Origin of the sequence: Paracoccus aminovorans, assembly GCF_001546115.1 — a bacterium.
GTDB classification, from domain to species: domain Bacteria; phylum Pseudomonadota; class Alphaproteobacteria; order Rhodobacterales; family Rhodobacteraceae; genus Paracoccus; species Paracoccus aminovorans_B.
The window spans coordinates 347,383-510,730 of the sequence record NZ_KQ955210.1; the positions used below are offsets into that span (position 1 = coordinate 347,383).

At 68.2% G+C, this 163,348-nt stretch carries 142 protein-coding genes, 6 tRNA genes, 4 pseudogenes and 1 other annotated feature; of the genes and pseudogenes, 87 read left to right on the plus strand and 65 right to left on the minus strand.

The genetic code is table 11. The features are described from left to right. The 9 genes from ASV56_RS24085 to ASV56_RS19570 all read right to left on the minus strand — a co-directional run. Positions 1 to 195 (minus strand): hypothetical protein (locus ASV56_RS24085; protein ID WP_172823802.1); only part of this gene is annotated, 195 nt, incomplete at its 3' end. Positions 196 to 282: 87 nt separating this feature from the next. Then, positions 283 to 621 (minus strand): HNH endonuclease, encoded by a 339-nt coding sequence (locus ASV56_RS23145; RefSeq protein WP_082724940.1) that lies wholly within the window; start codon positions 619 to 621, stop codon positions 283 to 285. Continuing rightward, complete coding sequence (locus ASV56_RS19540) at positions 621 to 1,268, minus strand: tail assembly protein (protein ID WP_062563647.1); 648 nt, start codon at positions 1,266 to 1,268, stop codon at positions 621 to 623. Before ASV56_RS19540 ends, ASV56_RS23145 begins: the two co-directional genes overlap by 1 nt. Further along, entirely contained in the window at positions 1,265 to 1,894 is a 630-nt protein-coding gene (locus ASV56_RS19545) for a phage tail assembly chaperone (protein WP_062563648.1), read from the minus strand. The genes ASV56_RS19540 and ASV56_RS19545 overlap by 4 nt, the downstream gene beginning before the upstream one ends. Before the next feature lie 3 nt (positions 1,895 to 1,897). Continuing rightward, a complete protein-coding gene (locus ASV56_RS19550; protein ID WP_062563649.1) occupies positions 1,898 to 3,409 on the minus strand; it encodes a phage major capsid protein in 1,512 nt (503 codons plus the stop codon). Then, positions 3,406 to 3,726: a gene transfer agent family protein gene (locus tag ASV56_RS19555; protein ID WP_062563650.1), complete on the minus strand. Its 321-nt coding sequence runs from the start codon at positions 3,724 to 3,726 to the stop codon at positions 3,406 to 3,408. The genes ASV56_RS19550 and ASV56_RS19555 overlap by 4 nt, the downstream gene beginning before the upstream one ends. Then, on the minus strand, positions 3,719 to 4,927 hold the full coding sequence (locus tag ASV56_RS19560) for a phage portal protein (RefSeq protein ID WP_062563651.1): 1,209 nt from the start codon (positions 4,925 to 4,927) through the stop codon (positions 3,719 to 3,721). Before ASV56_RS19560 ends, ASV56_RS19555 begins: the two co-directional genes overlap by 8 nt. A 109-nt stretch (positions 4,928 to 5,036) precedes the next feature. Beyond that, positions 5,037 to 6,722: a DUF6538 domain-containing protein gene (locus ASV56_RS19565; RefSeq protein ID WP_156429254.1), complete on the minus strand. Its 1,686-nt coding sequence runs from the start codon at positions 6,720 to 6,722 to the stop codon at positions 5,037 to 5,039. A gap of 92 nt (positions 6,723 to 6,814) precedes the next feature. Further along, positions 6,815 to 6,889 (minus strand) — tRNA-Thr (locus tag ASV56_RS19570). 134 nt (positions 6,890 to 7,023) lie between these two features. Between ASV56_RS19570 and ASV56_RS19575 the strand changes: the two genes are divergently transcribed. The 7 genes from ASV56_RS19575 (at position 7,024) to ASV56_RS19605 (ending at position 12,046) form a co-directional block, all read left to right on the plus strand. Then, the gene (locus ASV56_RS19575) at positions 7,024 to 7,203 is read left to right on the plus strand and encodes a hypothetical protein (protein ID WP_062563653.1); all 180 of its coding nucleotides are present in this window, start codon (positions 7,024 to 7,026) and stop codon (positions 7,201 to 7,203) included. After that, the gene (gene murA / locus ASV56_RS19580; RefSeq protein WP_062563654.1) at positions 7,204 to 8,487 is read left to right on the plus strand and encodes a UDP-N-acetylglucosamine 1-carboxyvinyltransferase; all 1,284 of its coding nucleotides are present in this window, start codon (positions 7,204 to 7,206) and stop codon (positions 8,485 to 8,487) included. Next, a complete protein-coding gene (locus ASV56_RS19585) occupies positions 8,480 to 8,959 on the plus strand; it encodes a DUF2948 family protein (protein WP_062563655.1) in 480 nt (159 codons plus the stop codon). Before murA ends, ASV56_RS19585 begins: the two co-directional genes overlap by 8 nt. Before the next feature lie 216 nt (positions 8,960 to 9,175). Next, on the plus strand, positions 9,176 to 10,486 hold the full coding sequence (gene hisD, locus ASV56_RS19590) for a histidinol dehydrogenase (RefSeq protein WP_062563656.1): 1,311 nt from the start codon (positions 9,176 to 9,178) through the stop codon (positions 10,484 to 10,486). Beyond that, positions 10,483 to 10,974, plus strand: a complete 492-nt coding sequence (locus tag ASV56_RS19595) for a UPF0262 family protein (RefSeq protein WP_017998173.1) — start codon at positions 10,483 to 10,485, stop codon at positions 10,972 to 10,974. The genes hisD and ASV56_RS19595 overlap by 4 nt, the downstream gene beginning before the upstream one ends. Positions 10,975 to 10,977: 3 nt before the next feature. Next, on the plus strand, positions 10,978 to 11,436 hold the full coding sequence (locus ASV56_RS19600) for an arsenate-mycothiol transferase ArsC (protein ID WP_062563657.1): 459 nt from the start codon (positions 10,978 to 10,980) through the stop codon (positions 11,434 to 11,436). Between the two features lie 79 nt (positions 11,437 to 11,515). Next, positions 11,516 to 12,046 carry a PAS domain-containing protein gene (locus tag ASV56_RS19605; protein WP_082724941.1) on the plus strand — a complete coding sequence of 177 codons (531 nt, stop codon included), beginning with the start codon at positions 11,516 to 11,518 and terminating at the stop codon, positions 12,044 to 12,046. A gap of 31 nt (positions 12,047 to 12,077) precedes the next feature. Here the strand turns inward: ASV56_RS19605 and edd are convergent, their stop codons facing one another. After that, positions 12,078 to 13,880: a phosphogluconate dehydratase gene (edd, locus tag ASV56_RS19610; RefSeq protein WP_062563658.1), complete on the minus strand. Its 1,803-nt coding sequence runs from the start codon at positions 13,878 to 13,880 to the stop codon at positions 12,078 to 12,080. Between the two features lie 115 nt (positions 13,881 to 13,995). Between edd and ASV56_RS19615 the strand changes: the two genes are divergently transcribed. The 5 genes from ASV56_RS19615 (at position 13,996) to pgi (ending at position 19,580) form a co-directional block, all read left to right on the plus strand. Continuing rightward, positions 13,996 to 15,192 (plus strand): RSP_2647 family RNA methyltransferase, encoded by a 1,197-nt coding sequence (locus tag ASV56_RS19615; protein WP_062563787.1) that lies wholly within the window; start codon positions 13,996 to 13,998, stop codon positions 15,190 to 15,192. Then, on the plus strand, positions 15,189 to 15,776 hold the full coding sequence (locus ASV56_RS19620; protein ID WP_062563659.1) for an RSP_2648 family PIN domain-containing protein: 588 nt from the start codon (positions 15,189 to 15,191) through the stop codon (positions 15,774 to 15,776). Before ASV56_RS19615 ends, ASV56_RS19620 begins: the two co-directional genes overlap by 4 nt. Before the next feature lie 75 nt (positions 15,777 to 15,851). Next, positions 15,852 to 17,303, plus strand: a complete 1,452-nt coding sequence (gene zwf / locus ASV56_RS19625) for a glucose-6-phosphate dehydrogenase (protein ID WP_062563660.1) — start codon at positions 15,852 to 15,854, stop codon at positions 17,301 to 17,303. Beyond that, positions 17,300 to 17,974: a 6-phosphogluconolactonase gene (gene pgl / locus ASV56_RS19630; RefSeq protein WP_062563661.1), complete on the plus strand. Its 675-nt coding sequence runs from the start codon at positions 17,300 to 17,302 to the stop codon at positions 17,972 to 17,974. The genes zwf and pgl overlap by 4 nt, the downstream gene beginning before the upstream one ends. A 1-nt stretch (position 17,975) precedes the next feature. After that, complete coding sequence (gene pgi, locus ASV56_RS19635) at positions 17,976 to 19,580, plus strand: glucose-6-phosphate isomerase (protein ID WP_062563662.1); 1,605 nt, start codon at positions 17,976 to 17,978, stop codon at positions 19,578 to 19,580. Between the two features lie 189 nt (positions 19,581 to 19,769). Here the strand turns inward: pgi and ASV56_RS19640 are convergent, their stop codons facing one another. Then, positions 19,770 to 20,819, minus strand: a complete 1,050-nt coding sequence (locus ASV56_RS19640; RefSeq protein ID WP_062563663.1) for an alkane 1-monooxygenase — start codon at positions 20,817 to 20,819, stop codon at positions 19,770 to 19,772. Positions 20,820 to 20,948: 129 nt separating this feature from the next. On the opposite strand from ASV56_RS19640, the gene ASV56_RS19645 reads away from it, so the two are divergent. Then, positions 20,949 to 22,238 carry a PQQ-dependent sugar dehydrogenase gene (locus tag ASV56_RS19645; RefSeq protein WP_062563664.1) on the plus strand — a complete coding sequence of 430 codons (1,290 nt, stop codon included), beginning with the start codon at positions 20,949 to 20,951 and terminating at the stop codon, positions 22,236 to 22,238. Here ASV56_RS19645 and ASV56_RS19650 read toward each other — a convergent pair. Genes ASV56_RS19650 through ASV56_RS19660 form a run of 3 tightly spaced genes read right to left on the minus strand, consistent with a single transcriptional unit; the run spans position 22,235 to position 25,004 of the window. Then, positions 22,235 to 23,518 carry an anti-phage deoxyguanosine triphosphatase gene (locus tag ASV56_RS19650; protein WP_062563665.1) on the minus strand — a complete coding sequence of 428 codons (1,284 nt, stop codon included), beginning with the start codon at positions 23,516 to 23,518 and terminating at the stop codon, positions 22,235 to 22,237. The two genes, ASV56_RS19645 and ASV56_RS19650, sit on opposite strands and share 4 nt — an antisense overlap. After that, positions 23,509 to 24,384, minus strand: a complete 876-nt coding sequence (locus ASV56_RS19655) for a glycosyltransferase family 2 protein (RefSeq protein WP_062563666.1) — start codon at positions 24,382 to 24,384, stop codon at positions 23,509 to 23,511. Before ASV56_RS19655 ends, ASV56_RS19650 begins: the two co-directional genes overlap by 10 nt. Beyond that, the gene (locus ASV56_RS19660; protein WP_062563667.1) at positions 24,381 to 25,004 is read right to left on the minus strand and encodes a hypothetical protein; all 624 of its coding nucleotides are present in this window, start codon (positions 25,002 to 25,004) and stop codon (positions 24,381 to 24,383) included. The genes ASV56_RS19655 and ASV56_RS19660 overlap by 4 nt, the downstream gene beginning before the upstream one ends. A gap of 284 nt (positions 25,005 to 25,288) precedes the next feature. On the opposite strand from ASV56_RS19660, the gene infC reads away from it, so the two are divergent. From infC to ASV56_RS19690, 6 genes are all read left to right on the plus strand, one after another. Continuing rightward, entirely contained in the window at positions 25,289 to 25,741 is a 453-nt protein-coding gene (infC, locus tag ASV56_RS19665) for a translation initiation factor IF-3 (protein ID WP_253880187.1), read from the plus strand. Between the two features lie 2 nt (positions 25,742 to 25,743). Beyond that, entirely contained in the window at positions 25,744 to 26,205 is a 462-nt protein-coding gene (gene dut, locus ASV56_RS19670; RefSeq protein ID WP_062563669.1) for a dUTP diphosphatase, read from the plus strand. 9 nt (positions 26,206 to 26,214) lie between these two features. Then, a complete protein-coding gene (locus ASV56_RS19675; RefSeq protein WP_062563670.1) occupies positions 26,215 to 27,339 on the plus strand; it encodes a HesA/MoeB/ThiF family protein in 1,125 nt (374 codons plus the stop codon). 30 nt (positions 27,340 to 27,369) lie between these two features. Next, positions 27,370 to 29,406: a M3 family metallopeptidase gene (locus ASV56_RS19680; protein ID WP_062563671.1), complete on the plus strand. Its 2,037-nt coding sequence runs from the start codon at positions 27,370 to 27,372 to the stop codon at positions 29,404 to 29,406. Between the two features lie 26 nt (positions 29,407 to 29,432). Beyond that, positions 29,433 to 29,858 (plus strand): hypothetical protein, encoded by a 426-nt coding sequence (locus tag ASV56_RS19685; RefSeq protein WP_062563672.1) that lies wholly within the window; start codon positions 29,433 to 29,435, stop codon positions 29,856 to 29,858. A gap of 196 nt (positions 29,859 to 30,054) precedes the next feature. Further along, positions 30,055 to 30,852: a class I SAM-dependent methyltransferase gene (locus ASV56_RS19690; protein ID WP_062563673.1), complete on the plus strand. Its 798-nt coding sequence runs from the start codon at positions 30,055 to 30,057 to the stop codon at positions 30,850 to 30,852. Here ASV56_RS19690 and ASV56_RS19695 read toward each other — a convergent pair. After that, positions 30,849 to 31,454 carry an SH3 domain-containing protein gene (locus ASV56_RS19695; RefSeq protein ID WP_082724952.1) on the minus strand — a complete coding sequence of 202 codons (606 nt, stop codon included), beginning with the start codon at positions 31,452 to 31,454 and terminating at the stop codon, positions 30,849 to 30,851. The two genes, ASV56_RS19690 and ASV56_RS19695, sit on opposite strands and share 4 nt — an antisense overlap. 91 nt (positions 31,455 to 31,545) lie before the next feature. Between ASV56_RS19695 and ASV56_RS19700 the strand changes: the two genes are divergently transcribed. Next, a complete protein-coding gene (locus ASV56_RS19700; RefSeq protein ID WP_062563675.1) occupies positions 31,546 to 32,556 on the plus strand; it encodes a 2-hydroxyacid dehydrogenase in 1,011 nt (336 codons plus the stop codon). Positions 32,557 to 32,716: 160 nt separating this feature from the next. After that, on the plus strand, positions 32,717 to 35,212 hold the full coding sequence (locus tag ASV56_RS19705) for a GcvT family protein (RefSeq protein WP_062563676.1): 2,496 nt from the start codon (positions 32,717 to 32,719) through the stop codon (positions 35,210 to 35,212). A gap of 71 nt (positions 35,213 to 35,283) precedes the next feature. Here the strand turns inward: ASV56_RS19705 and ASV56_RS19710 are convergent, their stop codons facing one another. The 6 genes and pseudogenes from ASV56_RS19710 to lipB all read right to left on the minus strand — a co-directional run bounded on the left by ASV56_RS19710 (position 35,284) and on the right by lipB (position 42,962). After that, positions 35,284 to 37,644 (minus strand): calcium-binding protein, encoded by a 2,361-nt coding sequence (locus ASV56_RS19710; protein WP_156429255.1) that lies wholly within the window; start codon positions 37,642 to 37,644, stop codon positions 35,284 to 35,286. Positions 37,645 to 37,741: 97 nt separating this feature from the next. After that, a pseudogene (locus tag ASV56_RS19715) lies at positions 37,742 to 38,879 on the minus strand (IS3 family transposase). Between the two features lie 424 nt (positions 38,880 to 39,303). Then, positions 39,304 to 39,795 (minus strand): DUF2244 domain-containing protein, encoded by a 492-nt coding sequence (locus ASV56_RS19725; protein WP_062563678.1) that lies wholly within the window; start codon positions 39,793 to 39,795, stop codon positions 39,304 to 39,306. A gap of 3 nt (positions 39,796 to 39,798) precedes the next feature. After that, on the minus strand, positions 39,799 to 41,475 hold the full coding sequence (gene ctaD, locus ASV56_RS19730; protein WP_062563679.1) for a cytochrome c oxidase subunit I: 1,677 nt from the start codon (positions 41,473 to 41,475) through the stop codon (positions 39,799 to 39,801). A 172-nt stretch (positions 41,476 to 41,647) separates the two neighbouring features. Next, positions 41,648 to 42,160, minus strand: a complete 513-nt coding sequence (locus ASV56_RS19735; RefSeq protein ID WP_062563680.1) for a c-type cytochrome — start codon at positions 42,158 to 42,160, stop codon at positions 41,648 to 41,650. A gap of 145 nt (positions 42,161 to 42,305) precedes the next feature. Further along, positions 42,306 to 42,962, minus strand: coding sequence for a lipoyl(octanoyl) transferase LipB (lipB, locus tag ASV56_RS19740; protein WP_062563681.1), 657 nt, complete (start codon positions 42,960 to 42,962; stop codon positions 42,306 to 42,308). A 196-nt stretch (positions 42,963 to 43,158) separates the two neighbouring features. Here lipB and metH point away from each other — a divergent pair, with 196 nt between their 5' ends. The 3 genes from metH (at position 43,159) to ASV56_RS19755 (ending at position 48,557) form a co-directional block, all read left to right on the plus strand. Further along, the gene (gene metH / locus ASV56_RS19745) at positions 43,159 to 46,920 is read left to right on the plus strand and encodes a methionine synthase (protein ID WP_062563682.1); all 3,762 of its coding nucleotides are present in this window, start codon (positions 43,159 to 43,161) and stop codon (positions 46,918 to 46,920) included. 76 nt (positions 46,921 to 46,996) lie between these two features. Then, a tRNA-Leu gene (locus tag ASV56_RS19750) sits at positions 46,997 to 47,083 on the plus strand. A gap of 175 nt (positions 47,084 to 47,258) precedes the next feature. Then, positions 47,259 to 48,557 (plus strand): O-acetylhomoserine aminocarboxypropyltransferase/cysteine synthase family protein, encoded by a 1,299-nt coding sequence (locus ASV56_RS19755; protein WP_062563683.1) that lies wholly within the window; start codon positions 47,259 to 47,261, stop codon positions 48,555 to 48,557. 52 nt (positions 48,558 to 48,609) lie between these two features. Here ASV56_RS19755 and ASV56_RS19760 read toward each other — a convergent pair whose 3' ends face one another. Beyond that, positions 48,610 to 49,464 carry an SIMPL domain-containing protein gene (locus ASV56_RS19760; RefSeq protein WP_062563684.1) on the minus strand — a complete coding sequence of 285 codons (855 nt, stop codon included), beginning with the start codon at positions 49,462 to 49,464 and terminating at the stop codon, positions 48,610 to 48,612. 201 nt (positions 49,465 to 49,665) lie between these two features. Here ASV56_RS19760 and ASV56_RS19765 point away from each other — a divergent pair, with 201 nt between their 5' ends. The 6 genes and pseudogenes from ASV56_RS19765 to ASV56_RS24685 all read left to right on the plus strand — a co-directional run bounded on the left by ASV56_RS19765 (position 49,666) and on the right by ASV56_RS24685 (position 58,846). Beyond that, the gene (locus ASV56_RS19765; protein WP_062563685.1) at positions 49,666 to 52,581 is read left to right on the plus strand and encodes a hypothetical protein; all 2,916 of its coding nucleotides are present in this window, start codon (positions 49,666 to 49,668) and stop codon (positions 52,579 to 52,581) included. Beyond that, on the plus strand, positions 52,581 to 54,491 hold the full coding sequence (locus tag ASV56_RS19770) for a monovalent cation:proton antiporter-2 (CPA2) family protein (RefSeq protein ID WP_062563686.1): 1,911 nt from the start codon (positions 52,581 to 52,583) through the stop codon (positions 54,489 to 54,491). Before ASV56_RS19765 ends, ASV56_RS19770 begins: the two co-directional genes overlap by 1 nt. 257 nt (positions 54,492 to 54,748) lie before the next feature. Further along, complete coding sequence (gene gatB / locus ASV56_RS19775) at positions 54,749 to 56,263, plus strand: Asp-tRNA(Asn)/Glu-tRNA(Gln) amidotransferase subunit GatB (RefSeq protein WP_062563687.1); 1,515 nt, start codon at positions 54,749 to 54,751, stop codon at positions 56,261 to 56,263. Positions 56,264 to 56,799: 536 nt separating this feature from the next. Continuing rightward, positions 56,800 to 57,044 (plus strand): annotated as a pseudogene (locus tag ASV56_RS23150) (IS66 family transposase); the annotation flags it as partial. A 57-nt stretch (positions 57,045 to 57,101) separates the two neighbouring features. Further along, positions 57,102 to 58,343, plus strand: a complete 1,242-nt coding sequence (locus ASV56_RS24680) for an AAA family ATPase (protein WP_062563688.1) — start codon at positions 57,102 to 57,104, stop codon at positions 58,341 to 58,343. A 53-nt stretch (positions 58,344 to 58,396) separates the two neighbouring features. Next, complete coding sequence (locus ASV56_RS24685; protein WP_253880178.1) at positions 58,397 to 58,846, plus strand: tyrosine-type recombinase/integrase; 450 nt, start codon at positions 58,397 to 58,399, stop codon at positions 58,844 to 58,846. Between the two features lie 80 nt (positions 58,847 to 58,926). Here the strand turns inward: ASV56_RS24685 and ASV56_RS19790 are convergent. The 14 genes from ASV56_RS19790 to ASV56_RS19855 all read right to left on the minus strand — a co-directional run bounded on the left by ASV56_RS19790 (position 58,927) and on the right by ASV56_RS19855 (position 73,766). After that, positions 58,927 to 59,002, minus strand: a tRNA-Phe gene (locus tag ASV56_RS19790). A gap of 77 nt (positions 59,003 to 59,079) precedes the next feature. Next, positions 59,080 to 59,229, minus strand: a complete 150-nt coding sequence (locus tag ASV56_RS19795; RefSeq protein ID WP_062563690.1) for a DNA gyrase inhibitor YacG — start codon at positions 59,227 to 59,229, stop codon at positions 59,080 to 59,082. Continuing rightward, entirely contained in the window at positions 59,226 to 60,287 is a 1,062-nt protein-coding gene (locus ASV56_RS19800) for a ribonuclease E/G (protein WP_062563691.1), read from the minus strand. The genes ASV56_RS19795 and ASV56_RS19800 overlap by 4 nt, the downstream gene beginning before the upstream one ends. Then, entirely contained in the window at positions 60,284 to 60,907 is a 624-nt protein-coding gene (locus ASV56_RS19805; RefSeq protein WP_062563788.1) for a Maf family protein, read from the minus strand. Before ASV56_RS19805 ends, ASV56_RS19800 begins: the two co-directional genes overlap by 4 nt. A 13-nt stretch (positions 60,908 to 60,920) precedes the next feature. After that, on the minus strand, positions 60,921 to 61,139 hold the full coding sequence (gene infA, locus ASV56_RS19810) for a translation initiation factor IF-1 (protein WP_010397442.1): 219 nt from the start codon (positions 61,137 to 61,139) through the stop codon (positions 60,921 to 60,923). Between the two features lie 170 nt (positions 61,140 to 61,309). Further along, positions 61,310 to 62,401 carry a FliM/FliN family flagellar motor switch protein gene (locus ASV56_RS19815; protein WP_062563692.1) on the minus strand — a complete coding sequence of 364 codons (1,092 nt, stop codon included), beginning with the start codon at positions 62,399 to 62,401 and terminating at the stop codon, positions 61,310 to 61,312. 150 nt (positions 62,402 to 62,551) lie between these two features. After that, positions 62,552 to 65,209 carry an ATP-binding protein gene (locus tag ASV56_RS19820; RefSeq protein ID WP_062563693.1) on the minus strand — a complete coding sequence of 886 codons (2,658 nt, stop codon included), beginning with the start codon at positions 65,207 to 65,209 and terminating at the stop codon, positions 62,552 to 62,554. After that, positions 65,199 to 65,453: a hypothetical protein gene (locus ASV56_RS19825; RefSeq protein ID WP_062563694.1), complete on the minus strand. Its 255-nt coding sequence runs from the start codon at positions 65,451 to 65,453 to the stop codon at positions 65,199 to 65,201. Before ASV56_RS19825 ends, ASV56_RS19820 begins: the two co-directional genes overlap by 11 nt. After that, positions 65,450 to 65,806 carry a response regulator transcription factor gene (locus ASV56_RS19830; RefSeq protein WP_062563695.1) on the minus strand — a complete coding sequence of 119 codons (357 nt, stop codon included), beginning with the start codon at positions 65,804 to 65,806 and terminating at the stop codon, positions 65,450 to 65,452. Before ASV56_RS19830 ends, ASV56_RS19825 begins: the two co-directional genes overlap by 4 nt. Positions 65,807 to 65,828: 22 nt before the next feature. After that, complete coding sequence (locus ASV56_RS19835) at positions 65,829 to 67,112, minus strand: helix-turn-helix transcriptional regulator (protein ID WP_062563696.1); 1,284 nt, start codon at positions 67,110 to 67,112, stop codon at positions 65,829 to 65,831. Positions 67,113 to 67,115: 3 nt separating this feature from the next. Further along, entirely contained in the window at positions 67,116 to 67,799 is a 684-nt protein-coding gene (locus ASV56_RS19840; RefSeq protein WP_062563697.1) for a response regulator, read from the minus strand. Continuing rightward, positions 67,799 to 69,208: a sensor histidine kinase gene (locus ASV56_RS19845; protein WP_062563698.1), complete on the minus strand. Its 1,410-nt coding sequence runs from the start codon at positions 69,206 to 69,208 to the stop codon at positions 67,799 to 67,801. Before ASV56_RS19845 ends, ASV56_RS19840 begins: the two co-directional genes overlap by 1 nt. Before the next feature lie 79 nt (positions 69,209 to 69,287). Continuing rightward, positions 69,288 to 72,413, minus strand: coding sequence for an efflux RND transporter permease subunit (locus ASV56_RS19850; RefSeq protein ID WP_062563699.1), 3,126 nt, complete (start codon positions 72,411 to 72,413; stop codon positions 69,288 to 69,290). Between the two features lie 33 nt (positions 72,414 to 72,446). Next, complete coding sequence (locus ASV56_RS19855; RefSeq protein ID WP_082724943.1) at positions 72,447 to 73,766, minus strand: efflux RND transporter periplasmic adaptor subunit; 1,320 nt, start codon at positions 73,764 to 73,766, stop codon at positions 72,447 to 72,449. Positions 73,767 to 73,992: 226 nt separating this feature from the next. Between ASV56_RS19855 and ASV56_RS19860 the strand changes: the two genes are divergently transcribed. Beyond that, positions 73,993 to 75,624 carry an acyl-CoA synthetase gene (locus ASV56_RS19860; RefSeq protein WP_062563701.1) on the plus strand — a complete coding sequence of 544 codons (1,632 nt, stop codon included), beginning with the start codon at positions 73,993 to 73,995 and terminating at the stop codon, positions 75,622 to 75,624. A gap of 148 nt (positions 75,625 to 75,772) precedes the next feature. Here ASV56_RS19860 and ASV56_RS19865 read toward each other — a convergent pair whose 3' ends face one another. From ASV56_RS19865 to ASV56_RS19880, 4 genes are all read right to left on the minus strand, one after another. Further along, entirely contained in the window at positions 75,773 to 76,246 is a 474-nt protein-coding gene (locus ASV56_RS19865; RefSeq protein ID WP_062563702.1) for a GNAT family N-acetyltransferase, read from the minus strand. Next, positions 76,243 to 78,096, minus strand: coding sequence for a M3 family oligoendopeptidase (locus ASV56_RS19870; RefSeq protein WP_253880179.1), 1,854 nt, complete (start codon positions 78,094 to 78,096; stop codon positions 76,243 to 76,245). The genes ASV56_RS19865 and ASV56_RS19870 overlap by 4 nt, the downstream gene beginning before the upstream one ends. Before the next feature lie 81 nt (positions 78,097 to 78,177). Beyond that, positions 78,178 to 79,122 carry an alpha/beta fold hydrolase gene (locus ASV56_RS19875; RefSeq protein ID WP_062563703.1) on the minus strand — a complete coding sequence of 315 codons (945 nt, stop codon included), beginning with the start codon at positions 79,120 to 79,122 and terminating at the stop codon, positions 78,178 to 78,180. Positions 79,123 to 79,126: 4 nt separating this feature from the next. Next, positions 79,127 to 79,411 (minus strand): SCP2 sterol-binding domain-containing protein, encoded by a 285-nt coding sequence (locus tag ASV56_RS19880; protein WP_062563704.1) that lies wholly within the window; start codon positions 79,409 to 79,411, stop codon positions 79,127 to 79,129. A 49-nt stretch (positions 79,412 to 79,460) separates the two neighbouring features. Between ASV56_RS19880 and ASV56_RS19885 the strand changes: the two genes are divergently transcribed. The 5 genes from ASV56_RS19885 (at position 79,461) to ASV56_RS19905 (ending at position 84,830) form a co-directional block, all read left to right on the plus strand. Further along, entirely contained in the window at positions 79,461 to 80,180 is a 720-nt protein-coding gene (locus tag ASV56_RS19885) for a tetratricopeptide repeat protein (RefSeq protein ID WP_253880180.1), read from the plus strand. Then, on the plus strand, positions 80,180 to 83,095 hold the full coding sequence (locus ASV56_RS19890; RefSeq protein ID WP_062563705.1) for a helicase-related protein: 2,916 nt from the start codon (positions 80,180 to 80,182) through the stop codon (positions 83,093 to 83,095). The genes ASV56_RS19885 and ASV56_RS19890 overlap by 1 nt, the downstream gene beginning before the upstream one ends. Continuing rightward, a complete protein-coding gene (locus tag ASV56_RS19895; RefSeq protein ID WP_062563706.1) occupies positions 83,092 to 83,367 on the plus strand; it encodes an RNA-binding S4 domain-containing protein in 276 nt (91 codons plus the stop codon). Before ASV56_RS19890 ends, ASV56_RS19895 begins: the two co-directional genes overlap by 4 nt. Positions 83,368 to 83,543: 176 nt before the next feature. Further along, positions 83,544 to 83,882: a ferredoxin FdxA gene (gene fdxA / locus ASV56_RS19900; protein ID WP_018000202.1), complete on the plus strand. Its 339-nt coding sequence runs from the start codon at positions 83,544 to 83,546 to the stop codon at positions 83,880 to 83,882. 438 nt (positions 83,883 to 84,320) lie between these two features. Then, on the plus strand, positions 84,321 to 84,830 hold the full coding sequence (locus ASV56_RS19905) for a CarD family transcriptional regulator (RefSeq protein WP_018000203.1): 510 nt from the start codon (positions 84,321 to 84,323) through the stop codon (positions 84,828 to 84,830). Between the two features lie 45 nt (positions 84,831 to 84,875). Here ASV56_RS19905 and ASV56_RS19910 read toward each other — a convergent pair whose 3' ends face one another. Both ASV56_RS19910 and ASV56_RS19915 read right to left on the minus strand, forming a co-directional pair. Continuing rightward, positions 84,876 to 85,697, minus strand: a complete 822-nt coding sequence (locus ASV56_RS19910) for an isocitrate lyase/PEP mutase family protein (RefSeq protein WP_062563707.1) — start codon at positions 85,695 to 85,697, stop codon at positions 84,876 to 84,878. Between the two features lie 66 nt (positions 85,698 to 85,763). Next, a complete protein-coding gene (locus ASV56_RS19915; protein WP_062563708.1) occupies positions 85,764 to 87,149 on the minus strand; it encodes a dipeptidase in 1,386 nt (461 codons plus the stop codon). Positions 87,150 to 87,319: 170 nt separating this feature from the next. On the opposite strand from ASV56_RS19915, the gene hemA reads away from it, so the two are divergent. The 3 genes from hemA (at position 87,320) to ispG (ending at position 91,120) form a co-directional block, all read left to right on the plus strand. Beyond that, entirely contained in the window at positions 87,320 to 88,549 is a 1,230-nt protein-coding gene (gene hemA / locus ASV56_RS19920; protein WP_062563709.1) for a 5-aminolevulinate synthase, read from the plus strand. A gap of 105 nt (positions 88,550 to 88,654) precedes the next feature. Beyond that, entirely contained in the window at positions 88,655 to 89,881 is a 1,227-nt protein-coding gene (locus ASV56_RS19925) for a helix-turn-helix domain-containing protein (protein ID WP_062563710.1), read from the plus strand. 114 nt (positions 89,882 to 89,995) lie between these two features. Further along, a complete protein-coding gene (ispG, locus tag ASV56_RS19930) occupies positions 89,996 to 91,120 on the plus strand; it encodes a flavodoxin-dependent (E)-4-hydroxy-3-methylbut-2-enyl-diphosphate synthase (RefSeq protein ID WP_062563791.1) in 1,125 nt (374 codons plus the stop codon). Between the two features lie 72 nt (positions 91,121 to 91,192). Here ispG and ASV56_RS19935 read toward each other — a convergent pair whose 3' ends face one another. Then, complete coding sequence (locus ASV56_RS19935) at positions 91,193 to 91,939, minus strand: DsbA family protein (RefSeq protein WP_062563711.1); 747 nt, start codon at positions 91,937 to 91,939, stop codon at positions 91,193 to 91,195. Positions 91,940 to 92,096: 157 nt separating this feature from the next. Between ASV56_RS19935 and ASV56_RS19940 the strand changes: the two genes are divergently transcribed. The 6 genes from ASV56_RS19940 to ASV56_RS19965 all read left to right on the plus strand — a co-directional run bounded on the left by ASV56_RS19940 (position 92,097) and on the right by ASV56_RS19965 (position 100,672). Continuing rightward, entirely contained in the window at positions 92,097 to 93,245 is a 1,149-nt protein-coding gene (locus ASV56_RS19940; protein WP_062563712.1) for a pyridoxal phosphate-dependent aminotransferase, read from the plus strand. Further along, positions 93,242 to 94,471, plus strand: coding sequence for an N-acetylmuramoyl-L-alanine amidase (locus ASV56_RS19945; protein WP_062563713.1), 1,230 nt, complete (start codon positions 93,242 to 93,244; stop codon positions 94,469 to 94,471). The genes ASV56_RS19940 and ASV56_RS19945 overlap by 4 nt, the downstream gene beginning before the upstream one ends. A gap of 71 nt (positions 94,472 to 94,542) precedes the next feature. Further along, entirely contained in the window at positions 94,543 to 97,080 is a 2,538-nt protein-coding gene (locus tag ASV56_RS19950) for a penicillin-binding protein 1A (protein WP_062563714.1), read from the plus strand. Between the two features lie 148 nt (positions 97,081 to 97,228). Next, positions 97,229 to 98,356 (plus strand): peptide chain release factor 2, encoded by a 1,128-nt coding sequence (gene prfB / locus ASV56_RS19955; RefSeq protein ID WP_062563715.1) that lies wholly within the window; start codon positions 97,229 to 97,231, stop codon positions 98,354 to 98,356. Positions 98,357 to 98,486: 130 nt separating this feature from the next. Further along, positions 98,487 to 99,557 carry a patatin-like phospholipase family protein gene (locus ASV56_RS19960; protein WP_062563716.1) on the plus strand — a complete coding sequence of 357 codons (1,071 nt, stop codon included), beginning with the start codon at positions 98,487 to 98,489 and terminating at the stop codon, positions 99,555 to 99,557. A gap of 605 nt (positions 99,558 to 100,162) precedes the next feature. Next, positions 100,163 to 100,672, plus strand: a complete 510-nt coding sequence (locus ASV56_RS19965) for a DUF4177 domain-containing protein (protein ID WP_062563717.1) — start codon at positions 100,163 to 100,165, stop codon at positions 100,670 to 100,672. A gap of 132 nt (positions 100,673 to 100,804) precedes the next feature. On the opposite strand, the gene ASV56_RS19970 is transcribed toward ASV56_RS19965, so the two are convergent. Further along, complete coding sequence (locus ASV56_RS19970; protein ID WP_062563718.1) at positions 100,805 to 101,014, minus strand: SlyX family protein; 210 nt, start codon at positions 101,012 to 101,014, stop codon at positions 100,805 to 100,807. Between the two features lie 48 nt (positions 101,015 to 101,062). Between ASV56_RS19970 and hisS the strand changes: the two genes are divergently transcribed. The 4 genes from hisS to ASV56_RS19990 are packed head-to-tail and all read left to right on the plus strand — an operon-like array spanning position 101,063 to position 104,722. Continuing rightward, positions 101,063 to 102,547 (plus strand): histidine--tRNA ligase, encoded by a 1,485-nt coding sequence (hisS, locus tag ASV56_RS19975; protein WP_062563719.1) that lies wholly within the window; start codon positions 101,063 to 101,065, stop codon positions 102,545 to 102,547. Further along, on the plus strand, positions 102,544 to 103,626 hold the full coding sequence (locus tag ASV56_RS19980; RefSeq protein WP_062563720.1) for an ATP phosphoribosyltransferase regulatory subunit: 1,083 nt from the start codon (positions 102,544 to 102,546) through the stop codon (positions 103,624 to 103,626). The genes hisS and ASV56_RS19980 overlap by 4 nt, the downstream gene beginning before the upstream one ends. Further along, on the plus strand, positions 103,623 to 104,300 hold the full coding sequence (gene hisG, locus ASV56_RS19985) for an ATP phosphoribosyltransferase (RefSeq protein WP_062563721.1): 678 nt from the start codon (positions 103,623 to 103,625) through the stop codon (positions 104,298 to 104,300). The genes ASV56_RS19980 and hisG overlap by 4 nt, the downstream gene beginning before the upstream one ends. Positions 104,301 to 104,353: 53 nt before the next feature. Then, a complete protein-coding gene (locus tag ASV56_RS19990; RefSeq protein ID WP_062563722.1) occupies positions 104,354 to 104,722 on the plus strand; it encodes a hypothetical protein in 369 nt (122 codons plus the stop codon). Between the two features lie 50 nt (positions 104,723 to 104,772). Here ASV56_RS19990 and ftsY read toward each other — a convergent pair whose 3' ends face one another. Together ftsY and ASV56_RS20000 are read right to left on the minus strand one after the other, a co-directional pair. Continuing rightward, positions 104,773 to 105,828, minus strand: a complete 1,056-nt coding sequence (ftsY, locus tag ASV56_RS19995) for a signal recognition particle-docking protein FtsY (protein ID WP_062563723.1) — start codon at positions 105,826 to 105,828, stop codon at positions 104,773 to 104,775. A gap of 129 nt (positions 105,829 to 105,957) precedes the next feature. Further along, a complete protein-coding gene (locus ASV56_RS20000; RefSeq protein ID WP_062563724.1) occupies positions 105,958 to 106,887 on the minus strand; it encodes a class I fructose-bisphosphate aldolase in 930 nt (309 codons plus the stop codon). A 126-nt stretch (positions 106,888 to 107,013) separates the two neighbouring features. Between ASV56_RS20000 and ASV56_RS20005 the strand changes: the two genes are divergently transcribed. Both ASV56_RS20005 and ASV56_RS20010 read left to right on the plus strand, forming a co-directional pair. Continuing rightward, a complete protein-coding gene (locus tag ASV56_RS20005) occupies positions 107,014 to 107,220 on the plus strand; it encodes a hypothetical protein (protein WP_062563725.1) in 207 nt (68 codons plus the stop codon). A 94-nt stretch (positions 107,221 to 107,314) separates the two neighbouring features. Continuing rightward, positions 107,315 to 107,551: a hypothetical protein gene (locus tag ASV56_RS20010; RefSeq protein ID WP_062563726.1), complete on the plus strand. Its 237-nt coding sequence runs from the start codon at positions 107,315 to 107,317 to the stop codon at positions 107,549 to 107,551. 41 nt (positions 107,552 to 107,592) lie between these two features. Here ASV56_RS20010 and ASV56_RS20015 read toward each other — a convergent pair whose 3' ends face one another. Beyond that, positions 107,593 to 108,789, minus strand: a complete 1,197-nt coding sequence (locus ASV56_RS20015) for a phosphoglycerate kinase (protein ID WP_062563727.1) — start codon at positions 108,787 to 108,789, stop codon at positions 107,593 to 107,595. Positions 108,790 to 108,948: 159 nt separating this feature from the next. Here ASV56_RS20015 and ASV56_RS20020 point away from each other — a divergent pair, with 159 nt between their 5' ends. The 5 genes from ASV56_RS20020 (at position 108,949) to ASV56_RS20040 (ending at position 112,879) form a co-directional block, all read left to right on the plus strand. Beyond that, the gene (locus tag ASV56_RS20020) at positions 108,949 to 109,458 is read left to right on the plus strand and encodes a peptidylprolyl isomerase (protein ID WP_062563728.1); all 510 of its coding nucleotides are present in this window, start codon (positions 108,949 to 108,951) and stop codon (positions 109,456 to 109,458) included. Beyond that, positions 109,448 to 110,041: a peptidylprolyl isomerase gene (locus ASV56_RS20025; RefSeq protein ID WP_062563729.1), complete on the plus strand. Its 594-nt coding sequence runs from the start codon at positions 109,448 to 109,450 to the stop codon at positions 110,039 to 110,041. The genes ASV56_RS20020 and ASV56_RS20025 overlap by 11 nt, the downstream gene beginning before the upstream one ends. Positions 110,042 to 110,102: 61 nt before the next feature. Next, a complete protein-coding gene (locus ASV56_RS20030; RefSeq protein WP_062563730.1) occupies positions 110,103 to 110,564 on the plus strand; it encodes a YaiI/YqxD family protein in 462 nt (153 codons plus the stop codon). A gap of 128 nt (positions 110,565 to 110,692) precedes the next feature. Then, complete coding sequence (locus ASV56_RS20035) at positions 110,693 to 112,150, plus strand: metal-dependent hydrolase family protein (protein ID WP_062563731.1); 1,458 nt, start codon at positions 110,693 to 110,695, stop codon at positions 112,148 to 112,150. Between the two features lie 3 nt (positions 112,151 to 112,153). Beyond that, the gene (locus ASV56_RS20040; RefSeq protein ID WP_062563732.1) at positions 112,154 to 112,879 is read left to right on the plus strand and encodes a hypothetical protein; all 726 of its coding nucleotides are present in this window, start codon (positions 112,154 to 112,156) and stop codon (positions 112,877 to 112,879) included. A gap of 33 nt (positions 112,880 to 112,912) precedes the next feature. Here the strand turns inward: ASV56_RS20040 and tyrS are convergent, their stop codons facing one another. Next, positions 112,913 to 114,151, minus strand: a complete 1,239-nt coding sequence (gene tyrS / locus ASV56_RS20045; RefSeq protein ID WP_062563733.1) for a tyrosine--tRNA ligase — start codon at positions 114,149 to 114,151, stop codon at positions 112,913 to 112,915. 55 nt (positions 114,152 to 114,206) lie between these two features. On the opposite strand from tyrS, the gene ASV56_RS20050 reads away from it, so the two are divergent. From ASV56_RS20050 to ASV56_RS20090, 9 genes are all read left to right on the plus strand, one after another. Next, entirely contained in the window at positions 114,207 to 115,325 is a 1,119-nt protein-coding gene (locus ASV56_RS20050; protein WP_062563734.1) for an anhydro-N-acetylmuramic acid kinase, read from the plus strand. A gap of 143 nt (positions 115,326 to 115,468) precedes the next feature. Then, positions 115,469 to 116,248 (plus strand): PRC-barrel domain-containing protein, encoded by a 780-nt coding sequence (locus ASV56_RS20055; RefSeq protein ID WP_062563735.1) that lies wholly within the window; start codon positions 115,469 to 115,471, stop codon positions 116,246 to 116,248. A 143-nt stretch (positions 116,249 to 116,391) separates the two neighbouring features. Continuing rightward, a tRNA-Asp gene (locus ASV56_RS20060) sits at positions 116,392 to 116,468 on the plus strand. 27 nt (positions 116,469 to 116,495) lie between these two features. Beyond that, positions 116,496 to 116,572, plus strand: a tRNA-Asp gene (locus tag ASV56_RS20065). A 182-nt stretch (positions 116,573 to 116,754) separates the two neighbouring features. Further along, positions 116,755 to 117,216 (plus strand): SspB family protein, encoded by a 462-nt coding sequence (locus ASV56_RS20070; RefSeq protein ID WP_062563736.1) that lies wholly within the window; start codon positions 116,755 to 116,757, stop codon positions 117,214 to 117,216. Between the two features lie 93 nt (positions 117,217 to 117,309). Beyond that, a complete protein-coding gene (gene fumC / locus ASV56_RS20075) occupies positions 117,310 to 118,707 on the plus strand; it encodes a class II fumarate hydratase (RefSeq protein ID WP_062563737.1) in 1,398 nt (465 codons plus the stop codon). Beyond that, positions 118,707 to 118,943, plus strand: a complete 237-nt coding sequence (locus ASV56_RS20080) for a DUF4169 family protein (protein ID WP_062563738.1) — start codon at positions 118,707 to 118,709, stop codon at positions 118,941 to 118,943. Before fumC ends, ASV56_RS20080 begins: the two co-directional genes overlap by 1 nt. Continuing rightward, positions 118,936 to 119,175: a ribbon-helix-helix domain-containing protein gene (locus ASV56_RS20085; RefSeq protein ID WP_018000237.1), complete on the plus strand. Its 240-nt coding sequence runs from the start codon at positions 118,936 to 118,938 to the stop codon at positions 119,173 to 119,175. The genes ASV56_RS20080 and ASV56_RS20085 overlap by 8 nt, the downstream gene beginning before the upstream one ends. A gap of 67 nt (positions 119,176 to 119,242) precedes the next feature. Beyond that, entirely contained in the window at positions 119,243 to 119,986 is a 744-nt protein-coding gene (locus ASV56_RS20090) for a YebC/PmpR family DNA-binding transcriptional regulator (protein WP_062563739.1), read from the plus strand. A gap of 34 nt (positions 119,987 to 120,020) precedes the next feature. On the opposite strand, the gene ASV56_RS20095 is transcribed toward ASV56_RS20090, so the two are convergent. Continuing rightward, positions 120,021 to 120,872, minus strand: coding sequence for a LysR family transcriptional regulator ArgP (locus tag ASV56_RS20095; RefSeq protein WP_018000239.1), 852 nt, complete (start codon positions 120,870 to 120,872; stop codon positions 120,021 to 120,023). Positions 120,873 to 120,954: 82 nt separating this feature from the next. Between ASV56_RS20095 and ASV56_RS20100 the strand changes: the two genes are divergently transcribed. Further along, entirely contained in the window at positions 120,955 to 121,551 is a 597-nt protein-coding gene (locus ASV56_RS20100) for a LysE/ArgO family amino acid transporter (protein WP_062563740.1), read from the plus strand. Between the two features lie 38 nt (positions 121,552 to 121,589). After that, positions 121,590 to 122,498 carry a DMT family transporter gene (locus ASV56_RS20105; RefSeq protein ID WP_062563741.1) on the plus strand — a complete coding sequence of 303 codons (909 nt, stop codon included), beginning with the start codon at positions 121,590 to 121,592 and terminating at the stop codon, positions 122,496 to 122,498. Here ASV56_RS20105 and ASV56_RS20110 read toward each other — a convergent pair. The 4 genes from ASV56_RS20110 to choX all read right to left on the minus strand — a co-directional run bounded on the left by ASV56_RS20110 (position 122,495) and on the right by choX (position 126,105). Beyond that, on the minus strand, positions 122,495 to 122,701 hold the full coding sequence (locus tag ASV56_RS20110; protein ID WP_062563742.1) for a YjiS-like domain-containing protein: 207 nt from the start codon (positions 122,699 to 122,701) through the stop codon (positions 122,495 to 122,497). The two genes, ASV56_RS20105 and ASV56_RS20110, sit on opposite strands and share 4 nt — an antisense overlap. 330 nt (positions 122,702 to 123,031) lie before the next feature. Continuing rightward, positions 123,032 to 124,087, minus strand: a complete 1,056-nt coding sequence (gene choV / locus ASV56_RS20115; RefSeq protein ID WP_082724944.1) for a choline ABC transporter ATP-binding protein — start codon at positions 124,085 to 124,087, stop codon at positions 123,032 to 123,034. After that, on the minus strand, positions 124,080 to 124,931 hold the full coding sequence (gene choW / locus ASV56_RS20120; RefSeq protein WP_062563744.1) for a choline ABC transporter permease subunit: 852 nt from the start codon (positions 124,929 to 124,931) through the stop codon (positions 124,080 to 124,082). The genes choV and choW overlap by 8 nt, the downstream gene beginning before the upstream one ends. A gap of 220 nt (positions 124,932 to 125,151) precedes the next feature. Next, positions 125,152 to 126,105 carry a choline ABC transporter substrate-binding protein gene (choX, locus tag ASV56_RS20125; protein WP_062563745.1) on the minus strand — a complete coding sequence of 318 codons (954 nt, stop codon included), beginning with the start codon at positions 126,103 to 126,105 and terminating at the stop codon, positions 125,152 to 125,154. A 143-nt stretch (positions 126,106 to 126,248) separates the two neighbouring features. Here choX and betI point away from each other — a divergent pair, with 143 nt between their 5' ends. The 3 genes from betI (at position 126,249) to betA (ending at position 130,006) form a co-directional block, all read left to right on the plus strand. Further along, on the plus strand, positions 126,249 to 126,818 hold the full coding sequence (betI, locus tag ASV56_RS20130) for a choline-binding transcriptional repressor BetI (RefSeq protein WP_062563746.1): 570 nt from the start codon (positions 126,249 to 126,251) through the stop codon (positions 126,816 to 126,818). Further along, positions 126,815 to 128,272: a betaine-aldehyde dehydrogenase gene (betB, locus tag ASV56_RS20135; protein ID WP_062563747.1), complete on the plus strand. Its 1,458-nt coding sequence runs from the start codon at positions 126,815 to 126,817 to the stop codon at positions 128,270 to 128,272. The genes betI and betB overlap by 4 nt, the downstream gene beginning before the upstream one ends. Positions 128,273 to 128,353: 81 nt before the next feature. Then, positions 128,354 to 130,006 (plus strand): choline dehydrogenase, encoded by a 1,653-nt coding sequence (gene betA, locus ASV56_RS20140; RefSeq protein ID WP_062563748.1) that lies wholly within the window; start codon positions 128,354 to 128,356, stop codon positions 130,004 to 130,006. Position 130,007: 1 nt separating this feature from the next. On the opposite strand, the gene ASV56_RS20145 is transcribed toward betA, so the two are convergent. Further along, positions 130,008 to 130,538 (minus strand): YceD family protein, encoded by a 531-nt coding sequence (locus ASV56_RS20145; RefSeq protein WP_062563792.1) that lies wholly within the window; start codon positions 130,536 to 130,538, stop codon positions 130,008 to 130,010. Between the two features lie 114 nt (positions 130,539 to 130,652). Here ASV56_RS20145 and ASV56_RS20150 point away from each other — a divergent pair, with 114 nt between their 5' ends. From ASV56_RS20150 to ASV56_RS20170, 5 genes are all read left to right on the plus strand, one after another. After that, positions 130,653 to 131,111 (plus strand): outer membrane protein assembly factor BamE, encoded by a 459-nt coding sequence (locus tag ASV56_RS20150; protein WP_062563749.1) that lies wholly within the window; start codon positions 130,653 to 130,655, stop codon positions 131,109 to 131,111. A gap of 172 nt (positions 131,112 to 131,283) precedes the next feature. Further along, positions 131,284 to 132,036 carry a GNAT family N-acetyltransferase gene (locus ASV56_RS20155; RefSeq protein ID WP_062563750.1) on the plus strand — a complete coding sequence of 251 codons (753 nt, stop codon included), beginning with the start codon at positions 131,284 to 131,286 and terminating at the stop codon, positions 132,034 to 132,036. A gap of 42 nt (positions 132,037 to 132,078) precedes the next feature. Beyond that, positions 132,079 to 133,209 carry a tRNA guanosine(34) transglycosylase Tgt gene (gene tgt / locus ASV56_RS20160; protein ID WP_062563751.1) on the plus strand — a complete coding sequence of 377 codons (1,131 nt, stop codon included), beginning with the start codon at positions 132,079 to 132,081 and terminating at the stop codon, positions 133,207 to 133,209. 127 nt (positions 133,210 to 133,336) lie between these two features. Then, on the plus strand, positions 133,337 to 134,509 hold the full coding sequence (rnd, locus tag ASV56_RS20165; protein ID WP_062563793.1) for a ribonuclease D: 1,173 nt from the start codon (positions 133,337 to 133,339) through the stop codon (positions 134,507 to 134,509). 104 nt (positions 134,510 to 134,613) lie between these two features. Beyond that, entirely contained in the window at positions 134,614 to 136,392 is a 1,779-nt protein-coding gene (locus ASV56_RS20170) for an SLC13 family permease (RefSeq protein ID WP_062563752.1), read from the plus strand. Between the two features lie 45 nt (positions 136,393 to 136,437). On the opposite strand, the gene ASV56_RS20175 is transcribed toward ASV56_RS20170, so the two are convergent. Further along, the gene (locus tag ASV56_RS20175; RefSeq protein WP_062563753.1) at positions 136,438 to 137,313 is read right to left on the minus strand and encodes a hypothetical protein; all 876 of its coding nucleotides are present in this window, start codon (positions 137,311 to 137,313) and stop codon (positions 136,438 to 136,440) included. Positions 137,314 to 137,605: 292 nt separating this feature from the next. Here ASV56_RS20175 and ASV56_RS20180 point away from each other — a divergent pair, with 292 nt between their 5' ends. Further along, positions 137,606 to 138,487 (plus strand): helix-turn-helix transcriptional regulator, encoded by an 882-nt coding sequence (locus tag ASV56_RS20180; protein WP_062563754.1) that lies wholly within the window; start codon positions 137,606 to 137,608, stop codon positions 138,485 to 138,487. Between the two features lie 437 nt (positions 138,488 to 138,924). Here the strand turns inward: ASV56_RS20180 and tsf are convergent, their stop codons facing one another. Beyond that, the gene (tsf, locus tag ASV56_RS20185; protein WP_062563755.1) at positions 138,925 to 139,836 is read right to left on the minus strand and encodes a translation elongation factor Ts; all 912 of its coding nucleotides are present in this window, start codon (positions 139,834 to 139,836) and stop codon (positions 138,925 to 138,927) included. A gap of 101 nt (positions 139,837 to 139,937) precedes the next feature. Next, positions 139,938 to 140,711 (minus strand): 30S ribosomal protein S2, encoded by a 774-nt coding sequence (gene rpsB / locus ASV56_RS20190; protein ID WP_018000258.1) that lies wholly within the window; start codon positions 140,709 to 140,711, stop codon positions 139,938 to 139,940. A gap of 329 nt (positions 140,712 to 141,040) precedes the next feature. Here rpsB and ASV56_RS20195 point away from each other — a divergent pair, with 329 nt between their 5' ends. After that, positions 141,041 to 141,406: a response regulator gene (locus ASV56_RS20195; RefSeq protein WP_062563756.1), complete on the plus strand. Its 366-nt coding sequence runs from the start codon at positions 141,041 to 141,043 to the stop codon at positions 141,404 to 141,406. Between the two features lie 202 nt (positions 141,407 to 141,608). Then, positions 141,609 to 141,683, plus strand: a tRNA-Thr gene (locus tag ASV56_RS20200). 159 nt (positions 141,684 to 141,842) lie between these two features. On the opposite strand, the gene ASV56_RS20205 is transcribed toward ASV56_RS20200, so the two are convergent. The 4 genes from ASV56_RS20205 to sauS all read right to left on the minus strand — a co-directional run bounded on the left by ASV56_RS20205 (position 141,843) and on the right by sauS (position 147,454). Next, positions 141,843 to 142,775, minus strand: a complete 933-nt coding sequence (locus ASV56_RS20205) for an IS5 family transposase (RefSeq protein ID WP_062560474.1) — start codon at positions 142,773 to 142,775, stop codon at positions 141,843 to 141,845. Between the two features lie 276 nt (positions 142,776 to 143,051). Then, positions 143,052 to 144,365: an MFS transporter gene (locus ASV56_RS20210; protein ID WP_062563757.1), complete on the minus strand. Its 1,314-nt coding sequence runs from the start codon at positions 144,363 to 144,365 to the stop codon at positions 143,052 to 143,054. Positions 144,366 to 144,521: 156 nt separating this feature from the next. Continuing rightward, positions 144,522 to 146,048: an AMP-binding protein gene (locus ASV56_RS20215; protein WP_062563758.1), complete on the minus strand. Its 1,527-nt coding sequence runs from the start codon at positions 146,046 to 146,048 to the stop codon at positions 144,522 to 144,524. After that, positions 146,045 to 147,454, minus strand: a complete 1,410-nt coding sequence (gene sauS / locus ASV56_RS20220; RefSeq protein WP_062563759.1) for an acylating sulfoacetaldehyde dehydrogenase — start codon at positions 147,452 to 147,454, stop codon at positions 146,045 to 146,047. The genes ASV56_RS20215 and sauS overlap by 4 nt, the downstream gene beginning before the upstream one ends. Positions 147,455 to 147,660: 206 nt before the next feature. On the opposite strand from sauS, the gene ASV56_RS20225 reads away from it, so the two are divergent. After that, positions 147,661 to 148,689, plus strand: a complete 1,029-nt coding sequence (locus ASV56_RS20225) for a LacI family DNA-binding transcriptional regulator (protein WP_062563760.1) — start codon at positions 147,661 to 147,663, stop codon at positions 148,687 to 148,689. Between the two features lie 6 nt (positions 148,690 to 148,695). On the opposite strand, the gene ASV56_RS20230 is transcribed toward ASV56_RS20225, so the two are convergent. Further along, positions 148,696 to 149,460: an IclR family transcriptional regulator gene (locus tag ASV56_RS20230; RefSeq protein WP_062563761.1), complete on the minus strand. Its 765-nt coding sequence runs from the start codon at positions 149,458 to 149,460 to the stop codon at positions 148,696 to 148,698. Positions 149,461 to 149,680: 220 nt separating this feature from the next. On the opposite strand from ASV56_RS20230, the gene ASV56_RS20235 reads away from it, so the two are divergent. The 6 genes from ASV56_RS20235 (at position 149,681) to ASV56_RS20260 (ending at position 158,700) form a co-directional block, all read left to right on the plus strand. Then, positions 149,681 to 150,988 carry an MFS transporter gene (locus ASV56_RS20235; RefSeq protein WP_062563762.1) on the plus strand — a complete coding sequence of 436 codons (1,308 nt, stop codon included), beginning with the start codon at positions 149,681 to 149,683 and terminating at the stop codon, positions 150,986 to 150,988. Positions 150,989 to 151,061: 73 nt separating this feature from the next. Continuing rightward, positions 151,062 to 152,714 (plus strand): GMC family oxidoreductase, encoded by a 1,653-nt coding sequence (locus ASV56_RS20240; protein WP_062563763.1) that lies wholly within the window; start codon positions 151,062 to 151,064, stop codon positions 152,712 to 152,714. A gap of 17 nt (positions 152,715 to 152,731) precedes the next feature. Next, entirely contained in the window at positions 152,732 to 154,513 is a 1,782-nt protein-coding gene (gene xsc, locus ASV56_RS20245; protein WP_062560905.1) for a sulfoacetaldehyde acetyltransferase, read from the plus strand. Between the two features lie 241 nt (positions 154,514 to 154,754). Continuing rightward, positions 154,755 to 155,771: a YeiH family protein gene (locus ASV56_RS20250; protein WP_062560904.1), complete on the plus strand. Its 1,017-nt coding sequence runs from the start codon at positions 154,755 to 154,757 to the stop codon at positions 155,769 to 155,771. Positions 155,772 to 155,774: 3 nt separating this feature from the next. Beyond that, positions 155,775 to 156,731 (plus strand): phosphate acetyltransferase, encoded by a 957-nt coding sequence (pta, locus tag ASV56_RS20255; RefSeq protein WP_062560903.1) that lies wholly within the window; start codon positions 155,775 to 155,777, stop codon positions 156,729 to 156,731. A gap of 484 nt (positions 156,732 to 157,215) precedes the next feature. Then, on the plus strand, positions 157,216 to 158,700 hold the full coding sequence (locus tag ASV56_RS20260; protein WP_062563764.1) for an inorganic phosphate transporter: 1,485 nt from the start codon (positions 157,216 to 157,218) through the stop codon (positions 158,698 to 158,700). A gap of 524 nt (positions 158,701 to 159,224) precedes the next feature. On the opposite strand, the gene ASV56_RS20265 is transcribed toward ASV56_RS20260, so the two are convergent. Then, positions 159,225 to 160,253, minus strand: a complete 1,029-nt coding sequence (locus ASV56_RS20265; RefSeq protein ID WP_011747348.1) for an IS110 family RNA-guided transposase — start codon at positions 160,251 to 160,253, stop codon at positions 159,225 to 159,227. A gap of 108 nt (positions 160,254 to 160,361) precedes the next feature. On the opposite strand from ASV56_RS20265, the pseudogene ASV56_RS20275 reads away from it, so the two are divergent. Next, positions 160,362 to 161,627: pseudogene (locus ASV56_RS20275) on the plus strand (IS3 family transposase). Continuing rightward, positions 160,643 to 160,759 (plus strand) — a sequence feature (AL1L pseudoknot). Its footprint overlaps the pseudogene before it by 117 nt. Positions 161,628 to 161,864: 237 nt before the next feature. Further along, complete coding sequence (locus ASV56_RS24090) at positions 161,865 to 162,197, plus strand: DUF7146 domain-containing protein (RefSeq protein ID WP_062563766.1); 333 nt, start codon at positions 161,865 to 161,867, stop codon at positions 162,195 to 162,197. 16 nt (positions 162,198 to 162,213) lie between these two features. Here ASV56_RS24090 and ASV56_RS23175 read toward each other — a convergent pair. Beyond that, a pseudogene (locus ASV56_RS23175) lies at positions 162,214 to 162,684 on the minus strand (IS5 family transposase); the annotation flags it as partial. Positions 162,685 to 162,734: 50 nt separating this feature from the next. After that, positions 162,735 to 163,348, minus strand: a 614-nt coding sequence (locus ASV56_RS20285) for an IS256 family transposase (protein ID WP_156429259.1), incomplete at its 5' end; no start/stop codon positions are given.

Genomic DNA, 163,348 nt, shown 5'->3' on the forward strand with positions numbered 1-163,348 from the left:
AGACTCGGTTATGTTCCAACCGTAAATTCCGTTTGCTGCCTTGGCAATCAAACTGGCAGTTACCGGCAAGCCTTTAACCTTATCAAGAGCAGGCAGTAAAAAATATGATAATGCATCGATGACATCTGAATCGGTATTATCTTTTAGGGCCGCCAAAAGAGAACTAATGCGCAAAGATGAAGGCGAGATTCTCATTGAGCCACCTGAGAAAGATTCACTGTCAGGCAGGTTAGCGAGCAGTTTTAAACCTGTCGATAGGGCGGCTCTACATCGAAGGCCACCTTACTGATTTCGTTCTGCCCTCTGCTTCGTCGAACTATGGCAGCCGGTGCACAGCGCCTGCCAGTTGTTCCAGTTCCAGAACAGCGCCTTATCGCCCCTATGGGGCTTGATGTGGTCAACAAGTGTCGCGTCGGCACCGCACATGGCGCAGTAGGGATGAAGGCGCAGGAACTCGGCCCGCGCCTTCTCCCATTCGCGCGTATATCCGCGCGCACGGGCCGAAGGTCGGCGGGCATCGTGGCGACGGTTGCGGGCGCGGGTGCTGGCGATCTGGCACAGGCAGCGCTCGCCATGGGGCACCGTGCGGCCGCAATGGCAGGTATGGGGCGGGCGTGGCATCAGGTGGCACTCAAGCCGGTAAAGATTTCCTCGGTCGTGCTGCCAAGCGGGTCATCCTCGCTGCGAATGGACAGCGAGCCGTTGATCATGGTCCCGCCGGTCCAGACGCGCCCATAGACGATGGGCACAATGCCGCCCTCGCGCGTGGTCGTGGTCGGACCGGTCATGGTGAAAGATTTGGTGTCGTCGGGCGCGTCCTGTTGCGGCGCGATGAAGGACGCGACGCCAGAGATCAGCAGACCGGCACCGCTGGAACCCATCAGGCTGGCGGCGGTCGTCGTGGAACCGAGAATACCGGCTGTCCAAAAGGTGCCAGCCATACCACCCGTGACCATCGACAGACCGATCAGTGCAATCCCGGCGATGATCTTGCCGATGCCACCGCGCTTGCGCCCTTTCACAACTGGCACGATATGCAGGTCTTGCTGGCCGAGCTTGAAGCCGGGAAGCATCGCTTCATCCAGTTCCATGCCGTTGCGGGAAGTCTTGCCCACCACGACACGATAGAAGCCGTGCCGGATCGCGTCGAAGAACTTCGGGAAGTTCGCGCGCAGAGCCTCGATTGCCTCGGCCACGGTATCGACCGCGAAACGATGCAAGCTGCCGAACTCTTTGCCCAATTTGCCGTAAAGATGAATGGTTCTCATGCCTGATGCCTCGCTTTCAATGCCTGTAGCGCACCGCGATCAAAGGCGGGGTCGAAGCCTTGCTCCTCGATCTCGCGCAGCCGCTCGGGCGTGTAAGCGTTAGACGGGGTGTCTTGCTCTTCCTCGGCCGAACCGTGGATAGCCTTGAGCTTGGCGACGTGGCCCTTCATGGCGGCTGCGATCTCGGCCGGGGTCGCGTTCCAGGCCTCGGCAGGGGTCCAGCCAAGCCAGCCCGTGCCCATCTCGAAGAGCTGCGAATAAACCTTTGACCAGGCAACCGGATCACCAGCCGGGGCAGAGGTGCCCTTCGGGGTTTCGTCGTCATCCTCGACCGGCAGCAGGAACCGCGCCAGAAGCTCGCAGAGCGCCGCAGAGACGGCCTTCTCGATCTCGGCAATGGGTCGGGTGCTGAAAGACGCTAGAAGCGCCTCGGCGGCGCTCCTATCGCTTGCAGCGGTGCGAATGATTGCGGTAATCGTGCCGGTGTCGAATTGATCGACACGCCGAAAGAGCGCTTCCCATCCATGGTGCAGCCGCTCAAGGATGGATGCGGCCCGCAAGGTCGGGCGCAGTATCACCACATGGTCGCGGTGATAGAGCGCGATGTCCTCGCGGGCTGCGATCATGGCTTAGACCGCCATCAGCAGCTTGCGGAAGGCAGCCGGGCGGACCACGCCGGCACCGACGCGGCGGCGGGCGTGATAGCGCATCAGACCATTCACGCGGACGCTGTAGGGGTCGGCGAAGACTTCCAGCGACAGCCGGTCATAGATCCGATAACCGCGCTTGAAGTCGCCGAAGATGATCGGCGTTTCGTCGGCCTCGATGTTGGGCATATCCACCGCCTCGACCACCGGACGGCCCAGAATGGTTTCAGGCTGGCCGGCCTGATAGCTGGGCTGCCACAGATAGTTGCCATGCCCGTCTTTCAGGGTGCGAATGGTCGCCAGAGTGGTGCCGTTCATCACCCAGGTGCCGGCGTTGCGATAGGTGGCGGGCAGCGCATACATTAGCGCGATCAGCGCATCCGGCGACAGGTTCGCAGCATGGCCGTTGTCATGGGTGGCAATGTCGGCGTTCGCCATGAAGCCCGAAGGCTCCAGCGCCAGATTGCCATTCACGAAAGCCGCAGCCTCTTTCTGCCCGAAGTCTTCGGCCAGAGCGAGATTCACTTCGGACAGCACGTTGGCGCTATCCTCGGCCAGTTGAAGCGACAGGTCCACATAGGTCGCGATTTCCTTGGTTGCGATCTCGGCCTGATCGAAGGTCGGCTCGCTGGCGTTGCGGGCACCGGTTTCACCCACCCAGGCGGCATTCGTGACGCCGGTGCGGTGCGGTAGGATCACGGTCGCGCTGCCGGTGCTGCGAACGTCAGCGATGCCGCGAATGGGCGAGAACTCGACCAGATTGCGAATGAACTCGCCCGACACGTCTTGCGGTGCCAGAACGTGGTTCGCGGTGTCGCTGGCCGTGGTCAGCGCCTTGGCCTCGACGCTGCCGGTGCGCAGATACTCGACGAAAGCCTTCTTCTCGGCCGTGGTGTCGTTCTTGACCTCGACCACGCCGGGGCGTTGCGCCTTGGCCTCGATAGCGTCCAGACGCGATTTGACTTCCTCGAACTTCTTCGAGGTCAGCCCCTCGATTTCGTCTTTGGTGACATAAGAAACGTTAACAGTCATACTTTCCCCATGGGATTGATCTTGAGATTTCAGAGAGGTGATCTTCGCGCCGGGGTGACAAGGCACCGCGACAACGCTGATTTCGTGCAGGGCAAGCGCCTTGATGGTGCGGCCCTTGGCGTGGCGGGTGGCGTCCGTGGCGACAAAGCCGATGCTCAAGCCAGAGACAGCGCCGGCCTTGACCATGGCGCGGACCTCGCGGGCGCGTTCCACATCATCGACCAGCAAGCGGCCTTTGACGGTCAAGCCCTCGGCCGTCTCGGCGATGGAATCCCAGACGCCGATCACCTGGGCTTGGTCATGGCCGAAAAGCATCGGCACCGAAGCCGGGGACGTGGCGAAAGCGCCTTTCTCGATCACGTCGCCCACGCGATCCGGGGTGCCGAACGGCCACGCCAGACCCGTGATCTCACCGGCATCGGTGACTTCGAGAGCGGCCTTGATTTCGAGACGGCCGGTCATGCTGCCACCCCTACACCGGTCCAGCGCGCTTCGAGGATCTCGAAGGCGACGGGGAAAACCTCGGTCAACGGCCGGTTGTCGGCATAGGCTTCGACCAGTCGCCGGGCATCTTGGGGCGCGGTGCCCGCGCCGATCAGACCCAGACGGATGATCTCGCGCAGGAAATTCGCCGGATAGCTCATATTGACCATACAGGCATAAACCGCGCCGATTCCTTGGCCGGTGATCCGTTCCAGCTCGGCCAGCATGGTGTCGGTCAGACAGAAGGTGCGCTCGCCATCGCCGAAGAACGCGCGAAGCGTGATGTCGTCATTCATTTTCGGGGATCTCGTTCTTGTTCGATGCGGCCGGGGTCGCATCGGTCGGGGTGATATGCGGGGATGCCAGCACGTCGCCGTCATCGCGCGGCGGCAGGTTCAGGCCGGCGCGGACCTCGTTCGCCGTCATCACGCCCGCAGCGCGATAGGTCGAATATGCCGCTGCACGATTGGCGGTATCGGTCGTGGTCAAGTCGTCGGTGATGAACTCGACGTAAAGCTCGCGGCGCTCGGCCGGGGTCAGCAGGCAGCGCGCATAAGCGGCCGCCCAGGTCTTGAGCCACGGGGCGAGGGTGAAAACCAAGAACTGCCGGCCCATTTCCTCGCTGTTCGACCAAGTGGCCCGCGACAGCTCGAAAAGCATCGGCGGCGGGACGTTGAAGGCGCGGGCGACCTCGCGAACCTGTTCGACGCGGTTCTCGATGAATTGCGCATCGGTCAGCGTCTCGGCGATCCGCTGATAGGTCATGCCTTCATCAAGAATTGCCGTGCCACCGGATCGGCCCGCGCCATGGGCGGCTTGCCATCCCTTTGCTAGATTGCCCTTGCCCTCTTCGGTCAGCGTCTTCTCGGTCGTGATGATACCGGACGGCCGGGCACCGTTGGCGAAGAGCTTCGCAACATGCGATTCCATGGCCGAAGCAAGGCCGATTGCCTCGCGCGCCCGGACAATGGGCGAGACGCCATTGAAGGCGGCGACGTGCAGCACGTCAGCGTAATGATAGCGAGCCGGCCCGGCCGTGGTCGTGGAGATCAGATAGGACGGTTCGCCGGTCAGGGTGTCGGTTTCGATCTGGACGCGGCCCGGTTCGACGCGGTGAAGCTCAAGGGCTTCGCCCAGGCTGTTGCGCACCACGACAGCGAAGCCGTGACCGTGTTTCAGCGCGTCGGCCGTCAGATCGGTTCGCAGAGCTTCGGCAGAGGTCCAAGGGTTCGCAGCCTCATGGACAAGGTGATAGGCGGGATGATCGGTGACAGACGCGCGGGTGCCGCGCTCGAAGAGCTTCACCGGCAGGTTGCCTGCGCCTTCGGCGATCAGCGACACGGCGCGCGCGACGGCCGGGACGCGCATTGCGGCCTCGGCCGTGATGTTCTGGCCGGTGATGGTCGGCGCGATACCGAAGATTTCAAAGGCGGCTGGCGAGGACAGACCAGCCGCCTTCTCTTCGCGCGTGAAGACACGCCGAAGCGTGGAAACCATAGACACTAGACGATTTACCCAAAGAACTAGTTACTTGTAGGAAGATAGGCTAATGAAATTGCGATTTAAAGGCTTATGACGCAATATTGTTGCGTGACACATCCGGCCGCTATTCGATATTGTAGTCCGGTAGCGCGTCGATCACGCGGGCTTTCGCAATCAATGAAACATCGCCGTAGTCATCCGATGCGGTGCGTCCGGCGTGGCCTTGGATCGCATCCACCACCCGACTATCCGCGCCAATGTCTCGCGCCAGCGTCTTGAACCGATGCCGCCATGCATGGGACGGCTGGACGCCATCAGGCACAAGATCCAGGTCTTGCAGCCATTGCGAGATGCGGCCGGACGTTCCCCGTGCTGATGCGAGGAAACGGGCAGGGGTCTTTCCTCCGTGAAACAAAGGACCGGCTCGCGCGGTTCTCACAAAGTCGGCGAAGCCCATGGAGATAACCTGCTTGTGCAGCGGCACATCACGGAAGTCGCCTGTCTTGACGCTGCCCGCGTCCGGCGTGATGCGGATCACCCAACGGTCGCCCTCTTGGCGAAGATCCTCTTTCCGTAGCTGCGTCATTTCAGAGACGCGCGCGCCGGTGAAGGCGCAGAGAAGCGGCACCCACCGCTTGGCATCCGTGATATGCGCGCTTTCACGATGGGCGGGATTGTCCGTCGCTTTCGGCTGATAGCCGGTCGAGGCTTTCAGGACCGCGATTGCCTCTGCATCGGTATAACCTGCCTCGCGGGTGCGCCGTTTCTTTGCGACCTCCTGCCGGACGGCCTCGGCCTCATTGGTCGGCAGAAGGTCATTCTCATGCGCCCATCGCAGCATTGCGCGGACGCTGGCGAGATACTTGTCGGCGATGGTCTTCGTTGATTTCTTCTCGGCGACCAGTTTGTCGCGCCAGTCGAGAAGGTTGCGCTTGGTGATGCGTCGGGCATCCGAGTGACCAAGGAATTTGATCAGGTGCAGGACGGCCGTTTCCCAAGCCTTCGCGCCGTCCTTGTGCTTTCCAAGAGCCTGCCGGCTGGCGATGTAGTCCTTGAATAGCTTCTTGATCGGAACCGGCTCTAGCGGCGCGGCTGCGGCCGCTGGTGGGCTAACAACCGGATCGGCAGGCTTGCCGCCATAGTCGCCACGGTCGCGCTCTAGGGTGCGCTGTAGCGCCTCTATCTCGGCGCGCATGATCCGCTTTGCCAAGGTAGCGCGTTCCGCCGATCCCTCGGGCGCGGTCAGGCTATGGCGATCAAGGTAAGCGGCTATCTCATGCTCGGCCGGGTGCGTTCGATCCGCAGCCAGGTCTTTGCGGAGAGCGTCCAGTCGGGCCTTGCGGGTGTTCTGGTCAAACTCGCGAGCGCCTTTCAGGACATGGACCTCTAGGGCGGCATCCAGCATCGCCAGCGGGTCAGACGTGTCTATACCGTCCTTCTGGATACGCTTAATAGCACGGTCGGTTGCGGCCCCGATCTGGTCGGGCGTCGGATAGCGGGCGCGGGTCTGTTCGTCCTCGGCCAGCATATCGGAATAGCGTTGCCAGATCGCGCGGGAAAAGTCCTCGGTGGTGATGGGTGTGCGCAGGTCGTCCAGTCGGTCGCCTGCCGTCGTAGCCTCTGCCGTCGCGATCTGGCGCTGTAGGGTCGCCACGGCAGCAGGCAGCGCCTTCATAGCCGCGCGGCGTTCGCCACCTAGCGGCTTGACCAGTTCTGTCTTGCCGATGATCTGGCGAAGGTGCGCAGGGACAGCCACGCGGGCATAGAATCGACCACCTTTGACCTTGAGATTTTTGACCTGTCCAGCCATCGCCATAACCCCATTCTGGCACCAATGCCGGCACCAAAAGAGGCACTAACCCCAACAAGGCAAGGACTTTTTTAGATTTCAAATGGATAAGATGGTGCTGTGAGAGAGGATTGAACTCTCGACCTCTCCCTTACCAAGGGAGTGCTCTACCACTGAGCTACCACAGCATCGTGGACGGGGCTTTAGACCGAACCACCGGGTAGGCGCAAGGGGGGATTTCCAAAAATCGCGCGGCACCGACCGGCGCCGGCCTTCGCGCCGCCGCTGGACGCAAGCGGGCAAGGACGCTAACAGGGTGGGCATGACCAAACCACCCCGCGACCCCCGGAGCGACACGCGCGAGGCGCGGCTGAAGGCCGCGCTGCGGGCCAATCTGGCGCGGCGCAAGGCGCAGGGCCGCGCGCGGGCCGAGGCGGATTCGCAGGACGAGCAGCATGGGCAACAGACGCCGGATCAGGGCGCGCCCGGGAACGAGGACTAGATGGACCAGATCATTGTAAGGGGTAACGGGCCGCTCAAGGGCGAGATCCCCATCGCCGGCGCCAAGAATGCCTGCCTGACGCTGATGCCCGCGACGCTGTTGACCGACCAGCCGCTGACGCTGACCAACGCGCCGCGGCTCTCGGACATCCGCACCATGACCGCGCTGCTGCAATCGCTCGGGGCCGAGGTGGCCAGCCTGCAGGATGGCGAGGTGCTGGCGCTGTCGAGCCATGACCTGAACAACCACACCGCCGATTACGATATCGTGCGCAAGATGCGCGCCTCGATCCTGGTGCTGGGACCGATGCTGGCGCGCGACGGCCATGCGGTGGTGTCGCTGCCCGGCGGCTGTGCCATCGGCGCGCGGCCGGTGGACCTGCACCTGAAGGCGCTCGAGGCGATGGGGGCGGAACTGGACCTGCGCGAGGGCTATGTCCATGCCAAGGCGCCCTCGGGCGGCTTGCGGGGCGCGGTGATCGACTTCCCGCTGGTCTCGGTCGGGGCGACCGAGAACGCGCTGATGGCCGCGACGCTGGCGCGCGGCACCACCGTCATCAACAACGCCGCGCGCGAGCCCGAGATCGTCGACCTGGCAGAATGCCTGCGCCGCATGGGCGCGCAGATCGAGGGCGAGGGCTCGTCGACCATCACCGTCGAGGGCGTGCAGGCCTTGCGCGGCGCCACCCATCCCGTGGTCACCGACCGGATCGAGTTGGGCACCTACATGCTCGCCCCGGCGATCTGCGGCGGCGAGGTCGAATGCCTCGGCGGTCGCATCGACCTTGTCGCGGCCTTCTGCGAAAAGCTCGACGCCGCCGGCATCGACGTGGTCGAGACCGAGCGCGGCCTCAAGGTCTCGCGCAAGAACGGCCGGGTGCGGGCGGTGGATGTGGTGACCGAACCCTTCCCCGGCTTCCCGACCGACCTGCAGGCGCAGATGATGGCGCTCTTGTGCACGGCCGAGGGCACCTCGGTGCTGGAGGAGAAGATCTTCGAGAACCGCTTCATGCACGCCCCCGAGCTGATCCGCATGGGCGCCCGGATCGAGGTCCACGGCGGCCATGCCACCGTCCGCGGCGTCGAGAAGCTGCGCGGCGCCCCGGTGATGGCCACTGACCTGCGTGCCTCGGTCAGCCTGATCCTTGCCGGGCTGGCGGCCGAGGGCGAGACCATCGTCAGCCGGGTCTATCACCTGGATCGCGGCTACGAGAAGGTGGTGCGCAAGCTGCGCGGCGTCGGCGCCCAGATCGAACGCATCAAGGAGGGGACGGCCGATGGCTGACGCGAGATTCCAGGATGCCGATCCGGCGCCGCTGGCGCTGATGGCGAGCGATGCCGAGGATCTGGCGGTCATTGCGACGCTGGCGCAGGATGCGGTCCTGCCGGTGACCGAGATCGCCTATGATGCCCGCCACCGCCAGCTGGCGCTGCTGCTCAACCGCTTCCGCTGGGAGGATGCCGAGGCCGCCCGCCGCGAGAACCGCCCATATGAGCGGGTGCGCGCGGTGCTGCTGATCGGCGACGTGCAGCGGGTGCAGAGCGACGGCATCGACCGCAAGGATCGCGACCTGATCCTGGAGCTGCTGACGCTGCAATGGCAGCCGGGCCAGGACGGCGCCGGGCGGCTGCTGCTGGAATTCGCCGGCGACGGCACGCTGGCCGTGGATGCCGAATGCCTGAATGTCGAGCTGCGCGACGTGACCCGGCCCTATCTCGCGCCCTCGGGCAAGCTGCCCCGGCATCCGGATAGCTGAACCTCTGCGCACAGGGCCACCGGATGCGCGTGTCGCCCGGTCGCAATGGGTATTTGAAGAACGAAGAAGCGCATGAAGCGTCCCGCTTCTTTGCTCCCCAAATACCCGATCCCAACCGGGCAACTGGGATGGGCGGGGCGGTTCAGGCCGCAGCATAGCCGCTTGAGCCCCCTGGCGGCAGTCGCTAACAAGGGCGGGTCATTGAAGGCCCGAGCCATGCCCATCCATCTTTCGACCGCCCAGCCCGATTTCGCCGAGCGCTTCGCAGCGCTTCTGTCGATGAAACGCGAGGATGCGGCGGATGTGAACGAGGCCGTGGCCGCGATCATCGCCGATGTGCGGGCGCGCGGCGACGCGGCCCTGGTCGAGCTGACCGCGCGCTTCGACCGGCTTTCCCTGACGCCGGAGGCCCTGGCCTTCAGCGCCGATGAGATCGCGGCCGAGACCGCGCGCGTCTCGGCCGAGGATCGGGCGGCGCTGGTCATGGCCGCGAACCGCATCCGTGCCTATCACGCCCGGCAGATGCCCGAGGACATGCGCTGGACCGACCCCGAGGGCGCGAGCCTGGGCTGGCGCTGGACGCCGGTCTCGGCGGCGGGGCTTTACGTTCCGGGTGGGCAGGCGAGCTATCCCTCCTCGGTCTTGATGAACGCCATTCCGGCGCGGGTGGCGGGGGTCGAGCGGCTGGTGATCTGCGTGCCGACGCCCGATGGCGCGGTCAATCCGCTGGTGCTTCTGGCCGCCGAACTGGCCGGCGTCGACGAGATCTATCGCATCGGCGGCGCCCAGGCCGTCGCCGCCATGGCCTATGGCACCGAGACCATCCGGCCGGTCGACAAGATCACCGGCCCCGGCAATGCCTATGTCGCGGCGGCCAAGCGGCACGTTTTCGGCCGCGTCGGCATCGACATGATCGCCGGACCCTCCGAGGTGCTGATCATCGCCGAAGGGGCGCAGAACCCGGAATGGCTGGCGCTGGACCTGCTGGCCCAGGCCGAGCATGACGCCGATGCCCAGTCGATCCTGGTCACGCCCGACGCCGACCTGGCCCGCGCCGTGGTGGCCGAAGTCGAACGCCTGCTGCCGACGCTGCCGCGCGCCGCCGTTGCCGGCGCCAGCTGGCGCGACTATGGCACGGTGATCGTGACCCGCGACCTGGCCGAGGCGGCGGCGCTCTCGGACCGGCTTGCGCCCGAGCACCTGGAGCTTTGCGTCGACGACCCCGAGGCGCTGGCCGGCCAGATCCGCCATGCCGGCGCCATCTTCCTGGGCGGCTGGACGCCGGAAGCGGTGGGCGATTACGTCAGCGGGCCGAATCACGTGCTGCCGACGGCGCGCTCGGCGCGGTTCTCCTCGGGCCTGTCGGTGATGGATTTCCTCAAGCGCACGACCATCGCCCGCCTGACCCCCGAGGCGCTGGCCGCCATTGGCCCGGCGGCGGTCAGGCTGGCCGAATCGGAAGGGCTGGGCGCGCATGGCCGGTCGGTCTCGGCCCGGCTTGCGGCATTGAACGGGGGGAATGGATGAGCCAGGCCAGCACCGACCGCATCTGCCGGATCGAGATCGACGACAGCGCCCTGCCGCCGCCGACCCCGGGCATGGAACAGGACCGCCGCGTCGCCGTCTTCGACCTGCTCGAGGACAACAGCTTCGTGCTGCCGGGCCGCGAGGGCGCTCCGGTGCCGCAGGGCCCCTATGCCCTGGCGCTGGCGGTGCGCGAAAAGCGCCTGGTCTTCGACATCGCGACCGAAGCCGGCGACCGGCTGGCCGAGTTCCACCTGTCGCTGGGCCCGTTCCGCCAGACCGTCAAGGATTACTTCCAGATCTGCGCCAGCTATTTCGATGCGGTCAAGCGCCTGCCGCCGGCGCAGATCGAGGCCATCGACATGGCGCGGCGCGGCATCCACAACGAGGGCGCCCGCACCCTGCAAGAGCGGCTGGAGGGCAAGGCGCAGATCGACATCGACACCGCCCGCCGCCTGTTCACCCTGATCTGCGCCCTGATCCCGGAGTGATTCGTGGCCGGACCGATTCCCCATTCGGTGCTTTTCTGCTGTGATCACAACGCGATTCGCTCGCCCATGGCCGAGGGGATGATGAAGAAGTTTTACGGCCGCGCCGCCTATGTGCAATCGGCCGGGGTCAAGAACGACATGGAGATCGACGGTTTCGCCATCGCCGTTTGCGACGAGATCGGGGTCGAGCTGTCGCGCCACCGCGCGCGGTCCTTCGAAGAGATGCAGGCCTGGGGCGACGACCTGGGCAGCTTCGACCTGATCGTGGCGCTGTCGCCGGCCAGCCAGAGGCAAGCCCTTGAATTGACGCGGGTTGCGCATCTGGACGTCGAGTATTGGCCGATCATGGACCCCAGCGGCCTGGCCGAGGGGCGCGAGGCCAAGCTGGCGCTTTACCGCGGCGTGCGCGACCAGATCCGCAGCCGGATGCTCGAGCGTTTCGGCCCCCCGACCGAAGCCTGAGCGAAAAAATCGCCGCCGCTAAGGGATTGTTAGCGTCTTGGCGCCATGCTGGCGGAAATTCCTGCATGAGGCTTTTCGCATGTCCCAAGTCCAGCGGCTGCACCACGATGTCGAATGGGCGATGCGCGCCATCCGCACGCATCGCGCGGTGCTGATCCTTGATCTGGCCGGGCGAATCCTGGCGGTGAACCAGTGCTGTCTCGGCATGTGCGGCTATCAACGCGACGAATTGATCGGCCGGCCGGTCGTCATGCTGCTGGACGATGCGGAGAAGGCGCCCGAGCGGCTGCGCCAGATGCTGCAAGGCGGCGAGGGCAGGGAGGCGCGGCTGCACGGCCTGGCGCAGGTGGCGAAATCGGGGCGCCGCTTTCGTGTCGATGCACGGATCTGCCGGATCCGGGACGAGGACGGGCAGGTTTGCCTGAATGTGCTGTTCCTGAGCGAATCGGACGGCGAGCAGGAGTCGCTGCGCGCCCTGCTGCCGCGGATGCTGCCCGCGACTGGCGAGGTCATTCGCCTGCCGGCCCGGGGGCTCGAAAATCCATGGGCGCGGCCGTTGCCATGGGCGCCGCCCGCGCCGGAAAACTGCGCCCGGCGCTGCGACGGTTAGCGGCCCGAGCCTGATGCGCTTGCCGGTCCTGTCAGACCACCACCGCCGCGCCTTCGGTCGCGGGGCCGACATGGGCGCGGAAGGCGGCGAAAAGCTCGCGCCCCAGGCCTTCGGCGCTGCGCGATGGATCGTGCTGGACGGCGGGGCGGTCCAGGAAGTCGGGCTCGAGACAGGTCAGCGTGCCCGCGACCGCGTCCAGCCGCAGCAGGTCGCCGTCGCGCAGCCGGGCCAGCGGACCGCCATCCGCCGCCTCGGGCGAGATATGGATCGCCGCCGGCACCTTGCCCGAGGCGCCCGACATGCGCCCGTCGGTGACCAGCGCCAGGCGCAGCCCGCGATCCTGCAGGACGGCGAGCGTCGGGGTCAACGAATGCAGTTCCGGCATGCCGTTGGCCTTGGGACCCTGGAAGCGGACGACGACGATGGTGTCCTGGGTGAACTCGCCGCGCTTGAAGGCGGCTTTCACGTCCTCCTGGTCCGAGAACACCCGGGCGGGCGCCTGGATGACATGGCGCTCGGGCGCGACGGCCGAGACCTTGATGACGCCGCGGCCCAGGTTGCCCGACAGTTGCTTCAGCCCGCCGGTCGGGGCGAAGGGATCGGCGGCCGGGCGCAGGATGCGGTCGTTCAGGCTGTCCCGCGCGCCCTCGACCCATTCGACGCGGCCGTCCCGCAGCTTCGGCTCGCGGGCATATTGGTCGAGCCCGCCGCCGGCGATGGTCTTGACGTCGGGATGCAGCAGCCCGGCCTCCAGCAACTGACCGATCATGAAGCCCAGGCCTCCCGCGGCATGGAAATGGTTCACGTCGGCCAGCCCGTTGGGATAGACCCGGGCCATCAGCGGCACGGTCTCGGACAGGTCGTGGAAATCCTCGAGATCCAGGATCACCCCCGCCGCCCGCGCCATCGCCGGCAGGTGCAGCACCAGGTTGGTCGAGCCGCCGGTCGCCATCAGCCCGACGATGCCATTGACGAAGGCGCGCTCGTCCAGCACCTCGCCCGCCGGCAGGTAATCGTTGCCCAGGCGCGTGATCGCGGCCGCGCGCGCGACGGCGGCGCTGGTCAGCGCCTCGCGCAGCGGCGTGTTCGGGTTCACGAAGCTCGACCCCGGCAGGTGCAGGCCCATGAACTCCATCAGCATCTGGTTGGTATTGGCGGTGCCGTAGAAGGTGCAGGTGCCCGGCGCGTGATAGCTGGCCATCTCGGCCGCCATCAGCGCCTCGCGCCCGACCTCGCCGGTGGCGAATTGCTGGCGGACCTTGGATTTCTCGTCGTTGGGCAGGCCCGAGGGCATCGGCCCGGCCGGGACAAAGACCGCCGGGATATGGCCGAAGGTGCCGGCGGCGATGATCAGCCCGGGCACGATCTTGTCGCAGACCCCCAGATACAGCGCCGCGTCGAAGACGTCATGCGTCAGCGCCACGCCCGAGGCCAGCGCGATCACGTCGCGGGAAAACAGCGACAGCTCCATCCCCGGCCGGCCCTGCGTGACCCCGTCGCACATTGCCGGCACGCCGCCCGCCACCTGCGCCGTGGCGCCCGCGGCATGGGCCGCCTGCCGGATCAGGTCCGGGTAACGCTCATAGGGCTGATGCGCCGAAAGCATGTCGTTATAGGCGGTGACGATGCCGATGTTCGGCTTGCGGCTGGTCGCCAGGTCGTCCTTGTCGGGCATGGCGGCATAGGCATGGGCCTGGTTGCCGCAGGACAGATGCGCCCGGCGCGGGCCCTCCTCGGCGGCGCGGGCGATCTTGGCCAGATAGGCGCTTCGGCTGCTGGCCGAGCGGGCACGGATGCGGTCGGTCACCCGGTCGATGGTGGCGTGCAGGGTCATGGCTGGCTTCTCCTTCGCGCGCAGGGTATCATGTTAGCGGTAACGGCGCAACCGGCCGGCTCTTGCCCGCAGGCGCGCATCGTGGCAATCCTGCCGCGTTTTGCACGAGGCCGCCATGACCGCCGATCTGCCCATCATCCGATTGCGCCCCAAGTCCAAGCCGCAGGCGATCCGCCACGGCTTCCCTTGGGTCTTTGCCGACGAACTGGTCGTGGACCGCCGCACCCGGGCCATCGCGCCGGGCAGCTTCGCGGCTCTCGAGGATGCCGAGCGCCGGCCGATGGGCGTGGTCACGGTCAATGCCGAATCGAAGATCATCGCCCGGATGATGGATCCCGACCCGCAGGCGGTGATCGACGGCGACTGGATCGCGGCGCGGCTGACCCGGGCGCTGGCGCTGCGCGAGCGGCTGTTCGACGCGCCCTTCTATCGCCTGGTCCATGCCGAGGCCGACGGCCTGCCCGGCACCATCATCGACCGCTTCGGCGATGCCGCGGTGATCCAGCCCAACGCCGCCTGGGCCGAGCGCATGGTCGAGGAAATCGCCGCGGCGCTGCGCGCGGTCGCCGGGGTCTCGACGGTGATCCTGAACGGGCAGGGCCGCGCTCGGGGGCTTGAGGGGCTGCCCGAGCGCATGGCGGTGCTGTCGGGCGGCGTCCAGGGTCCGGTCGAGGTGCCGATGAACGGCGCGATCTACCTTGCCGACCTGATGGGCGGGCAGAAGACCGGGCTGTTCTATGACCAGCGGCCGAACCACGCCTTTGCGCAGCGCCTCGCCAAGGGCGCGCGGGTGCTGGACGTGTTCTCGCATGTCGGCGGCTTCGGGCTGGCGGCGCTGGCGGCGGGGGCCGGGCAGGCGACCTGCATCGACGGCTCGGCCGCGGCGCTGGAACTGGCGCGGGGCGGCGCGCGCGCCATGGACGCCGAATCGCGGCTGACCATCCGCCAGGGCGACGCCTTCGACCAGATGGAGGCGCTGGCGGCGGAGGGCGCGCGCTTCGACCTGGTGATCTGCGATCCGCCGGCCTTTGCGCCCTCGAAGCCGGCGCTGGAGGCGGGCCTGCGCGCCTATGAGCGGGTGGCGAAGCTCGCCGCGCCGCTGGTGGCGCCGGGCGGCTATCTGGGGTTGTGTTCGTGCAGCCACGCCGCCGACCTGTCCGCCTTCCGCAACGCCTCGACGCGCGGTATCGGGCGTGGCGGGCGGCGGATGCAGCTTCTGCACACCGGCCAGGCCGGCCCCGACCATCCGGTGCTGCCGCAACTGGCCGAAAGCGGCTATCTCAAGGCGCTGTTCTTCCGGCTGGACGGATGAAGGCCGTCCTGGACGCCTGCGTCCTGTTCCCGACCGTGCTGCGCGAGATCCTGGTCGATGCGGCGGATGCCGGGCTGTATGCCCCGGTCTGGTCGCGGCGCATCCTGGACGAATGGCGCCATGCCGCCGACCGGCAGGGGCTGGCGGCCGGGGTCGAGATCGCGCTGCTGGAATCGCGCCTGCCCGGGGCGATGGTTGCCCCGTCGGGCGGCGCCGAGGGGCTGGACCTGCCCGATCCCGCCGACCGCCATGTGGTCGAGGCGGCGCTGGCGGCCGGCGCCTCCAGCATCATCACCGCCAATCTGCGCGATTTTCCGCGCGGCGCGTTGGCGGCGGTCGGGCTGACGGCCGTCCATCCCGACGAATTCCTGCGCGATCTCTACCTGCGCGCGCCCGATGCCATTGCCGCCGCCGTCGCCGCGACCGAGGCGCGCGCCCAGGCCGCCGGCGCTGCGCTGAGCCGCAAGGAACTGCTGCGCCGCGCCCGCCTGCCGCGCTTGGCCAAGGCGATGGCGCGGCACCAGGATTTCGACACCCGGCCGGCCAGCTCGGCCGCGGATCGGGCCGGGCCAGGACAGGACTGAACGGGCATGGGCTTGCAGGACTTGATGTTAACGCTAACATCCGCTAACCGACAGATCAGCGATGAGGAGGCAGCGATGGTTTCACGCGTGATTCCGGTCGAGGATTTCGACCTTGTGATCTTTGGCGCGACCGGCGACCTGGCCCGGCGCAAGATCGTGCCCGGGCTGTATCGGCGGTTCAAGGCCGGCCAGCTGCCGGCCAGCGCAAGGATCATCGGCGCCGCCCGCACCCGCCAGGACGACGCGGCCTTCCGCGCCGAGATGCGCGCCGCCATCGCCGAATTCGTCGGCAAGGCCGAGGATCCCGCCCGCGTCTCGGCCTTCCTGGACCTGCTCGGCTATGTCGCCATCGACGCCCGCGGCACCGAGGGCTGGGCCGAGCTCAAGGCGCGGGTCCGCCCGGGCGTCGTGCATGCCTTCTATTTCTCGGTGGCGCCGGCGCTGTTCGGCGACATCGCCGAGCGGCTGGCCGAGCATGGCATCGCCGATGCCGACAGCCGCATCGTGGTGGAAAAGCCCTTTGGCCGCGACCTGGCCACGGCGAGGGCGCTGAACGACACCCTGGCCCGGCATTTCTCGGAAAAGCAGATCTATCGCATCGACCACTATCTGGGCAAGGAAACCGTCCAGAACCTGATGGCGGTGCGCTTCGCCAATATCCTGTTCGAGCCCTTGTGGAACGCGCAATATGTCGACCACGTCCAGATCACCGTCGCCGAGACGGTGGGCGTGGGCGGGCGCGGCGAATATTACGACCATTCCGGCGCCATGCGGGACATGGTGCAGAACCACCTGATGCAGCTTCTGTGCCTGATCGCCATGGAGCCGCCCTATCACATCGACTCGGACGCCGTGCGCGACGAGAAGCTGAAGGTGATCCGCGCGCTGGAGCCGGTCGCGGCCGAAGAGATCGTGCGCGGCCAATATGTCGCCGGCCCGGACGGCCCCGGCTATCTCGAGGATGCCGAGAACCGCGATTCCCGCACCGAGAGTTTCGTCGCGCTGAAGGTGTGCATCGCCAACTGGCGCTGGACCGGCACGCCCTTCTACCTGCGCACCGGCAAGCGGCTGCGGGCGCGGACCAGCGAGATCGTCATCACCTTCAAGGAACCGCCGCATTCGCTCTTCGACGACAGCGGCACCCACAAGGCCAACCAGCTGGTCATCAAGCTGCAGCCGAACGAAGGCATGGACCTGACCGTGATGATCAAGGAGCCGGGGCCCGGCGGCATGCGCCTGGTGCAGGTGCCGCTGGACATGAGCTTTGCCGATGCGCTGGGCGCCGAGGGCAGCGACATGCCCGACGCCTATGAGCGGCTGATCATGGATGTGATCCGCGGCAACCAGACCCTGTTCATGCGCGGCGACGAGGTCGAGGCCGCCTGGGCCTGGACCGACCCGATCATCAGCGCCTGGGAGCACGGCTCGAAACGCCCCGAACCCTATGACCCGGGATCCAGCGGCCCCGAGGAAGCGTTGCGCCTGCTGCACCGCGACAACCGCCGGTGGAGGGAGATACGGTCATGAGCCTGGATTTCGTCGAATATCCCGACCGCGAGATGCTGTTCCTGTCGCTGGCCGACAAGATCGCCGGCCAGCTGGCGCAGCACCTGCGGGTGAATGACAGCGCCAGCCTCTGCGTGCCGGGCGGCACCACGCCGGCGCCGGTCTACGACTATCTCTCGGGCAGCGAGCTCGACTGGCCGCGCGTCACCGTGCTGCTGAACGACGAACGCTGGGTCGACGGCGAGCATCTGCGCTCGAACAGCCGGCTGCTGCATCGCCACCTGCTCAAGGACAAGGCGCAGGCGGCGCGCTACATCGACCTCTATACCGGCGATGCACGCCCCGAGGATGCGGCCGAGGCGCTGGGCGCCCAGGTCGCGCCGCTCTTGCCGCTGACCGTGCTTCTGCTGGGCATGGGCACCGACATGCATACGGCAAGCCTGTTTCCGGCGGCTTCAGAAACCGTGCTGGCGCTGGCCCCGGATGCGGCCCCGGTCATGGCGGTGGCCAGCATCAAGGACGAGCCGCGCATCACCCTGACCGCCGCGGCGCTGAAGGGCGCGATCAACACCCATCTTCTGATCACCGGGGCCGACAAGCGCGCCGCACTTGAGCGTGCGCAAGGCCTCGACCCGACCGAGGCGCCGATCAAGGCCTTCCTAGGCGACATCACCGTGCATTGGGCAGAGTGACATGAGCGAGATCTGGACCAGACTGACCGACCACCGCAAGGCGCAGGGCGCGCTGCGCATCGAAAGCCTGTTCGCCAGCGCGCCCGGCCGGGCCACGGCCTATACCGTGCAGGCCGAGGGGCTGGCCCTCGACTGGTCCAAGACCAGCATCGACGACACCGCCCGCGCGCTGCTCTTGGAACTCGCGCAGCCGGTCGCCGAACGGCGCGAGGCGATGTTCTCGGGCCAGCGCATCAACGAGACCGAGGACCGCGCCGTGCTGCATACCGCGCTGCGCAACCTCGACGCCAGCGTGCTGGTCGACGGCCAGGACGTCATGCCCGAGGTGCGCGCCACCCATGCCCGCATGCGCGCCTTTGCCGATGCGGTCCGCGACGGCAGCTTCGCGGGGCAGGGCGGCAAGATCACCGACGTGATCAACATCGGCATCGGCGGCTCGGACCTAGGCCCGGCCATGGCGACGCGCGCGCTGTCGCCGTATCACGACGGGCCGCGGCTGCATTTCGTCTCGAACGTCGACGGCGCCGACATCGCCGACACCATCGCCGGGCTCGATCCGGCGACCACGCTGGTCATCGTCGCCTCCAAGACCTTCACCACCATCGAGACCATGACCAACGCCAGGACCGCGCTGGACTGGATGGCGGCCAGCGTCGCTGAGCCGGCGCAGCAGTTCGCGGCGCTTTCCTCGGCCACGGCCAGGACGGCGGAATGGGGCATCGACGCCGCCCGCGTCTTCGGCTTCGAGGATTGGGTCGGCGGCCGCTATTCCATGTGGGGGCCGATCGGCCTGGCGCTGATGATCGCCATCGGCCCGGACGAATTCGACCGCTTCCTGGCCGGCGGCGCGGCGATGGACCGGCATTTCCGCGAGGCGCCGCTGGCGGAAAACCTGCCGGTGATCCTGGCGCTGGTCGGGCTCTGGCACCACCAGGTCTGCGGCTATGGCACCCGCGCGGTGCTGCCCTATGACAACCGCCTCGGCCGCCTGCCGGCCTATCTGCAGCAGCTGGAAATGGAATCGAATGGCAAGCGCGTGGCGATGGACGGCAGCGACCTGACCGTCCCCTCGGGCCCGGTGGTCTGGGGCGAGCCCGGCACCAACGGCCAGCACGCCTTCTACCAGCTGATCCACCAGGGCACCGCCATCGTGCCCTGCGAATTCATCGTCGCCGCCCGCGGCCACGAGCCCGCGCTGACGCATCACCACCTGCTCCTGACCGCCAATTGCCTGGCGCAGTCCGAGGCGCTGATGCGCGGCCGCTCGTTCGACGAGGCGCGGGCGCTGATGCAGCAGAAGGGCCTCAGCGGCGCCGAGCTCGACCGCCAGGCCCGCCACCGCGTCTTCCCGGGCAACCGCCCCTCGACCACGCTGCTGATCCCCGAGCTGACGCCCCATGCCCTGGGCCAGATCGTCGCGCTCTACGAGCACCGGGTCTTCGTCGAGGGCGTGATCCTGGGCATCAACAGTTTCGACCAATGGGGGGTCGAGCTGGGCAAGGAACTGGCGCTGAAGGTCGCGCCGCTGCTGGAAGGCAAGCCCGCCCCCGGCCACGACCCCTCGACCGAGCACCTGGCGCAGCTGATCCGCGACGCGCAGGCCTGACGGCTTCTTTGCTCTGCAAATACCCAAAAACCGGCGGTGCCCCAAGGCGCCGCCGTTTCCATGTCACCCGCCCCGCATCCGCATCCGCCTCACTCGACGCGCATCCGCAGATGCCTATTCGGCGCGCATCCGCAGATCCCTACTCGGCGCGCATCCGCAGATCCCTACTCGGCGCGCATCCGCAGATGCCTATTCGGCGCGCATGCGCGCGACGCGCCGATCCATGACCCGCCGCCAGACCCGCGGCAGCATGGCCAGCGACGCCATTACCGGCAGCGAATAGGGCAGCATCGGCCGCGGCGTGGCCTCGCGCTCCAGCCGCAGCCCGGGATAGGCCCGGCCGGGATGGGCGTGATGGTCGGAATGGCGCGGCGCGTTCACCATCATCAGCGAGGACAGGAAATGCGGCGCGTCCCAGCTGTGGCGCGGCCCGACCGGCTCGGGCCGGCCATCCGCGCGCAGCCCCCGCTCCAGCCCGTAATGCTGCACGTAATCCGCCAGCATCATCTGCACCTGCGCGTAAAGGCACAGCCCCAGATACCAGCCAAGCCCCGCCCATCCCAGCGCCAGGCCGACCAGCAGGCAGCAGGCGAAGCCGCCGCCGACCCAGACCAGATAGGGATTGAGCCGCCCCGGCCGCCGCGCCGACAATGCGCGCTCGGCCGCCAGCCCGGCCCGGAACGATCCAATCAGCGCGCGCGGCAGGAAATGCCAGAAGCTCTCGCCCAACCGGGCCGAGTTCGGGTCCTGCGCGGTGGCGACATGGCGGTGATGCACCAGCCGGTGCGCCGAGGTGTGATGCCCGAAAAGCAGCGTCACATAGACCGCCGCCCCCAGCCGGAACAGCCCGCGCGCGCCGCGATGGATCAGCTCATGCGCGTTGGAATTCGACACCTGGCCCATGAACAGCCCCAGCCCCAGGAACAGCGCCAGCCGCGAGGCCGCATCCATCCCGGCCCCGGCCAGCGCGACCAGCCCCAGGACCAGCAGCAGGAAATGCAGCCCCGCCAGCACCACCGACAAAAGGTCGGTCGCCGGCGGCACCCGGTCGCCCTGCGGATCGGCGAAGCCGCGCGCGATCACCGTGTCGACGATCTGGCTGGCGCCGCCCATCCAGATCAGCGCCGCCCAGGTCCAGCCGCCGCCCCAAAGGCAGGCCGCCAGCAGCAGCAGCCCCGGCAGCAGCGCGAAAAGCGCGAAGGCGGGGATCGAGGCGGGCCGGTCGAAGGGATCGGGCATGATCGCTCCAGTTTTCCTGCGCCTATAGCCGGTTTGTGGCGGCAGGGCTACCGGGGGATGCATTCGGTGATTGACGCTCGCGCACGCTCGTTTAGCCTCGGGTCGCAGGTCGGCAGAAAGGAAACGCGCATGGATCTGATGGCCAGGGCGACCGCGCTGGTGGGCGGGGCGATGGTGCTGATGCGCCGGATGGGCGCGCCCCGCATCCCCGCCTTCGGCCGCGACCCGCAGATCCCGCAGGCGAAATCGCAGGGCATCATGACGCTGAAGATGCCGACCGCGCGCGGCTGGCGCGGCGACGAGGCGCCGGTGCCCGCGCCCGGCCTGCGCGTCAACGCCTTTGCCCGCGACCTGCTGCACCCGCGCTGGATCGAGGTCCTGCCCAACGGCGACGTGCTGGTGGCCGAGGCCCTGCAAGAGGCGAGCCCGCCGAAGACCCTGCTCGACCGCGCCACGCAGGCCACCATGCGCCGGGCGCGGGCGCTGGGTGTCAGCGCGAACCGCATCAGCCTGTGGCGCGACGCCGATGGCGACGGCGTGGCCGAAACCCGCGAGCTGTTCCTGGAAAACCAGCGCCAGCCCTTCGGCATGGCGCTGGTCGGCGACACGTTCTATGTCGGCAATACCGACGGCATCGTCGCCTTTCCCTATCCGCCCGGCGCATCCCGCATCGAGGGGGTGGGCCGGCGGCTGGTCGAGTTCCAGCCCGGCGGGCACTGGACGCGCAGCCTGATCGCCTCGGCCGACGGCAAGCGGCTCTATTGCGGCGTGGGGTCACTCTCGAACATCGGCGATCACGGCATGGAGGCCGAGGAAGGCCGCGCCGCGATCTGGGAGCTGGACCTGGAAACCGGCCGGGCGCGGATCTTCGCCTCGGGCCTGCGCAACCCCGTGGGGCTGGCCTGGGAGCCCGTGACCGGCGCGCTGTGGACGGTGGTGAACGAACGCGACGGCCTCGGCGACGAGACCCCGCCCGACTATCTGACCTCGGTCAGGGACGGCGGCTTCTACGGCTGGCCCTTCTGCTATTGGGGCCAGACCGTCGACGACCGCGTGCCGCAGGACGCCGGCATGGTCGCCCGCGCCCTGACCCCGGATTACGCCCTGGGCGGCCACACCGCCTCGCTGGGCCTGTGCTGGATGCCCGCGGGCACCTTGCCCGGCTTCCCGGACGGCATGGTGATCGGCCAGCACGGCTCGTGGAACCGCTCGACTCTGTCGGGCTACAAGCTGATCTTCGTGCCCTTCGAGGGCGGCCGGCCCTCGGGGGCGCCCCGCGACATCCTAACCGGCTTCCTGTCGCCGGACGAGAAATTCTCCTATGGCCGGCCGGTCGGCGTCGCCATCGGCCCGGATCGCCGCTCGCTTCTGATGGCGGATGACGTGGGCGACGTGATCTGGCGCGTCAGCGCCGCCTAGAGCCGGTCGAAGACCGAGCCCATGCGCGGCGCGAACAGCCGCTCGTAGCTGCGCAGCAGGCTGGCGTCGGTCATGGCCGCGACATGATCGCAGATCGCCCGCAGCCCGTCCTCGGCATGGCGCCGGCGCCATTCCTCGGGCAGAAGCCGCTCGGGGTCCGAACGCAGCGCCTCGAACAGCGCGACCACCATGGTCTGGCCCTTGAACTCCAGCTGCTGCACCCCGGCGCTGCGGATCACGTGCCGGAAGATGAAGCCCTTGAGCAGGTCCAGAACCTGCCGCTGCTCGGGCGGCAGCGCGACGCGATGGCGCAGCAGCGGCTCGGCAAAGCCCGGCTCCTCGCGGAAGCGCACGCTGGCGATGAAATGATGCACCAGCGCGCCGATGCATTGCTTGCGCGCCGCCGGCGGTCCGAACAGCGGCGCGACCAGATCGCCGGGCGCCGCGCCCGCCACCTCGGCCTCGAAGGCCTCGGCCGAAACCAGCCCCAGCGCGATGGCATCCTCGAGGTCGTGGACGCCATAGGCGATGTCGTCGGCCAGGTCCATGATGCTGCAATCCAAGGATTTATGCAGCGTGGACGCATGCTTGCCCGGGTTTTCTCGAATCCGGGTGAAGTTGTCGCGGTCCTCGTTCGACAGCGGCGCCAGGATCCAGTCGACCAGCCCGGCCTCGCTGTCCAGGTGGCACTTCGGCGGCGCCGAGGCCTCGGTGTCGATGCAGCGCAGCACCGAAAGCCCGTCCCGCAGGCGCGGCGCGCAGGCCGGATTGGCCAGCCGCGACCAGGGCGCCGGGTATTTCAGCACGCCCAGAAGGCTGCGCCGGGTCAGGTTCACCCCCGGTTCGGGCAGGCTGCCGGGCGGGCGCGACAGCAGCCGCAGGGTCTGGCCGTTGCCCTCGAACCCGCCGTCGTCGCGCATGCACCAGTTCAGCGCCACCTCGCCGCCATGGCCAAAGGGCGGATGGCCCAGGTCATGGGCGCAGGCGATGGCCTGGATCATGCTGCGGCCGGGCAGGGCGGCGGCGCCGGCATGGCCGCCCGCCGTGCCGCGCAGTTGCTGCACCAGCCCGCCGGCGATCTGCGCCACCTCCAGCGAATGCGTCAGCCGGGTGCGGTAGAAATCGCTGTCGCCCAGGTTCAGGATCTGGGTCTTGCCCTGCAGGCGCCGGAAGGCGGCGGAATGGATGACGCGGGCGTAATCCACCTCGCCCTCGCTGCGGAAATCGTCGGCGCGGGGCAGGCGCGGCTGGCGGCGTTCCTGCCAGGGATCTAGAACCACTGTCCCGGCTCCATCAGGCCGAAATCCATCAGCTGCTGCGAGTTCCACAGGAAGGGATGCGAGTTGCGCCAGCGGAAGCTGCCGATGGCCCCGCGCGAGCCGGGATTGCGCGCCAGCGCCTTGGCGACCCGGAACGAGGCCACCGCCGCCGTCAGGTTGTGGTGCCAGGGGCAGGAATAGGTGTTGTATTCCTCGACGTTGAAGCGGTGGTCGGGCAGCAGCTTCAGCCCGGGCTGGGTGCGGAACAGCGCGATGCGGTCGATGCGGCGGCGGTCGCGCGGGATGTGTTCCTCGAAGCGCCAGCGCAAGCCGCCGTGGAAGTCCAGCTGCCGTTCCCTGTGCCGGCCGTCGCGGTCGGCGCGGCCAAGCGCGAAATAGCCGGTGCGGTCGAACATCGCCTGGTCCAGGCTGACCGCATCGGGAAAGCGGTCGAGGTCCGGGGCATAGAGGTCCACGACATAGGTCAGCATGGCCCGGCGCCGTTCCTCGGCGTGAAAGCCCAGCATCTCGCCCACAGTGCGGTGTTCCGAGAAGGGGTAGAACAGGAATTCCGCGTTATAGCCGTAATAGAGCCAGGTGTCGTTCGGCACCGCCTCGATGGCGGCATTGACCGCCTCGACATGGGCGCGGCCGCGGCGGGCATCGTGGCGCAGGTTGACGATCTTGCTGGCGCCGGCGGCGGGGATCGCATCGGCGGGCAGGGGCTCGGGCGACAGCGCCAGGATCAGCTTGAAGCCGGCGCGCAGGTGATGCTCCAGCGTCTGGGCGACGGCGGCGTCGTCCTCGACCAGGATCAGCGCGATCGGGCCCTTGGCCAGCCGGTCGGGAGCCTCGGCCAGGAACCGGGACAGGCTCGGGAAGCTCATGGCAGCGCCGCCCGGATCTGTTCCAGCAGCGCGGGGCGGGCGGCGGCGTCGGCCTCGGCGCGTGCGACCAACGCCGCCAGCTCGGCCTTGCGCGCCTCGGGCAGGGCGGCCGCCGCGACGATCCGGCGCAGCCGGGCGGCGTCGAAGCCCTGCGGGGTCAGGGCGGCGTCGATCTCGACCGCCTCGCCCGCCGCATTGCCGGCGGCGCGGGTGGCGCTGGCCGCATCGCGGGCGGCGGTGCCGGCGGCCACAGCGGCAGCCTCGGCCTGCGTGGGCGCGGCGCTGGCCCGGGCCGCGGCCTCGGCGGCGCGGTCGGCCGCGGCGATGGCTTCCTCGGCCGCGACCTCGGCCTGGTCGGCGGCCGAGCCGGCGGGGGCCACGGCGGCTGATGTCGCCGATCCCGCGGCCTCTGCCGCGGCGTCCGCCGCGATGGCGGCGGCGTCGGCGGCCGCATCGGCGGCGGCATTGGCCTTGTCCTGGGCGGCGGCCGCCGTGGCGTCGGGTGCGGCGCCCTGCCCGGGGATCAGGCCCGCGAGCCGGGAAAGATCGCCGCCGCTCCACAGCCAGGCCCCGCCAAGGGCCAGCACCAGGATCACGATCAGGGCGAGAAGTCTGGGCATGGGTCGCTCCGGCAATGCTGCGTTCCGGCTTCTATGCCATGGCGCGGCGGGCGGGAAAAGCGCCCCGGCCCCATGCCCGCGCCAAGCCGGGCACAAGAGCGGCAAATGCGCGGCAAACCCGCCGAATCCGGTTGAAAATGCGGCTCCGCGCGACTATCTAGCCGCCAGAAACCCCCGGCCATGTAAGGAAGACAGCCATAGCCCGCAGACCGCATAACGCTCCGCCCACCCGTGACACCGGCCCCCGCGTCAACGAGCGCATCCGAGTCGCCGAGATCCGCCTGATCGGCGCGGATGGCGAAAACGTCGGCGTCGTGACCCCCGCCAAGGGGATGGAGCTTGCGCAGGAGGCCGGGCTGGACCTGGTCGAGATCTCGCCCAATGCCGTGCCGCCGGTCTGCAAGATCATGGACCTCGGCAAGTTCAAGTATGAACAGCAAAAGCGCGAGGCCGAGGCCCGCAAGAAGCAGAAGATCATCGAAATCAAGGAGATCAAGTTCCGTCCCGGGACCGATACCCATGATTACGACGTCAAGATGCGCTCGGTGATGAAGTTCCTGACCGAGGGCGACAAGGTCAAGGTCACCCTGCGCTTCCGCGGCCGCGAGATGGCGCACCAGTCGCTGGGCCTGGAACTGCTGAACCGCGTCGCCGCCGACGTGGGCGAGGCCGGCAAGGTCGAATCGATGCCCAAGCTGGAAGGGCGTCAGATGGTCATGATGATCGCGCCGAAGTGACGATGGCGGGCGCGGTCACGATTCTGGTTCTGCGCGAACCGGGCGCGGATGCCGCGCTGCCCCTGCCGGAATACCAGACCGCGGGCTCGGCCGGCGCCGACCTGCGGGCCGATCTGGGCGGAGATAGCCTGGTGCTGGCGCCGGGCCAGATCAGGCTGGTGCCCACGGGCCTGCGCGTGCAGATCCCCGAGGGCTATGAGATGCAGATCCGCCCGCGCTCCAGCCTGGCCTTGAAGCATGGCGTGACGCTGCCGAACACCCCGGGCACCATCGACAGCGATTATCGCGGGCCGCTGGGGGTGATCATGATCAACCTCGGCGCCGAAGCCTATACCATCCACCACGGCGAGCGCATCGCCCAGGCCGTCGTCGCCCCGGTGACGCGCGCGGCCTGGGTCATGGCCGAGGCGCTGGACGATACCGCGCGCGGCGCGGGCGGCTTCGGCTCGACCGGGCGCGGCTGAGGCGACGCCATGCCCATCGTCATCGCCGGCGTGTTCCTGTGGCTGACGAAGGGCTGGTGGCTCTTGGGTCTTGCCGCCGTGCTGGGCTTGGCGCATTGGCTGGGCCTGCGCGGCTGGAAGCTGCTGGCGCTGGGGGTGATCCTGTGGCTCGCCGTGGCGGCCGGCGTGCATCACGCGCCGGACAGCCGCTTTGCCTGGGCCGTGCACTGGTCGGCCGATGGCATGATCTGGATGCTGGTCATCGGCCTGATCGCGCTGGGCGCCGGGCAGGGTCTGGCCTTTCTGCATCGCCGCAACATCGCGCCCGGCCATGACGCGCCCGGTCTGGTGCCGCTGCGGCGCGCGGCGCCGGCCGTCGCGCCCAAGGCGCCGGTCTCGGACCCCGAGCTGGACCGCTATGCCCGCCACATCGTCCTGCGCGAGATCGGCGGCCCGGGGCAGGCGGCCTTGCGGCGCGCCAATGTGCTGGTCGTCGGCGCCGGCGGGTTGGGCGCGCCGGTCTGCCTTTATCTCGCCGCCGCCGGGGTGGGGCGGATTACCGTCGCGGACGACGACCGGGTGAGCCTGTCGAACCTGCAACGCCAGGTGATCTTTCGCAGCAGCGACGACGGCCGGCCCAAGGCGGATGCCGCGCGCGACGCCATGCGGGCGCTGAACCCGCTGGTCGAGATCACGCCGCTGAACCGCCGCGTGACCGCAGCCGACACGGCGCTGATCGCCGGCCACGACCTGGTGATCGACGGCAGCGACAGCTTTGCCTCGCGCCAGGCGGTCAACCTCGCTTGCGCCCGCGCCGGCGTGCCGCTGGTCGCCGGCTCCATCGCGCAATGGGAGGGGCAGCTGACCGTCTGGGATCCGGCCCGCGGCGCGCCCTGCATGGCCTGCATCTTCCCCGAAGCCCCGGCCCAGGGCCTTGCCCCGGCCTGCGCCGAGGCCGGCGTGGTCGGCCCGCTGCCCGGCGTCATCGGCGCGATGATGGCGCTGGAGGCGATCAAGCTGATCGCCGGCGCGGGCGAGCCCCTGCGCGGGCGCATGCTGATCTTTGACGGGCTCTATTCCGAAAACCGGCTGATGAAAATTTCGCGACGCGCCGCTTGCCCGGTCTGCGGCTCTGGACATTTGCCGCCGGGGTGAAAACATGCAGGGCAACCGAAAGGATGCCGCATGAACCCTGAGTTGACCGAATGGACCGGGCCGCTGGGCCTGCCGCGCTTCGACCTGATCCGCGACGCGGATTTCGCCCCCGCCTTCGACGCCTGCCTGAAACTGGCCGAGGACGCCGTCGAGGCCATCGCCGCCAATCCCGAGCCGCCGACCTTCCAGAACACCGTCGCCGCGCTGGAAACGGCCGAGGAGCCGCTGAACCGGCTCTGCGCCGTGTTCTATACCCTGGCCGGCGTCGATTCGAACCCCGCGCGCGAGGATTTGCAGCGCCAGTTCGCGCCGCGCCTGGCCGCGCATGGCGCCAAGACCAGCATGGACCCGCGGCTGTTCGACCGGGTCGAGGCGATCTATCAGGACCGCGACGAGCTGGCGCCGCAGGACCAGCGCCTGACCGAGCTGACCCTGCGCGGGCTGCGCCGCTCGGGCGCCGGGCTGACCGGCGCGGCGCGCGAACGCATGGCGCAGGTCCGCGAAAGGCTGGCGGTGCTCAGCACGGATTTCGCCCAGAACGTGCTGGCGGATGAGCGCGACTTTACCATGGCCGTGCCGGACGACCGGCTTTCGGGCCTGCCGGACTGGCTCTTGCGCGCCATGCGGGCGGCGGCGCGCGAACGCGGGCTGCCGGGCCAGATCGTGACGCTGAACCGCTCGCTGATCGTGCCCTTCCTGGAATATGCCGAGGACCGGGCCTTGCGCGAGACCGCCTGGCGGGCCTGGACCGCGCGCGGCGACGGCTCGGGGGCAGGGGGCGCCAAGACCGACAACCGCCCCATCGCCGCCGAGATCCTGGCGCTGCGCCACGAACGCGCCACGCTGCTCGGCTATGCCGATTTCGCCAGCTACAAGCTGGAGCCCGAGATGGCCGGCAATGCCGGCAATGTCGAGGCGCTGCTGAAACAGGTCTGGACCCCGGCCAAGGCCCGGGCCGAGGCCGATGCCGCGCGCTTCACCCAGATGCTGCACGCGGACGGCGTGAACGGCGCGCTGGAGCCCTGGGACTGGCGCTTCTACGCCGAGCGCCGCCGCAAGGCCGAGCACGAGTTCGACGAGGCGGCCGTGAAGCCCTACCTGACCTTGGAGGCGATGATCGGCGCGGTCTTCGACACCGCGAGTCGGCTGTTCCGGCTGGAGTTCCGCGAATTCCAGGCGCCGCTCTGGTCGCCCGAGGTCCGGGCGTGGGAGATCACCCGCGACGGCCGGCAGATGGCGGTGTTCCTGGGCGACTATTTCGCCCGGCCCAGCAAGCGCTCGGGCGCCTGGTGTTCCTCCTTGCAGCAGCAGCACCGGATCGGCGCGCGCCAGCGGCCCATCGTGGTCAATGTCTGCAACTTCACCCCGCCCGAGGCGCCCGGCGCGCCGGCCTACCTGTCCTGGGACGACGCGCATACGCTGTTTCACGAATTCGGCCATGCGCTGCACCATATCCTGTCGGACGTGGACTGGCCCTCGATCTCGGGCACCTCGGTCGCGCGCGATTTCGTCGAGCTGCCGAGCCAGCTGTTCGAGCATTGGCTGGAACAGCCCGAGGTGCTGGACCGCCACGCCCGCCATGCCGAGACCGGCGCGCCGATGCCGGCCGAGCTGCGCGACCGCATCCTGGCGGCGCGCAATGCCGACCAGGGCTTCGCCACCACCGAATACCTGGAAAGCGCGCTGGTCGACCTGGCCTTCCACACCGGCACGCCGCCCGCCGACCCGATGGCGCGGCAGGCCGAGGTGCTGGCAGAGCTGGGCGCCCCCGCGGCGATCCCGATGCGCCACGCCACGCCGCATTTCGCCCATGTCTTCTCCGGCGACGGCTACAGCGCCGGCTATTACAGCTACATGTGGTCCGAGGTCATGGATGCCGACGCCTTCGAGGCCTTCCTGGAAAAGGGCAGCGCCTTCGACCCGGAAACCGCCGCCCGGCTGGAGGAATGGATCCTCTCCAAGGGCGATTCTTTGCCCGCCGACGAACTTTGGTTGAAATTCAGGGAACGAAAACCGGGGGTTCACGCTTTGTTGAAAGGACGCGGCCTGTTGACCGACGTTTCCTGACACAACGGGAGATTGAAATGACTGTGATGAAACCCCTGCTTGCCCTTGCCGCCGTGGCCACGCTTGGCATCGCCGCCTGCGACCAGGTCGCCCCGGCCGCACCCGAGCCGACCCCCGGCCCGCTGGCGCAGTCCAGCGCGCTGAACGGCACCTACAACCTGCTGGAATCGAACTGCGGCGATCCGGCCAGCGACAAGCGCCTGGTCATCGACGGCAACAAGTTCATGTTCCCGGCCTCGACCTGCACCGTCGCCAGTTCGGAACCGCAGGTGAACCGCACCCGCGTCACGCTGGCCTGCGAAGGCTCGCCCGCCGCCGGCAACCGCGTCGTGGACCTGCAGACCCGGCCCGACGGCACGCTGCGCATGACCGAGGATTCGATCACGCTGACCTATCACCAATGCATGAAGGCCAGCGCCAGCACCGACTCGCTGGTTGGCCAGACCATGTGACGCGGACCGACCCGCAACCACGTCAAGGCCGTCCCCCGGGGCGGCCTTTGCAATTGCAGGGCGTGCCCGGCCCGCGCGCCACACGCCGCGCTGGTATCGCGGCGCCAAAGCGGCCCTGCGCATGGCAAGGCGCTTGCCGCCGGCCCGTCCCCGGCCTTACGCTTTTCCCATCCGGTGTTTCGGGGAGAGTGAAGCGATGACTTCGGCCAATCCCGTCAGGACGATCAGCGACATCCCGATCGACAAGATGGGGCTTGCGCATTACTTCCAGAACTACGCCACCTTCCTGGGGCCGCGGCGGCACGAGCCGCTGGACCTGCTGGAGCTGGGCGTGGCGCGCGGCGATTCCCTGAAATACTGGCAGGAATGGCTGCCCAACGCCCGCATCACCGGGCTGGACATCAACCCCTGCGACGCGCGCTTCGGCGACCGGGTGCGGTGCTATGTCGGCGAGCAGCAGGACAGGGCGCTCCTGGATCGCATCGCCGCCGAACGTGCGCCGCAGGGCTTCGACGTCATCATCGACGACGCCGCCCATGTCGGGCAGCTGGCGCGGATCTCGTTCTGGCACCTGCTCGAGCACCACCTGAAGCCGGGCGGGCTGTATTTCATCGAGGATTGGGGCACCGGCTATTGGCCGCAATATCCCGACGGCAAGCACTACCGTCCGCCCGAGCCGGAACTGTCCTGGCATGAGCGGATGCTGGACCGCGCCCACAAGAACGGCGTGGTGCGCGCGCTTTATCCGCTGCGCAAGCTGACCGGCTGGCTGCGCTGGAACCTGGTGCGGCGGCGCTTTCACGGCCACGACCGCGGCATGGTCGGCTTCGTCAAGGAGCTGATCGACGAATGCGGGGCCGAGGACATGACCCACCCGACGCTGGGCACCGGCGGCGCCCGCTGCTCGCGCATCGCCTGGATGCGGGTGTCCCTGGGGCATGTCGTGGTCTGCAAGGCCGGCGGCGAGACGGGGGCCGAGGCGCCGCCGCCCTAGTCGCGGATCTCGGCCGCGTCGACGCCCCAGATCGCGGTCTTGGGCACCCAGCCCTTTTCCCCGGCGCCCGAGACGCGGCACCAGTCGGGATTGCATTCATGCAGCCGCACGATGGCGCCGGCCTCGGCGCGGGCGACGACATCGGCGCGCGGCTCGGGCCGGGCCAGCAGGTCCAGCATGTCCTTGGTGACGATGGCGGTGCGCACGCCCGACAGCAGCGAATAATGCACCCAGCCGCCGGCGCCCTCCTGGTCCTCGACCCGGCGCCACTGGCCGAACTCGGCCACCACGCGCAAAGGCATGCCGGCGTGGCGGAACACCCAGTCGATGCGATGCGACAGGCTGGGACCGCGCCTGGCGTTGCCCTCGCCGCCCTTCAGGCTGACATAGCGCGGCAGCGGCAGGTTGGTGACCGGGCCGCGGTTCGGATCGGCCTGGCCGTCCGGGTTGCGGCTGATCGCCGCGTCGGCGGAAACGCCGGGCACGGGCTTGGCGTCCAGCGCCTCGCCGGGATCGTTTGCCTGCGCCAGCGCGGCGCTGCCGCCGCCGGCAAGCCCCAGCCCCATCGCCGCGGCATAGAGCCAGGCCTGTCCTTGCTTCATCTGCTCGTCCTGCTTCTTCGGGGTCTTGTGCGCGCCCCGCATCGCGGGCACTTTGCCAAAAGCCGCCCGGCTTTGGAAGAGAGGAGCGACCATGCCCGCCGTTCAAGCGACCGATCCGACCCGCTCGCGCCTTAAAGTTACCGTGACCCGGCGCCTGCCCGAGGTGGTCGAGACCCGCATGTCCGAGCTTTTCGACGTGTCGCTGAACGCCGACGACCACAAGTTCAGCCGCGAGGAACTGGTCGCCGCCATGCGCGTCTCGGACGTGCTGGTGCCGACGGTGACCGACCTGATCGACGCCAACATGCTGGCCCAGGCCGGCGAGAAGCTGAAGCTGATCGCGAATTACGGCGCCGGCGTCGACCATATCGACGTGCATTCCGCCCGCCAGCGCGGCATCCTGGTCAGCAATACCCCGGGCGTGGTGACCGAGGACACCGCCGACATGGCGCTGGCGCTGATCCTGGCCGTGACCCGCCGCCTGCCCGAGGGCATGGCCGAGATGCAGGCCGGGCGCTGGCAGGGCTGGTCGCCGACCTCGCATCTGGGCGGGCGGCTGGGCGGGCGCCGGCTGGGCATCCTGGGCATGGGCCGCATCGGCCAGGCCGTGGCGCGGCGCGCCAATGTCTTCGGCATGCAGGTGCATTACCACAACCGCCGCCGCCTGCGCCCGGAAACCGAGGCCGAGTTGCAGGCGACATATTGGGAGAGCCTGGACCAGATGCTGGCGCGCATGGACATCATCAGCGTGAACGCCCCGCACACGCCCTCGACCTTTCACCTGCTGAACGCGCGGCGGCTGAAGCTGATGAAACCCTCGGCCGTGGTCATCAACACCTCGCGCGGCGAGGTCATCGACGAGAACGCCCTGACCCGGATGCTGCGCACCGGAGAGATCGCCGGCGCCGGCCTTGACGTTTTCGAGCACGGTCACGAGATCAACCCGCGGCTGCGCGAACTGCCCAATGTCGTGCTGCTGCCGCATATGGGCTCGGCCACCGTCGAGGGCCGGATCGAGATGGGCGAGAAAGTCCTTATCAACATCAAGACTTTCGCCGATGGCCACCGGCCGCCGGACCAGGTGGTGCCCTCGATGCTGTGACTGCTGCGCCCCGGTTTCCGGGGCGTTTTGCCCTGGTCCGGGCCATGCCGGCCATGTCGCTTTTTGCCGGGAACATGTCGCGCTGTGGACATGATTCCGCGCCGGCTGTGGCAGAGATGTTTCTCAGCAAAGCTCACGCGCGAAAAAGGAGTCGCTCGCCATGAAAACCCATGTGAAGGCCCTGGTGGTCGGCGGCGGCGCCGTCGGTTGCGGCATCGCCCTGCATCTGGCGCGCGCCGGCTGGGACACGCTGCTGGTCGAGCGCGACGAGCTGACGGCCGGCTCGACCTGGCACGCGGCCGGCCTTCTGCCGCTGTTCAACATGGGCTACGCGACCAGCCACATCCACGACTATTCGGTCAAGCTCTATGCCGGGCTCGAGGCCGAGACCGGGCTGAACGCCGGCTTCACCCGCTGCGGCAACCTGCGCATGGCGCAGACCCAGGACCGGATGGACGAATACGAGCTGTATTCCTCGATCGCCGAGACCGTGGGTGTCGAGCATGAATTCATGACCCCGGCGCAGATCAAGGATCGCTGGCCGCTGGTGAATATCGAGGGGCTCAAGGGCGCGCTGTTCCACCCGACCGACGGCTATATCAACCCGGCCGACGTGACCCAGGCCATGGCCCGCGCCGCGCGCATGGCCGGCGCCAGCATCGAGCGCAAGATCCAGGTCAACGGCTATCGCTGGACCGGCGACGAATGGGTCGTCACCTGCGAGAAGATGATCGAAAAGGGCGGGAACCTGGTCGGCTCGGGCGAGGAGTTCGAGATCCGCGCCGAACATGTGGTGACCGCGACCGGCAACCACGCGCAGCGCACCGCGCGCCTTCTGGGCATCAAGATCCCGGCGATCCCGGTCGAGCACCAGTTCATCGTCACCGAGCCCGACCCGGCGCTGCTGGCCTGGCGCGAGGCCGGCAACCCCGAACACCCGGTGCTGCGCGACGCCGACGCGAAATGGTATGTGCGCGAGGAGCGCGGCGGCTGGATCCTCGGCCCCTATGAGGCCGGCGCGCCCGCCCGCTTCAAATACGACGTGCCGGAAACCTTCCGCGCCGACCTGTTCCCGCTGGACCTGGAACGGATCGAGGAAGAATACATGTCGATGATCCACCGGCTGCCCAGCTCGGAAACCGTGGGGCTCAAGGACGACTTCAACGGCCCGATCTGCTACACCCCCGACGGCAACCCGCTGGTCGGCCCGGCCCCCGGCCTGCGCAACATGTGGCTGGCCGAGGGCTTTTCCTTCGGCATCACCGCTGCCGGCGGCGTCGGCTACTACCTGGCGCAGATGATGACCCAGGGCGAGGCCGAGATCGACATGGCGAGCCTCGACCCGCGCCGCTATGGCCAGTGGATGACCACCGAATACGCCGTGCAGAAGAACGAGGAATGCTACGAGCACGTCTTCATCCTGCACCACCCGGACGAGGAACGCGAATCCGCCCGGCCGCTGCGCACCGCCCCGGCCTATGACCGCCAGGTCGCGGCCGGCGCCCAGATGGGCCAGGTGAACGGTTGGGAGCGCCCGAACTACTATGCCCCCATCGGCTTCGATGACCACGCCGCGCGCAGCTTCCGCCGCGGCGGCTGGTGGCAATATGCCAAGGCCGAGGCCGAGGCCGTGCGCAACACTGCCGGCCTGATCGACGCCTCGGCCTTCACCAAGCACCGGGTTTATGGCCCCGGCGCCACGGCTTTCCTGGACTGGTTCACCACCAACAAGCTGCCCAAGGTCGGCCGCATCAACCTGACCTATGCCCTGACCGAAACCGGCACCACCCGCACCGAATACACCATCGTGCGCCTGGCCGAGGACGACTATTACCTGATCTCGGCCGGTGCCTGGACCGATTACGACGCCGACTTCCTGCGCAAGACCGCCGAAGAGATGGAGGGCGAATTCGGCCAGGTCATCATCCAGGACGTGACCACGCAATGGGGCGTCTTCGCCATCGCCGGGCCGAAGTCGCGCGCCATCCTGAACGAGCTGGTGCGCGACGCGAACCCGGAAACCGTGCTCGGCAACAAGCGTTTCCCGTGGCTGACGATGCGCAATATCGAGCTTGGCATGTGCCCGGTGCGCGCCATCCGCGTCGCCTATACCGGCGAGCTGGGCTGGGAGCTGCATCACCCGATCGAATTCGGCCGCTACCTCTGGGACCAGCTGGTCGCGGCGGGCGCAAAGCACGGCATGAAGCTGGTCGGTGCCCGCGCCCAGAACTGGCTGCGGCAGGAGAAATCCTATCGCGCCTTCGGCACCGAACTGGGCCGCGACGCCACGCCGCTGGAAGCCGCGCTGGACCGCTTTGTCGACTTGGGCAAGGAATTCAACGGCAAGCAGGCCATGCTCGACAAGGGCGTGCGTTCGCTCTGCTGCACGCTCTTGATCGACGGCCCGGCCGATGCCGACCCCTGGGGCCGCGAGGCGCTGTTCACCGAGGACGGCGCGACCAAGATCGGGCGGCTGACCTCGGGCGGCTGGTCGGCGGCCTTCGGCAAGTCCATCGGCATGGGCTATGTCCGCCCCGACCTGGCGAAGCCGGGCACGCGGCTGAAGGTCCGCATGCAGCGCCAGCTCTGGGATGCGGTGGTGACCGAGGACAGCCCCTATGACCCGGAAAACAAGGTGATCCGCGTCGACGGCTGACCCTCCTCCCCAGCCGCGATGCAGGAAAGGCCCGGCGCGCTGCCGGGCCTTTTTATCGCCGGACCAGCCGGTTACAGCAGGAAATCCGCCCCGGCCAGGCTGTGGCTGCCGTTCAGCGCCACCGAGAAATCCGCCCGGCCGTCGCCATTGCTATCGGCCAGGATCGTGGTCACATTGCCGGCCCGCTCATAGCGCAGCTCGCCCGCCGCCCCGGTAAAGGCGCGCTCGCCGATCAGCCGGAAGGCCTGGTCGCCGGCAAGCCCGGCATGCGCGTCGATGCCGCACAGGTCGATGCGGTCGCCCTGGGCGCGGCTGAAGTCCTGGATCAGGTCGCGCCCCGCCGCTGCCACGCTCGACTCGCCCAAGGTCAGGAACACGAACTGGTCGGCGCCCAGCCCGCCGTTCAGCCGGTCCGCGCCGGCGCCGCCGGTCAGCACGTCATTGCCGGCGCCGCCCAGCAGGCTGTCGGCCCCGGCGCCGCCCAGCAGGCTGTCGTTGCCGCCCCGGCCATCCAGCTGGTCGTTGCCGGCGCTGCCGTTCAGCCGGTTCGCCGCGAGATTGCCCCAGAGCCGGTCGGCAAAGCCCGAGCCGTCCAGGTTCTCGATGCCCAGCAGCAGGTCGCTGCCCTGGCCGCCGCCGATCGCCTGCGCGCCGGCCGTCGCCAGGTCCACCCGCACGCCGCCGCCGGCCGCGCCATAGCCCGCCGTATCGGTGCCGAGCCCGCCGCTCAGCGTGTCGGTGCCAGCCCCGCCGACCAGCGTGTCATTGCCCGCGACCCCGGACAGCAGGTTCGCGGCGACATTGCCGGTCAGCACGTCGGCGAAGTCCGAGCCGTTGACGTTCTCGATCCAACTCAGCGTGTCGCTGCCCTGGCCGCCGCCGATCGCCTGCGCGCCGGCCGTCGCCAGGTTCACCCGCACGCCGCCCGTGGCCGCGCCATAGGCGACCAGGTCCACCCCCGCGCCGCCGTCCAGCCGGTCGTCGCCGGTCCCGCCGTTCCGCGTGTCGTTGCCGGCGCCGCCCAGCAGCGTATCATTGCCCAGACCGCCAAGCAGCGTATTGTTGCCGGCATTGCCGCTGATCCGGTTCGCCAGCGCATTGCCGGTGCCGTTGATATTGGCAGTCCCGGCCAGAACAAGGTTCTCGACATCTGCAGTCAGCGCATAGGAAGCCGCCGATTGCACCGTGTCATTGCCTTGATTACCGACCTCCACCACCAGATCCGAGGCCTCGATAACTTGGTAAAAGTCGTTTCCAATCCCACCCGCCATGGAATCGACTCCTATGCCACCCAGCAACCGATCATTCCCGGCACCGCCAATCAGCGTGTCATTGCCGGCATTGCCGTTCAGGAGATTGTCTGCCGCATTACCCTGGATATGGTTGGCCAAGGTATTGCCCGAACCATTGCTCGCTGCGGCACCGGTAAGGATCAGATTTTCTAGGTTGCCGCCCAAGACATAAGAGATGGTTGCGTGGACAGTATCGCTTCCGGCGTTCTGCACCTCATTCACGATGTCACCGGCATCGTCGACGATATAGGTGTCATTACCCATCCCACCGGTCATGGTGTCGGCACCTCTGCCGCCGTTCAACGTGTCAGCGCCGCCCAATCCATTCAACGCATCATTGCCGGAAAATCCCCAAAGCTGATCGCCCATGCTCATGCCCGCGACGACATCGTTTCCGACAATCCCCCTTACATAGAGGCTGACGGAGGGTGCACCTGGGTAGGGCGTGGCCAAGGGATTGGCGATAGAAAGAACGTGGCCTCGATTCAGATCGTCATTCGCGTCCAGAATCAGGCTGTTGATTGTCGGCCGGTGCACAGTGCCCCAATAGTTCTCGTCGGCGATTGCAGGGGCCGATATCTCTACCGCAATAGCACCGTTGGGGACCGAAAAGGTGTTGTATCGAATGATCACGGGTTCGCCGTAGGCCGCCCGGACCTCCATGGGTCCGGCAATATTGACGAAGCTGTTCGCTTCTACGGTCAGCGAGCTGTCATGGCCTGTTCCGATGCTTAGAGGCGATGAACCGACAAACAGATTTCGGGTGAAGTTGCTTTCGGATGTAGGATACCAGATGTAGAAGCCCTGCGTGCCGTTGAACGTGCTGTCTGATACGGAAAAAGAACCGTAACTGCCATTGCCCGTGGCAGGTAGAAACTCACCGCCGGCCCAGTTCGTAAATGCCATTTCCAATCTTGCCGGGATTCTGTGCTCGCTCCCGAAGGTAAGCCTGACGTTGTCGAACGTCACCTGATTTTGCTGCGTCCCTTCGACCGACAGCGTTCCGAAGACCTGAATGCTGCCTCCCCGGACAACCGCTCCTTCTTCAATCGTGAGGGTGGCTCCAGCGGCGATCTGAACAGTCTCGTTCAGTTCGATGACCTCGCCGGCGCGCCATACCGTATCATTGCGGATAATCAAGGGTTATACTCCTGGAAGGCGTGTCTTTAGGCTGATAGAGGTGGTTCGATTGATCTGAACAGGTTCTGGGCGATTTCCAAGTGGTTTTCTGCCTCGGTTATGCCGCTGCCGCTTCGGGCATTGGCGGGGTGAAGTAGGCCTGATCGGGCGTTTTCCCGTCAAGCGATGAATGCGGACGGCGGCTGTTGTAAAAGCCGAGATAGCGGCCGATCCCGGCGCGGGGCTCAGACACGCTGGCATAGGCCCGCAGGTAGACCTCCTCGTATTTGACCGTCCGCCACCGACGCTCGACGAAGACGTTGTCGCGCCAGGCGCCTTTGCCATCCATGTGGACTTGATCTCTCGGGCGGCCAGAACCTTGATGAAGTCGATGGACGTAAACTGGCTTCCCTGAGCCGTGTTGAATAGCTCGGGCGTGCCGTGACGTGCCAGTACCTCCGCGACGGCTTCCTTGCAGAACTCGGCCTCCAGCGTGATCGACACCCGGCATGCCAGGACACGGCTTCGGTGAACCAGTCGAGCACGGCAGCCAGATAGATGAACCCGCGGGCCATGGGAATGTAGGTGATGTCCATCGCCCAGACCTGATTGGGGCGGGTGATCGGCAGCTTCCTGAGCAGATAGGGGTAGATCTTGTGCCCCCGGCGCTGGCTTCGAGGTGTTAGGTCGGGTAGAGCGCCTCGATGCCCATGCGCTTCATCAGCGTGGCAACGTGCAGCCGCCCGACCTTGAACCCTTCCTGGATCAGCAGGCCCTGCAGCATCCGGCTGCCCGCGAAGGGGAATTCCATGTGCAGCTTGTCGATGCGGTGCATCAGCTTCAGGTCCGCGTCCGACACCGGGCGGGGCTTGTAGTAGACGCTGCCCCGGCTGATCCCCAGCACGATGGCCTGTCGGCTGACGCTCAGCTTGGCCGAGGGATCGATCATCTTTTTGCGCTCGGCAACAGACCCGCCTTGCCGAGCGCGCCGGACAAAAAATCGTTCTCCAGCGTCAGCTCTCCGATCTTTGCATGCAGGGTCTTCACATCGACGATCGGTTCTGGCTCAGCTTTCGCGGCTTCGCCGAACACCCCGGTCGCGCCCTCGAGCAGCTGGTCACGCCACTGCTTGATCTGGTTCGGATGCACGTCGAAATCCTGCGCCAGCTCGATCAGCGTCTTCTCGCCCTTGATCGCGGCTGCCGCCACCTTCGCCTTGAAGGCCGGGTGTGGTTCCGGCGCGGTCGTCTTCCCATGGTCTTCTCCTCGCTCGCAACATCATGCTGCCCAATCGCCGGGAAATTGATCCACTGGATCAATTTCTGGCCCGGCTCATACGCGGAAAATCCACTTATCCCGGCTGTTCAGATTTCCGGAGCCACCTTTGTGCTACGGCGATATCTAATGCAAGCCATAGGGCTTGCTCAGAAAGACCAGTGTCGGGCATGATCAACCAATGGTAAACAATACGTGATCCTCGTGCCTTACCCCGTCCCGGAAGGCCGCAGAAGCTGACGATTTGGACAGGTTTGCCGGCGCCATCCTTGCGGCTTCAAGATGCACCGCCGGTGCACGCATGGTGTACGGCCGGTGTCCGCCGGTCACAGGCAGTCTTTCTTTGATATCAGAAGGTTGCCGAAACCGTTGCACGTCATGCGCACGCCCCGTTGCGCGTCCGCCTCAGCCGCGCAACGCCCCCAGCCGCCGGGTCAGCTCATCCCGCAGCGCCACCCGCTCCTCGGGGGCCAGGAAGGCGCCCAGCTCGACCTCGCGCCGGCCGTCGGTCAGCACCAGGTAATCCTCGACCGGGCCATTCGCGCGCAGCACCGCCCGGACCCAATAGGGGTTGGTCCGCCAGATGCGGTCGGCGCGGCCCGGGTCGCTGCGCACCAGTTCGAGCCGGTCGTGCGACAGGTGCATCACCTCTTGCGGCACCCGATAGCTGTGCCGGATCGCCGCCCACAGCCCCCAGACCGCCAGCGCGGCAAAGGGCAGCAGGCCCCACAGCACCGCCGTGCCCAGCACCGCGATCAGCGGCAGCGCCAGGAAGCCCGCCGTCAGCCCGATCACCCAGGCAAAGCCACGCCGGGGCAGGGCGCGATGCGGGCGGATCTCCAGACGGAAAACGGCCCCGGATTGCTCCGGGGCCGCGTCATGCCATTGCCAGGGCATCGCTCAATGCGCGTGGCTGCGATCCCAGTCCTCGCGCTTGGGCAGCTGCTCGAACGTGTGCTCGGGCGGGGGCGAGGGCAGGGTCCATTCCAGCGTGTCGGCGTGCTCGTTCCAGTAGTTCGGCACGTTCACCCGGCGCCCGGCGAAGAGCGTGTAGAACACGATGCCGATGAACAGCAGGAAGGAGGCGAAGCTGATATAGGCGCCGATCGACGAGATGTTGTTCCAATAGGCGAACTCGACCGGGTAGTCGATGTAGCGCCGCGGCATGCCCTGGCGGCCCAGGAAGTGCTGCGGGAAGAAGATCAGGTTCGAGCCGAGGAACATCATCCAGAAATGCAGCTTGCCGGCCCATTCCGGGTATTGCCGGCCCGACATCTTGCCGATCCAGTAATAGACCCCGGCGAAGATGCCGAAGACCGCGCCCAGGCTCATCACGTAGTGGAAATGCGCCACGACGTAATAGGTGTCGTGATAGACCCGGTCCAGCGGCGCCTGCGACAGCACCACGCCGGTCACGCCGCCGACAGTGAACAGGAACAGGAAGCCGAAGGCCCAGAGCATCGGCGTCTTGAACTCGATCGAGCCGCCCCACATGGTCGCGATCCACGAGAACACCTTGATGCCGGTCGGCACGGCGATGGTCATGGTCGCCAGCATGAAATAGGCCTGCTGGGTCAGCGACATGCCGGCCGTATACATGTGATGCGCCCAGACCACGAAGCCCAGGATGCCGATCGCGGCCATGGCCAGCACCATCGGCAGGTAGCCGAAGATGGGCTTCCTCGCGAAGGTCGAGATCACGTGGCTGATGATGCCGAAGCCGGGCAGGATGATGATATAGACCTCGGGGTGGCCGAAGAACCACAGGATGTGCTGATAGAGCACCGGATCGCCGCCGCCTGCCGGGTCGAAGAAATGCGTGCCGAAGTTGCGGTCCATCAGCAGCATGGTGATCGCGCCCGCCAGCACCGGCAGCGACAGCAGGATCAGCCAGGCGGTGATGAAGACCGACCAGGCGAACAGCGGCACCTTGAACAGCGTCATGCCGGGGGCGCGCATGTTCAGGAAAGTGGTGATGATGTTGATCGCACCCAGGATCGACGAGGCGCCCGAGACGTGGACGGCAAAGATCGCCAGGTCCATCGAATAGCCGCCTTCGGTGGTCGAGAGCGGCGGATACAGCACCCAGCCCACGCCCGAGCCGGGCTGGTCCGAGCCGCCGGGTGCCAGCAGCGAGGCGATGCCCAGCGCCACGCCGCAGACATACATCCAGTAGCTGAGGTTGTTCAGCCGCGGGAAGGCCATGTCCGGGGCGCCGATGTGCAGCGGCATGAAATAGTTGCCGAAACCGCCGAACAGCGCCGGGATGACGACGAAGAACATCATGAGCACGCCGTGATAGGTGATCATGACGTTCCAGAGATGCCCGTTCGGGGTGCATTCCGCCGAGGCGTCGGCGATCAGCCGCGCGCCTTCCAGGCACATGAGCTGCACGCCGGGATGCTGCAGCTCCATGCGCATGTAGACGGTGAAGCAGACCGAGATCAGGCCGACGACGCCGGCCGTGAACAGGTAAAGGATACCGATATCCTTGTGGTTGGTTGACATGAACCAGCGGGTGAAGAACCCGCGGGTGTCATGATGGCCACCGTGGCCGTGAACGGCTGCGTCTGCCATGCGTGGACTCCCTCAGATGCGGCTGGCCGGCCTCGGGGGCCAGCGGACTCGCTATCGGTTCTAGAACAGGATGATGGGCTGAGGCAATCCGCCACAGGTCTCAAATGACACGCCCCCGGACGCTTTCGGCGTGCCGGGGGCGCGAATGTTGCCGCTTGGCGACAGGATCGGCTCAGTTCGACGCCGGCGCGGCGGGAGTCTCTGCAGGGGCCTCGGCGGGAGCATCGGCCGCGGGCGCGTCGCCGGCCGCGGGGGCGGCGCCCGCCTCGGGCGAGTGCTGCGCCAGGAAGGCCACCACGTCGGCCTGGTTCTTGGTCATCTTGAAGGTCATCTTGGTCTTCAGCGACTTGTCGCCGACCTTCTCCTCGACGTATTTGTTCGGGTCGGTGATGTAATGCTCCAGATCCTCGGTGGTCCAGACCTCGCCGGCCTCGCCTAGCTTGATCAGCGCGTCGGAATATTTGAAGCCTTCCTCGGTGCCGGCCTTGCGCCCGACCACGCCGTAGAGGTTCGGCCCGGTCTTGCCGCCCTTGACCACATCCGAGCCGTCCGGCGACTGGATCATGTGGCAGGCCTTGCACTTCTTGAATTCCTTCTCGCCCTTGGCCGGGTCTCCGGCGTCCTGGGCCATGGCGGGCAGGGCGAGAAACGTGGCGGCGAGAGTGGCGTAGATGCTGGTCTTCATCGCGAATCCTCTGGGTTCTTTTCCTTGAGTCGACGAGAGGACCCTCGTCCTCCTCCGAAGTACAGGGGTAACATGCCGGGCTGGGGTGCAACACCGTCAAAAAGTCGCAGAAAGTTTTGAGACTGCTTTTCCGTGCGGGTGAAAATCAGCCGGCCAGCGGCGGGAAATGCCGTGCGAATCCGGCCCGCAGCGCCAGGTCGAGGTCGCCCATCCCGACCGGCAGGCCGAGATCGACCAGGCTGGTCACGCCATGGCCCTGGATGCCGCAGGGCACGATGCCGGCGTAATGGCCGAGGTCGGGCTCGACATTGATCGAGATGCCGTGGAAGCTGACCCAGCGGCGCAGCTTGACGCCGATGGCGGCGATCTTGTCCTCGCGCATGCTGCCGTCGGGCAGCGGCGCCTTGTCGGGGCGGGCGATCCAGACGCCGACGCGGCCGTCGCGGATCTCGCCCTTCAGGTTGAACTCGGTCAGGGCATCGATGACCCAGGATTCGAGCGCCTTGACGAAGGCGCGCACGTCGCGGCCGCGTCGATTCAGGTCCAGCATGACATAGACTACGCGCTGGCCGGGCCCGTGATAGGTATATTGCCCGCCGCGGCCGGTCTCGTGCACCGGGAAGCGGGCGCTGAGCAGGTCTTCGGCCCTGGCCGAGGTGCCGGCGGTATAGAGCGGCGGGTGCTCGACCAGCCAGATCAGCTCGTCGGCGCGGCCGTCGTGGATCGCGGCGGCGCGCGCCTCCATGAAAGCCACGGCTTGCGGATAGTCGGTCAGTCCGGGGGCGGTGATCCATTCGGTCATGGCCGGCAGATATTCCTGCGGACGGGCTGTCGCAAGGGGGCGCCGTCGGCGGTGGGGGCGCTGCCCCCACGCCCCCGGGGTATTTGCCGAGCAAAGAAACATGAGCCTGCTTCAAGATCATTGTGCGGATGTTGAATTTCACTAAATGCCTGTGTGCCTGTATAGGTTGCCACCCAACCCAAGTCCGGATGCCGCCATGACCCTGCCCAAGTCCCCCGTCTTCGAAGCCCTGCGCGAGGCCGCGCGCCAGCGTATCCTGATCCTCGACGGCGCCATGGGCACGCAGATCCAGCAGCTGGGCCTGAAGGAGGACGATTTCCGCGGCCATGGCGGCGGCTGCAACTGCGGCTGCCATCCGCCGGCGCCGGGCGAGCATCCGCAGCAGGGCAACAACGACCTGCTGATCCTGACCCAGCCCGCAGCGATCGAGGAGATCCATTACCGCTATGCCAAGGCGGGCGCGGATATCGTCGAGACCAACACCTTTTCCTCGACCACCATCGCCCAGGCGGATTACGGCATGGAGGCGGCGGTCTATGACCTGAACTTCCACGGCGCCCGCATCGCGCGCCGGGCGCTGGACCGCGCCACCGCCGAGGACGGGCGGCTGCGCTGGGTCGCGGGCGCGGTGGGGCCGACCAATCGGACGGCCTCGATCAGCCCGGACGTGAACAACCCCGGCTATCGTGCCGTGACTTTTGACGATCTGCGCGTGGCCTATGCCCAGCAGATCCGCGGGTTGATCGATGGTGGTGCCGACCTGATCCTGATCGAGACCATCTTCGACACGCTGAACGCCAAGGCGGCGATCTTTGCCTGCGAAGAGGTCTTTTCCGACGTGGGGCTGCGGCTGCCGGTGATGATCTCGGGCACCATCACCGACCTGTCGGGGCGCACGCTGTCGGGGCAGACGCCGACCGCCTTCTGGTATTCGGTCAGCCACGCCCGGCCGGCCACCATCGGGCTGAACTGCGCGCTGGGGGCCGCCGCCATGCGCCCGCACCTGGCCGAGCTTTCCTCGGTCGCGGATACGCTGATCTGCGCCTATCCCAACGCCGGCCTGCCGAACGAGATGGGCCAATACGACGAATCGCCCGAGGAGATGGCCGCGCAGGTCGCCGAATTCGCCCGCGAGGGTCTGGTGAACGTGGTCGGCGGCTGCTGCGGCTCGACGCCTGCGCATATCGCCGCCATTGCCCGCGCCGTCGAGGGCCTGCCGCCGCGCGCGATCCCCGAGATCGAGCCGCGGCTGCGCCTGTCGGGGCTGGAGCCCTTCTTCAAGACCGACGACATTCCCTTCGTCAACGTGGGCGAGCGCACGAACGTCACCGGCTCGGCCAAGTTCCGCAAGCTGATCACCAATGGCGATTACGCCGCCGCGCTGGACGTGGCGCGGGACCAGGTCGAGAACGGTGCCCAGATCATCGACGTCAACATGGACGAAGGCTTGATCGATTCGAAGCAGGCGATGATCGACTATCTGAACCTGATCGCGGCCGAGCCCGACATCGCCCGCGTGCCGGTGATGATCGACAGCTCGAAATGGGAGGTGATCGAGGCCGGGCTGAAATGCGTGCAGGGCAAGGCCATCGTGAACTCGATCTCGCTGAAGGAGGGCGAGGCGGCGTTCCTGTATCACGCGGACCTGTGCCGCCGCTACGGTGCCGCCGTGGTGGTCATGGCCTTCGACGAGAAGGGCCAGGCCGACACCGAGAACCGCAAGGTCGAGATCTGCGCGCGGGCCTATGACATCCTGGTCAACCGCGTCGGCTTCCCGGCCGAGGACATCATCTTCGACCCGAACATCTTCGCCATCGCCACCGGGATCGAGGAGCACGACAACTACGGGTTGGACTTCATCGGCGCGACGCGGCGGATCATGCAGCAGCTGCCGCATGTGCATGTCTCGGGCGGGGTGTCGAACCTGAGCTTCAGCTTCCGCGGCAACGAGCCGGTGCGCGAGGCGATGCATGCGGTGTTCCTGTATCACGCGATCCAGGCCGGCATGGACATGGGCATCGTCAACGCCGGCCAGCTGGCGGTCTATGACCAGATCGAGCCCAGCCTGCGCGAGGCCTGCGAGGACGTGGTGCTGAACCGCAAGCCCAAGGCCGGCGGCACGGCGACTGAGAACATGCTGGAGATTGCCGAGCGTTTCCGCGGCGAGGGCGGCGCGAAGGCCCGCGAAAAGGACCTGACCTGGCGGACCTGGCCGGTGGACAAGCGGCTGGAACATGCCCTCGTCAACGGCATCACCGAATATATCGACGAGGACACCGAGGAGGCCCGCCTTGCCGCCGCGCGGCCGCTGCATGTGATCGAGGGCCCCTTGATGGCCGGGATGAACGTGGTCGGCGACCTTTTCGGCTCGGGCAAGATGTTCCTGCCGCAGGTGGTGAAATCGGCGCGGGTGATGAAGCAGGCGGTGGCGCATCTGCTGCCTTATATGGAGGCCGAGAAGGCCGCGGCCGGCGGTGGTGGCGGCGCCTCCAGCGCTGGCAAGATCCTGATGGCGACGGTCAAGGGCGACGTGCATGACATCGGCAAGAACATCGTCGGCGTCGTGCTGGCCTGCAACAATTACGAGATCATCGACCTGGGCGTGATGGTCCCGGCGACCAAGATCCTGGAAACCGCCAAGGCCGAAAAGGTGGATATCATCGGCCTGTCCGGCCTGATCACCCCCTCGCTGGACGAGATGGCGCATGTCGCCGCGGAAATGGAGCGCGAGGGTTTCGACATTCCGCTGCTGATCGGTGGCGCGACGACAAGCCGCGTGCATACCGCCGTGAAGATCCACCCGCGCTATGCCAAGGGGCAGGCGGTCTATGTCACCGACGCCAGCCGCGCCGTGGGCGTGGTGGGCAGCCTGCTCTCGGGCCAGAAATCGGCCTATGTCGACACGGTTCGCGCCGAATACCTGGACGTGGCAAACCGCCATGCCCGCGCCGAGGCGGAGAAGAAGCGGCTGCCGCTGGCCTCGGCCCGCGACAATGCCGTGCGCATCGACTGGACCGGCTATCAGGCCAAGGCGCCCGAATTCCTGGGTGCGCGCGTCATCGACGATTTCGACCTGGCCGAGATCGCGCGCTATATCGACTGGACGCCGTTCTTCCAGACCTGGGAGCTGAAGGGGGTCTATCCGCGTATCCTTCAGGACGAAAAGCAGGGCGAGGTGGCGCGCCAACTCTTCGCCGATGCGCAGGCGATGCTGACGCGCATCATCGACGAATCCTGGTTCAAGCCGCGCGCCGTCATCGGCTTCTGGCCGGCGAATCGCATGGGCGACGACATCCGCCTGTTCACCGCCGACGACCGCGCGCATGAGCTGGCGACGCTGCATACCCTGCGCCAGCAGGTCAGCAAGCGCGACGGCCGCCCGAACGTGGCCCTGGCCGATTTCGTCGCGCCCGAGGGCCATCGCGACTATGTCGGCGGCTTCGTGGTGACGGCGGGCGGCGAAGAGCAGCAGATCGCCGAGCGGTTCAAGGCGGCGCATGACGATTTCTCGGCGATCCTGGTGCAGGCGCTGGCCGACCGCTTCGCCGAGGCGCTGGCCGAGATGATGCACGAGCGGGTGCGCAAGCAATACTGGGGCTATGCCGAGGAAGACTTCAGCCCCGAGGAACTGGCGGCCGAACCCTACAAGGGCATCCGCCCGGCGCCCGGCTATCCCGCCCAGCCCGACCACACCGAAAAGACCACGCTGTTCCGGCTGCTGGATGCGACGGCGGCGACCGGGGTCGAACTGACCGAGTCCATGGCGATGTGGCCCGGCTCGTCGGTCTCGGGCCTCTATATCGGCCATCCCGAGGCCTATTATTTCGGCGTCGCCAAGGTCGAGCACGACCAGGTTCTGGACTATGCCCATCGCAAGGGCATGTCGCTGCGCGAGGCCGAGCGCTGGCTGGCGCCGATCCTGAACTATACCCCGCAAGGCGCCGTGGCGGCGGAGTGAAAATCGCGTGCGGCGGGTGAAAATCTCTCTTTTCATCCGCCGCGCAACCGTCTAGAACGCGCGGGCCTGCGGCAGTGCGGTCGTGGCGGAATTGGTAGACGCGCAGCGTTGAGGTCGCTGTTCCTTAACCGGAGTGGAAGTTCGAGTCTTCTCGACCGCACCAACATCCCTTCCCTGAAGCGATGCCATGCTCATTCCCGCCCCGGCGGAGAAAGCGCGTTCTCCTGGACGGCTGCGCGGCGCCATGCCGCGTCTTTCCCGGCGCCATCCCCCGGATTTCGATGGATTTCCGCTGCGAAACCCGCCTAGTCTCTGGCCCGCAGCTAGGGAGAGTTTCCATGTCCGACAGCATGTCCCCCGATTGGGGCTTCGACACCAGCGCCGTCCATGCCGGCAGCGCGCCCGACCCGGCGACCGGCTCGCGCCAGGTGCCGATCTATCAGACCACCGCCTATGTGTTCCAGGACGCCGGCCATGCCGCGCGGCTCTTCGGCCTGCAGGAGGTCGGCTATATCTATTCCCGCCTGACCAACCCGACCGTGGCCGCGCTGCAGACCCGCATCGCGGCGCTGGAGGGCGGCGCGGGCGCGGTCTGCTGTTCCTCGGGCCATGCGGCGCAGATCATGGCGCTGTTCCCGCTGATGGGGCCGGGCCGGAACATCATCGCCTCGACCCGGCTCTATGGCGGCACCATCACCCAGTTCAGCCAGACCATCAAGCGCTTCGGCTGGTCGTGCAAGTTCGTCGACCTGGACGATCTCGAGGCGTTGCGGGCGGCGGCGGACGAGGATACCCGCGCCATCTTCTGCGAATCGATCTCCAACCCCGGCGGCTATGTCACCGACATTCCGGCGGTGGCCAGGGTGGCGGACGAGCTTGGCGTCCCGCTGATCGTCGACAACACGCTGGCGACGCCCTGGCTTTGCAAGCCGCTGGAGCTGGGCGCCACGCTGGTCGTGCACAGCCTGACGAAATACATCACCGGCAATGGCACGGTGACCGGCGGCGTGATTGTGGACAGCGGCAAGTTCGACTGGTCGGCCTCGGACAAGTTCCCCAGCCTGTCGCAGCCCGAGCCGGCCTATCACGGGCTGAAGTTCCACGAGACCTTCGGCAGCCTCGCCTTCACCTTCCACGGCATTGCCATCGGGCTGCGCGACCTGGGCATGACCATGAACCCGCAGGCCGCGCATTACACGCTGATGGGGGTCGAGACCCTGGGCCTGCGCATGCAGCGCCATGTCGAGAACGCGCAAAAGGTCGCGGAATGGCTGGAGAAGGACCCGCGCGTCACCTCGGTCACCTATGCCGGCCTCGCGTCCTCGCCCTGGAACGCCACCGCGCGGCGGGTCTATCCCAAGGGGGCGGGGGCGCTTTTCACCTTCTCGATCAAGGGCGGCTATGACGCGGCGGTAAAGCTGGTCGACAGCCTGAAGCTCTTCAGCCATGTCGCGAACCTGGGCGATGCCCGCTCGCTGGTGATCCATTCCGCCTCGACCACGCACAGCCAGCTCAGCGACGCGCAGAAGATCGCGGCCGGGGCCGGGCCGGACGTGGTGCGGCTGTCGATCGGCATCGAAGACGCGCAGGACATTATCGCCGATCTCGACCAGGCGCTGGCGGCGGCGACGGCCTGAACGAAACGGGCGGCGGAATGGCCCGCCGCCCTTTCTGCTGCATTTGCGGCGCTCAGTTTGCCGGCGCCTCGCCTTCGGGCGCGTCGGGAGCCGGCGCGTCGGGGGCAGGGGCATCGGGGGCAGGGGCCGTGTCCGGCGCCGCGCCGCCCTCATGCATGGCGAAGACCGCGGTCACATGGGCCGTCACCGCCAGCTCGCCCGCCTCGATCGGCGTGTCGGCCTGCTTGGCCGCAGCCGCCATCATCATTGGGCGCGGCCCGCCGCCGGCCTGCGCCTCGGAGAGCGAGATCAGCGGCCCGAGCTTCATCCCGGCCGCCTCGGCCATGACCTCGGCGCGGTGGCGCGCATCGGCGATGGCGGCGGCGCGGGCCTGGTCCAGCGCCTCGGTCATGTCCTCGCGCGAGAAGCTGATGCCGCTGATCTCATTGGCGCCCGAGGCGACCAGCTTGTCCAGCACCCCGCCAAGCGCCGCGATGTCGCGCACACGCAGCGTCACCATGTTCTGCGCAGCGTAGCCGGTCAGCTTGGGCGGCTGGCCGTCCTGATAGTCGATGACCGGCGACAGGCTCAGCCCCGAGGTCTGGATGTCGCGGGCCTCGATCCCCTCGGCCTTCAGCGCCTCGATGACCTTGCCTTGCTGCTCGGCGTTCTGCGCCATGGCCTCGGCGGCGGTGGCGGCGCGCGAGCTGACCCCCAGCGAGATCGTCGCCATGTCGGGCTGGGCCGCGGACTGGCCCTCGCCGGTCACGGTCAGCTTGGCCATGGGGCCGTGATGCTTGCCGGGGTGTTTCATGGCATGCTGTCCGATCTGCGGCGGCGGGGCGTCGGGGGCGGTCTGGGCCAGCAGCGGGCCGGCGCCGATGGCGATCAGCGTCGCCGCGGTCAGCAGGGGGCGGAATGGGGCCATGATCTCTGTCTCCTTGGCGCGGCCTTGGGGAAGGATTCTGGCCGCGCGATTGTCGTTCCCGCCCCATAACACCGGAAATCGCGGTTTGGATGCCTCACAATCCGGTGTTCCGCTTTTCACGGATCGCGTTCTGCGGTAGTCCATTCAAAAAGATCACAAGAACGCGCGCAGGCGCCCGGGACCGCAGAGCAAAGCCTATTCATGTCGCTTGATTCCGTTACCGAATACGCCCTTTCCTTCAGCGAGGATGCCGTGCATCTGCAACGCCGCGAGACGGCGGCCGAGGGGCAGGTGCCGGCCGCATGGCGCCATCTCGGCTCGGTCGAGTTCGACTCGGCCGGGTTTCGCGACGAATTGACCGCGCTGCGCGCCATGGCCGGGGACGCGGCCCCGCTGCCGGTGACGCTGGTCATTCCCGACGACCAGATCCTTTACACCACCCTGACCGTCGCCCCCGGCGCCGACCGCGAGCGGTCGGTGGGCCGGGCACTGGACGGGCTGACCCCCTATGCCATCGACGACCTGGCCTTCGACTGGGAGGGCGACGGCGACAGCGTGCGGGTCGCCGCCGTGGCGCGCCAGACCCTGCGCGAGGCGCGCGACTTCGCCGCGCAATACGGCTTCGACGGCCAGGGCTTCTGCGCCGCCCCGTCCGAGGGCGCCTATCCGGGCGAGCCGGTCTTCGTGCTGGATCCGCCGGCCCGCGCCCGGCCCGCGGTCGATCCGGCCCAGGCCGGCGTGACCTCGGCCGGGCTGCAATTCGCCGAGGACAGCGCGGCCTCGGATCTGGACCTGGGCGGCGACGTGACGGAGGCCGCGGCGGAAACCCCCGCCGAACCCGGGCCGACGGTGGAGCCCGAGACGCAGATGCCCGCCGCCGAAGCGCCGCCGGCCCCGGCACCGGCCGCCGATGCGACGCCCGCGGAAACCGATGCGCCCAAGGCCGATGCCGCCACGGCCGATGTGCCGGACCCCGAGGTACCCGAGCCGGAAGCGAAAGCGCCCGAGCCCGCCGATGATGCGCCCGCCCCGCCGGCCGGCGCAGCCGAGGCCGAGACCGCCGAGGCCGCGGTCGCCGTAGTGCGCCACGCGCCGACCGCCGCCGAGGGTGCCGCGGCCCTGAACCCGCGCGCCCGGGCCATCCATGAACGCGCCGCCGGCGCCCGCAAGACGCGCGAGACCGTGGCCGCGCCGCCGCCCGGCCGCCGCCCGGGCGAGCGTGGCGGGCTGGTCGGCCTCGTCGGCATGCTGGCGGCGCTGGTCGCCGGGCTGATCCTGATCTGGGCCTTCGTGGTGCCGCGCGACGGTGGCGACAGCCTGGCCGAATCCGCCCCCACGGCCGAGCAGCCGGCCGATCCGGCGCCGCAAGCCGCCGCAACCGCACCCGTCCCCGAAGCCGCGCCGGAGCCCGTCGTGGCAGCCGCCCCCGAACCTGCGGCCGTCTCGGCGGTTGCCCCGCAAACCGCGGCCCCTGCTCGGCCCGCGCCGCAGCTGGCCGCGCCCGCCGCGCCGATCTCGGCCCTGACCGAGGAGGAGCGCCGGCGCGTCATCGTTGCCGCCGCCGCGGTCGCCGCCGCCGTGGTGCCGCCCTCGACCCATGCCGCCGCGCCTGCGGCCCCGGATGCGCCGGCCGCGGTCCCGCTGCAAGCGCCCGCCGTCGCCGCTGCCGCCCCGGCAGCCAGCGTCGCCGCCACCCGCCCCGCTGCCGCGCCGCAGCAGGTGGCCCGGACCACGTCCTCGGCCGCACGGCCGACCGCCCCGGCGCGGGCAGCGGGACGCCTCAGCAGTTCGGCGCGGCCGCAGCTGGCGCCGCGGCGCAGCACGCCGCAGACCAGCGCGCCGCGTGCCGACAGCGCGCCGCGCCTGCCGGCCGATCCCTTGCCCTATGCGGCAAGCCAGAAGGCGGCGCAGCCGATCCGCGCCACCCGTCCGCCGGAGCGCGCCCGCCGCGCCGTCGCCCCGGCCGCGACGCCGGCCGCCAGCCCGACTGCGGCGCCCGCCGGCCGGGTCGCCCAGGATACGGCGCTGCGCGGCTCGTCCCGGCCGCCGCTGCGCCCCGAGGGCGCGGCCCCCGACCTGATCGAGGACGAGCCGCTGACCCCGGCCGATGACCGGCAGTTGCGCGATCTGATCCGAGACCTGGGCCGGCACGGCCTGGTCGAGGCCCGGATGGTGCCTGCGGCCGAGGGCGCGCGGCTGGCCCAGGCCCGGCCGTTGCGCAAGCCCGGCAGGGCCGCCACCGCCAGCGATGCGGTCAGCGCCTCGGCCGTCGATGCCGCGCTGCGCGCCGCCACGACGCCACCACCGGACAAGCCCGGCCGCAGCGCGGAAGCCGCGACGCCCGCCCGGGATTCGGGCGGGCTTTTGCGTGGCTCGTCCCGCCCGCAGCCGCGTCCCGGCAAAGGCGGCGCCACGCCCTCGGCCGGAGCCATCGACGCGGCGCTGTCGGCCGCTGCCGCCGCGCCTGCGGCGACGCCGGGCGCGGTGCAGCTTTCGGCGCTCGCCTCGTCGCCCTTGCCGCCCCGGCGCGGCGCTGCGGCCGAGCCCGCCGCCGACCCGACGCCCGGCCCCGAACCGGCCGCGGCGGCCCCGGCAGCGGCCGCGCCGGCTGCGGGCCCCAGCGATGCCGAGATCGCCGCCCGCCGTGCGCTCGACGAGCAATTGCAGGCCCAGGCCGAGGCGCGCATCCGCGCCCGCGCCCAGGCCGATGCCGCCGCCGAGGCCCAGGCCCGCGCCCAGGCCGAAGCCCGCGCCCGCGCCCAGGCCGAGGCCGAGGAACGCGCCGCCCGCGCCCGCAAGCAGGATTACAAGCCGCCGGAAATCGACAACGAGCCCGAGATCGCCGCCTCGGCCCTGTCGAAAGGCGTGTCCTCGGCCAGCGTCGCCAAGGCCGCGACCCAGGCGCGCGGCATGGACACCGGCCGCACCACCATCATCGGCATCATCGGCGCCGGCCAGGCCAGCCGGGCGCTGATCCGGCTGCGCAGCGGCAAGGTGGTGACGGTGCGGCTGGGCGACCGCATCGACGGCGGCACCATCAACTCGATCGGCAACGGGCGGCTGACCTATGTGAAGTCGGGCCGCACCCACGAACTGCGGATGCTGGACGGGCGCTGATGGAATCCTTCCTGCTGATCGCCACCGTCTACCTGCTGACGATGGTGATCGCCGTGCCGCTGTCGGCGCGGCTGGGCCTGGGATCGGTGCTGGGCTATCTGGTCTCGGGCATCGTGATCGGGCCGGTGCTGGGCATCGCGGGTTCCGCCGGGGCCATGGCCGACCTGCAGCATTTCGCCGAATTCGGCGTGGTGATGATGCTGTTCCTGATCGGGCTGGAGCTGGAGCCCGAGGCGCTGTGGCAGATGCGCAAGAAGCTTCTGGGCCTGGCCGGGATGCAGATCCTGGGCACCGTGGCGCTGCTGGCGCTGCTGGCGATGGCGCTGAACCAGGACTGGCATGTCGCGGTGACGCTGGGCATGATCCTGTCGCTGAGCTCGACCGCCATCGTCTTGCAGACCCTGTCGGAAAAATCGCTGATGCAGACCCCGGGCGGGCGCAGCGCCTTCGCCGTGCTCTTGACCCAGGACATCGCGGTGATCCCGATGCTGGCGCTGATGCCGCTGCTGGCGACACGCGCGCCGTTGCCCACGTCCGAGGAGCATATCGGCGAGGCCTTCATGCATTCGCTGCCCGGCTGGGCGGCGGCGCTGGTCACCCTGGGCGCGGTGGCGGCGGTGATCCTGATCGGGCAATACCTGATCCGGCCGATGTTCCGCTATGTCTATTCGGCGCGGCTGAACGAGCTCGACACCGCGCTCGCGCTGCTGATCGTGGTGGGCATCGCCTCGCTGATGGAATTCGTCGGCCTGTCGCCCGCGCTTGGCACCTTCCTGGCCGGGGTCATGCTGGCCGGGTCCGAGTTCCGCCACGAGCTCGAGGGCCAGATCGCGCCCTTCAAGGGGCTGCTGCTGGGGCTGTTCTTCATCACCGTCGGCGCCGGCATGGACTTCGGCATCCTGTTCCAGCAGCCGGGGACCGTGCTGGGCGTGACGGTCGCGCTGATCGCGATCAAGGCGGTCGTCCTGCACCTGATCGCCCGGCTGACCGGGTTGCGCGGCCGCGACCGCACGCTGTTCACCCTGTCGCTGGCGCAGGCCGGGGAATTCGGCTTCGTGCTGATCTCCTATGCGGTTTCGCTGGCGATCCTGCCGCGTGCCCTCGCTCAGGGCATCCTGCTGGTCATCGCGCTGTCGATGCTGGCGACGCCGCTTCTCTTCATCCTGTCGGACTTCATCTCGCGCCGCATCGCCGAGGAACGCGCCAGCGACCTCGCCGACGAGATCGAGGAGCAGCAGCCGATCATCATCGCCGGCGTCGGCCGCTTCGGCCAGGTGCTGAACCGGCTGGTGACCATGTCGGGCTTCAAGACCACGGTGCTGGACCACGACCTCGCGGTCATCCAGCTGATGCGCCGCTTCGGCTTCAAGGGCTATTTCGGCGACCCGACCCGGCCCGAGATCCTGGCGGCGGCCGGGCTCGACAAGGCGCGCGTGCTGGTCGCGGCGCTCGACGACCCCGAGGCGAACCTGCGCCTGGTGCGCTATGCCAAGGAAAAGCGCCCCGACATCGTGGTGATTGCCCGCGCCCGCGACCGGGTGAACGTGTTCCAGCTTTACGCCGCCAAGGCCGACCATATCGTGCGCGAGACCTTCGACAGCTCGCTGCGCGCCGGGCGCTATGCGCTGGAGCATGTCGGCCTGTCGCCCTATGAGGCGGCCGAGCTGGAGCGCATCTTCTACCGCATGGACCGCGCCCATCTGCGCGAACTGGCCGAGGTCTGGAAGCCTGGCGTCCCGGTCGAGGAAAATCCCGACTACATGGCGCTGAGCCGCGACCTGAACCGGCAGCTGGAAAACGCCCTGATCGAGCGCTTCTCGCACGGTCCCAGCGCCGCGCCCATCGGGTCCGAAGGCGACGAGGCGCCCGAGCACGGGCTGGCCCGTCCCGGTCGTCCAGGTGGTCGCTGAGGTCAATGTCCGGGCTTTCCGGTTGTTGCTCGGTCGGGTTCGGGTATTTGGAAAACGGTAAATGCAGGATTGGCGAGAGCCTGGCGCGGTCCATTCTGGTGGCGCCGCGGCGGTTGGGTATTTGAGGAGCAAAGAAGCGCGCAAGAGATCTTGTCTTCACTGTTTTCCAAATACTCCTGCGGCGCTGCCACGGCCCGGGCCTTGCCGGGCGGGCGCCGAGACCCTAAAAGGCGGGCAGCCTTGCCAAGGGGAATGCCATGCTTGACCATCTGACCTATACCGCGCCGGAACCGAAAGTCATCCAGGGCGCGAAGCAGGATTGGGAACTGGTCATCGGGCTGGAGGTTCACGCCCAGGTCGCCTCAAATGCCAAGCTGTTTTCCGGCGCCTCGACCGGCTTCGGGGCCGAGCCGAACAGCCATGTCGCCTTCGTCGATGCCGCCATGCCGGGGATGCTGCCGGTCATCAACGAATTCTGCGTGGCACAGGCGGTCAAGACCGGGCTGGGGTTGAAGGCGGCGATCAACCTGCGCTCGGCCTTCGATCGCAAGAACTATTTCTATCCCGACCTGCCGCAGGGTTACCAGATCAGCCAGCTCTACCACCCGATCGTGGGCGAGGGCGAGGTGATCGTGGACATGGGCCCCGGCGTCGCCCGCCGCGTCCGCATCGAGCGCATCCACCTGGAGCAGGACGCCGGCAAGTCGATCCACGACATGGACCCGAACATGAGTTTCGTGGACCTGAACCGCACCGGCGTCGCGCTGATGGAGATCGTCAGCCGCCCCGACATCCGCGGGCCGGAGGAGGCGGCGGCCTATGTCGCCAAGCTGCGCCAGATCATGCGCTATCTGGGCACCTGCGACGGCAATATGCAGAACGGCAACCTGCGCGCCGACGTGAACGTCTCGGTCTGCCCGCCGGGCGCCTATGAGCGCTACCAGGAGACCCAGGACTTCAGCCATCTCGGCACACGCTGCGAGATCAAGAACATGAACTCGCTGCGTTTCATCCAGGCCGCCATCGACTACGAGGCGCGCCGCCAGATTGCCATCCTGGAAGACGGTGGCAAGGTGGTGCAGGAAACCCGGCTCTACGATCCCGACCGCGGCGAGACGCGCTCGATGCGGTCCAAGGAAGAGGCGCACGACTACCGCTATTTCCCCGATCCCGACCTGCTGCCGCTGGAGATCGAGCAGGCCTGGGTGGACGGCATCGCCGCCTCGATGCCCGAGCTGCCGGACCAGAAGAAGGCCCGCTTCGTGGCCGATCTGGGGCTTTCCGAATATGACGCCGGCGTGCTGACCGCCGAGGTCGAAAATGCCGATTACTTCGAGGCCGTGGCCCGGGGCCGCGACGGCAAGATGGCCGCGAACTGGGTCATCAACGAGTTGTTCGGCCGGCTGAACAAGGAAGGCCTGACGGTGGAAACCTCGCCGGTTTCCGCCGCGCAGCTGGGCGGGGTGATCGACCTGATCGGCTCGGGCGCGATCTCGGGCAAGATCGCCAAGGATCTGTTCGAGATCCTGTGGACCGAAGGCGGCGACCCGGCCGAGATCGTGGACGCGCGCGGGATGAAGCAGGTCACCGATCTTGGCGCCATCGAGGCGGCCGTGGACGAGATCATCGCCGCCAATCCGGCGCAGGTGGAGAAGGCCAAGGCCAATCCGAAGCTCGCCGGCTGGTTCGTGGGTCAGGTGCTGAAGGCCACCGGCGGCAAGGCCAACCCGGCCGCGGTGCAGGAACTGGTGGCGCGGAAGCTGGGCCAATAGGCGGACGGCTGGGGCGCGCGGGATCTGGTCTCCGGGGCTGTCCTTCGTGGGTCAGACTTGGGCGCGGCTCTCGCCGCTCCGTCGTTGCTGGTTTAACCATGTTGGTCGTTGGGGCAGCGCCGCAGCATGCGCAGTTCGGCTGGTGGTTTCATAGCCAGCCTTGTTGAAGCAGAATTCAGCTTGTCCGCGATGGTATGTTCGGGCACCGGACCAAGCCTGCCAAATCGTGATCGTGGACGACGATCGGGCCAGCAGGCTGTCGAACGGCATGCAATCTTGGCTCTGGTTGATGCCTAGGTTTCGCAGTTCAGGTTGCGGCGGTAACGCGGGAGGGATGCCGGCGCGGCCATCCAACCGGCCTTGAGGAGCTTCAGGCGATTGATCTGGCTTCGGTTTGTCCGTTTGACTACGGTTCGCTCACTAAGGAAGCGGCGGCCTGATCTTTTCAAGTCACGGTCGAAGACGGATCGCAGGCTTTACGGACATATTACCGCCCTCATGGTCGAGAACATGGGCCGAAGGAAGCGGTGACGAACTCAAGGGCGCGGCGCAAGCTGAAGGAGATCTTCGATCGCGACGGCTCCGAGGTCGCGGCCGAGGGACTGCGTCGGATCGCCGAACTTTACCGGATCGAGGCCGAAATCCGCGGTATGGGCCCCGGCCAGCGGCTGTCGGCTCGCCAAGCGCGCAGTGCCGCTCGTCGCCGCATTCGGCGAATGGCTGCAACTGCAGTCTGCACGTATCGATGAAATCGCGTCTTGGCGAGAAGCTGGCCTATATCCAACTGGGTTTATGCTGTCCATATGTGCAGGAGATCCCATTTCCTCAGCCCGAGCTGATGGAGTGGATCGAGGAAAACGGTGATTTCTGCCTGCTGTCGGCACCGCTCGATCTCTGCACGTCCGAGGACGCCAGCTATCTAGTTGCCGCGATCCGCGAGGATTTCGACCAGATGCCCAGCCTGATCGTGGTGGACACGCTGGCCCGCACCATGGGGGCGGGCGACGAGAACACCGCCAAGGACATGGGCATGTTCATTAAGAGCATCGACCTGTTGCGCGAGGTAACCGGGGCGCATGTCATGGTGATCCACCACAGCGGCAAGGACGCCAGCAAGGGCGCGCGAGGCTCTGGCAGCCTGCGGGCCGCGGTCGATACCGAGATCGAGCTGACCCGCACCGACGACGTGGTGACGGCCGAGGCGCGCAAGCAGCGGGATATGCCCTGTGACGGCGTGTTCGCCTACCGGCTCAAGGGCGTGTTCCTCGGCCATGACGAGGATGGCGACAAGGTAACTTCGGCTGTCGTGGAGGCGACCGAGGCCCCGGCCAAGCGCGTGAAGCTGTCCGGCTCCGACAAGATCGCCCTGCAAGCCCTATCCGACGCAATCGCGCAGCACGGCAAGGTGATGCACAGCGACATGTTCCCGGCCAACCGCGAGGTGGTTTCAGTCGAGAACTGGCGCGAGTTGTGCGACCGCCATTCGCTTTCCACTGGTGATAGCCCGACGAGCAAGAGAACCGCGTTCCACAAGGCCAAGACCCGCCTGCAAGACAAGGAACAGGTGCGGATTGTGGACGGCTATGACGCTGATGCGGCGCAGCTTCCGGGGCAACCGGGGCGCGGCGCTGGTCATCGAGGGCGTGGCGCAGGCGACGGCGGCGGGCATGAACCCGAACATCGGCCAGTCGCCGGATCAGCTTTCCCCGCAGCTCGACAAGACGCTGGCCGACAAGCTGCTGACCGAGGCCAAGGGCGAGATCTTCGGCGTGTTCGGCATCCTGCCCGGCCTGCACAACCCGGCCACGACCGGCCCCACCCGGCAGGACTACGACAAGGTGATGGACTACCTGCGCGAGAAGATCGGCAGCCACGTGAAGGAGCCGATGTCATCGGGGCGCAAAAGGCCAATGCTCACCGCACCCGCTTTGCGAATTACATCCCCCAGATGCTGGTCGTTCTCTGCGAACATGCCATTGATCTGGGCTGGATCCAGAACAACCCGGCGAAAGGCGTTCGGGGCTCAAGACCCCGGCCGAGCGGCAGCGCGAGCATCTGCCCTGGCCGGATTGGGCGGTAGAGAAATTCCGGGCCGAGGCCAGCGAGCTATGCCGTCTGATCTTTGAGATCGGCGTGAGCAGCGTCCAGCGCCCGAGCGACTGGCTACGCTTCACTTGGGGCGATTATGACGGAGACATGCTGCGACTGCGGCAGGGCAAGGCTGACAAACCCCTGATCCTGCCATGCACTTCGGCGCTCAAGGCGGCACTGGAACAGGCGAGGCGGGCGCTGGGCGCGACGCCGATTGCGGCCCGTCCGATTCTGACCCAGCCCAACGGCAACCCGATGACCTATTTTTACATGGCAAAGGTCATGCGGAAAGAGCGCCTGCGTCTCGGGCTGGAAGCCTACGACCTGCACGCCCTGCGCTATCGCAGCATCAAGGAATTGGCATGGGCAGGCTGTGATGACGACGAGATAGCCGCCTATAGCGGCCACGCCACGAAAGCCATGATCGCCAAGTATGCGGACGAGGCGCGGCAGGAAATGCGAGCGCGACAGGCGCGGGAGAAACGCCAATGAACAGAACAGGACCAGAACGAGAAACTGATACCGTGAGTGATACCCCTAATGGAGCAGTAACAGCTATGTCTTTGAAAAGATGGTGCCCGGAGGCGGATTCGAACCACCGACACGCGGATTTTCAATCCGCTGCTCTACCAACTGAGCTATCCGGGCGCCGGAGCTATCTTGCTTCGGACTGGCGCGTAGTTAGGCCAGGCTCGCCGCGCTGTCCAGAGCGAAAAGCGAAATTTTCACTCTTCCTCGTCGCTTTGCGGAAGCGGCGCGCCGGGGATGCGGTAATCGCCGCGAAACCAGCGCGCCAGATCGACATCCGCGCAACGCCGCGAGCAGAAGGGTCGGTAACGCTCGGAAACAGGCTTGCCGCAGATCGGGCATTTCATGCCGGCGACTCCGTCTCGACCAGGCGTGAAAGCGGCAGGCGGTCGCGCTTGCGGCTGATCTCGTAAAGCCCCATCGCCGTCCAGCCGATCAGCACCGTCTCGGCCGATTCGGCGCGGAAGGCGGCGCGCAGCACCTGATCCAGCGTGCCGCGATCGCGCTTGGGGCAGGGGGCGAAGTCCACGACGATCTGACCGCCCAGGCCCCGCAGTCGCAATTGCCGCGGCAGGGCGCGGGCCAGCGCGATATTCGCCTTGAGCCCCGCTGCGGGCGAGTGGTCGCTGCCGGTATTGACGTCGATGGCGACCAAGGCCCGCAGCGCCTCGATCTCGGCCCAGGCGCCGCCGCCCAAGTCGAGGCGGGGTCGCAGCAGTTGCCGCACGGCATCGGCCGCGCCGGTCGATTCGAATGCGTCCTCGCCCTCGGCAATGCTGTCGGGGGCGGGATCGGCCCAGTCCTGCCAGGCCTGTTCGGCCGGCTCGGGGGCGTCCAGCAACAGCTCGGGCGCACCGTCGCGATCGGCGGCGACGGCGCGGGCCAGGGCCAACAATTCCTGAAGCTCGGCGGCGATCTCGTCCTCGGGGGTTTCGGCAGCGATGCTGCGGAAGACCAGGCCCGGCGGCTCGTCCAGCCCGGCCAGCGCGGCCTCGCCAAGCTGGACCAGCGCTTCGCGCAGGGCACCGTCGCGGATCCGGCGCGACACGTTCACGCCGGGCGCGCCGGGGGTGACGATCAGCGTGCGGCCGCGGAAATTCAGCCGCGACGAGACCGGGATGGCCTTGCCTTCTTCGGCGCTGCCGCTGACCTGGACGACCAGCGACTGCCCCTCGCGCAGGCCGCCGCGGTCGCGCAGATAGCCGCGCGCGCCCGCGGGCAGGCGCAGGAAGACGCCGCCCTGGCCCTTGACCAGCCGGTCGACGCGGGCCCGGCAGATTGCGCCGGGCACCAGCGGCGTGGCGCCGGCGGGGTCGAGGATCAGATCCTCGAGCTGGCCGTCGAGCATCAGCGCGGCGGCGTTGCGACCAAAGACCTGGCCAAGGACGATCTGGCGACCCTTCATTCCGTGCGTTCCCGAATTCCGATTGCGGCGAGCAGCGTGGCGGTTTCGGCCAGCGGCAGGCCGACCACCGCGCTGTAGGAGCCCTGCATCCAGACCACGAAGGCCGAGGCCCGGCCCTGGATCGCATAGCCGCCGGCCTTGCCTTGCCATTCGCCCGAGGCGAGATAGGCGTCGATCTGGCCCGCGGTCAGCGGGCGGAAGCGCACGGTGGTCTCGACCAGCCGTTCGCGCAGCCGGCCGGCGCAGGCCAGGGCGACCGAGGTCAGCACGCGGTGGCGCCGACCTGACAGAAGCTCAAGGAAGCGGCGCGCCTCGGCGGCATCGGCGGGCTTGCCCAGGATGCGGCGTCCGGCGACGACGGCCGTGTCGGCGCAAAGCAGGGCGGCATGCGGGCTGAGGGCCTCGCCGGCCATTGCCTTTTCGCGGGCCATGCGCTGGACATAGTCGCGCGGCGCCTCGCCTCGCCTCGGGGTTTCGTCGATCTCGGTTGGAAGGACGCGGTCCGGGACGATGCCGATCTGCCGCAGCAGTTCGAGCCGGCGCGGGCTGGCCGAGCCAAGGACCAGTTCAGGCAAGCGCGAGGACGCGCCGGGGGCGGGGGGCAGGTCCGGGGCCGTCATGCCGGCCACGGTATCACTTGAAGCGGTAATTGATCCGCCCCTTGGTCAGGTCGTAGGTGTTCATCTCCACCTGCACCTTGTCGCCGGCAAGGACGCGGATGCGGTTCTTGCGCATCTTTCCTGCCATATGTGCGATGATCTCATGGCCGTTCTCTAGCTCGACCCGGAATGTCGCATTCGGCAGGAGTTCCTTCACGACGCCGGGAAATTCGAGCATTTCTTCCTTGGCCATGTCTTCTCCTGTAGGGGTGACCCGCGCCTTGGCGGGCGCAAGCTACATGCGTCCAGACGGGGCGCTTTTCAAGGGGAATCTGGCCTCTGGAGGCCGTTGCCGGGTTTTGGGGCGGCAAAAGCCCTCAAATTGTCGCAAAAGCCCCGCCGGACCGGATGCGACCCCGCTGCTTAGCCGGCAAAGCGGACCGGCGTCGCGTCGGGGTCGGGCTCGGCGCCGCGGAACGGATCGGCTTCGTGATAGTCCTGCAAGGGCGGCTCCTGCGGATCGGGCGGCAGCGACGTTGTGACGGCCGAGGCGGCGGCCAGGGAACCGGCCGGCCATGCCGGAGGAGCGGTTCGCGGGGCCGTCTCCTGCGCCAGATCGCGCAGGCGGATGGCGTGAAAGCCTTCGGCCTCGCCCAGCCGGCCGCGCGCCAGCAGCTGGCCTTGGGCGGTTTCGATGCGCGCGTCGTCCAGCACATTGGTCGGCAGGGGGATCGAGGCACCTGGGGTCAGGTTGCGCAAGAGCTGCAGGCTGACCTTGCGCCGGCACAGGATGCCGACCAGGGCGACCGGAGCCTGCTGCACCACCTCGGCGAGCGAGGCCCCTGGCGCCTGCCCGACCGGCGCGACCGGGCTGATGCCGGGCAGAACGGCGGCGGGCCGGGCCGCTTCGGACGGCGGGATGCGCATGTCGCGTTCCAGCGGCAGCGCGATCACCAGCGTGCCGTCGCGCTGTCCGCCCGGACCGATGCGAAAGCGCAGGGTCAGCCGCACCATGTCGCCATCCTCGAGCATCAGCGAAAGCGGGCGGGGATCGTCCATATAGGTGGCATAGCGGAAGGCGGCGAAATTCGGCGCGTCCTGGCCCTGGCATTCGCGCCCCAGTTCACCGAGCAGGGCATTGACGAAATCGGCCGAGATCGAGGCATCGGTGCGCGTCGGCTTGCGCGCCGGGGCGGGGCGGGCGGTGACACGGCCGATCGCCTGCATCTCGATCAGCGAGGCCAGCAGATTGGGGCAGATCGCGGCAACCCCGATGGCATCACGTCGCCCCTCGATCACGGCGAGCAGGGCGCGTTCCGGCAGGATCTCCGGCAGTTCCGACAGGGTCATGCGCGCCAGTTCGACCTTTTCGACGAAGACCGGCAATTGGGCCTGGCGTTCCGCCGCCCGGCCGAGCGCGGTCGCGGCCGCCCGCTCCAGCCGAAACTCGGCCGGTGTCGCGATTGCCGATTGGGCGCGGGCGTTGCCGCGCGCCGCGATCCAGCGGTGAAGCACGGGAGCACCCGCCGCAAGCGCGGGCCCGCTGCCTGCTGCCGGTCCGGTGCTGTCGGGGCCACCCGCCTGTTCCGTTGCTGCGCTGTTCATAACCCACGCGAATCCATAACGACTTTCGCGCAACATGCCATGCACAGGTTGCCAAATGGTTTAACGCGCCGCATTTTCATCATTTTCCGCCCGGCGCGCGGGGCGCGGCGGCAGCGAAATACGGAAGCAGGCGCCGCCTTGGCCGGGCAGGTAAGCGATCGAGCCGCCCAGGAACTCCATGATTTCCTTGCAGATCGCCAGGCCCAGCCCGGCACCGCCGGCCCTGGCGGGATCGTTCAGCCTCGCGAACTTCTCGAAGATCAGCGCCTGGTTGCCGGCGCTGATGCCGGGGCCGTTGTCGGCGATATCGATCTCGGTGCCGCCGTCCGGGCTGCGGCGGCAGTCGATGCGGATCTGCGGCGCCTCGGCGCTGCAATATTTGCGCGCATTCGTGATCACATTGATCAGGACCTGAAGCAGCCGGTCCTGATCCGTGATCACAGGCAGGTGCTCGGCGGCGATATTGCGGCGGATGGCGAAGTCGCGCCCGGAGGCTGCGGCGCCGGCCGAGGCGAGCGCGCGCTCGATCAGGTCGTGCAGGTTGAAGACGCCGGGCTTCAGCCGCGCCTTGCCGGCCTCGAGCACGGAAAGATCCAGCAGGTCGTCCAGCAGACGGGTCATGCGGCCGGCCTCGTCATGGATGATGCCGGCAAAGCGGGCGCGTTCCTCGGTCGGAAGATCCGGCTCCATCAGGAATTCGGAAAAGGCGCGGATCGAGGTCATCGGCGTGCGCAGCTCATGGCTGATCTGGCCAAGGAAAGCGTCCTTCTGCGCGGAAAGCGCGGTGAGTTTCTCGTTGCTTTCCCGCAGCATGGCGGCGGTTCTTGCCAGTTCGGCCGAGGTGTTCTCCAGCCGCCGGTTGTCTTCGCGCGCGCGGCTGGCCTCGCCCGCCACCTCCATCAGGTCCGACACGGTGACCCCGCCGCGCCCGCCGACGCGGGTCATCAGCGCCGCGGCGGTGGCGGCGCCGACGGTGCCGGCCAGCAGCCGCTCGAAATCGGCGAGGAAGCGCGGCGTCAGGTCGGGCAGGTAACCGCCCTTGCCCTGGCTTTCGGCGGCGCGGCGAAAGGTTTCCAGCGCGTGGTCGTTGCCCCAGAGCCGCCCGGCCAGCGTCAGCAGCGCCTCGGGCTGCACGGCCGGGGCGCCGTCGCCGGGCGCGGCGTCGGGCGCGACGGCGTGGACGAAGGACAGCGACTGCAGCCGCTCGGCCGGTTCGGGGAAATCCATCAGCGAGATCAGCACCAGAAGCAGCAGGTTCACCGCCAGCGCCAGCAGCACGGCACCGGCGAAGGGGTCGATGCCTGCGGGCATCGCCGGCTGCGCCAGAAGCCCCAGCGAGGGCAGGAAGACCAGCAGCGTCCAGATCAGCGTGCCGCCGACCACGCCGGCAATGGCGCCGCGCCGCGTGGCGCCGCGCCACAAAAGCCCCGCGACCAGCGCCGGCAGCACCTGCGCCATGCCGGAAAAGGCCACCGTGCCCATGGCGGCCAGGGCCGAAGTGCCGCCCGACATGCGGTGGTAAAGCCAGCCCGCGCCGATGATCGCAAGGATCGCCAGCCGGCGGGCGTTGAGCATCAGCGTGCCCAGATCCTCGGGCGCGCGCGCCGGCCCGGCCAGCGCCGCCTGGCGCAGCCGCAGCCACAGCGGCACCAGCCAATGGTTCGCCATCATCGTCGACAGCGCGATGGCACTGACCACGACCATGGACATGGCCGAGGAAAACCCGCCCAGGAAGACCAGCGTCGCCAGGGCCTCGCGGCCCTGCGACAGCGGCAGGTCCAGCACGTAAAGGTCGGGATTGGCGCCCTTGGGCAGGATGTCGGCGCCGACCACGGCGATGGGCAGCACCAGGAAGGACATCAGCGCCAGATAGGCCGGAAAGGCCCAGCCGGCCTGGCGCAGCCGGTCCTCGTCGCTGGCCTCGACCACCAGGACGTGGAACATGCGCGGCAGCACCATCACCGCCGCGCCCGACAGCAGGATCAGCGTGAACCAGCGCTCGGGGTTGATCGGCCAGCCCTCGCCGCCGGCCGAGACGGACATGCGGTCGATGCGTGCCAGCACGTCGGCGGGGCCGTCGGCGATGCCCCAGATCACGAAGACCCCGACCGCGACGAAGGCGGCGAGCTTGACCACCGCCTCGACGGCGATGGCGATGACGACGCCGTGGTGGCGCTCGTCCACCGCAAGGTTGCGGGTGCCGAACAGGATGGCGAAGGCCGCGAGCCCCAGCGCCACCCAGACCGAGACATTGCGCGGCAGCGCGTGCTCGGGCGTGGCAAAGGCCGACAGCGCCATCGAGACCGACTGCAATTGCAGCGCGATATAGGGCGTCGCCGCCATTACCCCGATCAGCGTGACCAGCGCGGCCAGCCCCGCCGACTTGCCGAAGCGGCTGGAGATCAGGTCGGCGATCGAGGTCACGCGATGCATCCGCGCCACCCGCACCAGCCGGCGCAAGCCCCACCAAGCGCCGGAAAACACGATGCCGGGACCAAGATAGATGGTCAGGAATTCCAGCCCCGAGCGGCTGGCGTAGCCCACCGCGCCGTAAAACGTCCAGGCCGAGCAATAGACCGAGAGCGACAGCGTATAGATCACCGGCCGGTCCATCCAGCGCCAGCGCCCGGCGGCGGCGGCGCGGTCGGCGGCATGGGCCAGAAGGAACATCAGCGCCACATAGGCCACCGAAGCGGCGACCAGGGATTCAGGCGTCATCCTCGTCCTCCGCCGAGGGCCGTCCCAGCGCGCGATGCAGCGCGGCGGTCGCGGCGATGGCCAGCGCCCAGGCCACCGCCAGCCAGACCGCGCCGCGGGCATAGCTGAAATGCTGCGGCAGCCAGATCGGCGGGATCAGCACCAGCGCCGCGAACAGCACCGGGACCAGCCGGGTCGCCTCGGCCAGCCGGCGGCGGCGATAGGCGGTGCGGCCCAGGAACAGGCGGGGCGGGCGCAGCCTCATGCCTGCTCCAGCAATTCGCGCACCACGGCGCGCAGATCGGCATTGGCGAAGGGCTTGGGCAGCACGCGGTCGGCGCCGGGCGGCAGGTTGGCGGTGCCGCGCGCCGACAGGAGCAGCACCGGCAGCGCTGCGAGGGCAGGGTCGGCGCGCAGGTCGGCCAGGATCTCGGCGCCGGACCGGCCGGGCAGCATCAGGTCCAGGATCAGCATGCGCGGCGCCAGCGCCCGGATGCGCTCCAGCGCGCCGGTGCCCTCGGGCCATTGCTCGCAGCCCCAACCGTCGCGGGTCAGGATGAAGCGCACCGCCTCGGCGATGCTGGGCTCGTCCTCGATCAGCAGCACGTCGACGCTCATGCGCGGTTCTCCGGAATGGGGCTCATGCCGGGCCCAGGATCGAGGGTTCGTGCCGCGCCGGGCAGACCGTGCGCGGGCAGATCCGGCAGGCGGGACCGACGCCGAGCGCCGGGCGCGCGTCCTGGGGCCCGGCGGGGCGGATCAGCATCTGCGCCCGGCTCAGCACCGGGCCGTCGAAACCCATCGGCAGCAGCCGCTCGGCCACCGCCCAGGCGGCGAAGCGGCGGCCGCCGGCGGTCTCGATCAGCCGCGCGACCGGCAGCTGCGGCTGGGCCAGGGCCTCGAACAGCGGCCAGAGCGCGCAGCCTTCGCCGGGGCGGGGCAGCTCGAAGCCGGGCGCGGCGTGGCGAAAGGGCGTGGCGCCCGAGCCGTCGCAGACGATCAGCCCGGCCTGGGCCCAGGGACCGGGGCGCAGCATGCCCAGCCGGCGCAGCACCAGCTCCAGCGGCCGGCCCAGCCGCGCCGCGATCAGCGCCGGGTCGCCGCCGGTCTCGCCGGCCTCGTCCACCGCCGCCGCCAGCGCCGCGTCGGGCAGGGCGGCGCGGTCGCGGGCCTGCGCCGCCAGCAGGTCGCGCGCCATCACCCGTGCCGCGTCCGAGGCCAGTTCGGCCGCATCGGCCGGGTCGGGCTCTCCGGCGGCGATCCAGGCCTCGACCTCTTCCTGCGGCGACATCGGCACGGCCTCGTCCTCGAAACTGTCGAGATAGGCCACCAGCGATTGCGCGGTGCGCGACAGGCGCTGGCTGTCGCTGTCCAGGTTGGCGTGGAAGCGGTCGCGCCATTCGCTTTCGATTTCCGGCGTCTCGGCCAGGATGGTCGCGGTCGAGCGCAGCGCCGTCACTGCCGATTGCACCTCGTGCAGCGTGGTCAGCAGATAGGGGTCGCGGGTCATGCGGTCCGACAGCGCGACCAGCCGCCGTTCCAGCGCGTCGGCGCGGCGCACGGCCAGGGCCAGCACCGCCGCCCAGCCGGGAAAGCGGGCGGCGAATTCGGCGATCTGGTCCAGCTCGACCGGCTGCTCGCCCGCGCGCGCGGCCGCCTCGCGCAGGGCGCCGATCAGCGCCTCCTCGCGGTCCGAGGCAAGCTCGGTCGCGTCGATCTCCAACGCCTCGGCCAGCCGGGTCAGCAGCGCCTCGCCGACCGGGCGGCGGTTGTGCTCGATGAGGTTCAGATAGGCGGCCGAGATCTCGGCCCGCCGCGCCACCTCGGTCTGGCGCCGGCCGAGCGACAGGCGCCGCTCGCGGATGCGGGTGCCGATCAGCGGCCGGGCATGGGGCGAGCGGTGCGAGGCGGGCGGGCGCGCCATGGCTCAGACCTCGTCCCGGCTTTCGTCGAGATGGCGCACGGCCTTGACCACCAGATCGGCCAGGCTGGTGGCGCCCAGCTTGTCCTTCAGCGTCTGGCTGACGTTCGAGACGGTCTTGTAGCTGATATTGGCGCGGGCGGCGATGTCGCGATAGCTGAGGCCGCTGGCGATGGCGCGCAAGATCTCCAGCTCGCGCGGGGTCAGGCGCGGGCGGGCGGGGGCGGCGCCGGGCCGCTCCATCAGCGCGATCTTGCGGGCGAGGTCGGCGGGGACGTAATCGCGCCCGGCGGCCAGTTCGCGCAGCGCCTCGCAGATCTCGGCCGAGGGCGAATCCTTCATCACGATGCCGTTGCAGCCGGCCTGCAAGGCGCGCCGGGCAATGAGCGGGCTGCGATGCATGGTAAAGACCAGGATCGGCAGTTCGGTCCCGGCGGCGCGCAGCCGCTCGATCAGCCGCACCCCGGCCAGCCGCGATTCGCCCATGGTCAGGTCGATCACCATCAGGTCCGGGGCCGCGCGCCGCCATGCCCGCCAGCCCTGCAAGGGCGTCGCCGCCGCGGTAATCCGACAGTCCAGCCGGCCTTTGGTGATCCATTCCCAGCCCTCGGCCACCACCGGGTGGTCGTCGACGATCAGCACCCGCAGGGCGGCGGGCTCGGCATCGGCGGCAGGGGCGCTGGCGTTCATCAATCGGTTTCCTGGTCCTGCGGTCCGGCCAGAGTCAGCCGGCATTCGGTCACGGTCATGGCGCCGTCGCGGCGGGGCGGCGTGTAGTCTCCGCCAAGCGCGCTGGCGCGGTCGCGCATGCCGGTCTGGCCCAGCCCCTTGCGGCCGGCGGGCCGGGGGCCGGCGCCGTCGTCCTCGACCCGGGCCAGCAGCGCGGCGCCGGGTGCCGTGGCCAGCGCGACCCCGACCCGCGTCGGACGGGCGTGGCGCAGCGCGTTCAGCACGCTTTCGCGCACGAAGCGGAACAGCGCCACCCGCGCCGCCTCGTCGGCCGCGGGCAGGTCCTGCGGCGCATCGAGCGCGAATTCGACCTCGGGCGCCATGTCGGCGAATTCGAACAGCAGCTCCTGCAGCATTTCGGCCAAGCTCGCGCCCTCGGCCGGCGACAGGCGCAGGTCGTCGATGGCGGCGCGCGCGCTGGCCCGGATCGCCGCCGCATGGCGCGAGACCGCCGCCAGCGCCCCCGCCAGGGCCGGGTCGGCGGCCCCGCCGGCGCGTTCCCCGGCTTGGTCGATGGCGGCTTGCAGCGCGAAAAGCTGCGGGCCGACGCCGTCGTGCAGGTCGCTGGCGATGCGGGCGCGCTCGGATTCGGCCAGGGTCATCATCCGGCCCTGAAGGCGGCGGTTCTCGGCCCGCTCGCGTGCCAGATGGCTGGCCAACGCATTCACCCCGTCGCTGAGCTGGCCCAGCTCGGCCAGCCCGGTCTGCGGCGCCCGCACGGCCAGGTCCCCCGCCCGCATCCGCGCCAGCGCCGCGCCCAGCACCCCCAGCCGGCGCAGCACCAGCCCGGTGATTGCCATGGTCACGCCCAGCACCGCCAGCGCCATGCCGCCCAGCAGCGGCAGCATCAGCCGGAAATCGGCCCAGGCCTCGGCGATCTCGTCGCCGGGATCGGTGCGGATCTCGAGCACGCCCAGCACGTTCGGATATTGCGAGACCGGGATCAGGTCGGCCCGCGGGGCCGGGCGCAGCAGGGCGGCGAACCAGCCCGGCGGCGGGTCGCGCGGGGGCTGCGGCGCCAGTGGCAAGGCCACCGGCCGGCCGGTGGCGTCGCGCAGCTCGGCCGAGACATGGCGCTGCGATTCGATGTCGGCGGCGATCTGGCGCGCCTCGGCCATCATGTCGCGACGCTCGAAGGCGGTGGGCAGGCGCATGGTGGCAAAGGCATTGGCCAGCCCGAAGGCGGCCTCGGTCTCGGCGCGCACGGCGGCGCGGGCGTTCAGCATCAGCACCGAGACGACGATGGCAAAGATCGCGAGCCAGGCCAGCGTCGCGCCCCCCAGCGCCAGCGGGCGCAGCGCCACGCCATGCGGGCGGGGGCGTGCCTCATCCGCCTGCCGCACCCCTGCGATCTGGCCGGTCGCCTCCATGTCCCCTCCTGCGGCCCCTTGGCGAAAGACTAGGCCGGCGCGCGAAAGCCCGCAAGCGGGCTGGCGCGGGCAGGCCAGGTCAGGTGCGGGCGGCGCCCGGCTCGGGTGCCTCGGGCCGGCCGAGCGCCCGGCGCACCAGCACGAAGAACAGCGGCACGAACAGCACCCCCAGCACCGTGGCCGAGACGGTGCCGCCCAGCACCGTGGCGCCGATGGTGTTGCGGCCGTTGGCGCCGGCGCCGGTCGACAGCACCAGCGGCAGCACGCCCAGCGAGAAGGCGACCGAGGTCATCATGATCGGCCGGAAGCGCTGGCGCGCGGCCTCGATCACCGCCTCGAACAGCGGCTTGCCGTGTTGCTCCACCTGCTCGCGGGCGAATTCGACGATCAGGATGGCGTTCTTACCGGTCAGGCCGATGACGGTCAGCAGCCCGACCTGGAAAAACACGCCATTGTCGAAGCCGCCAAGCCAGGCCCCGACCAGCGCGCCCAGGACGCCGATCGGCATGGCGAGCATGACCGCGAAGGGGATCGACCAGCTTTCGTAAAGCGCGGCCAGGCACAGGAACACCACCGCCAGCGACAGCCCGTAAAGCAGCATGGTCTGGTTGCCGGCCGCCTGTTCCTCCAGCGAAAGGCCGGTCCAGGCCACGTCGAAGCCGGGCGGCAGCTGCGCCGCCAGTTCCTCGATGGCGGCCATGCCCTGGCCCGACGAGACGCCGGGCGCCGGGTTGCCCTGGATGTTCATCGCCGGAACGCCGTTATAGCGCGACAGGCCCTGCGGCCCATAGCTCCAGCGCCCCTCGGCGAAGTTCGAGAAGGGCACCAGCCCGCCGGCACTGTTCCTGACCCGCCATTTGTCGATGTCGGTCGGCACGGCGCGCGACTGCGATTCGCCCTGGACATAGACCCGCTTGATGCGGCCGCGGTCGATGAAGTCGTTGACATAGCTGCCGGCCCAGGCGACCGACAGCAGGCTGCCCACGTCCGAGGCCGTGACCCCCATCGCCCCGGCCTTGCGCCAGTCGATGTCGAGCTTGTATTCGGATGCGTCCTCAAGCCCGTTCGGCCGTGCCTGGGCGATGCGCCCGTCCTGCGCGGCCATGCCCAGAAGCTGGTTCCTCGCGTCCAGCAACTGTTCATGCGGCTGGCCGGCGCGGGCCTGCAGATAGAAGTCGAAGCCCGAGACGTTGCCGAGCTCGATCACCGAGGGCGGCACGATGGGGAAGGCCATGGCGTCGCGGATGCCCATGAAGGCCGGGAAGGCGCGGCCGGCGATGGCCTGCACCGACTGGTCGGCGCCGGGGCGTTCGTCCCAGTCCTTCAGCCGCAGGAAGGCGATGCCCATGTTCTGGCCCGAGCCCGCGAAGCTGAAGCCCGAGACGCCGAAGAAGCTGTCGACATTCTCGGATTCGTTCTCGGCGAAGTAATGCTGGATCTGGTCGATGACCGCGTCGGTGCGTTCCTGCGTGGCGCCGGTCGGGCCCTGGATCAGCGCGAACATGATGCCCTGGTCCTCGTCGGGCAGAAAGCCGGTGGGCGTGCGCAGGAACAGGAACACCATGGCCGCGCCGATGGCGGCATAGATCAGCATCATGCGCAGCGGCCGGCGGATGATCCAGCCGACCGCGCCGCCATAGCCGCGCATGGTGCTGTCGAAGCCGCGGTTGAACAGGCCGAAAAGCCCGCGCGTCTTGTGGCCGTGCTCGTTTCTCAGCAGGGTGGCGCACAGCGCCGGGGTCAGCGACAGCGCCACGACGACCGACAGGCCCATGGCGCTGGCGATGGTCACGGCGAACTGCTTGTAGATCACCCCGGTCGAGCCGCCGAAGAAGGCCATCGGCACGAAGACCGCCGACAAGACCAGCGCGATGCCGATCAGCGCGCCGGTGATCTGGCCCATGGACTTGCGGGTGGCCTCGCGCGGCTCAAGTCCCTCGTCCTCCATGATGCGCTCGACGTTCTCGACCACGACGATGGCGTCATCGACCAGCAACCCGATGGCCAGCACCATGGCCAGCATGGTCAGCGTGTTGATGGTAAAGCCGAAGGCCGCGAGGATGCCGAAGGTGCCCAGCAGCACCACCGGCACCGCCAGCGTCGGGATCAGCGTCGCGCGCCAGTTCTGCAGGAACAGCAGCATGACGAAGAACACCAGCACGATGGCCTCGACCAGCGTCTTGACCACCTCCTCGATGGAGATCAGCACGAAGGGCGTGGTGTCGAAGGGGATGACGTAATCCATGCCCTCGGGGAAGAAGCGGGCGAATTCCTCCATCCGCGCCTTGACCCGTTCCGCCGTGTCGAGCGCGTTCGCGCCCGAGGCCAGGCTGATCGCCAGCCCCGAGGCCGGCTGCCCGTTGTAGCGGGCGTTGGTCATGTAATCCTCGGCGCCGATCTCGACGCGGGCCACGTCCTTCAGCAGGATCAGCCCGCCGTCCTGTTCGGCGCGCAGCACGATCTGCTCGAAATCCTCGGGCGTCGACAGCAGCGATTGCGCGGTGATGGTGGCGTTCAGCATCTGGCCCTGCGGCGCCGGCTGGCTGCCGAAGCTGCCGGCCGAGATCTGCGCGTTCTCGGCCGAGACCGCCGCGACCACGTCGCCCGGCGTCAGCTCATAAGCGGCCAGTTTCGACGGGTCGAGCCAGATGCGCATGGCATATTGCGCGCCGAAGACCTGGATCGAGCCCACGCCCTCGATCCGGCTGAGGTCGTTGACCAGGTTCGAGATCAGGTAATCCGACAGGTCCACCTGCTCGAAACTTCCGTCGGGCGAGGTCAGGCCGATGACCATCAGGAAGCCCGAGGCCGATTTCTCGACCGTCAGGCCCTGGCGCTGCACGGGTTCCGGCAGCAGCGCGGTGGCCTGGGACAGCTTGTTCTGCACCTGGACCTGGGCGATGTCGGGGTCGGTGCCGGTTTCGAAGGTCAGCTCGGTCTGCGAACTGCCGGAGGAGGTCGAGCTGGACTTGAAATAGCGCAGCCCGTCGAGGCCGGTCATCTGCTGCTCGATCACCTGGGTCACGGTATTGGCCACCGTCTCGGCCGAGGCGCCGGGATAGGTGGCGCGGATCGTCACCGTGGGCGGCGCGATCTGCGGATATTGCGCGACGGGCAGGGACAGGATCGACAGGATCCCCAGACCCATGATCAGGATCGAGATCACCCAGGCGAACACCGGACGGTCGATGAAGAAGCGGGCCATATGCGGTTCCTGTCTTTCCTCGCGGTGTCGCGGTCAGTTCGCGGGCTGGGCCGGGTCCGCCGCCTCCGGCGCGGCCTCGGCGGGCGCGGCGCCTTGGGCCGGCGCGGCGTCGTCGGCGGCTTGTTCGGCCGGCTCTTCGGCAGCGGGCTGCTCTGCGGGCTGGCCGGCGGCAGCGTCGCCGCCCTCGGCCGGCACGGCCTCCGCATCGGTGCCTTCGGCCGCCTTGCGTTCCTCGGGGGCGACGGTCATGCCGGGGGCGATCTTCTGGACGCCCTCGACCACGATGCGGTCGCCGTCGTCCAGACCTTCACTGACGACCCATTGGCTGCCGTGGTCCTGCAGCACGGTCAGCTGGCGCTGCTCGACGACGTCCTGGGCATTGACCACCAGCGCGATGGGCTGGCCGCGCCGGTCGCGGCTGACGCCTTCCTGCGGCGCCAGCACCACGTCCCTGGCGGTGGCCTGCTGCACCACGGCCTGCACATACATGCCGGGCAGCAGGATGCGGTCGGGATTGGCGAAGGCCAGCCGCAGCGTGACCACGCCGGTCGTCTCGTTCACATAGGGCTCGGCGGCGGTCAGCGTGCCCTCCTGGTCGAATTCGGTGCCATCCGCCAGGCGCAGCGTCACCTTCTGCTCGGCATGTTTGGCGCCTTCGTTCTGCGCGGCCATGGTGCGGCGGAAGCGGATGACCTCAGCCGCCGATTGCGTCACGTCGACATGCACCGGGTCCAGCTTGCGGATCACCGCGAGCGGCGTCGCCTGGCTGGCGGTGACCAGCGCGCCCTGGCTGGTCTGCGCCAGACCGATCTCGCCGTCCAGCTCGGCGCGGATGGTGGTGCGCTCCAGTTCGATATTCGCGGTCTGCAGCTGCGCCTCGGCGACCTTGACCGCGGCCTCGGCGGCGTCGCGCGCGGCGATGGCGCTGTCGGTCGAGCTTTCCGAGGCGACGCGGCGGTCGCGCAGCGCGCCGACGCGCTCGGCCTCGCGCCGGGCATTCTCGGCCTGGGCGCGGGCCTGGGCCACGGCGGCCTCGGCCTGGGCCACGGCGGCCTGGTAGGTGGTGGCGTCGATGCGGAACAGCGGGTCGCCGACCTTGACATGGCTGCCCTCGTCGAACAGGCGCTCGGTGACGATGCCGTTGACCTGCGGGCGCACCTCGGCCTCGGCCGAGGCGGTGACGCGGCCGGGCAGGGTGGTGGTCAGGGGCACATCCTGGGCCCGCAGCGTGACCACCGTGACCGGGGTCGGCGGCTGCTGGCCGGGATCCTGCGCCAGGCTCGGCGCAGGCATCAGCCCCGCCGCGATCGGCAGAAACAGGGAAATCGCCATGCGGCGCGCGGGCGCTGACATCGTTCTTGCTCCGGGCAGTCTGGTCACGCTCCGATAACGAACAGTTTGGCCGGCGATTATCAATCCCAAATCCGCCCGGAATGCGCCGCCCGGATTCTTACCCTGGATTTTCTTCGTTCTCCAAATACCCACCCGGACCGCGCCACCGGGCGCTGGCAATCGCCCCCTTGGCAAAACCCGTCGCGACTGGCTTAGTCGCGGGCGCGCGATCGCGACGGAGGGGCAAGTGCCGCATTACGATATCTACAGCCAGGGCCTGGACATCTGTCCGGCGAATTACGCGCAGCTTTCGCCGCTGCGTTTCCTGGAGCATACCGCCCAGGTCCATCCTCGGGCGCTGGCCGTGGTGCACGAGGGCGTGCGCCGCAACTGGGCCGAGACCTATGCGCGCTGCCGCCGCATCGCCGGGGCGCTCGCCGCGCGCGGCATCGGCAAGGGCGACACGGTGGCAGTGCTGTCCGCGAATATCCCCGAGCTGTTCGAGAGCCATTTCAGCGTGCCGATGACCGGCGCGGTGCTGAACGCGATCAACACCCGGCTGGATGCCGAGGCGGTCGCCTTCATCCTCAGCCATGGCGAGGCCCGCGTGCTGCTGGTCGATCCCGAGTTTTCGGAACTGGCCGAGCGCGCCGTCAAGATCGCGCGCGGCCGCGAGATCCTGGTGGTGGACATCCTCGACCCCAGCTTCCAGGGCGGCAGCCGCGTGGGCGCGCTGAGCTATGACGACCTGCTGGCCGAGGGCGATCCGGACTTCGACTGGCAGATGCCGCCCGACGAATGGGACGCGATCTCGCTGAACTATACCTCGGGGACGACGGGCGACCCCAAGGGCGTGGTCTATCACCACCGCGGTGCGGCGCTGAATGCGCTGGCGAACATCACCTCGTGGCAGATGCCGCATCATGCGCGCTATCTGTGGACGCTGCCGATGTTCCATTGCAACGGCTGGTGCTTCCCCTGGACCATCGCCGCCAATGCCGGGGTCTGCGTCTGCCTGCGCGCGGTGCGGGCCGAGCCGATCTTCCGCCTGATCCGCGACGAGCGGGTCACGCATTTCTGCGGCGCGCCCATCGTGATGAACATGCTGGCCAATGCCCCCGATGCGCTGAAGGACTTCGACCATCCGGTCAAGGCCATGGTCGCGGGCGCACCGCCCCCGGCCTCGGTCATCGCGGCGGTCGAGGCCATGGGCATCGAGATCACCCATGTCTATGGCCTGACCGAGACCTATGGCCCCTCAGTCGTCTGCGCCTGGAAGACGGAATGGGACGGGCTGGAGGGCGAGGCGCGCGCCCGCATGAAATCGCGCCAGGGCGTGCGCAACCCGGCGCTGGACGGGCTGATGGTCGCCGACCCCGAGACGCTGGCCCCAGTGCCCGCCGACGGTGAGACCATGGGCGAGGTCTTCATGCGCGGCAACAACGTGATGAAGGGCTATCTGAAGAACCCCTCGGCCACGGAAAAGGCATTCCGGGGCGGCTGGTTCGCCTCGGGCGACCTGGGCGTGATGCATCCCGACGGCTATATCGAGCTCAAGGACCGTTCCAAGGACATCATCATCTCGGGCGGCGAGAACATCTCCTCGATCGAGGTCGAGGACGTGCTCTACAAGCACCCCGACGTGCTGGAGGCCGCGGTGGTCGCCCGGCCGGATGAGACCTGGGGCGAGACGCCCTGCGCCTTCGTGACGCTGAAGCCGGGCCGCGCGGCCGAGGCCGAGGCGCTGATCGCGTTCTGCCGGCAGAACATGGCGCGCTACAAGGTGCCGAAAACGGTGGTGTTCGGCGAGTTGCCCAAGACCTCGACCGGCAAGATCCAGAAGTTCGTGCTGCGGGACCGGGCGCGCGCCCTGGGGTGAAGCCGGGTGCCCCGGCGCGCGGTCGGCGGGGTATTTGGAAAACAAAGAAGGCCCGGGCGCGGAGAAAGAGGCGCGCGGTCCGGGCCTTTTGGCGCGGTCGGCGGAGTATTTGGAAAACAGTGAAGGCTGGAGGCGTCGGGTGCTGGCGTCAGGCGCGCAGCGGCAGGCGCAGGATATGCTGCGGGCCGATCTGGCCGCCGTGGTGGAGCGCGCCGGTATCCCGGAAACCCGCCGCCAGATAGACGGCGCGGGCCAGGGGGTTGGCCTCGTTCACCGTCAGCACCAGCGCGCGGGCCTGGGGATAGCGGCGCGCGACATAGGGGCCGAGCGCCCGCATCGCCGCCTTGCCGCTGCCCTTGCCCTGCTCGCGCGCGTCCACCATCACGCCGCGCAGGCCCAGTTCGTCCGGCGCGGCGAAGTCGTAGCGCGCAGCATAGGCGCGGTCGATCTTGAAGAAGCCGACCGGCCGGCCGTCGCGGGCGATCAGGTGGAAGTCGCAGCCCGACTCGTCGGCCTGGAAATGGCCGGCGATGGTGCCGCAGAAGGGTTCCTGCTGCGGCGTCACGGCGATATGGGCCACGCGGTCGTAACCGTCGCGGCCCAGCGGTTCCAGCGTGATCACGCCTCCATCGCCTCGAGTTCGTCGATGAAGCCCTCGATCATCGCGAGGCCCTTGTCCCAGAAGGCCGGGTCCGAGGCGTCGAGGCCGAAGGGCGCCAGCAGTTCCTTGTGATGCTGCGCGCCGCCGGCCGAGAGCATGGCGAAATATTTCGCCTGGAAGTCGGGCAGCCCGTCCTCGTAGGCGGCATAGAGCGCATTCACCAGCCCGTCGCCGAAGGCATAGGCATAGACGTAGAAGGGCGAATGCACGAAATGCGGGATATAGGTCCAGAAGGTCTCGTATCCCGGCATGAATTCGAAGGCATCGCCCAGCGATTCGGCCTGGATCGACATCCAGAGATCGTTGATGTCCTCGGGCGTCAGCTCGCCCTTGGCGCGGGCGGCGTGCAGCTTGCATTCGAAATCGTAGAAGGCGATCTGGCGCACGACCGTGTTGATCATGTCCTCGACCTTGCCGGCCAGCAGCGCCTTGCGCTGGGCCTTGTCGCTGGTCTTGGCCAGCAGCGCGCGGAAGGTCAGCATTTCGCCGAAGACCGAGGCGGTTTCCGCGAGCGTCAGCGGCGTCGAGGCCAGGAGTTCGCCCTGTCCGGCCGCCAGGCGCTGGTGGACGCCGTGGCCCAGCTCATGCGCCAGCGTCATCACGTCGCGCGGCTTGCCGAGGTAGTTCAGCAGCACATAGGGATGCACGGTGGTGACGGTCGGGTGCGCAAAGGCGCCGGGCGCCTTGCCGGGCTTCACGCCGGCGTCGATCCAGCCCCGCTCGAAGAAGGGCTGCGCCAGTTCGGCCAGTTTCGGCGAGAAGCCGGCATAGGCGTCGAGCACGGTCGCCTCGGCCTCGGGCCAGGCGATCAGGCGCGGCGTCTCGGTCGGCAGCGGCGCGTTGCGGTCCCAGACCTGCAGCTTGTCGAGCCCCAGCCAGCGCGCTTTCAGCCGGTAATAGCGATGCGACAGGCGCGGATAGGCGGCGGTGACGGCATTGCGCAACGCCTCGACCACCTCGGGTTCGACATGGTTCGACAGGTGGCGCGCGGTCTGCGGCGTCGGCATCTTGCGCCACTTGTCCTCGATGGATTTTTCCTTGGCGAGCGTGTTGTGAATGCGCGCGAAAAGCTTGATGTTCTTGCCGAAGACCGCGGCCAGGGCCTTGGCGCCGGCCTCGCGCCGGGCGCGGTCGTGGTCGGTCAGCAGGTTCAGCGTCGCCTCGATACCCAGCTCTTCGCCGTCCACGTCGAAGGTCAGCCCGGCGGTGGTCTCGTCGAAGAGCCGGTTCCAGGCGGCGGCGCCGACGACTGAATTGTCGTGCAGGAAGCGTTCCAGCTCGTTCGAGAGCTGATAGGGACGCATGGCGCGCATGCGGTCGAACACCGGCTTGTAGCGCGCGGGGCCGTTCGGGGCCGCGAAGACCTCGGCATAGCGGGCGTCGGGGATGCGGTTGAATTCCAGGCTGAAGAACACCAGCTTGGTCGTCGCCGTGGTGATGCGGTCCTGCATGTCGCCCATCAGCTTGGCACGGGCCGCGTCGGTGGTGTTCTGGTAATAGCGCAGCCCGGCATAGGACATGATCCGCCCGGCCAGAATGTCGATGTCCTGGTAGCGCTCGATGCATTCCAGCATCTTGTCCGGCCCCAGCGCGACCAGCTTGCCGTCATAATCGCGCGCGAAGGCGGAGCAGGCCGCCTCGACCGCCTCGAGATCGCGGGTCAACTCCGGCGCGTCGGGTGCCGGGTAGAGATCGCTTAGATCCCATTCCGGCAATTGGCCCAGTTCGGGGGCGTCGGCGGCAACGGGAAGCGCGTTCTCGTCCCGCGGCAGGGCGCGGAGGGGCAGGGGGCGGCAGGCAGAAATCGTCATGATCGGTCCTTTCCTCTGGCCCATCATGTGACCTTTGCCGCGCCGGGGCGCAAGTCCCAGAGGCACCGCCCGGCCCGCGGCCTAGGCCGTCATCACCGCCGCGAAATGCGCCAGCGCCGCCTGCAGGAACAGGTCGCGGACGGGATCGCGCTCGATCATCGGCTCGTGCCGGCACTCCTCGAGTTCGAGAAGCCGGGCGCCCGGCCAGGCGGCGGCGCGGCTGCGGATGGCCTGGGGCGAGACGATGCGTTCGCCGTCGCCAAGCGCGATCAGCGCCGGCAGGCCGGGCGCGGGCAGCGTGGCCAGGCGGCGGCATTCCAGGATCGCCTCGCGCAGCCAGTCGTTGCTGGCGCCGCCGACCGAAATGTCGCGCCAGGCGGCGGCCTCGGCCACCAGCCGGCCCCAGCGCTGGCCGTCATGGGTCAGCAGGTTGTCGTGGAACGGGTCCAGCAGCACGAAGCTTTCCTCGCCGCCGGTGCGGGGCGCGGGATGGCCGCCGCGACCCAGCCGCGACAGCAGCGTCGCCAGCGCCAGCGCCGCCGGCTCGGGGATTCCGCGCAGGTTGATGCCCCACATGGGCGAGGAAAACACCACGCTCGCCACCGGCAGGCCGCCGTCCAGCGCCGCAAGCCCGATGGCCCCGCCCATGGAATGCGCCAGCAGATGCCAAGGCTGCGGCAGGTCCAGTTCCTGCGCCGCCACCACCAACTCGACCACGTCGCGCTGGTAGTCGGCGAAACTGCCGATATGGCCGGGGCGGGTATTGTCCTGCAGCCGGTCGGACATGCCTTGCCCGCGCCAGTCCATCGACAGCACGTCAAGGCCCGCCGCATTCAGGTCCGCCGCCACGGCGGCGTATTTTTCCAGATATTCGGTGCGCCCGGGGAACAGCAGCACCGTCCCCGAGGCGCCGCCCGCCGCCCAATGCGCCGCCCGCAGCCGCACCCCGTCCTCGGCCCGCAGCCAGAAGGCGCGGGCGAGCGGCAGCGGGTCGCCCGGAAGCGTGTTGAAGGGCGCCGGGTTCATCGCGTCAGGACAGAAGCGCCCCCAGGCGCATGGCGGTGCCCATGGCGCCATCGACCTTGAGCTTGCCGGTCATGAAGGCGGTCGTGGGGTTCACGTCGCCCGCGATGATGCCCTCGAAGGTCTCGCGGCTGGCGGTCAGCGTCACCTCGGCCTCGTCATCCGCGGCGCGGGCGCCGTTCGCGTCGATATAGACCGAGCCTTCGCCCTCGATGACGAATTTGGCGGTGCCGTCGAAGCCCTTGGCTTTCTCGTCCAGCGCGGCCACGGCGGCCTCGACCACTTTGCTCATTCCATATCTCCTGTTCTCGTCTCTGGTATTGGTTGGGTGGGAGGTTTACATGGGGAATATGCGTTGGCCAGTCCCTGATTTCCATCATGCCGTCGCGGCAGGGCTTTTCCTGGGGCTGCTGGTCCCCGGCGCGGCCCCGGCATGGCCGGATGGCGCCTTTCGGGCGATACCGGTTCAGGATGCGGCCCCGCAAGAGAATTCTCCTGAAAATGAGAGCGATCCGCCCGCGGCCGACCCCCTGGCCGAGCCCGCCGCCCCGGCCGAGCCGACCGTCGCGGCGCTGGCCCGCGACCGCGAGGACCTGGACCTGCTGTTCGCCGAACTGGCCCAGCCCGAGGGCGAGGCCTGGGCCCGGGCCGAGACCGACATCCTGCGCATCTGGTCGCGCTCGGGCTCGGCCGCCATGGACCTGCTCTACAAGCGCGGCGAGGCGGCGCTGGACGCGGGCGACACGGCGACGGCCATCGGCCACCTGACGGCGCTGACCGACCATGCCCCGGATTTCGCCGCCGGCTGGTATCTGCGCTCGGTCGCCTTCTACCTGGACGGTGATTACGGCCCCGCCATCGCCGATATCGAACAGGTGCTGCGGCTGGAGCCGCGCCATTTCGGCGCGCTGACCCAGCTTGGCACCATGCTGGAGGAGCTGGGCGACAAGCGCCGGGCGCTGGAGGCGTTCCAGGCCAGCCTGAAGATCCACCCGCACCAGCAGGACGCGCAGGATGCGGTGACGCGCATCGAACAGGAATTGCAAGGCACGGACGCCTGATGAACGACAGATCCCGGGTCACGGCCGTGCTTGGCCCGACCAATACCGGCAAGACCCATTATGCCATCGACCGGATGCTGGCGCATCGCACCGGGGTCATCGGCCTGCCGCTGCGCCTGCTGGCGCGCGAGGTTTATGACCGCATCGTCAAGGCGCGCGGCCCCTCGGTCGTGGCGCTGGTCACGGGCGAGGAGCGCATCGTCCCCGAGCGCGTGCAATACTGGGTCGCCACCACCGAGGCCATGCCCGAGGTCGGCGCCGATTTCGTCGCCATCGACGAGATCCAGCTTTGCGCCGACCCGGAACGCGGCCATGTCTTCACCGACCGGCTGCTGAACATGCGGGGCCTGCACGAAACCCTGCTGCTGGGCAGCGACACCATGCGCCCGGCCATCGCCGCGCTGGTCCCCGGCGTGCAGTTCATGCGGCGCGAGCGGTTTTCCACCCTGTCCTGGGCCGGCTCGAAAAAGATCAGCCGGATGCCGCCGCGCTCGGCCATCGTCTGCTTCTCGGCCGACGAGGTCTATGCCACGGCCGAGCTGATCCGGCGCCAGAAGGGCGGCTGCGCCGTGGTCATGGGCGCGCTGTCGCCCCGGACGCGCAACGCCCAGGTCGCGATGTATCAGAACGGCGAGGTGGATTTCCTGGTCGCCACCGACGCCATCGGCATGGGGCTGAACCTCGACATCCGCCACATCGCCTTTTCCGGCACCGAGAAATTCGACGGCCGCCGCTATCGCCCGCTGTTCCCGCATGAGCTGGGCCAGATCGCCGGCCGCGCCGGGCGCCATACCGAGCCGGGCACCTTCGGCGTCACCGGCGACGCCTCGCCCTTGGACGAGGGGCTGATCGATGCGATCGAGAACCACCGCTTCCAGCCCATCGCGCGGCTGATGTGGCGCAATGCGGCGCTGGAATTCGGCACGGTCGAGCGGCTGATCGCCAGCCTCGAGGCCGCGCCGCAGTCGGAATGGCTGAGCCGCGGGCGCGAGGCCGACGACCTGCGGGCGCTGAAGACGCTGACCTCGATGCCCGAGATCCGCGACATGCTGACGCATCCCAAGGATGTGCGGCTCTTGTGGGACGTGTGCCGGATCCCGGATTTCCGCTCGATCTCGGCGGCGGAGCATGCGACGCTGCTGGCGCGCATCTTCGGCTTCCTGCGGGTCGGCACTGTGCCCGGCGACTGGCTGCGCAAGCAGATCGAGCGCATCGACAAGACCCAGGGCGATATCGACACATTGTCGAAACGATTGGCATTTATCCGGACCTGGACCTATGTCGCGCAGCGTTCGGGGTGGGTTTCCGACGAAAGTCATTGGCGCGCCGAGACGCGCGCGGTAGAAGATCGACTGTCGGACGCGTTGCACGCGGCGCTGACGCAAAGATTCGTGGACCGGCGCACCTCTGTGCTGCTGCGCCGGCTCAAGCAGAAGGAGAGCCTTTTGGCCGAGGTGAATGACAAGGGCGAAGTGACGGTCGAGGGCGAATTCGCCGGCCGACTGGAAGGCTTCCGCTTCCATGCCGATCCGAATGCGACCGGGGACGAGGCGAAGATGCTGTCCCGCGCCGCCTATGAGGCCCTGAGGCCCGAGTTCCACCTGCGGGCCGATCGCTTCTACAACGCGCCGGACACCGAGCTGGACTTTACCGAGCAGGGCGGCCTGATGTGGGGTTCGTCCGCCGTCGGCAAGCTGGTCAAGGGCACCGAGCCGCTGAAGCCCGGCGTCGAGGCCTTCGTCGACGAAGAGGCCGGCCCGGACATCGCCGAGAAGGTGCGCCGCCGGCTGCAGCATTTCATCGACCGCAAGATCGCCACCGCCTTCGAGCCGCTGCAGGCGCTGAAGAATGACGAGACGCTGACCGGCCTGGCCCGCGGCTTTGCCTTCCGCCTGGTCGAGGCGCTGGGCGTGCTGCCGCGCGAGGGCGTCGCGAACGAGGTCAAGGAGCTGGACCAGGAGGCGCGCGGCCTGCTGCGCAAGCATGGCGTGCGCTTCGGCCAGTTCACCATCTTCCAGCCGGCGCTGCTGAAGCCGGCGCCGACCCGGCTGCGGCTGGTGCTCTGGGGTCTGGATCAGGGGCTGGCGGAGTTCCCGGAAAGCCCGCCCCCCGGGCTGGTGACGATCCCGAATCTGCCGGACGTGCCCAAGGGCTATTACACGCTCTCGGGCTATCACCCGGCGGGTGAACGCGCGATCCGCATCGACATGCTGGAACGGCTGGCCGACATGCTGCGCGGCCAGGACAGCCGCGGCGGTTTCGAGGCGACCCCGGACATGCTGTCGATCACCGGCATGACACTGGAACAGTTCTCGGGGCTGATGGGCGGCCTCGGCTATCGCGCCGAGCGCGGCGAGCGTCCCAAGGCCCGCGCCGAGGCGCCGGCGCCCGAGCCCGCGCCCGAACCGGCCGATCACGAGCATCCGCTGACCGAGGAGGAAAGCGTGCTGGCCGCCGAGACCCGCGCCAGGTGGGAGGCCGAGCAGGCCGCCCGCAAGGCTGCCGAGGCCGAGGCGGCGGGCGAGGCGGCCGAGGAAGCCGCGCCCGAGATGGAGGTGTTCTACACCTTCACCTGGGCGCCGCGTCCGCGCGGTGGCCATCGCCGCCCCGAGCGCGGCGAGCGTCAGGGTCAGGCTGCGCAGGGTGAACGCGCGCCGCGTCCGCAAGGGGAGCGCGGCCCGCGCCGGGACCGCGACGGCGACAAGCCGCGCGAAGGCGGCAAGCCCTTCGAGGGCAAGCGCCGCGGCGACGACAATCGCGGCGAGCGCGGGCCCAAGGGCAAGCCGCGCTTCGACAAGGGCAAGCCCCGCCACGAGGGCCCGAAAAGCTTCGAGGCCCGCCCGCCGCGCGCCGAGAAGCCGATCGATCCCGACAGCCCCTTCGCCATCCTGGCCTCGCTCAAGAACAAACCGTGAGCGAGGCGGCGGCGGACACGGTCCGGCTGGACCGCTGGCTGCATTTCGCCCGGGTGTTCAAGACCCGCACCCTTGCCGCCGATGCCATCGTCGGCGGGGGAATCCGGCTGAACGGCCAGCCCTGCAGCAAGCCCGCCCAGCCGGTGCGACATGGTGACACGGTCACCGTCTCGGCCCATGGCCGGGTCCGGGCGCTGCGGGTGCTGAACTGTGGCGAAAGACGCGGCCCGGCAACCGAGGCCGCAACGCTTTACGAGGAAATCGGCCCCTGATTCGGCGCTGCGGCGCGGCATTCCCGGAACCCCGTTCCGCGGCCGCGCGCTGGCCTGGAATGTCGTCCCGCGGCCCCGGCCTTGCCTGTGATGCCCGTCTTTTCACCGGCGCCGGCCTTGAATGATGATCGCGTCAGGCGTAACTACCCGCTCAGGAAAGCAGGAACCAGCGCCCCATGACCTACGTCGTCACCGATAACTGCATTATGTGCAAATACACCGATTGTGTCGAGGTATGTCCCGTCGACTGTTTCTACGAGGGCGAGAACACGCTGGTCATCCACCCCGACGAATGCATCGACTGCGGGGTCTGCGAACCGGAATGCCCGGCCGACGCCATCCGCCCCGATACCGAGCCGGACATGGAGACCTGGGTCGAGTTCAACCGCAAATATGCCGAACTCTGGCCGGTCATCACCCGCAAGAAGGACCCGATGCCCGGCTATGAGGAGATGGACGGCCAGCCCGGCAAGCTCGAGAAATATTTCTCGGAAGCGCCCGGCGAGGGGGATTGAGCCTGCGCCCGGCCGATCATGCTGCGCTGCGGCGACTGTGGTCGATGGGCATCAATAGTCGTATTTGTCTGCAAGGACGTAGCGTAAGGCAGCGGGAATCGTTAGACGGCGCTTTGTGGACAAGGACGAGCGATTCGTCCCCGTCCACGCATCGGTTCTGCCGGTGAAGGGTTGCGAGTTCCTGATTTTACGATGGTTTTTCACAGACGGCGGAACCGATGCCGCTTTGCAGCGAGGCTTTGAATCGCGGCGTATTTTATGATATGATGTCGGCATATCGCGCCGATCAGGCCGCCTTGGTGGCTTGGTCGGCGTTGCTGCCTGTTCTGTCCGCAATCCGGCCAGATCCGCGAAAACGATGAATTGGCCCGTAAGGGGGGATCGTCCCGCCTTGGGGTTTTTTGTGCCGCAGCGCGGCGCAACTGCGAAGGAAGCCCAATGTCGAAAGTCAAGAAGACCGAGTTCCGTCCCGATGATTTCGTGGTCTATCCGACCCATGGCGTGGGACGCATCGTCTCGATCGAAGAGCAGGAGGTCGCCGGGCTGCGCCTCGAGATGTTCGTGATTTCGTTCGAAAAGGACAAGATGACCCTGCGCGTGCCGACCGCCCGCGCCTCCGAGATCGGCATGCGCGGCCTCTCGACCCCGGACCTGGTCGAGCGCGCGCTGGACACGCTGAAGGGCAAGGCCCGCGTCAAGCGCCAGATGTGGTCGCGCCGCGCCGTGGAATACGAGGCCAAGATCAACTCCGGCGACCTGATCTCCATCGCCGAGGTGGTGCGCGACCTGCACCGCAGCGACGACCAGCGCGAGCAGTCCTATTCCGAACGTCAGCTCTATGAATCGGCGCTGGACCGGCTGACCCGCGAAGTCGCCGCGGTGGCCGGCATGGACGAGGCCGGCGCGCAGAAGAAGGTCGAGACGGTGCTGACCGCCCGCGCGGCCTGATCCGGCACGGCAAGACCATCCGGGGCGCCCTTGGGGCGCCCTTTTTCATGCCCGCATGATCGCCTCGATCTCGGCCCCCGGCAGGGCGTCCCGGGCATAGGCAAAGGTGCCGAAGTCGCGCACTTCGCGCGCCGCCCGCATCAGCCCGCCAAGCGCCGCCCGCGCGAAGGAACCGCCGACGCTGACCCGGCGCACGCCGGCCTCGGCCAGTTCCGCCAGGCTGTAGCTGGGTCCGCGCAGCCCCATCACCACGTTCACCGGCTTGTCGAGCGCGGCGCAGACCCGGCGGATCGCCGCGAGGTCGGGCAGGCCCGGCGCGTAAAGCACATCGGCCCCGGCCTGCGAAAACGCCTGGAGCCGGCGGATGGTGTTGTCGAGGTCCGGGCGGCCGCAGAGGAAATTCTCGGCCCGCGCGGTCAGCAGGAAGGGCAGGCCGCGCGCCGCCTCGGCCGCCGCCCGCACCCGCGCCACGGCCTCGGCGAAGTCGAAGATCGGCGCGGCGGGATCGCCGGTCGCATCCTCGATCGAGCCGCCGACCAGCCCGGTCGCAGCCGCGCGGCGCATGGTCTCGGCGCAGCCCTCGGGCGTGGCGGCAAAGCCGTTGCCGAGATCGGCCGAGACGGGCAGCGCCGTCGCGGCCACGATTTCCGCCGCATTGGCCAGCACCGCCTCGAGCCCCAGCGCGCCCGGGTCGTCGGGCCGGCCCCGTGAGAAGGCTAGGCCCGCGCTGGTCGTCGCCAAGGCCGGAAAGCCAAGGCTCGCCAGCAGCCTGGCCGAGCCCGCATCCCAGGGATTCGGGATGACGAAGGCCCCGGGTTGCGCATGCAGCGCCTTGAATTGCTGGAACTTCGCTGTCTGATCCGCCATCGCCGCCCCCTTGCCGATACCGTCGCCAGTCTAGCGGATCGGAACGAAAAGGGAGCGGCGTTTGCGTCAGGCCAGCGCCGCGAGGATGCGCGCCCAGCTGCGCGCGCCCTTGGCAAAGCTTTCCAGGTTGTATTTCTCGTTCGGGGAGTGGATGCGGTCGTCGTCATGGCCAAAGCCGATCAGCATCGAATCCATGCCGAGGATCGCTTTGAAATCCCCCGCGATGGGGATCGAGCCGCCGGCGCCGATATGGGCGGCCTCGCGGCCCCATTCCTGCGACAGCGCCTGTTTCGCCGCAGCAAAGGCCGGGTCGCGGATGTCCATGCGGCTGGCCTGGCTCGCGCCATGGCCGTGGAACGCGACCGTGCAATCGGCGGGGATGGCGGCGCGGACATGGGCGCGGAAGGTTTCGCGGATCGCCTGCGGGTCCTGGGTGCCGGTCAGGCGGAAGCTGACCTTGGCGCGCGCCTCGGCCGGCAGCACGGTCTTGAAGCCCTCGCCGGTATAGCCGCCCGAGATGCCGTTGATCTCGAAGGTCGGGCGGTTCCAGACCATTTCGAGCCCGGTGCGGCCGGTCTCGCCGATGGGCAGGCGCAATCCGACGCGGGACAGGAAGTCGCCGGCGTCGAAGGCCAGGGCGTCCCAGTCGGCGGCGAGCTCGTCGCTGAGTTCCTCGACGCCGTCGTAAAAGCCGGGCAGGGTAACGCGGCCGTCGGCATCCTTGATCGTCGCCAGCAGATCGACCAGCAGCTGGACCGGGTTCGCGGCGAGGCCGCCGAAGCTGCCCGAATGCAGGTCGCGGTCGGCGGCACGGACCACGATTTCCTCGCCCAGCAACCCGCGCAGCTGGGTGGTGATCGCCGGGCGGCCGTCGGAATACATGCCGGTGTCGCAGATCATGGCGATGCCGGCGCGCAGCTCGTCCGCGTTCTCGCGCAGGAAGGGCTGCAGGCTGGGCGAGCCGGATTCCTCCTCGCCCTCGAAAAGCAGCACCAGGTCCGAGGGCAGGGCGCCATGCACCGCCTTCCAGGCCCGGAAGGCTTCGACGAAGGTCATCAGCTGGCCCTTGTCGTCGGCGGCGCCGCGGGCGCGGATGACGCGGCCCTCGGGCGTGTCCTGGACCTCGGGCTCGAAGGGCGGGCGGTCCCACAGTGCCAGCGGATCGACCGGCTGCACGTCATAGTGGCCATAGAACAGCAGCGGCCGGCGCGTGCCCTTCGGCGAATGCGCCACCACCATCGGATGGCCGGGCGTGTCGCGGACCGAGGCCTCGAAGCCCAGCCCGGCCAGTTCGGCGCAAAGCCATTCGGCGGCGCGGCGCACGTCGCCGCGATGCGCCGGATCGGTCGAGATCGAGGGGATGCGCAGGAACGCCTTCAGCCGCTCCAGCGCCTGCGGCAATTCCGCGTCCAGCGTTGAAAGAACTTCGTCGATTCGGGTGCTGTCAGCCATCTTTTCCCTATTCCTGAATGATTTGCTCAGAGATTTCGGCTGGTTCGATGGTCGCAATGCGACAATTTTGCCCTATATTTTCTCTGAATTGACACGTATCAAGTCATGACCCGCGGGATCGGAGCATGATCCCCCAAGCGAGCAAGTTCAAGCAAGGCAAGGGACCGCAGATGGATTATTCAGCCGCCCTCGATCAAGCCATCGGGAAGCTGCACGAGGAGGGGCGCTATCGCACCTTCATCGACATCGAGCGGCGCAAGGGGGCCTATCCGCAGGCGATCTGGACCCGGCCCGACGGCTCGGAGACCGAGATCACCGTCTGGTGCGGCAACGACTACCTGGGCATGGGCCAGCATCCGGTGGTGCTAGCGGCCATGCACGAGGCGCTGGATTCGACCGGCGCCGGCTCGGGCGGGACGCGCAACATCTCGGGCACCACGGTCTATCACAAGAAGCTGGAAGCCGAGATCGCCGACCTGCATGGCAAAGAGGCGTCGCTGGTGTTTTCCAGCGCCTATATCGCCAATGACGCGACGCTTTCGACGCTGCGCAAGCTGTTCCCGGGCCTGATCATCTATTCCGACGCGCTGAACCACGCCTCGATGATCGAGGGGATCAAGCGTTTCGACGGCGCCAAGCGCATCTTCCGCCACAATGACGTCGCGCATCTGCGCGAGCTGCTGGAGGCCGACGATCCCGAGGCACCGAAGCTGATCGCCTTCGAATCGATCTATTCCATGGACGGCGATTTCGGCCCCATCGCCGCGATCTGCGACCTGGCGCGCGAATTCAGCGCGCTGACCTATCTCGACGAGGTCCATGCCGTCGGCATGTATGGCCCCCGCGGCGGCGGCGTGGCCGAGCGCGACGGGCTGCTGGACCGCATCGACATCTTCAACGGCACGCTGGGCAAGGCCTTCGGCGTCTTCGGCGGCTATATCGCCGCCTCGGCCAAGATGGTGGACGCGATCCGCTCCTATGCGCCCGGCTTCATCTTCACCACCTCGCTGCCGCCGGCGGTGGCGGCGGGCGCGGCGGCCTCGATCGCCTTCCTGAAGACGGCCGAGGGCCAGGTGCTGCGCGATCAGCAGCAGCTGAACGCCCGCATCCTGAAGATGCGGCTGCGCGGCTTGGGCATGCCGATCATGGACCATGGCAGCCATATCGTGCCGGTGCATGTCGGCCATCCGGTGCATTGCAAGGCGCTGTCGGACATGCTGCTGGCCGATTTCGGCATCTACGTGCAGCCGATCAACTTCCCGACCGTGCCCCGCGGCACCGAGCGGCTGCGCTTCACGCCCTCGCCGGTGCATGATCCGCGCCAGATCGACCAGCTGGTGCGCGCCATGGACAACCTGTGGTCCCAGTGCAAGCTCAATCGTTCAACTTCTGCGGCCTGATTTCGGTTTCAGGGTGAACAGCTCTCGCGCCCGTGATAACCTTGCTTTAATCAATCCGTGAGAATCTCCCGATTCGGGAGGGCAGAAGAGAATGGGGCAGGCGCGATGATCGGGCTGAGGGGGAATCCCCCGTCGCATGGCCATGACGAGGCTGCGGCTTTGCCGCATGGCTTCGACGATCCTGATATTCGACTCGGCGACCTGATGCGGGGCGAACGCGCCACGCTGGGCAAGTCGCTGCTGGACGTGCAGCGCGAGCTGCGCATCCGCGCCTCTTATGTCGCCGCCATCGAGAATTGCGACATCTCGGCCTTCGACACGCCGAGCTTCATCGCCGGCTACGTCCGCTCTTACGCGCGCTACCTGGGGATGGATTCGGACTGGACCTTCCGCCGCTTCTGCCAGGAATCCGGCTTCCAGCCCACGCATGGCATGGCGCCGGCCGCCTCGGGGCCCAAGCCGCAGCGCCGGCCCTCGGACCCGGCCGAGGCGCTCGCCAATCCGCATCCGATCTTCCTGCCCAAGCCGGAAAGCATGTGGTCCTCGATCGAGCCGCGCGCCATCGGCTCGCTGCTGGTCATGGTCGCGCTGGCCTGCGGGCTGGGCTATGGCGGCTGGGCCGTGCTGCAAGAGGTGCAGAAGGTCAACCTGACCCCCGGCGACCAGGCGCCCGGCATGATCGCCGCGCTGGATCCGGTGCAAGAGGCGGCCGAGCCCGAGACCGTGGAATCGGCCCAGGTCAACCTGCCACGTCCCGAGGGGCTGGATCGCACCTATCGCCCGCAGGCGCTGGAGGTGCCGGTGCTGGTGGCCCGCGACGGCCCCATCGCCGCCATCGACCCGGGGCTGGCGGCCCCGGTCGCGGCGCAGCCCGAAGCCGCCATCGCCCAAGCGGTCACCGCCCCGGCACAGGCCGAGCGCGTCTTTGGCCCCGAGATGCCGGCCGAGCAGCTGGCCGTACGCACCATCGCCCCCGACGCCGCCGAGATCGAGATCCTCGCCGCCCGTCCGGCCTGGGTCCGCGTCACCTCGGCCGACGGCACCGTGCTCTTGGAAAAGACCATGGACGCCGGCGAACGCTTCGCTCTGCCCAAGCTGGAAGCGCCGCCGATCCTGCGCGCCGGCAACTCGGGCGCGGTCTATTTCGCGGTGAACGGCCGCACCTATGGCCCGGCCGCGCCGGGCGCCAAGGTGGTGAAGAACGTCGAGCTGTCGCCGACGGCGCTGACCGCCAAATTCGCCTTTGCCGACCTGACCAAGGATCCCGAACTGGCGCAGATGGTGGCCATGGTCGCAGCCCCGGGCGATGCCCCGGCGCCGGTGCAGGAATAGCCGTCTTCCCCGGTCACGGATGCGACATTGCCGGAGGGGTGGCTTGCCGACCCGGCCGCATGCGCCTATCTGTCGGGGACGAACCCGCCTCTTGCGCAGGAAAAGGCCGCCGCCATGTCGCATAACCCCATCCGCCCCTGGCGCAACATCGACCGGCGCAAGTCGCGCCAGATCATGGTCGGCAAGGTGCCGGTGGGCGGGGACGCGCCGATCAGCGTGCAGACCATGACCAACACCGACACCAGCGACGTCAGGGCGACGCTGGACCAGGTGCTGCGCGCCGCCGATGTCGGCGCCGACATCGTGCGCGTCTCGACCCCTGACGAGGCCTCGACCCGCGCCCTGCGCGAGATCTGCCGCGAAAGCCCGGTGCCGATCGTCGCCGACATCCATTTCCACTACAAGCGCGCCATCGAGGCCGCCGAGGCCGGCGCCGCCTGCCTGCGCATCAACCCCGGCAATATCGGCGACGAAAGCCGGGTGCGCGAGGTCATCAAGGCTGCCCGCGACCACGGCTGCTCGATCCGCATCGGCGTCAACGCCGGCAGCCTGGAAAAGCACCTGCTGGAAAAATACGGCGAGCCCTGCCCGGATGCGATGGTGGAATCCGGTCTCGACCATATCAGGATCCTGCAGGACAACGATTTCCACGAATTCAAGATCAGCGTGAAGGCCTCGGACGTCTTCCTCGCCGCCGCCGCCTATCAGCAGCTGGCCGAGGCGACCGACGCGCCGATCCATTTGGGCATCACCGAGGCGGGCGGGCTTACGGCCGGCACGGTGAAATCCGCCGTCGGTCTGGGCAATCTTCTATGGATGGGCATCGGCGACACGATCCGCGTCAGCCTGTCCGCCGACCCTGTCGAAGAGGTCAAGGTCGGGTTCGAGATCCTGAAATCGCTGGGCCTGCGCACCCGCGGCGTGCAGATCATCTCCTGCCCCAGCTGCGCGCGGCAGGGCTTCGACGTCATCAAGACCGTCGAGACGCTGGAAAAACGCCTCGAACACATCAAGACGCCGATGAGCCTGTCGATCATCGGCTGCGTGGTGAACGGCCCCGGCGAGGCGCTGATGACCGACATCGGCTTCACCGGCGGCGGCGCCGGCGCCGGCATGGTCTACCTGGCCGGCAAGCAGAACCACAAGATGACCAACGACCAGATGGTCGATCATATCGTCGAACTGGTCGAGAAACGCGCCGCCGAGATCGAATCCGCGCAATCCGCCGCCGCCGAATGAAAGGGGCGGCCCGCCGGACCGCTCCCCATACTTCTTTGCTCTGCAAATACCCAAGCGACGCCGGCGCCCGGCTCAGCCGTTTTCCGCCCGCGCCCGCGCAATCGCGCCCTGCAGCCCGTCCGCCGGCACGCCGCGCAGCATCTCGCCGCCGATGATGAAGGTGGGCGTGCCCATCACGCTCATCTGCTCGGCCAGCTGGCGGTTCTTGCGCAGCACGGCCGAGACCTCCTCGGTATTCATCCGGTTCAGCACCGCCTTGTCGTCGACGCCCAGCTCGCCCGCAAGCGCGGTCAGGCTTTCCAGGTTCACCGGTCCGCGCGATTCCATCAGCGCGTCATGCGCCTTCTTATAGGCATCCGCGCCCGCCTCCTGCTGCACCGCCACGGCAAAGCGCGCAGCGAGGTCGCTTTCCTGGGTCAGGATCGGGAATTCCTTCAGGATCCAGCGGATATTGCCATCGGCCGAGATCAGCTTCTCCAGCTCCGGGTTCACCTTCTTGCAGACGCCGCAGCGATAGTCGATGAACTCGACCAGCGTCACGTCGCCCTCGGGGTTGCCGCCGACCCAGCTGTGGCCGTCGTCGAAGATTGCGTCCTTGTTGTTCTGGACCAGCAGCTTGTCGTTCTTGGCCTCGTCGGCCACGCGGCGCTCTTCCAGCACGTTGATCGACTCGACCAGCACATCGGGATTGGCCATCAGATAGTCGCGCACTGCTTCGCCGAAGGCGGCCTTCTCGGCCTCGCTCATGTTCGCCGGGTCGAAGGCAAGGGCGGGCAGGGCGGTCGCCGTCAGAGCCGCGGCGGTCAGAATGGCTTTCATCGGTGGTCCTTTCCAGTTGCCGCAAAGCTTGGCCCGACACGCCCGCCGTTGCAAGCGGCAGGCCCGGGTTTCAGGCGCGCTTTCACGCGGGCTTGACCTCGGGCGCTTGACCCGGGGGGCGCCAGGCCCGATACCCGGCCAAAACCATGAGGCAGAGATGAGACATTCGCAGCGCGGGCAGGTCGATCCGTTCATCGTGATGGATGTCATGGAGGCGGCCCGCAAGGCCGAGGACGCCGGCCGCCACATCATCCACATGGAGGTCGGCCAGCCCTCGACCCCGGCCCCCGAGGGTGCGCGCCGGGCCTTGGCCGCGGCGCTGGACCAGCCGCTGGGCTATACCGTCGCGCTTGGCCTGCCGGAACTGCGCCGCGGCATCGCCGGGCTCTACCGGCGCTGGTATGGCATCGAACTGAACCCGGACAGGGTGGTGGTCACGCCCGGCTCCTCGGGCGCCTTCATCCTGGCCTTTGCGGCGCTGTTCGATGCCGGCGACCGCGTGGCCTTGGGCGAGCCGGGCTATCCCAGCTATCGCCAGATCCTGCGCGCCATGTCGCTGCAACCTGTCGGTATCCCGACCCGGGCCGAGGATCGCTATCAGCCGCGCCCGCAGGACCTGCCGCTGGATGCGCGGGGGCTGATCCTGGCCTCGCCCGGCAACCCCTCGGGCACCGTGCTGCGGCGCGAGGAACTGGCGGCGCTGACCGCGCGGGCCGCCGAACTGGGGATGAATGTCATCTCGGACGAGATCTATCACGGGCTCGATTACGGCGCCGGCTTCCATTCGGCGCTGGAGGTCACTGACGAGGTCTTCGTGATCAACAGCTTCTCGAAATATTTCAGCATGACCGGCTGGCGCGTCGGCTGGATGGTGGTGCCGGAAGCCATGATCCGCACCGTCGAGCGCATTGCCCAGAACATGTTCATCTGCCCGCCCCATGCCAGCCAGGTCGCGGCCTTGGCGGCGCTGGATTGCGTCGAGGAAGCCGATGCAAACCTGGCTGTTTACGCGGAAAATCGCCACCTGATGCTGGAACGCCTGCCCGGCATCGGCTTTGACCGCATCGCCCCGCCCGAGGGCGCCTTCTACATCTATGCCGATGTTTCGGAACTGACGGACAACAGCCTGAACTTCGCCGCCGAGATCCTTGAAAAGGCTGGGGTCGCCGTCACGCCCGGGCTGGATTTCGACCCCGTGCGCGGGGCGCGGACGCTGCGCTTCAGCTATGCGCGTTCGACCGCCGACATCGCCGAGGGGCTGGACCGGCTTGCGGGTTTCATGGACGATTACCGGGCGGCCCGATGAGGTGGCTTTTCGCGCTGCTGCTGGTCTGCCTCGCCTGGCCCGCGCTGGCGCAGGACCGCTCGGCGCTGGCGCGGATCGACCTGGCGCATTCCGCGCTGCTGGCCGAGGGGCGCGACCGCGGCAAGCCGCGGCCGCTCGAGCTGCAACTGGCGGTCAGCCAGCCGGTGCCCTATCGGGTCTATTTCCTCGATGGCCCGCCGCGGCTGGTGGTGGATTTCCGCGAGATCGACTTTGCCGGCACCGACGCCCAGGCGCTGCCGGGGCGCGAACTGGTGCCGGCGCTGCGCTGGGGCCGGTTCCGGCCGGGCTGGTCGCGGCTGGTGATGGAACTGCCCGGCGCCTATGCGCTGCGCATGGCGGTGCAGCGCCCGGCCGAGGGCGGCGCCGGCGGCGCGCTGGTCAAGCTGCGCATCGAGCCGGTGCCGCAGGACGAATTCGCCACCCGCGGCAATGCGCTTTCGGCGCTGTGGGATCTGCCGGCGCCGGCGGCGGTGGCGCCGCTGCCGCCGCGCCGCGCCGCCGACCGGCCGCTGCGCATCGCGATCGACCCCGGCCACGGCGGCCATGATCCCGGCGCCCAGGTCGGTGCCATCTATGAGGCGGCGGTGATGCTGGGCTTTGCCCGCGAACTGTCCGAGATACTGACCCGCGCCGGTTTCGAGGTGGTGCCGACCCGCAGCGACGACAGCTTCGTGCCGTTGGAGCGGCGCATGACCCTGGCGCGCGCGGGGCAGGCCGACCTGTTCATCTCGCTTCATGCCGATGCCCTGCCGGCGGGCGAGGCGGCGGGGCTCTCGATCTATACCTGGAACCCGCAGGCCGACGACCGCGCCACGCGCGAACTGGCGATGCGCCACGACCGCACCGATCTGCTGGCCGGGCTGGACCTGGCCGGCACCGATGACCAGATCGCCGACGTTCTGATGGACATGGCCCGCATCGAGACCCAGCCGCGATCCGAGGCCTTCGCCAAGTTTGCCGTGTCGGAACTGAACCGCGCCGGCATCGTCATGCACCGCCGCCCGATGCGCGGCGCGGCGTTCTCGGTGCTGAAATCGCCCGACATCCCCTCGGTGCTGATCGAGCTCGGCTTCCTGACCGATCCCGGCGACCGGGCGAACCTCTTCGACCCGGAATGGCGGGCGCGCACGGCCGGGGCCATCGCCCAGGCCGCCAGCCTCTGGGCGCGCGACGACGCGGCGCGGGCGGCACTTTCCCGCAAGTAGCGCAAGGTTGCTTTGACGGGGGCGGTGGCGCTGTCTATAGAGGCCCTGTTTTCCCCGAGAGGCCTTGCCCGTTGCTGCGTTTCGTCCTGTCCTTCTTCGGCGCGATCTTTTCCTGGTTCGTGACGGCCGTGTTCTTCATCGCCTTGACCGTGGGGGGGGTGTTCTGGATGTATTCGCGCGACCTGCCCAGCCACGAGCAGCTGGCGCAATACGCGCCCAAGACCATCAGCCGGATCTTTTCCGGCGAGGGCCGGATCATCGACGAATTCGCCGAGGAACGCCGCATCTTCGTGCCCATCGACGAGATCCCGCCCCTGGTGCGCGAGGCCTTCGTCAGCGCCGAGGACAAGAACTTCTATCACCACCACGGTTTCGACCCGCGCGGCATGATCGGCGCCATGGTCGAGGCGGTGAAGTCGCGCGGCCAGAACGTGCGCGGTGCCTCGACCATCACCCAGCAGGTGATGAAGAACTTCCTGCTGTCCAGCGACCGCAGCGTCGAGCGCAAGATCAAGGAGCTGATCCTGGCCACGCGGCTGGAATCGACGCTGTCCAAGGACCAGATCCTGGAACTGTATCTGAACGAGATCTTCCTGGGTCAGAACAGCTTCGGCGTCGCCGCGGCGGCGCAGACCTATTTCAACAAGCCGCTGACCGAACTGGCCCCGCATGAGGCGGCGACGCTGGCCGCCATGCCGCAGGCCCCCGGTCGCTATCACCCGGTCCGCGCCAAGGAGCGGGTGACGGAACGGCGCAACTACGTGCTGCGCGAGATGTGGCAGAACGGCTATATCGACCAGGCGACCTGGGAGGCGGAATCGAAACTGCCGCTGCGCTCGGTGCAGAACGGCGATTTCCCGGCCTTCCAGCAGCAATTGCCGCCGCGCGACTATTTCACCGACGAGATCCGCCGCCAGCTCTCGGCGCAGTTCGGCGCCGAGGAGTTCTTCTCGGGCGGGCTCGCCATCCGCGCCACCGTCGATCCCCGGCTGCAGAAGGTCGCGGCCCGGGCGCTGCAGAAGGCGCTGGAGCAATACGACCGCGGCCGCGGCATCTGGCGCGGCACCCGCGTGACCATCCCGGCCGAACAGCTCGCCACCGAGGCCGACTGGCGCGCCGCCCTGGCCGAGACCAAGGTGCCGCGCGACATCGAGGGCTGGTTCCCGGCCGTGGTGCTGGCGCTCGGCGACACCGACGCCACCATCGGCATCGAGGACCACGAGGCGACCCAGACCATCCCCGCCAAGGACGTGCAATGGGCGCGAAAGCGGCTCTCGGACGGCAAGCTCGGCCCCAAGGCGCGCGTGGCCTCGGACCTGCTCGAGGTCGGCGACGTGGTGCTGGTCCGGCAGATGACCGACGACAAGACCGGCGCGCTGATCCGCTGGACGCTGCGCCAGGTGCCCGAGATCGAGGGCGGCTTCATGGCGATGGACGTGAACACCGGCCGGGTGATCTCGATGCAGGGCGGCTTCAGCTACCAAAGCTCGGTCTTCAACCGCGCCACCCAGGCGCAGCGCCAGCCGGGCTCCAGCTTCAAGCCCTTCGTCTATGCGGCCGCGCTGGATTCGGGCTTCACGCCCGCGACGATCATCGTGGACGAGCCGATCACCGTGAACACGCCGCAGGGGTTGTGGACGCCCAAGAACGCCTCGGGCAAGTTCTACGGCCCGACGCCGATGCGCACCGGGATCGAGCAGTCCAGGAACCTGATGACCATCCGCATCGCCCAGGACATCGGCATGGATACGGTGGCGAAATATGCCGAGAAATTCGGCGTCTACGACCATCTCGGCCATTTCCTCGCGAACTCGCTCGGCGCGCAGGAGACCACGCTGTTCAAGATGGTCGCCGCCTATGCCATGTTCGCCAATGGCGGCGAGCGGGTGGAACCGACGCTGGTCGACCGCGTGCAGGACCGCCGCGGCCGCACCATCTATCGCCACGACCGCCGCGACTGCGTGACCTGCGGCCAGGCGACGCTGCCGGCCGGCGCCGCGCCCCAGATCGTCTCGAACCGCGAGCGGGTGATGGACGCGATCACCGCCTATCAGCTGACCTCGATGATGGAGGGCGTGGTCAAGCGCGGCTCGGGCCGCGGCGTCAGCCTGCCGGTGCCGGTGGCCGGCAAGACCGGCACCACCAATGACGCCAAGGACGTGTGGTTCATCGGCTTCACCTCGAACCTCGTCGCCGGCTGCTACCTGGGTTACGACCAGCCGCGCACGCTTGGTTCGAACGCCTTCGGCGGCACGCTTTGCGTCCCGGTCTTCAACGAATTCATGAAGGAAGCGGTCAAGGAATTCGGCGGCACCGCCTTCAAGGTGCCGCCGGGCGGGCATTTCGTCAACATCGACCGCTTCAGCGGCGCCATCCTCGGCCCCGACGCCAAGGGCGACAATGTCATCGCCGAATATTTCCGCGACGGCCAGGATCTCAGCGGCCTCGGCCTGGTCGACGGCGGCTTCGGCCGCGCCGATCCGGCGACGTTGCCGCTGTTCACCTCGGCCCGCGACGGCGGCCAGGCGGTCACCACCTCGACCGGCAAGAAGAAGGTGATCCCGAAAAAGGCCGATTTCGGCACCCTCTCCTCGGGCGGCCTCTACTAGCCGCAAGGATTTCTTTGCTCTGAAAATACCCCCGGGGGTCCGGGGGCAGGCAGCCCCCCGGCGCCGGCCGTGCCTCGCGCGCATCCCTTGCCCGCGACGCGCGCCCGCGCTATCTGTGCTGCGGTTCCGACCTGAAAGAGACCGACCCATGCGCGCCGAAACCCAAGCCACCATCGATGCGATCCGCAAGTCGCTGAAGCTTCTGGCGCAGCGCATGGATTGGGAAACCGCGCCGCACCGGCTGGAGGAACTGAATGCCATGATCGAGGCCGGCGACATCTGGTCCGACCCGGCCCGCGCGCAGAAGCTGATGCGCGACCGCCAGATGCTCTCGGACGCGGTCGAGACCTATCGCCGGATCGAGACCGAGCTCAAGGACAATGCCGAGCTGATCGAGCTGGGCGAGGCCGAGGATGACGCCGAGATCGTCGCCGATGCCGAGGCATCGCTGAAGGCATTGGCCGAACTTTCGGCGCAGAAGGAACTCGAGGCGCTGCTGAATGGCGAGGCCGACGGCAACGACACCTTCCTCGAGGTGAACGCCGGTGCCGGCGGCACCGAAAGCTGCGACTGGGCCTCGATGCTGGCGCGGATGTATGTCCGCTGGGCCGAGAAAAAGGGCTATACCGTCGAGCTGCTCAGCGAGACCGGCGGCGACGAGGCCGGCATCCGCTCGGCCGCCTACAAGATCTCGGGGCCGAACGCCTATGGCTGGCTGAAATCGGAATCCGGCGTGCATCGGCTGGTCCGCATCTCGCCCTATGATTCGGCGGCGCGGCGGCATACCTCGTTCAGTTCGGTCTGGGTCTATCCGGTGGTGGATGACAATATCGAGATCGACATCCCCGACAAGGACATCCGCATCGACACCTATCGCTCGTCGGGCGCGGGCGGGCAGCACGTCAACACCACCGACTCGGCGGTGCGCATCACCCACCTGCCGACCGGGATCGTGGTGACCAGCTCGGAAAAATCCCAGCACCAGAACCGCGCCAACGCCATGGCGGCGCTGAAGGCGCGGCTGTATCAGCTGGAGCTCGACAAGCGCAATGCCGCGATCAACGCCCAGCACGAGGCCAAGGGCGATGCCGGCTGGGGCAACCAGATCCGCTCCTACGTGCTGCATCCCTACCAGATGGTGAAGGATCTGCGCACGGCGCATGAGACCTCGGACACGCAGGGCGTGCTGGACGGCGACCTCGACGCCTTCATGGCAGCGACCCTGGCGTTGGATGTCGCCGGCAAGAGCCGGGCCGAGGCGCAGGCCGAGGACTGACCTCACCGCGCCTGTGGCCCGGTCGCAGGGGTATTTGCAAAACAGAGAAAGCCGGAGCCGGGCGGTTTCATGCTGCGTTGCGGCATGTTATGCTGCATGTGCAAAATGCGGCTGAAACGCTGGAGGCGACATGGCGGTCAAGCACATCAACCTGGCCCTGCAGGGCGGCGGCGCGCATGGCGCTTTTGCCTGGGGCGTGCTGGACCGGTTGCTCGACGAGCCCGAGATCGAGATCCGCGGCATCAGCGGCACCTCGGCCGGGGCGCTGAATGGCGCGGCGCTGGCGGCGGGCCTGTCCTGCGGTCCCGGCCGCCGCGGACGCGAGGCGGCGCGGCAGAATCTGGCCTATATCTGGTCGCAGGTCGGACAGGTCAGCGACAATGCCATGGTGCGCTGGCTGCATTCGATGTTCCCTTCGCCCAGGGGCTGGCAGCGGCTGACCGAGCTGCTTTCTCCGGTGGCCTGGCTCGGCTCGCTGACCCGGATTTTCAGCCCCTATGACAGCGGGCCGTTCTATTCCAACCCGCTGGCCGCCATCCTGCGCGAGATGCCGCATCCGCGCCTGGGCCGCGAGGAGGGGCCGGCCTTCTTCGTCACCGCGACCAATGTGCGCACCGGCCTGGTGCGGGTCTTCGGCGGCGCCGAGGTGACGGTGGACACGGTGCTGGCCTCGGCCTGCCTGCCGGAGATCTTTCGCGCGGTCGAGATCGACGACCCGCTGACCGGGCGGCGCGAGGCCTATTGGGACGGCGGCTATTCCGCCAATCCGGCGCTGTTCCCGCTGTATCGCGCCGACCTGCCGCGCGACATCGTCGTGGTCAACATCAACCCGATGCTGCGCGAGGTGCTGCCACGCTCGCCGGCCGCGATCCAGGACCGGGTGAACGAGATCAGCTTCAACGCCGCGCTGTTGGCCGAGCTGCGCGCGATCAATTTCGTCAAGAAGCTGCATGCCGAGGGCCGGCTGACCGGGCGGCCGATGAAGAACGTGCTGCTGCATGCGATCATGGACGACGCGCTGATGAATTCGCTGACCGCCGCGACCAAGCTGGTGCCGGCGCCGGGCCTGCTGGAGCGGCTGCACGATGCCGGCGTCGTCGCGGCCGAGGCGTTCCTGGCGCAGAATGCCCAGAATATCGGCATCCGCGATTCCTATGACCTGGCGCAGCTGTTTCCGACGACGGCGGTTTCAGGGCGCTGACGAGGGGCGGGCTTCAAAGCCGCGGTCGAGCCGTGGCTTTTGGTGGTCGGGTGCTGCGGATCAGGCGCTTGCTGCGCTTTCGGACGCGCCACGACATGCCGCGCGGCGATGGAATAGGAACGGCTTTTCGCCTCCATTTATCTGCATCCAATTGTCGGTTGCGTCCCGGATCTCACGCCGGAACGGTTCGGGGAGGGGACCGGTATCAGTCCAGGCCGCACCACCTGCTTGCATCGGGTCCAAGCGCGTTCTGCGCCTTCCGCCATCGTTGCTCTGATACCAGCAAGTCAGCCTGTCGTGGAAGTTCTCGCGGGTGCTGATTCCGCTCTGCAACATGCGGCCTCTCCCGTCGGCCAATCGTCGAACAACCTCGGGCCGTCCGTCATGCCCGCGCCTCATCCACGAAGAACCCCGCGCGCCCATCCGGCGCCCCCGGCCAGCCCCGCCGGTCGAGGAAAAGCCCTGCGCCGCATCATCGCGTTGGTGATGTCCGCAGCCGCGCGTCCTTGGGCCGCGCCTCGCGCCGGCCCTCGCCCGGGGCAGCGCGCGACGCTTCCCTTGCCGGCGCATCTCGCCTAACCTGCGCGCAAAAGAAAGGCGAGAGCATGAGCAGCTACGAATACACCGTCATTCCCGCCCCGGCGCGCGGCGAAAAGGCCAAGGGTGCCCGCACCGGCATCGAACGCTTCGCCGCGACGCTGGCCGACGCGCTGAACGACATGGCGCGCGAGGGCTGGGAATATGTCCGCGCCGAGGTGCTGCCGGCCGAGGAACGCTCGGGCCTGACCAGCCGCACCACCGTCTATCACAACCTGCTGGTCTTCCGCCGCGCCCTCGTGGCCGAGCCTGCCCGCAACCTGCCTCTCGAGGAGCCGGTCGCGGCCCCGACCACGCCTCCGACCGCCGCGCCATCCGTTGCGCCCGAAGCGCCGGCACCGATTCGCCCGGCGGAGCCGTCCACGGCCCAACCCGCGCCGGTCCGGGCGCCCTTCAGCCAGCCGATGCGCGCCATGCCGCAACAGCAGGCCCATGCCCGCGCCGCCGAACCGCCGCTGACCGCGCCGCTGCAGGCCGCGATGCCGGCCGGCCCGCGCCTCGGCCCGGCAACCCGCTGACCCTTCTCCGTTTCGGAAATACCCCCGGGCTTCCAGACGCCTGGGAAAAGGTCCGGGAGACCTCTTCAGTCGAGAAGCGGCCGGCACAGGCCCGATAGCCCGGCACGGGCCGAGGGCAGGGCCCTTAACCCTTCACCAATGCGGCGGGCGCTGGTCGGCCAGGGGGATGGTGCCGCCCTCGGCTTCGCGTTCCGCCTCGCGCTCCATCAGCAGCCCGACCCGCCGGCTCAGCCGGACGATCTCGCGCTCCTGGCGCGCCACGACCTCGGACAGGTCGTCGACCACCCGGCTCAGATGCGCCACGGCCTCCTCCAGCCGCAACTCCCGCTCGCGCTTGTCCATCAACCCTCCATCCGCTAGACCCGCGCCTGGAAAAGCCCGAGGCAAACCATGGCGAAAGATCAGAAGAAACAGCCCCGACCCAAGGCGGAAACGCCCAAGGGGTTCCGTGACTATTTCGGCGCGGACGTCACCGAACGCAAGCAGATGCTGGACCGCATCGCCGAGATCTATCATCGCCACGGCTTCGAGCCCCTGGAAACCAGCGCCGTCGAGACCGTCGAGGCGCTGGGCAAGTTCCTGCCCGACGTGGACCGCCCGAACGCGGGCGTCTTTGCCTGGCAGGAGGCCGATGTTCCGGGGGGCGGCGCCGGCGACTGGCTGGCGCTGCGCTATGACCTGACCGCGCCCCTGGCGCGCGTCGCGGCGCAGTTCCGAAACGACCTGCCCAGCCCCTATCGCCGCTATGCCATGGGCCCGGTCTGGCGCAACGAAAAGCCGGGGCCGGGCCGGTTCCGCCAGTTCTATCAATGCGATGCCGATACCGTGGGCTCTGCCTCGGTCGCCGCCGATGCCGAGATCTGCGCCATGCTGGCGGCGGCGCTGGAACATGCCGGAATCGCCCGCGGCGATTACCTGATCCGCATCAACAACCGCAAGGTGCTGAACGGCATCCTGGAAGCCATGGGCGTGGCCGAGGGCAAGCCCGCGGACGACGTGCTGCGCACCATCGACAAGTTCGACAAGGTCGGCGAGGAGGGCGTGCGCCAGCTGCTGACCTCGGGCCGCAAGGACGAATCCGGCGCCTTCATCGAGGGCGTGGGGCTGAGCCCGGAACAGGCCGGGCCGGTGCTGGCCTTCCTGACCTCGAAGGGTGCGGACAACGCCGCGACGCTGGCCAATCTCCGCGCCGCTGTCGGTGCCTCGGCCGTGGGCGCCGAGGGGGTCGAGGAACTCGCCCAGATCAGCGAGATGCTCGCCGCCATGGGCGTGGGCGAGGATCGCGCCGTGATCGACCCCTCGATCGTGCGCGGCCTCGGCTATTACACCGGCCCGGTGTTCGAGGCCGAGCTGACCTTCGAAATCCTCGACGACAAGGGCCGCAAGCGCCAGTTCGGCTCGGTCGCCGGCGGCGGGCGCTACGACGGGTTGGTCGAACGCTTCACCGGCCAAAAGGTGCCGGCGACCGGTATCTCCATCGGCGTGGACCGGCTGCTGGCCGCGCTGCGCGCCAAGGGGCTGATGGGCGGCGAGGCGCAGGGCCCGGTCGTCGTCACCGTCATGGACCGCGACCGCATGGCCGATTACCAAGCCATGGCGGCCGAGCTGCGCGCCGCCGGCATCCGCGCCGAGGTCTATCTGGGCAATCCGAAGAACTTCGGCAACCAGCTGAAATATGCCGACAAGCGCAATGCCCCGGTCGCCGTCATCCAAGGCGGCGACGAGGCGGCGCGTGGCGTGGTGCAGGTCAAGGACCTGGTCTTGGGCGCGAAGATCGCCGCCGAGGCCAGCCACGAGGAATGGAAATCCCAGCCCGCCCAGACCGAGGTGCCGCGCGACCAGCTGGTCGCCGAAGTCCGGCGCATCCTCGGATGAGCAAGCGCGAGAAACAGGCCATCGGCCAGCAGATCCTCGCCGCCTTCCGCGCCGCCGGCGCGCAGGAGGTCGCCCCCGATCTGCTGCTGCCGGCCGAGACGCTGCTGGACCTTTACGGCGAGGACATCCGCGCGCGCGCCTATGTCACCCAGGACCCGATCCGGGGCGAGATGATGCTGCGGCCGGACTTCACCGTGCCCGTGGTGCAGATGCATATGCAGAACGGCGCCGAGCCCGCGCGCTATTGCTACCTGGGCGAGGTGTTCCGCAAGCAGGACCATGGCGAAACCCGGCCCGAGCACCCGCGCGACAACGAATATCTGCAAGCCGGTTTCGAGCTTTTCGCCCGCGACCCGGACGCCGATGCCGAGGTCTTTGCGCTGTTTCACAGCGTGCTGAAGCCGCTGGGCCTGCAGGCCAGCATGGGCGACATGGACCTGCTGATGGATGCGGTGCGCGCGCTGCCGCTGTCGGGCGCGCGCCGCGCCGCACTTCTGCACCACATCTGGCGGCCGCGCCGCTTTGCCAAGGCGCTGGCGCGCTTCGCCGCGCCGGCCGAGGCCCGCAGCTTCCCGGAAAGCGGCGCGCCCTGGACCGGGCTGCGTTCGCCGGCCGAGATGCAGGCCCGCATCGACCGGCTGCGCAGCGACGCCGCCGAGGCGCCGCTGCCGCCGCAATGGGTCGAGCGGCTGGAGCGACTGTTCGCCATCCAGGCCCCGGCCCCCGAGGCGCTGCGGCAGCTGCGCGGGCTGGCGGCCGAGATCCCCGACATCGCCGAGGCGGTGGACCGGCTGGAACGCAACCTCGCGGCGCTGTCCGCGCGCGGCATCGACGTGAGCCAGGTGCATTTCGACGCCAGCCATGGCCGGCACACGATGGAATATTACGACGGTATGACCTTCAGCTTCGCGGCAGCGGGGCGCGAGGACTGGCCGCCCGTCGCCTCGGGCGGGCGCTACGACGCGCTGGCGGCGGTGCTGGGCCAAGCGCAAGGCCGCTCGATCCCGGCGGTGGGCGGCATCATCCGCCCCGGGCTGGTGCATGAACTGGGGGGGCCAGTCTTGGGGAAATCGGCATGATCCGGCTGGGGGTGCCGTCCAAGGGGCGGCTGATGGAGCAGACCTTCGACTGGTTCGCCGAACGCGGCGTGCGGCTGTCGCGTGCGGGCTCGGACCGCGAATATGCCGGCCGGGTCGAGGGCGCGGAAAACGTCGCGCTGGTGCTCTTGTCGGCGGGCGAGATCCCGCGCGAGTTGCAGGCCGGCCGCATCCATCTGGGCGTGACCGGCACCGACCTGATCCGCGAGAAGCTGGCCGGCTGGCGCAGCCATGTCGAGGAACTGGCGCCGATGGGCTTCGGCCATGCCGACCTGATCCTGGCCGTGCCGGCCTGCTGGCGCGATTGCGAGAGCTTGGACGATTTCGCCACCATCGCCCGCGACTTCCGCGCCGAGCACGGCTTCCGCCTGCGCATCGCCACGAAATACCACCGGCTGGTGCGGGCCTGGCTTTCAGCCGAGGAGGTCGCGGATTACCAGCTGGTCGACAGCCAGGGCGCGACCGAGGGCACGGTGGCGAACCTGACCGCCGAGGCCATCGCCGACATCACCTCCTCGGGCGAGACCTTGCGGGCGAACCACCTCAAGGTCATCGAGGGCGCGCCGATCCTGCGTTCGCAGGCGACGCTGCTGCGCTCGGTCGCGGCCGGGGACGCGGCCGAGGTGCGGGAATTCGCCGCCCGGCTGGGGCTCTAGCAACCGCGGGCGGGGCAGGGACGTTCCCCTTGGCAACCAACCGGAGGAAACCGATGCGCCTGCCCGTCCTGCTGATCGCCCTTGCCGCCACCCCCGCCCTGGCCTCCAGCGACGAAGCCTGGGAGCAGTTCCGCGCCGAGGTGGAACAGGCCTGCACGGCGCTGGCGCCGGCCGAGGGCGAAACGGCGATCGAGATCAACCCCTTCGGCTCCGAAAGCTATGGCGCGGCGCTGCTGATCACCACGCTGGCCGATGGCGGCGCCGACCGCTATGTCTGCATCTACGACAAGAAGGCCAAGACGGCCGAGCTGACCGCCGCCTTCGAGCAGCCCAAGGACGTGTCCATGCCCGCCGCGACCAGCGGCGGCAATGTCGTGCCCGAGGAAACGACCAAGACGGATACGCATCTGGTCAAGCCCTGACGTCGCCCGGCTTGCCCGGCCGCAGGGGTATTTGAAAAACAGAGAAAGCCTCAGTCGAGCCCGACCAGCGCCCGCGCGAAGTCTCGGGCGTCGAAGGCGTCGAGGTCGTCGATCTGCTCGCCGACGCCGATGGCATGGATCGGCAGGCCGAAACGGTCGGCCAGCGCCACCAGCACGCCGCCGCGCGCGGTGCCGTCGAGCTTGTTCATGACCAGACCCGAGACATCGGCGAGCTTCTGGAAGGTCTCGACCTGGCTCAGCGCGTTCTGGCCGGTGGTGGCGTCCAGCACCAGCAGCGTGTTGTGCGGCGCCGAAGGGTCCTTCTTGCGGATGACGCGGACGATCTTGGCCAGTTCCTCCATCAGGTCCTGGCGGTTCTGCAAGCGGCCGGCGGTGTCGATCATCAACAGGTCGGCGCCCTCGGCCTCGGCCCGGGTCATGGCGTCGAAGGCAAGGCTGGCGGGGTCCGAACCCTCGGGCGCGGTCATCACCGGCACGCCGGCGCGCTGGCCCCACACCTGCAATTGCTCGACGGCGGCCGCGCGGAAGGTGTCGCCGGCGGCGATGACGACATTCTTGCCCGCCGCCTTGAACTGGCTCGCGAGCTTGCCGATGGTCGTGGTCTTGCCCGAGCCGTTCACGCCCACGACCAGCACCACCTGCGGCCGCTTGGGATAGATCGGCAGCGGCCGCGCGACCGGGGCCATGATGCGGGCGATCTCGGCGGCCAGCAGCTCCTTCAGCTCGGTGGCCGAGATGCGGCGGCCCATGCGGCCCTCGGCGATATTGGCGGTGACGCGCAGGGCGGTCTCGACCCCCATGTCGGCCTGGATCAGCATCTCTTCCAGCTGCTCCAGCATCTCGTCGTCCAGCTCGCGCCGCGGCTCGGCCGGGGCGGCCTGGCCGAAGAGGCGGCCAAGAAGCCCGGGCTTGGCCGGCGCTTCAGGGGGCGGGGCCTCCGGGGCGGGTGTGGCAACCGGCGGCGCAGGCTGCACCGGTGCCGCGCCTTGCGGATCGGCGCCTTCGGACACGATGTCATCCAGCCCCGCGCCGATCTTCGACGACGACCGCGTCAGCCGCTCGCGCAGTTTCGAGAAAAACGCCATGCACCCATCCTTCTGCCTGTGGCGCGAGAGACTAGGCGTTCCGCGGCCAAAGGAAAAGGGCGCCTGCGAAGCGCCCTTCTTTCTTGTCGAAATATCCCGGGGGTGCGGGGGCAGCGCCCCCGCGGGCGCTCAGGCCTTGCCCAGATAGATGTCGACCAGCTTCTGCAGCATCTCCAGCGCATCCTCGCGCGAGCGTTGGAAGCTGTTGCGGCCGATGATCGAGCCATTGCCGCCGCCGTCGCGGATGGCGCGGGCATCGTCAAAGACCGCGTCCGCACCCTTGGCCGCGCCGCCCGAGAACACCACGATGCGGCGGCCGTTGAACGAGGCCTGCATGCAATGCGCCACGCGCTTGGCTTGGGTCGAGATGTCGATCTTTTTGTCCTCGTAGACTTTCTTCGCTTCCGGCAGCATCAGGTGGTCCGTGGAGAGCTTGATCTTGATGATATGCGCGCCGATCAGCGCCGCAATCTGGGCGGCATAGGCGGCGATGTCGATGGCGGTCTCGCCGTCCTTGGTGATCGCCTCGCCGCGCGGATAGGACCAGATCACGGTCGCCACGCCCTTGGCCGCGGCTTCCTTGCGCATCTCGACGATCTCTTCGACCATGTCGAGCGCCATGTCCGAGCCCGGATAGATGGTGAAGCCGATGGCCGAGCAGCCCAGCCGCAGCGCGTCGTCGACCGAAGCCGTGATCGCCTGGTTCTTGCCGGCGGTGTCCGACATCAGCGAATTGGCCGAGTTCACCTTGAGGATCGTGGGGATCTGGCCGGCAAAGGTGTCGGCGCCCGCCTCGATCATGCCCAAGGGCGCGGCATAGGCGTTCAGCCCGGCGTCGATCGCCAGCTGATAGTGGTAATGCGGGTCATAGCCGGCCGGGTTCGGGGCGAAGCTGCGCGCCGGGCCGTGCTCGAACCCCTGGTCCACCGGCAGGATGATCATCTTGCCGGTGCCGGCCAGCTTGCCGGTCATCAGCATGCGGGCCAGCTGGGCCTTCACACCAGGCGCTTCGCCCTCGTAATTGGCGAGGATCTTGCGGACGGTATCGGTCATCTGCATCGGGAACTCCATGTCGAGAATGGCGGCTGCTTAGCAGACCCGCCGCCAAGGGCAATCAGGGTTGCGCTAACGGAACTTCCTGCCCGGCCGCGCGTTATATGCGGCCGTAATCGGGAGGATATTCCCATGGCGAACGAAGACCCCGCAGGCATTCCCGAACAGATCCGCCAGAACCGGCCCTTCTTCCTGGTGCTTGGCCTGGCGTTCGCGATTTCCATCTGCGCCTTCCTGTATATCCTGTTCATGGATACCAGCGACCGCGACATCGAGCGCAACCTGCCGCCGGCCGTCACGGCACCGGCGCCGCAGGCCCCCGCTGCGGCCTCTGGTTAAGGCCAGCCTGCCGGGCGGGGGGTTGCCGTCCGCCCGGCAACCTTGACGGGAACCGCGGCTTCCCCTGCCGGGTTTTGCCGGAGAGGAGATTGTCATGTCACACAATACCGAACCCGAGAAAGCCGCCCGCCGTCACCCGGCGGCGATCATCGCCATTGCGGTCGCGCTGGCGATCGCCGCGCTGGCGGCCTTCCTGTTTCTTGGCGCCGAGCCCGAGGAGACGAACGACGTCTCGCGCATCGAATCGGAAACGCCGGCGACGGCCGAGGGCACGGCAACCCCGGCGCCCGCGCAGCCGACCGAGGCGCCCGCTGCGCCTGCGCAGAACTGAAAAAGGGGGCCGCTACCGCCGCCAGGATCGCTTCGCCGGCCTCAGCGCTTTTGCAGCGCCGCGACGCCGGGCAGTTCCTTGCCTTCCATCCATTCCAGGAAGGCGCCGCCGGCGGTCGAGATGAAGGTGAAGTCGCCCGCGACCCCGGCCTTGTTCAGCGCCGCCACCGTGTCGCCGCCGCCGGCGACCGAGGTCAGCTTGCCCTCGCGCGTGAGCCGCGCCGCCTCGGCCGCGGCGGCATTGGTCGCGGCGTCGAAGGGGGCGATCTCGAAGGCGCCCAGCGGGCCGTTCCAGATCAGCGTGCGCGACGCCTCGAAGACGGCGCGGATCGCCTCGACCGTCTGCGGCCCGGCGTCGAGGATCATCGCATCGGCCGGGCAGGCGTCGGCGGCCACGGTTTCGCTGTCCGCGCCGGCCTTGAACTCGCGGGCCACGACGACATCGACCGGCAGGTGGATGGTGCAGCCGCCGCTTTGCGCCTTGGTCAGGATCTCGCGCGCGGTATCGGCCATGTCGCGTTCGGCCAGCGACTTGCCGACCTCGATGCCTTGGGCGACCAGGAAGGTGTTGGCCATGCCGCCGCCGATCACCAGGTGGTCGACCTTCTCGATCAGGTTGCCGAGCAGGTCGAGCTTGGTCGAGACCTTGGCGCCGCCGACCACCGCCACCACCGGGCGCTGCGGATTGCCCAATGCGGCATCCAGCGCCTTCAGCTCCGCCTCCATCAGCCGGCCGGCGGCGGCGGGCAGCAGCCGCGCCAGCCCCTCGGTCGAGGCATGGGCCCGATGCGCGGCCGAGAAGGCGTCGTTGACATAGGCCTGCCCCAGCGCCGCCAGCGAGGCGGCAAAGGTCGGGTCGTTTTCCTCTTCGCCGGGATAGAAGCGGGTGTTTTCCAGCAGCGCCACATCGCTCGGCTTCAGGTCGGCCACCACGCGCTTGGCCGGGCCGCCGATGGCTTCCTCGGCGAATTTCACCGGCTGGCCAAGCGCCGCCTCCAGCGCCGGCAGCACGACCTTCAGGCTCATCGCATCCACGCGCTTGCCCTTGGGACGGTCGAAATGCGCCAGCAGCACCGGGATGCCGCCCTTGGCCTGGATGTCCTTGACGGTCGGCACGATCTTCTCGATCCGGGTCGCGTCGGTGACCTGGCCGTTCTCGACCGGGACGTTCACGTCCACGCGGACGAGCACAACCTTGCCGTTCAGATCCAGATCGTCGATCGTGTTGAAATCCGCCATCTCGTTTCCTTTCCTGCCGGGCTGACGCAGCCGTGCGCGGTTTTCCCGCACAATGACATATTCGTCAACCGGTAGGGCGAACCCGGACGCCCGGGCGGCGTTGTGCGACCGGGACGAAATGCGTAAGGCTGCACCCGAGCCTGAGAAGAGGAGACCCCCATGGCCGAGATCAAGGATCCCGAGAACACGGTCATCATCGCGCTGAAGGACGGCCCGGTGGTGATCGAACTGCTGCCCGACGTTGCCCCCAAGCATGCCGAGCGCATGAAGGAACTGGCCCGGGCCGGGAAATACGACAACGTGGCCTTCCACCGCGTGATCGAGGGCTTCATGGCCCAGACCGGCGACGTGGAACACGCCAACATGGAAAACAACTACAACCCGGGCCGCGCCGGCACGGGCGGGTCCGACCTGCCGGACCTGCCGGCCGAATTCTCGCGCCTGCCGCATGACCGCGGCACGCTGGGCGCCGCGCGCTCGATGAACCCGAACAGCGCGAACAGCCAGTTCTTCATCAACTTCAAGGACAACCATTTCCTGAACGGCCAGTACACCGTCTATGGCCGCGTCATCGAGGGCATGGAGCATGTCGACAAGATCGCCCGCGGCGAGCCGCCGGCGAACCCCGACCGGATGATCTCGGTGAAGGTGGCGGCCGATGTGGAATAAGCTGCTGATCCCCGCGCTGGTCTTCGGCGCGGCCTCGGCGCATGCGGCGGGCCTGCCCGGCGTGACCGACGGGCCGGGTCCGAACCTGGTGATCGAGGTCGCCGATGCCAAGGGCGCGGCCAAGGGCCAGATCGTGCTGGATCTCTACAACGACAAGGCGCCGAAGCATGTCGAGCGTCTGGTCGGCCTGGCGAAATCCGGTGCCTATGACGGGGTGGTGTTCCATCGCGTGATCGACGGCTTCATGGCCCAGACCGGCGATGTGGAATTCGGCAAGCACGGCGGCGACACCGCGCGCGCCGGCATGGGTGGATCCAGCCTGCCGGACCTGGCGGCCGAGTTCAACGATGTCAGCTTCCAGGCCGGCACCGTGGGCATGGCGCGCTCGAACGATCCGAATTCGGCCAACAGCCAGTTCTTCATCGACCTGGCTCCGGCGGAGTTCCTGGACAACCAGTATACCGTCGTGGGCCAGCTGGTCGACGGCTGGGACGTGCTGAACGCCGTCAAGAAGGGCGATCCGGCCGCCAATGGCGCGGTGATCGAGCCCGATTACATGGTCAAGGTCACGGTTCAGGAGTGATCCGGCCGACCCGACCCGGAAAGCCCCGCCAGCGCGGGGCTTTTTCATCGCAGGAGGACCGATGACCACGCTTTACATCGACGCCGACGCCTGCCCGGTGAAAGCCGAGGCCGAGCGCGTCGCCACCAGGCTGCGGCTGCCGATGGTGCTGGTCTGCAACGGCGGGCTGCGGCCCTCGGCGAATCCTTTCGTGCGTTTGCAGATCGTCCCCGACGGCCCGGACGAGGCCGACAAGTGGATCGCGAGCGCCTGCGGGCCGGGCGACGTGGTGGTCACCTCGGACATCCCGCTGGCCGACCGCTGCCTCAAGGCCGGGGCGCAGGTGGTCCAGCCCGATGGCGAGGTGCTGACGCTGGCCAATATCGGCGGCCGGCTGGCGACGCGCGACCTGATGCAGGACCTGCGCGCCTCGGACCCGTTCCTGCAGGGCCGGGGCGGCGGCTTCGGCAAGGCGGAGCGGGCGCGTTTCCTGCAATCGCTGGACCGGCTGATGGCCGCGGCGCTGCGGGTGCAGCCGCGCTAGGGCAACCCGGCCGTGGCCGGGTGCGGTCGCGCGGCGCGGAATCCTGTTGCCATCAACGACATATGGGCCTGATATGATCGCATCGCCGCGGGTCGGGTGCCGCGCGGCGCTCGACATGGAGAGCGCGCATGTGCCAGACCTGCCTTGAAACCGTCGCAAGCACCGGCACGGTGCGTTTCTGCCAATGCGGCAGCCCCCAGACCCTGGCCGCCATGGCCCGGATCGAGGCCGACATCTCGCGCCGGCAGATCATCGGCGGCATGGCGGCGGTGCTGGGCATGTTCGCGGGCTTCGGCCTGGCCCCGCGCGAGTTGCGGGCCCAGACCCCGGCCCGGCCGCTGCTGCTGACCAACCTGCGGCTCTTCGACGGCCAGGCCCTGTCCCTGCGCGAAGAGGTCGAGATCCTGGTCGATTCCGGCCGCATCGCCGCGCTGCCGGGGGTGGGGCAAGGGCCGCAGGACGCCGAGCGCATCGACTGCGGCGGGCGCACGGTCATCCCCGGCCTGATCGACAGCCACTGGCATGCGACGCTGGCCGGGGTAAGCCAGATCGCGGCGATGACGCAGGACATCGGCTTCGTGCACCTGATGTCGGGCAAGCAGGCCGGCGACACGCTGATGCGCGGCTTCACCACCGTGCGCGACGTCGGCGGGCCGGCCTTCGGCTTGCAGGCGGCGATCGACCGCGGCGTGGTGACCGGGCCGCGCATCTTCCCCTCGGGCGCGATCCTGTCGCAGACCTCGGGTCATGGCGATTTCCGCTTTTCGAACGCGCTGCCGATGATGCCCTCGGATCCGGCGGATTACGCCACCCGCCAAGGCATGACCGCGCTGGCCGACGGCGCCCCCGAAGTGCTGCGCCGCACGCGCGAGCAGCTGATGAAGGGCGCGAGCCAGATCAAGATCAGCGCCGGCGGCGGCGTCGCCTCGCAATACGACCCGCTGGAATCGCTGCAGTTCACCCTGGACGAGATGCGGGCGGCGGTGGATGCGGCCAGCGACTGGGGCACCTATGTCTGCGCCCATGTCTATACCGCGCCCGGCATTCGCCGCTGCATCGAGGCCGGGGTGAAATCCATCGAGCACGGCCAGCTGGCCGACGAGGATACCGTGCGCATGATGGCCGACCGCGGCATCTGGTGGTCGATCCAGCCCTTCCTGGCCGACGAGGATTCCAACACCTACACCGACCCCAAGGCCGCCGCCGCGCAAAAGGCGGTGGCCGAGGGCACGGTGCAGGCCTTTGAATGGGCCGACAAGCACAAGGTCAACTGGGCTTTCGGCACCGATATTTTGTATGGCGGCGGCGAATCGCAGGGCCGGCAGCTGGCGAAGCTCGCGCGCTTCATGTCGCCGCTGGCGGCGCTGCATCGCGCGACCGGCGCGGCTGGTGAGTTGCTGGCGCTGTCGGGCGGCCGCGCGCCCTATGACGGGCGGCTGGGGGTGATCGCCGAGGGCGCGCTGGCCGACCTGCTGGTCATCGACGGCGATACCGAGGCGAGCCTCGACTGGCTGGCCGATACCGCCAATCTGCGGCTGATCATGAAGAACGGCCGCCTGTTCAAGAACGAGTTGCAAGGGGGGTAGAGGATGCGCGAATTCCTGGCGGCCGCCGCGGCGGCGCTTTCCACGGGGCTTGCCCCCGCCATGGCGCAGGACTGGTCGGGGCAGATCACGCCCTATGTCTGGGGCGCGGGCCTGGGCGGCGAGGTGACGCCCTTTGCCGGGGCGCCGACGCTGTCCTTCGACAAGTCGCTGTCCGAGGTGCTCGAGGATACCGACGGCGCCTTCTTCCTGTCGGGCTTCGCCCGGCGCGATCGGCTAGTGCTGATGGGCGATCTGAGCTGGTCGACAAGCTCCAAGGCCGGCACCCTGCCGCCGGGCCTGCCGGCCGAGGGCAAGGTCACGCAGCGCTCGCTGACGCTGCTCGCCGGCTGGCGCGTGGTGTCGAACGACCGCATGACGCTGGATGCGCTGGCCGGTGCCCGGGCTTGGCGGGTCGAAAGCCGGATCAAGATCGCCGGCGGCGCGATCCAGGCCTCGCCCGGCAAGGATTTCATCGATCCGATCCTGGCGCTGCGGGCCAATGTCGCGCTGGCGCCGCAATGGTCGGCGATCCTCTATGCCGATGTCGGCGGCTTCGGCGCGGGGTCCGAGCACACCAGCCAGTTCCTGGCGACGGTGAATTATCAGGTCACCGACCAGCTTTACGTCTCGGCCGGCTACCGCCAGCTGAACGTCGATTATCGCGACGACGGCACCAGGCTGGACGTGACCATGGCCGGGCCGATCCTGGGCGCCACCTGGCGCTTCTGACGAAAAGGCCGGGGTCGCCCCCGGCCTTGCCGCCTAGCCCAGCTGCACCATGCGGTGCTTCTTCTTGCCGACCGAAACCTTCAGCCCGTCGCCGATCAGCGCCGCATCCACCGCCAGTTGCGGGTCGCTGACGGGGTCGTTGTTCAGCCGCAGCCCGCCCTCGGCGATGAGCCGCTTGGCCTCTTTCCCCGAGGCGGCGATGCCGGTCTGCGCCAGCAGTTGCACCACCGACAGGGGCAGCGCATCCGCGCCCACCGTCACCACCTCAAGGTCGCCGCCAGCGCCGCCCTGTTCGAAGACCTCGCGCGCCGTGGCTTCGGCCGAGGAGGCGGCCTCGGCGCCGTGCAGCAGCGTCGTGACCTCATTGGCCAGGATGATCTTGGCGGCGTTGATCTCGGAGCCGGAAAGCTGGCCCAAGCGGTCGCATTCCGCGACCGGCAGGTCGGTATAAAGCTTCAGGAACCGGCCCACGTCGGCGTCGGTAGTGTTGCGCCAGAATTGCCAGAACTCGTAAGGCGACAGCATGGCGCCGTTCAGCCAGACCGCGCCGCCCTGCGACTTGCCCATCTTGCGCCCGTCCGAGGTGGTCAGCAGCGGCGAGGTCAGGCCCCAGATCTCGCCATCCAGCACGCGGCGGGTCAGGTCGATGCCGTTGACGATATTGCCCCACTGGTCCGAGCCGCCCATCTGCAGCCGGCAGTCGTAGCGGCGATACAGTTCCAGGAAGTCATAGGCCTGCAGGATCATGTAGTTGAATTCGAGGAAGCTCAGCGATTGCTCGCGATCCAGCCGCGACTTGACCGATTCGAACGACAGCATCCGGTTGACCGAGAAATGCCGGCCGATGTCGCGCAGGAAATCGAGGTAGTTCAGCCCGTCCAGCCATTCGGCATTGTTGAGCATCGTCGCGCGCCCCTCGCCATAGTCGAGGTAGCGGGCAAAGACCTGCTGCATGCCGTCGATGTTCGCCTGGATCGCGTCCGGGGTCAGCAGCGGGCGCTCCTCGCTGCGGAAGCTGGGGTCGCCGACCTTGGTGGTGCCGCCGCCCATCAGGGTGATCGGGCGGTTGCCGGTCTTCTGGAACCAGCGCAGCATCATGATGTTCAGCAGATGCCCGACATGCAGGCTGGCCGCCGTCGCGTCATAACCGATATATGCCGTCACCGGTCCGTTGATCAGGGCTTCGTCCAACGCCTGCAGGTCGGTGCAGTCCGCCAGATAGCCACGCTCGATCATCACGTTCAGGAAGTCGGATTTGGCATGGTAGGTCATGGGCTTTTCCTTTCGAATGGCGCGGATATACCGTTGGGGCGAAAAAAGGGAAAGCATGATGATCCGGGCGCTGGGGATGATGTCGGGCACCTCGCTGGACGGGGTCGATGCCGCGATGATCGAGACCGACGGCATCCGCATCGCCGGCTTCGGCCGCAGCGCCTATCGCCCCTATTCCGGCAATGAATCCGGGCTGCTGCATGCCGCGCTGGGGCAATGGCCGGGCGGGCCGGACGTGGCCGAGGCGGCGGCGCTTTCCGTGGCCGCCCATGCCGCGCTGGCCGAAGGCTTCCCAGAGGCGGAACTCGTCGGCTATCACGGCCAGACCCTGGCGCATGATCCGGGCACGAAGACGCAAAGGGGGCGGGGCACGCATCAGGCCGGCGATGGCGCGGCGCTGGCGCGCCGGCTGGGGCGGCGCGTGGTCTGGGATTTCCGCTCCGAGGACGTGCGGCAGGGCGGCGAGGGCGCGCCGCTCGCGCCCTTCTTTCACTGGGCCTGCGCGGAATGGGCCATGGGGCAGGGGCTCTTGCCGCGCGCGCCGGTCGCGTTCCTGAACCTGGGCGGGGTGGGCAACCTGACCTTTGTCGACCCCGAGTCCCCGGCCCCGGAGGCGCCGGGCGCCTGCATCGCCTTCGACACCGGCCCGGCCAATGCGCCGCTGAACGACCTGATGCGGGCGCGGCGCGGCCAGGCCCGGGACGAGGGCGGGCGGCTTGCCGCGCAAGGCGTGCCGGACGAGGGGGTGATCGCGGCCTTCCTGCGCCATCCGCATTTCGCCCGGCCACTGCCGAAATCGCTGGACCGCAACGCCTTTGCCGGAACGCTGGACGTGGCGCATCTGGGCGATGCCGATGCCGCCGCTTCCCTGACCCATGCCGCGGCGGCGGCTGTCGCGGCGGGGCTTTCGGCTCTGGAGCGGTTGCCCGGGCGCGTGCTGGTCTGCGGCGGCGGCCGCCTGAACGGCGCGATGATGGCGGCGCTGGCGGCGCGCCTGCCGGTGCCGGTGGCGCCGGTCGAGGCGGCGGGGCTGGACGGCGACATGCTGGAGGCGCAGGCCTTCGGCTGGCTCGCGGTGCGGGTGCTGCGCGGGCTGCCGACCTCGGGGCCCGGCACCACGGCGGCGCCGGCGCCGGTCTGCGGCGGCCGCATCAGCCCGCCCGGCCGCGGCTGAGGCCGCGGAACTCGGGTGGCGGGTTTCTGCCAACTGGCGCGTTTCGCGTCATTTTCGGGAACGAAGCGGGAAAGGCCGCGTTGGGTCGCCATGGGACGGCTTCGCCCGTCCGTGACAAAAGACAACCGGAAAGGACAGCGTCCATGAAACCTCTTGTCATTGCCGCGACGACCCTGGCGCTGGCGGGTGCCGCCTTCGCGCAAGATGCGACCACCACCATGCCGGCCGATCCGGCCGAGCAGGCGCAGGGCGCCGCCAATACCGCCGAGCAGGCCGCCGACCAGGCCGCGACCGCTGCGGACCAGGCGGCCGACCAGGCCGGCGCCACGGCCGAGAAGGCCGCCGACGATGCCGCGACTGCGGCCGATACCGCAGCCGATGCGGCCGCAACTGCCGCTGACGATGCCGCGAATGCCACGGCCGGAATGGGCGAAAACGCCGCGGAGGACGCGGCCGATGCCGCCGATGACGCGGCGGCCTCTGCCGACAATGCGGCCGAGGATGCCGCCGATGCCGCCCAGGACGCGGCCGAGGCCACCCCGGTGACGCCGCCCGACGTGAACGCCCCCGCGATTTCGGAGGCCGAGCCGGGCGTGCTGTCGAGCTGGGTGACCAGCCGCCGCATCTGGACCACCAACCAGCCCTCCTCGACCGAATGGGTGGCGCCGACCATCGAGGAACGTCCCGCCGAGTGGCAGGACATCGCCAAGGTCAATGACATCGTCATGGACGATTCGGGCCAGGTGGTGGGCTATATCGCCGATATCGGCGGCTTCCTGGGCATCGGCGCCAAGAAGGTGCTCTTGGGCGAGGATGCGATCCATCTGATCACCGTCGGCAACGACACCTTCTTCGCCACCAATTACACCAAGGCCGAACTCGAGGCGCTGCCCGACTTCGACGAAAAGACCGTGCGGAAATAAGGCCTGCGCGCCTTGCCGAACGATACTCGGGGCGCCTTTCGGGGCGCCCCGTCGTTTTTTCGGTGGAAACGGCCTTGACGCCATCCGCCCCCATGCGTAAACCCCCTCGCACCCCGGACGGCGATCCGGGGGAGATGGTCTGCGCGGTTGTAGCTCAGTTGGTTAGAGTACCGGCCTGTCACGCCGGGGGTCGCGGGTTCGAGCCCCGTCAACCGCGCCACCATTTCCGAACGTCGCCACGAAAAGCGCGGTTGTAGCTCAGTTGGTTAGAGTACCGGCCTGTCACGCCGGGGGTCGCGGGTTCGAGCCCCGTCAACCGCGCCATTTTCGACTTTCCCTTTCAGTCTCATGGACTTGACCGCGGCGCCGTTGGCGCGGGCGGCTTTGAGTATTTGGGAAACGGTGAAGGCGCTTGCGTCGGGGCAGTCGGCGGCGGCCGGGGGTTTTCAGGGGCTTTTCAAGCCGGCCCAATTCCCTATGCTGGCGGCCAGAGACACGGAGGGCCCATGGCACGCGGAATCGATTACGGCGGCATGATGCACCGGGCCATGGTGCGGCTGATCGCCGATGTCCTGGCCCAGGTCGCGGCCGAGGGCCTGCCGGGCGAGCATCATTTCTTCATCACCTTCGACACCCGCGATCCGGATGTGGAAATGGCGGACTGGCTGCGGGCGCGCTATCCCGAGGAAATGACCATCGTCATCCAGCACTGGTTCGAAAACCTGGAGATTTCCCAAGACGGGTTCCGCATCACGCTGAACTTCGGCGATTCACCCGAGCCGCTGTATATCCCCTTTGACGCACTGCGCACCTTCGTCGATCCGGCGGTGGAATTCGGATTGCGATTCGAAAACCACGAAGAGGACGACGAAGCCGCGGAGGAGGATGAGGACGAGGCCGAGGCGCCGGCGCCCGACACGCCTCCGGGCGGTGCCGAGGTGGTCAGCCTGGACAAGTGGCGCAAATAAGCCGCTGTTAGCGCATGGCATACGACGGCATACAGATTGCGAATCCTCGCCATCTTGCCTAGAACCCCTCGCGACACCGTGAGGGAGCATGCGATGACCAAGACCACCCGCACCGAGACCGACAGCTTCGGTCCGCTGGAAGTCCCCGGCGACAAGTATTGGGGCGCGCAGACTCAGCGCTCGATCCAGAACTTTCCCATCGGCTGGGAGCGTCAGCCGGTCGCCATCGTGCGCGCGCTGGGCGTAATCAAGCAGGCCGCGGCGCAGGTGAACATGGCGACGGGCAATCTGGACCCGAAGCTGGGCGCGGCGATGGTGCAGGCGGCCTCGGAAGTCGTGGCCGGCAAGTTCGACGACAACTTCCCGCTGGTGGTCTGGCAGACCGGGTCCGGCACGCAGTCGAACATGAACGCGAATGAGGTGATCTCGAACCGCGCCATCGAGATCCTGGGCGGCGAGCTGGGTTCGAAGAAGCCCGTGCATCCGAACGACCATGTGAACATGGGGCAGTCGTCGAACGACACCTTCCCGACCGCGATGCATGTCGCCATCGCCATGCAGGCGCGCGACGTGCTGATCCCCGGGCTGGAAAAGCTGCACAAGGCGCTGGTCGCGAAGTCCGAGGAATTCAAGAACATCATCAAGATCGGCCGCACCCATACCCAGGATGCGACGCCCCTGACCCTGGGTCAGGAATTCGGCGGTTACGCGCATCAGGTCGCCAAGGGCATCGAGCGGGTGAAGCTGGCGCTGGGCGACATCTATGAACTGGCGCAGGGCGGCACCGCCGTCGGCACCGGGCTGAACACTAGGAAAGGCTGGGACACGGCCATCGCCGCCGAGATCGCCAAGATCACCGGCCTGCCCTTCGTGACCGCGCCGAACAAGTTCGAGGCGCTGGCCGCGCATGACGCGATGGTGTTCTTCTCGGGCGCGCTGAAGACGGTGGCGGGCTCGCTGTTCAAGATCGCCAACGACATGCGGCTGCTGGGTTCGGGCCCGCGCTCGGGCCTGGGCGAGCTGATCCTGCCCGAAAACGAGCCGGGCTCCTCGATCATGCCGGGCAAGGTGAACCCGACCCAGGCCGAGGCGCTGACCATGGTCTGCGCCCATGTCATGGGCAATGACGCCGCCATCGGCTTTGCCGGCTCACAGGGCCATTTCGAACTGAACGTCTATAACCCGATGATGTCCTACAATGTGCTGCAATCCATGCAGCTGCTGGGCGACGCGGCGGGGTCCTTCACCGACAATATGGTCGTCGGCACGCAGGCGAACATTCCGCGCATTGACAAGCTGATGAAGGAATCGCTGATGTTGGTGACGGCGCTGGCGCCCACCATCGGCTATGACAACGCCACCAAGGTCGCCAAGACCGCGCACAAGAACGGCACCACGCTGCGCGAGGAGGCCATCGCCCTGGGTCTGGTCGACGGCGAGACCTTCGACCGCGTGGTCCGCCCCGAGCAGATGGTCGGCCCCGAGGATTGATGGTGGCCGGCCCCGACACCGGATCAGGCAAGGGCAAGGTCGTGAACCTGCGGGCGGCGCGCAAGAGCGCCGCCCGTGACGCCGCCCGTCGCCAGGGCGACGAGAATGCGGCGAAATTCGGCCGCAGCAAGGCGGCGAAGCAGGCCGAGGCGGCCGACCTGGCCCGTGCCGCCCGGCACCTGGACCAGCATCACCTGGACCAAGATCGGCGCGAGGAAGGGGACGCGGATGCCTGACCTGCCCGAGATGACGCCGCCGATCAAGCGCTCGGTCACCATCGGCGGGCATCGCACCTCGGTCAGCCTCGAGGATGCGTTCTGGCGCGAATTGCGCGGGCTGGCGCGCGAGCGCGGCGAGACGGCGGCCGGGCTGATCGCCGCCATCGACCGCAAGCGGCCGCCGGGGGTGGGGCTGGCCACCGCGCTGCGGCTTTATGTGCTGTCCGAGATCGGCCGCCATCAGGGCTAGGCTTGCGATTTCGGCCCGCGCCGCATAAAAGCGCCGGCGATATTCCGTATGAAAACTGGGAAAGACCATGGCAGGCCATAGCAAATGGGCCAATATCCAGCATCGCAAGGGCAAGCAGGACAAGCTGCGCTCGAAGCTGTTTTCGAAACTGGCCAAAGAGATCACCGTCGCCGCGAAGATGGGCGATCCCGACCCCGAGAAGAACCCGCGCCTGCGCCTGGCGGTGAAGGAGGCGAAATCGAACTCGATGCCCAAGGACGTGATCGACCGCGCGATCAAGAAGTCGATGGGCGGCGATGCCGAGAACTATGACGAGATCCGTTACGAGGGCTATGGCCCAAACGGCATCGCCATCATGGTCGAGGCGATGACCGACAACCGCAACCGCACCGCCTCGAACGTGCGCAGCTATTTCACCAAATACGGCGGCGACCTGGGGCAGAGCGGCTCGGTCAGCTTCATGTTCGACCGCAAGGGCGAGATCATGTATCCGGCCAGCGCCGGCGATGCCGACACGGTGATGATGGCGGCGATCGAAGCCGGGGCCGAGGATGTCGAGAGCGACGAGGACGGCCACTGGATCTATACCGCCGACACCGACCTGGCGGAGGTCTCGAATGCGCTGGAGGCCGCGCTTGGCGAGTCGGAATCGGCCAAGCTGATCTGGAAGCCGCAGGCCCCGACCGAGATCGACCTGGAGACCGCGCAAAGGCTGATGAAGCTGATCGATGCGCTGGAAGACGACGACGACGTGCAGAACGTCACCGGCAATTTCGACATTCCCGAGGACGTCGCGGCCCAGCTGGAGTGACGCCTCCGGCGGGGGTATTTGAAGAGCAAAGAAATCAGGGTCGCAGGTCTGCTGCGGCCCTTTTCATTGCGGCGGTCAGCGGCGCCAGCGCCGGCGCCATGGCGCGCTGGACGTGCCAGTAGAGCGGCACGTCCAGCGGCAGGCCGGGGACGAGTTCCCGCAGCCCGGCGCCGGCCATGCTCTCGGGCACCATGCCCCAGCCGAGGCCCAGGTCCACCGCCCGCGCGAAGGCCTCCGAGGCCGGGATGCGGTGGCCGGTCAGATGCAGGCGCCGGCCGGTGGCCTGTTCGGCCCAGCGGGATTGCGCGGCGTCCTTCTGGTTGAAGATCACCGCCGGCGCGCGTTTCAGCGCGGCCTCGGTGACGCCGTCCGGAAAGTGGCGGGCGATGAAGCCGGGCGTGGCCAGCGCGAGATAGCGCATATGGCCCAGCGGATGCACGTCGCAGCCCGGCACCGGCTGCGGATCCGAGCAGATCGCCCCCGAGACCTGGCCCTGGCGCAGCCAGTCGCGGGCATGGTCCTGGTCGTCGACTTCCAGTTCGTAGAGCAGCGGCAGCGCCGTCAGCGCCGGCAGGAACCAGGTCGCCAGGCTGTCGGCATTCACCGCCAGCCGCAGCCGGGCCGGGCCGGCGCCGGGGCGCAGCGCGCCGTCGAGCGTGGCTTCCAGCAGCCGCACCTGGTCCAGATGCTGCATCAGCCGCAACCCGGTCTCGGTGCCGGTGGCTGGCGGGCCGCGGTGGATCAGCACCTGGCCCAGGCGTTCCTCGAGCCCCTTGATGCGCTGCGAAATCGCCGAGGGCGTGACGCCAAGCGCCGCGGCGGCGGCGTCGAAGCTGCCGCGGCGGATGATCTCGGCCAGCGCGGCCAGGGCGGCATAGTCAAGCATCAGGCGGCCTTAATCCAGGTAACGATTTTGAATTTGCCTGAACTGCCCGGGCCGGGCAAGACGCGGTTGAAAGGAGATCGCCATGCATGCCTATCTGGCCGGGCTCGGCACCACGCTGTCGCTGATCGTCACCATCGGGGCACAGAACGCCTTCGTGCTGCGGCAGGGGCTGATGCGGCGCCATGTGCTGGCGACCTGCCTGTTCTGCGCGGTCTCGGACGCGATCCTGATCTCGGCCGGGGTGCTGGGGGCGGGGGCGCTGGCCGGCCATGCGCCGGGGTTCCTGGTGGCGATGCGCTGGGGCGGCGCGGCCTTCCTGCTGGTCTATGGCACGCGCGCCTTTCGTGCCGCCTGGCGCGGCGGTGCCAGCATGGGGGGCGGGCAGGGTGCCGCCGGCCTGCTGGCGACGCTGGGCGTATTGGCGGCGCTGACCTGGCTCAATCCGCATGTCTGGCTGGATACGGTGGTGCTGATCGGCTCGATCTCGGCCGGCTGGCCGGACAAGCCGGGCTTCACGCTGGGGGCGATCAGCGGCTCGGTGCTGTTCTTCTTTGGCTTGGGTTACGGGGCGCGGCTGCTGGCGCCGGTCTTTGCCCGGCCGGCGGCCTGGCGGGTGCTCGATGCGCTGGTCGGGCTGACCATGTGGGCCATCGCGCTGGGGCTGGTGCTGAAGGGCTGACCCTTGCGCCGGGCCTCGGGGCGGGGCATGGCTGGGGCATGAGCCATATCGCAACCCCCTCCTTGCGCAACGACCTGTCGGCTATCCTGTGGATGCTGACGGCGGGGCTGTGCTTCGTCGCCGTGAACGGCACGGTGCGCTGGCTGGGCCAGGCGCTGCCGGCGGCCGAGGGCGCCTTCATCCGCTTCGCCTTCGGCCTGCTGTTCCTGCTGCCGGCGCTGGGGCCGGCCCTGCGGCGCGGCTTTCCGGCGCGGATCTGGCGGTTGTTCGTGCTGCGCGGCGCGCTGCATATCGTCGCGGTGATCCTGTGGTTTCACGCCATGGCCCGCATCACCGTGGCCGAGGTCACGGCCATCGGCTTCCTCAATCCCATCGTCGTGACCTTGGGCGCGGCGGCTCTGATGGGCGAGCGGATCTCGTGGCGCCGGGCGCTGGCCATCGCGGTGGCGCTGGTCGGCGCGCTGATCGTGCTGCGCCCGGGGCTGCGGCAGCTCGAGGAGGGGCATCTGGCGCAGCTTGGCGCCGCCGTCACCTTCGGCGGCTCCTACCTGGTGGCCAAGCGGCTGTCCGAGCGGGTGCCGGCCTCGGTCGTGGTGGCGATGATGTCGCTGACGGTCTGCCTGGGGCTGGCGCCGATCGCGGCGCTGCATTGGGTGGCGCCAAGCGCGGTGCAATGCGCGGTGCTGGCCTGCACCGCCTTCTTCGCCACCGCCGGGCATTACGCCATGACAAGGGCCTTTGCCGCGGCGCCGCTGACCGTGACCCAGCCGGTGACGCTGCTGCAGCTGATCTGGGCCAGCCTACTGGGCGCGCTGGTCTTTGCCGAGCCGGTCGATGTCTGGGTGCTGGTCGGCGGCGCCACGATGATCGCCGCGATCAGCTATATCACCTGGCGCGAATCGCGGCGGGGCGGGATCACCCCGCCGCCGGGACAGGAAAGGGACTAGCGCCGGCGGCGATCGCCCGGCTCCAGCCCGATGTCGCGCAGCAGGTGGTCCGAGAGCGCGCTGACCGGCGGCGGCCGCCCCCGGCCGGGCCGCAGCGCCGCGCGCATCAAGGCCAGGGCCACGCGGCCGAGGCCATGGGTCTGGATCAACTCGTCAAGCGGCAGGCGCAGGTCGCGCGTGGAACGCAGGTCGGAAAGGGTCATCCGGTCTTGCCGCCCGTTCGCACGGCGCGGCCCTCATGTCTTGCAGGGATGGGAATCGCGGATGCGGCGCGCCACGCGGTTGCGCGCGGCGGTCAGGCATCGGCGATGTCGGGATGGGTCAGCCTGCGGCCGGACCCAGGGTTGCCGTCAATCGCGCCGGAACTGGCGTCGATTCACCCCGAAACGGGCGGCGTCGTGATCGGTCATGCCTCTGCCCTTTCCATGCTGGGGTTGCGGACCGGCCCTTGATAGGCACGCTTTCCGATTCGCGACAACCCGCCCCGCGGCAGGCGCGGGGCGGGCTATGGCAGGACGGCAACAATGGGGCGCTCAGTGCTCGACGGCGCCGCCGCCCTTGTGCACGACGGCCAGCCGGTTCAGGATGCCCGCCTGGCTGATGCGGCCGCCGCCTTGCAGGGGCAGGGCCTCGGCGCTGCTGGCGGCCAGGCTGCGCATGACCTCGCGCAGCGGCGTTTCGCGGTCGATGGGCGTGCCGGGGGCCTCGCCGGGTTCGGCGATATCCTCGGCGGTCAGCACGGCGAGCGGATTCATGTGGGCGACGAAATCCTCGACATAGGCATTGACCGGATTGGCGATGATCTCGCGCGCGGTGCCGATCTGCACGATGCGGCCGCCCTCCATCAGCGCGATGCGGTTGCCGATGCGGAACGCCTCGTCGAGGTCGTGGCTGACGAAGATGATGGTGCGGCGCAGGCGCTCTTGCAGCTCCAGCAATTCGTCCTGCAGCCGGTTGCGGATCAGCGGGTCCAGCGCCGAGAAGGGCTCGTCCATCAGGAGGATCGGCGCCTCGGTCGCGAAGGCGCGCGCCAGGCCCACGCGCTGCTGCATCCCGCCCGACAGGTCGCCCACCTTGCGGTCGGCCCATTCGGTCAGGTTCACCGTGGCCAGCTGCGCATCGACGCGACGCGCGCGCTCAGCCGCGGGCATCCCGGCCAGTTCCAGCCCCAGGCCGACGTTCTCGCGCACCGTGCGCCAGGGCAGCAGGCCGAATTGCTGGAAGACCATGGCGACGCGCTCGCGCCGCAGCCGGCGCAATTCGGCGCCGCCCGCATTGCTGACCGAGGCCATGCGGTCGCCGTCCCAGACCCGCACGTCGCCGCGGCAGACCGAGTTCAGCCCATTCACCGCGCGCAGAAGCGTGGACTTGCCCGAGCCGGACAGGCCCATCAACACCAGGATCTCGCCCTCCTTGACGGTCAGGCTGCAATTGTGCACGCCCAGGACCTGACCGGTCTCGGTCTTGATCGGGCCGCGCTCCAGCCCCTGGTCCATCAGCGGAAGCGCGGCCTCGGGCCGGTCGCCGAAGACGATGTTCACATTGTCGAATTCGACGGCATTGCGTTCCGTCATGGCGCGTTCAGTCATGGTGTTTCCCCACCCGCAGCATCCGGTCCAGCATGATGGCGACGACGACGATGATCGAGCCGCTTTCGAAACCCAGCGCGGTGTTCACGCTGTTCAGCGCCCGAACCACCGGCACGCCCAGGCCCGAGGCCCCGACCAGCGCCGCGATGACGACCATCGACAGCGACAGCATGATGGTCTGGTTCAGCCCGGCCATGATCTGCGGCGCGGCACTGGGCAGTTCCACCTTCCACAGAAGCTGGCGCGGGGTGGCGCCGAAGGCGGTCCCGGCCTCGACCAGCGCCTGCGGCGTCGAGCTGATGCCGAGATAGGTCAGCCGGATCGGCGCCGGCAGCACGAAGATCACCGTGGCGATCAGGCCGGGCACCATGCCGATGCCGAAGAAGACGATGGCGGGAATCAGATAGACGAAGGTCGGCAGCGTCTGCATCAGGTCGAGGATCGGCCGCATCCAGGCGTAGAGCCGCGGCCGGTGCGCCGCCGCGATGCCGATCGGCACCCCCAGCGCCATGCAGACCACGCAGGCCGAAAGCACCAGGGTCAGCGACTGCATCGTCTCGTCCCAATAGCCCTGGTTCAGGATGAAGAGCAGGCTGAGAGCCACCAGCAGGCAGGTCTTCCAGCTGCGTTGCAGGCCCCAGGTCAGCGCCACCGCCAGCAGGGTGAAGACCAGCGGATGCGGAAAGTCGAGGATCTGCAGGATGCCGTTGATCAGCCCGTCGAGCAGCTTGGAAATGGCGTTGAAGATGAACGCGGCATGGGCGTTCAGCCAGTCGAATATGGCTTTGGCGGTCTTGCCGACAGGGATCTTGGTGTCGGTCAACAGAGCTGTGAGTTGGTCCATGCTTCCTTTGCTACCGTTCGGGGTCATCAAGACCCGGGGTTTGTGAGGCGTGGCGGAATGGTCGGTCCCGGCGGGGACGGTTCGTCATCTCGGCATCGGGCCGCGACGGTGGGACCGGATTACGGCCCGGCCCGGGCGGCGGATGGCGCAATCGCGACAGGATTCGGCACGATCGCGCCCTGCGGAAACGGCCGCCCGTGCCGGGCGGCCGTGCTTGACGTCAGTCGTTCAGCACCTTGTCCAGTGCGGCCTGCGCGTCGCCGCCATCGGCGGTGGTCACGCCCGCGATCCAGGGCTTCGCGGCATCGGGATTGGCTTTCAGCCATTTCAGCGCCGCATCGCCGGGCTGCTCGCCGTCGTTCAGGATCAGGCCCATGACTTCGCTTTCCATGGGCAGGGTGAATTCCAGGTTCTGCAGGAACTTTCCGACATTCGGGCATGTCTCGGCATAGCCCGCGCGGACGTTGGTGTCGACCCGCGCGCCGCCGAAGTCCGGCCCGAAGATCTCGTCGCCGCCGGAAAGATAGGTCATCTTGAACTGGGTGTTCATCGGATGCGGCTCCCAGCCCAGGAAGACCACCGGCTTGCCGGCGCCGTCCGCGCGGGCGACCTGCGCCAGCATGCCCTGCTCGCTGCTTTCGACCACCTCGAAGGTGCCCAGGTCGAACTTGTTCTCGGCCACCATCTCCAAGAGCAGGCGGTTGCCGTCGTTGCCCGGCTCGATGCCGTAGATCTTGCCGTCAAGCTCGGCCTTGTGCGCGGCGATCTTGCTGTAGTCGTCGATGCCCAGCTTGGCGCCGGCCTCGTTGGTCGCCAGGGTGTATTTCGCGCCGGTCAGGTTCGTGCGCAGCACCTCCACGGTGCCCGCGTCGCGATAGGGCTTCAGGTCGTTTTCCTGGCTGGGCATCCAGTTGCCCAGGAACACGTCCACGTCGTCCTTGGCCATGGCGGTATAGGTCACCGGCAGCGACAGGATCTTGGTCTCGGTCGCGTAGCCCAGGGCCTGGAGCACGGTCGAGGCCAGCGCGGTCGTCGAACTGATGTCGGTCCAGCCGACATCCGAGAAGACGACCTCGCGGCACTCGGCCGGTTCCTCGGCCTGCGCGGCGCTGACCGGCCCGAGCAGGGTGGCCAGCCCGGCCGCGATCAGCGCTGCGGTGCGGCGTAATGTCATCTTGTTCTCCCTGGTTTGTTGACTCGTTACCTGATTAAGGCTTTTATTGATTGACGAGTCAATCAAAGATCTGCCAGATGCAGGTGAATGGGGCGGAATTTTCCGCGTGAAAGCTGAAACAAGCTGCAAAATGGTGTCCTGTCATGCCCAAACTGGGTGTTGAGCCTATCCGAAAGGCGGCATTAATCAACGCCACCATTGCCACGGTGGGGCGCGCAGGGTCGCTTGACGTGACCGTGGCGCAGATCGCGCGCGAGGCCGGGATGTCCTCGGCCTTGGCGCATCACTATTTCGGCTCCAAGGAGCGGATCTTTCTTGCCGCGATGCGGCATATCCTGACTCAATATGCCGAGTCGGCGCGCGCGTTGCTGAAGGATGCGCCCGACCCGCCCGAGCGGCTGCGCGCCGTGGTGCAGGCGAACTTCACGCCGCAGAACTTCGCGCGCGAGACGGTCGCCGCCTGGCTGAACTTCTATGCGCTGGCGCTGGTCGAGCCCGAGGCGGCGCGGCTCTTGCGCATCTATCACAAGCGGCTGCGCTCGAACCTGCTGGTGGCGTTGCGGCCGCTGGCCGGCGCCGGGGCCGAGCGCATCGCCCGCACCGTCGGCGCGCTGATCGACGGGCTTTACCTGCGCGCGGCGCTGTCGAACGAGGCCGATGCCGCCGCCGCCGAACGCACGACAATGGACTATCTGGAGAAGGTGCTGCCATGAGCCATGACGCCCGCCAAACCGCGCAACCCGCCGCCAGCCTCTATATCGACGGCGCCTTCGTCGAGGGCGAGGGCGCTGCGCTGCCGGTGCATTACCCCTATAGCGGCGCGGTGATCGCCGATCTGCGCGAAGCCTCGGTCGCCCAGGTGGCGCAGGCCACCGCCGCCGCCGCCGCCGCGCAGCCGGCCTGGGCGGCGCTGCGCCCGGTCGAGCGTGCCCGCGTGCTGATGCGGGCCGCCCAGATCATCCGCGAGCGCGGCGAGGAACTGGCCCGGCTGGAAACACTGGACACCGGCAAGCCGATCCAGGAGACGCGGGTGGCCGACTGGCCTTCGGGCGCGGACGCGCTGGAATATTTCGCCGGGCTGGCGCCGACCGTGACCGGGCAGAGCATCCCGCTGGGCGGCGATTTCGTCTATACGATCCGCGAGGCGCTTGGCGTCTGCGCCGGCATCGGCGCCTGGAACTACCCGAGCCAGATCGCCTGCTGGAAGGCGGCGCCGGCCTTGGCCATGGGCAATGCCATGGTCTTCAAGCCCAGCGAGGAGACGCCTTTGGGCGCGCTGAAACTGGCCGAGATCCTGACCGAGGCGGGGCTGCCGGCGGGCATCTTCAACGTCGTGCAGGGCCGCGGCGCGGTCGGCGCGGCGCTGGTGACCGACCCGTTGGTCGCCAAGGTTTCGCTGACCGGCTCGGTCGCGACCGGGCAGAAGGTCTATGCCGCCGCGGCCGAGGGCATGCGCCACGTCACCATGGAACTGGGCGGCAAGTCGCCGCTGATCGTCTTCGACGACGCGAGCCTCGAGGATGCGGTCGGCGCGGCGATCCTGGCGAATTTCTATTCCTCGGGGCAGATCTGCTCGAACGGCACCCGGGTCTTCGTGCAAGAGGGCATCCTGCCGGCCTTCCTGGAACGGCTGTCGGCGCGGCTCGCCTCGGTCAAGGTCGGCGATCCGCTGGCCGAGGACACCCAGCACGGTCCCATCGTCAGCCCGGCCCAGGCCGCGAAGATCCGCGAAGCCATCGGCAAGGGCCAGGCCGAGGGCGCGCGGCTGGTCTGCGGCGGCGCGGGCGAGGGCGCCTTCGTGCCGCCGACCGTCTTTGCCGATGCCACGGACGAGATGTTCATCGTGCGCGAAGAGATCTTCGGCCCGGTCATGTCGGTGCTGAGTTTCGCCGATGAGGCCGAGGTGCTCGCCCGCGCCAATGCCTCGCCCTATGGGCTGGCGGCGGGCGTCTTTACCCGCGACCTGGCGCGCGGGCACCGGATGGCGGCGGGTTTGCAGGCGGGAACGACCTGGATCAACGCCTATAACCTGACCCCGGTCGAGGCGCCCTTCGGCGGGGTGAAGCTGTCGGGGATCGGGCGTGAGAACTCGGCCGCGGCCATCGAGCACTATTCCCAGTTGAAGTCGGTCTATGTTGGCATGGGTGGCGTCGATGCGCCCTATTGAGCGGCGCCGCGCCGGCGGCGCGGTCGGCATGGGTATTTGGAAAACAGAGAAAGCCCGCAGGGCGGTGCAGGAGGCCAGGGCATGATCCCGGATTATGTGATCGTCGGTGCCGGCTCGGCCGGTTGCGCGCTGGCCTATCGGCTGGTGATGGCCGGCAAGCGCGTCGATATCATCGAATATGGCGGCTCGGACATCGGGCCCTTCATCCAGATGCCGGCGGCGCTGAGCTATCCGATGAACATGCGGCGCTATGACTGGGGATTCTCGTCCGAACCCGAGGAGCACCTGGGCGGGCGGCGGCTGGTCACGCCGCGCGGCAAGGTTCTGGGCGGATCGTCCTCGATCAACGGCATGGTCTTCGTGCGCGGCCATGCCCGGGACTTCGATTTCTGGGCCGAGAGCGGCGCGGCCGGCTGGGCCTATGCCGATGTGCTGCCCTATTTCAAGCGCATGGAGACCTCGCATGGCGCGGTCAGCGCCTATCGCGGCACCGAGGGACCGCTGCATGTCACGCGCGGCTCGCGCAAGAACCCGCTGTTCAACGCCTTCATCCGCGCCGGCAACGAGGCCGGCTATGCCATGACCGACGATTACAACGGTGCCCGGCAAGAGGGTTTCGGCGCCATGGAGGCGACGATCTGGGAGGGCCGGCGCTGGTCGGCCGCCAATGCCTATCTGCGTCCGGCGCAGGAGACCGGCCTGCTGCGGCTGCGGCGCGGGCTGGCGCAGCGCGTGGTCTTCGAGGACGGGCGCGCGGTCGGCGTCGAGGTCAGGAATACCCGCGGCGTCATCGTGTTCCGGGCCAAACATGAGGTTATTCTTTCGGCCAGCTCGATCAACACGCCGAAGATCCTGATGCTGTCGGGGATCGGGCCGGCGGACCACCTGCGCGAACATGGCATCGAGGTTCGGGCGGACCGGCCCGGCGTGGGGTCGAACCTGCAGGATCACCTTGAGATCTATATGCAATATACCGCGACCAAGCCGATCACGCTCTACAAGCACTGGAACCTGTGGGGCAAGGGCTCGATCGGGGCGCAATGGATGGCGACCGGGACGGGCCTGGGCGCCTCGAACCAGTTCGAGAGCTGCGGCTTCATCCGCTCGGCCGCCGGGGTGGAATATCCGGACATCCAGTATCACTTCCTGCCGCTGGCGGTGCGTTACGACGGCAAGGCGGCGGCCGAGGGCCATGGCTTCCAGGTGCATGTCGGGCCGATGCGGTCGAAATCGCGCGGCACGGTGCGGCTGAAGTCGGGCGATCCGAAACAGGCACCCGAGATCCGCTTCAACTACATGTCGCATGCCGACGACTGGGCCGAGTTCCGCGCCTGCGTGCGCCTGACCCGGGAAATTTTCGAGCAATCGGCCTTTGCCGATTACAAGGGCTATGAAATCCAGCCGGGCGAGGGCGTGGTGACGGACGCCGAGATCGATGCCTTCATCCGCGAGCATGCCGAGTCGGCCTTCCACCCCTGCGGCACGGCCCGCATGGGCCGGCGGGACGACGACATGGCGGTGGTCGATCCCGAGCTGCGGGTGATCGGAGTCGAAGGGCTGCGCGTGGCCGACAGCTCGATCTTCCCGCGCATCACCAACGGCAACCTGAACGCGCCCTCGATCATGACCGGCGAGAAGGCCGCCGATCACATCCTGGGCCAAGGCATGCTGGCGCCCTTGAACCTGGGGCCGCAGATGGACCCGGAATGGCAGGAAAGGCAGCGTTCCGCGTAGCTTACTGCGGCTTTTTCGAATCCTTCAGCAGATCCGCAAGGCCGGCGAAGGGCTTGCGGGTCGGTTCCTCGGCATCCGGTGTCTCGGGGGTGTCCAGTTCGGCGCCGTCGGCGCGCGGATAGAGCGGCAGGGCCAGCGACAGCTCCTCGGCCATGATGGCGGCCAGGTCGATGAACGGACCCAGGGGCTCGAGTTCGTCGTCGGGCATCTCGATCTCGTCGCCCTCGGGCGCGCTGACATGGGGCGAGAAGACGCGGTGCACCGGCTCCTCGAGATCGGTCGTGACCGGCGCCAGCGTCACCACGCAGGGCTGGACCACGCGGGCCTTGAGCGCGCCCGCCACCTGCCAGGCGTCCTGGGCCACGGCCTGGATGCGGCCGGCGAAGCGCAGCTTCGGCAGATCCAGCAGCCCCAGCTCGGCCGCCAGCGCCTGGCGCGTCGCGGCGTCGGGCGCCAGCGTGAATGCGGTCGGCTGGCGCGGGTTCAGATGGGCCACCCGAAAGCGGGACTGCGGGGGCTTCATATCGGTCATCATGGGCCTTTCGCGGGCGGCTTCGCCCTGGGTCTGGATATTCTTGAGCGCAGGGCGTGAGTTTGCTAAGCCGGTCGCGCGGCGTCAACAGGCGCGTAGAGGGGCAGAGAGACGATGAAGATTTCCCGGCGGCAGATCATGGCCTTGGCACTGGTCGCACCTCTTGCGCTTTCCGCCTGCCAGGCCACCTATCGCAACCACGGCTATGTCCCGCCCGAGGAGCAGCTGTCGCAGGTGGTCGTCGGCCAGACCTCGCAATCCGAGCTGGAGGGGCTGGTCGGCCGACCCTCGGCCCAGGGCCTGCTGACCGGATCGGGCTGGTATTACGTCGGCTCGCGCTGGGAATATTTCGGCGCCCGCCAGCCGCGCGAGATCAACCGCGAGGTCGTCGCCGTCAGCTTCAACGAATCCGGCACCGTCAGCAATGTCGAGCGTTTCGGGCTGGAGCGCGGCCGCGTCGTGGTGCTGTCGCAGCGCGTCACCGACAGCGGCGTGACCAGCCTCGGGCTGATCCGGCAGCTGATGGGCAACGTCGGCCGCGTCTCGGCCGGGCAGCTGCTGGACCAGCAATAGGCAAGGCGCGGCCCGCGCTGCCTGCCGCAAGCGCGCGGGGCGTCTGCTGGCGCGCGCTGTCATCTTTGCGCTTCAATCCACCATGCAGCTGTTACAAGATGGGTGCAGGGAGGGGCGTAACAAGTCGGATCGGGACCGGGTGACGGTCGAACTCAGGATCGGGCAAGGCGCGATGATGGCATTCCGCAAGGGCCGCTACGAGGTCGGTTTCGCTGAAACCGCAGAGGAAATCCGCGAGGCGCAGCACCTGCGCTGGCTGTGCTTCATCGCGCGCGGGCGCGACGACGGCGACACCGGATTGCTGGACGCCGACGATTACGACGACCGCTGCACCCATGTGCTGATTCGCGAAACCGGCGGCCGGCTGGTGGCCTGTTTCCGCATGATGACGCTGGAGGGCGGGGCGCAGATCGGCGAAAGCTATTCCGCGCGCTACTACAACCTGTCACGTCTGCGCGATTTCCACGGCCGCATGGTCGAGATCGGCCGCTTCTGCATCCATCCCGAGATCCGCGATCCCGATATCCTGCGCCTGGCCTGGGGCGCCTTGGCGCGCCATGTCGATGCCGAGGGCGTGGCGATGCTCTTCGGCTGCTCCAGCTTCATCGGCACCGACACGCGCGGCTACGAGGACGCCTTCGCGATGCTGCGCGAGCGGCACCTGGCGCCGAAACGCTGGCTGCCGCGGGTCAAGGCGCCGCAGGTGTTCCGCTTTGCCCGCGTGCTGCGGCTGCGCAAGCCCGACCCGCGCCGGGCCATGGCGGCGATGCCGCCCTTGCTGCGCAGCTACCTGGCCATGGGCGGCTGGGTCAGCGACCATGCCGTCGTCGACCGGCAGATGGACACGCTGCATGTCTTCACCGGGCTGGAAATCGGCGCCATTCCCTCGACCCGGGCGAAACTCCTGCGCGCCGCCGGGGCCTGAGCGGGCCTTGCATCCGGCGCCGGAACGCCTATCAGCAGCCGCATGAGCGAGAAATTCAGTTTCCAGGTCTCGGCCACCGATGGCCGCGCCCGCACCGGCATCATCGACACGCCGCGCGGCCGGATCCGCACGCCGGCCTTCATGCCCGTCGGCACCGCCGCCACGGTCAAGGCCATGCTGCCCGAATCGGTACGCGCCACCGGCGCCGACATCCTGTTGGGCAATACCTATCACCTGATGCTGCGCCCCGGCGCCGAGCGTATCGCCCGGCTGGGCGGCTTGCACCGGTTCATGAACTGGGACCGTCCGATCCTGACCGACTCCGGCGGCTTCCAAGTCATGTCGCTGGCGAGCCTGCGCAAGCTGACCGAAGAGGGCGTGACCTTTTCCAGCCATATCGACGGCAGCAAGCACCATCTCTCGCCCGAAACCAGCATGGAGATCCAGCGCCTGCTGGGCTCGGACATCGTCATGGCCTTCGACGAATGCCCGGCGCTGCCGGCGAGCGAGGAGCAGGTGGCGCAGTCGATGCGCATGTCGATGCGTTGGGCCGCGCGCTCGCGCGACGCCTTCGGCGACCGGCCCGGTCATGCGCTGTTCGGCATCATGCAGGGCGGGGTCACCCGCGAATTGCGCGAGGAATCGGCCGAGGCGCTGAAGGCGATCGGCTTCGAGGGCTATGCCATCGGCGGCCTTGCCGTGGGCGAGGGGCAGGAGGCGATGTTCGGCGTGCTTGACTATGCGCCGGGCTTCCTGCCGGCGGACAAGCCGCGCTATCTGATGGGCGTGGGCAAGCCCGACGACATCGTCGGCGCCGTGCTGCGCGGCGTCGACATGATGGATTGCGTGCTGCCCTCGCGTTCCGGGCGCACCGGCCAGGCTTGGACCCGGCGCGGCCAGGTCAATGTCAAGAACGCCCGGCACGCCGACGATCCGCGGCCGCTGGACGAGCATTGCAGCTGCCCGGCCTGCACCGGCTACAGCCGCGCCTATCTGCACCATGTCTTCCGCGCCGGCGAGATGATCTCGGGGATGCTGCTGACCTGGCACAACCTGCATTACTTCCAGGAGCTGATGGCCGGGCTGCGCGAGGCCATCGCGCGCGGGGAACTGGCCGCATTCGTGACGGAATTCGCGGCATTGCGAGCACAGGGCGATATCGATCCGCTGTGAAACCCAAGGTAATTCCTTGAATTTCGCCAAACCTTCGATATTGCCGAAAGGAATCGCCCGGCGGATGACCCGCCGCCCCTGAAAGAACCCAATGGCAGCCAACCCACAGACCGACCACAAGACCGAGATCCGCACCATCACCACCACGGCCGAACTGGCCGAGTTCTGTGAACTGGCCAAGGCTCAGCCCTATGTCACGCTCGACACCGAATTCCTGCGCGAGCGCACCTATTACTCCAAGCTCTGCCTGATCCAGGCCGCGTTGCCGCCGGCCTCGGCCAGCAAACTGCCGGGCGGCCCGGCCGTGCTGATCGACCCGCTGGTCGAGGGCCTGTCGCTGGAACCGCTCTATGACCTGTTCCGCCACAAGGCGACGGTGAAGGTGTTCCACGCCGCCCGCCAGGATCTGGAGATCTTCTTTCACGACGCCGGCGTGTTTCCCGACCCGCTGTTCGACACCCAGATCGCCGCCATGGTCTGCGGCTTCGGCGAGCAGGCGGGATACGAGACTCTGGTCAAGAAGATCGCGCGCCAGCCGCTCGACAAGTCCTCGCGCTTCACCGACTGGTCGCACCGGCCGCTGTCGGATGCGCAGGCGGCCTATGCGCTGGCCGATGTGACGCATCTGCGGGCGATCTACGAGTTCCTCGCGGCGCAGCTCGACAAGACCGGCCGCGGGCCCTGGCTGGGCGAGGAGGTCGCGGTGCTGTTGAACCCGGAAACCTATATCACCCGCCCCGACGAGGCCTGGGAGCGGGTGCGCACCCGCTCGGGCTCGCCGCGCTTCCTGGCGGTGGTGCGCGAACTGGCGCGCTTCCGCGAGACCTATGCCCAGGAACGCGACATCCCGCGCGCCCGCGTCTTCAAGGACGATGCGCTGATCGAGCTTGCCTCGACCAAGCCGCTGACCGAGGCGGACCTGGCGAAGTCGCGCCTGCTGTTGCGCGACGCGCGGCGCGGCGACATCGCCAACGGCATCCTTGCGGCGGTCAAGGCCGGGCTCGAGGCCAAGGACCTGCCCAAGCCCGCGCCCGAAGAACCCGGCCGCCCCGGCAATGCCGCGCTGGCCGAACTGCTGCGGGTGCTCTTGAAGGCCAAGTCGGATGCGGCGGGCGTGGCGCCGCGGCTGATCGCCTCGGCGGCGGAACTGGACGCCATCGCCTCGGGCGCGCGGGATCTGCCGGCGCTGGCGGGCTGGCGGGCCGAGGTCTTTGGCCGCGACGCGCTGCGCCTTGCCGCCGGCGAGATCGCGCTTTCGGCGCAGAACGGCGCGGTCAAGGTGGTGCCGGTCGGCAGCTGAGCCGAAGCCTTCCGAAACCCCGCGCCGGCCGGAACCCGGCGGGGCAGCGGCACGTTCCGCGTGGCAGGCCTGACGGTCGGGCTGCCTTTTTGCGCGGAATTTCCATGACCTTACCCCAGGTGCTGTCCTTTGCCATCATCATTGGGATGATGGTGCTCTTCATCTGGGGCCGGCTGCGTTATGACCTGGTGGCGATGCTGGCGCTGGCGGTATCGCTGCTGGCCGGCACCGTGACGCCCGAGGATGCGTTTTCCGGCTTCAGCGACGATATCGTCATCATCGTCGGCAGCGCGCTGGTGGTCAGCGCCGCCGTCTCGCGCTCCGAGATGATCGAGGTGGCGCTGCGCTGGCTGGTGCGCAAGCTTGGCAGCTATCACGCGCAGCTTGCGGTGCTGGTCGGCGGGGTGACGATCCTGTCGGCGCTGATCAAGAACATCGGCGCGCTGGCGATGATGATGCCGGCCTCGCTGAAGATGGCGCGGAAATCGGGCCGCTCGCCGGCGCTCTACCTGATGCCCATGGCCTTCGGCTCGCTCCTGGGCGGGCTCATCACCCTGGTCGGCACCTCGCCCAATATCATCGTCAGCCGGGTGCGCGAGCAGATGACCGGCGAGCCGTTCCGCATGTTCGACTATGCCCCGGTCGGCCTTGGCCTGTCGGCGGTCGGGCTGGTCTTCCTGATGTTCGCCGCGCGCCATCTGCTGCCCGCCGACCGCCGCGCCACCGCCTCGCTGGGCGAGGCGGTCAATATCGCCGATTACAACACCGAGGCCAGCGTGCCGCCCGATGCCCCGGTCGCCGGCAAGACCATCGGCCATTTCCTGGGCCTGGCCGATGGCGAGGTGACCGTGACCGGGGTGATCCGCAACGACAAGCGCCGCGCCGTGACGCTTTCGGACAGCGTGATCGAGCCGGGCGACGTGCTGCAATTGCGCGGCAAGCCCAACGCGCTGGAGCGGGCGGTGTCCAAGGGCGGGCTGCTGCTGGCGCGGCAGGACGTGCCCTCGCCGCCCGATACGCCCGAGGCCCGCATCGGCGTCATCGAGGCGGTGGTCAAGACCGCCTCGCCGCTGGTCGGGCAAAGCGCGGCGCGGCTGCAGCTTTTCGACCAGCACGGGGTCAATCTGCTGGCCCTGTCGCGTGCGGGCAAGCGCATGACCGAGCGGCTGTCCGAGACCATGCTCGACGCCGGCGACGTGCTGCTGGTGCAGGGCCCGCTCGATCTGCTGCCCGGGCGGATGCAGGCGCTTGGCCTTCTGCCCCTGGCCGAGCGCGAGCTGCGCTTCGGCTCGGTCCGGCGCGACCTGCTGCCGGTCGCGATCCTGGCCGCGGCCATGGCGCTGACGGCGGTCGGGCTGGTGCCGGTCGCCATCGCCTTCTTCGGCGCGGCGCTGGCGATGATCCTGACCGGGGCGATCAGCGTCGAGGCCGCCTATGAGGCGATCGAATGGCCGATCCTGATCATGCTGGGCGCGCTGATCCCGGTCAGCGAGGCGCTGCAAAAGACCGGCGGCGCCGAACTGATCGGCGACCTGCTGTCGGCGACGGCGGCCGGCCTGCCGGTCTGGGGCGCGGTGGCGCTGATCATGGTCGCGGCCATGGCGGTGACGCCCTTCCTCAACAATGCCGCCACCGTGCTGGTCATGGCGCCCATCGCCGCGATCTTCGCCGAGCGGCTGGGGCATGCGCCCGACCCCTTCCTGATGGCGGTGGCGGTCGGCGCGGGCTGCGATTTCCTGACGCCCATCGGGCACCAGTGCAACACGCTGGTCATGGGGCCGGGCGGCTATCGCTTCGGCGACTACGCTCGGCTGGGCGCGCCGTTGTCGGCCCTGGTGGTGCTGGTCGGCGTGCCGCTGATCCTGGCGGTCTGGCCGGCCTGAGGCACGGTTGCCGGAGTATTTGGAAAACGGTGAAACGGTGCGGCGTCAGGGCGTGATGAATTCGACCCCGGGCAGGGCGGCGATCTCGGCCATGTCGTCGTCATAGGCGGCGCCGATGCGGTCGACCAGGGCCTGGTCCCAGCCGGGCAGGTTCAGCTCGACCTCGATCTGGTCGGGCAGGGCGTGTTTCTGCAAGGCGGCCGAGAAGATGCGTCGCCGGCTCTCGATGGTCAGCCGGGTTTCCTGCGCCATGGCATCGCGGATCATGCGGATGCCGTCCGGGTGCAGGATGTCGCCCAGGATCTGCAGGCCCGCCTTCAGGGGCACGTCGCTGGGCATGGTCGAGATGCGCCGCACCACCTCGGGCCAGATCAGCGAGGTATCCTCGTGGCACCAGACCACCAGGCGGTGGCCGGGCAGGGCGGTGAGGATACGCCGGATCGCCGGCGCCCAACGCAGGCTTTCCGGGTCGATGCCGCCCATGACCTCGGCATAGGTGCCGCTGCCCTCTTGCGCCAGCACGAAGGGGATCAGCGTCGCCGGGTTCTTCAGCCCCATGAAGAATTCGACCTCGGCGCTGGGAAAGAGATTGGCCAGCGCCGCCATTTTCTCGCCCGCCGCGGCATAGAGCCCGTCGAGCGACAGCGCCCGCTCGGCCTTGCCAAGGAAGGTCGGCGTGCTGCAGATGATGCGCTGCGGATCGTCGCTGTCCAGGATCGCATCCAGCATCACCTGCTCCATCTCGGCCGTGGCGGCGCCGCCGTTCAGCGCGCTCAGCGCCTCGTTGAAGACGTCGCGGTGCCGGTTCGGCGTCACCGGCTCGATCCCGTTGCGCAAGAGCCAGTCGCGATTCTGCAGCAGGGTCTTGACCATGCGGTAAAGATCGGTGCCGTGGACGCCGCAGTGAAAGACGACCTGCATGGTGCGGGGAACTCCTGACTCGTTTCCGGCGCACAGTAACCAGCTATGCCGGCCGGGAAAACCCGCTGGTTGAATTCCGGGCGCGCAGAGCCGCTGACGCTACGTCAACTGGATGCAACCGGATTAACTCGGCTTTCCAATTGCTTTAAGTGAATTGCCTGCGGTAATTTCGCGCGACATCGGGGAAATCCGCCGGGTGGCGTCCTGCGCGCGGTTCCAGCGGGGGAAAGATCGTTTCACATTTCGCTTTTCACCGGCAATTATGATGACAGGCATTGAGAGTTCCCGACCCATGGATCTCCTGACGGACATCGAGACGGTGTTGGCGGCGCGCACGACCGACAGCCTGTGGCGGTACTATACCGAGCGGCTGGCCGGGCTGGGTTTCCCCTATGCCTCCTATTACAGCGTCCGCATCATCGAGACGGCGGGCGAACGCCAGATCGACGATTGCCTGTTCCTGACGAATTGCACGCCGCGCCTGTTGCAGGAGATCCTGGCGCAGGACGCCCTGGCCAGCGTGCCGATGTATCGCTGGACGGCGGGGAACCGCGGTAGCGAAAGCTGGGACTGGATGCGCCGGCTGCGCCAGGCCGGCCGGCTCAGCCCGGCCGAGGAGCGGATGTTGGACCTGTTCGCGCGCCATGGCCATGTCGCGGGCTATGCGGTCGGCCTGGGCGACAGCGTGCAGCCGGTGCGGGCGGGCGTGATCCTGTCGGGCGCCCTGGGCGTGGACCAGCGCCGGCTGGACGGGCTGTGGCAGCAGCATGGATCTTTGATCGAGGCATTGACCGGGCTGATCCACCTGCGGTTGTCGGTGCTGCCCTATGAACCGCCCGTGCAGGTGCTGACGCAGCGCCAGCGCGAGGTGCTGGAGCAGATCGCCGTCGGCCGCACCACGCAAGAGATCGCCGGGCTTCTGGGCGTGTCGCGGGCGACGGTGGAAAAGCACCTGCGGCTGGCGCGCCAGGCGCTGACGGCGCGAACCACGCCGCAGGCGATCCTGCTGGCCAGCAACCGCCGGCAGATCTTCGTGGGCCCAGGCGAGCGCTGCACCGCCGAGCCCGGCGAGAGCCTGGCGGCTGGCCGCGCCTGGCGCTGCCAGAGCTTCGCAGCGCCGGCCCCCCGGACCGAGACGGCCGTCGCCAGGCTGCCGCGCTGCGCGCGGGCCTGACGCATGTGCCAGGACGAGTTGCGCGGATCGTGCCGGATGGCAGGCAGGGGATCTGCCCATCAGGGCCGCGGTGTCCCGTGACGCCGTCCAGGGTCTGACAAGATGAGGCCGATGCCATCGGTCGGTGGGGTGGCTCGTCATCCGGGCTGCTTCCGATCGCGCAGAGCGCCGGGAAGCCTGTGCGAAAACGCCATGCCCCCGCGCGAACCGCTGGGCGACCTGATACGACCGCCGCAGGCCAGCGCCGCCGGACCCTGCGGTCGCAGACCGCACTGCGAGTCAGCCGAAGGCCCGCGCCGCGCGCATGTCGCGGCGCTTCCTCGACGGTGCCACCGCATGCGACCGGCCACCCGCCGGCGGAGCGCGAAAGGCGGCGCTCCAAAAGAACGACGCCGGCCCTTGCGGACCGGCGTTGCTGTCTGGCGGAAAGACGGGGATCAGGCGCCGGCGCGGGTCTTGGCGACCTCGGCGGCGAAATCCTCTTCCTTCTTCTCGATGCCTTCGCCGACCATGACGCGGGCGAAGCCGGTGATCTCGACGCCGGCCTCTTTCGCGGCCTGCTCGACGGTCAAGTCGGGGTTGATGACGAAAGCCTGGCCCAGCAGCGTGTTCTCGGCCACGAACTTCTTCATCCGGCCCGGGATGATGTTGTTCTGGATCACGGCCTCGGGCTTCGGCTTGGCCGAGGCGGCGTTCTCTTCCAGCGCCTTCGCGGTCTGCACTTCCAGCTCGCGCGCCAGCAGCGCCTGGTCGAGCGTGGCTTCCGACAGCGAGACCGGGTTGGTGGCGGCGATATGCATGGCGAATTGCTTGCCGATGGCCTGCGCCTTGTCGGCCGGGCCCTTCAGCGCGACCAGCACGCCGATCTTGCCCATGCCCTCGGTCGCGGCGTTGTGGACATAAGAGACCACGGTGTCGCCTTCCAGGACATGCATGCGGCGCAGGGTCAGGTTCTCGCCGATGCGGGCGATGGCGTCGGTCACGACTTCCGAAACCGGCTTGCCGTTCAGATGCGTGGCGCGCAGCACCTCGACATCTTCGGCGGTTTCCAGCGCGACATTGGTGATCTCGCGCACCAGCGCCTGGAAGTCGGCGTTCTTGGCGACGAAGTCGGTTTCCGAGTTCAGCTCGACGGCGACGCCGCGGCCGGCCTTGACCGAGACACCCACCAGACCCTCGGCGGCGACGCGATCGGCCTTCTTGGCGGCTTTCGCCAGGCCCTTGGTGCGCAGCCAGTCCACGGCGGCTTCCATGTCGCCGTCGGTTTCGGTCAGCGCCTTCTTGGCGTCCATCATGCCCGCGCCGGTCGTTTCGCGCAGCTCTTTCACCATCGCAGCGGTGATAGCCATCGGGGATCTCCTTGCTTTTCAATGCGTCAGGCGGGGCTTATCCCCGCCTGATGAATATTGCGTAAACCCTTGCGGGGGCGTCGGCCCCCGCCGGTTTCCGATCAGGCTTCGGCTTCTTCGGTCGCGCCTTCCAGCGTTTCCTCGACCGAGGCTTCCAGCGCGCCCAGGTCGACGCCGGCGGCGCCCATCTGCGCGGTCATGCCGTCCAGAGCGGCGCGCGAGGCCAGGTCGCAATACAGCGCGATGGCGCGGGCGGCGTCGTCGTTGCCCGGGATGATGTAGTCAACGCCCTTGGGCGAGCAGTTGGTATCGACCACGGCGACGACCGGGATGCCCAGTTTCTTGGCTTCCAGGATGGCCAGGTCTTCCTTGTTCACGTCGATGACGAACAGCAGGTCCGGCAGGCCGCCCATTTCGCGGATGCCGCCCAGCGAGGCCTGCAGCTTGGCCTGCTCGCGTTCCATCTGCAGACGCTCTTTCTTGGTCAGGCCCTCGGCGCCCGAACCCAGCGTCTCGTCCAGAGCCTTCAGGCGCTGGATCGACTGCGACACGGTTTTCCAGTTGGTCAGCGTGCCGCCCAGCCAGCGGTGGTTCATGTAGAACTGCGCCGAACGCTCGGCGGCATCGGCGATGGATTTCTGCGCCTGGCGCTTGGTGCCGACGAAGAGCACGCGGCCGCCCTTGGCGACGGTGTCGCGCACGGCTTGCAGAGCGGCGTCCAGCATCGGGACGGTCTGGGTCAGGTCGAAGATGTGGATGCCGTTGCGTTCACCATAGATGAACTCGGCCATCCGGGGGTTCCAGCGTTGCGTCTGGTGACCGTAGTGCACGCCAGCTTCAAGCAGCTGACGCATGGAGAATTCGGGAAGCGCCATTCCATGTTCCTTTCCGGTTTGCGCCTTGGCAGGGTTTTCAGGGCGCATGCCCCAACCGGTGGACCTGCGGGGATTTCTCCCCCGAAGGCCCGACCCCGCCTGTGAAGTGCGCGCGACATAGTCCGGTTCGGCCGCGAATGCAAGCCCGAAGCCGCGTCGGCCTGCCGCAAGAGCATCAAAAAGGCGAACCGGGCAGTCCGGGGGTCAACGATGTCTTAAACTCTTTGCGCGATGCTCGCGCAAGACGAACACCGATTCAGCCATGGAAGATTGCGCATGACCGTCCTGAAATCCGCTTGCCGGCGCCGCTATCCGTCCGGGGAATCGCGATGACGCTGACGGTTTTGCTGCTGCATGACGATTCGGCGCTCTGCGCCCAGGCCTATGCCGTCTTGACCGAGGCGGGGTTCGAGGTCATTCCCGCCGTCGACGGCACGCACGCGCTGGAACGGCTGGGCCAGCGCGAGATCGACGCCATCGTCACCGGGGTGAACATGGCCGGCCTGGACGGATTCGCCTTCATCGAGGCGGTGCGCCAGCAGCCGGCGCTTTACGGGATGCCGATCCTGGTGCTTTCGGCCGAGGCCATGCCGGATCTCAAGACCCGGGCTCGCAACGCCGGCGCCGCCGGCTGGCTGCCGCATCCCTTCGATCCGCAGCGGCTGGTCGAGACGGTGCTGGCCGTCACCGGCTGAGCGGTCGCGAGCATCAGCCCGCGCTTGCGCTGCGCCGCGCGAAGGGCTATCCGATCAGGCAGATGCCGGTTTAGCTCAGCTGGTAGAGCAGCGGTTTTGTAATCGGAGGGCCGTGGAGTCAAAAAGCGAATCGGATCATGCGCTTAAGGTCGGCGCGGTCCGAGCAGGTACCGAATAGACACCGGAATCGGTGTCCGCCAGGGCCGGCGTAGCACAGCGGTAGTGCAGCGGTTTTGTAAACCGAAGGTCGGGAGTTCGATCCTCTCCGCCGGCACCATTCTCCCACAGAGTCTAAAATTCCTAATCTCCTGGTCAAGGATTCGAATCCCTTCCGGGAGGCTATCCAGCTTAGATGATAATAGCCGCGCCTTCGGCAACGCCTGGCTCTGTTGCACAAATCGGCTTAAGGCCGAGGTTCCCCTTTCCCCGGACGGACTTATCCCACAGCTTCCGTGACGGGTATTCCGAGCGCGGTGTAGCCGTTCAGGACGGCGATGCGGACCTGGAGTTCGGCGACCTGTCGGTCGAAGTCCCGTGCCATGAGCCGCTGGCCCAGCAACTTGATACAATGCATCTTTGTCTCGACGCGGCTTCGGCGGTGGTATCCACACCATCGTCGCCAGAGCGCGCGGCCCAGGTATTTCGCCGCGCGCAGGGCCTCATTTCGGGCCACGGCTCCGGCGGTGATCGTCTTCCAGGGCTTCGCGTTCTTGCGGGGCGGGATGACGGCATGGGCACCGCGATCTGCAATCGCATCGTGGCATTTGCGCGTGTCGTAGGCGCCATCAGCCGTAACGCTACCGATTTCCTGGTCCTGCGGGATTTGGTCGAGAAGGTGGGGTAGGATGGGCGCATCACCGATGTGGCTCCCGGTGACTTCGACGGCCCGGATCTCCAACGTTTCTTCATCGATCCCAAGGTGGAGCTTGCGCCAGACGCGCCGTTTCGGGCCGCCATGCTTGCGTGCGTGCCACTCGCCTTCACCTTCGACCTTGATCCCGGTGCTGTCGACCAGCAGGTGCAACGGCCCCTTGGAGCCGCGGTAGGGGATGTTCACGGCCAAGGTCTTCTGGCGGCGAGATAGCGTGCTGAAGTCGGGCACCGTCCAGTTCAGGCCGACCAGCCGTAGCAGGCTCTCGACGAACCCGGTCGTCTGCCGGAGCGCCATGCCGAACAGCACTTTCATCGAGAGGCACGTCTGGATAGCGGCATCGCTGTAGGTCTGCTGGCGGCCACGCCTGCCTGTCGGCGCGGCATCCCAGCTCATCTCGGGGTCAAACCAGATCGTCAGCGAGCCCCGGCGCTTGAGTGCTTCATTGTAGGCTGGCCAGTTCCTGGTCTTGTAGGTCGGGGGTATGGGTCTGCTCATGCATCCCAGCTACCACCCTGGATTCGCGAGATGAATCCCTCACGCGATTTGTGCAACAGAGCCCCCAGGAAGCCCGAAAGGACGGTAACGGGCAGGCGCTTGTCGCGGGTGTGCTGGCTCAGTGGCATGGCGTCCTCATGAATGCAATGTTATTACATTGCATGAATAGCCAGGATCACCAGGGCGTGCAATGCCGTTTGTCTGGTCAGGCCCCGATGCGCGCGCCTCGCTTCAGTTGGTAGAACGGGGCCCGCCCGGCGGGCAGGCCCCGTTTCGTCATTTCGACACCGCGCCGGCCAGCTGCGGATCGCATCCGAGACCTTCGTCGTCATCGGCGGGATCGTCGCGGAACGGACGGTCGGGGCGGATCAGCAGCGCGCAGGCCGCGCCCACCAGCAGCAGGACCAGCGAGGCCGCGAAGGGCAGATCCCAGCGCCCGGTCAGGTCGATGATCAGCCCGAAGACGATGGGCGAGATCATCCCGGCCAGCCCGAAGCCGAAGTTCATGAAACCGCTGGCGGTGCCGGAATATTGCGGCGCGATGTCCATCGGCGTGGCCCAGATCGGCGCCACGATCAGCTCGGCAAAGAAGAAGGCCGCGCTGAGGCTGATCGCCACCGTCACCAGGTCGGTCGAGAACATCACCGGCAGCATGCAGGCGAAGGCGCCGAGGAAGCCCAGGATGATGACGCTGATCCGCGCCAGGGCGACATTGCCGGTGCGGCGCAGGATGCCGTCGCTGAGCCAGCCGCCCGCCAGATCGCCCACCACCCCGGCCAGAAAGACGCCGGCGGCGAAGATGGCGGATTTCTTCAGGTCCAGCTCGTGCTGGTGCAGGAAATAGGACGGGATCCAGTTCAGGAACAGCCACAGCGTCCAGCCATAGCAGAAGTCGGTGATCGTCACCGGCAGCATGCGCCGCAGCAGCCGGCCCCAGGGCAGGGTCTTGCGCTCGCCCACGATCTTCTGGTCGGGCAGGGTCTCCAGTTCCTGGGGCGTGATGCCCTTGTGGCTGCGGGGATCGTCGCGGAAATACCACCACCACAGCCCCACCCACAGGAAGCTGATCAGGCCGACGATGATGAAGGCATGCCGCCAGGACAGCGCGATGACCAGAAAGGCGATCAGCGGCGGGGTCAGCGCATTGCCGAAACGGGCGAAAGCATGGGTGATGCCCTGCGCGAAGCCGCGCTTCTCGGCCGGCATCCAGTTCGACAGCGCCCGGGTGGCGGTCGGAAAGGCCGAGCCCTCGCCCATGCCCAGAAGCACGCGCGCGATGATCAGCGAGACCGCGCCCTCGACGAAGCCGATCATCACCGTCGCGGTCGACCAGACCGTGCCGCAGATGATCAGCGTCTTGTGCGGCCCCAGCCGGTCGCCCAGGCGGCCGCCAAGGATCTGGAACAGCGCATAGGGATAGGCGAAAGCGGAAAACGCCAGCCCCAGCTCGAAATTCGTCAGGCCCAGTTCGGCCTGCATGGCGGGGGCGGCGGTGCTGATGTTGACCCGGTCGATATAGGTGACCAGATACATCAGGCAGATGACGAACAGAACCCGGTCCGTCGTCCTGAAGCGGGTAAGCCTTAGCATGTCTCCTCCCTGGATTATGCTGGATGTGTTGGCACGTCCGTTTGCGGCCCGTCGCGCGATCCCCTGTTGAAGTCCCGCCCTCCTCCGACGGGTCTTCGGGCTTCTGGCGCCGGGCCGGGCTTCTGTAAAATGGGTCTCCTTCCTGCCCTGGGGGCGCTATTGCGTCAGTTGCGCCAGCTTCAGGCGCTGGATCTTGCCCGAGGGGCCCTTGGGCAGTTCGGCCAGCAGGTGAATCGCCTCGGGCGACTTGAACGCCCCCAGCCGCTGCTGGCAGATCGAGATAAGCTCGGGCGGCTGCAGCGCCGAGCCGGGGCGCAGGGTGACGGCCGCCTCGACCCGCTCGCCATAGCGGGCGCATTTGCGGGCAAAGGCCGCGGCCTCGATCACGTCGGGATGGGTATAGAGCGCCTCGTCGATCTCGCGCGGGGCGATGTTCTCGCCGCCCTTGATGATCAGCTCCTTCAGGCGGCCGGTGACGAAGACGTAACCCTCCGCGTCCATCCGGCCCAGGTCGCCGGTGCGCAGCCAGCCGTCCGCGGTCAGCGCGGCGGCGGTCGCAACCGGGTCGCCCAGATAGCCGCGCATGACATTGGCGCCGCGCACGGCGATCTCGCCCTCGGCTCCGGGCGGCAGCGGGCGCAGGTCGGGCGACAGGATCGCGACCTGGTTGCCCACCGCCCGGCCGGGCGAGCCGATCTTGCGCGGGCCCGGCGGCAGCGGGTTCGACAGGATCTGCGCCGCGGTCTCGGTCAGGCCCATGGTCTCGACGATGGGAATGCCGAAGCGGCGCTCGAAGCCCGACTGCACCTCGGGCGCCAGCGCCGCCGAGGCCGAGCGGCCGAAGCGCAGCCGCGCCCGGGCCTCGGGCGACGGTTCGCCCTCGCCATGCAGCAGATGCGAGATGATCGTCGGCACGACCGAGAACCAGCTGGCCCCGTGCCGTTCGCAACTGGCCCAGAACTGGCTGGCCGAGAAGCGCTCGCAGACCACCACCGAGCCGCCCGAGAGCAGCGGCGCCAGGATGGTCACGCAGAGCCCGTTGATGTGATAAATCGGCAGCACGCAGATCGCCCGGTCCTCGGGGCAGAGCTCATGCGCCAGCGCCGTGGTCCAGCCGCCGGCCAGCAGGCTGGCATGGCTGTGCAGCACGCCCTTGGGCCGGCCGGTGGTGCCCGAGGTATACATCAGCAGCGCGTCATGCCCGGCGCCATGCGGATGCGGCGCCGCCGGTTCGCAGCCGGCGGGCCAGCGGAAGCCGTCCCCGGCCTCGATGACCATGGGTTCGGCGGCATGGGCGGCCAGCGCGCTGTCGAGCAGCCCGCGCTGGCCGGGATCCAGCAGCAGCGCCCGGGCGCCGGAATGCGACAGCGCATAGCCGACGGCCTCGGCCCCGGCGACCAGGTTGATCATCGTGGCGCGAAAGCCGCCGTAGAGCGCGCCGAACAGGCCCAGCACCGCATTGCGACCATTGGGCATCATCAGCGCCACGCTGTCGCCGCAGGACAGGCCCAGCCCGGCCAGGTGCCCGGCGATGCGGGCGGCCTCGCCCTGCAACTCGCGCCAGGTCAGCGCGCCGCCGTCGCCGGGGAAGATGTGGCTGATGGTATCGCCCCGCTCGGCGGCGCGGATGTCGAGCCAGTCGCGGACGGTGCCTTGCGGCGGATGGTGCGGGTCCAGCCTCATTGCCCGACCTCCTGCCAGTAGTCGCCGAAGATCTCGTCCAGCGCCGGCTCGCGCGGCGGGATCGGCCGCACGACGCGGGTGCGCTGCATGAAGTGCCGCCAGTTCAGGTTGGCGTCGATGGAATTGCCGCCCCAGCTGCCGCAGCCCATCGACAGCGAAAAGGGCAGGCCGTTGTCGAAGGCGCCGCCGGTGGCGAAGCAATGCGCCTGGTTGACGATGACCCGGCAGACCGGCAATTCGCGGCCCAGCCAGATCGGGCGGCCGGTGTCGCGCGAATGCAGCCCGACCGAATGGCCGGCGCCCTGATGCAGTAGGATGCGCCGCGCCAGCTCGGCCGCATGGCCGAAATCGCGGGCGCGGTAGAGCGCGGCGATGCGGCTGAGCTTTTCGCCCGACAGCGGATGGTCGGGGCCGATGCCCTCGGTCTCGACCGCGATCAGCCGGGTGCCGGGCGGCACCTTGCCGGCCAGCCCCAGCTTGTCGAGCATCACCTCGGCATCCTGGGCGATGATCTCGCGGTTCATGTGCCCGTCCTGCCAGAGCCGGGCGACGATGCCCGGCGCCTCGGACGGCGGCAGCACCGCGCCGCCCTCGGCCGCCAGCGCGGCCAGGAAGGCGTCATAGACCGCATCTACCACGATCAGCGCGTTTTCCGACGAACAGGAGGTCGCGTTGTCGAAGGTCTTCGAGGCGGCGATCCTGCCGGCCGCCGCCGCCAGGTCGGCGGTCTCGTCCACGATCACCGCGACATTGCCGGCGCCGACGCCGATGGCGGGGGTGCCGCTTTCATAGGCGCGGCGCACGTTGTCCTGGCTGCCGGTCACCACCACCAGGTCGGCGGTTTCCAGCAGGCGCTGGGTCTTGGCCTTGCTGCCCTGGCCCGGCAGCATCTGCACCAGGTCGCGATCCTCGCCGATGCGGTCGAACTCGGCATGGATGAAGCCCAGCAGCATCTCGCAGCAGGCCACGCCCTTGGGCGAGGGCGACAGCAGGATGGCATTGCCGCATTTCAGCGCGTTGATGATGTTGTTCGCCGGCGTCGCCGCCGGGTTGGTCGAGGGCACCACCGCGCCGATCACCCCGATGGGCCGGGCGATCTCGGTGATGCCGGTTTCGGGATCGTCGGACAGAATGCCATGCGTGGCCACGCCGCGGATGTCGCGCAAAAGGCCCAGGGTCTTGCGGTGGTTCTTGACGATCTTGTCGGCGACATTGCCAAGCCCGGTGCTGCGGACCGCCAGCTCGGCCAGTTGCCGGTTGCGCTCGGGCTGCATGATGGCCCAGCCGGCGGCCAGGGCGGCGCGGTCATAGCGGCCCTGGCTGCCCCGCGCCTCGTATCCGGCCTGCGCGCTGCGCGCCCGCGCCATCGCCGCGTCGACCGAGAGAATATCGTTCGAGATGTTCATACCTGTCACTTGCTCCGGTTCCCGGCAGGCTGGCCGCCGGGAGGGTGAATGGGTCAGCGGCCCGGGAAACCGGGTCTCACCATGTCTGCAATGTTGGTCTGGCACGGCCTCCTCTTGCCGTGATCTTCGACCTTAGGCGATGAAAACAGTCTTGCAAATGTTTTCATAAACTCTCATTATTGATAAAATTATATCCGGAAAATCCGATGATTAAGCCCGATATTGTTTTCGTCGCAAAGCTTGCAGGCGTTTCACCGGCCACGGTGTCGCGGGTGATGAATCACCCCGACCTGGTGCATCCGGCGACCCGCAAGAAGGTCGAGCTGGCGGTCGAGAAATCCGGCTATATCCGCAACCGCGCCGCGCAGGCCATGCATGGCAGGCGCAGCGCCACCATCGGGCTGGTGGTGCCGACCGTCGCCAACACCATCTTCGCCGAGGTGGTGCAGGCCTTCAACGACACGGTCAGCGCGCAGGGCTTCACCCTGCTGCTGGCCTCGCATGGCTACGATCTGGACAGCGAATACCGGCTGGTCCGCAAGCTGCTGGAGCATCGCGTCGATGCGCTGGCGGTGGTCGGGCTGGACCACAGCGCCGGCACCTTCCGGCTGATCGCGGAACAGCGGGTGCCGCTGCTGGCGCTGTGGAACTACCTGGCGGATTCGGCGCTGCCCTGTGTCGGCGTCGACAATCGCGAGGCGGGGCGGCTGGCGGCCGAGCATCTGGTGGCGCTGGGGCATCGCCGCATCGGCATGGTCTTTCCCGCCACCTTCGACAACGACCGGGCGCGGGATCGCAAGACGGCGGCGACGGCGGTGTTCCGCGCCGCCGGCATCGAATTGCAGGAGCGCTGGCAGGTCGAGGTGCCCTATAGCATCGCCCAGGCCAAGGCCGCCTGCCTGGACCTGCTGGCCGGCGAGGACCGGCCGAGCGCCTTGCTCTGCGCCAATGACGTGATCGCGCAGGGGGCGATCTATGCCGCGGCGCGGCTGGGGATCGCGGTGCCCGCCAGCCTGTCGGTGATCGGCATCGGCGATTTCGCCGGCTCGGCGCAGATGGAGCCGGCGCTGACCACGGTGCGGATCCCGGCGCAGCAGGTCGGCATCGCGGCCGGACAGGCCATCGTCACGGCGATCGGGCGCCCGGATGCCGATTTCATGATCCGCAGCCGCGTCGAACTGGAGCTGATCATGCGCGCCAGCACCGGCATCGCGGCCGAGATGATCCGGCCCTGACGCCCGTCACATCAGCTCGGCCAGTTCCTCGGCCGCCGCGCGCAGGTCGGGCAGGTATTTCAGCCCTTCGGCCAAGGTCAGCCGCTGCACCGGGGCGTGGAAGGACACCGTGGCAATCAACTGCCCGGAACGGTCCAGCACCGGCACGGCCATGGCGATCATCCCGGGCACGAATTCCCCGGTATCGGTCGAATAACCCTGCTGCCGGATCTGGCGCAGCTCGTCGCGCAGCCGGTCCGGGTCGGTCAGCGTCTGCGCCGTATAAGCCCGCAGCTCGGCGCGTTTCAGATAGCGTTCCAGCTTGCCGTCGTCGATCTGCGACAGGGCGAGCTTCCCCGCCGCCGTGGCGTGCAGCGGCACGCGCGAGCCGATGTGAAGCTGGATGCGCAGCGGCCAATGCGTCTCGACCCGGTCGATGTAGAGCATCGCATCGCCCTCCGGGATCGACAGGTTGCAGGTCTCGCCCAGGCGCTGGTTCAGCCGAATCAACACGTCGCGCTGCGGCAGGTCCTGGTGCCAGAAGCGGATGACGCCCTGCATCATCTGCCGCAGCTTCGGGCCCGGCTGGTAGCTGCGCCCGTCGATATGGCGGCTCAGGAAGCCCTCGGCTTCCAGATTGCCGACCAGCCGGTGGATGGTCGGCACCGGCAGGTTCAGCGAGGCATTGATCTCGGTCGCGGTCAGGGGCCGCCCCTCGCTGGCAAGAACCTCAAGAATCTGCAGATTCCGAAAGCTTGGCGGCAGGGAGGACTTGTCCTGAAGGCGCGTCATGATCGGTTCTTCCGTCGTTTCTCGGCCCGACTCTACATGGTTGCCGGCGCCGCTCCAACCGCCCGGCGCGCGGGCTGAAATTACAAAAATGAGAGTCTAGCTATCAAAAATGCTTTGACATGGCTCGGCAGCATGAGGCAACGTCCGCTTGCCGGCAAAAGGAGGATTTGCCGGGAACAGCTGAACAATCGAACAACGCTGCAGCATCAGGGAGGATGTCATGGCGGTCATAGCCGCTGGCGCCAACACGGTTGGCGACCGGGAAAACGACGTCAAGAAGGTCGTATTCGCAAGCCTCGTGGGATCGACCATCGAATGGTACGATTTCTTTCTTTACGGCGTCGTCGCCGGCATCGTCTTCAACAAGCTGTATTTTCCGGCGGACGACCCGACGATTTCGGTGCTGCTGGCCTATGCCACCTTCGCGGTGGGCTTCGTGGCGCGCCCGCTGGGCGGCGTCATCTTCGGCCATTTCGGCGACCGCATCGGCCGCAAGGCCATGCTGGTCATCACGCTGCTCTTGATGGGCGGCGCGACCGTGCTGATCGGCCTGCTGCCGACCTATGACCAGATCGGCATCCTGGCGCCGATCCTGCTGTTGCTGCTGCGCGTGGCGCAGGGCATCGGCATCGGCGGCGAATGGGGCGGGGCGGTGCTGATGGCCTATGAATTCGCGCCCGAGAACAAGCGCGGCTTCTATGCCTCGATCCCGCAGATCGGCCTGTCGCTGGGGCTGTTCATGGCCTCGGGCGTGATGGCGCTCTTGACCATGATGCCCGACGAGGCCTTCATGGCCTGGGGTTGGCGCGCGGCCTTCGTCGCCTCGATCATCCTGGTCGTGCTGGGCACCTGGATCCGCAGCAACATTGGCGAAAGCCCCGAGTTCAAGAAGGCCAAGGCGGAATCGCGGGCCAAGGACCAGGGCCTGCCCTTCGTGGACATGCTGAAGCGCTATCCGGCCAATATCGTGCTGGGCATGGGCGCGCGCTATATCGACGGCGTGTTCTTCAACGTCTTCGCGGTCTTCTCGATCCTCTACCTGACGAAATACGTCGGGCTCGAGCGGACCTTCGCGTTGTGGACGGTCTGCGGCGCCGCCATCGTCATGGTGGTCTGCATCCCGTTCTTCGGCCGGCTGTCGGACCGGATCGGGCGGCCGCGCACCTATGCCATCGGCTCGCTACTGCTGGCGCTGAGCGTGTTCCCGGCCTTCGCGCTGATGTCCACCGGCGATCCGCTGCTGGTGATCCTGGGCATCGCGCTGCCCTTCGGCATCGTCTACCCGATGTGCTACGGCCCCGAGGCGGCGCTGTTCGCGGACCTCTTCGATCCCAGCGTGCGCTATACCGGCGTGTCCTTCGTCTATCAGTTCTCGGGCATCTTCGCCTCGGGGATCACGCCGATGATCGCGACGGCGCTAATGGCGGCGAACGACAACGACCCGTTCTGGCTTTGCGCCTATGTCGTTTTCGCCGCGCTGGTCTCGTTCGTCTGCGCCGTGCTGATCGGCCGGCGCGAGCGCGGCTAGAGCCTTGCCGGGCGGCAGCCCCGCCCGGTTTTCCTTCCCGAACCATGGGCGCGAGCCCGCAAAGGATGCCAAGATGAGCCAAGCATCAGACCTCGCGGATTACGTCATCGTCGGCGCCGGATCGGCCGGCTGCGTGGTCGCGAACCAGCTTTCCGCCGATCCCGCGATCCGCGTCACCCTGCTGGAAGCCGGCAACCGCGACTCGAGCCCCTGGATCCATATCCCGGTCGGCTATTTCCGCACCATGCACAACCCGGACTTCGACTGGTGCTACGAAACCGAGCCCGACCCGGGCCTGAACGGCCGCTCGCTGCACTGGCCGCGCGGCAAGGTGCTGGGCGGATCCTCGTCGCTGAACGGGCTGCTCTATGTCCGCGGCCAGCGCGAGGATTACGACCGCTGGGCGCAGATGGGCAACGAGGGCTGGTCCTGGCGCGAGGTCGGCCCGCTGTTTCAGGAATTGGAAACCTTCCAGCGCGGCGAGGGCGAGGGGCGCGGCAGGCATGGGCCCTTGCAGGTCTCGGACCCGCGCCTGCGCCGCCGCATCTGCGAATTGTGGATCGAGGCCGCCAAGGCCAACGGCATCCCCTACAACCCCGATTACAACGGCCCGGTGCAGGACGGCGTCGGCCATTTCCAGCTGACCGTGAACAAAGGCCGGCGCTGCTCTTCGGCGGCCGCCTTCCTGAAGCCGATCCGCCATCGGCAGAACCTGGAGGTGGTCACCAAGGCCCAGGTGCGCCGCGTGGTGATCGAGGACGGCCGCGCCACCGGGGTCGAGATCCGGCGCCCCGACGGCAGCCATCAGGTGATCCGCGCCGCGCGCGAGGTGATCCTGTGTGCCGGCGCCATCGGCTCGCCGCAGATCCTGATGCTCTCGGGTGTGGGCGATGCCGCGCATCTGCGCGACCATGGCATCGCGGTCGCCCAGGACGCGCCCGAGGTCGGCCGCAACCTGCAGGACCATCTCCAGGCCCGGCTGGTGTTCAAATGCCGCGAGGCGACGCTGAATGACGAGGTGCGCAGCCTGATGAACAAGGCGCGGATCGGGCTGGAATACGCGCTGTTCCGCAGCGGACCGATGACCATGGCGGCCAGCCTGGTCTTCGGCTTCCTGCGCACCCGGCCCGGCCTCGCGACGCCCGACATCCAGTTCCACATCCAGCCCTGGTCCGCCGACAGCCCCGGCGAAGGGGTGCACCCCTTCTCGGCCTTCACGCAATCGGTCTGCCAGTTGCGGCCGGAAAGTCGCGGCACCATCACGCTGCGCTCGGCGGATCCGCTGGAGGCGCCGCTGATCGAGCCGAACTACCTAGCCACCCAGACCGACCGCGACACCCTGGTCGCCGGCATCGAGATCGCCCGGAAGTTCGCGCGCACCGAGCCGCTGAAATCCGCCATCTCCGAGGAGTTCCGGCCGGCCGCCGACGTGCAGGGCCATGACGAGGTGCTGGCCTGGGCACGGATGAACTCGACCACGATCTACCACCCGACCGGCACCTGCCGCATGGGCGCGGACGCGCGCGCCGTGGTGGACCCGCGCCTGCGGGTGCGCGGCATCCGCGGCCTGCGGGTGGCCGATTGCTCGATCATGCCCGAGATCGTCTCGGGCAACACCAATGCGCCCGCGATGATGATCGGCGCCAAGCTGGCGCGCATGGTCCTTGATGACCGTCGCGCCGAAGCCGGCGCGGGATCCCGCGCCGGTATCGACAAAGCTGCCTGAAGGACGAGGAAACAGCCATGAGAATGACCACTGAGGAAGCCTTTATCAAGGTTTTGCAACTGCATGGTATTGAGCATGCGTTCGGGATCATCGGTTCTGCGATGATGCCGGTGTCGGATTTGTTCCCGAAGGCGGGGATCACGTTCTGGGACTGCGCGCATGAGACGAATGCCGGGCTGATGGCGGACGGGTTCACGCGCTCGACGGGCAAGATGTCGATGGCGATCGCGCAGAACGGGCCGGGGGTGACCGGCTTCGTGACGCCGGTGAAGACCGCCTACTGGAACCACACGCCGCTTCTGCTGGTGACGCCGCAGGCGGCGAACAAGACCATCGGCCAGGGCGGCTTCCAGGAGATGGAGCAGATGCGGCTTTTTGCCGATTGCGTCTGCTACCAGGAGGAAGTGCGCGACCCGTCCCGCATCCCCGAGGTCTTGAACCGGGTGATCATGCAGGCCTGGAGGAACTCGGCGCCGGCGCAGATGAACATCCCGCGCGACATGTGGACCCAGGTGATCGACGTCGAGCTGCCGCAGGTGGTCAGCTTCGAGCGGCCCGCGGGCGGCGAGACGGCGGTGGCCGAGGCGGCAAGGCTGCTGTCGGAAGCGAAATTCCCGGTCATCCTGTCGGGCGCCGGCGTGGTGCTGTCGGGCGCGATCCCGGATCTGGCGAAACTGGCCGAGCGGCTGGATGCGCCGGTGGCCTCGAACTACCAGCACAACGACAGCTTCCCGGGCAGCCACCCGCTGGCGGTCGGGCCCTTGGGCTACAACGGCTCGAAGGCGGCGATGGAGCTGATCGCCAAGGCCGATGTGGTGCTGGCGCTGGGGACGCGGCTGAACCCGTTCTCGACCCTGCCGGGCTACGGCATCGACTACTGGCCGAAGCAGGCGAAGATCATCCAGGTCGACATCAACGCCGACCGCATCGGGCTGACCAAGAAGGTCACCGTGGGCATCCAGGGCGACGCGGCCAAGGTGGCGCGCGCCGTCCTGGCGCAGCTCGCCCCCTCGGCGGGCGACGCCGGCCGGGCCGAGCGCAAGGCGCTGATCGCGCAGACCAAGTCCCGCTGGGCGCAGGAACTGTCGAGCCTCGACCACGAGGATGACGATCCGGGCACGGAATGGAACGCCGAGGCGCGGGCGCGCGACGCCGGGCTGATGAGCCCGCGCCAGGCCTGGCGGGCGATCATGCAGGCGGTGCCGAAGGAGGCGATCGTCAGCTCGGACATCGGCAACAACTGCGCCATCGGCAATGCCTATCCGAGCTTCGAGGCCGGGCGCAAATACCTGGCGCCGGGGCTGTTCGGTCCCTGCGGCTACGGCTTCCCGGCGATCCTGGGCGCCAAGATCGGCAATCCCGAGGTGCCGGTGATCGGCTTTGCCGGCGACGGCGCCTTCGGCATCTCGATGAACGAGATGACCGCCTGCGGGCGCGCGGACTGGCCGGCGATCACCATGGTGATCTTCCGCAACTACCAGTGGGGCGCGGAAAAGCGCAACACGACGCTGTGGTATGCCAACAACTTCGTCGGCACCGAGCTGGACCGCGACACCTCCTATGCCGGCATCGCCCGGGCCTGCGGACTGCACGGCGTGCAGGTGACGTCGCAGGAGGAGCTGACGGCGGCCCTGCACGAGGCGGTCGAGCGGCAGATGCAGAACCGCGAGACCACCTTCATCGAGGTGCTGCTGAACCAGGAGCTGGGCGAGCCCTTCCGCCGCGACGCGATGAAGAAGCCGGTGGTGGTGGCGGGGATCGACCCGGCCGACATGCGTCCGCAAAAGGGCGCCGCCTGACGCGCTTCTTTGCTCGGCCAATACCCCGGGGGGTGCGCTTGCCGGGCCCCATCGAGGGGCCGGGCAAGCGCGAGGGGGGCGGCGCCCCCCTCGGGGCCCAGCCTCGCCGGCCCCGCTTCGTCGGCTCCGCTTCGCCGACCTCGCCTCGCCGGCCCAAGCTGACGGCGCGCGCGCCCTCCTTCCGACGACGACCCGGCGCGACCCCTCGCGCCGGCCCCATCCCCGCATCCCGGTGACGACGATGACAACCAGCCTGATCCCCTCGCGCAGCCTCCTCTCGGAGGCCTTCCCGGGCTTCGCCGTCTCGGCGCTGGTGGCGGCGACGGCGCAGTTCCTGTCGGACCATTACGGCGCCCCGGCCATGCTGCTGGCGCTGCTTCTGGGCCTGGCGCTGAACTTCCTGGCCGAGGACGGCACCCGCACCGCGCCGGGCGTCGCGCTGACCGCGCGCAGCGTGCTGCGGCTCGGGGTGGCGCTCCTGGGCGCGCGGATCTCGGTCGACATGCTGGCGGCGCTCGGGCCGCGCGCCATCGGGCTGGTGGTCGCCGGGGTGGTGCTGACCATCCTCTGCGGCCTCGCGCTCGCCCGGCTCGGCGGCCGCGACTGGCGCTTCGGGCTGCTCACTGGCGGCTCGGTGGCGATCTGCGGCGCCTCGGCGGCCATGGCCATCGCCGCCGTGCTGCCGCGGCACGAGAAATCCGAGCGCGACCTGGTGTTCACCGTGCTCTCGGTCACCGTGCTCTCGACCGTGGCCATGGTGCTCTATCCGATGCTGGCCGCGCTCTTCGGCTTCACGGCGCGCGACAGCGGCGTCTTCCTTGGCGGCACCATCCACGACGTGGCCCAGGTGGTCGGCGCCGGCTTCTCCATCGGCCCCGAGACCGGCGAGACCGCGACGCTGGTCAAGCTGATCCGGGTCTCGATGCTGGCGCCGGTGGTGCTGGCGATCTCGCTCATCATTCGGGCGCGCGGGCTGGCCGACAGCGACGGCGGCGCGGCGCCGCCGCTTCTGCCGGGCTTCGTGCTGGGCTTCCTGGCGCTGGCGGCGCTGAACAGCTTCGGCGCGATCCCGCAGGCGCTGTCGGACCTCGCCGGGCAGCTGTCCCGCTGGGCGCTGCTGATCGCCATCGCGGCGGTGGGCATCAAGACCTCGCTCAAGCGCATGCTCGAGGTCGGCACCGGCGCCATCGCGCTGATCGTGGCGGAAACCGTGTTCCTCGGCGTCTTCGTGGTCGCCGGCCTGCATCTGCTGGGGTAGACGATGAAACCGCTCGACCGCATCCATGCCGAAGCCCGCGCCCGCGCCCGCCACATCATCCTGCCCGAGGGGGACGACCCGCGCGTGGCCGAGGCGGCGCGGCGCATCACCGAACAGCGCCTGGCGCGGGTGACGCTGATGAACGGGCCCGCGATCCCCGGCGTCACCGCCCTGGTCCCGGCCGAGGCGCCGGACCTGGCCGAGCTTGCCGATCACTGGCACCGGCTGCGCGCCGCCCGCGGCATGACCGCGGACCGCGCGCTTTCCGAGATGCGCGACCCGATCCGCCAGGCGGCGATGCGGGTGCGGCTGGGCCAGGCCGACGGCACCGTCGGCGGCGCGGTCGCCACCACCGCCGACACGGTGCGCGCGGCGCTGCAGATCATCGGCAAGGCGCCCGGGGCCGGCATCGTGTCGAGCTTCTTCCTGATGCTCGCCTGCGGGCCCGAGGCGCCGGTCCGGGGCGGCATGATCTTTTCCGACTGCGGGCTGGTGATCCAGCCCGACGCGGCCGAGCTGGCCGCCATCGCGCGCGCGGCCGCGGCGAGCTGCCGCCAGCTCCTGGCCGAGAAGCCGCGGGTGGCGCTTCTGTCCTTCTCGACCGCGGGCTCGGCCGAGCACCCGAGCCTCGGGCGGCTGCGCGAGGCCCTGGCGCTGATCCGCGCCGCCGAGCCGGATCTCGAGGTCGACGGCGAATTGCAGTTCGACGCCGCGCTCGACGAGGCGATCCGGGCCAAGAAGGCGCCGCAGAGCCGGCTGACCGGGCGGCCGAACGTGTTCATCTTTCCGGACCTGGCGGCGGGCAACATCGGCTACAAGATCGCGCAACGCCTGGGCGGGCTGACGGCGATCGGCCCGATCCTGCAGGGCCTCGCCCGCCCCGCCAACGACCTCTCCCGCGGATGCTCCGTCAACGACATCGTCAACGCAACCGCAATAACCGCAATCCAGGCAGAATAAACAAAAACGGTGAAGCATGAGTGCACGGATACGCCGCCGGAAACAACCGATGGCGCTGTGCAGGCGGCGGGAATCACGGCCGGGATCGCTTGGCGCAGGTCGGAAAGAATGCCGCGCCGGGGGTGGCGGGGCCTGTCGATCCGCAGGACTGTGTCGAAAAGACCGAGGGCGACAGCCTGGATGTGGCGAAGCAGGCTGACGTTTCAGGGGATGCACGACGACCTCCGGCGGCGGCCCGCTTCCCGCGGAGGATCCCGCTGTCCCATGCGATCGAGGCCATTCGGCGAGCGCAGCAACACCTTCGCCGGTGATGGCGCCGATCTTGGGTAGTTGGGCGATCTGCATCGCTGGCAGCCGGACCGATCCCCGGGGTGAAGCGGGCAGGTGATCGCGTACGGCCGGTGCCCTCTGCACCTTGTCGTCAGATCCGTCTTGCCAGACGGGCGATTCCTTCATAGCACCCGGCGGAACAGAAAGGCGGAACATGTCTGACAAGGATCTCGAGCCCCGACATCTCGAAACGCTGGACCGCGATCTCGGCCGCTTCGCCAATCTCGAGGCGGCTGCCGCCTATGTCTCGCGGCCCCTGGTGGCGCCCGGCATCGCGCTCGTCTTCATCATCCTGGCCGGACTGGCTGCGGGAATGCTGCTGGGGCAGAGCGGCGAGATGCTGATCGTCGTCACCGCGGCCGTGTTCGGCGCCTATATGGCGCTGAACATCGGCGCCAATGACGTGGCAAACAACATGGGGCCGGCGGTTGGGGCGAACGCGCTCAGCATGGGCGGGGCCATCGTCATTGCCGTGATCTTCGAAAGCGCGGGCGCGCTGATCGCCGGCGCGGATGTGGTCTCGACCGTCGCCAAGGGCATCGTCGCGCCCGAGGCGCTGGATACGCCGGCCACCTTCGTCTGGGCGATGATGGCGGCGCTGCTGGCCTCGGCCCTGTGGGTGAACCTCGCGACATGGATCGGGGCGCCGGTCTCGACCACGCATGCCGTGGTCGGCGGGGTGGTCGGCGCGGGCATCGCCGGGGCCGGACTCGGCGCGGTCAACTGGGAGCAGATGCTGGCGATCGCGGCAAGCTGGGTCATCTCGCCGGTGATGGGCGGCGTCGTGGCGGCCGCGTTCCTGTGGCTCATCAAGAGCCGCATCGTCTATCGCGAGGACAAGATCGCGGCGGCGCGGGTCTGGGTGCCGATCCTCGTGGGCATCATGGCGGGGGCCTTCACGGCCTATCTGGCGATGAAGGGGCTGAAGCAGTTGGTCGAGATCTCGATGCGCGCGGCGCTGTTGCTGGGCCTGCTGGCGGGGTTCTGCTCATGGCTGCTGATGATCCCGGTCACCCGCCGCCAGTCCGAGGGGCTGGAGAATCGCAACAAGTCGCTGAAGGTGCTGTTCGGCATTCCCCTGGTCGCCTCGGCGGCGCTGCTCAGCTTTGCCCATGGGGCGAATGACGTCGCCAATGCCGTCGGTCCGCTGGCGGCCATCGTGCAGACCGTGACGACCGGAAACTTCAACGGCGATGTGGTCATTCCCCTGTGGGTCATGCTGATCGGCGCCTTCGGGATCTCTTTCGGGCTGAGCCTGTTCGGTCCCAAGCTGATCCGCATGGTCGGAAACGAGATCACCAAGCTCAACCCGATGCGGGCCTATTGCGTCGCGCTGTCGGCGGCGGTGACGGTCATCATCGCCAGTGCGTTGGGGCTGCCGGTCAGCTCGACCCATATCGCGATCGGCGCGATTTTCGGCGTGGGCTTCTTCCGCGAATGGGATGCCGAGCGGCGCCTGAAACAGGCCCGGATGGCCGTGCCAAGGCCGGAGTCCATCCCGGCGGACGAGCGCCGCCGCCGCAAGCTGGTGCGCAGGCTGCATGTGCTGACCATCGGGGCGGCATGGGTCGTCACCGTTCCCGCCGCGGCGCTTCTGTCGGCACTTCTGTTCCTGCTCCTGCGGCAGATCCCGGTCTGATCGGCGGCCGACGTCGGGGCTGCGTGCCGACCAAGGCGCTCAGGCGATTCGCGCGCCAGAGGCCCTTTTCCGGGGCTTTCCGTTCGAGATCACGCGGAGAGAGAGCTGCTTTCGCGCAACAAGACCACGGGAAATCTGATCTGTCGGACGGGTAGCCCGGTCTTCGCGGCTATGTCTTCCATGCCATAGCCGGCTTTCAGCATTGGCCGGATCATGGCACGATTCTGACCCGCACCGGTTTGGCGGAGGCTCCATGTGTGGATGCCCCGGTTCATGCAAGGGCAAATTCGTGCCGCCGGGCATGTGATCGGTGCGGTCATGTGTCAGGCCTGTCGATACGGCGATGTGGTTGCCGCCGGCCGTCATGGAGATACGCGGAACAGGCGCAAATCAACTCAGCGAGCTTTTCGCTCTTGGAGCCTCGGTGCTTTTCCTGGTCCCGATCAGTCCGATCATTTGCCCTTGACGTTCACGACCTCCTCACATGCCCACCTCTCCTGATCCCGCGGCGACCGAGCGCTTGCTCAAGCGGCTGCGAGACCGGGATCCCGATAGTCTTCTCTCTTGGTCTGCATGGCCCAGATCGCGCGCGCCATCTTGTTTGCCAAGGCTACGGCGACCAACATCAGCGGCTTGCGGTCCATCATGCGGCTGAGCCACGAGCCAGGCCGTGCGCCGCGGCGGGACGCCCATCGTATCACCGCCATGGCTCCGATTATTAGGAGCCTTCGGATGTCGCGTTGACCCATCTTCGAGGTGCGCCCGAGCCGCTGCTTGCCGCCGGTTGAGTGCTGAACCGGCACGAGTCCAAGCCAGGCGGCAAAGTCGCGACCACGCTTGAAGGTCTGCATAGGTGGTGCGAATACCTCCACCGCCATGGCTGTGATCGGGCCGATGCCCGGCATCGTCTGCAAGCGGCGTATTTCTTCGCCGAATTGGGCTTCGCGACGAAGCGTTTTCTCGAGGTCTGCAATTTTGGCGTTCAGCTGTTCGATCTGCTCGAGGTAGATCCGGCCGATATCGCGAACCAGCTGCGGAATTGCGACATCGGTCGCGTCCAGTGCTTTGGCCAGAGACTTCAGGTGAGCCGGTCCTTGCGGCACAACGAGACCGTGTTCTGCGAGGTGGCCGCGCAGGGCATTGATCAGTTGCGTCCTTTGGCGCACGAGCAGATCGCGCGTCCGGAAGACCATGGAGCGCGCCTGCTGTTCCTCGGTCTTCACGGCGACGAAGCGCATTGTCGGCCGAGACCCTGCTTCGGCAATGGCCTCCGCGTCCGCCGTATCGTTCTTCTGCCGCTTCACATATGGCTTGACGTAGCTGGGTGGGATGAGCCGCACATCGTGGCCGAGCTGCTGGATCGCGCGGCCCCATTCATGAGCGCTGGCGCATGCCTCCATAACGACCACGCAACGCGGCTGCGCCGACAGGAACGGAAGCATTTGAGCTCGGGTCAACCGCTTCCTGAACGCGACGCTGCCGTCGATGTGTGCTCCGTGCGCGTGGAAGACGCGCTTCGCCAGATCGATGCCGATGATGGTGGCGTTGTTCATGTCCTTCCTCCTCTTCACCGCAGCTCATCCTGCTACTGCCACTGTGCCACGCCTCGGCACGGGCGGGAGGGGCATCCACTCCATCAATTTCTGAGCAGGACGGAGCACATGAGCAAGACGACGAGCAAGTTTTCCCCTGAAGTGCGTGAGCGTGCTGTGCGCCTGATCCTCGACAATGAGAGCCAGCATGAATCGCGCTGGCAGGCAGTCATGTCGATTTCCGCGAAGATCGGCTGTGCGCCCCAGACCCTGAACGAGTGGGTCAAGAAGGTCGAGGTCGACGGCGGCAAGCGGGCCGGTGTCACCACCGAGATGGCGGATCGGCTGAAGGCACTGGAACGGGAGAACCGGGAGTTGCGCCAGGCCAATGAGATCTTGCGCAAGGCGCGCGCATATTTTGCGATGGCGGAGCTCGACCGCCGGTCGAAGTGATGGTCGGGTTCATTGACGATCATCGTGGTGCACATGGGGTCGAGCCGATCTGCAAGGTTCTGCCGATCGCCCCCTCCACCTACTACGATCACCTGGCGAAGCGGGCCGATCCGGCCCGGCTGTCGGATCGTGCCCGGCGCGACGCAGTCCTGCGGCCCGAGATCGAGCGCGTCTTCGAGGAGAACTGGCGTGCCTACGGCGTGCGCAAGGTCTGGCGTCAGCTGGATCGGGAAGGCTTCGCCGTCGCCCGATGCTCCGTGGCCCGGCTGATGAAGTGCAGGGGTATTCAAGGCATCATCCGGGGCAAGCCGCACAAGACGACCATCCCCGACAAGAAGGTCCCTTGCCCGTTGGACAAGGTGAACCGCGAGTTTCGCGTGCCGGCGCCGAACATGCTCTGGGGTCGTTCATTGTGGCGCCATTGGTCCGAGCCCAATGGACGACGATTTCACCTACGTCGCTACCTGGCGAGGGTTCGTCTATGTCGCCTTCATCATCGACGCCTACGCCCGCCGGATCGTCGGCTGGCGGGCGAGCCAAACCGCACACGCAGGCTGCGTGCTCGATGCCCTCGAACAGGCTGTTCATGATCGCCGCCCGGTCAAGGGCGCGGGGCTCGTCCACCATTCCGACCGGGGGTCGCAATACCTGTCCATAAAATACACCGAGAGGCTGGGCGAGGCGGGGATCGAGCCCTCCGTGGGCAGCGTTGGCGACAGCTATGACAACGCTCTGGCGGAGACCATAAACGGTCTATTCAAGGCCGAGGTCATCCACCGCCGGGGGCCATGGCGCAATTTCGAGGCAGTTGAATACGCTACCCTCGAATGGCTGGATTGGTTCAACAACCGCCGCCTCCTCGAGCCGATCGGGAACATCCCGCCGGCGGAAGCAGAGGCAAACTTCCACGCGGCTCTGGAAACTGAAGAAATGGCCGCGTAACTAACCGAAATCAGCCTCCGGCAAACCCGGCGCGGTTCAACCTGATCGACCTGATCCGCCTGTCGCTGGGTTGCAGCATGGTCGATGCGCTGCGCGAGGCCCGGTCTGTCTGGGCCTGCGCTACGACAGCCCCGAGAACATCGCGCGCCCCAAGGCCGCGGCCGAGCGGTCGAAGCGCTTGGCCGAGGAGGCCCGCGCCAGGGCCGCGAGCAGGCCAGGCGCCGGCGCAAGACGGCCGTGGCGCTGTGGCTGTCCGGCCAGGAGCGTATCCAGTCCACGCCGGTGGAATACTACCTGCGCGACACGCGCGGCATCGACCTGGCGCAGCTGGACCGTCAGCCCGGCGCCCGGCGCTATCACCCGGCCGTGCGCTATAAGCACCTGGACCGCGAGACGGGCGAGGTCTGGGACTGCGAAATGCCGGCCATGCTGTCGTTCGTCAACGACGGCCAAGCCCGGTGCGAGGCCCATGTCTGCTTGCGCCGCGCCATGGCGGGGTTTTCGGCATGTCGAACGCCGGGCCGCTCCGTCCGGTCCCAGCTCGGTGATGGTCTGGGTCAGCAGCCCTAGGTTCTGTGGACACTTCCTTGATCCACAGGACGATGGCAGCGATGGTGATGGCGGCGAGGTGGTTTCTGGCGGTTTTCTCGTATCGCGTGGCGACCCTTCGGAACTGCTTGAGCTTGGAGAAGTAGCATTTTATCACATGTCTCCGGGCACAGAGATGCTTGTCGAGGGGATGTTTAGGGATGACGGCAAGAGCTTTCTTGCGGGCGATCGCCTCACGCAGGCGGTCGCTGTCATAGGCGGTGTCGGCCATGACGACCTCGGCAGTCAGGTCGGCGATCCGCCTCGGCCTGCGGGGCGTCGCCCTTCTGCCCGGCGGTCAGGGTGAAGCGGACCGGACAGCCAAGGCCTCGCACTGCCAGGTGGAGCTTGGGGCTCGGTCCGCCGCGGCACCGGGCCAAGGGCCTGATCTTCAGCCCCCTTTTGCACCAGCGGCGTGTTGGTGGGCGCGGATGATCGGGCTGTCCACGATCAGCTATTCGAAATCGGGGAGTGTCCTGAACTTTGTGTATCTGGCCCGGTCCATGCGGTTTCAGATACTCAAGCGGCGAAGCGCTCGCCGAACATTATGGCGAACTGATTTCGCGCCGCAAACCATTCCCGAACGTTTCGGCCATCTTTCTCGAAGCTGCGGATCGCCAGGTAGATCAGCTTCGTTGCAGCGTCATCAGTCGGGAATGACCCACGGGTCTTGATGGATTTGCGGATCACGCGGTTCAGACTCTCGATGGCGTTGGTCGTATAAACCACCTTTCGGATCGCCGGATCGAAGGCGAAGAACGGGACCACCTCGGCCCATGCCCGCCGCCAGGCCGGGGCGATGGATGCATATTTCCCGGCCCATTTTTCCTCGAAGGCGTCGAGTTCCACGGCAGCCATATCGGCGGTCGGTGCGCTGTAAATCCGGCGCAGATCGGCGGCCACAGCCTTGCGGTCCTTCCAGGAGCAGAAGTTCAGGCTGTGGCGCACCAGATGCACGATGCAGGTCTGAACCATGGCGTCCGGAAAGGCGGCGGTGATGGCCTCGGGAAAGCCCTTCAGCCCGTCAACGACTGCGATCAGGATGTCCTGCAGCCCTCGGTTCTTCAGCTCGTTCATCACCGACAGCCAGAACTTGGCGCCCTCGTTTTCGGCAATCCAAAGGCCCAGGACCT

What these genes read in the sequence shown, in the direction of transcription:
- infA (WP_010397442.1), bottom strand. Translation starts at nt 61,139, where the DNA reads ATGGCCAAGGAAGAAATGCTCGAATTTCCCGGCGTCGTGAAGGAACTC.
- ASV56_RS20095 (WP_018000239.1), bottom strand. Translation starts at nt 120,872, where the DNA reads ATGCTTGACTATGCCGCCCTGGCCGCGCTGGCCGAGATCATCCGCCGC.
- ASV56_RS19595 (WP_017998173.1), top strand. Translation starts at nt 10,483, where the DNA reads ATGAGCCAGGCCAGCACCGACCGCATCTGCCGGATCGAGATCGACGAC.
- ASV56_RS19755 (WP_062563683.1), top strand. Translation starts at nt 47,259, where the DNA reads ATGTCCGACAGCATGTCCCCCGATTGGGGCTTCGACACCAGCGCCGTC.
- ASV56_RS19645 (WP_062563664.1), top strand. Translation starts at nt 20,949, where the DNA reads ATGGATCTGATGGCCAGGGCGACCGCGCTGGTGGGCGGGGCGATGGTG.
- ASV56_RS20205 (WP_062560474.1), bottom strand. Translation starts at nt 142,775, where the DNA reads ATGAGCAGACCCATACCCCCGACCTACAAGACCAGGAACTGGCCAGCC.
- ASV56_RS20005 (WP_062563725.1), top strand. Translation starts at nt 107,014, where the DNA reads ATGGCGAACGAAGACCCCGCAGGCATTCCCGAACAGATCCGCCAGAAC.
- ASV56_RS19620 (WP_062563659.1), top strand. Translation starts at nt 15,189, where the DNA reads ATGAAGGCCGTCCTGGACGCCTGCGTCCTGTTCCCGACCGTGCTGCGC.
- ASV56_RS20195 (WP_062563756.1), top strand. Translation starts at nt 141,041, where the DNA reads ATGACGCTGACGGTTTTGCTGCTGCATGACGATTCGGCGCTCTGCGCC.
- ASV56_RS19915 (WP_062563708.1), bottom strand. Translation starts at nt 87,149, where the DNA reads ATGGCTGACAGCACCCGAATCGACGAAGTTCTTTCAACGCTGGACGCG.
- betI (WP_062563746.1), top strand. Translation starts at nt 126,249, where the DNA reads ATGCCCAAACTGGGTGTTGAGCCTATCCGAAAGGCGGCATTAATCAAC.
- ASV56_RS20235 (WP_062563762.1), top strand. Translation starts at nt 149,681, where the DNA reads ATGGCGGTCATAGCCGCTGGCGCCAACACGGTTGGCGACCGGGAAAAC.
- ASV56_RS20040 (WP_062563732.1), top strand. Translation starts at nt 112,154, where the DNA reads ATGCGCGAATTCCTGGCGGCCGCCGCGGCGGCGCTTTCCACGGGGCTT.
- fumC (WP_062563737.1), top strand. Translation starts at nt 117,310, where the DNA reads ATGACCAAGACCACCCGCACCGAGACCGACAGCTTCGGTCCGCTGGAA.
- rpsB (WP_018000258.1), bottom strand. Translation starts at nt 140,711, where the DNA reads ATGGCGCTTCCCGAATTCTCCATGCGTCAGCTGCTTGAAGCTGGCGTG.
- ASV56_RS19890 (WP_062563705.1), top strand. Translation starts at nt 80,180, where the DNA reads ATGAACGACAGATCCCGGGTCACGGCCGTGCTTGGCCCGACCAATACC.
- ASV56_RS19800 (WP_062563691.1), bottom strand. Translation starts at nt 60,287, where the DNA reads ATGAAGGGTCGCCAGATCGTCCTTGGCCAGGTCTTTGGTCGCAACGCC.
- ASV56_RS19550 (WP_062563649.1), bottom strand. Translation starts at nt 3,409, where the DNA reads ATGACCGGCCGTCTCGAAATCAAGGCCGCTCTCGAAGTCACCGATGCC.
- ASV56_RS19830 (WP_062563695.1), bottom strand. Translation starts at nt 65,806, where the DNA reads ATGAGCGTCGACGTGCTGCTGATCGAGGACGAGCCCAGCATCGCCGAG.
- sauS (WP_062563759.1), bottom strand. Translation starts at nt 147,454, where the DNA reads ATGAACATCTCGAACGATATTCTCTCGGTCGACGCGGCGATGGCGCGG.
- ispG (WP_062563791.1), top strand. Translation starts at nt 89,996, where the DNA reads ATGTCGCATAACCCCATCCGCCCCTGGCGCAACATCGACCGGCGCAAG.
- ASV56_RS19735 (WP_062563680.1), bottom strand. Translation starts at nt 42,160, where the DNA reads ATGAAGACCAGCATCTACGCCACTCTCGCCGCCACGTTTCTCGCCCTG.
- ASV56_RS23145 (WP_082724940.1), bottom strand. Translation starts at nt 621, where the DNA reads ATGCCACGCCCGCCCCATACCTGCCATTGCGGCCGCACGGTGCCCCAT.
- ASV56_RS20085 (WP_018000237.1), top strand. Translation starts at nt 118,936, where the DNA reads ATGCCTGACCTGCCCGAGATGACGCCGCCGATCAAGCGCTCGGTCACC.
- ASV56_RS19935 (WP_062563711.1), bottom strand. Translation starts at nt 91,939, where the DNA reads ATGAAAGCCATTCTGACCGCCGCGGCTCTGACGGCGACCGCCCTGCCC.
- ASV56_RS19615 (WP_062563787.1), top strand. Translation starts at nt 13,996, where the DNA reads ATGACCGCCGATCTGCCCATCATCCGATTGCGCCCCAAGTCCAAGCCG.
- ASV56_RS19960 (WP_062563716.1), top strand. Translation starts at nt 98,487, where the DNA reads ATGGCGGTCAAGCACATCAACCTGGCCCTGCAGGGCGGCGGCGCGCAT.
- ASV56_RS19870 (WP_253880179.1), bottom strand. Translation starts at nt 78,096, where the DNA reads ATGACGATTTCTGCCTGCCGCCCCCTGCCCCTCCGCGCCCTGCCGCGG.
- betB (WP_062563747.1), top strand. Translation starts at nt 126,815, where the DNA reads ATGAGCCATGACGCCCGCCAAACCGCGCAACCCGCCGCCAGCCTCTAT.
- ASV56_RS19585 (WP_062563655.1), top strand. Translation starts at nt 8,480, where the DNA reads ATGGCTGACGCGAGATTCCAGGATGCCGATCCGGCGCCGCTGGCGCTG.
- ASV56_RS20025 (WP_062563729.1), top strand. Translation starts at nt 109,448, where the DNA reads ATGTGGAATAAGCTGCTGATCCCCGCGCTGGTCTTCGGCGCGGCCTCG.
- ASV56_RS19795 (WP_062563690.1), bottom strand. Translation starts at nt 59,229, where the DNA reads ATGAAATGCCCGATCTGCGGCAAGCCTGTTTCCGAGCGTTACCGACCC.
- ASV56_RS19840 (WP_062563697.1), bottom strand. Translation starts at nt 67,799, where the DNA reads ATGAACGCCAGCGCCCCTGCCGCCGATGCCGAGCCCGCCGCCCTGCGG.
- ASV56_RS19555 (WP_062563650.1), bottom strand. Translation starts at nt 3,726, where the DNA reads ATGAATGACGACATCACGCTTCGCGCGTTCTTCGGCGATGGCGAGCGC.
- fdxA (WP_018000202.1), top strand. Translation starts at nt 83,544, where the DNA reads ATGACCTACGTCGTCACCGATAACTGCATTATGTGCAAATACACCGAT.
- hisG (WP_062563721.1), top strand. Translation starts at nt 103,623, where the DNA reads ATGATCCGGCTGGGGGTGCCGTCCAAGGGGCGGCTGATGGAGCAGACC.
- tgt (WP_062563751.1), top strand. Translation starts at nt 132,079, where the DNA reads ATGAGCGAGAAATTCAGTTTCCAGGTCTCGGCCACCGATGGCCGCGCC.
- ASV56_RS19640 (WP_062563663.1), bottom strand. Translation starts at nt 20,819, where the DNA reads ATGCCCGATCCCTTCGACCGGCCCGCCTCGATCCCCGCCTTCGCGCTT.
- ASV56_RS19990 (WP_062563722.1), top strand. Translation starts at nt 104,354, where the DNA reads ATGCGCCTGCCCGTCCTGCTGATCGCCCTTGCCGCCACCCCCGCCCTG.
- ASV56_RS20010 (WP_062563726.1), top strand. Translation starts at nt 107,315, where the DNA reads ATGTCACACAATACCGAACCCGAGAAAGCCGCCCGCCGTCACCCGGCG.
- ASV56_RS19970 (WP_062563718.1), bottom strand. Translation starts at nt 101,014, where the DNA reads ATGGACAAGCGCGAGCGGGAGTTGCGGCTGGAGGAGGCCGTGGCGCAT.
- ASV56_RS20240 (WP_062563763.1), top strand. Translation starts at nt 151,062, where the DNA reads ATGAGCCAAGCATCAGACCTCGCGGATTACGTCATCGTCGGCGCCGGA.
- ASV56_RS20110 (WP_062563742.1), bottom strand. Translation starts at nt 122,701, where the DNA reads ATGACCCTTTCCGACCTGCGTTCCACGCGCGACCTGCGCCTGCCGCTT.
- ASV56_RS19565 (WP_156429254.1), bottom strand. Translation starts at nt 6,722, where the DNA reads ATGGCTGGACAGGTCAAAAATCTCAAGGTCAAAGGTGGTCGATTCTAT.
- ASV56_RS19925 (WP_062563710.1), top strand. Translation starts at nt 88,655, where the DNA reads ATGATCGGGCTGAGGGGGAATCCCCCGTCGCATGGCCATGACGAGGCT.
- ASV56_RS20030 (WP_062563730.1), top strand. Translation starts at nt 110,103, where the DNA reads ATGACCACGCTTTACATCGACGCCGACGCCTGCCCGGTGAAAGCCGAG.
- ASV56_RS19965 (WP_062563717.1), top strand. Translation starts at nt 100,163, where the DNA reads ATGAGCAGCTACGAATACACCGTCATTCCCGCCCCGGCGCGCGGCGAA.
- ASV56_RS20150 (WP_062563749.1), top strand. Translation starts at nt 130,653, where the DNA reads ATGAAGATTTCCCGGCGGCAGATCATGGCCTTGGCACTGGTCGCACCT.
- pta (WP_062560903.1), top strand. Translation starts at nt 155,775, where the DNA reads ATGAAACCGCTCGACCGCATCCATGCCGAAGCCCGCGCCCGCGCCCGC.
- ASV56_RS19575 (WP_062563653.1), top strand. Translation starts at nt 7,024, where the DNA reads ATGACCAAACCACCCCGCGACCCCCGGAGCGACACGCGCGAGGCGCGG.
- ASV56_RS19690 (WP_062563673.1), top strand. Translation starts at nt 30,055, where the DNA reads ATGACTTCGGCCAATCCCGTCAGGACGATCAGCGACATCCCGATCGAC.
- lipB (WP_062563681.1), bottom strand. Translation starts at nt 42,962, where the DNA reads ATGACCGAATGGATCACCGCCCCCGGACTGACCGACTATCCGCAAGCC.
- ASV56_RS19545 (WP_062563648.1), bottom strand. Translation starts at nt 1,894, where the DNA reads ATGATCGCAGCCCGCGAGGACATCGCGCTCTATCACCGCGACCATGTG.
- ASV56_RS20265 (WP_011747348.1), bottom strand. Translation starts at nt 160,253, where the DNA reads ATGAACAACGCCACCATCATCGGCATCGATCTGGCGAAGCGCGTCTTC.
- ASV56_RS19875 (WP_062563703.1), bottom strand. Translation starts at nt 79,122, where the DNA reads ATGAACCCGGCGCCCTTCAACACGCTTCCGGGCGACCCGCTGCCGCTC.
- ASV56_RS19820 (WP_062563693.1), bottom strand. Translation starts at nt 65,209, where the DNA reads ATGACGCCTGAATCCCTGGTCGCCGCTTCGGTGGCCTATGTGGCGCTG.
- ASV56_RS19540 (WP_062563647.1), bottom strand. Translation starts at nt 1,268, where the DNA reads ATGAGAACCATTCATCTTTACGGCAAATTGGGCAAAGAGTTCGGCAGC.
- ASV56_RS20180 (WP_062563754.1), top strand. Translation starts at nt 137,606, where the DNA reads ATGGATCTCCTGACGGACATCGAGACGGTGTTGGCGGCGCGCACGACC.
- ASV56_RS20260 (WP_062563764.1), top strand. Translation starts at nt 157,216, where the DNA reads ATGTCTGACAAGGATCTCGAGCCCCGACATCTCGAAACGCTGGACCGC.
- ASV56_RS20020 (WP_062563728.1), top strand. Translation starts at nt 108,949, where the DNA reads ATGGCCGAGATCAAGGATCCCGAGAACACGGTCATCATCGCGCTGAAG.
- ASV56_RS19905 (WP_018000203.1), top strand. Translation starts at nt 84,321, where the DNA reads ATGTCGAAAGTCAAGAAGACCGAGTTCCGTCCCGATGATTTCGTGGTC.
- ASV56_RS20000 (WP_062563724.1), bottom strand. Translation starts at nt 106,887, where the DNA reads ATGCAGATGACCGATACCGTCCGCAAGATCCTCGCCAATTACGAGGGC.
- ASV56_RS19845 (WP_062563698.1), bottom strand. Translation starts at nt 69,208, where the DNA reads ATGGAGGCGACCGGCCAGATCGCAGGGGTGCGGCAGGCGGATGAGGCA.
- ASV56_RS20105 (WP_062563741.1), top strand. Translation starts at nt 121,590, where the DNA reads ATGAGCCATATCGCAACCCCCTCCTTGCGCAACGACCTGTCGGCTATC.
- choV (WP_082724944.1), bottom strand. Translation starts at nt 124,087, where the DNA reads ATGACTGAACGCGCCATGACGGAACGCAATGCCGTCGAATTCGACAAT.
- ASV56_RS19655 (WP_062563666.1), bottom strand. Translation starts at nt 24,384, where the DNA reads ATGAGCTTCCCGAGCCTGTCCCGGTTCCTGGCCGAGGCTCCCGACCGG.
- metH (WP_062563682.1), top strand. Translation starts at nt 43,159, where the DNA reads ATGACCCTGCCCAAGTCCCCCGTCTTCGAAGCCCTGCGCGAGGCCGCG.
- ASV56_RS19855 (WP_082724943.1), bottom strand. Translation starts at nt 73,766, where the DNA reads ATGTCAGCGCCCGCGCGCCGCATGGCGATTTCCCTGTTTCTGCCGATC.
- ASV56_RS19765 (WP_062563685.1), top strand. Translation starts at nt 49,666, where the DNA reads ATGTCGCTTGATTCCGTTACCGAATACGCCCTTTCCTTCAGCGAGGAT.
- betA (WP_062563748.1), top strand. Translation starts at nt 128,354, where the DNA reads ATGATCCCGGATTATGTGATCGTCGGTGCCGGCTCGGCCGGTTGCGCG.
- ASV56_RS19675 (WP_062563670.1), top strand. Translation starts at nt 26,215, where the DNA reads ATGCCCATCGTCATCGCCGGCGTGTTCCTGTGGCTGACGAAGGGCTGG.
- hisD (WP_062563656.1), top strand. Translation starts at nt 9,176, where the DNA reads ATGCCCATCCATCTTTCGACCGCCCAGCCCGATTTCGCCGAGCGCTTC.
- ASV56_RS19700 (WP_062563675.1), top strand. Translation starts at nt 31,546, where the DNA reads ATGCCCGCCGTTCAAGCGACCGATCCGACCCGCTCGCGCCTTAAAGTT.
- dut (WP_062563669.1), top strand. Translation starts at nt 25,744, where the DNA reads ATGGCGGGCGCGGTCACGATTCTGGTTCTGCGCGAACCGGGCGCGGAT.
- ftsY (WP_062563723.1), bottom strand. Translation starts at nt 105,828, where the DNA reads ATGGCGTTTTTCTCGAAACTGCGCGAGCGGCTGACGCGGTCGTCGTCG.
- ASV56_RS19880 (WP_062563704.1), bottom strand. Translation starts at nt 79,411, where the DNA reads ATGAGCAAAGTGGTCGAGGCCGCCGTGGCCGCGCTGGACGAGAAAGCC.
- prfB (WP_062563715.1), top strand. Translation starts at nt 97,229, where the DNA reads ATGCGCGCCGAAACCCAAGCCACCATCGATGCGATCCGCAAGTCGCTG.
- xsc (WP_062560905.1), top strand. Translation starts at nt 152,732, where the DNA reads ATGAGAATGACCACTGAGGAAGCCTTTATCAAGGTTTTGCAACTGCAT.
- ASV56_RS19680 (WP_062563671.1), top strand. Translation starts at nt 27,370, where the DNA reads ATGAACCCTGAGTTGACCGAATGGACCGGGCCGCTGGGCCTGCCGCGC.
- ASV56_RS19850 (WP_062563699.1), bottom strand. Translation starts at nt 72,413, where the DNA reads ATGGCCCGCTTCTTCATCGACCGTCCGGTGTTCGCCTGGGTGATCTCG.
- choW (WP_062563744.1), bottom strand. Translation starts at nt 124,931, where the DNA reads ATGGACCAACTCACAGCTCTGTTGACCGACACCAAGATCCCTGTCGGC.
- ASV56_RS20090 (WP_062563739.1), top strand. Translation starts at nt 119,243, where the DNA reads ATGGCAGGCCATAGCAAATGGGCCAATATCCAGCATCGCAAGGGCAAG.
- ASV56_RS19725 (WP_062563678.1), bottom strand. Translation starts at nt 39,795, where the DNA reads ATGCCCTGGCAATGGCATGACGCGGCCCCGGAGCAATCCGGGGCCGTT.
- ASV56_RS20035 (WP_062563731.1), top strand. Translation starts at nt 110,693, where the DNA reads ATGTGCCAGACCTGCCTTGAAACCGTCGCAAGCACCGGCACGGTGCGT.
- ASV56_RS20015 (WP_062563727.1), bottom strand. Translation starts at nt 108,789, where the DNA reads ATGGCGGATTTCAACACGATCGACGATCTGGATCTGAACGGCAAGGTT.
- ASV56_RS20215 (WP_062563758.1), bottom strand. Translation starts at nt 146,048, where the DNA reads ATGAGGCTGGACCCGCACCATCCGCCGCAAGGCACCGTCCGCGACTGG.
- ASV56_RS19910 (WP_062563707.1), bottom strand. Translation starts at nt 85,697, where the DNA reads ATGGCGGATCAGACAGCGAAGTTCCAGCAATTCAAGGCGCTGCATGCG.
- ASV56_RS19835 (WP_062563696.1), bottom strand. Translation starts at nt 67,112, where the DNA reads ATGGCGCGCCCGCCCGCCTCGCACCGCTCGCCCCATGCCCGGCCGCTG.
- tyrS (WP_062563733.1), bottom strand. Translation starts at nt 114,151, where the DNA reads ATGACCTACCATGCCAAATCCGACTTCCTGAACGTGATGATCGAGCGT.
- ASV56_RS20175 (WP_062563753.1), bottom strand. Translation starts at nt 137,313, where the DNA reads ATGCAGGTCGTCTTTCACTGCGGCGTCCACGGCACCGATCTTTACCGC.
- ASV56_RS19805 (WP_062563788.1), bottom strand. Translation starts at nt 60,907, where the DNA reads ATGACGGCCCCGGACCTGCCCCCCGCCCCCGGCGCGTCCTCGCGCTTG.
- pgi (WP_062563662.1), top strand. Translation starts at nt 17,976, where the DNA reads ATGAGCGAGATCTGGACCAGACTGACCGACCACCGCAAGGCGCAGGGC.
- ASV56_RS19770 (WP_062563686.1), top strand. Translation starts at nt 52,581, where the DNA reads ATGGAATCCTTCCTGCTGATCGCCACCGTCTACCTGCTGACGATGGTG.
- ASV56_RS19940 (WP_062563712.1), top strand. Translation starts at nt 92,097, where the DNA reads ATGAGACATTCGCAGCGCGGGCAGGTCGATCCGTTCATCGTGATGGAT.
- ASV56_RS19945 (WP_062563713.1), top strand. Translation starts at nt 93,242, where the DNA reads ATGAGGTGGCTTTTCGCGCTGCTGCTGGTCTGCCTCGCCTGGCCCGCG.
- ASV56_RS19825 (WP_062563694.1), bottom strand. Translation starts at nt 65,453, where the DNA reads ATGAGGCTGCGCCCGCCCCGCCTGTTCCTGGGCCGCACCGCCTATCGC.
- murA (WP_062563654.1), top strand. Translation starts at nt 7,204, where the DNA reads ATGGACCAGATCATTGTAAGGGGTAACGGGCCGCTCAAGGGCGAGATC.
- tsf (WP_062563755.1), bottom strand. Translation starts at nt 139,836, where the DNA reads ATGGCTATCACCGCTGCGATGGTGAAAGAGCTGCGCGAAACGACCGGC.
- ASV56_RS20210 (WP_062563757.1), bottom strand. Translation starts at nt 144,365, where the DNA reads ATGCTAAGGCTTACCCGCTTCAGGACGACGGACCGGGTTCTGTTCGTC.
- ASV56_RS19695 (WP_082724952.1), bottom strand. Translation starts at nt 31,454, where the DNA reads ATGAAGCAAGGACAGGCCTGGCTCTATGCCGCGGCGATGGGGCTGGGG.
- ASV56_RS19885 (WP_253880180.1), top strand. Translation starts at nt 79,461, where the DNA reads ATGGGGAATATGCGTTGGCCAGTCCCTGATTTCCATCATGCCGTCGCG.
- ASV56_RS20080 (WP_062563738.1), top strand. Translation starts at nt 118,707, where the DNA reads ATGGTGGCCGGCCCCGACACCGGATCAGGCAAGGGCAAGGTCGTGAAC.
- pgl (WP_062563661.1), top strand. Translation starts at nt 17,300, where the DNA reads ATGAGCCTGGATTTCGTCGAATATCCCGACCGCGAGATGCTGTTCCTG.
- ASV56_RS20055 (WP_062563735.1), top strand. Translation starts at nt 115,469, where the DNA reads ATGAAACCTCTTGTCATTGCCGCGACGACCCTGGCGCTGGCGGGTGCC.
- ASV56_RS20225 (WP_062563760.1), top strand. Translation starts at nt 147,661, where the DNA reads ATGATTAAGCCCGATATTGTTTTCGTCGCAAAGCTTGCAGGCGTTTCA.
- edd (WP_062563658.1), bottom strand. Translation starts at nt 13,880, where the DNA reads ATGACCCTGCACGCCACCATCGACCGGGTGACCGACCGCATCCGTGCC.
- gatB (WP_062563687.1), top strand. Translation starts at nt 54,749, where the DNA reads ATGCTTGACCATCTGACCTATACCGCGCCGGAACCGAAAGTCATCCAG.
- choX (WP_062563745.1), bottom strand. Translation starts at nt 126,105, where the DNA reads ATGACATTACGCCGCACCGCAGCGCTGATCGCGGCCGGGCTGGCCACC.
- ASV56_RS20050 (WP_062563734.1), top strand. Translation starts at nt 114,207, where the DNA reads ATGATGATCCGGGCGCTGGGGATGATGTCGGGCACCTCGCTGGACGGG.
- ASV56_RS19705 (WP_062563676.1), top strand. Translation starts at nt 32,717, where the DNA reads ATGAAAACCCATGTGAAGGCCCTGGTGGTCGGCGGCGGCGCCGTCGGT.
- ASV56_RS20230 (WP_062563761.1), bottom strand. Translation starts at nt 149,460, where the DNA reads ATGACGCGCCTTCAGGACAAGTCCTCCCTGCCGCCAAGCTTTCGGAAT.
- ASV56_RS19685 (WP_062563672.1), top strand. Translation starts at nt 29,433, where the DNA reads ATGAAACCCCTGCTTGCCCTTGCCGCCGTGGCCACGCTTGGCATCGCC.
- hemA (WP_062563709.1), top strand. Translation starts at nt 87,320, where the DNA reads ATGGATTATTCAGCCGCCCTCGATCAAGCCATCGGGAAGCTGCACGAG.
- ASV56_RS19760 (WP_062563684.1), bottom strand. Translation starts at nt 49,464, where the DNA reads ATGGCCCCATTCCGCCCCCTGCTGACCGCGGCGACGCTGATCGCCATC.
- ASV56_RS20170 (WP_062563752.1), top strand. Translation starts at nt 134,614, where the DNA reads ATGACCTTACCCCAGGTGCTGTCCTTTGCCATCATCATTGGGATGATG.
- ASV56_RS20155 (WP_062563750.1), top strand. Translation starts at nt 131,284, where the DNA reads ATGATGGCATTCCGCAAGGGCCGCTACGAGGTCGGTTTCGCTGAAACC.
- ctaD (WP_062563679.1), bottom strand. Translation starts at nt 41,475, where the DNA reads ATGGCAGACGCAGCCGTTCACGGCCACGGTGGCCATCATGACACCCGC.
- ASV56_RS20145 (WP_062563792.1), bottom strand. Translation starts at nt 130,538, where the DNA reads ATGACCGATATGAAGCCCCCGCAGTCCCGCTTTCGGGTGGCCCATCTG.
- ASV56_RS19605 (WP_082724941.1), top strand. Translation starts at nt 11,516, where the DNA reads ATGTCCCAAGTCCAGCGGCTGCACCACGATGTCGAATGGGCGATGCGC.
- ASV56_RS24680 (WP_062563688.1), top strand. Translation starts at nt 57,102, where the DNA reads ATGGAGTGGATCGAGGAAAACGGTGATTTCTGCCTGCTGTCGGCACCG.
- ASV56_RS19560 (WP_062563651.1), bottom strand. Translation starts at nt 4,927, where the DNA reads ATGGTTTCCACGCTTCGGCGTGTCTTCACGCGCGAAGAGAAGGCGGCT.
- ASV56_RS20070 (WP_062563736.1), top strand. Translation starts at nt 116,755, where the DNA reads ATGGCACGCGGAATCGATTACGGCGGCATGATGCACCGGGCCATGGTG.
- hisS (WP_062563719.1), top strand. Translation starts at nt 101,063, where the DNA reads ATGGCGAAAGATCAGAAGAAACAGCCCCGACCCAAGGCGGAAACGCCC.
- ASV56_RS19980 (WP_062563720.1), top strand. Translation starts at nt 102,544, where the DNA reads ATGAGCAAGCGCGAGAAACAGGCCATCGGCCAGCAGATCCTCGCCGCC.
- ASV56_RS19660 (WP_062563667.1), bottom strand. Translation starts at nt 25,004, where the DNA reads ATGCCCAGACTTCTCGCCCTGATCGTGATCCTGGTGCTGGCCCTTGGC.
- zwf (WP_062563660.1), top strand. Translation starts at nt 15,852, where the DNA reads ATGGTTTCACGCGTGATTCCGGTCGAGGATTTCGACCTTGTGATCTTT.
- ASV56_RS20100 (WP_062563740.1), top strand. Translation starts at nt 120,955, where the DNA reads ATGCATGCCTATCTGGCCGGGCTCGGCACCACGCTGTCGCTGATCGTC.
- ASV56_RS20250 (WP_062560904.1), top strand. Translation starts at nt 154,755, where the DNA reads ATGACAACCAGCCTGATCCCCTCGCGCAGCCTCCTCTCGGAGGCCTTC.